The sequence below is a fragment of the Paraburkholderia caledonica NBRC 102488 genome (assembly GCF_000685095.1).
GTDB lineage: Bacteria > Pseudomonadota > Gammaproteobacteria > Burkholderiales > Burkholderiaceae > Paraburkholderia > Paraburkholderia caledonica.
On sequence record NZ_BAYE01000002.1, the window covers coordinates 170133 to 400818 of the forward strand.

Genomic DNA, 230686 nt, shown 5'->3' on the forward strand with positions numbered 1-230686 from the left:
CTCCTGAAGTTGTGGCGCCGGCGTTATTTCGCGTCGATGGCCTGCAGATCGCCGGGCTTGATCTGCCCGTCGGAGCGCCCTTTCAGATAGGCGTAAAGGTTCTCCCAGTTCTTTTGCATCATCTGGCTGGAACTGAAGTCAGGCATGCCCTTGTCGACCCGCCCACCGAACACCGTGCGGTGAAACTCGTTCTTGTCGAGCGTCTTGAAGGCGTCGACAAGCGAGGGTCCCACCATGCCCTGCTGTTGCGCGCCGTGGCAGCGTTCGCATGCAAGTGCGCGCCAGGTCTTCCATCCTTGCAACGTATTGGCGTCCACCTTGCTGCCGTCGACCACCTTGTACGCCACCTGGGCCATCGCGGGATTGGTCTGGGCGTACGTGACAGGCAGCATGACGAAAACGACGGGCAGTGCCGCCCGCAACAAGATTGCTCGGCGTTTCATAGACAGATGTCTCCTGATGTTAGAGCCGCGCCCCGATGCGTTTCATCGACGCATTGCTGCATCTCTGCAAGCGCGCGGACCTGGTAACTCGTATGTGACTCGTAGGTGACTCGTATGCAACTCGTGGTTCGAACCCGCATTGAACCGACCTGACCGAACCGGCGCCGCCGGCTGCCCCCGGTGCTTCACCAGGAGCGAACCGGCCGCGCGATTCGAACGACCTGCGCTCAGCTGTTGCCGCCAGGAATGGCGAACACGAAGAGCGTCCCGCCGAGCGCCGTATACTTCGCGAGCTCGCGATAACCGCCCACCGCGCCCAGGCCTTCCGTCGATTTCTCGAGCCCTGCCGCCATCCCGATACCGGCCCAGCCGCCAATGCCCGAGTAGACGCCGACGTACTGCTTGCCCTGATACTGGTACGTGAACACGTTGCCGATGATCCCCGACGGGGTCTTGAAGCGCCACAACTCCTTGCCGTCCTTGATGCGAACCGCCTTGAGATAGCCTTCCAGCGTGCCGTAGAACGCAATGCCGCCGGCGGTCGCGAGCGCGCCCGACCACACCGAGAACTTCTCCGGCTTGGACCAGACGATCTTGCCCTTCGCCGCATCCCACGCGATGAAATTGCCCATCGCATTGTTCTCGTTCGGACCCGGATACATCGACAGCGTCGCGCCCACATACGGCTGACCTGACACGTAGTCGACATCGAACGGTTCGTAGTCCATGCAAACGTGATTCGTCGGCACGAGGAAGAGGTTCGAGTTCGGGTCGTACGCTGCGGGCTGCTGATCCTTCGAGCCGAGCGCCGCCGGACAGATGCCCTTCACGTTGTGATCCGAACCTGCTGCCTGCGTCGAATACGCCGCGTTACGAATCGGCTTGCCGCTCTTCAGGTCGACGCTGTCGGCCCAGTTCACGGCCGGGTCGAACTTCTGCGCAACGAGCAGTTGGCCGCTCTCGCGGTTCAACGTGTAGCCGAAGCCATTGCGGTCGAAGTGAACGATGGCGGGTACCTTCTTGCCGTCGATCGTCAGATCCGACAGGATCATTTCATTGACGCCGTCGTAGTCCCACTCGTCGTGAGGCGTCATCTGATAGACCCACTTCGCCATGCCGGTATTCAGATCGCGGGCCATGATCGACATCGACCACTTGTTGTCGCCCGGACGTTGCGTCGGGTTCCATGTGCCGGGATTGCCGGTGCCGTAGTAGACAAGGTTGAGCTTCGGATCCCACGCATACCAGCCCCACGTGGTGCCGCCGCCCAGCTTCCACTGATCGCCCTTCCAGGACTTCAGCGACGAGTCCGCGCCCACCGGCACCATCTTGCCGTCGGCGTAGGTCATCGTTTTGTCGGGGTCCATCAGCATGTCTTTATCCGGACCCGTGCTGTACGCGGTCCAGGCCGGTTTGCCGGTCTTGATGTCATACGCGATCAGACGTCCACGCACGCCGAACTCGCCGCCCGAGATGCCCGTCAACACTTTGTCGCCGAAAACGTGCGGCGCGTTGGTATTGGTTTCGCCGGCTTTCGAGTTGCCGTTTTGCGCGGTCCAGACCACGTCGCCCGTTTTAGCGTTCAACGCGACGAGCTTGGTATCGGCTTGCTGCAGGAAGATCTTGCCGTCGCCATAGGCGAGCCCGCGATTGACTGTGTCGCAGCACATCACGGAGACAACTGAATCGTCCTGCTTCGGCTGGTACTGCCAGAGGAATGTTTGATCCTTCAGGTTGATCGCAATCACCTTGTTAGGGAACGGCGAGTGGATATACATGGTGTCGCCGATCACGAGCGGCGCGCCTTCATGGCCGCGCAGCACGCCGGTCGACATGGTCCACGCGACCTGTAGTTTGCCGACGTTGTTCTCGTTGATCTGCTTGAGAGGGCTGTAGCGGTGATTCGCATAATCGCCTGCCTGCGCCGCCCAGTTCGACGGACTTTTCATGAGCCCATCGAGCTGCGAATCGGCCTGTGCAACGATAGAGCTCATGGCTGCCGACGCGAGGATCGCGAGCCCAAGAACCGTGGTGCGTAAGTTCATGTCTCCTCCAGAATGGTCTTGCTGTTCAACTCACGAATGACCCACGCTACCTCGTCGCACCGGGCGCGCCCTCCACGGATGCAGGGTAACGATCAGCGCCATTCCCAATCGTTGTCGGGTTTGCGGCGCATGACGGCCAACGCATATTCCATGCCGGTCACGCAGCGGCAGCGACCGCCTTCGCCGCCACAAGCCGGTCTGAAAACGCCGCACAGGCACACGGGATCGGGCTATGCGCCGTGCCTCGGGCACCGTTGGCGTCGCCGTGTGCAGGCTGTATCAGAGGCAATGGCGCGAGATAGCGTTCGGCGGTGTCACGCGGTCACACCACTTGGTCCGGGCATGTGGCACATACTGTGTCATTGCCCGATACGAAGCGTGTCCGTCGCGTCGCAGGCCGCGGAGGAACCGCTTCGCAAAAGCGCTGCATCGGGTTCGCGCGAGTACGGCGCGTCCGGTGGCGGGTCGTTTGCAGCGCAACATGAGTGTTATCGATCGAATCAACATCCGCGGAGAAGCGATCATGGCAAAAACCGAGAAGACCTATACCGACGAGGAGATCCAGCAACGGCTCGTCGGCCCGCTCCAGCACTGGTACGTGGAAGACGGCTGGCTGCGGCGCAAATACCGCACCGAGGGCTGGAAGGGAACGTTGATGGTGGTGAACGCAGTGGGCCATCTCGCCGAAGCCGCATGGCATCACCCTGATCTCACGGTCTCCTATGCATTCGTGATCGTGAAGCTGAAGACGCACTCCGCGAAAGGCATCACCGACAAGGACTTGGCGCTCGCGAACAAGATCGAGTCGTTCATCCAGTGGCAGCCGGCCACCGAAGGCGGCCCGCTGGAAGGCACGCCGAGCGACGACCAGCGCTTTCGCTACATCAAGTACGACGCGCCCAAAGCGGAGGGAACGGCCGAGGGCGGCTGAAGCGCGAGCGGCGACAGCGGGAGCGGCCGGCACGTCATCTGGTACGTCCGAAAGCGGACCTCCCCGCATGTGCCTGGTACGGCTTTCGCTTAACGTCCTGCGCCGGCCGCCGCGCGACGGCACACGCCGTCGCCATGGCGGCGTGTGCGGCTCGCCGTGCCGATCTACACCGGATCACGCCCGAACAAGGACACTTGCGATGCAGCTTCACGTTCGCCGCCTTCCGCCTGACGCCACCGTGACGGTCGATGCCCCCGCGCGGTTGCATCTGGGCTTTCTCGACCCGAATGCGTCGCTCGGACGCGCGTTCGGCAGCGTCGGACTCGTGATCGACGGCGGCGGCACTCGCGTCGAAGCACGGCTCGCTGAACGCGACCGCATCGACGGCGCGGTGTCGGATGCGGAACGCGAGCGCATCGCGGTTTGTCTCGAACGGCTGCACGCCGCCTACGACCCAACGCCCGTCGCCATCGACGTCACCCAGACACCGCGCGCCCACACGGGCCTCGGATCGGGGACGCAACTCGCGCTCGCGGTCGGCGTGGCGTTCGTCCGGCTGCTCGGCCACGTCGCGGCGAGCGCCGAACTGGCGGCCCTGCTTGGACGCGGCGCGCGCTCGGGCATCGGCGTGCTCGGTTTCGATTCGGGCGGCCTGCTGGTGGACGGCGGTCCGTCGGGCGATCTGCATCCCGGCGTGCCGCCGCTGCTCGCACGTCAACCGTTTCCCGACGACTGGCGTGTGCTGCTCGTCAGCGACAATTCACGCGAAGGTCTGCACGGCGCTGACGAACGGCGCGGCCTTGCCGCGCTCGCGCCGTTCCCGCAGAAACTCGCCGCGCATCTGTGCCACCTCGTGCTGATGAAGATTCTGCCGGGCGCCGCCGAGCGGAGCATCGTGCCGTTCGCGCATGGGTTGACCGAGATGCAGCAGACCATCGGCGAATATTTCGCGCCCGTGCAAGGCGGCGTGTTCGCGAGCCCCGGCGTCGAGCGTGCGCTGCGCGCCGTGGCCGCACAGCGCACCGCCGGAATTGGCCAGAGTTCGTGGGGGCCGACGGGCTTTGCGATCGTCGGCAGCGCGCGCGACGCCGAAGGCGCGCTCGCCGCAGCGCGCGAAGCCACGCGCGGCATGCCGCATATCGAATGCACGATTGTGACGGGGCGCAATCGCGGCGCGACGGTGCGCGTCGCCGAAGCGCGGCAGCACCGGCGCATCGACGCCGCATGATGTGCCTTTATTCCGCGCCGCGGGCTCCGGACCGGACAGCCGGCGAACTGGCGCGTCGAAATGAAGCGCGCGCGAACGCGCGACCTTTAAATGGCCCGCTCGCGAAAGCCCCGCGCATGCACATACGGCGCTGGCGGCCCATGCAACAGGCGCGGCACACGCGCCATCGATCCGACACGCACCCGCCGGGCCGATGCGCCCACGCGCGGCAACGCACTTGCCCTCGCGTTGCGCAGTTCATGACATCGTCACTGAAACGAGCCCCCTGCCATGTCCGACACTACTGAAAAACCCGCTGAAAGGCCCTACATCCTGCACATGTTCACGGCCACGCCGCAGATGAGTCCGTTCGACGTCAATATGGCCGCCGACGCCGGCTACCAGATCATCGTGCCGTATTGCAATGTCGACGCCGGAATGGTCGCCAACCTCACTCAGGACGCGATCTTTTCGCGCGGCCCGAAAGGCGTGGCGCGCACCGGCATCTTCATCGGCGGACGCGACGTGATGCTCGCCGCCGACATGCTCGACACCGCGCGCAAAGCCATGGTCCCGCCATTCGAGGTGTCCGTGTTCGCCGATCCGAGCGGCGCATATACGACCGCCGCCGCGCTGGTCGCGCTGGCCGAGCGTCATCTGGGCAAGGCCTACGGGATGGAACTGGGCGGCAAGCGCGTGCTGATTCTCGGCGGCACGGGCGCCGTCGGACGCGTGGCGGCGGCGATGGCGGCTTCGCTCGGCGCGGATGTGTCGATCGGGAGCCACACCGACCAGGCGCGCGCGGTGCGGGTCAGCGACGATCTGAATCAGCGCTTCGGCATCGTGACCAAAGGCGTGGGCACGGCGACCCCCGCCGAACTGCGCGCGGTGCTCGGCGAGGCCGAGATCGTGCTGGCCACGGCGATTGCCGGCGTGCAGGTGGTGACCCGCGAAGACCTCGAACACGCGCGCCGTCTGCTGATCGCCGCCGACGTCAACGCGGTGCCGCCCGAAGGCATTGCCGGCGTCAACGTGATGAACGACGGCAAGCCGATCGAAGGCGTGCCCACCACGGGCGGCGCAATCGGCATCGGCGCACTGGCGATCGGCAATGTCAAATATCAGGTCGAACACCGGCTGTTCACGCGGATGCGCACGGGGGGCAAACCCGTCTACCTGAGCTTCCCGCAAGCGTTCGACGAGGCGCGCGCCGTCGCGGCCGGTCTTGGCTGAGCGGCGAGCCGTGCAGGGGCACCAACCATGATCATGCGTTCATCTCCAGCGCGTGCGCCGTTCGTCGCGGTGGCGGGCCTGTCTGCGCGGATGCTCGCGCAGTCCGCCGCGCGTGCCGGCTTGCGGGTCGTCGCGCTCGACGTGTTCGGCGACCGCGATACGCGCGAGGCCTCCGAACTGTGGTTCGACATCGGCGGCGGTCCGTTGTCGATCGACGCCGCGCGGCTCACCGACGCGCTCGAACGCAGCGCGCGCCTGCCGGGAATGATCGGCTGGATCGACGGCAGCGGGCTCGAACCGTTCGTTGCGCAGTTGCGCAGTGCACCAGGCCTGCCGCGCTTCATTGGCAATTCCGTCGACGCCACCGCCGCCGTGCGTGATCCGCGGCGCTTCTTCGCGCTGCTCGACGAACTCGGCATTCCGCATCCGCCGGTCGCCTTCACGCGCCCCGTCGCGCCGCAGGGCTGGCTCGCGAAACGCGCGGACGGCTGCGGCGGAACGCATGTCGAGCCGCTCGCCGCGGTTGCCGACGCACGCGTTCCCGCGCAAGTCTATTTCCAGCGCCACAGCCGAGGCGTCGCGATGTCCGCGCTCTTTATCGCGGCGCGCGGCAGCGCGCGCGTGATCGGCTTCGCGCACCAGCTCACGTGCGCGATGGGCAACTTGCCGTTCGTGCATGCGGGCTCCATCGGCCCAATCGACCTGCCCCCCGCCGTCGAGGTGCGCGTTCGAGGGGCGATCGCCGCGTTGTGCGCGCGCGTCGGGCTTAGCGGCATCAATAGCTGCGACTTTCTGCTCGACGGCGATTCGTTCGAACTGCTCGAAATCAACACACGCCCTTCATCGACGATGACGCTTTACGAAACCGCCTCTCCCGATGCATGGGCACGCGGGCTCGTCGCCAGTCATATCGACGCCTGCCGTCACGGCCGTCTGCCCGCCGAACCCGCGCGTGCGACGTGGCGCGCCGGTCAACGGGTGCTGTTCGCGCCGCGTCCGTTCGCTGTCTCGCAAGCGTTCAGCGATGCATGCATGCGCGATTCGCATTGCCGCGACGTGCCGATGCCCGGCACATGGGTCGAAGCCGGTCAGCCCGTCTGCACGCTCATCGTGCGCGCCGCTTCGGTGGACGCGGTGCGGCATGCGCTCGACGCCCAGCACACGCTGGTGCTGCAACGAATCGAAACCTGCCATGAGCCCTGCTATGAGCCCGACTCTGCCTTCATCCACTGCCACTCCTGACGAACCCAGGCCGCCGCTCGCGGGTGCCGCCGCACTGAGCGTCAACGCGCTCAGCGAACGTCTGGTCGCTCGTCTCGTCGACGACGCCCCGCGTTTCGGCGCCGCGATTAGCCGCACTGCGAACGGCACGGTGCTCGTCGACGCGGGCGTGGCTGCGCCCGGCAGTGTGGCGGCGGGCGTGCTGATCGCTCGCATCTGCATGGGCGGCCTCGGCCACGTGACCGTGCGCGAGAGCCTGGATGCGAGGCCGCTGTGGCCGAGCACGATAGAAGTGCGCACCTCATGGCCGGTGCTCGCCTGCCTCGCCAGTCAATACGCGGGATGGAGCCTCGCGGCGACGAAGGAGCAGACCGGCGGCAAGAAGTTTTTTTCTCTCGGGTCGGGCCCGGCGCGCGCGCTTGCGGTGAAGGAGCCGCTCTTCGACGAACTCGGTTATCGCGATCGTCATGAGCGCGGCGTGCTCGTGCTCGAAGTGGACCGTCTGCCGCCGCAGTTCGTCATCGACAAAGTGGTGCACGACTGCGGCCTCGCGCCCGAGCGGTTGACACTCGTCACCACGCCGACACAGTCTGTCGCGGGGACGGTGCAGGTAGTGGCGCGGGTCGTCGAGGTTGCGTTGCACAAAACGCATGTGCTCGGCGTCGCACTGGACGAGGTGGTGGAAGCCGGCGGCTCCGCGCCGTTGCCGCCGCCGGCGCCGGACGGTGTTCAGGCGATGGGCCGCACCAACGACGCAATCCTGTACGGCGGCCGCGTGCATCTCACGGTGAAGCACGACGCGGTGGCACGGCGGCTCGCCGCGGAACTGCCCGCATCGACTTCACGCGATCACGGTCGGCCGTTCGCGGATATCTTCGCCTCGTTCAATTTCGACTTCTACCAGATCGACCCCGCGCTGTTCGCCCCGGCTGAAGTGTGGGTGAGCAGCCTCGAAAGCGGCGCGACCTATCACGGCGGCGCCGTCGACGCGGATCTGCTGCACGGTCAATGGAGCGGCAAACCATGAGTCTGCCTTTGCCCAGCGGCTCGACGGTCATGGACACCGGCACTGACACGCCTGGCGCGCAGGCCCCGCTGCGCATCGCGATCATGACCGACGAAACCGGCTGGCACACCGGGCGCCTGAAAAAAGCGTTTCGCGCGCGCGGTGCGGAGGCGCGCTGCATCGACCTCGCCGATTGCCGCATCGACACGACGTGGGAACCGCACGGGCTCGTGCTGCCGGGCTTCGGCCATGGGCTGCCCGACGCGGTTTTCGTGCGCGGCATCGCAGGCGGCACATTCGAGCAGGTGACGTTGCGGCTCGGCATCCTGCATGCGTTGCGCGAATCGGGTGTGCCGGTCTACAACGATGCGCGTGCGATCGAACGCAGCGTCGACAAATCGATGACGAGTTTTTTGCTGCATCGCCACGGCGTGCCCACGCCTGCCACGTGGGCTGGCGAATCGGCGGCATTCGCGCAGCGTGTGCTGATGCGCGAGGCCGCGGCCGGACGCCAGGTCGTGCTCAAACCGCTGTTCGGCTCGCAAGGCCATGGGCTTAAACGGCTCGGCTCGCGCAGCACGCCGCCGCGCGCGCTGGCGCCGCTGCCTTCGCTGAGGCCGTACAGCCAGGTGGCGTATCTGCAGCGTTTTATCGACGGCGGACGGTCTGGCTTCGACTGGCGCGTGCTCGTGATCGGCGGACACGCGGTGGCGGCGATGCGGCGCATCGGCGGCAAAGGCTGGATTCATAACTTCGCGCAGGGCGCCACGTGCGAGGCGGCCGACCTGGACGCCGCGCTCGCACGAACGGCGGTGCGCGCCACCGAGGCGCTCGGGCTCGACTATGCGGGCGTCGACCTGATTCCCGACCCTCAGGACGCCGCCCGGCCGCTCGTGCTGGAGGTCAACGGCGTGGCGGCGTGGCGCGGCCTGCAATCGGTCACGTCGATCGACATTGCAGCGGCGCTCGCCGACGATCTGCTGTCTCGCAAGCTGCCCGCGCAGCGCGGCGAGGCGGCGGCGGTGGTCGCGCTGCACGGACGCCATGGCTGAGCGGCTGTGGGGTTTTCTGGGCGCGATGGGCCTGAGCGGCTGCTCGAGCGGCTATACGAGCAACTCATGTGCGCGGCGAGTTAGAGCGGTTTCGGCGCGCCCGCCGATATGAACACGCCCCGATCCGTCACCGACTCAAAGCACGCTCGTGCGGCTTTTCTGACAGCCTGCCGGCTGGACGTCGAGACGCCGAAGCCAGGCAACGTCAGCGTGGATAGCGAAGGCCACGGCATGAGCGCGGCGCAGTTCATCGCGAGCGCCGACGCGGCCGCCGACGCGCTGTTCGCGCGCGGCATGCCCGTCGGCCAGCGCGTGCTCGATGCTGTCACGCGCACGCGCGCCACGGTCGGCTGCAATACGAACCTGGGCATCCTGCTGCTGGTGGCGCCTCTCGCCGCAGCGCTCGAAGAAACCGCGCGCCCGCTGTCGGCCCACGCGTGGCACGCGGCAACCGGGCGCGTGCTCGCGCGCCTCGATATCGACGACTCCCGCCTCGCATACCGCGCAATCGCGCTCGCCAATCCCGGCGGTCTCGGCGAGGCCCCCGAGCAATCGGTGCACGACGCGCCGACAGTCGCCTTGCGCGCCGCAATGGCACTCGCCGCCGCGCGCGACAGCATCGCGCGACAGTACGCCGAGGGCTTTCACGACATTTTCGAAACCGGCCTCGCCGCGTGGCGCGAAGTTCCGGCCGATGATCCGCGCATCGCCACGCTGAACGTGTTCCTCACGTTCCTGAGCACGTGGCCCGACTCGCACATTGTGCGTAAGCACGGACTTGGGGTGGCGCAGAGTGTCACGCGAACGGCACGCGAGCGGCACGCGCAATGGCGCCGCACGCTCATGCAAACGGGCACGGCCGCGGGCAGCCAGCCCCTCGATACATGGGATGCCGAAATGAAGGCGGCCGCCATCAATCCCGGTACCAGCGCGGACCTGACGGTGGCAACGCTGTTCGTCGCCCTTTGCCTCGAAGAGCCGGGCACCGCAAGCGGCGCGCCATGCGAGGCTGACGCGCCCCGCACTGGCACGGATTCTGTTAGTTAGTGCCACCGTGCATCAACCGCTGCCAGGCGATCGCGGACCAGGACCGCTCAGGCGGCGTGTCAGTCAGTCGGCAAGTCCCCATTCCACTCATCGGAGGAACAGCATGGCCAAGATCAACCGCGTCCTGATAGGCGAGTCGCTCGTCGGCGACGGCAACGAGGTCGCACACATCGACTTGCTGATGGGACCGCGAGGTTCCGCTGCGGAAACCGCATTCTGTCATGCGCTCACCAACAATAAGGACGGCTTCACATCGCTGCTCGCGGTCGTCGCGCCGAACCTGCTCACCAAGCCCAACACGATCCTGTTCAACAAGGTCACGATCAAGGGTGCGAAGCAGGCGGTGCAGATGTTCGGGCCGGCGCAGCATGCCGTCGCGCTCGCTGTCGCAGACAGCGTCGAGGACGGCACGATCCCGCAGGACGAGGCGGACGACCTGTTCCTGTGCGTCGGCGTCTTCATTCACTGGCAGGCGGAGGACGACAAGAAGATCCAGGAGTACAACTACAAGGCGACGCGCGAGGCGATCCAGCGTGCGGTCAAAGGCGAACCGAGCGCTGCGGAGGTCGTGTCGAAGAAGAGCAGTGTCGCGCATCCGTTCGCCCCGAACTGATGGCTCCCGGCCCGCGCGGACACAGCCGCAAAACGGGGCCGCGCGGGCCTCGAACGATGCCATCGTGCAATTGCTCTCACAGAGGCATGAGATGACCCTACGATGTCGCGCGCTGGCGGCCTTTGCCTGCATCGCGCTTGCCGCGCCGCTCGCCTGGGCGGACGGCGATCCGCAACAGACGCCGGCGCCGGCGGCAGGCTACAACTATCCGACGCAGGGACGCGTCGAATACGTGCTCTCGTGCATGGACGACAACGGACACGATTTCGCGAACGTCTATAAATGCTCGTGCGTGATCGACAAAATGGCGACCGCGCTCCCGTATGACGAGTTCGTCGATCAATCGACCTTCGCCAAGTATGCGACGCTCGGCGGCGAAGGCGGCTCGGAGTTCCGGGTCGACCACGCGAAAGCGCAAACGAAGAAATTCCGCACGTTGCAAGCGGACGCCTACCGCAGTTGCGGACTGGGCGGCGACAAAACCGCGGCGTCGAAATAGCGGATGTGGCCGGTTAACCCGGCGCGGGCGAGCGACACGTCTGCCGCCCCGCCGCCGGCAAACGCATCGTTGCGCCCGGACGATGCCGCATGGTCCGGGCCTCGCGGGTTCAGTCCGGAATCAGCCCCTCGCCAAGCGACGCATAACTCGCGGGTCCGTCCGCTTTTGGCATATCGCTGCGCTGCCGCTCGATCTGCACGCCGACGGCCGCTACATCGTCGAATTTTGCCGGTTTCGCGAGCGATACGCGGACCCAGTGGGCGCCGAAATCGATAATCAGCAGGCGCGCCACCGCTTCGGCAAGCGCTTCGAGCAGACGCACACCGTGCGACTCCAGCAACGCATGCAACGCGCTGCGCACCGCGGCATAGTTGATGGTGTCCTCGATGCGATCCGTCGTACAGGCGCGAATCGCGGGCACGCCGATCGCGAGGTTCATCCGCACTGACTGCGGCACATGCAACTCGCTGCTGTCGATACCTATAATCGTCTGACCGATAAAGTTCTCGATAAACACGATGTCCATGCGCTTAGGCGTGCCCGAAGTTAGTCCTTCCGAAGGCGCACCCCAGGGCATACCCGCGCGAGGCGCCTGCGCATCGGCGGCGCAGAAGCTGGCAAGGCGAACGGTATCGATACGGTCCATGGTGTACTCCGCCGCGTAGCGGCAACAAGTTAAGAGACGCAACCCGGGTAAACGCAAAGCAGCACACAATGACTCGCGCGCGAAGCGCTCTGTGCCGTCAAACGTCAATGCAGACCCCGGGCAGGGCATGCCGACATTAAAAGCAAAAAGCGGGCACACCTTGTACTATTGATGCGACTTCTTATTGAACGTGAACGACATCGAGCGTACAGTTTTAAGCCAACGCCTGACAGTAAACGGAAACAGCGGGCGTATTACTCAGTGCGCATACGGACAGAGCACGACAGAGAAGCCGCGGCGCCAGGGGATGACATTATCGATAAAGCGGCACTCGTGACACGCAGGCGAAGCCCACGCGAATGCAACACTACGCAAGGCAACGTCCGGCGCGCGTGAAGTTGCCGCAACGGAGACGAACCCCATGTCGTTGCTTGCTGACAGCTCCATGCACGTCCGTGAAATTCTCAACGTCGTCAATCATCAACTGGCGACACGTCCGACGAGCGAGCCAGTCGCTCAATCGTGGGCGCGTTGCGTCAACGAGTTCCAGCTCGACCCTTCCCGCTTCGTCACGCCGCCCATCCTGACGGACTACGAACTAAGCTCGCGCCGTGAGGCCATGGGCGACCTGATCGCGTGTTCGAAGCTGGAAATGACCACGCTTTATCAACAGCTGGCCGATCCCGAACTCGCCGTGGTGCTGGTCGACTCGGGCGGCGTGATCGTCCACCAGGTGTCGTCGGTACCTTTCGCCGAAGCAGTGGCATCCGACGGCTTCCGCGTCGGCGCGCTGTGGAGCGAGCGCGAAGCGGGCACCAACGGAATGGGCACGTGCCTCGCCGAACGCGACTGCATCGCCGTCTGCCAGCACGAGCATTTCTATCCGCGCTACACGTCGCTCACCTGCTCCGCTGCGCCGATCTTCGACGACCGCGGCGAGATTGCCGGCGTACTCGACGTCACGAGCCGCTCCAAACTGCTGCAGCAGCACTCGCTGGTGCTCGTCGGCATGTCGCGCCAGATGATCGAAAACCGTTTGCTCGACGCGCGCTATCGTCATGCGAACATGATCCACTTTCACAGCCGCCCGGAATTCGTCGGCACGCTGCATGGCGGAAAGCTTGCCGTGGCGGACGACAGTACCGTGCTGGCGGCAAACCGCAGCGCGCTTTTCCAGCTCGGCTTCCGCTCGCTTAGCGAACTGCGCGGACGGCGTATCGAGGAGGCGTTCAACGCGTCGCTCGAAGACATGATCGCGCGCAGCATTCGCGGCTCGTTTCATCCGGTCACCGTGTACAGCGCCAACGCGACGAACCGCTTTTTCCTCGTCGCGCAGACTGCACAAAATGCGGCGGCACGCGGCACGCGCATCGCCGTGACGGCGCCCGTGGCGCGCACGAGCGCACCCGAAAAGCGCCCACCGCCGGCCCGGCTCGATGAAATCGCGCATCTGGAGTTCGGCGATCCACGCATGGCCTCGCAGATCCAGCTAGGCGTGCGCGTGGTCCAACGCAAGATTCCGATCATCCTCAGAGGGCAAACGGGCACCGGCAAGGAAGTCTTCGCACAGGCGTTGCATAGCATCAGCCCGCATTCGTCGGGGCCGTTCGTGCCGGTGAATTGCGCCTCGTTGCCGGAGAACCTGATCGAAAGCGAACTGTTCGGCTATCGCGCGGGCGCGTTCACCGGTGCTCAGCGCGAAGGACGCCGCGGCAAGATCGTGCAGGCCAACGGCGGCACGCTGTTTCTGGACGAGATCGGCGACATGCCGCTCGCCTTGCAGGCGCGGCTACTGCGTGTGATCGAGGAGCACGAGGTCACGCCGCTCGGCGCGGAAACCACCGTCAAGGTCAATTTCCAGCTGATCAGCGCAAGCCACCGCAATCTGCTCGAACTCGTGCACGGCGGGCAGTTCCGCGAGGATCTGTATTACCGGCTGAAGGGCGTCGAACTGAATCTTCCGCCGCTCGCCGAGCGCGTCGACAAGCTGCCGCTGATTCATCATCTGCTCGAGGCGGAAACCGATAACGATCCACCGGAGCTAACGAAAGAAGCCGAGCAGGCGCTGCTGAGCTATGCATGGCCTGGCAACATCCGTCAGTTGCGACATGTGTTGCAGATGGCGATTGCGCTATGCGACGGGCAACCGATCCGCTGCGAAGATCTGCCCGTGGAAGTCACGCAGCGCGATCCGCTGGTGGCGACGCCCGCCGTGTCGCACCCGGTTGCGCAGCCGGCGCCGCATCCTGACGACGATCCCGATCTTTCCGCGCTGAACGCAATCCAGTTGAACGAACGTGGGACCGTTCTCGCGATGCTCGAAGAAAATCGATGGAACGTCAGTAACGTGGCGAAGGCGCTGGGCATCAGCCGCAATACGCTGTATCGCAAGATGCGCCGGTTGCAAATCCGTCTGTCGCATGACGGCTCGGGCCAAGACGGCGCCGATCTCGACGACCCAGCCGACGAACAGTCCTTCGACGGATCGCCGCCCGACGGATCGCCGCCCGACGGATCGCCGCACGCTCATAGCGCATGACCCAGGCGCCCGCTCGCAAACTCGCGGATTTCAAGCCGGACGCGCGCTTTGCGTGGTGCGTGACGGGCTCGGGCCATCTGCTTGAAGAGTCGATCGAACTCGCGCTGGCGTTGCCGCGCACGGACCTTTTCCTCTCCGCCGCAGCCGAAGAAGTGCTGCCGCTTTACGGGTGGAAGCTGCCCAGACTGCGCGAGCGCTTCAATGTGTTCCGCGACAAGAGCGCGAGCGGCGTGCCGGTCGGCATGCTGTATCACGGCATGTATCACACTGTCATCATCGCGCCGGCCACCAGCAACACGGTGGCTAAATGCGCGTTCGGCATCTCCGACACGCTGCCCACCAATATGTATGCGCAGGCCGGCAAGCAGTGCATTCCGGGCATCGTCTTTGCATGCGACACGGAACCGACGGTCGTCACACAAAGCCCGAACGAATGGGTCGAACTGAGACCGCGAACGATCGAACTCGACAATGTGGAGCGCCTGTCGCGCATCGAGTACACGACGGTCGTGCGCTCGCTGGATGAACTGAAGACGGCGCTCGATCAACGCCTCGCGACGCTCGACCTGGTATGACACTGCCACTCGGCGCTCACTGACATGGACCACATCGTCTTCCTGACCGGCCGGCTCGCCGAAAAGAGCCTGCTCCGCGTGCTCGAAAGCATGGCGCCGGCTCCGTTCAGTTGGGAAATCCGCGAAATCGGTCTGCAAGTCGCCGCGCTGATGACCGCCGACATGATCCGGCGCCGCGTGCCCGCGCCACTCGCGGCACAGCGCGTGATCGTGCCAGGTCGATGCCGAGGCGACCTCGCGGCGCTGACCGAACACTATGGCGTGCCGTTCGAACGCGGCCCGGAAGAAGTGAAAGACCTGCCGCAGTTCTTCGGCCGCGAGGCGAAGCCGGTGGACCTCTCGCGCTACGAGACCGAGATTTTCGCGGAGATCGTCGACGCGCCGCGCCTCGACCTGAACGACATCTCCGCGCGTGCTCGCGACTATGCCGCACAGGGCGCGAATGTGATCGACTTAGGCTGCTTGCCGGAAACACCATTCCCGCATCTCGAAGACGCGGTCCGCCGGCTGAAGGCCGAAGGCTATCGCGTGAGCGTCGATTCGATGCACACCGACGAGTTGCTGCGCGGCGGCCGAGCAGGCGCCGACTATCTGATGAGCCTGAACCTCGACACGCTGTGGATCGCGGACGAAGTGCCGTCCACGCCGATTCTCGTCGCGCGCGATTCACGCGATCCTGCCTCGCTCGACGCAGCCATCGAGCGGTTCACCGCGCGCGGCCGCGCTTTTCTTGCCGATCCGATTCTCGATCCAATCCCGTTCGGCCTCGCCACGTCGATCGCGCGTTACGTGAGGCTGCGCGAACGCTATCCAGACGTGGCCATCATGATGGGCATCGGCAACGTGACCGAGTTGACCGAAGCGGACACCACCGGCATCAACGCCGTGTTGCTCGGCATGGCGGCAGAGCTTCGTGTGAGCGCGGTGCTTACCACGTCCGTCAGCCTGCATGCGCGGCGGGCCGTGCGCGAAGCCGACATCGCGCGTCGCGTGATGCATGCCGCCCGCGAAGCACAGGTGCTGCCCAAGGGCATCGACGGCGATCTTGCGACCGTCCATGCGAAGCGTCCGTTTCCATACAGTCCTGCCGAGATCGACGAATTTGCCCGGCAGGTGCGCGACCCGAATTTTCGCGTGCAGGTGAGCGCCGAGGCCATTCACGTCTACAACCGCGACGGACATCTTCGTGGCGGCGATCCATTCGAGTTCTATCCGGAGCTTCATCTGGAAGCAGACGGCGGCCACGCGTTCTATATGGGCGTGCAGCTTGCACGCGCGGAGATCGCGTGGCGGCTCGGCAAGCGCTTCGATCAGGACCAGCCGCTCGACTGGGGCTGCGCCGTCGATCGGCCCGAGCAGGACCTGTCGGTCTGGTGCGCGCCCGGCGAGACGATGAAAAAACGCTGAGCACGCACGGTACGACCGTTCAGCGCGCTTCCGCTAACGCTTCGTTCGCTTCGCTCATCTGCGCGAGCGCGGCACGCATCGCGCCCATGGCCTGCGCATAGTCGTCGGCGCCGAAGACCGCCGAGCCGGCCACGAACACGTCGGAACCCGCCGCCGCGATCGGCGCGATGTTCGACGCCTTCACGCCACCATCCACTTCGATCAGCAACGCGCGTCCCGTGCGCTGCATGGTTGCGTCGACGCGCTCGCGCAGTATGCGTAGCTTCTCCAGCGTCTCGGGTATGAAGGCCTGGCCGCCGAAGCCGGGATTCACCGACATCACCAGTACTACGTCGAGCCGCTCGATCACATGATCGAGCACCGCGAGCGGCGTCGCAGGATTGAGCGCAAGTCCCACGCGCGCGCCGTGCGTCTTGATCAGTTCGATGGTCCGATGCACGTGCAGCGATGCTTCCGGATGAAAGCTGATCGTGTTCGCACCGGCTTCGGCAAAGCTGATGACGAGCGGATCCACCGGCATGGTCATCAGATGCACGTCGATCGGCACGCGCGTATGCGGCCGGATCGCCGCGCAAACGAGCGGCCCGACCGTGAGATTCGGCACGTAATGGTTGTCCATTACATCGAGATGAATCCAGTCGGCGCCGGCTGCGGTGACGTCGCGAATCTCTTCGGCGAGACGCGCAAAGTCGGCAGACAGCAGCGAAGGAGCAATCAGAAAATCACGCATGCCGGTCTCCTTGCTCAGTGATAACGGCGCGCCATCGCCTCAAGCGCCAATGGCTTGATGCGCGGCGCCTGCCCTGCGCAGCCGAACGCCTCGAAGCGCTCGACGCAGACGCCGCGGGCAGCCGCCGTTGCGGCCTTCAATGCGGCGCGCGGATCGAACTCGGCCCGCGCGTTCGCCAGCGACTTGCGCATTGCGCCGCTCATCGCGAGCCGGATGTCGGTGTCGATATTCACCTTGCGCACTCCGTGCGCAATGCCGCGCTGGATTTCTTCGACCGGAACGCCGTACGTAGTGGGAATTTCACCGCCGTATTCACGGATTATCGCGAGCCACTCCTGTGGCACCGACGACGAACCGTGCATCACGAGATGCGTGTTCGGAATCCGCTCGTGAATTTCGACGATCCGGCCGATGGCGAGAATATCGCCGGTCGGCTGGCGGCTGAATTTATAGGCGCCGTGCGACGTGCCGATCGCAATCGCCAATGCGTCGACGCCGGTGGATTCCACGAAAATCTGCGCCTCGCGCGGATCGGTGAGCAGATCGTCGCGCGTGAGCTGCCCTTGCGCGCCGACGCCGTCTTCCTCGCCGGCCATGCCGGTTTCCAGCGACCCGAGACAACCGAGTTCCCCTTCGACGGAAACACCCACCGCATGCGCTGCGTCCACCACGCGCCGGCTCACGTCGACGTTGTAGTCATAGGTTGCGGGTGTCTTCTGATCGGGCAGCAACGAGCCGTCCATCATCACGGATGTAAAGCCCGAACGGATTGCCTGCTGACACGCCGCCGGACTCGCGCCATGGTCCTGATGCAGCACGAGCGGAATGTCCGGATGCGCTTCGAGCGCGGCTAGCACGAGATGGCGCAGATAAGGCTCGCCCGCATATTTGCGCGCGCCCGCCGACGCCTGCAATATCACCGGGCTCGCGGTTTCTTCCGCGGCCTGCATGATCGCGTGAATCTGCTCCATGTTGTTGACGTTGAACGCGGGCACGCCGTAACCATGCTCGGCCGCGTGATCCAATAGTTGACGCAGTGCTATGAAGGCCATTGCAAACTCCTCGAAGACGAATCGGATTCTGTTCACTTAGCGTGCAGCACGACGCGACGGGCTTCGTCCACCACGGCCTGCGCGGTCACCTGGAAATGGTCGAACAGATCGGCGGCCGGGGCGGATTCGCCAAAGGTGTCGATACCTACCACGCCGCCTTCCAGACCCACGTACTGACGCCAGAACGCGCGCACGCCCGCCTCCACGGCGACGCGCGGCACGTCGGGCGGCAACACTGCATCGCGCCATGTGTCGGGCTGCCGGTCGAACACGCTCGTCGACGGCATCGACACGACGCGCGCAGCGATACCCACGGCAGCGAGCGGCGCGAGCGCATCGAGCGCGAGCGAAACTTCGGATCCCGTAGCGATCAGTATGACGCGAGATTCCAAGTGTTGATTCGTGGACTCCGACGCATCGTGCCAGTCCCGCAGCACATAACCACCCCGCTCGATTGCGTCGATCTGCTCGCTCTCCCGTGCAACAAACGGCAGATTCTGCCGGCTCAGCAGCAGGCACGACGGCCCCTCGCGCTCTACCGCGCTCGCCCACGCGCGCGCGGTCTCAACCGTATCGCACGGACGCCAGACGTCGAGTCCGGGAATCAGCCGCAAGCTCGCTGCGTGTTCGATCGATTGATGAGTCGGCCCGTCTTCTCCAAGGCCGATCGAGTCGTGCGTGAACACGAAGATCGAGCGCGTTTTCATCAGCGCGGCCATGCGCAGCGCGTTGCGCGAGTAGTCGGAAAACGTGAGGAACGTGCCACCAAATGCGATATGCCCGCGATGCAGCGCAATACCGTTGATCGCCGCGCTCATGCCGAACTCGCGCACCCCGTAGTGCAGATAGTTGCCGCCTTGCAAGCCGGCTTCGTCGGCGTGAATGTCCACGGCGGCAGGCCAGTTGGTGAGATTGGAGCCGGTCAGATCGGCCGAGCCGCCCAGCAACTCCGGCAATGCGCGGGCGAGCACGGCGATGCTCTGCTGCGACGCCTTGCGCGTCGCGATGGATTGAGCGGCGCTGTCAGCGTCGCGCAGCATCGCGCGGACCGTATCGCGCCAATGCGCGGGAAGCGCGCCTCGCGTTCTGCGCTCGAATTCGGCGGCCTCGTGCGGATAGTGCTCGCGATAGGCCTCGAAGCGGCGCTTCCAGTCCGCCTCCGCGGCCTCGCCGCGCCCGCTCGCATCCCATTGCGCGCGGATCTCTTGCGGAATCGCAAAGGGCGGATGCGGCCAGCCCAGTGCGCGCCGCGTTTTCTCTGCCTCTTCCGCGCCGAGCGGTGCGCCGTGCACGTCGTGCGTGCCCGCTTTTGACGGAGACCCTTTGCCTATTACCGTCCGACAACAGATCAGCGTGGGCTTGCCAGCCGCGCGCGCGTCTCGCAGCGCGAGGTCGACAGCGTCGACGTCGTGGCCGTCCACGTCGCGCACGACGTGCCAGCCGTATGCGGCAAAACGCGCGGGTGTGTCGTCGCTGAACCACTGCGCGACATGTCCGTCGATGGAGATACCGTTGTCGTCGTAGAGCACCGCGAGCTTGCCGAGCTTCAGCGTTCCGGCGAGCGACGCCGCTTCGTGCGAGATACCTTCCATCAGGCAGCCGTCGCCGGCAAACACATACGTGCGATGGTCGACAATCGTGTGACCGGGCCGGTTGAATTCGCGCGCGAGCAGCGCCTCGGCGAGCGCCATGCCGACCGCGTTGGCGAGGCCCTGTCCGAGCGGGCCGGTCGTCGTCTCGACACCCGGCGTTACGCCAACCTCGGGGTGCCCCGGCGTCCTGCTATGCAATTGACGGAAGCGCTTGAGTTCATCAATTGCAAGGTCGTAGCCCGTGAGATGCAACAACCCGTACAACAGCATCGAGCCATGTCCGTTCGACAGCACGAAGCGGTCGCGATCAGGCCATGCCGGATTGCGCGGATTGTGTTTCAGATGCCGGTCCCACAGCGCGACGGCGATCTCGGCCATGCCAAGGGGCATGCCGGGGTGGCCTGACTTCGCCGCTTCGACGGCGTCGATCGCGAGCATGCGCAGCGCGTTAGCCATCACGCGGGTTTCAGGATATGCAATGGATTCTGCGACTGCACTCATCGAATGTCTCCTTCAAAACCTGCACTGAATGTCTCGCTTGAAAGCCGGAGCCTGGAAGGCTCAGGCCCTTGCGACTCATGCCCGTGATCGCCGGTCGATCAATTGCAGAATCATCGGCGTGAAGATGAGTTGCATGGCGAGTCCCATCTTGCCGCCCGGAACGACGATCACGTTGGGGCGCGACATGAAGGAATCGTGCAGCATTGTCAGCAGGTACTGGAAGTCGATGCCTTTGGGCCGCGCGAAGCGGATCACCACAAAGCTCTCGTCGGGCTGAGGAATTTCGCGCGCGATAAACGGGTTCGACGTATCCACGGTCGGCACACGCTGAAAATTCACGTGCGTGCGCGAGAATTGCGGACATATGTAGTTCACGTAATCAGGCATACGCCGCAGGATCGTATCGACCACCGCCTCGTGCGAATAACCGCGCATGGTCTGATCGCGATGCAGTTTCTGAATCCATTCCAGGTTGATAATCGGCACGACGCCGATCAGAAGATCCGCATGCCGCGCGATGTCGATACGATCGGTCACTGCCGCGCCGTGCAAGCCCTCGTAGAACATCAGATTCGTGCCGGGCTGCACGTCCTCCCACGGTGTAAATGTCCCGGCATCCTGCTTGTAGAGTCGCACTTCAGTTTCGTCGTGCACGTAATGGCGAAACTTGCCGGTGCCGTTCTCGCCATAGCTCGCGAACAGCGCCTCCAGTTCTTCGAGCAAATTCGCTTCTGGTCCGAAATGGCTGAAGTTCGGCACGCCGTCGCGCTCGTGCTGCTTCATCGCTTCGCGCATCCCGTTGCGGTCGTAACGATGAAAGGCGTCGCCTTCCACGATCTGCGCGTTGATCTTCTCGCGCCTGAAGATATGGGTGAAGCTCTTCATCACGGTCGTGGTGCCGGCGCCGCTCGAACCGGTCACCGCGATGATCGGGTGTTTGACTGACATGCGTTTGTCTCCGGATTGTAGTGTTCTGTTCGGCCGGTTCTGGCGAGCTTGGGCGTCTCGCGCTCAGGCGGTGAAACCCGGCAGAAAAAGCGAGCGGCGGCCAAAGAGCGGCGACGTGAACGGCCGATCCTCGCCACGGTCGTATTCGCCGTGATAGCGGCCAATGCGCTCCACTTCGTTGCGCGAGCCGAGAATCACCGGTACGCGCCCATGCAGCGCATGCGGCACCACGTCAAGAATGCGCTCGCGGCCCGTGATGGAAAGGCCGCCGGCCTGTTCGACCAGAAAGCTCATCGGGTTGGCTTCATACAGAAGCCGCAGGCGCCCTTCCATGACCGGCGTTTTCGAGTCGCGCGGATACATGAACACGCCGCCGCGCATCAGGATTCGATGCACCTCCGCGACCATCGACGCAATCCAGCGCATGTTGAAGTCCTCTGTACGGCAGCCCGTGCGACCGTCCTTGCATTCCTGCACATAGCGTCGCACGGGCGGCTCCCAGAAGCGTTCGTTCGACGCGTTGATGGCGAACTCGGCGGTGTTCTCCGGAATGCGAATGTTCGAATGCGTAAGCACGAAATTGCCGATCTCGCGCTCGAGCGTGAAGCCATGCGTGCCGTTGCCCACCGAGAGCACGAGCATCGTCGAAGGGCCGTAAATCGCGTAGCCCGCCGCGACCTGCTCGCGGCCCGGCCTGAGAAACGCGGATTCGCCGACCGGTCGATCCGTGTCGGCGGAACGCTCATCCACATTGCGCAGCACCGAAAAAATCGAACCGACCACGCCGTTGATGTCGATATTCGACGAGCCGTCGAGCGGATCGAACGCGAGCAGATAGTCGCCGCGCGGGTAGCCTTGCGGAATGGTGTAGACGCTCTCCATTTCTTCGGAGGCCATCGCGGCAAGCAGCCCGTCCCACTCGCACTGCTGCACGAAGATTTCGTTGGTGGCGACATCGAGCTTCTTCTGCTCCTCGCCATGTGTGTTGATGCTTTGCGCCGACCCGTAATTGCCGCCGAGCGCCCCCTTGGTCAGCATCGCGGAGATCGACTTGATGGCCGCGGCTACGTCGATCAGCAGCGCGGATAGCCCCGCGTTTTGTGCCGTTCCCGCCGTGCAAGGCTGGCGGTCGAGCGTGTCGATGAGAAACTTCGAAAGGGTCGTGCGTCCATCTTGCATGGCGATCTCCTGAGGTTGTTCTGGTTCAGCCTGGCGGCGCCGTCACGGCACGCGACGCAGCGGCGCCCGACTCATCGACGCCTACCGCACGAAAGCACGCGGACGGCTCGGCGTTTTGCGCGAGCGGCTCGGCGAATACGCGGCTTGCGCGAATGTCTTCGGCGGTAATGAGTGTCAACGCGGCCGCGTCGATCGGCGCGCCGCCCTGCATCGCCGCGGCGAAAAGACGATTCGCCTGGCGCAGCCGCGAGCGGTCCAGCGCGTTGCGCACCGAGCGTGCATTGGCGAAATTCGGCTGGCGGGTGCGCCGCGCGAGGTAATCCGCGAAAGCGCGCCGTGATTCGGCGTCGAAGCGGTAATTCAACGTCGAGAGCATGCGCTCGGCAATGTCGAGCAGTTCCGCGTCGCCGTAATCGGGAAACGTGATGTGATGCGCAATGCGCGAGCGAAAACCCGGATTACTTTCGAAGAACACTTCCATGCGCGACGCGTAGCCGGCGAGGATCACCACCAGATCGTCGCGCTGGTTTTCCATTGTCTGCAGCAGAATTTCTATGGCTTCCTGCCCGTAGTCCCGTTCGTTTTCCGGGCGATACAGGTAATACGCTTCGTCGATGAACAGTACGCCGCCCATTGCGCGCTTGAGCACATCGCGCGTTTTCGGCGCGGTATGGCCAATGTACTGGCCGACCAGATCGTCGCGCGTGACGGAGACAAGATGATTGCGGCGAATGTAGCCAAGCCGATGCAGCACCTCGGCCATGCGTAATGCCACCGTCGTCTTGCCGGTGCCGGGATTGCCTGAGAAGCACATATGGAGCGTCGGCGCGCCGCTCGCGAGACCGAGCGATTCGCGCGCCCGCTCGACGAGCAGATGCGCGGCGATCTCGCGAATGCGCGTTTTGACCGGCGCGAGGCCGACGAGATCGCGGTCGAGTTCCGCGAGCACCTCGCCGATGCCGGAATCGCGATAAAGCGCGGCGAGGTCGATATGCGGCGGCAACCCGCGGCTCGCGTGCTTTCCCGTGCGGTCGTCCGGTATGCCGTGCCCGGCTGCGGACGACGGTGCGTCGGCGTCAATAGCGGCAGCTTCGGTCATGCTTTCTCCCTCCGGTCATCACGCTTTAGTCACGCTTTAGTCACGCTTTCGCGGGACCTCGTTACGCTCTCGTCGCCACTATCAGCGAGTCGAACCGTAGCGCTCGCCCGATGGCTTGTCGCTCGCGTAGCCCGACAACCCATATCGCTGCACACGCCCGGGTCCATCACTACGCGTAAGCCGGAAACCCGGCTCGTCATCGGGCCGGTTGACGATGAACGACAGTCGCATCGTCTCGAATCCGCGCACCGAGTCGAACGCGTTGACCTTGATGTAGTGCTGCGGCCGCGCGGCGCGGCACGCCTTCACTTCCTGCAGCACGCCGGCCGCATCGTGCAGGTCGAACATCGGCAGCCCCCACATTTCCCAGTACGTATTGCGCGGATGCGGGTCGTCGGTGAATTCGACGGAACAGGCCCAGCCCTGGCCGAGCGCGTAGTCGATCTGCAAACCAATCTCTTCGTCCGTGAGTTCCGGCAAGAAAGAAAACGTACCTTGTGTAATGCGCATGACGTACCTCGCGATGGATTGACTGCAACGTTCAAACGGCGCACACGGTCTCCCGCGCAGTGCGTCGGCACTGCTGCGAACCTGCGCCAGGAATCTTTCGATGCGCCGCTTATGCCGCGGTCGGCGTGGCGGCGAAATCCGGTGAATCGGTCGATGCGTAGTTGAAGCTCACGTCGCGCCAGGTATCGAGCGCCTGCTTCAGCGGTCCGCACCAGCGCGCAGCGGCTTCCAGGATGTCCGGCCCTTCGTGACGAATGTCGCGTCCCTCGTTACGCGCTTTCACCATTGCCTCGAGTGCGACGCGATTGGCCACGGCGCCCGCCTGAATGCCACCAGGGTGCCCGATGGTGCCGCCGCCGAACTGCAGGATCGCGTCGTCGCCGAACAGGTCGAGCAGTTGATGCATCTGTCCTGCGTGAATGCCGCCCGAGGCCACCGGCATTACTTTGCGCAGGCCCGCCCACGGCTGCTCGAAGAAAATGCCGCGCGACAGGTCGACGTCGTTGCGCGCCTCGCGGCACACGTTGTAAAAGCCCTGCACAGTCAGCGGATCGCCTTCGAGCTTGCCCACCGCCGTGCCCGCATGCGCATGGTCGACGCCCGCCATGCGCAGCCACTTCGCGATCACGCGAAACGAAATGCCGTGATTGCGCTGACGCGTGTACGTGCTGTGCCCCGCCCGATGCAGGTGCAGAATCATGTCGTTCCTGCGAGCCCAGCGCGACATCGACTGAATCGCGGTCCAACCGATCACGAGGTCGATCATCACAATGCATGAACCCAGTTCCTTTGCAAATTCGGCGCGCTCATACATGTCCTCCATCGTGCCCGCCGTCACATTCAGGTAGTGGCCCTTGACCTCGCCGGTCTCCGCTTGCGCGCGGTTCACCGCCTCCATGGAAAACAGGAAGCGGTCGCGCCAGTGCATGAATGCCTGCGAGTTGATGTTCTCGTCGTCCTTCAGAAAATCGAGGCCGCCGCGCAAACCTTCGTACACGACGCGGCCGTAGTTCTTGCCCGATAAACCGAGCTTGGGCTTGACGGTGGCGCCCAGCAACGGGCGGCCATACTTGTCGAGCCGCTCGCGTTCCACGACGATTCCGGTCGGCGGTCCCTGGAAGGTCTTCAGATAAGCAACAGGTATGCGCATGTCTTCGAGCCGCAGCGCTTTCAGCGGTTTGAAGCCGAATACATTGCCTATGATCGACGCCGTCAGGTTCGCGATCGAGCCTTCTTCGAACAGATCGAGTTCATACGCGATGTACGCAAAGTACTGCGGCTCGGCCGCGTTCGACGCCGGCACCGGATCGACGCGATACGCTTTTGCGCGGTACATGTCGCACGCAGTCAACCGGTCGGTCCACACCACGGTCCATGTTGCCGTCGACGATTCGCCGGCCACGGCCGCCGCAGCCTCTTCCGGATCGACGCCCGGTTGCGGCGTGATGCGAAAGAGTGCGATCACGTCCGTGTCTTTCGGCGTGTAATCCGGTTGCCAGTAGCCCATCTCGCGATACTTCATGACGCCGGCGGCATAGCGCTCGCGCGCATTGCCCGCATCGCGCGGCTTGTGCAGGGACTCGATCACCGGTTGACTGAAATCGTTCATGACGTATCCTCGATTGTGAACAGGCGCGCTGCCGGAAGAACGAAGCGCTTGACTGCACTGTAGGCAAGGACGTCATGGTTGAGAATTCACGATTTTATTTGGCAGACTTAATCGATCCATTATCAATCGCACATCGTGGAGCACGCTTTCAGCAAGTGCGAAGAAAGGAACCTGTCATGCACTCGTCTGCAAAGTTGCTTCGGTGAAATCGCGGCGTAAGCATGACGCCTGTTCCGGCTCCTGAACGGCAACCGAAAGTGTGAAGCCGCACGCGCGCCGTAAGTGACACGCGCGTCAGGGTCTTTCGTGCGCGGTGGAACACTTTGCTGCATTATCGGAACAGTGCGCCGCGCAAGAATCTCATGCGGCGCCCATGCCGCACGGGCCTGCCTGCCGCCGTTATTCGGCGAACGCTGTATTGCGGCGCCGCATAGGCTGCTCCAGTCTTCGTTGCCGGTCCGGCACGGAGCTTGCGTAGTCGATCAAGCCAATGCAGCCCGGCAGTGTGTCGGGCCGACGGCGCAACGCTGTATCAACTCGATGGAGGAAGCACCTTATGCAATGGACGACTCCGAGCTACACCGATATGCGTTTTGGTTTCGAAATCACGATGTATATCGCTACGCGTTAAAGCCCGCATGGGCCGCGTAATGCGGCCCCTCTGCGGATCGATTGTTAATCGTTAGCTGAACGGGCGGCCTAGAGCGCTGCCAGGACACGCGTTCCCATCCATGATTCACGAAACGATCGTCACTACGGCAGCGTGCGATGGCCGTCCTCATGTCGCGCCGATGGGAGCCCGTTACGAGGGCGAGTTCGTCATTCTCTCGCCGTTCCGTCCGTCCGTGACGCTCGACAATATCGTCGCCTCGCGCGCGGCGGTCCTCAATTTCACTACCGATGTCCGCGTTTTTGCCGGCTGCGTCACGCATTGCGCGACCGATTGGCCGACGCTAGCCGCAAGCCACGTGGCAAGCGTGCGGCTCGCCGAGTCGCTCGCGCATGCCGAACTGGAACTCGATGAATTGCGTGACGACAACGAGCGCCCGGTACTGCGGATGAAATGCGTGTACCGCGAAACGCATGCGCCGTTCGCCGGTTTCAACCGCGCGCAGGCCGCCGTGGTGGAAGGCGCAATTCTCGTGAGCCGGCTCTTCATGCTGCCGGCCGACAAGGTCGATCGCGAAATGGCCTATCTGCAGATCGCCATCGACAAAACAGCCGGCGACGCCGAACGCACCGCGTGGGGCTGGCTCACCGCCGCGATCGCGCGGCACCGCGAACGTCTTGCGTCGCCGGGTGGCCAGGCCGCCTGACCTGTATTAGTTGCGTATCAGTTGCGTACTACTCGCGTTTTTCCCGCTTTTTTCGGAGAACACCGATGACCGCATTGCTTGCGAGCGTCCGCTCGTACGACGAAGCATTGGATGCCGCCCGCGCAGGCGCCGACCTGATCGACCTGAAGGAACCGCATGCAGGCGCGCTGGGCGGACTCGATATCGGCGACATCTCGCGGATCGTGCGCGAGCTTCGCGCCCGTTATCCGGTCAAGCCGATTAGCGCGACGATCGGCGATTTGCCCGCGGATGCGCTGAATGAGATCACCGCGCGCGTGATCGAAGTGAGCGACACCGGCGTCGATTATGTGAAAGTAGGCGTGACGCCTGGACCGGCCGCCCGCCGTTGCCTCGAACAACTAGGGAACCTGCCGGCGGCTGTCGTGCCGGTGTTACTTTGCGATGGCGGCATGAACAGCGAGTTGGCCGCTCACGCGGCGTCGCTCGGCTTTGTCGGCGTAATGTTCGACACCTCCGCCAAAGACGGCAGCACGCTGTTCGATCATGTGGACACCGACACGCTCGGGCGATGGCTGCGGCTCACGCGCGAACGAGGCGGAATGTGCGGCATTGCCGGTTCGCTCGGCTGGGCGCAGTTGAAGCAGATTCGCGCGCTCGCCCCTGATGTGGCGGGTTTTCGAACCGCGTTGTGCGTCGACGGCAGGCGCTCCCGGCTCGATCCGCAGCGCGTCGCGCAATGGGCGGACGCATTGCATCGCGGCTCAGGCGATATTGGCGCGGCCGGTATGGCGGCGGATCGGGCAGCGGCCGGCGCGGTCCGCGTGTAGCACGCTGCATGGGCTATCGTCGGCTGGATCGGCAAGCTCAACCACCTCTGCGAGGCAGCTCAGTCAGATGACCGGCGTATTCAGCAACCGGTCGCGCATCAGTTCGACATTGTCCTTATTGAACAGCTCGACGACGTAGTTCGCCTCATTCACGTAATCGACAAAGCTTCGGTCTACCACGCCTGCGGCTGCAAGCGTCTCGAGCCGTTCGTTTCCCGAGATCGGGCATGACTTCACGACGATCAGCCGCTCGGCGTTAAGCATTGTCGAGAGCCACGCGGCGAGGCTGTCGGAGGTCGTGTCCCAATTGCTCATCGCGTCGGGCGTGTCGCGCATCAGCGCAGTCGGCACCCACACGGCGACGTGGCCGTCGCGCAGCGCGCGACGGATCTTCGCCTCGCTCGATGCGAGCACGAGTTCGGGCAAGACGCCTTGCATGAGGAGCGCGTATTGCGTCATGGCGAGCAAACACATGTTGTGCGCGGCGAGATCGTCGAAGCTCCACTCGCTTTGGTACTGCCGCACCTTGTCCGCGAAATCGCCGCCGCCCGGAACGATGACGACGCGCCCGCCCCCCACTTCGCATAGCTCGATGAGCCATTGGCGCAGCGCCGGCTCATGACTCAGGCTGCCCCCGATCTTGACCACCCACATGATCGTTGTCCTCGTGTGCGATTAACCTCGTTTGCTTGTCCGCTTGCCTGCTGGCCCGCCTGTTTGCTCTTTGCGCCCGCCTCCTCCGGATGTCTCGCGTGGTTCATGCGGCGCGTGTAGCCGCATCGACGCTTCGAACGCCGCCGCCGGCCTGCGCATAGTGCATCGCCGCGAGCAGCCCCACCGCCACGCTCGGCGCACACGTCGCTATCCAGTCCGCCTGATCGGCCGCGCCTCCCGCGAGCGAGCCGAAATCCATATAGCCGCGCGCCTCTTCACGCGCGAGCGCCGCCGCCAGAAAGCGTCCACAGCCAGCGCCCACGAGCGGTGCGGCGGCAAGCTCGGGATGCGCCGCCGTCACGCGTGTCAGGTTGGCACCGATCTCGCGCAGCTGCAGTTCGCGCCAACGCTGCGCGAACGCGCGCCATTCGGCGGGGCTCGCTTCATGGGCGTCGCGGCCGATCATCCGCGCGAGCCGCCTTCTGCTCGCGAGTTCGTCTTTTGGGCCGTTGTCGGCGCTCGGGTAAAGGTCGTATTGCGGCGCGAGTTCGCCGGTAAGGCGGTAGACGTCTGCCGTGGTTGCGAACCATTCGTTCATCACGTTGACCGCCGACCCGCCGAACTCGATGCGCTGCGCGATCGCGCACAACGGCGTGCGCACGACGCCCTGATAGACGAGTTCACCGGTCGCGAGCCGCCCGGCATCCGTCGATGCGCGCGCAACGACTCGCCCGTTCGCAAGCGGAATGATGTCGGTCGTCGTGCTGCCGATGTCGATCAGCAATGCATTCGGTACGCGCGTCGCTATCCAGCGAGCGGTCGCCAGCCAGTTAGCCGACGCGACGCTGCGCCAGCCGGCCGCGCAGGTCTGCGCCGTCAACCAGCCAGACTCGCCCGCATAGAAAGCGACGCGCGGCCCGAGCCGCTGCGCGAGCGCCGCTGCGATTGCCCGCACGCCTTGTGCGCGGTCCTCGAAAAGATCGACCATCTCGCCCGTCATCGTCACGGCGTGCCGCGCCGCATAGGTTTTCGCGACCGGCCAGCGTTCGAACACGAGGTCGATGGTGCGTTCGAGATGTTCGAGCCCTTGCCACAACGGGCAAGCCCACTGCGCGACCTCGAGCACGACGCCGCTCGCATCGTTCATCGACACCTTGACGTGCGCGCCGCCGACGTCCCAGCCGAACCCCGGCGCGGCGCTCACGGAGTTCATGCGCGGCGCGTTCATGGCCGAACTCCGCAAAGAGGCCGGGCATCGTGAGCGCGCGCCGCCGCGGCCGCAGGTCGGTCGGCTGTTGCCGATTCGCCCGGCCCGCGCGACTCACCTGATTGGCCGGTTTCACGGGTTTCACCGGTTTCGCCCAGCTGAACGCGCACGCCATGCGCCGCCAGCAACGCCGCCGCGAGATTGCCACCCAGTGCGGCCGAAAGGCCTGCATAAGCCACGGTCAGGCGCGGATTGACTTCGATGACGACCGGCCCACGGGACGGATGCCACACCACGTCGATGCCCGCAAAGCCGCGCAGCCCAGGCATCGCCATCGCGACGCGTTTCGCAAGCTCGCGCAGCGCCTCGCCCTGCTCGCCCGCCGTGTCGATCTGATTGACCACCACACCGTCGAATTCGACGATGCGCGCATGCTGCCCATGCGCCTTGCCTTCGCTCAAGCCAATCTGCTGCCGGTTGATGCTGACCAGTTCGACGCGCTCGCCATCGCAGATCAGGGAAAGACTGAGCGGCTCGCCGTCGACCCACTCCTGCAAAACCGGGTTGCGCCCCTGCGCCGCGCGTGCGTCGAATTCGGCGCAAGCTTGCGCGAAATCGTCGAACAGGAATGTGTCGAGTCCGCCCGCACCGTCGTCGGGTTTGACGACCCATTTGTTGCCCGTGTGGGTCACCGCCTGTTCGGGTTCGATGGCCGGCGTGGTCGCGATGCCGTGCGCCGCCAGACAGGCTGCCGTCGCGCTCTTGCTCGACGCGACGCGAATCGCCTCCTTCGCACAGCCGAGCCAGCGCGCCGCGCCGACCGCGTCGTACAGATGCAGCAGCAAGCCGTCGCATTCCGGCGCAATGATGCAAGCGAAGTCGTGCTCGCGGGCCACCCGCGCGACGAAGGCCGTCATCGATTCACCGGGCGCGGCCATACAATGAGCCAGCGCGGGATCGACGGTCTCGAAGCGCGAAGTCGCGAAGCTGACCTGAACGCCGTCGATTTCGCGCAGGTCCGCGACCAGCGCGTCGCGCATCACGCGGCCTTCTACGATCAGCGCGCTCAGGTCGGCGAGGCTGCCCGCCCCGGCAAGCGCGGGGTCGATGCCGCCGCCGGTGAGATACTCGAAGACAAAGATCTTGGTCAAAGGATGCGCCCCTATGCAGGTGATACCGGTTCTCGATCTGCTCGACGGCCACGTCGTTCGCGCGGTGCGCGGCGAACGGACTGCCTATCTGCCGATACGCTCGTCGCTGACGGCCACCAGCGAACCGCTTGCCGTGGCCCGCGCGCTGCTTGCTGCGAGCGGCGCGCGCACGCTCTATATCGCCGACCTTGGCGCCATCCTGCAACAGGGCGCTCACGTTCAAACGCTCACTGCTCTGCGTGCCGCGCTGCCGGGCATCGACATCTGGCTCGATGCTGGCTACACCGACTACGCGTCGATGCTCGCGCTCTTCGACCGTATCGACGCAGGCAGCCAGCCCGCGACCCACGATCTGGCGACGCTCGTGCCGGTGTTCGGCACCGAATCGCTGCAAGACCCGCAAGCCCTTCGCGCCGCCGAAACCGCCGGGCTCTCGCCGCTACTCTCACTCGACCATCGCGCCGGTCAACTGCTGACAGCCACAACACCTTCCGACATCTCGACACTCACGCCCGCGTCGTGGCCGCGCAGAGTCATCGCGATGACGCTCGATCAGGTTGGCAGCTACGACGGCCCGGATCTCGCCACCTTCGAGCGCGTTCGCGCCATTGCTCCAGCCAATACGGACGTGATCGGCGCAGGCGGGATTCGCCATCGTGACGACATCGAGGCGGCGGCTCGCACCGGCGCAAGCGCGTGGCTCGTGGCCTCTGCGCTGCACGACGGCCGCGTCGGCATGCCGCTCGCCACGTCTACGTAGGCGAGCAAAACAAGTTCCATGCCAATCGGCGAACGGGGTGTGGTGGTAAACAAACGGCAAGCTTTGTCGAGCTTTAATGAGCCGCGCGTGACACTCTGCTCCAGAACGACACACAACCTGTGCGCTGCGTCAGACTTGCGCGGCCTGTGGTGATCAGGTCGTGCGCCCTCGGCCCTTGGTCGCACTTCGCCCAGTCTCCGCGATCTACCTCGCAAGCGCTTGCATAGGCCGCCGGAGCGCTGCGTGCCGCCGCTCACGCTGTGCACTCCAACGCATCGGCATGGAGCTTGCTAACTTTCGCCCCATGCACCTCCCGCCCACTGACCCGTCGACGACCATGCCTTCAGGCGCGGCCCACGTGCCCGCCGCGTCGATCACACGCGACTGGACCTGCCCGTTCTGTCCGCTGCTATGCGACGACCTCGCGATCGAATCGCGTGGCGACGCAACGCTCGCCGTGCATAACACCGACTGCCCTCGCCTATTGCAAGCGCTCGCATGCTACGGCGCTGCAGATGAGCACTGCCGTGCGAGCGTTGACGGACATGACGTGGAACTGGACGCAGCGCTCACTCATGCGGCGCGGATTCTGTCGTCGGCCCGGCGTCCGCTGTTCGGCGGACTGACGACCGATGTGGCCGGCGCGCGTGCGTTATACACGCTTGCGGCAGGCTGCGGCGCGATCCTCGATCATCAGCATGGCGATGCGATGAGCGCGGCCACGCTCGCCCTGCAGGACCGCGGTTCGTTTTTCACGACGCTTTCCGAAGTGCGCTCCCGCGCCGATCTGCTGATATTTTTCGGCTGTCAGCCGTCGCGCCGCTATCCGCGCTTCTTCGCCCGCACGATTGAAGGAACCGACACGGCGCGCGAACTGGTGTTCGTCGGCTGCGAGCCCGATCCTGCGGCAAGCCGCCTCGCTAACACGCGAGTCGAGGCAATCCTGCCGGACGCCGATCCGTTCGATACGCTCGCGCTGTGGTCCACCATCAGCGACGCGCGTGCGCCAAACGCATTCACTGAAGACATTGCAGATGCGCAGGACTCGAGGCAGTCGCTCGATGTGTTGCAGGCGCTTCAGGCTCGCATCGCGGCGGCGCGCTACACCGTGTTCGTTTATGAGCCCGCTTCGTTGCCCGCCCCGCATGCGGCATTGCTGATCGAAGCGCTGAACCGGATCGTCAAGGCGTCGAATCTTAACTCGCGCGCAGGCGGCCTCGCGCTCGGCGGCGATGGCGGCGCGCTGAGCGTCAATCAGACCGTCACGTGGCTGTCGGGGCTGCCGCTTCGCACGCGGGTCTCGAAGCCGGCACGCAGCGCCGGCACCGCACCGCTCGATCACGACCCCTACCGCTATCGCACCGAAAGGCTGCTCGCCGATGGCGAAATCGACGCGCTGCTGTGGGTCGCCAGTTTTGCGCCGCCCGCATGGCCGGAAGCATTGCCTCAAAACATGCCGACCATTGTGCTCGGCCACCCCGCTCTCGCGCAAACCGCGGCGGCGCGTGGCGAGGGCACCGTGTTCATTCCGGTCGCCACACCTGGCGTCGATAGCGGCGGGCATCTGTTCCGGGTCGATAGTTCGGTGGTGATGCCGCTCGCCGCCGCGCGCAGCGCGCCACTTGCCACGGTCGCGACCGTGGCGGCGCAGCTTGCCGCGCGGATGCCCAGCGGCTTCCCGGCGCCTGTTTCTGTGCCACCCTTCGCGCAACCCGCCGCGCAGGTGCGGCCATGACGCTGATCCGGCTCAAGGGCGGCACGGTTTTCGATCCAGCCAACGGCGTCGACGGCGAGCGCCGCGACCTGGCCATTCGCGACGGCCGCATCGTCGATGTACCTGCCAACGTCCCGGCCGACAGCGAATACGACGCCACCGGCATGATCGTGATGGCGGGTGGTATCGACATGCATTCGCATATTGGCGGCGGCAAGACGAATCTGTCGCGCCTTCTGCTGCCCGAGGATCACCGCGACGACCCCGTGCGCGACGCAGCCTATGAGTCCGTGCAGGACGGGAACGGCCGCTATCTGAGGCTGCCTTCGTGCGGCGTCTGCGCGCCCGGCACGCTGGCAACCGGCTACCGCTACGCGGAAATGGGCTACACCGCAGCGTTCGAGCCGGCGATGATGCCGTCCAACGCGCGGCACACGCACCTGGAAATGGGCGACACGCCGATCATCGATCACGGCGCCTACGTGATGCTTGGCAACGACGAACTGTTCCTGCAGATGCTCGCCGCGCGCGACGACTTCGAGCGCCTGCGCGACTATGTCGGCTGGACGATTCATTCAAGCAAGGCGCTGGGCGTCAAGGTCGTGAACCCCGGCGGCATTTCCGCCTTCAAGTTCAACCAGCGCGCGTTGGATGTCGACGAACCGCACGTGCATTACGGCATCACGCCGCGCGACGTGCTGCACACGTTGACGCGCGCGCTGACCGAGTTGCGCGTGCCGCACCCGCTGCATGTGCATGCGAGCAATCTCGGCGTGCCCGGCAACATCGATTCGACCATCGCGACGATGGACGCCGCCGACGGTCTTCCCGTCCACCTCACCCATATTCAGTTTCACAGCTATGGCGTGGAAGGACCGCTGAAATTCTCGTCGGGCGCGCGCCAGATCGCGGAGGCCGTGAACGCGCGGCCGAACGTGTCGATCGACGTCGGCCAGATTATCTTTGGCCAGACCGTGACGGCCTCCGGCGACACGATGATGCAGTTCCGCAATGCGCCGCTCGCCCGGCCGCACAAGTGGGTGGTGGGCGACATCGAATGCGATGCCGGGTGCGGCGTGGTGCCGTTCCGCTATCGCGAGCAGAGCTACGTGAATGCATTGCAGTGGATCATCGGGCTGGAGATTTTTCTTCTCGTGGACGACCCGTGGCGCGTCGCCATGACCACCGATCACCCCAACGGCGGCCCCTTCACGAGCTATCCGCATCTGATCCGTCTTTTGATGGACAAGTCGTTTCGCGATGAACAACTGGCGAGGCTGCATGCCGAAGCACAAGTGGCGAGTGCTTTACCGCAACTGACACGCGAGTTTTCGCTGTACGAAATCGCAATCATCACGCGCGCGGGACCGGCGCGCCTGCTCGGCTTGCGCGACCGCGGCCATCTCGGCGTGGGCGCGGCGGCGGACATTGCCGTCTATCGCGACGATCCGGACCGTGAACGGATGTTCACGTCGCCCGCTTACGTGTTCAAGGACGGCGAGCTGGTGGCACGCGACGGCACGCTCGTCGCGACGCCGACGGGCGGCATCCACTTCGTGTCGCCGGAATTCGACCGGGGCATCGAGAAGCGGATTCGCGCCTACAGCGAAAAAAATCTCGCGAGCAACTTCGCGCATGCAGCGATCAGCGACGACGAAATCTGCAACTGCTGCCGCGGCGGCAAGCTGCTGCCGGTCGAATGCTTTGCGCACGGTTGACATGGCTGATCTGAACAGCGACCCGCACACGATGAGCGACACGCCGACCCTGCAAATCAACGGCACCACGATTGACGCCACTTTCGCGGAAGCGTTTCCGATGAAGGCGACGCGGCTCGTCATCACCGCGCACACGCCCGCGTGGGCGATGAACGCGGCGCGCTCGCTGACGGGTTTTGCGACCTCGGTGATCGGTTGCGGCTGCGAGGCCGGCATCGAACGCACGCTCGAGGGCGACGAAACACCAGATGGACGGCCGGGCGCCGCTGTACTGCTGTTCGCCGTGTCGTCGAAGGAACTGGCCAGGCAGATCGAACGGCGTGTCGGGCAATGCGTGCTCACTTGCCCGACCACCGCCGTGTATCGCGGCATCGATCCGGAAACGAGCCGAGCGCCGCTCTCCGATCTCGCACCGCTCGGCAAAAACCTGCGTTTTTTCGGCGACGGCTGGCAGATCTCGAAGATGCTCGGCGACACGCGCTACTGGCGAGTGCCGGTGATGGACGGCGAATTCGTCTGCGAGGAAACCGCGCCCACCGTGAAGGCGGTGGGCGGCGGCAATCTGATTCTTCTCGCACGCGATATCGACGCGGCGCTGGCTGCTGCCGAAGCGGCCGTCGCCGCGATGCGCATGTTGCCGAACGTGATCATGCCTTTTCCGGGCGGCGTCGTGCGTTCGGGTTCGAAGGTCGGCTCGAAGTACAAAGGCGCCACCGCGTCCACGAACGACGCGTTCTGTCCGACGCTCGCGGGCCTGTCGGCGCACAGCGAACTGAGCGCGGAAGTGCGCTGCGTGCTCGAAATCGTGATCGACGGGCTCACCGAAGCGGACGTCGGCGCGGCGATGACGGCGGGCATCGTCGCAGCCGCCGGACTGGGACGCGCGGCGGGCCTGCTGCGCGTGTCGGCGGGCAATTACGGCGGCAAGCTCGGTCCCTACCACTTCCATCTTCACCAACTGGCGGCCGGTCTCGGCGGGAGCGGCGCATGAGTGTCGTGACCACGTTGCGCGTCAAAACGGCGCCGGGCTTTCGCGTCGACGCCTCGGCGTTGCTGCCGGCATCGCTCGCGGCGCTCTCCATCGCGGACGTCGAGCGCATCGTGCTGCCCGCAGGCAACGACAGTTACGCCGTCGGCGATGTATTCGACGTCTCGCGCAGCGGCGAAGCGGCGGCGTCGGACGAAGCGGGCCAGGGCGGCGCCGACTGCGCCCTGATGATCGAAGACGCCGGACCGTGGCTCGACCGCATCGGCGCGCGAATGACGCAAGGCCACCTCATCGTGGGCGGTTCGGTAGGCGATCAATGCGGCTTGCAGATGGCCGGCGGCGTGTTGCGAATTGACGGCGACGCGCGCCATTTCACCGCCTGCGAAATGCGCGGCGGACGGCTCACGGTGGCGGGCAATTGCGGCGATTTCGCGGCGGGCGCGCTCGCCGGCGACATGGAAGGCATGACGGGCGGCACGCTGACGATTCACGGTAACGCCGGCGCGCGGCTCGCCGACCGCATGCGCCGCGGGCTCGTGCTGGTCGGCGGCAACGCGGGCGATTTCGCGGCGTCGCGGCTCGTCGCGGGCACCATCGGCATCGCCGGTCAACTGGGCGCACACTATGCGTATGGGATGAGGCGCGGAACCCTGCTGCTCGCCCAGCGTCCCACCAGTGTGCCGCCCACCTTCACCGACGGCGGCCGTGGTTTCGACGTATTCTGGTCTCTGCTCGTGCGCAGTCTCGCCAGCGAGATTGCACCTTTCTCACAGTGGCGCGCGGCCCGTCTGCCGCGCCGCTATGCAGGCGACGTCGCCGTCGACGGACGGGGCGAGATCCTCGTGGTGGGCTAACCAAAGGAGGCAGACATGACGACCGCGCATTCTTCTTCCGCGCCCTCACGCGCCGGCGCAGCACCGCGCTACGCCGGCTCGATGATCGCACTGCATTGGCTGATCGCCTTCGGCATCATCGGCCTGCTCGCGCTCGGGCTGTATATGGTCGGACTGCCGAAGGGCCTGCCCGTCAAGGCGACGCTTCTGAACCTTCACAAGTCCATCGGACTGACGGTTTTCCTGCTGGTGCTTCTACGCATCGTGGCGCGTGTGGCCTTTCATCGGCCGCCCCTGCCGCCGATGCGACCGTGGCAACGCGCCGCCGCGCGCACTACGCAGGGCCTTTTATACGTGGCAATGGTGGCAATGCCCGTGTCGGGCTATCTGGGCTCGTCGTTCAACCGCTATGGAACGCGCTTCTGGGGTATCCCGCTGCCCAAGTGGGGCTGGGACGACGCGGGGCTGCGCGAACTGTTCTTCGGCATTCATGAAGCGACCGCCTATGTGCTGATCGCGCTGATCGTGTTGCATGTGGCCGGCGCGCTCAAGCATCAATGGATCGACCGTGACAATCTGCTCGCGAGGATGTTGCCATGAGGCGCCCCCGCTCAGCTACGCAAATGCACACACGTATGCACCCGCAAGCCGTGCCGACTGTGCACGCGCTGCGCACGCGCGACGCTCACTGCGTGTCGTTCACGGTGGCCGGAGCCGCCGACGGCGTGCCCGTCGTCGTATTGCACGGTGGTCCCGGCAGCGGTAGCCAGCCCGACGCAACCCGGCTCTTCGACTTGACGCGCTTCAAAGTCGTGCAGATCGATCAGCGCGGCACCGGTCGCTCGACGCCTCGCGGCGGCGTGCGCCACAACCGCACGGATCTGCTGATCGAAGACATTGAGACGGTGCGTATACGGCTCGGCATAAAACGGTGGGGCGTGCTCGGCGGCTCGTGGGGCGCGGCACTTGCGCTCGCGTATGCGGGGCGGCATCCGCAATCGGTGACGGGCGTGGTGCTGCGCGGCCTCTTTCTCACATCGGCGCGCGAGGTTCGCGGCCTCTTCGTCACGTCGCGCAAACGCGCGCCGCATGCATGGGCGAAGCTGTGTGCCGCCGCACGTTGCACGCAGCCTGCAGAATTGCTCGCGCGCTGCGCCGCACGCTTGCGACGCGGCGGCGCGAGTGACGCGCAGCAGCGGACGCTCGCGCTCGCGTGGCGCGGCTATGAAAACGCGGTGCTTGCCAGTGCAAGCACGCGACGCAAGCTCGTGCCAGCCAGAAGCTCACATAAGGAGAGCCGCAAGCTGGTCGATAAATATCGCATTCAGGCTCATTACCTGACGCATCGTTGCTGGCTTGGAGAGACACAACTGCTGTCGCTCGCGCGCCGCGCCGCCGCGGCTGGCGTGCCGATCGCCGCCGTGCACGGCTCACGCGATCCGGTGTGTCCGCCGGACAATCTGCGCCGGCTCGCGCGGGCCGTGCCTGCCGCACATGTCGAGCGCGTGCGTGCGGGTCACCTGGCAAGCGATCCCGCGTTGCGCGAACGCGTGGCTGATGCGCTCGCGGCCATGTTTCTTCCATCTACTCACGAGGGGCGCACGCTGCGCCGCGCGGCATGAAAATCAAGGTCTTGGGCTCGTCGGCGGGCGGCGGCTTTCCCCAGTGGAACTGCAACTGCCGCAATTGCGACGGCGTGCGGCGCGGCACGCTGAAAGCGACGCGCCGCACTCAATCGTCGATTGCGATCAGCGCGAACGGCGAGGACTGGCTGCTCGTCAATGCGTCGCCCGATCTGCTCGCGCAAATTGCCGCAAACCCCGAACTGCAACCGGCTCGACGCGCGCGCGACAGCGGCATTGCGGCGGTGCTCGTCATCGACGCGCAGATCGATCACGTCACCGGCCTGTTGATGCTGCGCGAACGCGACACGCCGTTGCCGCTCTATGCGACCGATGCGGTCTGGCAAGACCTGACGAGCGGCTTTCCGATCGCGCCGATGCTCTCGCACTACTGCGGCGTCGAACATTGCCGCATCGCTCTGGACGGCGCGCCGCTCGCCGTCGACGCGTTACCCGGCGTGCAGATCCACGCGTTGCCGCTCTCCAGCAAGGCGCCACCCTACTCGCCGCATCGCAACGCGCCGGAGCGCGGCGACAACATCGGGCTCGTCATCACGAACCGGCAGACAGGCAAGCGCGTGTTTTACGCACCGGGCCTCGGCGCGATTGAAACACACGTGCTCGATGCGATGCGCGACGCGGATCTGCTGCTCGTCGACGGCACACTGTGGACCGCCGATGAAATGATCCGCCTCGGCCTCTCGAAGAAAACCGCGGCGGACATGGGTCATCTGCAGCAATCCGGTCCTGGTGGCATGATCGAAGTACTGGACTCGCTTGGCGAGCAGCAGGTCCGCAAGGTACTGATCCACATCAACAACACGAATCCGATTCTCGTCGAGGACGGCGCGGAGCGCCGTATCCTCATGGAGCACGGCATTGAAGTTGCGTACGACGGCATGACGTTCGAACTATGAAGCGTGCGCAGGAAGCACTGACTGCGCACGAACCGGAGATCGCATGAACGCGAAAGACACCTTGAGTGCAGCACCGCGCAACGCCGCGCAGAGCGGCGAACAGCCCGGCGGCGGAAAGCCCGGCGACGAAGCCTGGACGCGCGAGGAATTCGAAGCGCAGTTACGCGCGAAGGGCACGGCGTATCACATTCACCATCCGTTCAATGTGAAGATGAATAGCGGCGGCTGCTCGCGCGAACAGATTCGCGGCTGGGTAGCGAACCGTTTCTATTACCAGATCAATATTCCGCTGAAAGACGCAGCGGTGCTGTCCAATTGTCCGGATCGCGAGACGCGCCGCCGCTGGGTGCTGCGCATTCTCGATCACGACGGCTATGGCGACGAGGAAGGCGGCATAGAAACATGGGCGCGTCTTGGCGACGCGGTCGGCCTGTCGCGCGACGAACTGTGGTCGCTCAAGCATGTCACGCCGGGCGTGCGCTTTGCCGTCGACGCATACGTGAATTTTGCACGCCGCGCTCCATGGCAGGAATCGGTGTGTTCGTCGCTGACGGAAATGTTCGCGCCGCAAGTGCATCGTGACCGGCTCGCAAGCTGGCCCGAACACTACCCGTGGATCGAAGCCTCCGGCCTTGCGTATTTCCGCTCACGCATCACGCTCGCGCAGCGCGACGTGGAGCATGGTCTCCAGGTCACGCTCGATCATTTCACGCGGCGCGAACAGCAGGAACGTGCGCTCGAGATTTTGCAATTCAAGCTCGACATTCTGTGGACCATGCTGGACTCGATCGAAAAGGCTTTTCCACAATGAACGACATGTCCAACGCGGAACGTCCCGCCCTCAACAAGCTGTTTCGCCTGCAATGGGAACCGGCGCAAGACGCTCACGTGCTGCTCTATCCGGAAGGGATGGTGAAGCTCAACCAGAGCGCGGCAGAAATCCTCAAACGGTGCGACGGCACGCGCGACATGAACGCGCTGATTGCCGATCTCGAGCAGGCGTTCAACGCCACCGGACTCGGTCCCGAAGTGCGCGCATTCGTCGCTGACGCGCATTCACGTGGATGGCTGGAGTAGCGCGATGACCGATCTTTCGCAACCCGTTGCCGACGCACGGTCTCAAGCCGTGCCGGACGGCGTCGCGCCGCCGCTGTGGCTGCTCGCGGAGTTGACCTACCGCTGCCCGCTGCATTGCGCGTTCTGCTACAACCCGGTCGACTACACCGATCACAGTCGCGAACTCAGCACCGAGCAATGGCTCGGCGTGCTGCGCGACGCGCGCGCGCTCGGCGCCGCGCAACTCGGGTTTTCGGGCGGCGAACCGCTGGTGCGGGACGATCTCGAAGTGCTGGTCGAAGAAGCACGGCGGCTCGGGTTCTACACGAATCTGATCACGTCCGGCATCGGTTTGACCGACAAGCGCCTCGGCGATCTGAAGGCAGCCGGTCTCGATCACATTCAGCTGTCGTTTCAGGATTCGACGCAGGAACTCAACGACTTTCTGAGCAGCACGCGCACGTTCGATCTGAAACAGCGGGTTGCCGCGTCGATCAAACGGCACGGCTTTCCGATGGTGCTGAACTGCGTACTGCATCGCTACAACCTGCCGCACGTCGACAAGATCATCGACATGGCGCTCGCGATGGGCGCCGAATATCTGGAACTCGCGAACACGCAGTACTACGGCTGGGCGCATCACAATCAGGCTCAACTGATGCCGACACGCGAGCAACTCGACGAAGCAGAAGCCGTGGTGGAACGTTATCGACGCACGCATGGCGACCGGTGCAAGATTTTCTTCGTCGTGCCTGACTACTTCGAACGACGCCCCAAGCGCTGCATGAACGGCTGGGGCGCGGTCTTCCTTGGCGTAGCGCCCGACGGCGCAGCGCTGCCGTGCCACGCCGCGCGCGGTCTGCCCGGACTCGTGTTGCCGAACGTCAAAGAGACGCCGCTGCGTGAGATCTGGTACCACAGCGACGCGTTCAACCGCTTTCGCGGTCTGCAGTGGATGAAGGAACCGTGCCGCAGTTGCGAGGAGAAGGAGCGCGATCTCGGCGGCTGTCGTTGCCAGGCGTATCTGCTCACCGGCGACGCAGCCAATGCCGACCCGGTTTGCGACAAGTCGCCGTCGCATGAAAAAGTGGTGAACGTCACGCGCCTGGCGTCAACGGCAAGCGCGCCGCGTGAGCAACCGATCCTGTTTCGGACCGACGCAAACTCGCGCAAGCTTCTGGCTGCGCAAGCGGCGGGCAAGCCGCATGACGGCGGCCATCACGAGTAAGTTGCAAGGGACAGTGCTGCAGGGAACCGGAGTAACGCGCTGAAGTGCGAACTCTGATCGACCGCATTGCATGGAGGCTGAACATGGCAGGGGCGGACATTTCAGTGTTGCTCGTCGACGATCACGCCGTGGTGCGCGAAGGCTACCGGCGTCTGCTCGAAGTGAGTGCCGACGTGCACGTGTGCGGCGAGGCGGCCGACGCCACCCTCGCCTATCAGCGCTTTTGTGCGTTGCGGCCCGATGTCGTCGTGATGGACGTGTCGCTGCCGGGAGCAAGCGGCATCGAGGCGATGCGGCGCATGCTCGCGCGCGAGCCCGATGCCCGGGTGCTGATTTTCAGCGTGCATGAAGAAGCGATTTTCGTGCGCCGCGCGCTCGACGCCGGCGCGCTCGGCTATGTGACCAAGGCCAGCGCTCCCGATGTACTCGTGGAAGCGGTTCGCACGATCGCGAGGCGCGTGAGCTATCTGAGCCCTGACATCTCGCAGGCGCTCGCACTGCGCAACGCCTTCAGCGAAGGCCCGCCTGGGCGGCAGTTATCCGCGCGTGAATTCGAGGTGCTGCGTCTGCTCGTACAGGGTTACACGCTGCCGAGCATCGCCGAAAAACTCGGTCTTAGCCAGAAGACGGTGGCCAATCATCAGTCGGTGATCCGGCAGAAGTTCGGTGCCGACAACGGCGTTCAACTCGCGCAAATGGCAAGCCGCCTCGGTCTTCAGTTCACCGGTTCGGCAAGCCCCGCCTGAGCGGGCACGCGCGCGCAAAACAGGAAGCCGCCTTCGGGCTTGCTCGCCACATGAAATTCGCCGCCGAGCGCCTCGACGCGCTCGCGCATGCCGATCAGGCCGAGGCCGTCGCGCGGTGCATTCAGATCGACGCCGGGTCCGTCGTCGGCCATGGTCACGACGATTTCGTCGATCGGTTCGTTCGCCTTCGCAGTGTCTTTTGCCATGTGCGCTTCGCGCGGTGCGCGCACCATGAACACCTCCACGCGCGAGTTGCGCGCAAACTTCGAGACGTTCGTCAGCCCTTCCTGCACGAGCCGGTAAAGCGTAATCGTCAACGCGTCACTGAGCCCCGAGTAATCGCCTTCTATTGTCAGCGAGAACGACGCATCAGGCAGCCGCTCGCGCCAGCCGTCGATGCAATGTTCAAGCGCACTCGGCAAGCCGAATTCATCCAGACCGATAGGCCGCAGCCGCCGGATCATGCCGCCGATCTGCCGGTACACATGGCTCGCGCTCTGCATCAGACCGAGCGATATACGATGAACCTCAGGTTCACGCGCCGCTGATAGATCGCGGATGCGCGCCGCGTCGAGTGAAATTGCGTTCAGGTATTGGCCGAGTTCATCGTGCAGTTCCCGCGCGAGATGGCGGCGCTCGATCTCCTGCGCCTGCAACGCCTGATTGCCGAGACGCCGGTTGTCGGCCAGCAGACGTTCGGCCTGTTCTTCCAGCGCGCGGCGATAGGCAAGCTCGCGGCGCGTCTCGCGATAGCGCCGCCACGCGAACCAGGCGAGGCCCAAAGAGAGCACGCACAGCGTGCCCGGCAATTCGTCGAGCTGGAAGCGCTCCAGACCTCGCGTCCAGCGATAGGCGTGCTCGCTGGCATCGAACACCGAGCTCAGCACCGCAGCCAGCGTAGTCAGCGCGAGCACACATGCGAGATCGCGCGGAACCGTCGAATGGGATGGCTCGCGGCGGGCTGACGAAGTTTTGGAGGAATCGCTCGACATCACGTTTGCATTCTACTCAGGCCGGTCGGACACGAACTCTGGTTGCAACGAGTTAGGGAACGCTTCCTCGCGATTTCGGGAAAAGCTCCCGAGCTCCCGCGCGATGGCGCATGCGAAGCTTTGCACACCTTGAAAGAAAGCGCTACGCATGCCGCAACGCGGCTGCGCCACAAAGAAAGCGTCGCCCCGGCAGGAGACAGAATAATGAATATCGCATCACGCGTGCGCCGTTCCGATACCGTGCTCAATCTACGGCGACGCGCCGGCCTGACGCTGGGATTCGGCAGCGCGCTCGCGAGCATTTCGGTGGGCGCGTGGGCTGATGGGCAACCGGCGGCCGGTATATCGGCATCGGCAACGGCATCGGCGGAAGTTGTGGAGACGGGTGCGGACGGCGAGGCAACCACGCTCGCGCCGGTCGTGGTGGTCGGCACCACGCCGCTACTCGGCATCGGCACACCGCTCGCTCAGGTGCCGGCCAATGTGCAAACGGTCCATGCGCAAGACATCGCGCAACAGCACCGCAGCACGCTCACCGATTACTTCGCGAAGAATCTGCCGAGCGTCGATATCGCCGATGCGCAAGGCAATCCGTATCAGATGAACGTCAACTATCGCGGCTTCACCGCGTCGCCATTGCTCGGCACACCGCAAGGCATTTCGGTGTTCGTCGACGGCGTGCGCGTGAACGAGCCGTTCGGCGACGTGGTCAACTGGGACGTGCTGCCGCAGCAGGCCATCGACACGATTCAGCTCATCCCGGGTTCCAATCCGACCTACGGCCTGAACACGCTCGGCGGCGCCCTTGCTATCACCACGAAGAACGGCAAGACGAGCCCCGGCGGGGAGGCCGAAGTGGCGCTCGGCTCGTGGGGCCGCAAGACCGCGCAGATCGAGCAAGGCGGCACGATCGGACACAACCTCGACTACTACGTGACCGGCAACGTGGCCAACGACAACGGCTGGGCCGAACAGAATGCAAGCCGCGTGCGCCAGATCTTCGGCAAGCTGCGTTATACCGATGCGGACACGACGCTGTCGCTGTCGGCGGGTGGCGCGGACAACGATCTGCACGGCACGCAGACCATTCCGCGTTCGTTTCTTGGCAACCCGAAGCAGCCGTACACCTATCCCGACCAGAACCTGAACACGGCGGGCTACCTGACGCTCTCCGGCGAACACTACTTCAGCGACAACGTGGAACTGAGCGGCAATGCGTACTACCGGCATTTCCGCAACAGCAACCTGAGCAGCAACACCAATCCGAACTTCGGCTCCATCGGGGACGACGGCGACGTCGACACCACGCAGGCGACCAACGAAAAATCAGTGGTCTCGACCGAGAGCTACGGGGCGAGCCTGCAGCTCACGTTGCTCGGCAAACTCGGCAGCATGGAAAATCAGTTCGTGGCCGGCGTGTCGGCGGACATTGCAAATTCGCGCTACACGGAATCGTCGCAAGACGCGGTGTTCACCGACTCGCGCGCGACGCTCGGCATCGGCGATTTCACGCAGCAGACCGCGGCGAAAACGCATAACGGCAACTACGGCATCTACATGCAAGACACGTTGTCGCTGACGAAGCAATGGTCGCTGACGCTTGCGGGCCGCTACAACTGGGCCGATGCCACCATCGGCGACTCGAGCGGCCTTCAGCCGCAGTTGAACGGACACCATACGTTTTCCCGCTTCAATCCGGCAGTCGGCATCAACTGGAATCCGACTTCGACGTTCACGGCCTATGCCACCTACAACGAAGGCATGCGCTCGCCCACCGCGATCGAACTCGCCTGCGCGGACCCCGCCGCGCCCTGCTCGCTGCCGAATGACTTCGTGTCCGACCCGGCGCTGCAACCAGTGATTTCGAAGACCTTCGAGTTCGGCGCGCGCGGACGGGTCGGTCAGGCGACGACATGGAGCGCGGCCGTCTATAGAACGACGCTCGATAACGACATAGAGTTCATCAGCAGCAACGGCGCCGCGAGCAATCGTGGCTTCTTTCAGAACGTCGGTCGCACGCGCCGGCAAGGCTTCGAGCTTTCCGGGCGCAGCCAGCTGGGTCCACTCGCCGTGACGGCGAGCTACAGCTATATCGACGCCACCTACCGGTCGGCCTGGACGGAGAGCAGCCCGAGCAATTCGAGCGCGGACGCGAACGGCAACATTGATGTGAAGCCGGGCGACCATCTTCCCGGAATTCCGGCGAACACGGTCAAGCTGCAGCTCGACTATGCGGCCACCGCAAAGTGGAAGGTTGGCGCGAACCTCACGTGGCGCGGCGGCATCTATGCACAGGGCGACGAAAACAACCAGGACGTCAACGGCAAGATCGCCGGCTATCTGCTGATCGATCTGGATACGTCGTATCAGGTGACCAAACAGTTGCAGGTCTTCGCGAACATCACGAACCTGCTCGACAAGCGCTATGCAAGCTTCGGCACGCTAGGAGAGAACTTCTTCAACGGCCCCAGCCATACGTTCGACGGCGCGAACCCGAGCAACGAGCAGTTCGTCGGGCCAGGCGCGCCGCGCGGGTTCTGGGTCGGCCTGCGCTATGCGTGGAAATGACACGATGCGACACGATGCATACGCGAGGCGGTGACACATGACGGACCTGTCAACGCCTCGCAAATGAACGGCGGTCAGCGCGATTCGATCGAGCCGTCGCTATGCGGATAAGTAACGATGCCCCATGCGAGCGGCAACTGGCCGATTTGCGTAATCGGCTGATAGCTGCGCGCATCGAGCACATAGACCGCATCCGAGCGCCCGCAGGCCACCAGCAGCTTCGCGCCGTCCGGCGTAAAGCTGAAGTGCCAGCAGCGTTGTCCCACCGGAACGTCGGCGAGATGCTCGTAGCTGTGGCCGTCGAACACCTGGACCGTCTTGTCGCGCGCCGCGGCGACGAAGAGTCTCTTGCCCTCCGGACCGTATGCCACCCCGTATGGACCCAGCTTGGTATCCACGGTCCGGACGACCTTGAACGTGTGCGCGTCGATGACGACCAGCTTGCTCAACGACTCGAGCGTGACCACGTATTCCTTGCCGTCCGGCGACAGGCGGATGCCGCGCGGACGCCCGCCCGCCGCGAGCTTCACGGTTCTGAGCGGTGCTCCGGTGCGCGCGTGATAGACGGAAACCGTGTCGTCGCCTTCGTTCGTGACGAGCATGCTCTTGCCGTCGCGCGAAAACTCTATGCCCTCGGTTTCGTGACCGCTCGTCACCGAACGCACCACGCGCCAGGTTTTCATATCGACGATCGCGATCTCGGCGGGCGGCTTGTTGGCATCGTCATCGTCGTCGGCATGCGGTTTGTTGCCTGACTCGTTGGCCGGCTTGCCGGGCTGCGCGTTCGCGGCGGGCGGCCCGCCGTCTTCGCCCGGCTCGTATGTCACATACGCATAGCCGTTGTGCACACGCACAAACTCCGGATTCTTGCCGATTTTCACGCGCTGCACGACTTCCCCGGAAGCCGTATCGATGACGGCGAGGTCGCCGGTATTCTTGTTGGCCACCAGGAGGCGCGATCCATCCGCATTCAGGCTCAGCCCGCGCGGGCCGCCTTCGCCGACAGGAAACGTCCTCGTTAGCGTCATCTTGTCGAGGTCGATCACGCCGACACCGGCCTTCTCGCTCGTCACATAAGCCGTTGGCGCCGCGGCTAGCGCCGGGGCGGCCGCGAATGCGGCAAAGACAGCCGCGGCAGCCGCAGCTAAAACGATGGGACGTCCCCCTGTTGTTATACGAACGCGTGTCTCCAGCATATTTTGTTACTCCGTTGTGAAAGCGCTGTACCGCGCAGGCCCGGCATTCAAGCAAAGTAGTTCATTAAAGGAACGTTTGACAACGCAGAGGGGCAGGAAATTTTCCCGAATTGACTCAGCAGCTGCAGTATCCGTTCTAAAACGCCGCTCCGCAGCGGAGAATGAATGCGCAGACTCGACGATGCGGCGCACGTCGCCTGCTTGTAGTCCGCTAGTCGCCTGCGTTTCGCTTTTCATGCGAAGCGACTTGAAGGAAACGGTATGCAGCACTATGGTGTCGCGAACGTCTGGCAGAGCGGCGATCTCGTCACACGCGCGATCCTCGGCACGCTTTTCATCATGTCCATCGTGTCGTGGACGGTCATCGTCGTCAAGCTGTGGCACGTCGTGCGCATCAAGCGTGTGACCGGCCGCACCGACGCATTGTTCTGGCAAGCGGACAGCTTCGAACACGGGCTCAAAGACCTGGGCGGCCTCGATAGTTATGTTGGCGACGCATCGGCGGCAGTCCTGCGCGACAATCCGCTTCTGGCGCTTGCTGTGGCCGCCGCGGAAGCCGCGGCTCATCACCGGCAAAACAGGCCGCATCTGCAAGACCGCATCGGCGTGTCGGACTGGATCGCGCGCCGCCTGCAGGGCACCATCGACGACATCATCGCCCATATGCAAAGCGGTCTCGCCGTGCTGGCGTCGATCGGCAGCACCGCGCCATTCGTCGGCCTCTTCGGCACCGTGTGGGGCATTTACCATGCGCTGATCGTGATCGGCGAAACGGGACAGGCGTCGATCGATCATGTTGCCGGACCTGTCGGCGAGTCGCTCATCATGACTGCATTCGGGCTCTTTGTCGCAATACCCGCGGTGCTCGGGTACAACGGCCTGACGCGCGCGAACAAGTCGATCGTCACCCGGCTCAAGCGCTTTGCGCATGGACTGCACGCGTACTTCGTCACCGGCCTGCAACTGCCGCGCGCGTGACGCGATAGCGCACGAGCCTGTACTCACGCGGCGCGCGCGCAGCGTTGAAAGCCGTTAAAGGATCGGTTATCACGGTCCAAAGAAACTCTGAGTTCAAATTGCCGTGCCGCTCCGCTATCGTGACTGCATCCCAGCGACATGCATGACGCCGCTCTGCAAACATGAAGAGGACTGGCTCATGCAAGCCTTGATCTTCGATGTCGACGGCACGCTTGCCGATACCGAAAGCGCGCACCTGCACGCGTTCAATGCGGCATTCGCAGAAGCCGGTCTCGACTGGCACTGGGACGAAGCGCTCTACTCGCGTCTTCTCGAGGTAGCGGGCGGCAAGGAGCGTCTGCTGCATTACTGGCGCATTGCCGACCCGCAGGAAGCCGAGGGCTCGGGCGTGAGCCGCGTCATCGACACGGTGCACGCGATCAAGACCCGTCATTACGCGGCCCACGTGCGCAACGGCGGGTTGCCGTTGCGGCCCGGCATCGCGCGGCTGATCGACGAAGCCGCCGAGGCCTCCATTCCCGTGGCAATTGCGACGACCACCACGCCGGCGAATCTCGATGCGCTGTTACAAGGCCCCCTCGGCCCCGACTGGCGCAGCCGTTTCGCCGCGATCTGCGACGCGAGCACCACGCACAAAAAGAAGCCTGCGCCCGATGTCTACCTCGACGCGCTTCGGCAACTCGGTCTGCCAGGCGCGGCCTGCATGGCGTTCGAAGATTCCGCCAACGGTCTGCGGGCGGCGCGCGCGGCACTCATACCGACCGTCGTCACACCGACCGCATACACGTCGCAGGATTCTTTCGACGGCGCGTTAGCCGTGCTGCCTCATCTCGGCGATCCTCTTACGCCGATCCCATCTGGAACGACAGGCGAGCGGCCCGCATGGGTGGACCTCGACACGTTGCACCGCTGGCACCGCAATGCGTTGAACGAGGCCGCTGCCGTATGAGCAAGCAACCTGTTTTATCGCCGCAAGCGCGAACACGTGCCGTGCTGATCGACCTCGACGGCACGATGGTTCACACCGCGCCGGATATCGTCGAAGCGGCGAGCCGCATGCTCGCCGACTTCGGTCGGGCGCCGTTGCCGTTCGACACGGTCAGCAGCTTTATCGGCAAAGGTGTTCCGAACCTCGTTCGACGCACCCTCGAAGCGGCGGCGCTGGACAGGCAACTAAAAATGAGCGACGGGCTGGCGACTTTTCATCGGCACTATGAACAGACCAATGGCAAGCATGGCCATGTGTTTGCGCACGTCGCCGCGGGTCTCGGCGAGCTTCGACAGCTCGGCTACCGGCTTGCATGCGTCACCAACAAACCCGAGGCGCTTGCAGCGCCGTTGCTACTGATGACAGGCCTCGCGGATCATCTCGATCTGCTGGTCGCAGGCGATTCGATCGAGCGCATGAAGCCCGATCCCGAACCGCTGTGGCACGCTTGCCGATTGCTGGGCGTAGATGTGGATTGCAGCGTGCTGGTCGGCGATTCGCCGGTGGACGTGAGCGCCGCGCGAGCGGCCGGTATGCCGGTGTTCATCGTCAGCTACGGGTATGGCGGGCCGGATGGCCCTGAGGCGTTGCAATGCGATGCGCTGATCGATTCGTTCGCGCAACTGCCTGCTCTGCTTCTTCCGCACTAGAACCTACGACGGATACCGACAATCGCCCTCGCTTGCGAATCTGTACAGTGCTAGTCCCGCTTCGCGTGCCTGACTGGAATCCATCATCTTTGTCCTGAGCGTCAGCGGCGCACGTGTCCGCACCGCTGGCCGATTTCACCGCGAATGCTGGCTCTCCCACATACCGGCGGCTTACAGGTTGTCATGCTGACAACTCAGGCGCACGCGCGAAAGGAGGTCGCCATGTCGGTTTATGTAGATGAAGGATTCCGGCCCTGTGTCACGGAGCGCGCGACGGTCGCGTTCAGGGTGTGCCGCGACGACCGGGCGCAGATTTTCGAAGTGAGCGCGGATGCGTTGATCGCCTTTTGCGGCGCGGCAAGCGCGCGAAAAAAGGACTTACTGCTCGCCTTCGAAGCCGCGCAAAACGAGATTCTCACGGTGGCCGCCCAAAAGTGGACCTTTACGCCGAGTGAGCCCGTTCGGCTCGGTGTCGACGAATTCCGTATGATCATGCATTAGTCAGCAAAATAGGTAAGCAAGACTCGCGTCATGACCTGGATCGCCGCCCTGCCGATGTACAACGTCACGCCCTCGCTCGAGACCGAGTGGCGCGGTTGGCTTTCCGACGTCTTGCGCATGGTCAAGCCCGCGTGCCGCATCGTCGAACCCGACGAAGAATTGCACGGCTTCTGGCGCCGGCCCAATCTCTTGATGTCGCAAACCTGCGGCTATCCGTTGATGCACGGCTTGCACGAACAGGTGCAGTTGATCGCTACGCCGCGCTTCGACGCGCCTGGTTGCGAAGGTGCGCATTACTCGAGCGTGCTGGTCACGCGCCCGGATGCGCCGTTCGATACGCTCGCGTCGCTCAGGGGCGCACGCGCCGCCTACAACCAGGACGATTCGAATAGCGGCATGAATGCGCTCCGCCACGCGGTCGCGCCGCACTCCCATGAGGGTGCGTTCTTCCGCGCTGCGGTGCGCACCGGTTCGCATGTCGGCTCGCTATGGGCCGTCGCGGAGAACCGGGCGGACGTCGCCGCGATAGATTGTGTGACGTTCGCTTTTGTTTGCGATGAAATGCCGGAACTCGCACGGCGTGTCAGGCGCATAGGCATGACAGCGGCCTCGCCGGGTCTGCCTTTAATCGCATCGGACACGGTGCCCGCCGCAACGGTGGAAGCGTTGCGCGAGGCGCTTAACGAAGCGCTCGCACTGCGGCCCGATCGCGCACGACGTTTGCGTTTGCAGGGCTTTTCCACGTTGCCGCTCGACGACTATAAACGCATTGCGCAACTGGAAAACGAGGCGCGCGCGGCCGGGTATACGCGTCTCGGCTGAGGTTTCGTTGCGGCTTTTACGCAGCCGGAAATGATCGCGCCTATTCCACGTCCAGCACCAGAAGCTGCGCACCATCGGCCACCTGATCGCCAACCGCATACAGCACTTCAGACACCGTGCCTGCTGCCGGGGCGCCGATCGTGTGCTCCATTTTCATCGCTTCCATCACGATTAGCGGCGTGCCTTTCTCCACGACCGCGCCCGGCTCGACCAGGACCGCGATCACCTTGCCGGGCATCGGCGCGGTCAAGCGGCCTTCGCCATGTTCGGCGTCGGCGGCATGTGCGAGCAGGTTCTGCCACTCGAAGGCCAGCGCATGACCGAGACAGAACACATGGAACGTATCGCCGTCGATAAACACACGGCCCGTGGCGCGCGCATCGCCTATCGTCGCGCGGTATTCGTGCAAGCCCGCGCCGCTGGACCATGAGAAAGCTTCGCGCACGCCGTCGTGTTCGAGCGTTTGTGTCGCGCCGTCGCGTGCAAAAGCGACTGTGAACGGGCTGCCGGTTTCCCCGCTGTTTTCGATAGCGAGCCAGCCCAGCGTTTGCGTGAAGCCGCTGTTCAGGCGCCAGTGCGATAGCGCGTCCCACGGCGACGCGCCGTGCGCGGTGCCGCCCTCGCGCGTGAGCAGCGCGGCGCACGCGAGCGCGAGCGCTTCCTTGAATGGCTTCTTTACCGGCGCGAACAACGCCTCGTGATGCCGCTCGATCAGGCCCGTATCGAGGTCCCCCGTCGCGAACGGCTCGCTCTCGACAATGCGTTGCAGAAACTCGACATTGGTGTGCGGACCGACCACCTCGCACGCGTGCAGCGCACGGCTCATTCGCGCGAGCGCGTCCTCCCGCGTCGCGCCGTGTACGATCAGCTTCGCGATCATCGGATCGTAGAACGGCGTGATCGTGTCGCCCTCGCGCACGCCGCTGTCGATGCGCACGGGCGCCTTGCGGCTTTCGCCCGCGCCCGCATCGATCGCGAATTCCACGCCTTCAGGCATGCGCAAATGCTTGAGCGTGCCGGTCGAAGGCAGAAACCCGCGAGCCGGATGTTCTGCGTAAATGCGCGCCTCGATTGCGTGGCCGTCAATCTTCAACTGGTCCTGCGTGAGCGGCAGCGGTTGGCCGGCGGCTACGCGCAGTTGCCATTCCACCAGGTCCTGACCGGTGATCATTTCCGTCACCGGGTGCTCGACCTGCAAGCGGGTGTTCATCTCCATGAAATAGAAATCGCCCGTGGCCGTCATGATGAATTCAACGGTACCGGCACCCACGTAGTTCACGGCGCGCGCGGCGGCCACTGCGGCCTCGCCCATTTCGCGCTTGATTTGCGCGGACAATCCCGGCGCGGGCGCTTCTTCCAGTACCTTCTGATGACGCCGCTGCACCGAGCAGTCGCGGTCAAACAGATAAACCGCGCCGCCGTGACGATCCGCGAAGACCTGCACTTCGACGTGACGCGGCCGCGTCAGATACTTTTCAATCAGCACTCGATCGTTGCCGAAACTGCTCGCCGCCTCGCGCTTGCACGAAGCGAGCGCCGCGACGAAGTCCTCGCTGCGCTCGACAACACGCATGCCCTTGCCGCCACCGCCCGCACTGGCCTTGAGCAGCACCGGATAGCCGATCGCGTCCGCCTCGCGATGCAATAGTTCGGGGTTCTGATCATCGCCGTGATAACCGGGAACGAGCGGCACCGCCGCCGCGTGCATTAGCGCCTTTGCCGCGGCTTTCGAGCCCATCGCGGCGATCGCTTCGACCGGCGGTCCAATGAACACAATGCCGGCGGCTTCGCATGCATGCGCGAAGTCTTCGTTCTCCGACAGGAAGCCATAGCCGGGGTGCACGGCCTGTGCGCCGGTTGCGCGCGCCGCCTCAATAATGCGCGCTACGCGCAAATAACTTTCCGCCGCGGTCGCGCCGCCGATATGCACGGCTTCGTCGCAGGCGCTGACGTGCTTTGCATAGGCGTCCGCGTCTGAATAAACGGCCACACTCGCAATGCCGAGCCGCTTGCAGGTCGCCGCGACGCGGCACGCGATTTCGCCCCGGTTTGCAATCAGGATCTTGTTGAACATGAGTTGTCTCGATCTCGGGATATTCTTCTGGTGAAGGCCTGCGGGCGCCTCGGAATGTCAGTGAGCCGCGCTTCAATCACGCCAGGCAGGCGTGCGCTTTTCAAGGAACGACGCGACGCCTTCGCGGCCTTCCGCGCCGGCTCGCGTGCGCGCGATGCGCGCGGCCGTATCTTCGATCAGCGCATCGTTCAACTCGCGGCCCGCCATGTCCTGCACGAGCTGCTTGCAATTGCGCACCGCTTGCGGACCGTTCGCGCACAGCGTTTGCGCGATCTGCTGCACGGTGGCATCCAGTTGGCCGGCGCTGACCGCTTCGCCGACGAACCCAAGGCGCAGCGCCGTCGCGCAGTCGAACTGCTCGGCGGTGATGAAATAGCGGCGCGACGCCTGCTCGCCCAGCGCGCGAACCACGTAGGGCGCGATCGTCGCCGGAATGAGACCTAGACGCGCCTCCGACAGGCAGAAGCGAGCGCTTTCCACCGCCACCACGACGTCGCACGCCGAGATCAGTCCCATGCCGCCCGCATAGGCGTCGCCATTTACCCGAGCGATTACCGGCTTGCTGCAGCGATAGATGGACGACAGCATGTTCGCGAGCAGCATCGCGTCGGCGCGGTTCTCCTCGTCGGAGTAGGCGGCCATCTTCTTCATCCAGTTCAGATCGGCGCCCGCGCAAAAAGCCTTGCCGTTCGCGGCCAGCACGACCGCGCGCACGTCGTCGCGCGTGTCCAATGCCGTGAACGCCGATGTCAGTTCGGCGATCATTGTTTCGTTGAACGCGTTGCGCACGTCCGGACGATTCAGCGTAACGGTTGCAACGTGCCCGGCGAATTCGACATTCAGTGTTTCATAGTGCATCGTGGCGGCTCCCATGCGTCGTGCTGCGTCACATCCGGAACACGCCGAAGCGCGTATCTTCAATCGGCGCATTCATCGCAGCCGACAGACCGAGACCGAGCACGTCGCGTGTTTGCGCCGGGTCGATAACGCCGTCGTCCCACAAACGCGCGCTCGCATAGTACGGATGGCCCTGATGCTCGTATTGCTCGCGAATCGGCTGCTTGAAGGCTTCTTCCTCGTCGGCGCTCCATGAGCCGCCTCTGCTTTCGATACCGTCGCGCCTGACCGTGGCCAGGACCGACGCCGCCTGTTCGCCGCCCATTACCGAAATGCGCGCGTTCGGCCACATCCACAGAAAGCGCGGCGAAAACGCGCGGCCGCACATGCCGTAATTGCCCGCGCCGAAAGAGCCGCCGATGATCACCGTGAACTTCGGCACTTTCGCCGTGGCCACCGCCGTTACCATCTTTGCGCCGTTACGTGCGATGCCTTCGTTCTCGTACTTGCGGCCCACCATGAAACCTGTGATGTTCTGCAGAAATACGAGCGGGATCTTGCGCTGGCAGCACAGTTCGATAAAGTGCGTGCCCTTCAGCGCGGACTCGGAAAACAGAATGCCGTTGTTTGCAATGATGCCGACCGGATGGCCCCAGATATGCGCGAAGCCGCACACAAGCGTCGTGCCGTAACGTGCCTTGAATTCGTCGAATGCAGAGTCGTCGACAATGCGCGCGATCACCTCGCGAATATCGAACGGCTTTCTCGTATCCACCGGAATCACGCCGTACATGCTCTTCACGTCGTAGCGCGGCGGCTTCGGCTCCTGCAGCATGAGCGCCACATGCTTCGTGCGGTTAAGATTGCCGACGATGCTGCGCGCAATCGCCAACGCATGCGCGTCGTTTTGCGCAAGGTGATCGACCACGCCGGACAGACGCGTATGCACGTCGCCGCCGCCGAGGTCTTCTGCGCTGACCACTTCGCCGGTTGCGGCTTTCACGAGCGGTGGACCGCCGAGAAAGATGGTCCCCTGATTCTTCACGATGATCGATTCATCGCTCATTGCCGGGACATAGGCTCCGCCTGCGGTGCAGGAGCCCATTACCACAGCAATCTGCGGAATGCCCGCTGCAGACAGATTCGCCTGGTTGTAGAAGATGCGGCCAAAGTGGTCGCGATCGGGAAATACGTCGTCCTGATTCGGCAGGTTTGCGCCGCCCGAGTCGACGAGATACACGCACGGCAAGTGGTTTTCCGCAGCGATTTCCTGCGCACGCACGTGCTTCTTGACCGTGACCGGATAGTACGTGCCGCCTTTGACCGTCGCATCGTTGCAAACGATCACGCACTCGTGGCCCGCAATCCGCCCGATACCGGTGATCACGCCGGCGCCCGGCGCGTCGTCGTTATACATGCCGTAGGCTGCGAGTTGCGAGAACTCGAGAAACGGGGTGCCCGGGTCGAGCAGCTTTTCGATGCGCTCGCGCGGCAGCAATTTGCCGCGCCCTGTGTGCTTTTCGCGTGCTGCCTGCCCGCCGCCCAGCGCGAGCTGTTCGATCTTCGCACGAAGATCGGCGACCAGCGCCTCGAGCGCCGCCGCGTTTGCGCGGAAGTCGTCGGAGCGCGGGTTCAGCCTGGATTCGATGATCGGCATTGCGTGGCTTCTCCTGTGTCGATCGGAGAATCGGAGTCGGCGCTTTAGCGCTTACTCCGATCTCATGCCGCTTGTTTGGAAGTTGGCGCGTGAGCGCTTACGCGGTCTCGGCAAACAGCTCGCGGCCAATCAGCATGCGGCGGATTTCGCTCGTGCCCGCGCCGATTTCATATAGCTTCGCGTCGCGCCACAAACGCCCGACCGGATACTCGTTGATATAGCCGTTGCCACCGAGAATCTGGATCGCTTCACCCGCCATCCATGTCGCTTTTTCGGCCGTGTACAGGATCACGCCCGCGCAATCCTTGCGGACCTGGCGCACGTGCGCGGTGCCGAGCGTGTCCAGTTGCCGGCCAACCGCGTAAAGATACGCGCGGCACGCCTGCAGCGTGGTGTAGAGATCGGCAACCTTGCCCTGAATCAGCTGGAATTCGCCGATCGATTGACCGAACTGCTTGCGGTCGTGAATGTACGGCACGACCGCATCCATCACCGCGACCATGATGCCCGTGGGGCCGCCCGCGAGCACCGCACGCTCGTAGTCGAGGCCGCTCATCAGTACTTTCACGCCGCCGTTCAATTGTCCGAGAATGTTTTCCTCAGGCACTTCCACGTCCTGAAACACGAGCTCGCCCGTATGCGAGCCGCGCATGCCGAGCTTGTCGAGCTTTTGCGCAACCGAGAAACCCTTCATGCCTTTTTCAACGATAAACGCGGTAATGCCACGCGAATTCGCTTCGACATCGGTCTTCGCGTAGACGACCAGCGTATCGCAGTCCGGGCCGTTGGTAATCCACATTTTCGTGCCGTTGAGCACATAGCGGTCGCCCTTCTTGTCGGCGCGCAGCTTCATGCTGACCACGTCCGAACCCGCATTGGGCTCGCTCATTGCAAGCGCGCCGACATGTTCGCCCGACACGAGTTTCGGCAAGTACTTCCGCTTTTGCGCCTCGGTGCCGTTGCGATGAATCTGGTTCACGCACAGATTCGAATGCGCGCCGTATGAGAGACCGACCGAAGCGGACGCGCGCGAGATCTCCTCCATCGCGACCATGTGCGCGGTGTAGCCCATGTTGGCACCGCCATATTCCTCCGAGACCGTCATGCCGAGCACGCCGAGATCGCCGAATTTGCGCCACAGGTCCATCGGGAACTGGTCCGTGCGATCGATTTCAGCCGCGCGCGGCGCGATTTCTTTCGCAGCGAATCCCGCGATGCTGTCACGCAGCATTTCGATTTCTTCGCCGAGCGGGAATTGCAAACCGGGCAGGTTGCTCATTGCGGTGTCTCCAGAGTTCATTGGCGGCCGGACAACGATGCCGGCGAATTCGAGCGCGGCCAGGCGGACGGCGGCCGCCTGCTGGGCCGCGTCTCTCGCCATACCTGAGGCGCGCGACGTTCAAGACACATTTCACGCTAGATTTACGTAAGCGTCAATAGGTATTTTTGAGTCTGACTCAGAAAACGATCGTATCGGTTCATGGCCGCTGACGCTGTGATAGCATGGGCTCAATGCGGCGTTTTCAGCCGAACCCTTCCAGCAAATTGACTTCGACTCATATGACGGTTGCTCTCAAGGCCGAATTGCCCGCGTCGCGCCGCCAGCCCGCCGGGCGCAAGTCGCAGCAGCGGATCAAAGAGATTCTTCAGGCGGGCCGCGACGTGTTCTCCGAGAAGGGCTACGAGCGCGCCACGACCGCCGAGATCGCCCAACGCCTCGGCGTTTCCGAGGCGACCGTCTTCAGCTACTTTCGCGGCAAGCGCGAATTGTGCGCGCGCGTTATCGGCGACTGGTACGACGAGATCATCGACGCAATCGAATCCGGACTGCCGCGCGACGGCACGGTGCGCCAGCAGTTCGCGTTTATCGTGCGGACGCATTTGCGGCTGATGCTCGTGAACGGCACCGACCTCTGCGCGCTGGTGTTGTCGGAAGGGCGCGCGCGTCATCATGAGTTGAGCGAGGCGCTGACCGAGTTGCAGCGCCGCTATACCGCACCGCTAATGCGCGTCCTCGCTCAAGGCCAGGAAAGCGGCCAGATTCGCGCGGACATGCCTTTGCGCTTGTTGCGCTCCATGGTGTTCGGGCCAATGGAACATGTGTTGTGGGACGCGACGCTCGCGAACCGGCACACCGACATCGAAGCAACCGCGGATCAGTTGATCGACGTACTGTGGGCCGCGTTGACACCGCCCGACCTCGCAGTGAATGCGTTGCAACAGTTCAGGGCGGACGTGGCGGAAGCAAACCGTCGTTTCGATGAAGCCACACGTGAGGCCGCTGCGCGCAACGCCGATCCGGCAAGCGGCGAATAGCGTCTGGCGTTTCCCTACTAATCGTAGTTCTCGCGAGTTCTGTCTGGTGGCGAAAAAGACGCTAATCTACCGGTCTCACGGTAGGTGAAGCGCAGCCAAAAGGAGAACACCAGGTGGCAGATCTCAAGCCCGCGAAAGCCGCAAAATCTTCAACGAGCGCAAAGACCGCGAAAGCTGCGAAGGCCGGCAAGGTCAGGATCGGCATAGGAGGCTGGACCTATGCGCCGTGGCGCGGCACGTTCTACCCTGAAGATCTCACGCAAAGCCGCGAACTCGAGTACGCGAGCCGGCATCTCAGTTCAATTGAGATCAACGGCACCTTTTACGGTTTGCAAAAGCCGGCGAGCTATGAAAAGTGGTATCAGGAAACGCCAGACGACTTCGTCTTTTCGCTGAAGGCGCCGCGCTACTCGACCAACCGCAAAGTACTCGCGGAGGCTGGCGAGACCATCGAACGTTTCTTCGCAAGCGGCGTGCTGCTTCTCAAACAGAAGCTCGGGCCCATCAACTGGCAATTCGCGCCGACCAAGAAGTTCGACAGCGAAGATTTCGAGGCTTTCCTTAAACTGCTGCCGGCGAGCATCGAAGGCATAAAGCTTAGGCATGCAATCGAAGTGCGCAACGACAGCTTCAAGACGCCCGAATTCATCGCCCTTGCGCGTAAATACAAGGTCGCAGTGGTGCTGGCCGGCGACAGCGACTACCCGCAAATTGCGGATATCACCGCGCCGTTCGTCTACGCCCGCATCATGGGTACGACCGATAAACAGGCGAAGGGTTACGCGACGAAAACACTCGACGCATGGGTCGAACGCGCTCGCCAACTGGCCGCGGGCACGACGCCCGCCGATCTGGAAACATGCGCCGAGCCGCCCGCAAAAGCGGTCCCGCGCGATGTTTATCTCTACGTGATCAGTGGCTTCAAGGAACGCAATCCGGCCGCTGCAATGGCGTTGATCGAGCGGCTTTGAGCGGCGCCGTTTCGGCGGCGGCATGCGAGTGTCATAATCCCGGCAGCAAACCACACGCAACGACACTACATTCAAGGCCGCGAGGCCGCCTCACATCGAAAGTCCGGGAGAATACCTTGAGCGCCATCGACAATCCTCTGCACGACCGGGAAGTCGGCTCGGCCGACGCCACGCAGGACACTACGCGCATCGACGACGTTCGCATCGGCGCGGTCCGCCCGCTGATTTCCCCTGCGCTATTGCAGGACGAATTGCCTGTGCCCGCCACCGTGCAATCGCTCGTGGAAAAGACACGCGCGGAAATCGCCGACGTCCTGCACGAACGCGACGACCGGCTGGTGATGATTGTCGGGCCCTGCTCGATCCACGACCATGACCAGGCGATCGAATACGCACACAAGCTGAAGGCCGCGGCCGATGCGTACAAAGACGACCTGCTGATCGTCATGCGCGTGTACTTCGAAAAGCCGCGCACCACGGTGGGCTGGAAGGGCTATATCAACGATCCGCGTCTGGACGGCAGTTTCCGTATCAACGAAGGCCTGCGTCGCGCGCGGCAATTGCTGCTCGACATCAACGGCCTGGGCTTGCCTACTGCCACCGAATTCCTCGATCTGCTCAGTCCGCAATACATTGCCGATCTGATCGCGTGGGGCGCAATCGGTGCACGTACAACGGAAAGCCAGAGTCATCGTCAACTCGCTTCGGGGCTCAGTTGTCCGATCGGTTTCAAGAACGGCACAGACGGCGGCGTACAGATCGCCGCTGACGCGATCGTGGCCGCGCGCGCCAGCCACGCGTTCATGGGCATGACCAAGATGGGCATGGCGGCCATCTTCGAAACGCGCGGCAACGACGACGCCCACGTGATTCTGCGCGGCGGCAAGAAAGGACCGAACTACGACAGCGCGTCGGTCGCCGCGAGTTGTGCGGCGCTCAAGTCAGCGGGTCTGCGCGAACAGGTGATGATCGACTGCTCGCACGCGAATTCGGGCAAATCGCATTTGCGTCAACTGGACGTGGTGCAGGACGTAGCGCAACAACTTTCCGCGCAGGAGCGCCGCATTATCGGCGTCATGCTTGAAAGTCATCTGGAAGAAGGCCGTCAGGATCTGAAGGCGGGAGAGCCGTTGCGTTACGGCGTGTCGATTACAGATGCTTGCGTAAGCTGGGCGCAAACCGAACCGGTGCTCGAGACACTTGCCGACGCGACACGCAAGCGCCGCGCGAGCTGATCGCGGGCACGCCTGATAACTGCATGTGGCAAGCAGTCACACGCGCCGCGCCATCCGCCTATGGACTCGTCCTACCGGGGCTGGGCAGCGCGTGATTCCTCACACCCGAGGCATCGCTCACGCCGCGCCATGACAGCGCATTGCGGATGCTCCGGCGTGAAGCGCGTTGCATTACGACGCGTTGACGGCTTCCTTGAACGCCTTGCCTGCGGTGAACTTCACCGTCTTGGCAGCAGCGATCTGGATCTCGGCGCCCGTCGACGGATTGCGGCCCACGCGTGCTGCGCGCGCGCCGGTCGAGAAAGAACCGAAACCGACCAGTTGCACCGTATCGCCACCAACAACGGCTTTGGTCACCGCTTCAACGATAGCGTCGATGGTTTGGCCGGTGGCCGCTTTGCTTTCGCCCGTTGCTGCGGCGACTGCATCAATCAGTTCCTGTTTGTTCATAGCACTTCCCGTATGGTAATCATGGAACCGGCGCTACATCTGTCGCGCCGGGACCGACACACTAACGCATAGGCGCGCTTTCGCGCAAACCCTGCGTGTAAGCCTTGTATCACCCGCCCACAGCCGATTTGACGAATTTGTGCGGCAAAGTGCCCTAAGAACCGCGTGCTTACGTGTATTGCCCGCCTGGCCGGCATCGGTCGCGTATCACAATCCGTTGCAATTTCAGTGCTTTAGCGCAAAGCAAAAGGGTCGTGGTCAAATTATTGCTCTGGCGGAGTACTCGACCGGCTATCGTGGTTCGGGCTGCGCCGCGCGAGGTTTGAGTGTGCAATTGGGAGAAAGAAAAAGATGAATTTTCGCCTTATAGCAACATGTGCACTCGTCGGCGCGCTCTCATGCACGACCGCCTCAGCCGACGAAAACGCCTGCGCGACGTTGGCGGGAACGACGAATTCGGCCGCGCTTCAGGCGTTCCGGGTCCGCGACGGCGAACCCGTCGACCTGATTAGCGGCGCAAAAACAGTGCACGGTAAGCTGCTCGTATTCGGCGAAAACGGCGTGTTTCGCGCTTATTGGCAAGCGGAGAACAGCGCCGAAAAATATGTGCTGGCGAATGCCGGCGACAATGCAGTGCGCCTCATATCCACGCCACCACAAGGCAGTCCGGCCGCGCAGGGCGAACCGGGCACCACACTTGGACCATTGCGAGTACTGTCCTGTCCCAAGCTTTGAAGCCCGCCCCAAGGTCAAAGTTACCCACCAGGCGCCCGAAGCGCACTGGCGCCGGGGGTCCGGGAGGTCTTAATTACCGGACCCCGGCTAAAGCTGGACCTCGCATCTGACGCATCGAGCGCACTCAAGGTCTGATCAGCATGTGCCGATATACCAAGCTGCGTATGCGGCGCAAACGTTAAGGGACAGGAATGGTTGGAATAGCCACTTTGAGGCAGGCATTTTCCGGGGCGGACACAGACACCGATCTCGTGCGTTCGCAGCTTCAGGCGGTCGGCCGCCAGATTCCGCTTCTTTACTTCATCCTGTTCGTCAATACGCTGGCGGTCACGGTCACGCACGTGCACAGTGCGCCGGCATGGCTTTCGATCTACGCACCGGGCGCGCTGTGCACGCTATGCGTCGTGCGATGCATACGGTGGTGGCGCGCCCGGCATCGGGTGTTGACGCCCGATAAGGCCGTGCCCGAGGTACGCAAGCTCGTCTGGCTCTCGAGCACATTCGGCATTGCCTTTACCACCTGGTCGCTGATGCTGCTGCCGTACGGCACCGCGTACGAGCAGGCGCAGGTTGCGTTCTACATGGCGACTACCGTGGTCGGCTGCGTGTTCTGCCTGATGCACTTGCGCGTGGCCGCCCTGCTGCTTCTGTCCATAGTGATCCTAAGTTTTTCGACGTTTCTCGTCTTCACGGGGTCCCCGGTGTTCATCGCGATGGCGATCGACATGACGCTCGTCGGACTTGCACTCGCTTTCATCATCGAACTGTATTACCGGACATTCTCCGGCGTCGTCTATGCGCAGCGCGAATTGCAGGCGAGCCAGGAGAAAACTCAAAGGCTCAGCGACGAGAACTTTCGCCTTGCGAGCATCGACAGCCTGACCGACCTGCCCAACCGCCGCAGCTTCTTCGCTTCGCTGCGGGCGTTGTCCGAGCAGGCGCTTGCCACCGGCGGCGGCTTCAATGTCGGCCTCATCGATCTGGACGGCTTCAAGCAGGTCAACGACATTTACGGCCACGCAAGCGGCGACCTCGTACTGCAGGAAGTCGGCTTGCGGCTGCTCGCGCTGGCCGAGCCCGGCATTTTCTTCGCACGGCTCGGCGGCGACGAATTCGGCGTGCTTGCCCAACACACGCAGTCGAACGAAACGCTATTCGAACTGGGCCAGCGCATTTGCGACTCGCTGAGTCAACCGTATCGTGTGGCAGGCAATATTGCGGAACTGTCGGGCACGATCGGCTGGGCCGCGTTCCCGGATGCGGGCAAAACCGTTACCCAGGTATTCGAGCGCGCGGACGCGGCGCTTTACGTCGGCAAGGAAAGCCGGCGCGGCACGGCGGTGATCTTCTCGACCGAGCACGAAACACGCATCCGGCGTTCGAGCCTCGTCACGCAGGAGCTGCGTCACGCCGAACTGGAGTCGGAACTCTTTCTGGAGTTTCAACCGATTTCCGATGTCGTCACGAGGCGAACCATCGGTCTCGAAGCACTGGGGCGGTGGCACAACCCAAGGCTCGGCGCCGTCAAGCCGGAAGAGTTCATCCGGATCGCGGAACGGACCGAAATCATTCTGCGCATCACCGAGGTGCTGCTACAAAAGGCGCTCGCCGAGGTGCCGCACTGGCCGAGCGAGCTTTATCTGTCATTCAATCTCTCAGCAATCGACATTTCGACGTCCGCGCGCGCGCGCCGCCTGATCGACATTGTCGCGGCAAGCGGCGTACCGCCACATCGTGTGTCGTTTGAGATTACCGAAACTGCGCTCACTCGCGATTTCGAGCAAGCGCGCTCGGCGCTCACGATGATCAAGCAGGCCGGTTGCCGCGTTTCTCTCGACGACTTCGGCACCGGCTATTCGAGCCTGAGTTACGTGCACCGTCTGCCCTTCGATTCGATCAAGATCGACCGCAGTTTCATGACCGACGTGGATTCGAACAGCGCATCGAAGAAGATCGTCAAATCGGTGCTCGACCTGTGCAAGAACCTCGGACTCGAATGCGTGGTTGAAGGACTCGAAACATCGTCACAGGCAGAAGTAGTCAAGGCACTGGGCGCTCGCGCAGTGCAAGGCTACCTTTTCAGCCGGCCCATGCGTTCGGGGGCGGTCTCAGGCTACTTGCAGGCAGCACAGGAGCAACGCCGCATGGAAGACGGGGCCGCGTAATCGCAACGGCCGCAAAAGGACGCCGCGCGACGCGGCGCGGCGCAGCGCAGCGCAACCAGAGCTAACGCAGCGCGGTGTTGTACTCGAGTTTCGGATACCAGTCGCTGCCCCGACCGCCGGGCGTCATGTCGAGCACGGTCCACAGAGGCATCACGTCGGGTGCGCCGCGCGGGTCCTGCCCGGGGTCGGCCGTCCACGGACCCATCTCCTCTGCCCAGAAGTGCCGTACCGTACCGCCGGACCGCGTGAAGACGTTGAACGCGGGAACGTCGTCGCCATCCGGATCTTCGCCCGCATAGTCGCGATTGAAAGTATTGCCCGCCGACGAATACAACTGCAGATGACGCCAGCCGCGCTCTTTCGCGAAGGCGGCGAGCTTCTCTATCGGCGAGCGGCCGATCACCGCGAACGCGACACGCTGCAGCATGTCGGGCATTTCGCCGTCGTAGGCGCTCAGCAGCGACGTGCACATCGGGCAAGGCCGCTCGCGCCCGGGACCGAACATCCAGTTATATGTGACGAGCGTACCGTGCCTGCCGAACATGTCGGAAAGCGTAACGGGGCCGCTCTCCCCTTCAAAACGATAGTCTTCCGGTACGATGCCGCCCGGCGGCAGCGCGCGACGCTGCGCGGCAACCCGTTCGATATGGCGGCGCAGTTCTATTTCTTCGGCGAGCAGATCATTGCGCGCGCGGCGATATTCCGCGCTTTCGCCGGGAAAGCGGCGCGGCGAGTCCGCAAGTTCGCGGGCCGGCTTGAGGGTTGGTGCTGCTTCGTTCAATTCGGTCATGTGCAATCTCCCTGTCGAGGAAAAGGACCGATGGGTAGCGTACGTTCCGCGCCCCCATCCATATACACGACGATCGAGGCCACGGCGAATCGACAGCCGGCGAGAACATTTCCACACCGCATTTTCCGCACCGCATTTGCGCGGGCCTTTGCGCACCGCAACGCAAACCGCACGCGTTATGACCGGCGCGACGCGGTATGCTGTCGCAAAACAGCAGCCACGTGGCCCAGCCCCCGCTGCGCCGCCAGGGGAGATGCGAAACATGCCGCTTCGTCTACCGCCTTTGCCAGCGCTTCGTTTCTTCGAAGCGGCCGGCAGGCATCAAAGTTTCAAGCTCGCCGCCGCCGAACTGAATGTGACGCCGAGTGCGGTCAGTCACGGAATCGTCGGTCTGGAGCAAATGCTAGGCGTTGAACTCTTCCTACGCCAGCCTCGCGGCATTTCGCTCACAGCCAGCGGCGCGGACTATCTGTCATACGTGTCAGAAGCGTTTTCGCTGATTGCTATCGGCACGCAGCGTCTGCCGAACTATCGCGCGAACCGCCCCATCGCGCTGAGTTGCGCCCCGACCTTTGCGTCCCGCTGGCTGCTGCCGCGCCTGCAGAATTTCAGGGCGCGCTGGCCACATGTGAATGTGACTGTCGATACATCGCACCGCCAGGTCGGCTTTCCGGTGGACGGATTCGATTTCGCGGTCCGCATGAGCCGCGCGCCTGTCGCGGGCACGGCGTGGACCCGGCTCTTTGGAGAGCAACTTGTTCCTGTATGCAGCCCCGCCTATCTGGAGTCGCTGCGCGACGCGCACGGCACGCCGCTGTTGGGCAAGGCCACGTTGATTCACGTGAACGCCGCGAGCGAAGACTGGCAGACGTGGCTCGAAACCACCGGCGTCGAAGGCGTCGATGCCAGCGACGGCTTGCATGTCGATACGATCCAGCTCGCCTTCGAAGCTGCAAGCATGGGGCTCGGCGTTGCGCTCGGTCGCAGGCCGTTGGTGGATCGCGACCTCGTAAGCGGCGCGCTCGTCGAAGCGGCTTCCAGTACGATCGCTTCGTCCACCGCCTACTGGCTCGTCAGCGCGGAGGACGCGCAACGTCGGCCGGAACTACTCGACTTCAGGCAATGGATGCTCGCGGAGGCCGGGCAGTCTTCGTGCGACTCGAGCGTTGGCGCGCACGCACCGCAATAGAGGCTATTGATACTCGCCGGATCTCGCTGATCGGCGCGCCGCGGTCAATCGCACAGGTGAACGGCGCTCACCTGTCGTCAAAAACTTTTCTTTTGCTGCTTGCGACGCTCGCTGCGACCATTGTGTCGAAGGAGATCAGAACCATGTCGACCGCCAACAGCAAACGCATTGCGCCCGCGTTCAATCACACGACCCTCGTCATTCTCGCCGCCGCGCTCATTCTCAGCGCGGCAATGGGAATCCGGCAAACGTTCGGGCTATTCATAGGGCCGTTTTCTTTCGATCGAGGTTTGCCCGTCACGCTGATCGCGTTCGCAATTGCGCTGCACAATCTGGTGTGGGGCTTCGCGCAACCGTTCGCGGGCGCGGCAGCGGACCGCTATGGTTCCGCGCCGGTGGTCGCATTCGGCGCGACGACTTTCGCGGCGGGCCTCGGCCTTGCGGCCGTCGCGCCGAGCGGGCCGCTGTTGATCGTTGGCATGGGCTTGCTGGTGGGCATTGGCGTTAGCTGCACCACGTTCGGCGTCGTGTTGCCGGCGGTCGGCCGGGTGGCATCGGCGGAAAAACGCAGCATGGCGATGGGCCTTGTCAGCGCAGGAGGGTCCGCCGGGCAGGTACTGATGGTCCCGCTCGTTCAAGGGATCAGGCTCAACGCGGGCATTGCGACGTCGCTATTCGTGCTGGCTTTCCTGATGTTGATGGTAGCTCCGCTCGGCATCGTACTGGACCGCCGCGCACGAACCGGAGCACCGCTTTCCGAGCCGCCGCTGCCACCGCTACGCAACGTGCTTGCTCAAGCCGCGCAACATCGCGGATACCGGCTGCTCACACTCGGGTTCTTTACCTGTGGATTTCAGCTTGCGTTCATCGCCACGCATTTGCCCGGGTATCTGTCGCTATGCCACATGCCCATTGGACTCGGCGCGACCGCTCTTGCATTGATCGGCTTGTTCAACATGATCGGCAGCTGGGCTTGCGGCTGGTTAGGCGGCCGGTTCCGGCAGCATTATGTGCTTGGCTGGCTCTACCTGATTCGCAGCGTGACGATCGGCGCATTCTTTCTGCTGCCGAAGAGTGCGCTGACCGTAGTCGTATTTGCGGCCGTCATGGGCCTCACCTGGCTCGGCACTGTTCCGCTGACGAGCGGCCTCGTTGCGAAAGTATTCGGTACACGCCATCTCGGGAGCCTGTTCGGCCTTTGCTTTCTGAGCCATCAGATCGGATCGTTTCTCGGCGCGTGGCTGGGCGGCGTGGTCTTCGACCTGACAGGCTCGTACTCGCTGCTGTGGCAAGCGACCGTAGCGAGCGGTCTTGTCGCCGCACTGCTGCACTTCCCGATTGACGACACCGCGCTGCACACGCCCGCACTGCGTTCCGAACCGGCGAGCGCATGAGCACTGCATAAGCAGTTAGCGGTTTATTTCTGCGGTGAATCTGAAGCCGCTTTCGGCACGCGCCCCATCAGATAGAACTCGTCGTTGGGGCGCATTGAAATCACATTAGCCATGCGGTTCGACAAGCCAAAAAACGCGGTAATCGCGGCAATGTCCCAGATGTCTTCGCCGGCGAACCCATGTTCTCGCAACGTCTGGAAGTCGTCATCGTCGACGCTACCCGATTCGCGGCACACCTTCAACGCAAAGTCGAGCATGGCTTTCTGCCGCGCGGTAATGTCCGCCTTGCGGTGGTTCACGGCAACCTGATCCGCGAGCAGCGGCGCCTTTTCGTAAATGCGCAGAATCGCGCCGTGTGCAACCACACAATAGAGGCAATCGTTCACCGCGCTGGTGGCGACCACGATCATCTCGCGTTCGCCTTTGGTGAGCCCGCCCTCTTTCAGCATCAATGCATCGTGATACGCAAAGAACGCACGAAACTCATCGGGCCGATGCGCAAGCGTCAGAAATACATTGGGCACGAACCCGGCTTTTTGCTGTACTTCGAGAATGCGTGCGCTGATGTCGTCGGGCCATTCGCTCGGATCGGGCACCGGGTAGCGGCTGATTGGCTGAAGATTTGCCATGCTATGTCTCCGTTATAGTGCTTTATGTCATGACGATTGTAGCGCTCGCGCACATTAGCATGGGCGCAGCGCGAACCCGTTTCGCATAACCGCGTCCATGCTCTTCCAGAAGTAGCTGCAATCCGGTATTTTCCATCGATTCATATTCGATGAGCGCGCGGATTCATGGACCGTCTTGAAGCAATGTCGATTCTGGTGGCCGCGGCTGAGACCGGCAGTTTCTCCGCGGCGAGCCGCAAGCTGCGTATGCCGCTGCCCACCGTCAGCCGCAAAGTCGCTGAGCTGGAGGCGCATCTGAACGCGCGTCTCCTTGTACGCTCCACGCGCAAGCTCACGCTGACCGAAGCGGGCGTTGCCTACCTCGCCGCATGCAAGCAGATTCTCGAGCAGGTCAGCGAAGCGGAAAGCGCCGCAGCTGGCGAGTACAGCACGCCGCGCGGCGAACTCGTCGTGACGGCGCCCATCGTATTCGGGCGGCTGCATATGCTGCCCATCGTCAGTGATTTTCTCGCGACGTTTGCGGAGATAACAGTGCGGCTCGTGCTCGCCGACCGCAACCTGCATCTGCTGGACGACCATATCGACGTTGCGCTGCGCATCGGCAAACTTCCCGACAGCAGCATGGTCGCGACGCAGGTCGGCACGGTGATCCGCGTGGCTTGCGCGAGTCCGCACTACCTCGCGCAGGCGGGCGAGCCTGAAACACCCGCCGATCTGATGCGCTTTTCGTGCGTGAATTTCGATTCGCTGCCTTCGGGCGATGTCTGGAACTTCGCCACGAGCAGCGGCCCGCACGAAGCCGTTCCGATTCACGCGCGGCTAACGGTGAATACGGCGGAGGCGGCCATCGACGCCGCCATTGCCGGTGTCGGTGTGACCAACGTGCTGTCGTATCAGGCGGCGCGAGCCGTCGACGAAGGCAAGCTGAAACTGGTGCTGCGCAGCTTCGAACCCGAGCCCATACCCGTGAGCATCATGCATGCGGGACAAGGAAAATTGCCGCTGAAAACGCGCAGTTTCATTGATTTCGCGGTGCCGCGTCTGCGCGCGGCGTTGGCGCGAGACAAGGACATGCTGAGCGCGAAAGCCATGCCGCGCAGCAGGCAGAAACGCGCATCGCGAACCTGATTAGCGCTCCGCTTCAGGTTCGAAAGCGGCGTATCTATCGCCTAGACTTCACTTCACAACGCGAACCACGACGAACCTTCCCGCTGTTGCAAAGGAGCCGCCATGTCAAACGTTTTGCACGACGCACAGCAAACCGTCGTCAGGGTTCGCCCGGACGAGGCGATCACGACAAGCCAGCGCCTGCCGTATTTTGTCGGCATTTCGCGAGGCACGGCTGGGGCAGCGGGTTTGTCGATGTACATGGTCGTCGTGCCGCCCGGCGGCCATGCGGAACCGCATTGTCACGCCGACTATGAAACGGCGATTTACATGCTCGAAGGACGAGTCGAGACACGCTATGGTCCCGGTTTGCGCGAGTCGGTCATTACCGAAGCCGGCGATTTTCTTTTTATTCCTCCGGGCATGCCGCATCAGCCGTTCAATCTGGACGACACACTCGCAGCAAGAGCGATAGTCGCGCGCAATCAGCCGGACGAGCACGAACGCGTCTTGCCTTATGATCCTGCCGGAGATGCATAGCGCGCGCCCGTTTTGCCGGACGCATCACGGCGTGGGCATCGGAGCGATGCGATGCATGCGCGACCGGCCACACGCCGGCCCCATTGCAAAGGGTCGCGCGGAAATGCCGCGATATCGCAAAGCGAATGCTTGCGGTGCGGGCTTACTGGCTCGCGGCCGATGCACCGCCCATGGGTGCCGCCGTGCCGCTGCTCATGGCGGCCGGCCCGCCTGTGCCCGCGGTCCCGGCCGTATCGTTCGAGCCCGAGCGCTTGCACCCCACGGTGCCGCCTGCCAGCGCCGCGATCAACACGGCGGTCATTACCTTCCTGAGCACTGGTTCCATCATCATCTCCTCACGGGTCGGGCGCCTCGCACGTTTTATCGTCGGTAAGAAAGCGCAACCACTTCGACAAAACGTGCGGGCGTCGGTCACTGCAAGCGCGAACGCAAAAGAACCTGACCACGATCCGCATGCGTACGCAACACAGTGATAAAACGCGACCGTTTGCTGCCCCGGTACAACTTGCAATCACATGTAAAAAACGGGCAGCGTTCAAGTGGCATGCGCGTCGCCGCAACCATCGGTTTCACTGCACGATCGCCTGCGCATGCTCGCACAGGCCGTCACATTGCTTAGGACTTCGCAGTTCAGGAAAGAGAGAGACGGCCACGCATACTAGTCATACATGCATGACTTGCGCCCGTTCTGAGAAGTTGAAGACGTCGTTTCAGGACGCCCGAAACGCATTCCTCAACCGGATCGGCATTCACGCATAGCGCGCGAGGAACATATCGGCCGTTGAATCCGCAATTGCCTGCTGTTCGGCACCGTCAAGCGGCGGCTGCCCCATTGTCACCTGCGGCCAGAAAGCGAATGCTTTCACGAGACCCTGCAGCTGATGCGCGGCAAACACGGGATCTGAAATCTGCAGACGTTTGTCGGCGGCTGCCGCGCGGATCCACACAGTCAGGTCTTCCTCGCGCTCGCCGAGGCGCGCCACCATATCGCGCGCGCGTTCCGGGGAATGAATGCCGGCGGCAATAGCCACGCGCGCCAGCGCCACGAACGCCTCGTCGTTCATCAGCCTGAGCTTGCGCATCAACAGTTCGATCAACTGCTCGCGCAATGGCACGGCCGCCCGATACGCGAACGCCTCACCCGAATGGCTCGCGTCCCACAACTGCCGCAATATCTCCGCGAAGAGCGCTTCCTTGCTGGGGAAATGGTTGTAGACGGTCCGCTTCGAGACGTTTGCGCGCGCGGCGATGCGGTCCATGCTGGTCGCGTCGAAGCCGGCCGCGAGAAATTCTTCGATAGCCGCGGAAACCACGGCGACGCGCTTGCGGTCGGTCAGGCGTTGATGAGTGAGGCTCGGGTCCATCCGGAAATTTTACACCGAGCGGTTTACTTTTCGAGATTATAAATTACACTACCCAGTCTACTTTCCAAGCCAGGACATCACACATGACAGCGCTCATCGATTCGATCGTCCGTGTACTCGGTTTCACCGCTGCAAAGCGCGGGCGCGAGCTTTCCGGGTTGTCGCCGCAGCACGACGGTGAGCGTTTTCGCAACGTCAAGGCGCGTCCCGTCGATGGATTCGGCAAAACCTGGCGCATTGCGTGGAATATGCTGCTCAACAAGCCGCAAGGAACCGTTCCGGCCGGCACACTGCCTGTCGACTCGTTGACGCGGGAGCAACTGGATACAGCGCCCGACCGCAGCCTGTACCGGCTCGGTCATTCAACGGTGCTGCTGAAGCTGCGTGGCCGATTCTGGCTGACGGATCCGGTATTCGCGGAACGTGCATCGCCGTTCCAGCGTCTCGGCCCGAAGCGTTTTCATGCGCCGCCCATCGCACTTGCCGATTTGCCGCCGCTTGCCGGCGTGATTCTTTCGCACGATCACTACGATCACCTGGATCGGGAAACGGTGCGCGCGCTGGCCGCTACGACGAAGGTGTTTGTCACGCCGCTCGGCGTGGGCGACCGGCTGATCGACTGGGGCATTGACGCGAGCAAGGTGCGCCAGCTCGACTGGTGGCAAAGCGTTGAAATTGACGGCATCGCATTCACGGCGACGCCGGCCCAGCATTTCTCGGGACGCAGCCTGTTCGACGGCAACAGCACGCTGTGGGCGTCGTGGGTCATCGTCCACGAAGATCTGCGCGTGTTTTTCAGCGGCGACACCGGCTACTTCGACGGCTTCAGAACCATCGGCGAGCGCCTGGGCCCATTCAACGTGACGCTTGTCGAAACGGGCGCGTACGACGCGCAATGGCCTTACGTCCACATGCAGCCCGAAGACACCGTTCAGGCGCATATCGACTTGCGCGGCCAGTTGCTTGTGCCGATTCATAACGGCACGTTCGATCTGGCGATGCACAGATGGTACGAGCCATTCGAACGAGTGCTCGGGCTCGCCGCCGCGCGTGGCATCGCACTTTCGACGCCGCGCATGGGCCAGCGGCTAGATCTCGCCGCGCCGCATCGGGGCGAGCGCTGGTGGCGCAATGTCGTTGAGCCGGTTAAGGCGCCGCAGCCATCGCAGGGCTTTCTCGCGCGTTCATTCGCACGCCTGTTCTCGTGCAACCGCACGGGCCGGGCGAACTCCTGAGGCGGCGTGCGGAGGTCCATTCAACGGACTTCCGCAGCCCCTTCAGAAGGTATGCTGGATGCCCACGCCATACGTGCTGCCGGAAGGATTGGCCGTGAGCTTGTCGTACGAATACACCGTGTACACGTAGGTGCGTTTAGAAAGAATATATTCGTAGGCGAGACTTCCCGTATTACGCACATCGCTGCGGTCTCTCGGCGCGCTGTGTTCGGTGCGCGCCCACTCGGCGAGAATCACGTTGGAGGGCGTAAGCGGAACGGAAACACCCAGTTCATAAGTATGCGAGCCAGTTTCAACGTTGTTGTTGCTGGTCATTTGCGCGGCGCCGTAGACCTTCATGAACTTCGCGTCGTACGCGGCGCCGGCGAGGTAAAGATACTGTCCCGTTGACGGCGCGACCGCCGCCGTCCGCACGCGTTGCGCAGAGAACACCGCCGTCAGCGGTCCATTCGCATACGTCAAATGCAGGCCGACGTTGTCCCGCCCTTGGTGCCCCGTCGTGCTGCTCACGCTATAAATCGCCGTGCCCGTCAATCCGCCGTAATTCGGCGACACGTACTCAATTGCGTTTTGCCAGACGGTGTCGCCGATCACGGTATTGTTGTAGCTCGCCGTATACGACTGCACGATCAATGGCGAGAAGACCACGGACGAGCCGAACGGATTGACCAATTGCTGGTTGATGTACGTCGGGTTGGTTTGCTCGCCGAACTTGAACGTACCGTATGCGCCGGTGAGTCCAACGTAGGCGTTGCGCGAAAAGAGCCCGTCGGTCGTATTGCGTCCCATCTGCCCGGTGTTCGGCCGGAAAAAACTTTCGAGGCTGAAGATCACCGCGTTACCGCCGCCTATATCTTCGCGGCCGCGGATGCCCCAGAACGATGTGGTCATTCCGCCGCCGCCCATTTGCACCGTGCTTGCGCGTGCCGTACTGACTTTCGCGCTGTCGATATACATGCCGATCAAGCCGTACATCTGAACCGACGAAGTCGATAACGACGCAGCGCCCGCTGCGGCTTGCGAAGAATCGGCGTTCGCTGTGCCGCTCACTAACGCGAGCACGGCCGATGCAATGCATGTTGCGTTAACGCGTGCCCCGTGGCGCATGCCGTTTGTTTTTCTGCACATGGATTGTGTCTCCAGACCAGTTTGTATTTTTTGAGCGCAAGCTGCCCCTGTTGCGTGCGCGTAGGCGCACGCAGCCAGAACGATCTCTATTGTTTTGTAGCGGCTAGGTGGTCAAAGCAGGCGGTCAATCTGCCCGTCGGCGCGACATGCCTGCATTCAGCTTCGAACGGTCGAGTTCGTGCTCCCACGCGGACACGACGAGCGTGGCAACGCCGTTACCGATCGTGTTCGCAATCGCGAGACCTGTACCCATGAAACGGTGAATGCCGAGAATCAGCACCATGCCGGACACCGGGATAAGCGGGAAAACCAGCAGCGTGGAAGTGAGCATCACGAACGCGGCACCGGCGACACCGCTTGCCCCTTTCGACGTCAGCATGGCCACGCCCACGAGCGTCAACTGTTGCGTCAGGCTGAGTTCGATGTTGAACGCCTGGGCAATGAAAAGCACCGCCATCGTTAGGTAGATGTTCGTGCCGTCGAGGTTGAACGAATAACCCGCCGGGATAACGAGTCCGACGACCGACTTCGAGCAGCCAAGGCGCTCGAGTTTTTCGAGCATTTGCGGGAGCGCGGCCTCAGAAGAACTCGTGCCGAGCACGATCAGAATCTCTTCGCGGATATAGCTCATGAAACGAAAAATGCTGAAACCGAGCAGCCGCGAAATTGCACCGAGCACCACGATCACAAATACGGCGAGCGTCGCATAGAACGCGCCGATCAGCTTCAGCAGCGGCACAACCGCGCCGATTCCGTAGGTGCCGATCGTGAACGCAATGGAGCCGAACGCGCCGATTGCCGCCACCTTCATGATGATGTGAACGATGCCGAAAAACGTATGGGCAAAGTAGTCGATCATTGCAATCAGCGGACGCCCGCGCTCTCCGGTCGCTGCAAGCGCCGCGCCGAACAGCACTGAGATCAGCAGAATCTGCAGCACGTTGCCCGACGCGAAGGCGCCTGTAACGGTGTCGGGAATGATGTGCATCAGAAACTCGACTGTATTCTGCTGATGTGCAGCAGTCGTGTAACCGGTCAGAGCTTTCGTGTCGATAGTGGCCGGATCCAGATTAAAGCCACTGCCCGGGTGAAAGATGTGCCCTGCCACAAGCCCTATCACGAGCGAGAGCGTCGACACGATCTCGAAGTACAGCAGCGCCTTGCCGCCGACTCGCCCCACCTTCTTCATGTCGCCCATTCCGGCAATGCCGGTCACCACAGTACAGAAGATGATCGGGCCAATGACCATCTTGATGAGCTTGATGAATGCATCGCCGAGCGGCTTCATCTTCACGGCGAGCGACGGCGCGAAATGCCCAAGGAGCACGCCGATAACGATCGCGGCGAACACGTGGAAATAGAGCGTTCTGTAAAACGGCTTCTTCGCGCCCGGCGCGGACGAGGTCATGACTGCACTCTCGCTCATGAAGCCGCTCCGGATCGGCAAACCGGGGAATAAGTTCTAGTCATCTTCGTCTCCATCGAATTGATGAGCGGAAAGTCGATAAGTGTCGCTCTCCGCATGGCTGCCGTCTCACGCGGCAGTTCAGAACATGATTGCAGCTGCAACTACACGTCGAAGCCGTAAAGCCGCGCGGGATTCGTCACCAGCAGTTTTTCACGCAATGCCTCGTCCGGGCAGAAGCGTAATAGCAGGTCGACCAGTTCGCCGTCGTTCGGCATGTCCCTGCTGATGTTCGGATGAGGCCAGTCCGTGCCCCACAGCACACGGTCGGGCGCGGCTTCGATCAACGTCTGGGCGAACGGAATCGCATCGTCGAAAGGCCGGCGGCCTGCAGACACACGTTCCGAACCGCAGACCTTGACCCATGCGAGCGGATTGCGCATCAGTTCGAGCAGTTGCCGGAACGGCTGTTGATCGAGGCCTGCTTCAGCGCGCACGCGGCCCATGTGGTCGATCACGAACGGCACCTTGATACGCTCGATCCGCTCGGCGTACTGCAGGATATCCTGCGCATCCAGATGCAGCACGACATGCCAGCCCAGCCGCTCGATCCGCTGCAGTACCCGGTCGAACACGTCGAGATCCGGCGCGCCGCCAAGGTGCGCAACGAAGTTGAAGCGCACGCCCCGCACGCCTCGTGCGTCGAGGTCGGCGAGTTGTGCGTCGGTCACATCGCCGTCGACTATCGCGACACCGCGATAACGGCCGTTGCCACGCGCTATCGCATCGAGCATCGCGGTGTTGTCGGTGCCGTGACAGCTCGCCTGCACGATCACGCCGCGACTCAGGCCGAGAAAATCATGCAACGCGACCAATTGATCGAAAGGCGCGTCGGGCGGCGTGTAGCTGCGATCGGGCGCATACGGGAAAACTTCGGCGGGACCGAACACATGGCAATGCGCGTCGCAGGCGTTGGCGGGCAATTGCTGTGCGGGCCGGACAGGATGGGGATCGGGCGGCAAACAGGATTTCATGGAAGCGTCGTCTCTATCTGGGTGGCCGCGCGGCGCGGCTCTCTATGTAAGCTGGCAGGTAACTTGGCAAATGAGCTGGCAGGTAAGCTGCCAGGTAAGCTGAAGTAAGCCGATTGTCGCGGGGAGTGTCGCTCGATACAATCGCTATACCAAACTAGCTGATATGTGAATTTCACATACCTCCCGCCATGGACCTCAAGCAGTTGGAAGCGTTTGTGCATGTGGCCGAACTCGGCAGCTTTACGCGCGCCGCGATTACGCTCGACACCAACCAGCCTGCGCTGAGCAGGCTCGTGCGGCAACTCGAAGTGGAATTGCGCCATACGCTGCTCGAGCGAAATGGCCGCGGCGTCGCGCTCACGCCCGCCGGTCAGCGAATGCTCGCTCATTCGAAAGGGATCCTCTCGCAGGTCCAACGCGCGTCACAAGATCTGGACGAATTGCGTGGTACCGCCGGCGGGCATTTTTGCATTGGGATTACGCCGAGCTTCGCGAAAGTCGCGACCAACGAACTGGTGCGCAGCTTTCGTATGTCGTTTCCCGGCGCGACGATTTCCGTTGCAGAAGGTCTGTCGACCTATCTGATCGAATGGCTGATGATGGGTCGTGTCGATGTCGCAGTTCTCTACGACACGTTCGATACACCGCTGATCGACAAACGCACCGTATTCACCGAAGAGCTCTTTCTGATCGGTGCTGACAACAGCGAAGCGCAAGCCGAATCCGCCCGCGAGCCGGTGGACGCAATCGCGTTGCGCGATATTCCGCGTTATCCGCTGGTGATTCCCGGGCGCATGCACGCGATCCGGCGCATGCTCGAATCAGTCGCTGCGGAGCAAGGGGTAAGGCTCAACATTGAGCTGGAGGTGGATGCAGTGTCGTCGATTCTCGATCTGGTCAGCGAAGGCATCGGCTATGCAGTGCTGCCGCTCAACGCAACCGTGAGCGACGCGCTCAAACGGCGCTTTAGCGTCACACGCATTACCGAGCCGACTTTATTCAGCCGCCTTGCTATTGCGACGAGCAGCAAACATACGTTGTCGCAACTCGCTGTTCAGGCAATTGCAATGCTCGAAGAGCGGGCATTGCCCCTCTACAGTGCGGTGCGCAGCAGGTAAGAAAAGAGAGACGTCCTCGCCATAGCGCTTGCAGTACTTTAGATCGCTAATCCGTAATCACCACGGCAACGGCTTTTGCGTGGGTCAATTCGAATGTGCTGAGCCGGCCCGCGCGAACGTCGAGTACCAGGCGCTCGAGAAGTTCCACTTCGCCTTGGCGTTGCACGTCGTCGCTGGTTGCGGCCGCAATCTTGTCGAGGCACATGCGCCGGCGCGCCAGCAGGAAATTCACGGCACTAGTACGCCGCATAAAGAACTGCTCCATCTTCGTGTGGTCAACGCATTGCATGTTCTGGAAAGCGACCATAGCACGCGCATACGGAGTAAGAGAGCGGCGCAAAGAACTCGAAAGGAACACCGCTCGGCCGATCTTTTCGGCTCTCGCCCCTCCCGGTCAGCGTTCGAAAATTTAAGCGCCGCTTTAACGGCAATTGCCTTCTGTTCGTGGCCGCAAACGCCAACATCGCGCCATTCCGGCCGCGGTGACGGAATTCCCCGGAGCGCATCTGGGTGGCGCGCGACGCTTGCCGCTTTGCTATTGTCGGCCGCCAATACGATACTAATAGCCTGTTCGTATTCCGCCTTCGAGGAACTGCTAATGACTGCCCTGCTCACTCGCGAACTCGCTTCGAAATTCGCCAACCTTGCGCTCGCCCACCTCACGCGCGAATATCCGAACAAACTCACGCATTCGCTCGCCGGTCCGGAGGACGTCCAAAGCCCCCGTGCATTGCATCCGATCTTTTATGGCAGCTATGACTGGCATTCGTGTGTGCACGGCTACTGGCTGGTTCTTCATCTAATAGAGCGCTTTCCGGACCTGCCGGAAGCAGCACGTATCGTCGCGGTGGTCGACGAGCACTTCACCGCGGCAAACGTGGCCGGCGAGCGCGCTTATCTGGACTTGCCGCACAACCTGGGCTTCGAGCGTCCCTATGGCTGGGCATGGCTGCTCGCGCTCAGCGCGCAGTTGCATTCGTTGAAGCTGTCCGATGCTGCGAGGTGGTCGAAAACGTTCGCGCCGCTTACCGAGGTTTTTGTCGAACGCTTCCAGACGTTCCTGCCCAAGGCCACCTATCCGTTACGCGTCGGCACGCACTTCAACATGGCGTTCGCGCTTGCACTCACGCTGGATTTCGCGCGGCAAACGTCACATAGCCAGCTCGAAGCGCTGATCGTCAGTACCGCGGAGCGCTGGTTTTTACACGACGTGGGGTGCCAGGCATGGGAGCCTGCGGGCGACGAGTTTCTATCCCCTTCGCTGATGGAAGCGGAGTTGATGCGGCGCGTTTTGCCGCCCGCTCAGTTCGTCGACTGGTTCGGCCGCTTTCTGCCCGAGCTGGGCGCGAAAAAACCCGCGACGCTGTTTGAACCGGTTACCGTCACTGATCGCACCGACGGCAAGATTGCTCACCTCGACGGCCTCAATCTGAGCCGCGCATGGTGTCAACGCTCGCTGGCCCGCGCGCTACCGGCGGGAGATATACGGCGAGCAGTGCTGTTCGATTCGGCAGAGCGGCATTTGCAAAGCGCACTGCCTCACGTGGCGGGAGACTACATGGGCGAGCATTGGCTGGGCACCTTCGCTACGCTCGCACTGGAAGCGTGAGTTGGGTGCAGGCCGGTTGTGTCCGGCCTGCAAATCAGATCTGTGGTGGGGCGACGAACCGGATCACGAATCGGGCTACGAAATCGGGCCGCAAATCGCGCGCCTCATGCCGGGCTTCTCGGAAAAGCCCACGAATCCGCCGCCACCTGCATCATTGCGTCGACAGCTTCTTCGGCTTCGCCGGCGCCTGGACCTTGTTGTACTGGAACTCCGGCGTTGCCTTCAAGGCTGCCTTCGTCGCGCCGGCCAGATAGAAATTTCCCGAGCGGATGTCGAGTGCTGCAATAGGCACCGCTACGTCATGCGACGCAACGCCGAGGAAGCCGCCCGCAGCGACGATCGCAGCTGAAAGCGAGCCGTCCGGTGCAACCACCAGATCGCGGATCGAGCCGATCTTCTCGTTCTGGTCGTTGTACACAGCCTTGCCAAGAATGCTCTTCTTCACGCTCCAGCCGTTCAGCAGCGCATTGGACTGCTCGACCGTGACACTCAGGGGTTGCGTGCCGGCGACTTGCGCCTGCGCGCCAAAGCTCGTTGCAGCTACCGCGACAGCCACCAGAAGTTTGCCCAAAGTCATTCTGTTCACTCCGTTTTTTAGAAGATTTGACCGGCGCATGACCGCGCCGAATGAAACGCTGCAAAAGCATGATACCGGCTGCGACGCGCGACTGCATGCTCGGTGCCACAAGGGCGGAGCGCGCCGCATAGACAGGGCGTTAAAATCGCATCGGGGGATAACACGCTGTTTCCGAGGTGGTGAGTTTGACTGAGCTTGAACAGGGTTTCATCTTGACGCGGCACTGGCGGGATACACCCGCCGGCACCGAAGTCGATTTCTGGCTGGCAACGGACGGCGGGCCTCGTCACATCCGTCTGCGCCATCAGACATCGGTTGCATTCATTCCTGCTGAACAGCGCGAGCGCGCCGAAACCATTCTGCGTCGCGAAGCGCCGCTCGATCTGCGTTCACTGGAACTGTGCGACTTTCATCATCGGCCCGTGATGGGACTGTATTGTCCGCAATATCGTCAGTTGACCGGCTTTGAAAAGCGCCTGAAGCAAGGCGGCGTCGACGTCTACGAAGCCGACATTTTTCCGCCCGAACGCTACATGATGGAGCGTTTCATCAACGCGCCCGTCATGTTCAGCGGTGACCATGCGCGCGACGGCGCGCTCGTGAATGGCGAGTTGAAACCGGCAGCGGACTATCGTCCTTCATTGAAACTCGTGTCGCTCGACATTGAAACGAGCGTTCACGCCGAACTCTATTCGATCGCACTCGAAGGTTGCGGGCAGCGTCAGGTGTATATGCTCGGGCCGCCGAACGGCGACGCGAGTGGGCTCGACTTCGACCTCGAATACTGCGAAACGCGCGCACAGTTGCTCGAAAAGTTGAATACGTGGATGGTGCGGCATGATCCCGATGCGATCATCGGGTGGAATCTCGTGCAGTTCGATTTGCGTGTACTCCAGCAGCATGCCGAACAATACCGCGTGCCGCTTCGGCTTGGACGTGGCGGCGCGGCGATGGAATGGCGCGAACACGGCCTCAAGCAGAATCATTATTTCGCAGGAGCCGCGGGGCGACTGATCATCGACGGCATCGAGGCGTTACGCTCCGCGACGTGGAGCTTCCCGTCGTTTAGTCTCGAACACGTTTCGCGCGCCGTGCTGGGCGAAGGCAAAGCTATCGACAATCCTTATCAGCGCATGGATGAGATCCAGCGCCGCTTCGACGAGGACAAGCCGGCACTCGCCCGGTACAACCTTAAGGATTGCGAGCTCGTCACGCGCATTTTCGCCAAAACCGAACTGCTGCCGTTTCTGCTGGAACGCGCCACCGTAACCGGCCTGCCTGCCGATCGCAGCGGCGGTTCGGTCGCGGCGTTCACGCATTTGTATATGCCGCGAATGCATCGGCAAGGCTACGTCGCACCTAATCTCGGCGACGTGGCGGGCGCCGCGAGTCCCGGCGGGTTCGTCATGGACTCGCGCCCCGGCCTTTACGATTCGGTGCTGGTGCTCGATTACAAGAGCCTGTACCCGTCCATCATTCGCACGTTTCTGATCGACCCGGTCGGACTGGTAGAAGGCATGCTGAATCCCGCCGACGATCAATCGGTGCCGGGCTTTCTCGGCGCCCGCTTCTCTCGCACGCGCCATTGCCTGCCGTCGATTGTGAGCCAGGTGTGGCAAGGCCGCGAAATAGCGAAGCGCGAGCAGAACAAGCCGCTCTCGCAAGCACTGAAGATCATCATGAATGCGTTTTACGGCGTGCTCGGCTCGACCGGTTGCCGCTTTTTCGACCCGCGGCTTGCGTCGTCGATCACGATGCGCGGCCACGAAATCATGCACCGCACGCGCGAGCTGATTCAGGCAGAAGGTTATGAAGTCATCTACGGCGATACCGATTCGACCTTTGTCTGGCTCAAGCACGCGCACGGCGAAGAAGAAGCGAGCCGCATTGGACGAACGCTTGTCGACCATATCAACGCATGGTGGCGGCAAGATCTGCAACGGCGTTTCGGGCTGGAGAGCGCACTCGAACTGCAGTTCGAGCGGCACTACCGGCGGTTCTTCATGCCGACCATTCGGGGCGCCGAAGAAGGCAGCAAGAAGCGCTATGCGGGGCTCACTGTTTTGCCGGACGGCAGCGAAGAGATCGTCTACAAAGGGCTCGAAACGGTGCGCACGGACTGGACGCCGCTCGCGCAACAGTTTCAGCAGGAGCTTTATCGGCGCATCTTCACACAGCAGCCTTATCAGGACTACGTGCGCGACTATGTGCGCGATACGCTCGCAGGCAAGCTCGACGATCAGCTCGTCTATCGCAAGCGCTTGCGCAGGCCGCTTGGCGACTATGAGCGCAACGTGCCGCCTCACGTGCGGGCAGCGCGTGTCGCCGACGAATTCAACCGCCGGCAAGGACGTCCGCTGCAATATCAGAACGGCGGCTGGATCAGCTACGTCATGACGATCGCCGGACCCGAGCCGCTCGAAACGCTACGCTCGGCCATCGACTACGAGCACTATTTGACGCGTCAATTGCAACCCGTTGCAGACGCAATCTTGCCGCTGCTGCGCGACGACTTTACGCGGCTGACGTCCGGGCAGAAGCAGTTGTTCTGACGCGGTGCCAGCAGCGTAAACTCGGGCAAGCCATATCATCCAGGTTTACTGAGGCGCCGGAAAGCCGAGTGCGTCCGCTTTGGTTCGCAACTCGGCAAAACGGCCACCCGGCGCACTGATCGCGGTATTCGGCACGGTCTGGCTCTTGTCCAGTTGCTCGATGCCGCTCGCGCCCGAAGTCGCCGTCGACAGATTCGAGCAGGCGGAGCCGAAAGTGCCTTGCGTCACCGCGATCGCCGGCGCGTCGGTGCGCGCGGCGTCGGTAAAGTCGAGCGCATACGCCAGGTTGAAGGTTGTCGAATCGCTCGCGCGCACGCCGAGCGGATCCAGACCGAAGCGCCACGCGAGCAACTGGTGAATGGAGCTCGGGTCGAACGGATAGCGCGATACGTAGTTGGCGCGCACACGCGGTCCGAGCAGCATGCAGGGCACGCGAAAACCAAGCCGGCCGTCGTTGCCGAGTGCGGCCTCCGCGGCGGACACCGGCTTCACGGGCGGCGCGACATGTTCCATGAAGCCGCCCCACTCGTCATACACGATGATCATCAGCGTCCTGCTCCAGTTGGGGCCGGTGCGTAGCGCATCGTAGATCTGGCCGAGCAGGACCTGGCCGTTGCGCACGTCGGCGTGAGGATGGTCGTCGTTCGACGTGCCCTGCGCCTCGCCGCCAAAGCTCGGTTCGACCATGCAGAACGACGGCAAGGTGCCCGCGGCTGCGTCGGAGAGAAAGTTGGCAAAGAGCTTCGAGCGGCCCACGTAACGCGTGCCGTAGAGCGCGGTGAACGGCACGTCGTGGAAGTAGTAGGTGGACGAGACGTTTTTCGCGTCGAGGCGATCCCAGATCGTTGGCAGCGACGACGTGTCGAGCGTGTCCGACAAGCGGTCTGTTTCGCCGCTGTGCAGATAGAGACGGTTCGGATAAGTGTCGGCGAGAATTCCGCTCATGTAGTAGTCGCAGACGGTGTACTGCGGTACCGCGCCGCGATAGAACTCGAGGTCTGCCGCCTGGAAATAACCAATCGGCAACAGGTCGCCGCGCGTAAGGCTCGTGTTCGGCGTGAGCAGAAAGCCGTTCATTGCGCCATTGGCAAGATGAACGCGTCCGGCGTCGTATGAGTGATTGGGGTCGGCGAACGAACAGGCCTGGAAGCCATAGGCGGCATTCGAGGGGAGCGAGAACGGCGTGTGAGTTTCGCCAAATGCATCTTTGAAGTTTCGACCGCTCTGTGCAGTTTCCGCATTGGGCACCCAGCCCAGCAGATGGTCGAATGAGCGATTCTCCATCGTGACGAGCACCACGTGGTCGATGCCCGACGTAGCTGGATCGGGTAGCGCGGGACGCGGCAGATTCGCGCGGCCCGGAGGAATCGTGCCAACGGCCGGCGTTCCTCCGGAGCCGCCGCTGCTACCGCCTCCACCGCCTCCTCCACACGCCGATAGTGCGATTGAGCCTGCCAGCGCGGCAAGAACCTTGCGGCGGCCTGCATCGGGCGGATTGGTTGGCCTGGTCGTCATGAGAGTCTCCCTTGTTAGCTGCTTGCTGTTTTCGCGGAAGAATTCGCGTGGCGGATTCTTACCGCCAGGCGATTTCGTGCAACGAAGGAGCAATTAATGTTCCGCGAAAAAGGGAAGCCGGGCTGATAGCGAGATTTACAACGCAGCCCGGCTTCTTACACGGCAACAGGTTTGGATCAGCAATGGAAAACGGTGAGTGAGATGCCCACGCAGCGCCGGGCCTGAGCGATGCAGCACGGCCGGAAAAAGCGGCCGGCCATAAGCCTTCGCAACGCCCCTAGTTCAGCGCTTATGCGTCGGCAACCGGACTACTGATGAAGCGCAGCGCAAGCCGGTTCATCACGATTGCAACGGCCGCGATGAGCGCGGGCACCGCCAGCACCGAGAACACTATCTGGAAGCTGAACCCGAGCGACAGCAGCGCACCGCCCACGAGCGAGCCCAGAATCCCGCCGATGCGCCCGAACCCGAGCATCCAGCTCACGCCTGTCGCCCGTGCCCGCGTCGGATAGCAGCTCGGCGCAAGTGCATTCAAGCCGGTCTGCGCGCCGCTCATGAAGAACCCCGCACACGTAACGGGAACCGGCAGCAGGCTCGACTTGAGCGTGCCCATGCCGAGCGCGACGATGAATACGCCGCCCAGCAGGTAGGCCGCACCGATCACGCCGTTGCGGTCCAGACGGTCCATCGCGAAGCCCACCGCCACCGCTCCGACAGTGCCGCCCAACTGGAACATGCCGGTGATCGCGGCCGCGCGTTCGACGGGCAAACCGGCGTCCTTGATCAGCGTCGGCAGCCAGCCGGTCAGCAAATAAATGATCAGCAGTCCCATGAAATAGGTAAGCCACAGCATCAGTGTGCTGAATGCGTAGCCGTCGGCGAACAGCATCCGCACAGGCGCCTTGGCCGCAACCACTGGTTCAGGCGCCGTGAAGCGCACGTCGCTGCTGAATTCGTGGCCGCATACGCGCCCGAGCGTCGCTGCGATACGGTGGGCGGGCAGTTTGCGCACCAGCATCAGACGCGCGGACTCAGGCAGCAGCCACAGCAGCAGCGACACGCTCACGATCGGCAGAATTCCGCCGAACCTGAACACCGCGCGCCAGCCGTAGTGCGGAATCAGCGAAGCCGCGACGAAGCCGCCCGCGCCGGAGCCGAAATTAAAGCCCGTGAACATGATCGTGAGCAGCAGCGAACGATTGCGCGACGGCACATACTCGGAGAGCAGCGTCGTCGAATTCGGCATGGCGGCGCCAAGGCCAAGGCCCGTGAGAAAACGCAGCGCGACGAGTTGCACAGGCGTCTCGGCAAATGCGCAAATGAGGCTGAAAAAGCCGAAGCAGAACACCGAAGCAATGAGCACCTGCTTGCGTCCAATGCGATCGGCAACAGGGCCCGCAGCCAAAGCGCCGACCGCGAGGCCGACCATGGCGGCGCTCATCACCGGACCGAACGCGGTGCGGCTCACATTCCAGTCATGCATGATGACGGGCGCAACGAAGCCCATCACGGCCGTGTCCAGGCCGTCCATCATGACGATCAGAAAACACAGAACGAGCACGAGCCATTGGTAGGGCGACACCTTTCGTGCGTCGATAAACGCCTTGATGTCGACTGAGTCTGCAGATTTCATGCATGTCTCCGAAGAAAATAGTTTCCCGTCCCGGCTTTCCGTGGAAGCCGGGTTTTGTTCCTGCATCGAAATGAAGGAGCCGCCAGCGCGCGGCTCAGGTGCTGCGCGCTAAACGGCGTCGGGCACGTTGCGCGTCTTCAGAAACGCTTCGAGGGTTTCGCCTCGCATGCTTGCGTACATGCCCAGGTTGGTGATCTTCACCACGCGCGCGAATTTCTCGAGCACGAAGAAGCACACGCCGTAGCGAATCAGGCCGATCCAGTCGGCGTTGTCGACCAGCGCGCGCTCCTGCGGCGTGAGACCTGCCTTGTCATACGCCGCCTGACGATTTTCGAGCCACAGTGCGCGCGCCGCCGCTTCGCGCATCTGCCAGAAGAAGCGGTTCAGGCGCATCGCCTTGATGCTCTGGCGGATATCGAACGGATACGTGCCCGTCAGTTCTTCGACGCCGATCAGCTGCGGATTCATTGCGCCACCTCGTCTTCGTAAATCGTCACGGCCATTGCGGTGCTTGTTGCAAGGTAGTAGTTGCGATGCAGCTCGTGGATCTTCGGAGCGAGCGCACCCCGCATGGCGAGCCACATGATCGTTTCGACGCTTTCCGCGCCGCCGAGGCGCACGTAATCCACATGCTTCATCGCGGCAAGGCGTTGCGGTTCATGAACGATCAGGTCGAGGAACTCCATGTCCCACTCGGTGTTGTTAAAGCCGCTGCGCTCGCCGTGCACCTGGTGCGAAAGACCGCCCGTACCGACCACTACCACGTCGAGGTCTTCTTCATACGATTCGATCGCGCGGCGCAATGCCTGGCCAAGGCGATAGCAGCGGTTCGCGGTCGGTAGCGGATACTGCAGCACGTTGACCTGCACGGGCACCAGCGCAAGCGGCCAGCCGCCGGCATGAGGCAGCAGCAGCGAGAGAGGCGAATTGCAGCCGTGATCGAGCGGACGGTCCTGAAAGATGGTGAGGTCGAACTCGTCGTTGACCAGTTGCTCCGCAATGTGGATCGCAAGATCGGAATGGCCCGCGATATCCGGAAGAGGACGCTTGCCCGCACCCTCGTCCGCGAATTCATGATTGCCCGACACGCCCAGAGCGAAGGTCGGGTAACAGTCGAAGAAGAAGCTGTTCGCGTGGTCGTTGTAGAACATCACCATAGCGTCCGGCTTACGCTCGGCGAGCCAGTTCGCAACCGGTTCGTAGCCCTTGAAGAGCGGCGCCCATGCGGGGTCGTTCTGCTTACCCTTGTCGTACGCCATGCCGATAGTCGGCACATGCGAGGTGCCGATGCCACCAATGATCCTTGCCATTTCGTTTCTCTTCCGTTGCTTCGTGCTGCGCAATTGCTGCGGGCCAATCGGATAGATTGCAGGAAGGCTGGACACCTTCTCGCAACCGTCTTGGGATACCAAGATAAGAGTTGCGCGGCTTTTTAGGAAGTACGGGTAAACGAACGTCAGCAGATGAATCATTGCCTGTTCGCAGGACATTGCGGGTTACCTGCGCATTCCATCGGCCTTGAAAGCCCCCTCCGCTTGGGCCTGTTTGTATCCCAATTCCCCGTGCGCTGCAATTTCAAGCGAGTTTCTGTGAAAGGTATCAATAAACAAAATAGATGCCTCCGAAACGAACTCGCAAGTCGTTTCTCTACCGTGGTGCCGCGCATTTTGCGTGGCTATACTGGACGACGTCCAATGAGCAGATGACGATGAACGAAACGACACAGCAGGCAATTGTTCAGGCCTTACGCGAGAAGATCCTGGCAGGAGAACTGTCCCCGGGCCAACGCCTCGTCGAAGCGCAACTCGCGCAATCGCTCGGCGTATCACGCACGCCGCTGCGCTATGCGCTCAGTGTGCTGTCTTCGGAAGGACTGCTCGATCGCTCCGGCGCGCGCGGCTATGTGGTCCGCCGCTTCAGCGTTCGCGACGTGCTGAACGCAATCGACGTGCGCGGCGTACTCGAAGGTCTCGCCGCGCGTGCGGTCGCCGAGAGCGGCGTGGGCATCGCACTCGCCGCCGCGCTCGACGACTGCCTGCGCGAAGGCGACGACATCTTTCGTAACGGCAACCTTCAACCCGGCGACGACGTGCGCTATGCGGCAATGAATGGGCGCTTTCACTCGCTCATCATCGAGGCAGCGCAGAACACGGCGGTTAGCGCCGCGTTGAGTCTGAACGACAAGATTCCGTTCGTCTCGCCCTCCACCATCGCATTCGACGAAGCCGCACGCGAGCGTCAATTCATGATGCTGATGTACGCGCACCGCCAGCACCACGCAATCGCGGACGCGTTGAGGAAAGGCGAAGGCGCGCGCGTCGAAGCGTTGATGAAAGAGCACACGCACATATCGAAGGAAAGCCTGAATCTGTCGCTGCCGGCATTGCATCTGATCGCGGGCGCCGCATGACGCGCGACGCATCGCTCGTTGCCGTCAGAAACGACGCGCCCGGCAAAGCGCCTGCGAAGGCTACGGCGCCCGCAAGCAGCAAGGACCTGCTCAATCTCGCGCAACTGCGCGCCTTCCGCCTTGTCGCGGACATGGGCAGTGCAACGCGTGCGGCCGCCGCGCTGTTTCGCGCTCAATCGGCGGTGACGCGCTCGGTTCAGGAACTCGAGTCGGCAGTTGGAGAACCGCTATTCGATCGCGGTCCTTCGGGCATGCTGCCCACCCCCGTTGGCCGGGCGGTGCTGCTTCGCTGTGAACGGATATTCGTAGAACTCGAAGAACTCGCACAATGGTGCGCTGCGCGGCAGGCACGCCGCCGACCTGCTGCTGAAGGCGCACTGCCGGCCTATCTGCTAAACACTCGGCGGCTGCAGATTTTCGTCGCGCTTGCACGACACCGTCATATGCCGAGCGCGGCCAAAACGTTCGGTATCAGTCAGCCCGCCGTGAGCACCGCGGTTCGTGTGCTCGAAAGCGGCTCGGGACTGAGCCTCTTTCACCGGAGCCCGCGCGGCATTCTGCTCACCGCCGAAGGCGAAACGTTTCTGCTGCATGTGCGGCGCGCGCTGAACGAATTGCGCCACGTACCCGACGATATCGCCGCCCTGCGCGGCAATATTCGGGGCGCGGTAACGGTCGGCGCATTGCCGCTCGGGCGCACGCTGATCCTTCCCAAAGCGATCGCGAAAATGAGCGCCGACAATCCGGGCGTGCGGGTGGTCACCGACGAAAGCGCGTATGAAGCGCTGGTCGCGGGATTGAGAGCGGGCGACATCGACTTCATTCTCGGCGCGCTGCGCGAGAACGACTCGACGAGCGGCCTGAAGAACGAGCGCTTGATGTCGGAAGACATGGTGCTTCTCGTGCGGCGCGATCATCCGCTCACGCGCGCTCATGAGCCGAGCATCGCGGATCTTCGTGACGTGCAGTGGATTTTGCCGCGCAGTCACGCGCCCGCGCGAGCGCTGTTCGAAGCCCAGTTCAAGCGGATGAAAATCAAACCGCCACTGCCCACGGTCGAAACCGCAGACCTAGCCGTGATTCGCGGCCTGCTGCTTGGCACCGACATGGTGGCGGCGCTGTCCGCGCAGCAGTTGCACTACGAGGTGCAAGCGGGGCAACTCGCAGTGCTCAAGGTGCCGCTGCACAACACGCGGCGCGATATCGGGCTCACCATGCGCGCGGCAGGTACGCCCTCGCCGGCGGCTCGGGCGCTGATCGACGCAATCCGTCTGTCGGTGGTCGAGCTCACGCGCACAGTCAGTGCCGCGGCAAGTTAGCGGCAGCTTGCGGTGACTGCCCGGTGAATGCCCGCTGACGACCTGCAGCGAGGACCGCGTTGATATCCGTTGCTAGACCCGCGGCTCCCATACCGACGAAGGAATGCCGACCACACCGTCGAACAGCCAGCGCGCGGTGCGCAGCAACGCCGCGCTCAGCACTTCAGGCCGTTCGGGCTCGCCGCCGAGCGTGAGTTCGACAGTGAACTCGCCGGTCGGATGCTCGACGGAAACCCGTTTGCGTGCGCCTTCGAGTTCCACTTTCGCAATGCCGTCGCACACCGTACCGGGCAGCACCGCCGCCGTCGCCACGCTGACTGCGCCAAGCACGCCAATCGATGCATGGCAGCGGTGCGGAATAAAACTACGGGTGGAGATCGTGCCGCCGTTGCGCGGCTCCGCGACGAGGCACATCTTCGGCACCGTTCGGGCGCTGACGTCGCCAAGGTTCATCATCGGACCCACGGCGAGCCGGATTTTTTCGATGCGCGCCTTGAGTTCTTCGTCTGCGTCGAGTTCTTCGCGCGTTTCATAACCGGTGCGTTGCAGGTCGCGCGCTCGCATCAGCACGAGCGGCATGCCGTTGTCGATGCACGTCAGTTCGACGCCTTCCACGGTGTCCTTGAGTCGTCCCGTCGGCAGCAGCGCGCCGCACGTCGAGCCGGCCGTATCCCGGAACTCGAGCGGAATCGGCGCGGCGCCGCCCGGCACGCCGTCGATGCGCGCGTCGCCTTCATACGTCACGCGACAGCCCGGCGTGCGGACCGTTGCGACCGCGATCTGCCCGGTGTTGACCATGTGAATCGCCACGCGCGTGCTGCCGTCTTCAGCGTTGACGAGTCCGCGTTCAATCGCATACGGCCCGACGCCCGCGAGAATGTTGCCGCAGTTCTGGCCGAAATCGACGCGCGCCTCGTTGACGACGACTTGCGCGAACAGATAGTCGACGTCGGCGTCCTCGCGCGACGATGGAGAGATGATCGCGACCTTGCTGGTCAGCGGGTCCGCACCGCCGATGCCGTCGATCTGCCGCGGATCGGGCGAGCCCATCACCGCGAGCAGCACACGGTCGCGTTCGGCGGGATCGGCGGGCAAGTCGGACGCCATGAAAAACGCGCCTTTGGACGTGCCGCCGCGAATCATCATGCAGGGAATGCGGGTCTGGGTGCGGCTGGGCATTGCGAGTCTCCATCGCTAAAGGGCGGCTCACATTGTAGTTTTCGATGGCACTGGCACAGCACCTAAAGCGGCCCGCAATTCCATCCAATCTGTTTATCGGCTGTGCCTGATGGCGATTTGCAACCTGCTCGCAAGCCGCCAGGAATGGCAGAAATCAGAGCCTGCGGCCATGCGTTGGCGCGACGTCCGCGTGAAATCGCTTTCTCCATACGAAATGCGAGCGTTTGCCCATCGCCGGGGATTGGCTTCAAAACCGCCTTCTATTCGACCAATTGAAGCTCAGCCGCCCAGCGCACACTGACATTGTGCCAATTGCGTCAGGAGCTTCAGATGTCTTCCCGTCATCGCCAGAATCGCCCGTTCGACGAAAACCTGCCCGAGCCGGGAACGGCCGAATGGACCAACCCTGCGCCCGACGCCGATGCGCAAACCATGCACGGCCTGCACATTGCTTCGCAAAATGTGTTGCGCCTCGCGACGCAGACGTACAATGCTGCGGCGCGCGGCGACGAAGCAGCGGCACAGGCAGCGCGCGCGTCGCTGGAACAGCAACTGGGTCTGACCACGCGTCTGATCGACGAGCTTGTTTCCGGCGAAGCCGACCAGCCCACGATGCACTGACCGGCCCTCCATAAAACAAGGCCGACAGCAATAACCGCGGTTTCCAATCTTCGAGACAAGAAATGAGCGCTTTGACGGTAATTCTCTGCATCTGGGCAATGGTTGCGTTCTGCGCGGTGCTGTTCATCCGCGGAGCCACGGCGCGCGTCGAGCGCCCCAAGAAGTCGACGCAAAGCCGTCCGGCGCGCTTCTCAATCGCCGAATAAGGGCTCGGCGGGGCTCGCTGGATTGCGGTGAACGATCGTTGCACGGCGCCGCTTGAGTGCCGTCACTCCCGCGCCGGCCAGGGCAAGCCCTGCGCCGACCAGTCGAGTTCGACGCCGATCACCGAACGCTCGTCCGCGAACTGTGCAGCGAGCGTCACCGCGATGCACGGCCTGCCGCTCGCTAGCGAAAGATATGGATTGCTGGCGATCGCGACACCCGGCAACAGCACTGCATTGCGATAGTACGGCCGATGGTCCCAGCGCGCGTCGCGTGGATTCGCCACCGGATGCAGCGAAGCGCCTTCCATGCTCCACGCCGGCCCCGGCACTTCGGGACCGAGCTGACGTCCGGAAGCGTCGAGGATAAAGCAGCTCACGCAACGCTCGAGCGTCGCCAGAGAAGAAAACGCGCGATCCATGGCTACGCCGGCATGCAACGCGTCCGCGGCCTCGCGCAACGCCACGCGGTACGGCTCGACCACGGATTCGAACAACGCATGCTGATGCGCGCGGCCTTGCGCGATCACGTCGAAGGCATCGTCAATTCGTAGATGCACGGAGCCAGGCGAAGCAATCTGCGCTGCCGGCCGCCCAAGCAGATAGCCCTGCGCGAAGTCCACGTTCGATTCGACGGCGAGAATCAACTCCTCGGTCGTTTCCACACCTTCCACCACCACCAGCATGCCGGCCTGATGCAACAGCGACACGAGCTTCGGCAAGATCGGCTGTTCGGTGCCGTGGCCCGTCGCACGTATCAGTTCGCCGTCGAGCTTGACGATATCCGGACGGATGCGCAGCAGCCGGTCGAGGTTCGACTGACCGGCTCCGAAATCGTCGACGGCAATCAGGAAACCGTGTTCGCGGTACAGCGCCGCCGCACGCGACATCTCGCCGACACTGCCGCCGTGCGACTCGAGAATTTCCAGAATCACCTGTTGCGGCGCGAGCCCCACCCTTCGCACGATGGCGGCGAGGTCATCCGCATAGCCGTCGGCGACGAACGTGGCCGGCAGAATGTTGAGGAACAGCCAGCCGTCCGCGGGCAACGACGCACGTGCGTTGGCAAGGTGCACGGCATGGCTCGCACGGTCGAGCACGCCTTCGTCGTTGGACGGCTTGGGCGCGAACAATGCCGCAGGCGGCAGCAGCGTGCCGTCGTCCAGTTCGCCCCGCAGCAGCGCCTCGAAGCCCACCTGCTTCTGATGCGACAAGCTAAAAAGCGGCTGAAAATGAGAGGTAAGGTAATAGTCTTCCCATCGATGCCGCGAGCTCGACGCGCCCGACGCGCCACAGGCGTCTTCGATCAGCGATTGCAGCGGTGCCTGCGGCAGCGGACGCTCCGAGCACACGCGATTCCTGCCCGAATGCTTGGCGCGCAGCAACGCTTCATCGGCGCGGTCGAGCAGCACCATGATGCTTTCGCCGCTGCGGTGTTCGGCCACGCCGAAGCTGGCAGTCAGATTGCCGTCCGGGCGCTCAATTTCGGCAATTGCGCCGCGCAGCCGCTCGGCGAGGCGCAGCGCGCCGGCTAGTCCGTCGCATAGCAATATGGCAAATTCTTCGCCGCCGATCCGGCTCACGCTGTCCGTGCCCCCGGTTCCGTCAAGCAGCACCTGCGCGACCTCGCGCAACGCAAGATCGCCCACTCCATGACCGAACCGGTCGTTCAACGACTTGAAGTTGTCGATGTCCAGAAAGATCGCGCTAACCTCCCCGCCCTGCGCCACGTCGGCGAGCCGCCGCTCCGCTTGGGCGACGAACGCGCGGCGGTTTTGCAGACCGGTCAATGGATCGGTGGCCGCCAGTTGAGCCAACTGGTCCTCTAGCAGAAAGTGATTGCGCCGGAACCGGTAGAAGCCGAAATGAAACACCACCGAGGTCGGCAAGCCGATCGCCGCGATCCACATCCACATGACGATGTCGACGTCGGCCGTGCGCGGCGCGCCAGGCAGCAGCGGGATCGCTGCCGCATAGAAGAGCGCGCTGCCGACGAAGAAATGCGTCGGCGTGAGCCACAGCGGCGCAGCGCAAACCGGTATCACGACCATCGCCGGCAGCGTCCACAGCAGCGGCTGTTGCAAGCCCACAACATTCAGCGCGAGTCCGCCAACCAGCGCGAGCGAAAACGCGACGCCGATTGCCCCGAAGGTCCACGTCGACTTCGCGCGCGGGATGGCCAGCACCAGCAAAGCCAGCACGAGTGCGCAGCCAAGGCGGTACACAAGCGGCGCGGCCGGTCCGCCGACAAACGCGCGCGCCGCGACGAGAGAGAGGAACGCAACGACAGTAAACGCCATTGTTACGGTCGACAGCGGACGCTGATGTTCGAGCGAGCGCCGGTGAAAGCGCTCGCGCAGATCGGCATCGAATGAGTGCTGCGGCGAAGTGAGGAGCATAAGGATGGGCTACAGGGCAGGTCCGGTCACTCTATCCATGTATATCGGCAAACCTCTGACGAATGTTGAGCCTTTCCAAAAATATCCGGCAATAAATACACGGGCGCTCGCTCCTATCGAGTGCGACCAGGCGACTGGGCCGAGCCTGCGCGTTGAATCCTCGATGCGTTGGGCCTCGGCGATCATACCCCACGATCCGGAAATTAATTCCGACGCGAAATAATCCGGATTCGGAAATTGCATGTCGATAGAAAAAGGAAGGCGCAAGAACCTCAATGCAGTGAACAAAGTGGCCGTTAATACACTTGGAAGTTGTGAGCGCAACAGTCTTTAGCGAGCCACAGACTCATGGCAGAACTCGCAATGCTTCGTGGTCCTTCCGTATGCAGCATAGGGTTCGCACGTATCGGCCAGGTGACCGAAAGTGGCTAAAAGTTAATGTCTTAAGTAGACTGCTTCAAAGTGTGCGGAAGCGCCTGGTTAAAGCGGTAAAACTAACCTACGCCGCCATGCGCGAGTCATGCGAGCACTGTCCCTGCACCCGGTCGTCGCAGTCCTTTTTAGCCAGTTGGCATCGACGGCCATTTTCCAGAAAACATGGTTCCAATCCTCGATTACCTGCTCGAACGCCAGATGTCGCCGCAATGGCGGGGCATGCTTTGCGCCTTGGCCTCGGAGTTCGAGGCGCAGATCGGCCGCGATGAATTGCGTCAACTAATGCACCGCGTGGGAAGTCGTTTTGCTGCGGCCCATCCGCTGCCTGCCTGCGACTCGACCACAGACCTCGAGCGGACCCTGAACGAGCGTTGGCAGGAAATCGATTGGGGATATGTCGAACTCGCCGACGACTCCGAGTCGCTACGCATCGTTCACTATTGCGCGCCGCTGCCGGCATTCGGCAACGACGCGCTCGCGTGGACCCCGGCATTCCTGGAAGGCGCGTATCAGACCTGGTTGAGCGCGCTTGGCGCGCAGGGCTTGTCGGTCGCACAAACCAGCGAGTATTCGCAAGACACGGCGCTCGAGTTCCGTCTCGGGCGTCATGTAGCGTGAAAGCCATAACAGGCCAGGGCCGAGCTGCGCGCAGGACCGGTGCGCGATCAGCGACGGGCAGTCAGGTTGGGCACTGGGTTTGCGCCGCGACCGGAAGTAAGGACCGGGCAACGTAAAGCACTAAATGAATGGCGGCAACATGAGTTCCTCAAGCGACATCGAAAAATTATTCGATCACTTCGGCGGCGACGCCAACGCGTACCAGGAGATCGGACGCGAGAACGAGGCGCATTCGGCGCGCACGCGCTGGCCGTTGCTGGTGACGCTCGATCTCAAGCAGCCGCTGATTCCCCCAATTGGGCAGCGCGCGCAAGCAAGACCTCAACCGGTGGCCGATGAAGCCACCGCGCTTGCCATCGAGCGTCAGGACCCGGCCGCGCCGAAAGACGCGGCCTCGGTGACGCGCGCAAAGGCACCGCTTTTCACGCGCTCGCATCGGCGCGACATTCCGCCGGTTGCCGTGGCCGCGGCAACGCCGGCCGCGCCGCGCGGCGCATCGCGTTTCGGTGTACCCGAAACGCATGGCGAGGTCGCGCAGGCATCGGCTTCGAAGGCGGCGGATGCTGCTTCGATGCCGGTTTCGTCGTCGCTCGCATCGTCGGCTTCGTCTCCGGTCTCACCGGCAACGAGACAGGTCGAGCCGGCGGCTGCCGTCGTCCCTCCAGTCAGGATCGCATCTCTCGCGCCGCTCGCGCCCGTTTCCGCCTCGGCCCGCACGCAGCCCTTCATGTCTACGCCAACGTCCATGGCAGCTTCGCAACCCACGTCGATCCTCGGCAAACTGTTCAGCTCGCAAGCGGAGACCGCGCCGCTCCACACGGCCGCGGCCGCCACGCAAGCGGTCCCGCTGCAATCGCTCTTCGACCGCCTGCGCGGCACGCCGCGCGCAGCCGCGGCGTCCGCAGGCAGCGCCGAACCCGCCGAGTCCAACTCGTGGCTCGTCAACCGCCCTCGTCGCTCATGAAAGTCATTGCGGTAGTGTCCGCCAAGGGCGGCGTCGGCAAGACGACCCTCGCCGCGAACCTCGCTTCAGTGCTCGCCGCGAGCGGCCGGCGTGTGATCGCGCTCGACCTCGATCCGCAGAACGCGCTGCGTCTGCACTTCGGCGTGCCGCTCGACAGCATCGACGGTATCTCGCGTGCCACGCTGACCGGCGACGCATGGCAGTCGGTCATGTTCGACGGCGTCGACGGCGTCACGGTGCTGCCATACGGCGCGGTACTGGAAGACGACCGCCGCCGCTTCGAGGCGCATGTCGACCAGGACCCGCTTTGGCTCGCGCATGCGCTGCGCAGCTTGAGGCTCGAAGCATCCGACGTCGTGGTGGTGGACACACCGCCGGGTTCGTCCGCGTATGTGCGCGCCGCGTTGTGCGCGGCCACCTTCGCGCTGAACGTGGTGCTGGCCGACGCCGCTTCTTACGCGGCGATCCCGCAAATGGAGCGGCTGATCGACACCTACGCGGCGCCACGCGCCGAGTTCGGCGGCGTGGGATACGTGGTCAATCAGATCGACCAGTCGCGCCAGCTGACCAAAGACGTACTCAAGGTTCTGCGCCAGCTGCTCGGCGAGAAACTCTTTCCCGGCGTGATCCATCTCGACGAAGGAGTGAGCGAAGCACTCGCCTGCGACACCACGCTCATCCACTACGATCCGCTTAGCCAGGCCGCCGCCGACTTCCGCGCGTGCGGCACGTGGCTGATGTCGGCGGTCGACGCGATCGCTGTCTCGCCAAGGAATGTCGCATGAGCACGACTCATCCCGAAGGCATTGAAGCGAGCGAGCCGTCGCGGTTCGAACGCTTTGTCGACGCACGCTTCTGGAATAGCCGCATCGTCACCGGTCTCGTCACGCTGTTCGCACTCGTGATGCTGTACTTCGTTTTCACGGTGCCGCTTGCTTTCTACGAACAACTCACGTTCGCCACCTGCTGCTTCGTCACCGCGCTGCTGTTTCGCCGCCTGCAAGGCCGTTACGCGACGATGGTGATGATCATGCTCTCGGTGGTCACGTCGGGCCGCTATATGTACTGGCGGCTGACGTCGACAACTTATTGGGAGCATCCGCTCGACGCCGCGTGGGGTCTGCTGCTCGTGTCGGCGGAAGTCTATTCGACGCTCGTGCTGCTGCTCGGCTACTTTCAGACCGCATGGCCGCTCAAGCGCAAGCCAATGCCGCTGCCCGCCTCGCGCAGCGATTGGCCTACCGTCGACGTCTTCATTCCCACTTATAACGAGCCGCTTTCGGTGGTCAAGCCGACCATCTACGCGGCGCTCGCGCTGGACTACCCGGCCGAAAAGCTGTCCATCCACGTGCTGGACGACGGCCGCCGTCCCGAGTTCAAGGCGTTCTGCGAGGAAGTCGGCGTCAACTGGACGATCCGCACGCACAACCGCCACGCGAAGGCCGGCAACATCAACGAAGCGTTGAAGATCACCAAGGGCGAATACCTCGCCATTTTCGATTGCGATCACATTCCGACGCGCTCGTTCCTGCAGATCGGCCTTGGCTGGTTCCTGCGCGACAAGCTGTTGTCGATGCTGCAAACGCCGCACCACTTTTTCTCCGCCGACCCGTTCGAGCGCAACCTCGGCACGTTCCGCAAAGTGCCGAACGAAGGCGAACTGTTCTATGGTCTCGTACAGGACGGCAACGATCTGTGGAACGCCACGTTCTTCTGCGGTTCATGCGCACTGCTGCGCCGGACGATGGTCGAGGAGATCGGCGGCATCGCGGTGGAGACCGTGACTGAAGACGCTCACACCGCGCTGAAACTGCACCGTCTCGGCTACACCACAGCGTATCTGGCGATTCCGCAAGCCGCGGGGCTCGCGACCGAAAGCCTGTCGGGCCACATCGGCCAGCGGATTCGCTGGGCGCGCGGCATGACGCAGATCTTCCGGATCGATAATCCGCTCACCGGCAAGGGCCTGAAGTTCGGCCAGCGGCTTTGCTATCTGAACGCGATGATGCACTTCTTCTACGGCATCCCGCGTCTCGTGTTTCTCACCGCGCCGCTGTCGTATCTGTTCTTCGGCGCGCATGTGATCGAAGCCGCCGCGAGCACCATCGCCATCTACGCGTTGCCGCACATGATGCACGCGAGCATTACCAATTCGCGCATGCAGCGCTCGTTCCGCCATTCGTTCTGGGCCGAGGTATATGAATCGGTGCTGGCGTCGTATATCACCGCGCCCACCTTGCTCGCGCTCATCAACCCGAAGCTCGGCAAGTTCAACGTGACGGCCAAGGGCGGCCAGATCGAGAAGAACTATTTCGACTGGGCGATCTCGCGGCCGTATCTGTTCCTGCTGTTGCTGAACCTGATCGGTTTCTGCGTGGGTGTCGTGCATATCTATCTGAACTGGCATACCCCTAGCATCGTGCAGACCACCGTGCTGAACCTCGGCTGGACCACGTACAACATGCTGATTCTCGGCGCAAGCGTGGCTGCCGCGAGCGAGCGCCGGCAGATTCGCGCGGTGCATCGCGTGGCGATGGAAATGCCGGTCATGCTCAAGTTCTCCACGGGCCGCACGCTCGCCTGCAAGACCATTGACTACTCGGAAGGCGGCGTAGGTGTCGCTCTGCCCGCGGCCATTCAGGTGCCGATGCACGAGCGCGTCACCGTATCGCTCTTTCGCGGCGACGAGGAATACGCGTTCCCCGCCACGGTCGGCTTCACGGCGCCGGGCCGGGTCGGCCTGCGCTTTTCCGCTATGACGCGCGAGCAGGAATACGAGTTCGTCAAGACCACGTTTGCACGCGCCGACGCCTGGACCGGCTGGGCCGAGGGGCGCCAGCAGGACACGCCGCTGCGCGGGCTCTCGCACGTGCTGACGGTGGGCGTGCGCGGCATCGCAGGCCTCTTCGAGCATCTCTACAACGACCTGCGAAGCTCGATGAAAAGCCGTCCAGTGGACGTCAAGAAGCTAAAAACCAAAGACTGATCTATGCGCAACTGGATGGCGAAGGGAAGCATCGAACGCTCGAATCAGCAGCGTTACGAGTCGCACAGTGACACAAACTTGCAGCGCCGCGACGCGCAGCGCCCTCGCTCTTCACGGCTGACGCGCGGCGTCGTGTGCTGGCTCGCGTTGCAGACCGCATTGGCCGCGCCGCTCGCGTCGGTGGCCGAAGCGGCCGCTGCGGCGTCGGGCACCGCCGGAAAGGCATACACGGCCAACGCAGCCGACACAGCCGCACCGCCCACGCAAGCCGCGCTTCGAGCGCAGGCAACGCCGCCCGCAGCGGCGGCTGGGAACACGGCAACACATGCAACCGGCACGGGCAACGGCCCCGCGCCGAGCCCCGCCGTACCCTACGACCCGGCGATGATCGCGCAAGCGCCGTTGGCGACGCCCACGCCGGCGCTCGCCGCGTCGGCGGTAAAAGCGCTGGGCGTCAAGACGCCGACCACCGCCGAACCGGGCACGCTGGTGCCGGGCGGCCGTCGCCAGACGCTCACGTTCGCCGACCTGGGCGCGCTCGATCCGCTGCAGTTGCGCGGCACCGACGGCCAGAACGGCGTCGCGTTCTCGGTGCGCGGCGACGAGGTGGTAACGGGCGCGATCCTGCATCTGATCTACAGCTACTCGCCCGCCCTGCTGCCGAACATCTCGCAACTCAAGGTGCTGGTAAACGGCGAGGTCGCGGCAACGCTGCCCGTGCCGCGCGACCAGGCCGGCATGCTGGTCGCGCGCGACGTGTCGCTCGATCCGCGCTTCGTCACCGAATTCAATCACCTGAACGTGCAGTTGATCGGGCATTACACGGCGAGTTGCGAGGACCCGGCGAACTCGTCGCTGTGGGCCACCGTCAGCAATGCAAGCTCGCTGGATCTGACGTACGCGTCGCTTGCCAGCAAGCCGGATCTCGCGGCCCTGCCGCAACCGTTCTTCGACCGACGCGACGTGCGGCGCCTCGAACTGCCGTTCGTGTTTCCGCAGAAGCCGACAGCCGGCACGCTGGAGGCAGGCGGCATCGTGGCCTCGTGGTTCGGCGCGCTCGCGGGCTATCGCGGTGCGCTGTTCCCGGCGCAGCAGGACAACGTGCCGCTGTCGGGCAACGCCGTCCTGTTCGCCACCGACGACCAGCGCCCCGCCGGCGTCACGATTCCAGCCATCTCCGGCCCGACCATCGCCGTGGTCGACCGCGAAGCGCCGGCGCGCGGCAAGCTGCTGCTGGTGCTGGGACGCACCGACGCCGAATTGAAGATCGCCGCGCGCGCGCTCGGTATCGGACAGAACACGCTGACCGGACAAAGCGTGACGATTACGCGCCTCACCGAACTTGCGAAGCGCGCGCCCTACGACGCGCCCAACTGGCTGCCCACGCATCGCCCGGTGCGCTTCGGCGAGCTTGCCGACGCGCGCGACCTGACCGTGTCGGGCTACGACGCCGACGCGGTCCACGTGAATCTGCGCGTACCGCCCGACCTGTTCATGTGGCATACCAAGGGCGCGCCGATCGACCTGCGCTACCGCTACACGGTGCGTCCGCAGCGCGACCGCTCGTCGTTGAACGTGAGCGTGAACAACGGCTTCGTGCAGGCGCTGCCCATTCCGGCCGAGTCCAGTTCGGTATTCGACCTGAGCCATTATTTCGCGCGCGTGCTGCCCGACAAGACGGCCGAGGCGCGCCGCACGCTGCATATTCCGCCGCTGCTGCTGACCCCGCGCGCGCAACTGCGCCTGCACTTTTACTACGACATTCCGAATACCGGCGAATGTCATGGGCGACTGCTTGAGAACGTGATCGGCGCGGTCGATCCGAATTCGACGATCGACCTGTCGTCGTTTCCCCACTACATGGCGCTGCCCGATCTCGCGGCGTTCGCGAACAGCGGCTTTCCGTTCACGCGCATGGCGGATCTGTCGGAAACGGCGGTGATCCTGCCGAACGACGCCGACTCGAGCGACTACAGCCTCTACCTGCTGACCATGGGACGCATGGGCGCATCGACCGGCTATCCGGTCGCGGGCGTGACAGTGGGCACCGCCGACGACGTCGACAAATACGTCGACAAGGACCTGCTGATTTTCGGCGCGCCCGGCAAGCAACCGCTGCTGCAACGCTGGGCCAAGTCGATGCCGTTTTCGAGCGACGGCGACTCGCGCACCTTCCAGCTGTCCGACATCGTCTTCAAACTCGAGGACTGGTGGCATGGCGAGCGCGGCGTCGAGCGCCTGCCCGCGCGCGCCGACCTCACGCTCGTCAGCTCGAACGGCGACGCGCTCCTGACCGGCTTCGAATCGCCGCTGAAAAAGACCCGCAGCGCGGTGGCTCTCGTGAGCGCGGCCGGGCAGTCGGACGCCGATCTGTCGGCCGCCCTGCTCGACGCCGACGTGCTGCCGGAGATTCAAGGCGCAATGGCCGTGATCCACGGCCGCACGGTCACGATCACGTCGAACGGCGACGCGTACTATGTCGGCCATTTGTCGCCGCAGGAGTATCTGCGCTGGGCACTCTCGTCGCATCCGTTGTTGCTGATGCTGGGCGGCGTGCTCGCGGCGCTGATCATCGCGGCGCTGTTCTACCGGATGCTGCGCTCGGTTGCGGCGCGCCGTTTGAAGGACTAACAGGACTGACATGCGGGTTCGAATCAACAGAAAACAAGGTGTGAAATTGGCGCTCTCGCTGGCGCTGGGCGTCGCGGCATCGGCGGCGTGCGCGAACGTCCTGAAGGTCGCGCAGAATGCAGCCGCGCCCGGCGCGTGCGGCGACTGGGCTGGCTATCGCACTTTCGTCGAGCGCTTCGTGCAGGCCGACGGTCGCGTGATCGATTACTCCACGCCTACCCAGCAGACCACCTCCGAAGGCCAGTCGTACGGCCTCTTCTTCGCACTCGTTGCGAACGACCGCGCCACGTTCGACCGGCTTCTGAACTGGACGCGCACCAACCTCGCGGGCAATCAATTCGATCCGCAAAACCTGCGCTTGCCGTCTTGGCAATGGGGCAGGAAAGCGGACGGCTCTTACGGCGTGCTCGATCCGAATTCCGCGTCGGACTCCGACTTGTGGATCGCCTACGATCTGCTGCAGGCCGGGCGCCTGTGGCATGACGCGAGCTACACGCAGCTCGGCCAGGCGCTCGCGGCGCGCATCGCGCGTGACGAGATGACGAACCTGGCGGGCATCGGTCCGATGCTGCTGCCGGGGCCCGAAGGCTTCAAAAGTGGCGGCGTGACGCGCCTCAATCCGAGCTACCTGCCGCTGCCCGTGCTGCGCGCGCTTGCCCATGAGGTGCCGAACGGCCCGTGGGCGAAGCTCGCCGACAGCGCCTACAAGCTCGTCAAGACAACAGCGCCGCAAGGCTTCGCACCCGACTGGGCGGCGTGGCAAAACGGCCAGTTCGTGGTCGACCCGAAAAGCGGCGACACCGGCAGCTACGACGCGATCCGCGTCTATCTGTGGGCAGGCATGGCCTCGCCTGCCGATCCGCTTGCGAAGCCGTGGCTCGCCGCGCTCGGCGGCATGCGTGCGAAGGTCCAGCAAAACGGCTTCCCACCGGAGAAGGTGTCGTCGACCAACGGCTCGGCGAGCGGCGAAGGCCCGCTTAGCTACTGGGCCGCGCTTGCGCCGTACTTCAAGGCGCTCGGCGACGCGCACGGCCTCGGCCTCGCGCGCACGCATCTGGCCGCGCTCGACGCCAGCGTGCCTGGCCGCGAGCCTGTTTACTACGACAGGGTGCTGGGCCTGTTCGGCACGGGCTTTATCGACGGGCGCTATCGCTTCGACGAAAACGGACGTCTCGTGCCCAGCTGGAGAAGCGCATGCGATTGAGCGCCCTCGCGTTGTCAATGCGCTTCGCGCTGAGCCTGCCGCTCGCCTGCTGCCTCGCGGCGGCCGCACCCGACGCGTTGGCTCAGGCGCCGGCACCAGGGTCGAAAGATCCAATGGGCGTGCTGATCGATCAGGGCAAGTACTGGCAATCGCATCAACGCGGCGACCTCGCGGAGCAGGCGTGGCTGAAGGTGTTGCGCATCGACCCGAAACAGCCCGACGCGTTGTTCGGAATGGGCATGGTGCTCGCCGACCGCAAGGACGGCGCGGGCGCACAGCAGTATCTGTCACGTCTGAAGGCGGTGGCGCCGAACTACCCGAGCCTCGATGAACTGGGCCGGCGGCTCGGTGAATCGAGCCTGCGCGACCAGACCGTGAACGACGCGCGGCGGCTCGCGCAAAGCGGCCAGAGCGCGAGCGCCGTGCAGGAGTATCAGCGCGCGTTGAGCGGCAAGCCCGCCACGCCGGCGTTGCAGCTCGAGTACTACCAGGCGCTGTCGGCTACGCCGCAAGGCTGGGATCAGGCGCGTCGCGGCCTCGAACAACTCGCGCGTGATAACCCGGACGATCCACGTTACGCACTCGCCTACGCTCAGCATCTGACCTATCGCGACGTCACGCGCCGCGACGGTATCGCGCGGCTGCAAAAGCTTGCCGGCGACAGCACGGTGGGCGCGGCGGCGAAGAAGAGCTGGCGGCAGGCACTGCTCTGGCTCGACGCGCGGCCTTCGGACGCTGCGCTGTACCAGGCGTATTTGCAAAGCGCGAACGACGACGCCGCGGTCAAGGCGCGCTTCGATTCGATGGTGCAGCAGGACAAGGCGGCACGTGAGCGCGCGCAGGAAAACGCGTCCGTCGACGCACGCGGGCGCACCGTCGCCGAGGGCTTCGCCGCACTCGATCGCAACGACGCGGCCACGGCGCGCGCGAAATTTTCGTCGGTACTGGCTACTAGTCCGAACGACACCGACGCGCTTGGCGGCATGGGCATTGCCGCGCTCAAGCAGGAGCACTTCGCCGAAGCGCGCAACTATCTGGAGCGCGCTTCGCGCAACGGCAACCCGGCTCGCTGGAAGACCGCGCTGGATAGCGCGACGTACTGGACCTACACGAGCGACGCAATCGGCGCTCGCAGCAACGGCGAATTCGCGAAGGCAAAGTCGCTGTTCGAACGCGCCATCGCGATGAATCCGTCAGATGTCACCGCGCAAGTGCTGCTCGGTGAAATGCTGCTTGCGAACCGCGACGCGGCTGGCGCCGAACAGGCATACAGGATGGCGCTGCGCCGCCAGGCAGACAACCCCGACGCAATTCGCGGACTCGTCGGCGCATTGGCCGCCCAAGGTCGCGGCGACGAAGCGTTGCAGTTCGCCAATCGACTGAACGCGGAACAGCAGTCGAAGGCAGGCGGCATCAACCGTCTGCGCGGAGAAGCGCAGGCAGCTCAGGCGCGCGCGGCCGAAGCGCACGGCGATCTGGGCAGCGCACGCAGTCTCTTCGAAGACGCGCTGCTCAACACGCCCGACGACCCGTGGCTGCGTCTGGACCTTGCACGTATCTACGTGCGCCAAGGCGCGGTCGCGAACGCGCGCAGCATGATGGACGGCCTGCTTGCCGCGCATCCTGACATGACCGATGCGCTGTATGCGAGCGCGCTGCTGTCGGCGGAAACGCAGGACTGGTCAGCCGGTCTCGCGCAACTCGAACGCATTCCCGCCGCACAGCGCACCGACGCGATGGCGGCGTTGCAGCATCGGCTATGGGTGCATCAGCAAGCCGAACTCGCCACGCGCATGGCGCGCAGCGGTCAGACCCAACAGGCGCTCGCAACCTTGCATGCGGCCGAGCCGGTGGCGGGGAACAGTCCTGAACTGATCGGCGTAATCGCGGCGGCATACCAGCAGGCCGGCGATCCGAACCGCGCGCTGAGCTTGGTGCGCGGCGCGATGAACGCGGCACCCGGCAACACCGACCTGCTGCTGCAATACGCGGGCATTCTGTCGGCCACGCAGCAGCAAGCAGAGCTCGGCATGGTGATGCGCCGTCTGTCGTCGATGCAGTTGACGCCGCAGCAGCGCACCGACTTCGGCAATCTGAATCTCGGCATCGTCATCAAACAATGCGACGCCGTGCGCCAGCGTGGCGACCTCGCCAGCGCCTACGACGTGATCGCACCGTGGCTCGCGGCGATGCCCGACAATCCCGATCTGCAGGCTGCTTTGGGCCGCCTGTATGCGTCGGCGGGCGACGACCGCAACGCGCTCGAAAGCTATCGCGTTGCATTGCGGCGCAAGCCCGACGACCTCAATCTGCTGCAGGCGGCGATTTCCGCCGCGTCTGGTGCGAAGCAGTTCAGCTACGCCGAATCGCTGGCGTCGCAGGCCTTGAATGCGGCACCCAACGACCCGGGCGTGCTTGCCACCGTCGGCCGCATGTATCGCTCGGAAGGCAAGCTGTCGCTCGCGTCGACCTATCTGCAACGCTCGCTGGTCGCCGCCAATACACCGTTGATGGCGAATGCGCCGCGCAATGCCGCGGCGAGCAACGTGCCGCGCGGCTGGGAAGCGGCGATGCGCCGTATCGGCGCGACGCCGCTGCCGGGCACCAATCCTTTCGAGGGAAAAACCTCGACGCTCGCGCCGACCGACGCAGATAACGCAGCGCCCGGCTTCAATGCTTCTTCGAATGCCGCGCGAGCTTCCCTTCCGTATTCGCAGTCTTCCTTGCCGACACAGACCGTGCCGAACTATCCGCCGCCCATGCAGCCCGCGCCGTACGTCGCACCTTACGCGGCACCCGCGCAGCCCTACACGCCGAACAGCGGGCCCGCCGCGCTGCCGTATAACGCGCCTCGCCATGGGGCCGACGCTGGCGGCTACGGCGAGGACAGCTACGGCTCGAGCCAGTCCGGCGCGCCCTTGCAGCCTTACCCAGGGCAGAACGACCAGGCCGCCCAGCCGCAGATGCCGACGCAAGCTCCGATGCAGCCGATGCAGCAGCAATACGGCACACCCGATGGCTATGCGCCGACGCCCTGGCCCATGTCGCCCGCCGCACGCGAGGCGCAGGCCAACGCCGGGGCGATGCAGCCGCAGCCGTATGGCTCGACGACCGCAGCCTCAACGAACGGCAAACGCACCGCGAGCAAAAAGCAAAGCGCGTCGAAGAACAGCCGCAACGCAGCCGGTTACGCACAGCAACAGCAACCGTATTACGGACCACAAGCCTATCCGCAACAGCAGCAACCGCAAGGCTACGCGCAACAGCCTTACCAGTCGTATCCGCAGCAGCAGGCTTATGGCCAGCAGCCGTATCAACCCTATCAACCCTATCCGCCGCAGCAGCAGTCCTATGGCAATCAGGGCAATCAGGGCTATTACGGGCAGCAACAGCCTTACATTCCGCAGCCGCCGAGTGGTTACGCGCAAGCGTATTACCCGCAACAGCCGGGCATGAACAGCGGCAGCGGTGGCGCGAACTACGCGCAACCGAACGTCGCCAATACGCAGACGCTCGGCGTAGCCGAAGAACTGGCGCAGGTCAATCGCGAGCAGGCGAGCACGGTCTCGGGCGGCATCGTGTTCCGCAATCGCAGCGGCGAGGACGGCCTGTCCACGCTCACCGACATCGAAGCGCCGATCCAAGGCCGCATCAAGGCAGGCAACGGCCATGTCGTGGTGACGGCAACTCCCGTCACGCTGGATGCCGGCACCGCGGCAGGCAACGTCTCGACGCTCGCGCGTTTCGGTGCGGGGCTATCGAACAGCACGTCGGCGGCGGCGGCCGTCGCCGGCACCAACAATTACGGAAGCCAGACGGCGAGCGGCGTGGGACTTTCAGTTGGCTACGAAAGCCGCAAGCTGAGCGGCGATATCGGCGTGACGCCGATCGGCTTTCGCGAGACGAACATAGTGGGCGGCGGGCAGTACAACGGTGGCATCACCGACAAGGTCTCCTATTCGCTCGCCGTCGCCCGGCGCGCGGTAACCGACAGTCTCTTGTCCTACGCCGGCACGCGCGACGCTGCGTCCGGCCTCGAATGGGGCGGCGTAACATCGACCGGCGGCCTCGCGAGCCTTGCGTGGGACGACGGTACAAGCGGTCTGTACGTGAACGCGGCGTTCCAGTACTACGATGGACACAACGTCGTGACGAACACCGCCTGGAAAGGCGGCGGCGGCATCTACACGCGCCTCTTCAAGGACGCCGACCAGACGTTCACCATCGGTGTGAACACGACGCTGATGGGCTACGACAAGAACCTGTCGTACTTCACGTATGGCCAGGGCGGCTACTTCAGCCCGCAACAGTACGTGATCCTGAATCTGCCGATCGAATGGACTGGCCGCAATGGTGCGTTCACGTATGACCTGAAAGGATCAATCGGCGTGCAGCACTACCGGCAGGACGCATCGAACTATTTCCCGCTCGGCAGCTCGGGCTCGTTGCAAGCGGCGGCTGCGGGTCAGGCGGCGCTAATCGGCAGCAGTGTCGACAGCGGCGCCCAGTACCCGGCGCAAAGCAAAACTGGCGTGTCGTATTCGCTGAGCGCCGTGGGCGAATACCAACTCGCGCCGCAACTGGCGTTCGGCGCAACGGCTTCGCTCGGCAATGCTTATCAATATCGCGAGTGGCTTGCCGCAGTCTACGTTCGCTACAGCTTTACGAGGCAGACAGGCCTCCAGCCGTTCCCGCCCACGCCGCTCAGTTCGCCGTATTTGTCGCTGTCCAACTAGCGTACGTTCGATCGGGCTCGCGCGTCTGATTCCGGCGGCGGCCCGATTTGCTGGACCGCCGTCATGGCCGTTTCAGGCGGCGTCGGAGCCGGTTGCGTATTTGCGGCAATGCTCGAGGTATCCGGCGGCGTGACTGCTCACCAGTTGCACGATGCTTTTCCAGAGCCAGCCCGGTGCGTCGAGTGTCTTCGAGCGGTTCTTGCGCAACTCGGCGAGCCATGCCTTGCGTTCGGCGAAATGCATCTGCCGCGCGTGCGCCTTGCCCACTACCAGCGCAAGAAAACGCGCCGCCTTCGTCGCTTCGTCGCGAGTCAGTTGCTCGATCGTCAGTTTCATGTCCTGCGGCAGCAACTCGCGTATCACCACCGCGCGATCCGCAAGGCGCGCCGATCTCATCCGGTCGCCGAGCGAAGGCGACAGATGCCGCGCGCCCTCCACCACTCGCTCCGCGTTATCGCGTGGCATTCTCACGCCAGCATAGCGAGGCGCCGCAGCGGGTGCTGCCTCCTTGATGTCGATCAGGCACAGATCGTCGCCGTCCACTGCGGCGCCGTCGATGTCGAGCAGCACCGCGTAGCGCAACCGTCCGAGCGAGCTGCAGCCCTTGACCCAGTAGGCGGCGTCGAGCACTTCGACGTCCGCCTCGTCGCCCGCGCCCCGCAATGCAGTGGCGAGTGCGGCAACCGATGTTTTGCTGAAGAGCTCGTCGATCTCGCGCCGCTCGTTTTTGGCAAGCGGCCAGAAACGGGAACCGAGCGGAATAGTCGGCTCGCTATCCTCGATACGCTCTTCAGCGAGATGACGCCACGAACGCCGCACCGCCTCCTTCATCACGACGCGCACCGCCTCCGGTTTCTCCGCGTGAATGTCGGCCTCGCCCGCGCTTTCGTCGAAGGCGCGTTCATAGCCGTCGGCCAGCGCCTCCATCATCTGCACGATTGTCACGCCTGGCAGGTCGGAGCCGCGCGCTGCCGTCGCGAGCGACAGCCCAAGCCGGATGAGGTCGTGCGCTGGATTGCCGATCACCGTCTGATCGAGATCGCGAATCTGGATCTCGACGCGGCCATTGGCATCGGCGACGGGCCCGAGATTGCCGGTATGGCAATCGCCGCAGATCCATACAGCGGGACCTTCGGGTAGCGCGTGCCCTTCGATTCCGTCGAGCCACTCATAGAATCTGTTCGTGCTGCCTCGCACATACGCATGCGCGGAGCGCGCCATTCTCGCGTTGCGGCGCGCGATCAGAAGCGGCTGGCGCGCTTCGGCTTCGGGGAGCTTCTTCGCCCGCTTGCTGAGCGGTTTGGACAGCTTGTTTGTTGCGACGGGCTTCTTCGCCATTGTACGGTCCGCTCTTATCGATATTCGAAGCCGGCGCGGCACTTGTCCTCGCCAGCGCTTGGCGCGCGCGTTGTCGCGTGCGCAAGCAGCGACCTTCAGCAGGAATCGCGCCTATCGTGTGAAGCATTCTGTAAGGACACATGCGGCTGCAACGGTTATTCACGCAAAGTAAAAAAACACCGCCGGAGAATACGACCTGAAGTTCTCTCCGACGTGTGTGCATCGGCGCTTCTTTCCGCTTCCAGATGCGCTTGGGCACATTGCGCAGGTAAAACTTGCGAGGGCATATGGGCGACTGAAGACGAAAGCGCGCCGGCGACATGCGAAGCCTTTACGCGTGCTATGTGAACCGGCAGACTGGAGGCCCACTCATCATGTGACCCCTGTGGAGCGCAGCATGCCATTTCCGGCACAAGATCACGGCTGTCCTGGTTGGAGCGGCGAGATGGCGCGGCGCATCAGCGAATTCGACTGGTCCGCAACCGAGGTCGGCGCGATCCCGAACTGGCCTCGCAGCCTGACCGCGACCGTGCAGTTGCTGCTTGCCTCGCCTGTGCCGCTCGTGCTGCTGTGGGGTAGAGCCGGCCACATGATTTACAACGACGCCTACGCGGTTTTCGCGGGCGGACGGCATCCGTATCTGTTGGGCTGTCCCGTCGAGACAGGCTGGCCCGAGGTTGCCGACTTCAATCGTCACGTCATGAATACGTGCCTTGCCGGCGGCACGCTGTCGTATCGCGACAAGGAACTCGTGCTGCTGCGCGAAGGCAAACCCGAAGACGTGTGGATGGATCTGTACTACAGCCCCGTTGCAGACGACAGCGGCGCGCCTGCGGGCGTACTCGCCATCGTTGTCGAGACGACGGGGCGTGTGTTGACCGAGCGCTGGCGGCAACGCGCCGAAGCCGAACTGCACGAGACGAACGAACGCCTGCAACTCGCGCTGAATACGGGTGCCGTGCTCGGCACGTGCGTCGTCGATATGCGCACCCAAAAGATCACCGGCGACGAGCGCTTCGCGCGCACTTTTTCGTTGTCGGTGGACGAAGCCGCTCGGGGCGTCGATCATCGCGCGGCAACAAAAATGATCCATCCGGACGATCAATCGCTGCTCGAACATCTGACCACCAAGGCGCTGTCCGGCGGGAAACCGTTTCGCGCCGAGTACCGGATTCGCCGCCCCAATGGCGACTACGCGTGGGTGCAAGCGAACGGCCAGTGCGAATTCGACGATAACGGCGTGCCCACCCGGTTTCCCGCCGTGCTGATCGACATTCACGAACGTAAGATCGCCGAACAGTCGCTGCGCCAGTTGACCGAGACGCTTGAACAGCGCGTTGCGGATGCAGTCGCCGCGCGCGCCTTCGCAGAGGAACAGTTGCGCCAGGCGCAGAAGATGGAAGCGATCGGCAGCCTGACGGGCGGCGTCGCGCACGACTTCAACAACGTGTTGCAAGTGATCAACGGCAATCTGCAAATGATGGCCGCCGACGCCGGGGATAATCCCGCAACGCTGCGCCGTTTGTCGGCGGCGACCGATGCCGTGAAGCGCGGCGCAAAACTGGCCGCGCATCTGCTGGCGTTCGCGCGCCGCCAGCCGCTTTCGCCGACGGTGCTCAATCCGCGCCGGCTGCTCGCGGGCATGAGCGAGATGCTGCATCGCGCGCTCGGCGAGACCATCACGATCAAAACCGTATTGAGCGACGATCTGTGGAACGTGCAGGCCGATCGGAACCAGCTCGAAAACGCGCTGCTCAATCTCGCGATCAACGGACGCGACGCGATGAAGGCCGACGGCACGCTCACTGTCCGTGCCGCGAACCGTGTGCTGGAGGCCGCGTTTTGCAACGACCACGCGGAGCTGTCGCCGGGGGAATATGTCGTGTTCTCCATCACCGATACCGGCGCGGGCATGCGGCCAGAGGTGCTTGAACACGCGTTCGAACCGTTCTTCACGACCAAGCCGAACGGTCATGGAACGGGCCTTGGCCTCAGTATGGTGTTCGGCTTTGTCCGGCAAAGCGGCGGCCATACGCTGATTGAAAGCGAGGTGGGACAGGGCACGACCGTGTCGCTGTACTTCCCGCGCTGCTGCGAGCCCGAAACTCCCGAAACCGTCGATCAGACCGCTGCCCCGGTAGGCGGCGGTGAAACGATCCTCGTTGTCGAAGACGACGCGGACGTGCGTCTGACCGCCGTCGAAATGCTCGCGCAACTCGGCTACAAGGTGCTGACTGCATCCAGTGGCGATGCGGCGCTCGAATTCATCCACAGCGACATGCCGATCGACCTGTTGTTCACCGACGTGGTGATGCCGGGCAAGATCAAAAGCGTCGAACTGGCGCGGCGTGCCGCGGCGCGCTCGCCCGCGGTGCCGACTTTGTTCACGTCCGGCTATACGCGCGACGAGATCGTCCATCACGGCAAGCTCGATGCCGGCATTACGTTGCTGTCGAAACCGTATCGACGCGACGATCTCGCACGCAAGGTGCGAAGTGTGCTGCGCGCCTCGGCAGGGCCGGTTGCCGGTGCAACGCATGTCGGCAAGATGACCGACCGGGAGATCGCTGCGTGCGTGCCGCCCGTGGCCTACGATCCGTCGAGCGTCGATACGCCGGGCGTCGATACGCCGGGCATCGACACGCCGGGCGTTGAGATGCCGGGCGTCTCAACGCCGACCGCCGGCACGCCGGACGGTGCCGCGCGCGGGCATGAAGCTCGTCGAGACGTCGCGCCCGAAGCTGAGCCGGCGCGCTCGCCGGCTCACGTGCTGCTCGTCGAGGACGACGCCGATTCGCGCGAGGCGCTGAGCAGCCTGCTCGGCGCGCTGGGCCTCGACTGCACGTCGGTGGCGAGCGCGGAAGAAGCGCTGCCCCTCGTGCCGGCGCAACGCTACGACATCCTGTGCACCGACATCACGCTACCTGGCATGTCGGGCGACAATCTCGCGCGCGCGGTCCTGCGCGCACAGCCGGACGTGCAAGTGCTGCTGGTGTCCGGCTACGGCGTGCATGCGCCGATCGGCGACAGCATTCCTGGCGCGCGGATGCTCGGCAAGCCGCTCGACCTGGCCCAATTGCGGCGCGAGCTTGCGCAGTGGCTCGATCCAATCGAAGCCGCCTGGTGACGCCGAGCGCCTCCAGGCGCGGCGTGCGCTTTTCGCACCGCAAGCCGGAATGCGGCATATATTGGTTTATATCGACGAAGCCGCACGCGGCGCGAAGCGCGCAGCGCATACGCGCCCTGGTATGATGCCGGGCGCGCGCCTGCTTTCCTGTCGAATGGGCGCTTCACCTTCCGCCGCTTTTTGTCACGAGAGCTATCATGCCTTCCCAACACGACCCAGCCCCCGCTGCGAGCCCAAGCCCGACCAAGGCCAGGCGCAAAGAGCTGTCCATCACGGCGCGCAATCTTCTGATGGTAGCCGTCGGCGTGCTCGTCTTCGCGATGGTCTCGGGCGTGGTGCTGTATCAGCCGATCGCCTACGGCGATGCAATCCCCAACTTCGGCATCATTCTGATGCTGACAGTGCCGGTAATCGCGGGCGTCGCGTTCCGGGTGGGACTGGATGCGTGGCTCGATCGCGAGTAACGGACGAGCGGGCAGCGGGTCGCCAGCGCCGCTACCCCACCCCGCCCGGCACCACCACCCATACCTCCAGGCCGCCGCCCTCGCGCGCGTGAAACTCCACCCTGCCGCCGTGCAGCCGCGCGATCCGCTCGACAATCGCAAGCCCAAGCCCCGTGCCGCCGCTATGCGCTCGCGCGTTCCTGCCGCGTTGGAAGGGCGCCTTCAACTGCTCGAGTTCTTCCGCCGATAACCCCTTGCCGCGGTCGCCCACTGCAACGTACGCCGAGTCGTCGGTCGCCCAGCTACGCACCGCCAGTCCGCTCCCGCCGTACACGATCGCGTTCTGCATCAGATTCATCAGGAGCCGCATCATGCTCACCGGACGATACGGAATCAGCGGCAAGCGCGCGAGCGACAGTTCGAACTCATGCCCGAGTCCCGCGAAGTCGCCTGCAAGCCGCTCGATCAACGCGTTCAGATCGCCGGGTTCGGCTGGTTCCCGCTCGCCGCTGCCTGCGTAGTCCATGAACTGCTGCAAGATGGTTTCGATCTGGTCAAGGTAGGACTCCGCCGCCACCACGAAACTGCTGTCGCTGCTCTCCGGCATCGCCATGGCCATCGAAAGGCGTAGCTTGGTGAGCGGCGTGCGGATGTCGTGCGAGATACCGGCTAACATCAGCGCGCGGGTCGCTTCCGCTTGTTGCAACGCGTGCGTCATCTGATTGAAAGCGTTGCTCACGGCGGCAATTTCCAAAGGACCGCTGGTCGGCAACGGCGGCGGCGTGTCGCCGTCGCTCAGGCGCTGCGCCGCGCGCGTCAACTCCTGGAGCGGCCGGTTCAGGTGAAGCTGGATCGCGTAGCCTGTCAACGCCGCCAGCGCGGCGAGGCCGAGCGACAGCAGAATGGCCGCGTCGAGCCCATTGCCCTGGGCGTCTTCGGGAATCGGCAGTGCGATCCAATACGGTGCTGCGGATGTATTGGCCTCGGACGCAGCAGCGCCCGAGGCGGCGGCTGCCGGCGCAGAGGCTTCGGAAGCAGCGGCTGCCGAAGCAGCGGCTGCCGAAGCTGCGGCTGCCGGTGCAGCGCCGCCCGATCCATCGGCGGGCGCATGCATGCGAATCCAGAGGCGTTGGCCGTCTTCGGTCTGCCAGCGCGCCTCCATGTCTGGCGGAAGATGTTCGCGCAGACTCGCGAGAAACACCTTGCGCTGATAGTCGCGATATCCGCGCAAGACACTCGACCGCGGCTCCGCCAGCGCACTGCCGGGAAGCCGTGCACGCGCGTCCAGACGCGCAGCCAGCGCATCGCGCGCGGCGCGCGGCGTGCTTTGCAGCAGGTTGTCGAGCGTCGTCACATAGGTTGCGAACACTGCGGCCGCGCGCTCCACGCGGGGCCGCTGCACATAATGCAGCAGCACGCCGAGCGAGCACACCTGGCTCAATACGACGAGCGCGATCAGCAATGCAATATTGCGCGCGAGCAGTGTCCGCGGCAGCGCTCGTTGCAATAGTGGACGGCTCATGAATCGACGTCCGCGATCAGCATGTAGCCGACGCCCCACACTGTCTTGATGAAGCGCGGCTTGGACGGATCGTTCTCGACGATCTGCCGCAGGCGCAGCACCTGCACGTCGATGCTGCGGTCGAGCGCATCGTGATCGCGCCCGCGCGCGCGCGCGAGCAGATTGTCGCGGCTTACCGGCCGGTTCGGCGACGACGCGAGCGCAACCAGCAGCAGCATCTGCGCCGAGTGGATTTCCAGCGGCGCGTCGCCGCGCCTGAGTTGCTGCTTGCCGACATCGAGCACGAATTCGCCGAAGCGCACACATTGCGACGTGATCGTCACTTCGCCCGAAGCCATTTTCTGACGACGCAGCAGCGCATTGATTCGCGCCACCAGTTCGCGCGGAAGAAAAGGCTTGGCAAGATAATCGTCGGCGCCGGTTTCGAGACCCAGCACCCGGTCAAGCGGATCGCCCTTCGCGGTCAGCATCAGAATCGGCAACGTCTGGCCCTGCTCGCGCAAACGCGCACAAATCGCGAGCCCGTCTTCTTCGCCGATCATCAGATCGAGTACCAGCAGATCGAACGGCTCGCGCTCGAGATAGCGGTCGAGCCGCTTGCCGTCTTCCGCGACCCTGACGTCGAAGCCCTGCCCGCGCAAGAAACGCTGCAGCATGTTGCGCAGTTCGACTTCGTCGTCGAGCACGATGATTTTAGCGGGGCGATCCATGCGAAAGCTCCTCGTTTCAGGCATCGTTTCGTGTTTTGCGCGCGGCCTGGCGTTCGGCAATGCGTTGCAATAGCACGTAGAACGACGGAATGAACAGCACGGCAATGCACGTTGAAGCGAGCATACCGGAGAACACCGCGATACCGAGCGAGCGGCGCGCGCTCGCACTGGCGCCGGTGGCTATCACGAGCGGCACGACGCCGAGAATGAACGCGAACGACGTCATCATGATGGGCCGAAAACGCAGGCGCGCCGCTTCGACGGCGGCTTCTGCAATGCCGACGCCTTGCATACGCAAATGCCGGGCGAACTCGACGATCAGAATCGCGTTCTTCGCCGACAAGGCGATCAGCAGAACGAGGCCGATCTGCGTGTACAGATTATTCGCGGCGCCGAGCAATGCGAGCGTGCCGGCCGTGCCCAGCAGCGCGAGCGGCACCGCGAGCACGACCGCGACCGGCAACAGCCAGCTTTCATATTGCGCGGCGAGCACGCAAAACACGAGCAGCACACCGACTGCGAAGACCCAGTAAGCGGAGTTGCCAACCAGCTTTTCCTGGTACGACATCGCGGTCCATTCATAGCCGATGCCGGCCGGCAGGATGCGCGCGGCTTCCTGCTCGAAGGCCTGGATCGCGTCCCCGGTGCTGTAGCCGCTAGCCGGGTTGCCGTTGATGGCCGCCGCCGGTGCAAGGTTATAAAGCGTCGCGACCGCCGGACCGACGCTCGTATGCGCGTCGATGAAAGTGCCCAACTCGACCATATGTCCGCTATTGCTGCGAATCTGCAAGCGGCGAATGTCGTCGGTCTCGCGGCGGAACGCGCCGTCCGCCTGCACGAATACGGGGAACGTGTGATTGAAGGCAGTGAACTGATTGACGTAGGCCGAGCCCACGTAATCTTGCAGCAGATCGAATACATTGCCGACCGGCACTTGCAGCGATTCCGCCTTCGTGCGGTCGAGCGTCAGTTCGACGCTCGGCACAGAGGCGCGAAACGGACTGAACACGCGCTGCAGTTCCGGACGCTTCGACACGCTCGCGATCAGCGCATCCGTCGCGCTTTGCAGCCGTCGATAGTTCTGCGAGCCGTCGGTGAGCATCACCTGCATCTGCACGCCGCCGCTGTTGCCGAGCCCCTGGATCGGCGGCGGCACGATTACGACCGAGCGCACGTCGGGCAGCTTCGCCAGTTCCCTGTTCATACGCAGATACAGCGAGCGCAGGTCTTCGCCCTTGCCGCGCTTGCTCCAGTCGTCGAGCGTAACGTAGATCAGCGCGGAATTCGGCAACGACGCGTTGTTATCGAGCGGCGAAATACCGCCAATCGACACCACGTGATTCACGCCGGGAATCGCGCCGATCCGCTTCTCGATCTGTGTGCTCGCCTCGCGCGTTCGTCCGAGCGATGCGGCATCGGCGAGTTGCGCGGCGATCAGCATGTATCCCTGATCTTCGAGCGGAATGAAACTGGTCGGCACGCGCGTCAGCAGGAACGCCGATGCCGCGCCCAGCGCAAGCGCAATAACGAGCGCAAGCTTGCAGCGTGCGACGAACCATGAAACCACCTTGACGTAGCCGTTCTCCACGCGCGCATAGGCCCTGTCGAACACGCGATACACCACGTTCGGTTTGCCCGGCCGCTGGTGCCGCAGCCAGCGCACGCTCTGCACCGGCTTGAGCGTCACCGCATTGATCGCGCTGATGATCGTGGTCGCAACCACCACGAGCGCAAACTGCCGGTACATCTGGCCGGTAACGCCGCCAAGAAACGCCGAAGGCAGGAACACCGACACCAGCACGAGCGTAATGCCAATGATCGGACCCAGCAGTTCATGCATGGCGTCGATGGCGGCCTGCTTCGGCGTCTTGCCCTGCTCGATATGCTGCGTGATGCCTTCGACAACGACGATTGCATCGTCCACCACAATGCCTATCGCAAGAACGATCGCGAACAGCGTCAGCAGGTTGATGGAAAAACCCATCATGTAGATGGCGCCAAACGTGCCGACAATCGTGACCGGAATCGTCGTGGCGGGCACGAGCATCGCACGCCAGTTCTGCAGAAACAGCAGGATCACCGCGAGCACGAGCAACGCCGCCTCGAAGAGAGTTTTATAAACGTCGATCACGGATTGCCGCACGAAGGTCGTCGTATCGAAGGGCAATTGATAGGCGACGCCCTGCGGCATGTCTTTCGCGAGACGCGCCATGGTCTCCTTCACCGCATTGCCGACCTCGAGCGCGTTTGCTTCGGGTAACTGATAGATCGCGATACCGGCCGCGGGCTTGCCGTCGAGATTGAAGAACTGGCCGTAGCTCGACGAGCCGAGCTCGGTGCGCCCGACATCGCGAATGCGCACGAAATGGCCGCCGTCGTTCGAATCCGCCTTCACGATGATGTCGTCGAATTCATGCGGATCGGAAAGCACGCCACGCATCGTCAAGGTGAGCTGGAACGCCCGGCCCCCCGCGTTGGGCTCCGAGCCGAGCTGGCCCGCGCTTACGTCCTTGCTCTGGCTCTGTATGGCCTGCATTACGTCGGCCGCGCTCAGATTGCGCTCGCTGAGCTTTTGCGGATCGAGCCAGACGCGCATGCTGTACTGCCCGGTGCCGAACACAGTGACGTCGCCGACGCCCGGCAAACGTGCAAGCGTATCGCGCAGATAAATGACCGCGTAGTTGCTGAGAAAAAGCGAATCGTATTTCGGGTTGGGCGATTGCAGCGTGTACAACTGCAAAATTGCGGTGGAGCGTTTCCTCACTGTCACGCCCTGTTGCTGAACTGCTTGCGGCAGTTGCGCGGTGGCCGCCGACACGCGGTTCTGCACGAGCACCTGCGCCTTGTCGACGTCGGTGCCCACGGCGAACGTGACGGTGAGCGTGTAAGTGCCGTCGTTCGTACTCGTCGACTGCATGTACAGCGCATTCTCCACGCCGTTGACCTGTGCTTCTATGGGCAACGCGACGCGGTCGATCACCGTCGTCGCGCTCGCGCCCGGAAAGTGCGCGACCACCTGCACGGTAGGCGGCGTGATCGGCGGATATTGCGCGATGGGCAGATTGATGAGCGCGACCGCGCCGAGCAGCATCGCGATCAACGCAATCACATTGGCGAATACGGGGCGCTCGACGAAAAAGCGGATCATGAACGGCCCTGCGCTACAGCATCGACTGTCTGCACCTTGATGCCTGGCGCGACGGCGAGACCCCCGCCCGTCACGACCCTGTCTGCCGGACCGAGGCCGCTCTTGATCGCGCGCAGCGAACCGTACAGGCTGCCTGTCGTGACGCCGCGCTTCTCGATCACGCCGCTGGCGTTCGCGACCAGCACCGATGCGCCGGCCTGCTCACGCAGCAAAGCGGTATCCGGCACGAGCAGCACCTTTTGCGGCTCACTTACCGGAATATGCACCTCGACCGACATGCCCGGGATCAGATGCGTGTCGCGATTGGCGATGTCAGCGCGCAACTTGATCGCGCCGCTCGCCGGATCGACTCGCGTATCGACGAATTCGAGCGCGGCGTCCTCACCTTGCTCCGGCTTGGCGCCGATCAGATTGACTCGCACGGTGCGCGGCGCTCGCGTAAAGAGGCCGATGCGATTCGCGTCGCGCTCGTTCAACGTGAAGTTCACATACACCGGCTGGATGCGATCCAGCGTGGGGAGCCTCGTCGAATCCGATCCGCCCACCACATTGCCGACGTCGAACGCGCGCGCGCCGATGCGGCCCGCGAACGGCGCGCGTATTTCCGTGTAGCCCAGGTTGATGCGCGACATGTCGCGCTTCGCAAGCGCCTGGTCGCGAGTGGTCTGCGCCTTTTGCAGCGACGACTCCGAAGTCGCGTTGTCCGACGTGAGCTCCTTCTGGCGCGTCAGTTCCTGATCGGCGTTATCGAGCGAGGCCTGGTCGTAGACGAGTTGCGCGCGATACGTGTCCGGTTCGATGCGAAACAGCAGTTGCCCCTGCTTCACATTTGCGCCGTCTGCAAAGCCGATTTCTTTCAGTACGCCCTGAACGCGCGCGACCAGCGTGACGGTTGCCGACGGTGCGACGCTGCCGGTCAGATCGAGTTGCTCGCGCACTTCGCGTGACTCAGGGTGCATGACGCTGACTTGCGGCAACTGCGCGGCCTGTGCAACTGGCGCATTGCCGTCGTGGCAACCGCTGAATGCCGCGCTCAACGCCACGCTCAATGTCGTCAGCAGGGCAATGCGGGGCAAGGCGCTCAACGTGCGGTACAACGCGGCGTGAAACGCTGGACGTCGCGGCTCTGCCGGCACAGCGGCATTCGCAGCGCGCTCGCCCACTCCTCTTCGTTTGGCCATGTCGCTATTCCCCGCTTCGTTATTTACCGCCCGGCGGCGAGTTCGCGCTCGCGCGCGCCAGTGCGGAATCGGCAGGCGGGTTCAACAGACGCCCCCAATCCGTGCGCCGCGCCATCTCTTCGGCGATCCGTTCGCTCACCACCTGCTGACCTTGCGCGACTTCCCATCCTCCGCCAAGCGCGCGATACAGCGACACCGCCGCAAGCGCCGCAAGCCCCTGGTTCTGCGCGAGCGAATCGCCGTCGCGCAACGCCGAGCGCGAAGCGTCCAGCACCGAGTCGTAAGTCACGGAGCCGGAGCGATACTGGATGTTGGCAAGCCGCAATGCGCGCTGCGATGCGTCAGAAGCGCGCGACGACGCCGCCAGCGCATCGAGCGATGTGCGAAGCGCGGCAATCGCGTCTTCCACTTCTTTTTGCGCCTGCAGCACGGTGTTCTGATAGTCGAGCACCGCTTCCTGGAACGCCGCGTCCTGAATTCGCACCGCGTTCTGCAGTTGCGCCCGGTCGAGAATGGGCAGCGAAATGCCCGCCGAAAAAAGGCCGATCGTCTTGCCGCCCCATTGCGTTAGTCCAATGCCATGCTGTTCGCCGGATGACAAGCCGAACAGTCCCGTCAGCGATAACGACGGGTACAGCTTCGCCTTTGCCGCGCCGATCAGCGCCGACTGCGCCGCCGCGTTGAGCGCGGCTTGCCGCACGTCGGGACGGCGCCGCAAGAGATCGGCGGGAATGCCCACGTCGATCTGCGTCGGCGGCACGGGGACCGCACTGCTGCCTTTCAGGTGCGCGTCGACGGCGTCCGGCGGATCGGCGAGCAGCACCGCAAGCGTGTCGCGATCCTGCACGCGCGCCTTGATGAGCGGCGGAATCTGCGCCTCGGTTTCGGCTACCAGCGTGGCGGCCTGCTCGACGTCGAGCTGGCTCGACGCGCCGCGTTTGTAGCGCGCCTGCGTGAGCCTGAGGCTATCCTGAACGGACTTGAGGTTCTGCCGCGCTACGGCGATGCGTTGCTCCAACGCGCGCAGATCGATATATGCGTTGGCGACATCGGCGAACATCGACACCAGCGCGTTGTCGTACGCCGCTTCGGACACGCGCAATTGCGCGCGATCCGATTCGATCTGCCGGCGGTATTTCCCCCAGAAATCGATCTCCCAACCGGCGTTCACGTGCAGATGCTCGGCCCATAAATGAGCCGGCGGTATCGGCCCGACCCCGCTCGTGTTGATATGGCTCGCGCCAACCGACGCGCTGCCCGATTGCGGCAGAAGATTTTCCCCGCTGATCGCAAGCTGCGCCCGCGCCTTGAAGATATGCAGCCCCGCGACCTGCAGCGACAGGTTGCGCTCATAAGCGCGTTGTTCGAGCGCGCTCAGCACCGGGTCGTTGAACGCTTTCCACCACGCGGCCTCGCCAGCGGGCGTGCTCTGCGCGGCAGGCGGCAAGCTCTCCAGCCACTGGTTTTCCAGCGTGACGTCAGGCTCCCTGAAGTCCGGGCCAACGCTGATGCAACCGCTCAGCGCCGCGCCCATCGACACGACGATCGATGCGCTTACAAGACGCAAACGGCTTGACGTGGCTGGTTTCATCGCGTGAATCGGGCGTCAATGGTTGAGGGAGGGGTTCATGACGATTGCGACAAGCGCGCGGCGCCGGCGTCGTGTGGTCTCGCGGCAAGGCGCGCTGCTCAGTGCCCCGCTCAGTGCCCCACTTAATGCGCTGCACCGCGTTCGCGCATATACGCCTCGATCTCCGGCAACGTGACGTAGCCGAGCTTCTGCGTGTCGATCTCGTCGAAGTGGCTAGCGACCATCGGCATGCTGGCCGCGGCCTGCTCTTTCGTAAGCTTGCCGTCGTGCGTGGTATTGGCGTTCGCAAAACGCGTTTGCAACTGCGCAACCATGCGCTCCATGCGCTGCGGATTGCCGCCTTGCGGCGCGGCCTGAGCGAACGTGACGGTTGACGCGCAGCACAGCAGGACGGCGGCGAGCAATTTTTTCATGACTGACTCCTTCGATAGCCACCGAGCGTCGCCTGCTTGTGCCGCGATCCGTTCAATGACAGGCCGAATTCTTGTGGAACCCACGCCGCAAAGCAATTGCAGAGTTATGTCGATTAATGTCATGAAACGCCGGCCGCCTTGGGAAGCGCCTGGCGCATGGCGGAGTGCCGCCCTGTTGCCGCCGCTTATTGCCGTTTATTGCCGTCTGTTGTCACGTATCGACGGCCACAGCTGTCCATTGCCTCGCGCGGCGACAGGCGCGGCGTGACATCGAATGAAATGAACGAGTGCTACCGTCTGGCGACGATTTGAGTAATTCTGATCTCGCGCCGCTCCGTGATGGAACAGGCCGATAGCGGCAGTGGCGCGTGCTTGAGCATACGACATGCGGACTGCGAGAACGCCTGGTGAATTCCCGTTGTCCTGAGGAATTGGGGAACACTACTTGCTCACCCACACAGGTAGTGCCGGAGCAGATTTACCGTTCATCTCTTTTTCCCGGACCACGTCAATGAACTACCCGAACCTGGACAGCGAGATCGCCCATCTCGAACTCGTGTTGGGGCGGATTTCGGTCAATGACCGCATTCCTCTTTCGTATTGGGAAAACCGCTTGCGCCTCTTGTCGCGTGCGGCGCTGGTGCCGGTGCAACGAGCCCGGCTGGCGCGTCTCGAAGCCGTGCTCGGCGCATTGCGGCATCCCGAAGAAGCCGTCTGCGAAGCGCCTGGCGTGCGCTCGAAGGACGGCCGTTTATGACCGAGGCGACCAGGGAACCGCAACACAAGCAACACGAAGCACCCGATGCAGCGGGCGGCAACGACGCGCCACGCGCGCAGGACGCCGGCGCGGACTCGCCGCATCTGAACGAGGGCGAGCAGGATCAGGCGGCGCATCACACCGCCCCGCACGCGCTCGTGCTGCATGAGATCGTCCGCGAAGAGGGCGAAGCCGCGCTTGAGCGGACCATCGGCGCGTTGATCTGGTCATCGCTCGCCGCCGGTCTGTCCATGGGATTTTCGTTCCTCACACAAGCCGTGCTCGAAGCGGGCTTGCCGGACACGCCATGGCGCCATCTGGTGTCGAGCTTCGGTTATTCGATCGGTTTCGTGCTGGTCATCATGGGGCGGCAGCAGCTTTTTACCGAGAGCACGCTGACCGTGGTGCTGCCCGTATTGACGCGGCGCGATCCGCGCACATTGCTTAAAGCAATGCGTCTATGGGCCGTAGTGCTCGTCTTCAACCTCATCAGCACATGGATTTTCGCGGCAATGCTACGCATTCCCGATGTCTTCTCGCCCGCAGTGGGGGATGCACTCGGCGAGGTATCGCGTGCGGCGGTCGGCTCCGAACACATGCTGCCGACCATGGTGAAGGCGGTCTTCGCGGGCTGGCTGATCGCACTGATGGTGTGGCTGTTGCCGAGCGCGCGGTCCGGGCGTCTGTTGACCGTGCTGCTGATTACCTACGTGGTCGCCGTCAGCCATCTTTCGCACATCATCGCCGGATCGACGGAGGTTGCTTATGCGTTCCTGACCGGCGACGCGAGCCTGCACGACTATTTCTTGCGTTTCCTCGTGCCGACGCTCGTGGGCAATACCGTGGGCGGGATGTCGCTGGTCGCGCTGCTCAATCACGCGGCCATTGCGCCGGAAATAAACGGCCATCGCTGAGCGCGTACAGTTGCCCGGGCCGCTTCGCGTCGTAAACGCGGCGGCACTCGCGGCGGCACTCGCGGCGAGCCGTGCGTCAGCCGGTCAGAATCCGCGCGCCGAGCGCGAGCACGAGCGCTGGCAGCATGACCACGACGCCGACCTTCAGAAACTTCACGAAGCTCACGTCCTCGCCTTCGCGGCGGATTGCGTTGAGCCAGAGAATCGTCGCAAGCGAACCGGTAATCGACATGTTGGGGCCGAGGTCGACGCCGATCAGCAAAGCGTCGATCACGCGCTCCGGACTATGCGCCTGCATCACCGTGGAACTGGCGATCAGGCCGGCCGGCAGATTGTTCATCAGATTGCTGCCGATCGCGATGGCGCTGCCGGCCCAGCCGGCCGTTGTCATTTCGTTGTGCGCGGCCGCCGAACGCGTTAGCGCTGCCAGCATGCGGATCACGCCGGTGTAGTCGAGCATTTCGACGAGAACGAACAGCGCGGCCACGAGCGGCAGCACGCTCCACGATATCTCGCGGATCATCGGCAGCGGCGATTTGCGCTCCTGGATCAGCACCACGAGCGCGGTCGCCGCGCCGAGTATCGCGGTGGGCAGCCCCAACTGAATGTCGAACGCCGATACCGCCAGCAGCACGACGGCGGTGACGGCGATGCCGGCGAGCGCCACGCGTCCGCTCGACGAAAGCTGAAGCGGCTCGAGGTTCGCCTCGCAGCTGCCGGCGAGCGCCTTGCGTTGCGTCCAGCGCAGCAGCGCATACGTGGCGACGATCGACAGCAGCGACGGCAACGCGAAGCGCATCAGCCACGGCACAAGCGCGGGCGTGTGATTGCCGTACAGCACGATATTGGCCGGATTGGAGATCGGCAGCACGAAGCTGGCTGCGTTCGCGATGAACGCGCACACGAACAACAACGGCAGTGGGTCCGTCTTCGCCTTCTTCGCGGCGGCGAACACGGCCGGCGTGAGGACGACCGCGGTGGCGTCGTTCGAAAGAAAAGCGGTAATCACCACGCCGACCAGATAGACCAGCAGGAAAAGCTTGCGCGGCGAACCTTGCGCATGGTTGACGGCAAGCACCGCGACCCAGTCGAACAGCCCTTCCCGGCGCCCGACCTCGGAAAGCAGCATCATGCCGGAGAGAAACAGATAGACGTCAGTGCCCTTGCCGACGGCTTCTACCGCGAGATGCAACGGCAACAGTCCGAGCGAGATCAGCAGCAGCGCGCCGGCCACCGCCCACACCGCTTCCGGCCATTTGAAGGGACGGGCGATCACGCCGGCAGTCGCAAAGGCGGCAATACCCCATGAAAGGAAAATCGAAGTCACAACGAAAGCCCTGAATGGATGGTTGTACGTGGGCAAGGCCCGGTGCGCAGGATACCCCAACTCGGCCCCGGCTCCGCTTGCTTCGCCCGCCGTTGCAAGTCGCGAGCCAGCACGCATTTACGTCACCAGTACAACAATGTGTTCTCGCTCCCCCGCCTATTCAGTCTCCATTGACCTGCCTACTATTCGCACTCACTTCCACGACGCATGACCGACGCGTATGAACGACATATCCCGCCGCACTGATACAGGCCGTTACCACGGCGCCGCAATCGCTCTGCACTGGCTGATCGCCGTGCTGATCGTCGGCGGCTTTTATCTGGGCTGGATCATGACGGACATTCCCGGCTTCACGCCGACGAAACTCAAGTATTTCTCATGGCACAAATGGATCGGCGTCACCGTATTGATGCTCGCCGTAGCGCGCGTTTTGTGGCGAGCGACGCATCGCGCACCGGCTCTGGATAGCGCAACGCCCGCGTGGCAAAAGGCGGCGGCGCACGTCGTACACGGCCTGCTGTATCTGCTGATGCTGGCGATTCCGGTGTCGGGCTACCTCTACAGTTCGGCGGCGGGAATTCAGGTCGTGTATCTCGGCATCGTGCCGCTGCCGACCTTCATTGGCCCGGATCAGGCGCTCAAGGCGACGCTGCGCACGGTTCATGTGCTGCTCAATTACACGCTGCTCGCGCTAGTCGCCATGCATGTGCTGGCGGCGCTGAAGCATCAGTTTATCGACCGCGACGGCCTGCTCGCGCGGATGATTCCGTTCCTCAGGTAACACTCATTGGCGCCCATTCGCTACAGCCTGTTGGCAATCAAATTCCCCGCTGTGTGCAATGGATGCGCACGGGTTCGATAGGATGCGTATCACCATGAAAAACACACTCCATCACTCCATTCTCGCCGGCGTCGCCGCCCTTTCTCTGTTCGGTGCGGGCCTCGCGCACGCCGACGTCGACACGAGCAAAAGCACCGTCATTGCCACGACGAAGCAGATGAACGTGCCCGTCGACGGCAAGTTCAGGAAGTTTTCGGCGCAACTGTCGTTCGATCCGGCGAAGCCGACCGCAGGAAGCGCGAACGTGTCGATCGACACCGGCAGCTACGATCTCGGCGCGGACGACTACAACAAGCAGGCGCAAGGCAAGGAATGGTTCGACAGCGCCACGTATCCGGCCGCGACGTTTGTTTCCAGCGCTATCGCGCCGGCGGGCGGCAATCAGTACAAGATCACCGGCAAGCTGACCATCAAGGGCAAATCGCAGACCGTGGTGGTGCCCGTCACTATTGCAAGCCAGGGCCCGACGCAGACGTTCGACGGCTCGCTGCCGATCAAACGCTCGCAATACGACGTCGGCACTGGCGAATGGAAGGACACGTCGGTCGTAGCCGACGAAGTCGTCATCAAATTTCACCTCGTCGCTTCGAAGAAGTGATTAGAAAAACCGAAGTAAAAACCGCCAGCCTCATAGCACTTTTCGAAACCTGGAGAACATCTTGAAGAAACAATTACTGCTCGCCGCCGGCGCGCTCGCCACCGCATTGTCGTTCAACGCAATGGCCGCCGACACTTACCAGCTCGATCCGACCCACACGTACCCGAGCTTCGAAACCGATCACTTCGGCGGCGTGTCGATCTGGCGCGGCAAGTTCAAGAAGAGCAGCGGCACCGTTGTGCTCGACCGCGCGGCAAAGACCGGCACGGTCGACGTGACGATCGACATGAGCTCGGTGGATATCGGCAATGACAAGCTCGATTCCGAACTGGTCGGCGACAAGTTCTTCGACGTCGCGACGTACCCGAGAGCGACCTACAAGGGCACGCAAATCCGCTTCGACGGCGACAAGCCTGTTGAAGTGATCGGCACGCTGACCATGCATGGCGTGACCAAACCGGTCAACCTGAAGATCGAATCGTTCAAGTGCTTCGTGAACCCGATGCTCAAGCGCGAAGTGTGCGGCACCGAGTCCACCGCAACCTTCAATCGCGATGACTTCGGCGTCGACTTTGGCAAGACCTACGGCTTCAAGATGCAGACCACGCTGCACATTCAGGCCGAAGGCATCAAGCAGTAAAGTCACGGCGGGCGCTGCCAGGCGCCTGCCCGCACGCTCTCGGAGCGCGTGCATTCAGCCGCGCTTTCGCTTAAGCGCCCACGAGCGAGCGGAAGGCGTCGACGGTCTCAGTGTAAGTTCCCGTTTTTCCGTTCGACGTGACCGTGATGGTCACGCTCGACTCGTCTTTCGGCGCGATGGTCTCCACTGTGTCGTTCGTCGACAACTGGATCACGCCGCCAGTGACCTTGCCGCTGTTCTCACCTGGAAGCATTGCAGTCGCCAGCGCCCCAACTGCCTGTGCCCTTGTGTTTGAGCGCAATGGTGAGCGTGCTTCCTCTGTTCGCCGTAATCATCTGTCCGTAACTGACGGTCGGGATGAACTGGATATCCGGTGCGACCGCGACAGGGGGATTGCGTGACCCATCGATCGTCAGGTCAAGTTGCACGGTGACGGTGTCGATATCGACATCTCCGTCCCGCTTGCGCGCCGCCTCCTGCTTCCTGAAGTTGCACAATCCGTCGAGGACCTGTTCAAGGGCAGTCGGGATATCGACTGACTTGCCAGGAGGAATCGGCGGCGTATTGCAGCCCGCGAGCAGCAAGGGAAAAACGAAAACAGGCAGACAGCGGTGGGCACGCATCAGCATCTCCTTTTCCGATCGGTATGACGAACGGCATATTGCGTCGCCACGTATTAGATACGGTCCTTCCCGGTAATCAGGCGCCGCCAGCATGACCGGGCAACGAAGCTCCCGCCCCTGAACGGATGTGACCGCCGCACGCCGCAGGCGAACTAGAAACTCACCGCAAATCCGAACGACACGCCATGCACGTTGTGTCCGAACACATATCGGACTAAGGCGCGCGTCCTGGTGATGATGACCGGATACCGGCTGCTGTCGAGTTCGAGGCCAACGCCCAACGAGGTGAGGTCGTTGAACCCCAGCACCCCCGCGCTTTCGCCGAAATAATGTGAGTAAGCCGCTTCGAGCACATAGCGGACTGGCCGGTCCAACGCATGCCATCCGGTAGGCGCGCGCCAGCGAGTCCACAGGCTGACTTGCTGCGCCATGGATGAACCCTGCACTGCCTGGGAAGAACCGCCGAAGCTGCGCAGATAAATGTCCGTGGCCCGCAACTCAGCGTCGATTTCGTAGTTGTCACGGTAGCGCTCATAGTCGAGCATCAGCGAGCCGCCATAGCCATACGCGTCCAGCGAACCGTTCTCGAGAAACTGGAGGTTGGCATCGGTGGCGCGATTGAAGATCGTTTGCCCCACCTTCAAATCGCTGGACACGCGCCCTAGCGTTCCGTTAAGGATCGGACGAAACACCAGTTCATTCGTGATCCGGAAATCCCATCCAATGCCGACTGTCCCACTGAACGTGTTCCATTTCGTCGGCACCGGACGCTGTACCGAGCCGTCGGACGCGACGAAAACCGGATCGTAGCGACTGTAGGCGAGCGTGCCCTCCAGATACAAAGGAAACGACCGGCTCAACGCGAACCCGCCGCCAAACTGTGTCTGGCCGAAGCTGGGATTGCCGGTAGTGCCGCTATTGACCGACAGGTTACTGGTCGTGACGTCCGGAACGGTCGTATAACTCATGACGGCGAGCACGGCGTCCGCGTGCTGTTTCACGTTGCCCCCAACCACAGCGGGTCCCGACGAGCGGCCCGGAAGGTCCTGCGCGAACGAAAGGCAAGGCAGAACGCTAAAGGCTATGGCTGCACATGCCAACGACGCCCGGCGTCGCCAATGGAGCCGCAGTACATATATCGCCCGATCGACTGAAAGTCTGTCCGCGCCCAGTACGAACCAGCACACAGCGTACAGAACGCACATTGCACACTCCTGTATGTTGGGCCATTGCTTCCTGGTTCCGAAACACACGCCTCGTGCGGCGTGTGACGTTTTCCTTATTTCTTCGAGCACCCAAAGGCGGCGGGCGCATGTCGAATTCAGAATAGACAAAATACGCCGACGTGGCGGGAATATCGCCGCCGTGCAGCGCCCACTGGTTCAAACGCTCCATCACGGCATTGTCGTGCCCGGCGGGCTAGCCGAAGCGGGAAAGGGCATCTGTGCAGGCCGTCGATCGACGGGATCCGCCAGCGATGCCGCAGGCGGTCCGATGAACACTGGCAGTAGAACGACATCGCGCTCGGCAGCCGGCATTCTCGCGAGAGCATGCAGCGTCACTCTTGTCATCCAGCAGACATCGGCCGGGGTTGCAGTGGAAGGATTTGCTGTATATGCCATATACCGATCGACATTGGCTGGATCGCCGCCTAGTTCGATGACCACTGCACGAGACATTGCCTCGGAGGCTGCCGCGTATTCTTCCCGCGTCGGCACGCGTACCGGCGCCGCGGAACCGCTGCTCACCATGATCTTGTACATAAGATCGAGGTAAAGCTCCGCTTGGGCGTCGGACATCTGCGCGATCGTGACGCGGTTCATTATCGTTACCATGTCGACGAGCCCAAAACAATTGACCGGGACCAGCTCGTCGAGCACACCGGTGAGCAGCACGAGGTAGCGCGATCGGTCGGCCGGCGTGAGGCGAGCAAGGCCGCTCGACATGGTGGCTTCACGTTGTTCCGGATCGAGCAGCACATGAACGAGCGCCGGTGCGCCGCCTGGCACGCGCGCAGCGATAACGGGGTCGCGCATTACCTTGTCGAACCACTCGAAGATGATGCGGGCTTTGGTCGAACCCTGGCTGATCCCGTACTGCCGCAGGATTTCATCGATATCGACGGCGCCGCGTTGGCGCAAAGCCGACCCGGCTGCACCAGCGTCCGGCGACTCATCGTGGAAGTCCAGATGAACCGCCGCATTCGCGCTCAACGAGATGAGGAGCGTGAACCATACAGTCAGCCGCAGCATCTCTCTCTCCGCAATAGCGACAGGCGCAGGGCTCGCGATACGTTTCCACATACATCCGGTCTTTTCTGCATGGGCACGTTGAGCGGCATGAAGACCGACGCTGCGAAGCTCGCCGCCCAGTGACTCGATATACGGCCTCTTCTTCTCGTGCTTGCTTCTCGTGCTTGCTTCTCGTGCTTGCTTCTCGTGCACCCTCTCCTTGTGCTCAGGTGCCGATCCGGGCGCGAGTGTGACGGGCGATCATCAGTTCCTCATTGGTCGGGACGACCCACACGCCGACCCGGCTCGCGGGCGTACTGATGCATGAACCGTTCGCCTGGTTCGCGCCGTGATCGATATCGATACCGCACCACTGCGCGTGTTCGCCGATACGCTGCCGAACCTGCGTCGCATGCTCTCCGATGCCTGCCGTGAACACCAATGCATCGATGCCCTTGAGGGCCGCGATCAGCGACCCGAGCTCGCGGCAGATCCGATATACATAAAGTTCGACGGCGAAGCGGGCACGAGGATCGTCGCTCGCGAGGAGCACGCGCATGTCGCCGGAAATGCCGGAAACGCCGAGCAAACCCGACTGGGAGTACAGCAGGTTTTCCACTTCACGCGTGGTCATGTTCAGTTCGTCAAGCAGATACAGGATTACGCCAGGGTCCAGGTTACCCGAGCGCGTGCCCATCATCAGGCCGTCGAGCGCCGTGAAACCCATCGTGGTCGCGACACTGCGGCATGCCGAGAGCGCACACAGGCTCGCCCCATTGCCGAGATGCGCGACCACCGTGCGGCCGGCCGCGGCTGCCGGCGAGATCTCCGGCAGCTTGCTGGCGATGTACTCATACGACAGTCCGTGAAAGCCATAGCGGCGTACTCCGCGTTCGGTAACTGCAGCGAGCAGCGCGAAGGCCTTCGCCTGTTCGGGCTGCGTCGCGTGAAAGGCCGTGTCGAAACAGGCGATTTGCGGCAGCGCCGGATTGCGTTCCGCGATGATCGCGATCGGCTTCAGGTTATGTGGCTGGTGCAGCGGCGCAAGCGGCGTCAGCGTGTGCAGTTCCGCGAGCACGCTGGCGTCGATCAGCACCGGTGCGATGAAACGCGCGCCGCCGTGCACGACGCGATGCCCGACCGCCGTGAGGCGATTGCCTTCGCGATGCCCGCGCAAAAAATCGGCGATATACGCAATCGCCCCGGCGTGGTCCAGGCTCGCGCCGTCGCCCCACGCGTGAGCGCCGGCCTGCGCGCCGGCCGCATCGAAGGCGGCGAAGTGCGGTGAACTGAACAGCCCGTCGATCTGCCCTCGCAGCACACAGGCGAGCTCGGCGGTTTGCGCATCGAAGGCGCTGAACTTGATGCTCGACGATCCAGCGTTGAGTACCAGGATGACGTCGGCCATGATCTACACCACCAGCCGATCTTCGCGGCCCTTGCTCGCCACCAGCGACGCGACCGCGCACGACGCGAGCCGCGTGATGATCGAATCGGCGCGGCTCGTCAGGATGATCGGCACGCGCGCGCCGAGAACGATGCCCGCCGCGTCCGCGCCGGCCAGAAACGAAAGGCTTTTTGCCAGCATGTTGCCGGCTTCGAGATTGGGCACCAACAGAACATTGGCGCGCCCCGCCACCGGCGAATCGATCTTCTTCATGCGCGCCGCTTCGAGGTCGATCGCGTTGTCGAGAGCGAGCGGCCCGTCGACGAGCGCACCTGTAATCTGATGACGATCGACCATCTTGCAGAGCGCCGCTGCTTCGATCGTCGACGGGACTTTCGGGTTCACGATCTCCATTGCCGAAAGAATCGCAACCCGCACTTCGTCTACGCGAAGCGCATGGCCGAGATCAATTGCGTTTTGCAGTATGTCGGCTTTCTCCGCGAGTGTCGGTGCTATGTTGATTGCAGCATCGGTGATGATCAGCGCATCTGCGTGCCCCGGCACGTCCATCACGAAGCAGTGGCTCACACGCCGTTCGGTGCGCAAGCCACCCTCGCGGCGGACGACGGCGGCCATCAGCTCGTCGGTGTGAAGGCTGCCCTTCATGATCGCCTCGGCCTTGCCTTCGCGCACCAGTTCGACCGCTTTCGCCGCCGCCGCGTGACTGTGCGGCACGTCGATCAACGGATAGTCGGCAATCTGCAGCCCGCATTCTTCGGCGACGGCGCCGATGCGCTCGCGCGGTCCTACGAGAAGCGGCGCAATTAGCCCCATCTGCGCCGCCTCCACGGCGCCTTCGAGCGATGCGCGATCGCATGGATGCGCCACGGCAGTCGTTAGCGGCGGCTGGCTTTGGCAAAACGCGATAAGCCGTTGATACTTCTCGTGCGTACGCTCCACGATTCCTCCCATGCATTGCGACAGTCGTTGTGCCGCGCGCGGCGACGCCGGCAACGCTGGTCATAGCCTGTGCATAACGACTATCGCCGCCGCGCGGAGCCACGGCAATAGGACTTTGGACCGATCTCCCGCAGTTTGACTTCGCGAGCCGCGAGTCGATTGACGCCTAGAACCGTCCGCGCCGGGTGTTGTCGTACATAGGATCCGGTGCCTTCTGCGTTTGCCGCAAAATGCCTGCGTCGTCGAAATAGAAGTGGAAGATCATGTGATTGATATTGTTCTCCAGATAGCGATATGACCACACATCGCGCTGCATTCTCTGGAAGCGCGCGGTTTCGAATTGTCTGTCGTTCTTTTTCCGTGCAGCGTCAGCACCGCAGCGACCACGCGGTTTGAAGCACGACGTTTTTCCCACAACCGTCACAGCAAAGCTGCAGGGCCCTGAGTCGACGCAACGCCCGCTTACCGCACTAGCAGGCTCCTCGTTGACACGAAATCCGGCAGCGGTCGGACCGCCGTCGGGATTCGAAAGAATTCGGCGGACGAGGCATGATCCGCCGCAACGGTTAGCGCCGTTCGCGGCGATTAGTGCTAGCGGCGATGCGCGCGACAACCGGAACGAGGCGAGGATTGAACATGGGGATTGAACTGGCGCGACCGCTCGCCCGCGCGACGATTGCATCGATGGTGACTCGTGCGACCGCGCGTTGCGCCCGTCTCGCGAACTGCTTCAGATGCCGGTTACTGACCGGATGCCTCGCCCATACCAACGCTGCGAACCAACCGATAACCGTCCATCCCAGCAGAATGTTCACCATAGTCACCGCGAACGCGTCCTCACGTTCCCTGGCGTCGGCAATCATTGCGGGTACCAGGTACAGCATCAGCGCGCCCACAAACAATGCACCTTCGACAATTTTCAACATTTCGACACCTCGTGGCAGCTTCGCTTAGCAGACGGCTTTCAGATTAATGGCCTGAGTACACACGACCGACAGAGTCGACGGCTTGACGGCCGCCGGATTCCGAAGAGGACGCAGCTACGCCGCCATACGAATCATTGACGGAACCGGCCGCACTGTTGCGTTCTGCTGCAACGGTCTGGGCACTTGGGCCCCGTTGCGAAGCAGGCGCCCCCACTGAAGGGCGGTAGGAAGGCGCGGGCCCGTAGCCGCTGGCAAAGACGGGAGCGGCAAACGAAGTAGTGACGGCGACGAGCACAGCTGCAAGAAGTTTGCTTTTCATGATGACTCTCCGATGCGATTCTGAGGCAGCGCGAATCGGTGAGACACGCGCCGTTGACAAGAGTCAGTGTAGACGGCGCCTATCCTTTTTCTATGCCCATAGCGTGAAATCACAATTGCTGCAGACCGAACAATGCCTCGCTGCAAGGCCATGGCGGATTCGCGGGCTTGCTGCGGTTGAATGGTTCGCATCGGTTAAGTCGAGAGACCTCCAATATCGGGGTCCCCGAAACATAGAAATGAAACAGGACTGAGCCATTGCGGCCAGCCACGTCGACCATGGTTTTGCGCGAGCACCTGGTGTTTCACCGTTTGCTCGCGCGCCGTCAGTGTATTGTCAGCTTCCGCCGAAGAACACGTTGCATTGCGGGTTCACTCTGCACGGCCGGGCATGTTTCGCGCCGCTTTGTACCATCGTATCGGAGGTGCCACCGTACGCTTCCATCCCCGCACCGGGGTTGGAAACCTGAACCTGACCGCTGTCTTGCGGAGCGGTCTGAGGCGCCTGGGGCGTGCCTTGCGAATGCGCCAGCCCAGCGATCAAAAGCAGCCCGGCAACCGATCCAACCATCCGTGTTAATTTCATATTGCCTCCTGATCTGCGTTGGATTATCCATTCATGCCGTTTCGTTATTCGCACGACGAGCTCGAAAACCAACACGCGATTTTCAGATCCGGAAGCGCGCCTGCGGCCTGCGGGTAGAGTCACCCGAGACCGTGATCCAGGAAAGTTGGGCAGATACGAAGTGCAGTGCGCCCGGCCGAGACGGGGACGCAAGTTGGCGTGCGCATTGGCAGTGTCGATTGATTTTGTGGACCCCTCGACACGAATAGTCACCCTGCAACTACGTTATAGCGCGTGGGATGACGATTCGTTAGTGATTATTCGACCTCTCGACTGACTGGCGTCACCGGTGTGTTGGTTTTTGGCCCGCAACAACACCTCGCCGTGTGTTTGATCGATTCCAACAACGGGCCGCTACTGCGGAACCGCTCTGTTCGTTCGTTGCTTTACCGGCGGGCTTCTCAGGCGCGTCAGCGGTTTTGGAGCGTTGTCGGCACGCTAGTTGCAAACGGTAGCTGCGCCACCAGGAGACAGTCATGATGCGGCTCTTTGCAAACCCAGTGCACTCGAAACCGACGTACACCAACGCAATCGTCGTCATTGGCGCTATCGCATTCGTCGCGGTATGCGCGACCGGAATTGCTGCGTTCGCCGGGTTATTGCCCCAATCCGAAAGCGTCGCCGCCACAGTGACTGCGACACCGTTGGTGGACCTGCAGACTCAAATCAAACAAACAATCACGAGTCCATGATTCGGGAACCGCGAGAAGCGCGGATCGCACTTGCATGGCGTCGCGAATAGTCGCCGCCGCTCGGCCACGTTCCTCGCCTTTGCGTTTCGTTGTCCTACCATATCAACTGCGACAGGTTTGCACGCATCTGGCTGCGCCTCGTCTTCGAGTCTTGCTTCGTGTCCCGTCGCGTTTTGCGCATCTCCTCCGCGTTGCCGCGCCGCACATCGGGCAAATTGGCCGCGCACAAATCTCTGGACAGGAGCGGCCATGAAACGGATCGTCGTGATCGGCGGCGGCTTTGCGGGGCTGTGGAGCGCCATCGGTGCGGCCCGCAAGCTCGATGAGCAAGGCGCGAGCAATCAGGTCGAAGTCGTCATGATCAACCCGCACGCACACCACAGCATCCGGGTGCGCAACTACGAAGCGGATCTCGCGGCGACGCTCGTACCGCTGAGCGATGTGCTAGGTCCCGTCGGCGTGCAATGGATTCAGGGCGCAGTTACGGACATCGACGTCGCCAGCAAACAGGTCACTGTGAGCGTCCGCGGACGCACTACGCCGCTGACTTTCGACAAGCTCGTGCTGGCCTCGGGAAGCCGCCTTATCGACGCGCCGATTCGTGGGCTCGCGGACCATGCATTCAACGTCGATACATACGAAGGCGCCGAGCGTCTCGAACGACGGCTCCTGAAAATGGTGCTTTCACACGCTCCTGGAAGTCTGACCTTCGTTGTTATCGGCTCAGGCCTCACGGGCGTGGAAGTCGCCTCCGAGTTGCCGCATCGTGTGCGCGACCTCCTGGCCGCGAGCGGTGAGCGCCTGCGTGCGTGCGAGGTTCGCGTGATGCTCGTCGAGCGTGCGCCACGGATCGCGATGGCGATGGGCGGTGCGCAACCGGTCATCGAGCAGGCATTGACGCAGCTCGGCGTCGAGATGATGACCAATGTCGAGATCGAGCAGATCGACGACACGGGGATGACGCTCGCAGGCGGCAAGCGCGTCGACGCGTCGACGATTATCTGGTGTGGCGGCATGCATGCGAGTCCGTTGACACGCTGCATTCCTGTCGAGCGCGATGCGCTCGGGCGGGTGCCGGTCGACGGAACGCTGCGCGTAAAAGGTGTCACCGACGTCTTCGCAGCCGGCGACGTGGCGCGTGCGCTCTTCGAAGACGGCAAGCATGAATCCGTCATGTCCTGCCAGCACAGCAGACCGATGGGGCGTTTCGCGGGGCACAACGTCGTCTGCGATTTGCTGGGTCTGCCGATGCTGCCGCTCGACATCGACTGGTACACGACGATTCTCGACCTTGGCCCTTGGGGCGCGGTCTACACGGAAGGCTGGGAGCGCAGGCTCGCCGCGCAGGGTCAGCAGGCGAAGAACGTCAAACGCGTCATCAACACTGAGCGGATCTATCCGCCCCGCACCGGCAACCGCGCGGATCTTTTCGCAGCGGCGGCTCCGATTGTGCAGGCGCCGCCGCCGATCAGCGGATAACAGGGCGACAGCGCTTTGCGCGCTGGTGAATCGGCATTCGGCAAACGGACTGCCGGCTTAGGCCACGCGCGCTCCGAAAGCGCCCCGGCACCGCTTGGTCATTAGCGTCCAGGTTGCTCTCCCAAGTACGTTCGAGCCCTTATGTGGTATTGCTCACAAATTGTTGCACTTTGTTTCAATCGGCCGAAGTCCCTGTCTGGCAAGGGTTTTCGCCCAACGGAACAGCTCGCGCGCGGCCAGGCCCGCCGCGGCAGGGTGAAGATTTCAAACGCCATACCGTTAAAGAACTTAACAAGTGAGGGACACACATCATGAAGATTGAACCCAGCAACTACCCGCTCGCGGCGCCGCGCAACACTACGCAGCGCGCAACGAACAACAGCGACACGAATGGCGCGATCGAATCCGTGAACCCCGCCGGCACTTCCGGTACGCAGAATGCGGAGGTGAGTCTCACGTCAATGTCCGCGCTACGCTCGTTCAGTGATCCGGATATCGACACCGCCAAGGTCGAGTCGATCAAAGCCGAACTGCGTCAGGGCACCTACAAGATCGATTCGGGCAAGATCGCCGACGGCGCGCTAAACGCCGCGCGCGAGTTGCTGCAAACGACAACCCGGTAACCGGCGACTGAACCTGGCGACACTGTCGGACAGGTAATTCACGTCGCCGCGCAGCTCGCGACGCCCGCGCATACAAGAATGGCGCCCGCCCCTGCCGCTGCGACTGCTACTGTTTCCTCCTGATGGCTCGCGTCAAGCCTTGCTCGTCATAGGGCTTGGCCAGAATCACCGCCCCGGCAAGCCATTCGTTGCTCAACACGCTCGGATCTGGATTGCCCGATGCAATCACGACATGCAGCTTCGGGTACTTCTTGCGCGCCTGAACTGCAAGCTCGCCGCCCGACATACCGGGCAAGCCCACGTCCACGACCAGCACGTCTACAGGATGGGCGTCCAGAATCGGCAGCGCCTGTTCCGCACTGGCCGCGGTGAGCACGCGATGCCCCAGACTTTCGAGCATGTCTCCGGTGGACATCAGGATCAATTCCTCGTCTTCGACAAGCAGCACCCGCAGCGCGGGGGACGCAACTTCGATGACAGGCCATTCACGGGTGGGCCGCGCACGGACCGCCGTGGCCGGACGCTGGCTGTTCAGCTGCCGTTGATTTGCCAACACGTGACGGAGCCTTCGTGCCAAAGCCTCCCGGGTGTACGGCTTACTCAGCAACTCGATGCCTTCATCGAGGCGGCCGCCATGCACGATCGCGTTCTCCGTATAGCCCGACGTAAAAAGCACTGCAATGTCCGGCAACCGCTCCCTCGCCTTTCGAGAGAGTTCGGGACTGCGTAGCGGGCCAGGCATCACCACATCGGTGAAGAGCAGATCGATCGGCACGCCGCTTTCTATGATGGCCCATCCGCTTTGCGCATCCCTCGCTTTCAGCACCCTGTATCCGAGGTCCGTGAGCATATCGACGACCGTATTGCGCACGTCTTCGTCATCCTCCACGACCAGGATAGTTTCGGTCCCCCCAACCGCCGGTGCAGTTTCAGCCTCTGGCGTGCGATCCTCTTGCTGGCGGGACCTTGGCAAGTAGATACGGATGGTGGTGCCTTCGCCCACCTCACTGTAGATTTTTATGTGGCCTTCCGACTGCTTGACGACGCCCCACACCATGCTCAGGCCAAGGCCGGTTCCCTGCCCTTCCGGCTTTGTGGTGAAGAATGGTTCGAACGCGTGCTCGATGACTTCTCCCGACATTCCGGAGCCCGTGTCGGTGACGGCAAGCATCACGTACTGGCCTGGCCGGACGTCGGGGTGGGCAGCGGCATAGACGGCATCGAGCGACGCATTTCCAGCCTCGATCGTCAACTTGCCACGGCCCTTCATTGCGTCGCGCGCGTTGATGGCGAGGTTGAGCAACGCGTTCTCCACCTGGCTCGGATCGACCATGGTGTTCCAAAGACCGCCGGAGATGACGGTTTCGATCTCTATTTCCTCGCCCAGAGCGCGACGCAGCATATCGTCCATGTCGCGGATGAACCGGCCAAGGTTGACCACCTTGGGCCGCATTGGCTGGCGCCGCCCGAAAGCGAGCAATTGCGAGGCAAGCTTCGAGCCGCGCGTGACCCCGGCCAGCGCGTTACGTAAGCGCCTCTCCCCGGCTTCATGACCGTCGATATCTCTCGCCAGCAACTGGAGGTTGCCCGCTATCACCTGCAGCAGGTTGTTGAAATCATGAGCCACGCCACCGGTCAGTTTGCCGATGGCTTCCATCTTCTGTGCGTGGCGCAGCGCCTCTTCGACGCGCTCTCGCTCCTCGGCCGCGGTACGTAGCTGTTCGTTCGCGGCCTGCAATTCCAATGTCCTTTCGACGACCTTCGCTTCCAGCGTCTCGTTCAAGCGTAGCTGCCGTTCCTCGCTTTCACGCAATGCCTGCTCGGTCAGGGTTCGTTGCGCGATCTCAGTCTGAGCCGCCTGATACAACCGTGCATTGTCGATGGCGATGGCCGCCTGGGCCGCGACTCCGAGCAACAGGCGCTCGGCGCGCTCGGTAAATACATCCGGTTCGGGATGACCGAAGAAGAGCCCGCCCAAGACTTCGCCGGAGCGCGACACGACCGGAGCCGCCAGGTAGCTGCACACGGGCAAATGCCCTTCAGGCATGCCGAAATACGGCGCGCTTTTGCCGTAGCGCGGGTCCTGTTTGATGTCGGCGGAGCGCACTATAGCTTCGCCGTTGAACGTAGGCGCGAACACCTTCGTGTTGCGCGGCATCGCAAATTTTGAGAACGCCTCGCGTGGCACGCCCGAGATCGAATAGAGCGTATAGCGCTCGCCACGCTCGTCGAGCACATTGCAGAAAAACGCTCCAAACGCGGCGCCCGTGAGCTCTTTGGCGGCATCGGTGACGACTTGCACCGCCTGGTCCAGATCCAGCTCGGCCGCGATCGTCGCGCCGATTTTATTGAGGACCTCGAGCAGGTTGGCCTCGTCGCGCAGAGCGTGGCTCATCTGCTTGCGAAGTGTCGCCATCGCCAGCGCTGAGTCGACGCGGGCGACGAGTTCGCGGGCGGAAAATGGTTTGACGAGGTAGTCGTCGGCACCGGCGGCGAGGCCATCGAGGCTCGCCTCCTCCCCCGCACGTGCCGACAACGCGATGATGGGCAGGTCCTTCAGCGTTGCGTCGCCGCGGATGGATCGTATCAAGCCAAAGCCATCGAGCCTCGGCATCATGATGTCGGTGAGCAGAAGGTCGGGACGGCGACGGCGAATCGTCTCCAATGCAGCCTGTCCATCCGCGACGACTTCCACCTGATGAGAACCGCCTAGCAGACGTTGCACGTAGGCCCGCATGTCGGCGTTGTCGTCGGCCAGAAGAATGTGGGCGCCATCGCTAGCCGGCCGCGCCGCAGTCGTAACGGACTCGCTAGCTCTTGCTCTACCGGAGGTCTCGTGAAGCGCCTCCGTGTCGGGCAACCAGCGCTCAGCCTCGCCGACGTAGGCCTCGGCACGTAAGGCGCTCGAGCGCACCGGTCCTTCATGTTCGATCAGCGGAGTCGCCAGGTGCTTCGCGCCAAAAGGAATCGCAACGGTGAATACCGTACCTTTGCCGATCTCGCTTTCTACGCGAACGGTGCCGCCATGCAGCCTGACGAGTTCCTCGACGAGCGCGAGACCAATGCCGCTGCCCTCGAATGAGCGACCGCGTGCTCCCTCGATACGGTGAAACCGCTCGAAGACCCGCGGCAGTTCCGCTGCGGGAATACCGGTCCCGCTATCGCGAACAACCAGTTCAGCCGTGTCGCGCTGCCTCAATTCGACCGATACCCCGCCTTCGAACGTGAACTTGAACGCGTTGGAGAGCAGGTTCAGAACGATTTTTTCCCACATGTCACGGTCGACATAGACCGGCTCCGTGAGCGTCTCGCAATTGACGGTCAGGGTCAGCCCCGCAAGCTCCATGGCCGAACGGAAATTGCTGGCGAGGTCCGTGGTCAGCTGCGCAAGATCCGTGGCTTGAAAGCTGGCCTGCAAGCGACCTGCCTCGATACGCGAAAAATCCAGCAGGGAATTGACGAGTTTCAGAAGCCGCAGGCCGTTGCGATGGGCGAGCTGGATTTGCCGAAGCCCTTCTTCGCCAAGTTGCTCCGGATCGGCGAGCAACTCTTCTATCGGCCCTAGCATCAGGGTCAGAGGCGTACGGAACTCATGACTGACATTGGAAAAAAACGTCGTCTTTGCGCGATCGAGCTCTGCCAACGCTTCGGCACGTCGTCGTTCTTCCTCGTAGGCGCGGGCGCTCCCCAGGCTGGTCGCAATGTGTGAGGCGGCTCGCTCAAGGAAAGCCTGGTAGTCTTCGTCGGCGGCGCCGCGTGGGCTTATCCCCGCGACAAGAATGGCGGCGACCGCTCCTGGGTGCGCCGTCGCCTGAATCGGAAGGATGAGCGCCTGAGTACACGGCTCGGGCCACGGGCCGCCCGGGAGCGGCTTCGTGAAACGTTCGCCAAGATCTTCCACGAGGCGTTTCTGCCCTGTGCGCAGCACGCTGGCAAGAGGCCACGGCGTGTCGGCGTCGCCAAGGTCGATTACCGTCGGCGCAGCCGCACTGTCCCGGCCGATCCCGGTGAGTCCAATCAGGTGCGCCTGCTGTCCGTTGTCGTCGATCTGATAAAGCAGACTGAATGGCACATCGACGCTTTTCGTGGCGAGCAGCGTCGCCGCGACTGCAAACACTTCTTGCTCGTCCCGCCTTGCCGCGAGGGCCTCGGCAAGTTGGCGCAGCGCACGTTCACGCCGCTCTGCCAGAACTGCGGAAGTCGTTTCGAGGACGGCATTGAAAATGCCCTCTACCTGGCCACCTTCGCCCCGGATCGGGCTGAACGTGAAATTGAAATAGCACTCTTCGGTGTATCCGTGGCGGTGCATGGGAAGCAATTGGTCATGCTGCCAAACCCCTGCTCCGGTCTCCTGCACTTGATGAAATAGCGGACCGATCGTGTCCCAGATCTCGGGCCACACTTCCCTGCCCGGCCGACCCAGGGCATCAGGGTGCTTCTTGCCGGGAATCGAACTCCACGCATCGTTGTAGAGCAGCGCCAGTTCGGGTCCCCAGTAGATGGCGATGGGGAAGTTGGCTTCCAGACAAATGCTCAACGCGGACCGCAAACTTTGTGGCCACGTTTCCGGTTCGCCTAGAGGCGTGGCGCTCCAGTCATGCGCGCGCAACAGCGCGCCCATTTCGCCGCCGCCATAAAGGAAATCATGATCCACAGACACTGCTGTACGGTATGCGTCGGATGATGTCTGGTCGCTCACGGCCGCCTCAACGGGACAAAAAGGCAGACATTATCCTTCAAATAATGCGGTTCGTTGTGTGGTCACGTTGGACGAGTGTCGTTGGCTCTGTGCTGACTATTTGGCCCTTTCCGGCCCTTGCATCGGGATGGACAGACAGTCTGAAAACCGCGCGTGAGTGCAAATTTTTCCGCTTACAGAATCGCGGCATTTCAAACGTCGGTCATTGATCCCGTTGTTCGGATAGCCAGCATCGTGCACGCGCAAATTTGCGCATACGCTTGAGATCGATGCAGTTGAACCGGCCTGCCCGGCTGGGAATTCCGATGCAAGCATGACGCTCCATGGTTCGACGCATGCTCGCCGTAGCCCAACCTCGAGCGCGGCTAGCGCGACAGACCGTTAGTTGCGTAATCCCAGCTGATCGCCTGACGCAAAAATGCACAGACGATGCGGGGAGAATAGGACCGCCAACCGCCTTCGGCCGCTGACGCTTAGGAAGTTTTATACCGGGCGTGCGCGCTAGCCACGCGACTTGCGCAGCGCCCCGCCTTTATGAACCGCGCGCTTGCCGCTCTTCTCGCTCTCCACTTCATACGACGGACTGGACGGCGATGCCGCAACAACGTGTCCATCGACTTTCGCGCGCTCAGTAATGACGCGTTTGACGTGCCCGTGGGTTTCGCCCTGCGGTGTGTTCCAGCTAACGCGATCCTTCGGTTTGAGATCGTTGCTCATTGCGACCCTCCGACCATCAAGTTGATGGGACTTGCGTGCGCAATCGACATGCCGCGCACGCTGCACATTCAACGCGCAGCACCAGACGGCCACCCGGCGTATCGCAGCAGCCCATTAGCAACCAGTAGCAGTCACCAGCAATCAGGTTGGCATCGCTCCATCGTTCGGACGATGGGCAGCCTCGCCTGCGATGGCGGCTCCTGTGCGGTCGTTGCGCACGTCGCCTTGCTGCCACGTCGACGCCTGGTCCTCCGGCAAGCAATCTCCCTTGCTGAGCGAGAGCAGCACGGGCACCGACTTGTACGACGGCGTCCCGCTACGCGCGTCGCAGTCATGTAATGCGATGAGCCCGTTTGCCTCGGGATAGTAGGCCGCCATCGATCCGCGGGGAATGTCGTAAGCGACCGCGGTCAGGCCGCATAGACGACGCGATCCGCCGAGGCTCACGGTATCTTCGATCGCTTCGACATCGACGAGATCGCCATGCTGCAGGCCGCGCGAGTCGAGATCCTGCTCGTTGACGAAAATCACATCGCGGCGACCCGATATGCCGCGATAGCGGTCGTTGTAGCCGTAAATGGTCGTGTTGTACTGATCGTGGCTGCGTATCGTGGCGAGCAGTAGCGCGTCACTGCGATTCACGCGCGGATCTTCCATGACGCCGCTATGGGCGATGAAACGCGCGCGGCCGTCGGGCGTGTCCCAGCGGCGCGCAGACGCGGCGTTGTAAAGCCGGAAGCCGCCCGGTTCGCGTATGCGCTCGTTGTAATGCTCGAATTGCGGAAAGACCGCTTCGATCAGGTCGCGAATGCGGCTGTAGTCGGCGACCCAGCCATCCCAGTCGAGCGTCGGATCGTCGAGCGATGCTTTGGCGATGCCCGCGACGATCGCCGGTTCCGAACGCAGATGCTCCGACGCCGGCGGCAGCGATCCTTGCGACGCATGCACCATCGACATGGAGTCTTCGACGGTGACAGACTGAGGCCCGCTTGCCTGAACATCCAGTTCGGTGCGTCCGAGACACGGTAGCAACAACGTCTCTTTTGCGGCCAGCAGATGCGAGCGGTTCAGCTTCGTGGCGATATGCACGGCCAGGTCGAGCTTGCGGATCGCGTCGAAGCAGACGTCGGGGTCCGACATCGCGACGGGCAGATTGCCACCCAGACAGATCAGCGCTTTCGCGCGCTCGTCGCGCATGGACTGCATCGCGGCGATCGCGCCGTGCCCGTGCTCGCGCGGAGGCTCGAAGCCGAACACGCGCTTGAGCGAATCGAGGAACGCAGGCGGCGGCACTTCGGTGATGCCCACCGTGCGATCGCCTTGCACGTTGGAGTGGCCACGCAGCGGACAGATGCCTGCGCCATCGCGTCCGATGTTTCCTCGCATGAGCAACAGATTCGCAATCTGCTGGACGTTCGCGGTCCCGCTGCGATGCTGTGTAATGCCCATGCCATAACATACGATCACGGCGCGAGACTCCGCATAAATGCGCGCAAGCTTTTCGATCTCGTCGCGCGCAACGCCCGACGTCGACACGATCTGGTCCCACGGCGTCGCTTCCAGATCGCGCACCAGCTCGTCGAACCCCGTCGTGTGTTCGTCGATGAACGCGCGATCCACTACGCCCTCGCCTCCGTTCCCGCGGCTCTCACGGTCCATGTCGAGCAGCGTTTTCATCATCCCTTTCAGGACCGCGACGTCGCCGCCGATCTTTAGTTGCACGTAGTCGGTGGCAATGGGCGTAGAGCGCCCAGTGGCCATTTCCATAGCGTCTTGTGGCGAAGTGAAACGCTCCAGTCCGCGTTCGCGCAACGGATTGAGGGCCACGATCTTCGCCCCGCGCCGCGCGGCAGCGCGCAGCGTCGCGAGCATGCGCGGATGGTTGGTGCCGGGATTGTGTCCGATGCAGAATATCGCGTCGCAATAGTCGAAGTCAGCGAGAGTGACCGTGCCCTTGCCGACGCCGATTGATTCGGGAAGACCCACGCTCGTGGGCTCGTGGCACATGTTCGAACAATCGGGGAAGTTGTTCGTGCCGAACCGGCGCGCAAGCAGCTGGAACAGAAACGCCGCCTCGTTCGAGGCCCTGCCGGACGTGTAAAACTCCGCCATGTTCGGATCGGGTAAGGCGCGCAGCGCTGCGCCGATCCGTGCGAACGCCTCGTCCCAGTCGATCGGCACGTATCGGTCTGTGGCGGCGTCGTAGCGCATCGGATGAGTCAGCCGCCCCTCGTCCTCTAGCGCGAAGTCGCTCCAATGCCACAGTTCGCTGAGCGAATGCCGTGCGAAAAAATCGGGTGTCGTACGTTTGCTCGTTGCTTCCCAGGAGACAGCCTTCGCGCCGTTTTCACAGAATTCGAACGACGACGTGCTGCGCGGGTCGGGCCATGCACACCCCGGGCAATCGAAACCGGCCGGTTGATTCACCTTCAACAGCATCGTCGCCTCGCGCGCCACACCCATCTGCTGGCGCACGGCGCGAGCCACTGCCTGCAACGCGCCCCAGCCGCCAGCCGGGCCGCCATAGGGTCCGACTCCTGGTACATCCCGCTTGCTCATTTTCTGGGCCTCCGGTAAGCATCTGGGGAAGTGCGCAAGCGATGTGCCCACTGGAGTAACTGCATTGTGGAGTTTCACGCGGGTGGGATGTGGAGTGGATATCTCTAACGGCAGGCGGCGGCGCAAACCTGAGAACGCGCGGGATTGGTTCGACTGTGCGTTTTCCGAAATCAACGACCTTGCCAGATGAATTTGGTCAGGACTCTAGGGCTTCGCGAAGCGGACTCAATCAGGCTTGAATGATTTGGGACGGGAATTTGGTGGTTCGGCTGGATATGGGCGCGGGATTGCGTCGGGCCGATTGCCGACGGCGGAGTGCGGTCAGACTGAACTGCAAGTGTCGAGTCACGTTTGCCAGAAGCGCTCGCCAGCGTTATCGGTCTCGTTGAAAATTGGCGCATCGTCGGGGTGATTCAGGGCGTCGATTAAATGTTGCTTTCGCTCGTGCGCACGGGTTTCAATTTATCCAATCCGCAGTTCGCAGAGGCGATTCGCAATTGCGCAGCTATGGATGCGATATAGCCGCTGCCGTGCAGATCCCTGCCCCGATAGACTTCGTCGCACAACACATGCGCCGCACGAGCACACGGTCTGTCAGGCCTCAATAGCGCCCAGGCTCAGATTGATACGTTCTGCCAACATTTCGCTCCTCAGCTGCACCCTTGACCGATAGCTGCCGCGAGACCCTCCAGCGATTACTGCGAGGCACTGTCCAGCACCAGTGGCGGCATGTCGTCGGGCGGCGACTGCACCGAACCGGAAGAGAGCGCAGCGTGCAGCGTAGCGGGATCGAACCGCCAGGACTCCGGCAGACCCAGCGCTGCCCCGATCGACTCCGAACAGTGCCAACGACCTCGATAACGGCCGCGGCGCCGCAGGAAGGCAAAGACAGGCGCGAAGTCGTACGGTTCGCCGAAATGATCGTTGAACCACTCCACTGCAGCCCGCTCCCTCACCGGGTCGGCCGCGATTCCGACGACATCCCATCGCGCTGGATCTAGCTTCGTAGTAATGAAGCGCACGCTCCCATCCTCGAACGACGACGATGCACACAGATGCGCGTCGATGATTGGAGCGACGACAAGTTCGCAATGCGAATAGGGACTGTTTGTCCACCACCGGATCAGGCGGTTTAATTTCCCGGCGAGGCCGGGACGCGTTCCCTTGTAAAAAGCAACCTTCATCGATTAGCTCCAGGTAGTAGCTCTCACGCGGCCGGTCGTCGTCGCGGATTGAGCTGAGACACGAACTGCTAATTCCCTCGCTCCGTGAATGTGACATTCGCCGCTGCGCGGTCGATTTCCGTCTCCGATGCTCTGCACTGTATGAAGCCCGTAGACCAAACCAGGGGCGCTGCCGTCGTCCCGCCTGCGCGGCGCGGATCTAACGATTGGTTGTCTGACGTAGCTGCCTTTGAGTAGACGGTTAGCAATATCGGTGTCCTAATCGCAGGAAGCAAAGTAGCAAATAGATTCGAGATTAACGTCTGCGCTTCCCGTTTGCGATTCGCGTTTTGCGATTAGAAAGAAGTACTTATCCTCTGCCGAAACTCCGCCGTTCAACTTTTTGCGCCTTTATCGACCGATTTTAGGCCGCAATCGCACACTCCGAAACCTTTGAACTTAAATAGTTTCAACCAGGGTGCCACACGCGGCACCGTTGGCCGCGCCAGCTTTAGCGGCGACATCAATCAGGTTGGCCCATAGCGCTGGTCGATGCAGCGCATCTCGCAGGTTCAAGGACTCTGATTCTTAGAGAAGCCGGAGGCAGTCGATGAACGCAGGACTGAGCGGATCTATGGCTAAAAAGGACCTCTTTTTCTCGATCGTCATCGCCAACTACAACTATGGGCATTTTCTTCGACAGGCTATTGAAAGCGCCTTGACGCAAGACTGGGATCGACTGGAAGTCATCGTTGTGGACGACGGATCGACCGACAACTCGGCCGACGCCATTCATTCGTTTGGTGAAAAAATCACGGCGATCTTCAAAAAGAACGGGGGGCAGCGGGACGCCAACAACGTAGGCTTCGCGAGAAGTACAGGCGACGTCGTCATATTCCTCGATGCTGACGACGTGCTAATGCCTGGTGCGTTGCGCGCCATTGCTTCAGTATGGCGAACCGGCCTCAGCAAGGTACAGGTGCTGATGGAGCGCGTCGACGCACAGGGCCGTCGCATACACAATGCGCTTCCAAAGGTTCGAAATGTGATCCCGAAGATCCCGCCCGGACTATCGTCCGAAGCGATCCGTCACTGGGCTTATGAAACGTCCGAATACCCTACGCCGCCCGGATCGGGAAATGCCTACGCACGCAGTTTTCTGGAAAGAATCTTTCCACTGGATGCGAGTTACGATTCGTTCACGGATTCAACCTGCATCGCCATGGCCCCCTACCTTGGCGACGTAGAAACGATCGCTGCACCGTTGGTGCTCTATCGCATGCACGGCGCCAATGACAGCGCCATGAGCGCGAGCACGAGCAACTTTGGACGAGAGATCGCGCGTGCGCTCAAGCGTCACAGCGCAGCCTGCAAGGCGTGCGCAATGACCGGCCGGCCGGCACCGCCGCTCAGCACCCTTTTTTGTGCACCTCACTTGTTGCAATTGCGCGTTGCCTCTTTACGGCTCACACCGCGACAGCATCCGCTGCCCGGTGACAGCAGAGTCAGGGCTCTGCGCGACGCCCTTTCCATTCCTTTTCGCGCGAGTTTCGAGCGCCCAGCCTTCCGCTGTCTTATCGCCGGTTGGAGCATTGCCACCTTGCTCGCACCGAAAAACATTGCCAGCACGCTAATCCGCCGACGGTTCATATGAAAGCGGTCCCAGGCCGTCAGATCCCTTCTTACCTTCGCGCGTGACAAATCATGAAGGACATGACAGTCATCATCTGCAATCACAACTACGAACAGTTCCTCGCAGAGGCAATCGATTCGGCGCTTGCACAGGACTACATGAGCACTTACGTCATAGTGATCGACGACGGATCAACAGACGGCTCGCGCGCAATCATCGAAGGCTATGGCGCTCGCGTTAGCTCCGTCTTCAAGAACAACGGCGGCCAGGTGTCTGCCTACAATTTAGGGCTGCATCTCGCCAGAACGGATTACGTGCTGTTCCTCGATGCTGACGACGTCCTTTATCAGGACGCCGTGTCGGAGGTGATGCAGCGCTTCGAGAGCGGAGATCTTGCAAAAGTGCAGTTTCAGCTAGACGTGATCGATCACACGAGTAAGCAGATGGGCGCTTATGTACCTCATTCTCGAATCGATGGTGATTGTCGAAAGCTTCTGCTCGATGGGTGGCTCTATCCGTCACCGCCGGCGTCTGGAAACGCCTACAGCGTCAGTGCTCTTAGAAAGATCTTTCCTGTACCCGAAACGGTCAAGGACCGATATGGCGCAGATTTCTATGCAATTTATGGGTCGGCTCTAGTTGGACCAGTATCGAGTATCCCGGTGTCACTCGGCGGATATCGCGTATATGCAAGCGCAGGGAGAGACGCATTGTTTGCTAACTCTGATCAGCAGGAAAAGGCCCCCAAGGCATTCCCGTCCCGCTGGGTTACCCTTCGGGAACTGGCCTGGTGTCGCATGGGAATGCAATTGCCGGCCGACTTCCACGATTTCGCATACGAACGAGCTCATTTCTATTCAAGCGTCTACCATGCTCCGTTGACGACCCGTTGGCGTTGGATGCTAAGAGATTCCCACCGGTATCTGCATGCCATTGTGGCGAACCCTTTCTGGAGCCTGAAGAAGAAATTGGGGACGCTCGCGCTATCCAGCTTGTGTCTTTTTCCATACTCCCCTGTCGCAGACTACGCGGTTCGCTACATCTGCAATCCACTGGCCCGGTGCAGCGCCGCCCGTTAGGAAGACGAACGGTGTTCACTCGTTATCACGGTTCGCGCATAACGAGGGCTTGAACTCAAGCCCTCCTCTGACGTTTAGTAAGCTTGTCTAACTTGGAACGGCGCTGAAATGCCTCATGACCAGTCACAGTCAACCGTCGGCGTCTCCAGCAACCAATACATGGCGGGCGAAGACCCTTCCTTTGCGCGATCCGCGGAGGATTGCGCGCATACAGAGAAGCCCGTCACACGGATAACGGATGCAGCGGCCCCGTCTGTCACTGTCGTCATGGCGAACTTTAACGGCGAGCGCTGGATCGGCGAAGCCATTCAGTCGGTCCAGAGACAAAGCCTTGAAGACTGGGAACTTATCGTCGCGGATGATGCGTCAACTGACGCTAGCGTGGATATCGTCCGCGCCTTTGCCGATAACGATTCCCGAATCAGGCTTCTGACCGCGTCGTTCAACGCGGGGCCGTCCACTGTGCGCAATCGTGCGCTGGAATGCGCGCGAGGACACTGGATCACGTTTTTGGACAGTGATGACGTCCTCGCGGAAGGACGCCTGGAGTCGCTGCTGCAGCGCGCGGAGAGTTCTGGTGCAGGCATCGTAGCGGACGATTTAGTTATCGTGGACGAGGAGGGCTCGCTCACTGGACATTCCCTACTGGGCCTTGAGAGCTTCAAAAGTTTCGATGCCGTTTCTTTGATCCGAGCGCCACGCCTCGCGTATCTTAAGCCTATGATCAATGCTGAACTCCTGGCCGGACTTCGGTATGAAGAGCGACTTCGTTCCGGAGAAGACTTCGATATCCTGTTGCGCTTATTGGCCAAGCACGATGCAAGGATAATTGTCTATCCGGCTATGGGTTACCGTTACCGGCGTCGTGGTGGTTCGCTTTCCTCTGACAAGTCGGCAGACCGACAGACGCTACAAGGCATGCTTGACGCAAATGCGCGGTTCCGCGCATCGCACGCACTTTCTGCAAGTTTGGCCGCCGCGTGTGCGCGCCGGCATCGGTCTCTCAAGGCATCTCTTCACTGGGTCGATGTGACCGAAGCGATTCATGAAAAGCGTTTCGCGACAGCCGTTAGACACGTAATCGATCACCCGGGAGTTCTCAGTTGCGTTATACAGTTCTTCAACAAGCGGCTTTCCCTACTCATATCTCGGAGCAAGCGCCGCGCTAGAACATTTGGCCTATGAACTGAGCGACGCGACAACGGCAGCCCTGCACCGCGTCCGTTTCTTGATTCATTCGCATCTCTTACACATCAGGTGAGGGATATGTTGCGTAAGCTCTCCTTTGACGCCATCTCCAACGTTACAGGTTCCAGAAGACCACATTGAGCGGCCGACAGGAAGGCGGTGTTGGCGAAAACCATTTCCTTTCTGAAGGGTGGAAGACACTGATGAATGCTACGAACCTTGTGCTCGAACGGGTCATCAATCAACGATTCGTGTCAGCGGGCATCCATCGGCTCTTCTCGGCCAAGCCTCCCTTGGAGGAGGCCGATGCGCGGCGAATATGGACCGGGAATGGGCTGGTTTCTTTTGACGCGTTCGACACCTTGATAACGAGGCCTTTGCAGAGGCCATCCGACATGTTCCTGCTAACGGGGTATCGACTGCAACGCGAATTCGGCTCGCTTATCAAGCCCGGCGAATGGCTGAGAATCCGGCAAGCAGCGGAGTTCAGGGCACGCAAGGCAGGAGTTGAGCGTGAAGTGACTCTCGACGATATCTACGCGGCCATTGCAGCGTCGTCGGGCTTGCCGCACGATGTACTGGAAGCGGCGCAGACCATTGAAGTCGATCTCGAGAAGCGCTTGATGCGACCCATCGCCGGTATGGTTGAGACTCTCAATCGCTTCTCGTCACTCGGAAGAACGGCGATTATTTCAGATATCTACTTTTCTCATCGTGACCTTGAAACGATGTTGAGAAGTTGCGGCGTGTACATCGGCGAGGGTGAACTTTTCGTTTCATGCGAGAGGGGCCGCGCAAAAAGGACAGGGTCGCTCTTTCCGCTTGCAAAGGGCAGTAGCAAGAGCCATCTACACGTTGGCGACAGCGTTTTTTCCGATGTCTTCCAGGCGTGGCGTGCAGGCGCTCACGTAGCACCGTTCTTCCTCGGGGCGCCTAGTCGCCTGGAGCGCGAACTCGGCAAGGGCGCGATTGAGCCGCACCTGCTCGGATCTGCGCTGTCGGGGAGCGCGCGCACCGCCCGGCTGCGTTTTACGGCTATCACTAGCCACGACCGGTCGATTGCCGAAATATCGGCGGGCTTCATGGGGCCGTTGCTCCTCGCGTTCGTAGTGTGGATACTGAAACAGGCCCGAAGCAGGAAAGTCGATAAGCTGTTTTTTCTGGCGCGTGACGGCCAGATCCTTATGTCGATTGCAAAGAAGATCGTGGCTCTATATGACATTCCGATCGAGCTGCGCTATCTGCACGTGTCTCGGCAATCGCTCCACTTACCCGCACTCGTCAACGTGTCCGACGGAGATCTGAGTCATTTCGGCTTCACGCCGGGAAGTTCTCTTTCTGACATATTGGAAAAGTTCGACGTGGATATCGAGCATCCGGCCATCGCCGGCTTGCAGCGACGTCTTCACATTAGCTCCCCTGATGCCCCGCTGAGCGCCTCTGATCTACAGCAATTGATGCAGCATATCCAGACGGACGATGAGGTGGTGAATCTCATCAATGCGACCGCTTCTTCTGCTCGACAACTGCTTCTTGACTATCTGGATCAAAAAGGATTTCTCGCCGACGGGAACGTCGGTGTCGTCGATATTGGATGGCGGGGAAATCTACAGCGGTCGCTGGCACAGGTCGCGTCCACCGGCGAAGCCAACTTTAGTCGGCGTCTGTCGGGTTTCTATTTTGGGCTTCATCGTCGCCCGGAAAACTGCGGTAGTCTCGACGACTATCTGAGCGAACCCTTCGCGGCGCCTCTACGGCCCTTCGTCCGAGGGCCGATATTTGAGGCCCTCTGTGCAGCGGACCACGGCACAACGACCGGTTATAAACGAGGAGGCGATGGCATCGTTTACCCAGAACTCCTTACTCAGGACAATCCGCAGGCCATGGCGTGGGGCCTGAGACTTCAACACAATGTGATCAATGCGTATGTCGATGACGTACTGGCTGTTCTCAGCGAGGCCGGTATCGACATACTTGATTCTTTGCAAGGGATCACGCAGGGAGCGGCCATCGTAACCAGACTCGTAATAGGCTCGCCCACCCGTAGCGAGGCGAGCGCACTAGGCTCCTTTCCTCATGCGAGCGATCAGCTGCACAGAGTGTTCGAGGAGGTCGCGCCGCCCCTGCCACTCAGCGCCCGCAAGTGGATGTCAAGGCTGGGTGCCAAAGATGGAAAACCCCTGATTTCGGAATGGCCCGAGGCCAGCGTAGTCCGGGCGGTGCCCGCTCTCGGAGCCGGGTTAATGCTGGGAAGTCTTGGCGTGGCGAGATGGTTGCGCACCCGGGCGATGGCCCGATAGTGCCGCCCCACGCTGCATCCAAGTATGCGGTAATAAAGCTGAGACACAGCCACGCTATCATGGGCGTCCACCGTGCAGAGAGAGAGAGCATCTGAAGGCGGCTGCGCGCGTTCAGACAGCCTTCGCGTGGTTTCAGCGCTGCACTTCCAGGCCCACCAGCATCCAGCTCACAAAGCCGGACCGACGGAGTCCATGCAGCGTAGCAGTACTTCCGCGATTCCAAGATGTCGACAGCGCGGATTGAGACAAGCAGACGTGCGGCCCGTTGTTAGGTTCCTGCTCCAGGCAGTAACCCGTCAGATCCGCCGTCGCGCTCTGTTGCGCTGAAAAGGCATCCTCCAGCCGGAGAAGCAGAATGGATAGACGAAAGAGCATCCGTACCGTTGGGTTCGTGTACGGCGGCTATGTGTTGAGATATCTGTACCTCATCATCGTCGTACCTTTTTACAGCAGGACGCTTGGCGTTGACGGATACAGCCGCGTGCTGGCGTCCATGTCGCTGATGAGCGTGATCTGGATGCTGGTCGCCTATGGCTTCGAGCCCGTCGGCATGCGGGACATATCAAAAGCACAATCGACCGAAGAATGTAATGAGATTCTGTCTTTGCACTTAAGCGCGCGTCTAGTGCATGCAATTGTGGGTGGGTGCGCGGGGCTCGTCGCCACAATGTGCTCTCCTGTACTGTCCCAGACACCTCTGATCGGTGTGATGGCCACGCTGTTGGGAATTGTGTCCGGGGCCAACCTCGGTTGGCTTTTTCAGGGCCGTCACCAGTTTCGAACGCCCATCATCATCGAAGTCTTCGGTTTCGCGTTGAGCCTGGTGCTGGTGCTGACAATCGTAAGAGGTCCTCGCGACGCAGTATGGGTCGTCGCGAGTCTACTCATCTCAGGTGTAGCGTCATCGGTTATTTCTTATGGGCTCGCAATCTCACAACTGGGATGGCCACGCCTCCGATGGACAGGCACCATTTCCCTGATGCGGAAATCAACGATGCTGTTCATCTACTCTTCCGCTTCGAGGGTTCTGACAGCTTCATCGACTTATCTTTTGACGCTACTATCTACGCCCGCCCAAGTGGGCTATTTTGGCGCGGCAGAACGTTTTGCAGCATTGAGCCTTGGATTGATGGGGCCGGCGGCCCAAGTGTTCATTCCTACCATCACGCGCCAACTCGCCCACGGCGACAAGGAAGGCGCGAACCAGACGACTCGGCGCGGCGCTATGCTGCTTATCGGATACGGATTGCTAGTATGTTGCGCCGCGCTTACCCTGTCCCCTCTTGTATTGCCTCTTATCCTCGGTGATTCTTTCGCGCAGAGCGCTCACATACTTCAAATCTTTGCTTTGATGTTCCCGTTTGCTGCATTCAACGAGTTCATCGCTGGTTACGTGTTTTTGCCCCGGAAAAAGGATCGCCTGCTTGCCACCGTCGGAATCGCATCCGCGTTCGTGAATATACTCCTCGCGCTTGTGCTCGCTCCCCACTACGGCGCCGTCGGACTCGCTTTCGCCCGGGTGATTGGCGAGACAACGCTCTCTGCCATGTTAATGGTAATCATGATTCGACTTCGACTCGTTCTTTTGATACCCGGTTGCGAGCGAGCGCTAATGTTTATCAGGAACGCGTGTGGGATACGTGATCCGGCGGCTGCCCCGAAGGACAAGTAATCAGGTTGCCGCCATCCCGCCGTTCAAGCGGCGCCTCCATTACCGGTATCGGTGATAGAACCTCCTACAATGGGGAATGATTTCAGTCTGAGGAGGCCGCATCGCCATGCAGCCCGGTGCCAATTTGAACCTGATCGACGTCGTTGGCTTGGTGGTCGGCGGCCTTGCTCTGTTTCTGCTCGGACTGGAACTCATGACGGGAGGACTGAAGGCCATCGCCGGTTCTCGTTTGCAGGCGCTGCTCGGCACGCTGACGGCGAACCGGTTTCGCGGCGTGCTCGCCGGCGCGGGCATCACTGCGCTGATCATGAGCGCCAATATCGGCTCGACGCTGACTGCGCAGATCATCGCCTTCAATATCTCGGCGATTACGCCATTCCTGCTCGCGGGCGGTTTTCTGCTGTACGGTTTCTCCAGGCGCCAACTGGTGCGCGAACTCGGCGGCGTTCTGCTTGGCCCTCGCCTGCTGTTTCTCGCAGTCATTTTCCGTCTGGCGAATGACATGATCGAGCATTTCAATGAGGTGGCCCGGCTGTCCCATGCCAACGTCAGAGCAGTCGATCATTGAACGATGTGCAGATGCCTAGTTGCAAAGTAATTAATAAGCGCTCCCGCACATATTCACCCATAGCAAACAGCCATGGTTTCTGATTCCAGATGGCATTCAAACGTTCAGGTATGCACAGGATGAAATATCAAACCTTATGGGAATCTTAAGCACAGTACCGACTACCTGGGAAAACGATAAGGATAGCTGCTCACGGAAATGCATAAGCTATAGAAACGTCTACTATCTCTTCCGGCGCGCGGTTGAGGTAGGTCTACTCCGACGACGACGATGGGAGGTGTACGATGCCGAAGCACATATTGGCGAATGCATTGTTGGCATCTGCGGCTATCGCGATTGCAGGTTGCGGCGGGGACCAACTCAGCATTAGCGGGCCGCATTATGTATCGGACATCGCGGTCCCGAACATCAAGGCCGGCGTAAACTTCTCATTCGACATCGGCGCTGTTTCAGGTAGCCGATACTACTTCACCGACAGGAATAACGCATCTCTGGATCAGATCGACATACCGTCGAAGACCTTTGTTAAGGCCATTCAGGGAAGCGGGCCGCTAGCGTTCACAGGGCTTGGCCCCGGGCCGAATTCGCAGGCGGGTCCGGACGGCGCGACACCTGTCGGCAACTTCATCTACGTGGGCGACGTGAACTCTGTGAAGGTGGTCGATCCCGCTGTGGGCGCCGTGACGAGCAAAATCACGGTTAGCACGACGGGCGTACGCGCAGATGAAGGTTGTCTGGATCCCACGCATGGCATCTTTATGATCTCCAGCCCGGAAGAGACGCCCCCGTTCGCCACATTCATCAACACGTCGACGCAGACCGTCGTCGCCAAGGTAACGTTCACGGACCTCTCCGGCAAGCCCACCGCGGGCCTCGAAGCGTGCCGGTACGACGCTGCCAGCGACAACTTCTATGTGAACGTTGACGGAAGCACGGCGAATCCTCATGGCGAACTGGTGAAATTGCCGGGAGCGTCCATTCGAGCAATACCGACCGGTGGCAGTCAAAACTACACGTCGCTAACGGGCGTCGCGATGTACTCCGAAGGCAATTGTGATCCCACAGGGCTGGCACTGGGGCCCGGCAGCGATATTGCGGTCGGATGTCGTGAAGGTACGACTGGCGCGCCATTGCTTTTGCAGATCTTCAACCGTTCGAACGGTGCACTGGTGGCGTCTCTGAACGCAGGCGGCGGCGATCAGCTTGAATATGATGCGCCCACCAATCGCTACTACAACGCGGCGAGCCGGTGGACGTCTTCTGGCAATGCGTCGACGAACGGCACCTGCTCGGCCGCGTCGCCATGTACGCCCGTGTTGACGATCGTCGACGCCGGCAATCGCAGTGTCGTCGCCCGTCTTAACACGGGCAATAACGCGCATTCGGTTGCGGTCGACTCAGCCACCGGGCTCATTTTCGTTCCGTACTCTTCCGCGACATCGCCGGCGGGATGTCCGGGTTGCGCGGCAAACGGGTTCGTCAATGGCGGGGTGTCGGTATTCGCCGCCAGGTGAGGCGTGGCAATGCTGTGGGCTTCACTTGCGCGGCATCTTCAGGCGCACCAATCGTAGATCGGAAGGCGGCGGGCCAACCTGGAGACAGGTCTCGCCGCGCGAACATGCCTTCAGCACTCGGTTGATGCGTCAGTCCAACGAACTCCCCTTCCCAACAAATCCGTCGGTCGAATTCCAAAGACCGTGACAAAGAACACTGTACGGATGTACAGTCCCGGTAAAATACCCTAAACGCACGTGCCCTTGCCGCCCGCACTTTCCGAAGGTGCGGGCGAGCGCCCCTTTGACCGGGCGGCACCACGAACGCCACTATTGAGCAAACACGGCATGCCAGATGAACGGCGCATAGCCCACATCGACATGGACGCATTCTTTGCGTCTTGCGAACTGTCGCAGTATCCAGAACTACGAGGCGAGGCCATGGTGGTTGCCGGTCGTCGCACGGACGCGCCGCGAACCAACCCTGACGGCACACGCGAATTTTCGCGCTTACGCGACTATGTCGGCAGAGGCGTCTTGACTACCGCCACCTACGAAGCGCGCGCGTTCGGAGTTCACTCCGGCATGCCCACCATGAAGGCCGCCCGGTTAGCGCCAGATGCGATTATCCTTCCGGTGAACTTCGACCTCTACCGAATGTATTCGCGACTGTTCAAAGATGCAGTGCGGTCGGTCACTTCGAGCATAGAAGACGTCGGTATCGACGAAGTGTACGCAGACGTCTCGCTCACGAGCGGCAGTTCAGAGGAAGTAGCGCGCAAGCTGAAATCGGCGGTGTTGGAAGCAACGAATCTCACCTGCTCCGTGGGAATCGCACCCAACAAGCTGCTTGCAAAGCTGTGCTCCGATATGCAAAAGCCCGACGGCATCACGATCCTGAAGTTCGAAGACGTGCAGTCCAGGATCTGGCCAATGGCCGCGAATAAGATCAACGGTATTGGCCCCAAGGCCAGCGCGAAACTTGCGTCATTGGGAATAACGACCATCGGCGGAATCGCTGCGTGCGACGAGCCGTGGCTCATAGAGCACTTTGGCCGAAGCTACGGTGCATGGCTTCGCAGAGTGTCCCACGGTCTTGATGAGAGACCTGTGGTGACATACAGCGAACCGGTCTCGATGAGTCGCGAGACCACATTCGAACGGGACCTGCATGCCGTACGGCATCGGCAGGAACTGGGCGCCGCATTCACCCGTCTGTGCGAACAGGTGGCAGCCGATCTGCAGAGAAAAGGCTATCTGGCGAGGAAGATCGGCATCAAGCTTCGCTTTAACGACTTCAAAACAGTCACGCGCGACATTACGCTTCCCGAACCCATTGCCAACGCAGAAGCGTTGCGGCGCGCGGCAACTGACTGCCTGAAGAGAGTGGAGCTCGTTAAATCCATCAGGCTGCTCGGAGTCAAGGCCGGCAACCTGCAACCCGCCGGACAAATTCCGCGTGACGAGTCGGTTCAGTTCACGCTTGATTTCTAGTTCATGCGTTCGCTTCCATGCAGCGTGACACGGAGCGGCGAAGCGGTGGCTACCCGTTCAGGCAGACTTTCCTTTTACTAGTGACGAATATGATGCTGGTGCCGGTGGAGTGTTTGCGCTCGCCGCACCATTTCCCACGCCATTCCCCGGCAGTTTCGCCGCATTCGAACGTACTGACAGCGTGACGCTCTCCGCAAGCGAAGCAGCGATCGAAAATGCAAACGTATTGACGCCGTTCGCGCTTTGCACCGACACGCTGCCGCGATGCATCTCCGCAATCGCCTTAACGATTGCGAGACCGAGTCCGTGGTTCTCGCGGCTATTGGTGCGCGACGCTTCAGCACGATAAAAACGGTCGAACAGATGTTCGAGCACGGCGGGCTCGATCGGCTCGCCGGGATTCGCAACTTCAATGCGCACCTGTTGCCCGTCCCGCACAATGCGCACGTTGATCTGCGCACCAGGCTGGCAATGCTGGATCGCGTTCATCAACAGATTCGTGCAGGCGCGACCGAACAGCGAGCGGTTCACATGCGCCGAGGCGTCGCCATGCAACCGCGCATGCACGCGAGCTTCTTCGAGTGGAATCTCCAGAAACTCCAGCGTGTGTGCAACTTCAGCCGCCAGCGATACTTCAACGAGGCCCGTTGCGCGCTCGCCCTGGTCGGCTCGCGCGAGGAACAGCATGTCGTTGATGATCGCGCGCATTCGTTCGAATTCTTCGAGATTCGACTGTAGCGTATGACGCAAATCGTCCACGGAGCGGTTGCGTGTCAACGCCACTTCCGTTTGCCCGATCAGGATCGTGACCGGCGTACGCAATTCGTGCGCGACGTCCGCATTGAAGGATTCGAGGCGGCAGTACGCACCGTCGAGACGTTCAAGCGCGCCGTTGAAAGAATTAGCGAGGTCATTCAATTCATGCGGCAACGACGTGGTGTTCAACCGTTGCGAGCGATTGTTCGGACTGACGGCGGACGCGTCGCGGGTGAGACGCGTCAACGGTGCGAGGCCGATGCGCGTCACCGAATAACTGAGCAGCAGCACCGCGAGGCTGCCAAGCGCCGACAGCGCCGCAAGCGCGAAGCCGAACACGCGCATCGTGCGAATGTTCGGCGAATAGCTCGATGCAACCTGCAACTGCATGGGGGGCCGCGTCGAATAGCCGGGAATGGACACCGTGGTGGTGAGCATGTCTTCACCGCCGCCCACCGGCCTCACGCGGGCGTAGCCGCCGGGCCAGGTCTTCACGGTCGAACCCTCGATGGGCTTGCCATAGTTGTAGGACGGCTCGATGCTCGTTACCGCATATACGGTGCTGCGGTCATGAGGCGTCATGTCGGTAAGCTTCTCGCGCGACATGCGCCATTTTTCAGGTGTCAGCCCGTGATTGCAGATGAGCCGCGCGATCTGGGCACGGTCGTCGAGCGACTCGCGCAAGTGGTTCTCGAGCTGCGAGCGCAACACCGCAAAAAGCCCCGCGCCGACGAGCGTAAATACGAACAGCGCGACGAGCGCGAACATCAGTGCGAGGCGCCGTGCTATTGAACGGTTCATGGCTGTTCCGCCTCTTCGCGCACTTCAAGCACATAGCCCATGCCGCGCACGGTATGCAGCAGTTTGGAAGAAAACGGGCCGTCGAGCTTCGCGCGCAATCGCTTGATCGCCGTTTCCACGACGTTAGTATGACTATCGAAGTTGACATCCCAGACGAGTTCGGTGATCGCGGTCTTCGACAGAATATCGCCTTGCCTGCGGGCCAAAACGCTTAGCAGCTGGAATTCTTTCGCGGTGAGATCGAGACGCACGCCCTCTCGCGTCGCGCGCCTTCCGATCAGATCGACGAACAGATCGCCAACTGAAATGAGCGTGGATTCCTGCGAGCGCGTGCGGCGCGCCAAAGCGTGCAGACGCTCGACCAGTTCGAGGAATGAGAATGGCTTGGTCAGATAGTCGTCGGCGCCTTCGCGCAGACCGCGCACGCGGTCGTTCACATGATCGCGTGCCGTCAGCATGATGACCGGCGTCGACTTGCGCATGCGCAGCGCCTTCAGCACGCTGAAGCCGTCGCGCTTGGGCAGCATGACGTCGAGCACGATCACGTCGTAATCGAACTCGGTGGCCAGATGCATGCCCTCTTCACCATCGAGCGCGACGTCCACGACCCAGCCCTGCTCTGTCAAACCGGAGCGCAGGTAGTCCACCACCTTGTGCTCGTCTTCAACAATCAGCAATTTCATGCGCGTCCCCTAGTGTCTGCATTATACGAAACGCCTCGTATTGCTTCCCGTGCACCGTGCCGGCCTCACTGGGCAGCGGCACGTGTCTGGACGGGCCCGGCGCCCTCCGGCTGCATGTCCTGTTGCCCAACCCTTGATTCGCCGCTCGCCGGTCCCGTGCTCGCGTCCCAGCCACCACCCAGCGCCTTGACGAGCGAGACCGAAAGCGTCATCTGCTGGCCGCGAATCTGCGCGTCCTGACGCTTGCTGTTGAGCAACGACTGCTGTGCGGTAATGACATCCAGATACGCAACAAGGCCGCCCGAATAACGGTCGTTGGCCAGCGCGAGCAGACGTTGCGAATCCGCGACCGCTTGCTCCGATTGCTTCGCCGCGCCGTCGAGCACGGCGAGACCCGTAATGCCGTCCTGCACCTGCTGGAATGCGTTGAGCACCGTTTGCCGATAGTCGGCCTCGGTCGCTTTATAACCTTCGCTCGCGAACTGCACGTTGGCCGCGCGCCGCCCGCCGTCGAACAGGACCTGGCTGGCCGCCGCACCGAGCGTCCACATCAGCGTGGGCGCGCTCAGCAAGCTCGCGAACTGCGTGCTTTCCCAGCCGATGCCGGGCGTCAGCGTGAGGCTCGGAAAAAACGCCGCCTTGGCAACGCCGATCTGCGCATTGGCCGCTGCCATTGCGCGCTCGGCCGAGGCGATGTCGGGCCGCCGTTGCAGCACGTCGCTCGGCACGCCGAGCGCAATCGCCGGCACCTGGAAGTTCAGGACCTTCGGCTCGATTGCGAATTGAGGCGCGGGCACGCCGACGAGCGCCGCGAGCGCGTGCTCGAATTGCGCGCGCTGGTTCAGCAGCAACTGCGCTTGCACACGCGTCGTGTCGAGCAGCGACTTCTGTTGCAAGACATCGAGCCCCGACACGGCGCCGAGCTCATGTTCGGAGTTCACATAATCGAGTGCTTTCTGCTGCAGCGTGACCGATTGGTTCAGCACGTCGATTTCGGTGTCGAGCTCACGCAATGAGAAGTAGTCGCTCGCCACCTCGGTAGTGAGCACGAGTCGCGCGTTGGCGAGATCGTCTGCGGATTGCTCGGCGGACGCCGCCGCGCCTTCCACCTGGCGGCGTATGCGGCCAAAGAGATCGGTGTCGTAGCTGATCGTGGGACCGATCTGCAGATTGTTCTGCACCGTCGATGTGGTCGGCACGCCGTAGTTCGTGCGCGGTCTGTCGCGAGAAATGCGGAAGCGTGACGCCGATGCGGCGAGGTCCACTTCGGGAACCTGCTGCGCACGCGTGTTCGCAAGCGTCGCCTTCGCCTGAGCATAGTGCGCGCTCGCGGCCACCAGCGTCTGATTCTGTGCGAGCGCCTGGGTTTCCAGCGTGGCGAGCGTGGAGTCGCGATAGACGTTCCACCAGTCAGGGTCCATCGGCGCATGCGACGGAGCCGCGACACGCCAGTACGAATCGGTCTTCCATTCGGGCGGCACCTCTGCCTGCGGCCGCTTGTAATCCGGACCCACCGTGCACGCCGCGAGCATGGCCGCACTGGCAGCCGCACCGACCGCCGCGGCAACCCTGGCGACGCCCCTGCCGCCGCGCGTGGGTTTCACGACGCCCCCTTCGTGTTCTTCTGCGGTTGCGCGATCTCGACATGATCGCCGTCCGCAATCGAATCACTCGGGTTGATGATCACTCTGTCGTTTCCATCGATCCCGCTTTCTATCTCGAGCGTCTGCCCGAGATCCTGCGCGATCACGATCTTGCGCAACTGCACAATGCCTTTCACGTCGACGACCGCAACCCGCGGACCCTCGGCGCGAAACAGCAATGCGTTGCCAGGCACCATCCATTGCGCGCGGGCAGCCGACGGCAGCGCCACTTGCACATAAGCACCCGGACGCAGCTTGCTATCGGGATTCGGCAATGTCACTTCGACTTGCAGCGAGCGAGTCGGCACGTCGATCGCGCCCGAGATATGCGTGACGGTGCCATGAAACTGCTGGCCGGGAAGTTCGGCCTGCGTGACCACCACGTTCTGGCCGACCGACACGTTCTGCGCATACGCCTGCGGCAATTGCACATAAACCCGCAGCGGGTCCGACTGCGCTAGCGCGAACAGCGCCCGGCTCGTACCGCTACCCGCATCGATCAGATCGCCTACGTCGACGTTGCGTTGCGTGACCACGCCCGCAAACGGCGCGACGATCCGCTTGAACGATTCGAGCTGGCGCAAGCGCTGGACGTTGGCGTCGGCGGCGGCCAGGTTCGCCACGTCCTGCGTATACGTGCTCTGCCGTTCGTCGAGCTCCTGTTGCGAGACCGCATCACGCTGACGCAATTGCTGCCAGCGTTCGAGCGAGCTCTTCGCAAGCGCGAGACTCGAACTGGTTTGCTGGCGCTGCGCGAGTGCCTGCGCCAGCTCCTGATCGATTTCCGGCGTATCGAGTTCGGCGAGTAACTGCCCCTGCTTGACGCGCGTGCCGATGTCGGCGTACCAGCGCAGCAAATAGCCGGTGGAGCGCGCGAATATCGGCGATTCGACACTGCCGCGCAGCGTGCCCGGCAACGTAGTGCTGCCACCGCCTTCGGCCCGCGTTGGGCTCGCCACGGTCACATATTGCGTGGCGTTCTGCTTCGTCGTTTGCTCGACGGTGCGGTTTTGCATGAGGTTTGCAATCACGGTGCGCAAGGCTCCCAATGCGAGCAATGCCAGCATGATCCAGAGGGCGATCTTCGCGCGCTTCCATTCGCGATTGCGCGGCGGCAGTGCATGGCCGCTTTCGGTCTCTCGCGACGGAATCGCCAGCGATGCATGAGTTTTTTCGGTCATCTCAGTTAGCCATCTCGGTTAGCTAGCTCCGTTAGCCTGGGTAGCCGTTTGCTTCACGTTTCGGCAATTTTTCTGTTTTTGCCTGTTCGACTTCAGGCCGGTTCGCCCGCGCCGCCGTTGTCACTCTCTTCGTGATCCTTCGGATGGCGACGCGCGAGGCGCGTATGAATGCCAGCGAACACCAGCGGCACGAAAAACAGCGTGGACACCGTCGCAAACAGCAATCCGCCGATCACCGCGCGGCCGAGCGGCGCGTTCTGCTCGGCGCCTTCGCCGAGACCGAGCGCCATCGGAATCATGCCGATGATCATTGCGAACGCGGTCATCAGCACCGGGCGGATGCGGCTCGCTCCTGCTTCGAGCGCCGCGGTGAGCGGCGGCGCGCCGGCGGAAAGCCGCTGACGCGCGAACGCAACCATCAGAATACTGTTGGCCGTGGCGACGCCCATCGTCATGATCGCGCCCGTGAGCGCCGGCACACTCAGATGCGTGCCGGTCAGGAACAGCATCCACACAATGCCGGCGAGAGCCGCAGGCAAAGCGCTCACGATAATGAGAGGATCGACCCACGACTGGAAATTCACGACGATCAGCAGGTACACGAGCACGATCGCCATCGCCACGCCTAGGCCGAGCCCGAAATAGGAACTGCGCATCGTCTGTACCTGGCCGCGCACGGTGATCTGGCTCCCGCGGGGAAGCGACGCGCGCGCCTGTTCGACGAGCTTGTCGACCTGATCCGCGACGCTTCCCAGGTCGCGTTTATCGACGCTCACGTAAAGGTCGATGACCGGCCTGATGTTGTAGTGCGTGACTACCGCGAACTGGTTTTGCGGCTGCACGCGCACAAGGTTGCCGAGCAGTTGCGTCGGCCCCGTTGCCGAGGCCGACACCGGCGTGCGCAACAGGTCGTCGATCGACGAAATGCTGTACTGCGGCGTTTGCACTGCAACGTTGTACTCGACCCCATTGCGGTCGTTGTACCAGAAGCCCGGCGACGTCTGCGAACTTCCCGATAGCGAAATCAGCACGTTCTGCGCGACATTGCTGGCCGTGAGGTTGAGTTGCTGCAAACGGGTGCGATCCATTTGCAGGTTGATGGCGGGCTCGTCGAGTTTCTGCTGGATGTGCGTGTCGACGGTGCCTGGAATCATGCGCACCTGTTTGAGCAGCTTGCGCGCGACGTCGAAGTTGCCCTGTTGATCCGCGCCGGCGATCTGTACATCCACGGCTGCCGGAAGCCCGAAGTTGAGAATTTGAGTAACGATGTCCGCCGGCTGAAAGAAAAACTCCACGCCCGGAAAACGTTGTGGCAGCAAGGCCCGCAGCTTGTCCACATAGAGTTGTGTCGGCTCGTGACCTTCTTTCAACGCGATCTGTATTTCGCCGTCGAGCGTGCCGATCGTCCCCGCATTGCTGTACGAAAGGTTGATACCGCTGTACGGCAAACCAAGGTTGTCGAGGATCGTGCCGAGTTCTTTCTCGGGCACGACTTCGCGGATCACCTTTTCGACTTCATCGGCAAGACGTGCGGTTTCCTCGATCCGTGTGCCCGTCGGCGCGCGCATATGCAAGCGGATATTGCCTGCGTCGACACTCGGGAAGAAGTCTTCGCCCAGCACGAATGCCAGCCCCATCGACACCACGCAAAAGCCGAGAAAAACGCTGCCGAAGCGGGCACGGCGCACGAGCAGACTGCTGAGAATGACGATGTAGGCGGCCCGCATGCGCTCGAAGCCGTTATCAAAGCGCCGATAAAGACGTGCGAACAAACTCGGCTTCGCATCGGCTTTCGGCTTGTGCGCGTGGCCCATCAGCAGCATGGCCAGCGTGGGCACGAGTGTGCGCGACAGAACGTACGACGCAAGCATCGCGAAGACCACCGCTTCGGCGAGCGGCACGAACAGGTAGCGCGCCACGCCGGTCAGAAAGAACATGGGCACGAAGACGATGCAGATACACAGCGTCGAGACGAGTGCCGGAATGGCGATTTCACCTGCGCCTTCCAGAATCGCATCATGCAGGTTGGTGCCCATATGCAGATGCCGTTCGATGTTCTCGATCGTTACGGTCGCATCGTCGACGAGGATACCCACCGCGAGCGCGAGGCCGCCGAGCGTCATGATGTTGATGGTCTGCCCGAGCGCATGCAAAGCGATTAGCGAGGACAGGATCGACAACGGAATCGAAATTGCGATGATGCAGGTGCTGCGCCAGTTGCCGAGAAAAAGCAGAATCATCGCGGCGGTCAGCGCCGCGGCTACCACCGCCTCGCGGACCACGCCCTGCACTGCCGCTTTCACGAACACGGACTGGTCGAACAGCGCGGTAATCTTCAGATCCGGCGGAAGCGCCGCACGTGCGGCGGGCAGCAAGCCGTGCAGCGTGTTGACGATCGAGAGCGTCGACGCGCTGCCGTTTTTCAGCACCGACATCAACACGCCGCGATGGCCGTTCTCGCGAACAATATTGGTTTGCGGCGAAAAACCGTCGCGCACGTGAGCGACTTCGCGCAGATAGGTCGTCGCCCCGTTGACCGTGCGCACCGGAATATCGTTGAGCCCTTCGAGCGTGGACGGCGAGCCGTTCATGTTGATCGTGTATTCCTTCGGTCCGATCTTCGCCGTGCCGGTGGGCAGAATCAGGTTTTGCGCGTTGAACGCGCTGACCACGTCCAGCGGGGTGAGACCTTTGGAGAGCAACGCGCGTGTGTTGAGGTCGACGGAGATCAGCCGCGATTTGCCGCCATACGGATAAGGCACGGCCGCGCCGGGGATCGTCACCAGCTGCGGCCGCAGGAAGTTCAGCGCGGTATCGTTGAGCTGTTGCTCGGAGAGCTTGGTGCTCGACAGGCCCAGCTGAATCACCGGAATGCTGGAGGCCGAATAACTGATCACCAGCGGCGGCGTGGCGCCCGGCGGCATCTGCTTGAGCTGCGCCTGTTCAACGGCCACCGTCTGCGCAATCGCGGTCTGTATGTTCGCGGTCGGCTGCAGAAACACCTTCAGGATCGTGATGCCCGCGAGCGATTGCGACTCGATATGCTCGATGTCGTTGACGGTGGTGGTCAGACTGCGTTCGTTGACCGAGGCGATCCGGTGGGCCATGTCCTCGGCGGACAAGCCGTTGTATGTCCAGATGATGCTGACCACCGGAATGTTGATTTCCGGGAGCACATCGACCGGCGTGGTGAACAGCACGAAAGGCGTCGCCAGCACGATCAGAATGGCCATCACGATGAACGTGTACGGCCGCTTAAGCGCAACGTTGACAATCCACATGAAACGCGCCTGAGTAAAGTGCAGGTGACTGCCGTGAGCAGGTAAGGATGGAGAACTGGCGCTTATGCTAGATCGCTAGCACCAACACCTGCATGACGCGAAAATGGCGAGAATGTCAGGAAGCTAATCGTAAGGAAAAGCCAAGGACGGACGGTCGTCAGTTACGGCCGGCCGCCGTCATATTTCAGTCAGCCTACGCTTTTTTCATACCTTCACTTCGCGAACAGAGACGACATGTCGGCGAACGCCTTGAATTCGAGCGCATTGCCCGACGGATCGAGAAAGAACATGGTCGCCTGTTCGCCGACTTCGCCCTTGAAACGCACATGCGGCTCGATGATGAAGTCGATGCCCGCTTTCTGCAGCTTGTCCGCGGCGGCCTGCCATTGCTCCATTGAAAGCACGGCGCCGAAGTGGCGCACCGGCACGGCGTCGCCGTCCACCTTGCTGGTCTGGCGGTGGCCCACTTCTTCCGGCGCGAGATGCGCGACTATCTGGTGCCCATAAAAGTTGAAATCGACCCATTGCTCGGAACTGCGCCCTTCGGGGCAGCCGAGCAATTCGCCATAAAACTCGCGCGCAGCGGCGAGACTATGAACAGGAAACGCCAGGTGAAACGGCGGCAAGACGGTGTCGGCAACGCTCATGATGTGAGGCTCGCTGGTTGAGTAGGTGATGCGGTTGATGATTTCGACGGCAACCTGCCTGAGCAACGTGCCTGAGTCGCCATTAGCTTAACCACAATTAAAATTGGTGAAAAACGATATATATTTGATCTGACCAACACGAGAACCGATCAATCGAAGCATGCTTTCCGAACTCAAAACCTTCATTGCCGTGAGCCAGTACGGCACTTTTTCCGGCGCGGGGGCTCGCATCGGGCTCACGCAGTCGGCCGTCAGCGCGCAGATGCAGCGGCTCGAAGAAGAGCTTGGCTTTGCGCTGTTCGATCGCACGGGCCGCTCCGCCACGCTTAACGACGCAGGACGCGAAACGCTCGCGCTCGCCGAAGAAATGATGACGCTCTACGCGCGCCTGTCCGAACGGGGCACGGTCGCGGCGGAGAGCGGCATGCTGCGGATAGGCGCCATTGCGTCGGCGCAAGTGTCATTTCTCGCGACTGCACTGTCGCGCTTTCGGGTGGACCGTCCCGGCTGGCGAATTCGCGTCGTGCCCGGCGTATCGCTCAATCTGCTCGGGCAGGTCGACTCGGGCGAACTCGATCTGGCCGTCATCATCAAGCCGCCATTTGCGCTGCCCTCGGAACTGGAATGGCGCACGCTCGTCACTGAACCGTTCGTGCTGCTCGTGCCGAAAGCGCTCGCGCGCGGCAAGCGATCGTGGCGCGAACTGTTGAAAAGCGAGCCGTTTATCCGCTACGACCGCACCTCGTTCGGCGGGCGCCTGGTCGACCGCTTTCTGCGGCGCTCGCGGCTGAATGTACAAGACGTGCTGGAACTCGACGAATTGCAGGCGATCGTGCAACTGGTCGCGCGCGGCATCGGCGTCGCGTTGATCCCTGACACTGCGGGCCTCGGCAACTGGCCCGCCGGAGTGGCCGCCCTATCGCTCGAAGAGGCTACGTTTCACCGGGAAATAGGCCTCGTGCAGCGTCCGCGGCATAGCCGGCAGGCGGTGGCAGGCGCGCTCGCCGAGTGCATCGGCACGGCGGCGAACCAATAAAACGCGGCGTAGACGAAGCATTGCCCACGAGTGTTCCGATCGACGCGCGTTCAACTGTATCTGTGCGCTGAATGCTTCGGCGCGCAGAATCGTCGTTCCCACTGTCCGCCCCGAGTTGCAGCCCATGACGCCCACTGCCTTTCTCACCGCCGATGTCCTGATCGCCTATAGCGCCTACTTCGTCGGCACGGCAAGCCCCGGCCCGAGCAATCTGGCGATCATGTCTCTCGCTATGAGCGCGGGGCGGCGCTCGGCGCTCACCTTCGCGTTGGGTGTGGTGTCGGGATCGTTCTTCTGGGCGCTGCTGGCTTCGCTCGGTTTATCGGCGGTACTCGCCACATGCTCGGAATGCCTCGCGGCGATCAAGGTCGCCGGTGGAATTTATCTGCTGTGGCTAGGCTTTAAATCGGCGCGCACGGCCTTCGCTCCCGGTGCAATGCCCGCGAGCGAGGCTCGCCGCAACGAGCCGCTCACGCGGCTTTATCTGCGTGGCCTGCTGCTGCATCTAACCAATCCGAAGGCCGTTCTCGTGTGGATGTCTATCGTGTCGCTCGCCATGTCGCCAGCGGGCGGTACGTCGCATATCGCGCCAATCGTGCTCGGCTGCATGTGCATTGGCGCGTCCGTGTTCAGCAGTTATGCGCTGCTGTTTTCAACGGCGTCCGCGCGGCGCGTCTACATTGCGATCCGGCGCTGGCTGGACGGCTCTCTCGCGATCATGTTCGGCATTGCCGGCCTGAAGATGCTGACGTCGAAAAGCTAACGCGTTCATTTCGCAACGGGCTGGTCCACGCCTGCCGCGCGCAGCGCTTCGTGCAACGTGCCGAAAATACAGCTTTCGTCGATAATCGGCGTGATGCCGTGCCGGTCCATATCCGAGCGTAAATAGGGGTTCACACGAGCGAAAATCACCTTGATGCCGCTTCGTTTCAGCACCCCGCATAGTTCGCCCACGGAGCGCGACGCCGAATAATCGAGGTCGGTAATCGCGCTCGCATCCACCACGAACCAGCGCACCGTGCTCGGCGCGTGGTCGATCAGGCGCCGGGCGTCGTCGACGAAAAAGTGGTCATTCGCATAGAACAGGTCGGCGCCGAAGCGATACACGATCAAACCCGGCGCAGTCTGTGAGCCGGGAATCGCGGGCACCGGCACCCAGACGCCGTCGTCGCCGGGCGCGAGAATCATCGTATGCGGACGGTAGCTGTGGCGCACATGGCGCAGTAACGACAACGCAACCGCTACCAGAATGCCGTGTTCGACGCCGATCAGTACCACGGCTGCGGCTGTGAACACCGCGAGCGCGAACTCACCCGGACTCTCGCGGCGAATCGCGAGCAGGGTCGTCAGGTCGATCAATCCGACGGCGATTGTGAATACGATGCTTGCGAGAATGCAGCGCGGCAGATACTGCAAGAACCGGCTGAAAAGCAGCAGAACGACTACCACGACGGCCGCGAATACGATCTGCGCGAACTGGCTGCGCGTGCCGGCTTGATCGGCCATCGCAGTCTGCGTCGGACTGCCGTTCACCACGAATGCCCCGGAAAACGCAGCGGCTGCGTTGGCCGCGGCGATGCCGAGCAGGTCGGCATTCGTGTCGGTCGCTTCGTGGTGACGCTCGGCAAATACGCGGCTCGCCGCGGCGCTTTGCGCGACGATCATCACGAAACACGAGGCGGCAACCGGCACGAGATCGAGCATCTGCTCCCATGTCACCGACGGCATGCGCAGCGGCGGCAAGCTTCCGGCAACCGGGCCGAGTACTGCGATGCCACGTGCGGCAAAGCCGTACATATCGCTCGCGGCGATTCCCGCCACGACCGCAATCAACGGTACCGGCAACCGCGGCCAGACACGTTTGAAGAATAGAACTGCCACGACGACCAGCACGGAAATCGCAAGTGTCGGAACATCGAGTCGCGCCCAGTCACGCGCGACGAGAACAAGCTGATCCACACTGCGCGCCGCGTGTCCTGTCAGGCCGAGCATGTCGCCCAGCATCGCAATGCCCACCTGAACGCCGACTCCGGCAAGAAAGCCTACGAGCACAGTGCGCGACAGGAAGTCGGCTAGAAAGCCCAGTCTGAAAATGCGCGCGACGAACAACAAGGCAGCGGTGAGCAATGCGACCATCGCGGCGAGCGACGCGTATTCCGCGCTCGAAACCGGCGCCATGGTCGACAGGCGACTCGCGAAGATGGTGGCGGTGGCTGAATCCGCTGCGACGACGAGATGCCGCGACGCACCGAAGAAGGCAAACGCAATAAGCGGCAGAAAGACGGTGTAAAGGCCGGTAACAGCCGGCATGCCGGCAATGCGCGCGTAGCCGAGCACCTGTGGGATGTCCATCGACGCGAGTTGCACGCCCGCCAGCGCATCGCGTAACGCCGCCGTGCGGCTCAATGGAAGCACGCCCTTGAGCACGCTTGCGCGTGTCGCCAGATTTCCCAGAAAGTCTTGCATACGCGATGCCGCCCCAAACTCAGGTTATCGCGCATCGTGCCGCGATTCGGTACCTGAAGGCAAGGCCCGCGGACCAGACCGGCCACAGCTGAAGGCCGGCAACGGCACTTACCTGCCCGTGTCGGCGAAAATCGCGGCGTTGAATCAACGTTTGAAGTGACCTGTGCGCGGATCGACATGCCGCGCGAAACCGAACAGCGCCGCAATGCAGATCGGACAGGCGATAAAGAAAACCGCCAACATCTCAGACCCCGTAACCAGTTTTCGTTGCCCCCAAGTCTACGCGATAAGGTCGCGGAGACAATGCGCGAAAACCGCACAGCACTGTTGCGGACTATTACACCATTGGCAAGCAGCAGCGCATTTTAGCCCGTGAAATAGCGGGTAAAACTGCAAAGCGTTTCGTCGGAACAGATGCCGGTGGTACAAGTGGGATCGCGCAAACGTTGTCGCGGCTACCGCGTCGCCAGGAGCGCCAGCATTCCAGTTCGGTGCGCGAGGAACGTGTTTTTGACGCGGGCATCCGTGAATCGTGCTGGGTCGTGTGGCAGCAGCGACTCGCGTCAATAAAGAGCCGCGCGAGCGCAGCGTTTATAATCCGGCATGACTCGAATCCCGCACCACTTCTCCCCGCCTGCCGCCGCGCACGGCTGCCGCGCCTGCCGCCACATTCGGGCGGTCGCATGAAAACGCCGAAACGTTTGCTCCCGCTAGTCGAGGAAGGTCTGATCGACGAAGTCATATCCCAATTGATGAGCGGCAAGGAAGCCACCGTGTACGTGGTGCGCAGCGGCGACTCCACGCGCTGCGCGAAGGTCTATAAGGATGTCAAACAGCGCAGCTTTCGTCAGGCTGCGTCGTATCGCGAAGGTCGCAAGGTCAAGAACAGCCGTCAGCAACGCGCGATGGAAAAAGGCAGCCGTTACGGCCGCGAAGTGCAGGAACAGGCCTGGCAGAACGCCGAAGTCAGTGCGCTTTTCCAGTTGGCCAACGCCGGCGTGCGCGTGCCGCAACCCTTCATTTGCAGCGACGGCGTGTTGCTGATGGAACTCGTGACCGACGCGGAAGGCAATGTAGCGCCGCGTCTGAACGATGTCGATATGAGCGAGGCGCGCGCGCTCGAACTGCATGCACTGCTCGTCAATCAGGTCGTGCGTATGCTGTGTGCCGGCATGATTCACGGCGATCTGTCCGAATACAACATTCTGCTTGCCGCCGACGGCCCCGTGATCATCGACCTGCCGCAAGCGGTAGACGCCGCCGGCAACCTGGAAGCGCCCGCGATGCTGGAACGCGACGTGAACAACCTCGCCACGTATTTCGGCCAGTTCGCGCCGGCGTTGCTTAAAACGAATTACGGCAAGGAAATCTGGTCGCTTTACGAAGCCGGCGCCTTGCACGTGGATGCGCAGTTGACGGGTCACGTCGAAGCCGATACGACGCCGGTCGATCTGGAAGCGGTGCTGCAGGAGCTCGAAGACACGCGGCTCGAAGAAGAGGCGCGCCAGCGCCATGAAGAAGCGCTGCGCAGCGGCGCCTAACGCTCAGCACGGGCCGCCGGCGGCCTTCCGGAAGAGACGATCAGGCGCCGCCGAAACACGACGCGCTGATCGAAGCGGGCTTGGCGCCCGGCGCCGGCCCCACCGACTCGCGCGTTGTGACGCTCACCGGAAACTCGCGGAATATCTCCCACGTCGTTCGATAACACTGGTTGAGAAGCCAGCGCACCGCGTTTTGCGTCAGTTCGGCCGTTGGAATGTGCACCGACGTGAGGCCGGGCGCCGTATAAGCGGCGGAGTAGTCGTCGTCGTAACCGATCACCGACAATTCGTCCGGCACCGAAATGCCGGCTTCGTGGAAACGCGCGAGCGCGCTGACCGCCATTGTGTCGTTCGCGCAGAAGAGACCCGTGTAGCGCCGCTTCGAATCGAGCAGTTTCTGCGCGGCAGCGTAGCCGCCTTCCGGCGAGAAGTCTGATTCGATCAAGGTCACGTCGCTGCGCGAAATGCCGGCGCGTTCGAGCTCCGCGAAGAAGCCTTCGAGCCGCGTCAGGTTGTCAGAAGCCGTAAAAGGCCCGGAAATCACGGCGATGTCGCGGTGCCCGTGCTCAAGGAGCGTGCGCGCCGCCAGTTCGCCGCCGTACCGATGATCCGCGCAAAACGACGCCTCCGGGACCTGGTCGAACGCTCGATTGAGGAACACCATTTTCGGATGCATCCGATGCAGCATGATCAGGTCTTCATCGTGCAGATCATGGCTGATCACCACGACGCCGTCGCAGTCGCGGCCAATCAGAAAACGCACAGCCTCGATAGCCTGCTCGCGCGGCGACACTTCTCCGCAGCCGGTTGCGACCACCACATGCCGGCGCACGGCGCGCAGTTCAGTATCGGTCTGTTTGAGGATGGTGCCGTAATAGGAGCCGAAAAACGTCGGCACGAAAATACCGATCATGCCGAGCGACTGCGTGGCCATCGCGCGGCCGATGGAAGACGGACGGAAGTTCAGCTGCTCGATTGCAGCCAGCACGCGCGATGCGGCGTCGGCTGAGACCGGGCCCTTACCGGATATAACGCGCGACGCGGTCGACATGCCGACACCAGCCAGCGCCGCGACATCTTTCAGTGTTGCCACACGGTTCTCCGTCACACCTTGCCGTTTTCAACGACCCTCACACCGGCGCGCTACAACCGCGCGCCGCTCGCCGCGTCGAAAAGCGAGACATGTGTGCTGTCGAGCGAGAACGCCAGCGTATCGCCGGGCATTACCGGCGTCTTGCTTTGATCGATCGACGCGATCTGCACTCCATGATAGTCGAGCCAGACGACGCGGTGGTTGCCCATCGGCTCCACGAGCGAAATTTTCGCGCGCTCGGCAGCTGCTTCGCCGCTCTGCGTTGGACCAATGCGCACGTCTTCTGCGCGAACACCTAGCACGCATGGGCGGGGTGGCGATTGCGATTGTGATTGCGGCGGTGATTCGCCGGATCGATCGACGAACGCGTAGTTCGACACGTCAAGCCTCCACTGCTCCGTGCAGAAATGCAGCGCGCCGTCACGCTCCTCCAGCGTGCCGTTGACGAGGTTCATCGCGGGCGTGCCGAGAAACGTCGCGACAAAGAGATTGGCAGGCCGCGCATAGACCTCAGCAGGTGTGCCGAACTGCTGGATCGCGCCGCCTCGCATCACGGCCATGCGCGTGGCGAGGGTCATCGCTTCGACCTGGTCGTGCGTCACGTAGATCATCGTTGCGCCGAGACGCTGGTGCAATTGCTTCAACTCACGGCGCAGTTCGGTCCGCAGTTTGGCGTCGAGATTCGACAGCGGCTCGTCGAATAGAAACACGTCTGCTTCGCGCACGATCGCGCGGCCGATCGCCACGCGTTGCCGTTGACCGCCCGACAGTTGCGCCGGCTTGCGTTTGAGCAGCGGCCCGAGTTGGAGCATCTCGGCGGCGCGCGCCACACGCCGCGCGATTTCTGCCTTCGGCGTACCGTTGATGCGCAACGCAAACGACAGATTGCGCTCCACGCTCATCGTCGGATACAGCGCGTATGACTGGAATACGAGTGCAATGCGCCGATCTTTCGGATCGGCCCACGTCATGTCTTCGCCGGCGATTTCAATGTTGCCGTCGGTCACGTCGATCAACCCGGCAATACTGTGCAGCAACGTGGACTTGCCGCAGCCCGAGGGTCCGAGAAGCACGACGAATTCGCCGGGTTGCACGTCGAGATCGAGATTTTCGATCACCGTGTTGCCACCGAGCCGGATGGTCAGATTGCGCACCGCAACGTTCGCCGCATGCGCGGCGTCGGCGGTGTCTGCGACGCCAGGCATGTTGTCTGTTCGTGCCGTGTCCGCGGATTCTGTCATGTCAGCCGCGCCTGTCAGTGGACTTGCGAGCGTGTTCGCCTGTTTAACCACGTAGGTCATCGCTTTATCCTTTGACCGCACCGGACGCAATGCCGCGGACAAACCAGCGGCCCGAAATGAAGTACACAGCAAGCGGCACCAGCGAGGTCAGGATCGTCGCCGCCATGTTGACGTTATAAAGCCGCTCGCCGGTCGTCGTATTGATGATGTTGTTCAGTTGCACGGTCATCGGCAGATTCTTCGTGCCCGCGAACACGAGGCCGAGAATGAAGTCGTTCCAGATGCCCGTCACCTGCATGATGACCGCCACCACAATGATCGGTGTGGACATAGGCAGCATCAGCTGGACAAAGATACGCCAGAAACCGCCGCCGTCGATGCGCGCCGCCTTGAAAAGCTCTTGCGGAATCGACGCGTAGTAGTTTCGGAACAGCAGCGTCATCACAGGCATGCCGAAGATCGTATGAATCACGACGATACCCGGCAGCGAACTGAACAGATGCACGCTCGCGAGCACTCGCACGAGCGGATAGACCATCACCTGCACAGGGATGAATGCGCCCATCAACAACACGCCGAACAAGATGCCCGCACCACGCGGACGCCAGAACGACAGCGCGTAACCGTTCACCGCGCCAATTGCAATCGAGAACAGTGTGCTCGGCACGACGATACGCACGGAGTTCCAGAAGCCGACCTGAATGCCATTGCAATCGAGCCCCGTGCACGCGGACTCCCACGCGGCGCTCCACGCGTGCAACGTGAAATGCGCTGGAAGAGCGAGCAGATTGCCGAGACGGATCTCGCTCATCGGTTTGAAGGACGTGACCAGCATCACGTAGAGCGGCAGCAGAAAAAATAGTGCCGCGCTGAGCAGAAACAGATAAACGCCGACGCGCGCCGGTGTGAATGCCGCACGGCGGCGCCCCTTTGGCGCGGTATGCGGCGCGGCGCGTTTCAGCGGAGAACCGAGGGTGTTCATCACACCTCCTTGCGCAACGCCGCGCGGCTGCGGGCATAGAAGAACGGCGTGAGAATCGCGAGCACGGTTGCAAGCAGAACGATCGAAGCCGCCGACGCGAGGCCAATGTTCGCGCGGCCAAACAGATAGTCCATGATGAACTTCGCCGGCACCTCGCTCGCGGTGCCGGGGCCGCCTTGAGTCATCGCGACCACCGCGTCGTAGAGCTTGACGACCATCACGAAGAGCAGCACGAACGCGGTGGAGATCGACGGTCCGAGCATGGGCACGACGATGCTCGCATAGACCCGCCAGCGCGGAATGCCGTCGATACGCGCGGCCTTCCACAGTTCGTCGTCTATTCCTCGCAAGCCCGCCAGCAGCAACGCCATCACGAGACCCGACGCCTGCCATACGGTGGCAATGACAATCGTGTAGATCGCCCAGTCCTGGTCGACGATCCAGTCGAAGCGCGCATGAACGAAACCGAGCTTATGCAGCACGGCCTGCGCGCCTAGCTCCGGATTCAGAATCCACTGCCAGACAAGGCCCGTAGCCACGAACGACATCGCGTACGGATACAGAAACACAGTGCGCAACGCGCCTTCAGCGACGACACGCTGATCGATAAAGATGGCGAGCAGCAAACCGATTACCATGCAAGCGACAATGAAACATGCACCGTAAATCACGATGTTTTGCAGCGACAACAACCACCGGGCATTGTTGAAGAGCCTCACGTATTGCGTCAACCCCGCGAAGTCGCCCGATGGAAACGTGCGTGAATTGCTAAGCGAAACGCGCGCGGTCCAGACCATCGTGCCGAGATAGGCGAACACGACGGTCAGGATCATCGGCAGCAATGCGAGCCATGCCGCAATCGAAAAGCGCTTCTTCAGCGGCTTTTTCAAGGGCTTTTTGCGCGATCCGGACCCGGACCTGGATCCGGACCGCGACGCATGCAGCTTGAGCGCGTGCATATTGCGCCTAGCTCTTCAACGCGCCGGCAAACGCCTTCTGCGCGTCGTCGACCGACTGGTTCTTGTTCCAGAAGTTGGTGACGACGTCGATCAGTGCGCCTTGAGTATCGGGTGAAAGCAGCATTTCCGGATTCGGCAGCTGACGCGACTTGTCCTTCATGATTGCAATGCCCTCCTTCGCGCAAATGTCGAGTCTGCCCGCATCCACATCGGGGCGAATCGGAATCGAGCCTTTCTTCGCGCTGAATGCGACTTGCGCGGGCGGCGAGGTCATCACCGTGGCAAGAAGGTTCTGTGCTTTTACAGTGCTGGCGTTATCGCTCTTTGGAAACACGAATACGTCGCCCGCGACGAGGTATGGCGAATGCGGGCCGAAGCCTGGGAAGCAGCCAAATTCCTTGCCCGCGCTCTGCTTCGCCGCCGAGAATTCGCCCTTCGCCCAGTCGCCCATGATCTGCACACCGGCCTTGCCGGAAATGACGAGTGCAGTGGCATCGTTCCAGTTGCGGCCGGGCGAACCGGCATCGACGAAATCGTGCAAGCGCTTGAATGCAATCAACACCTTTTTGAACGCGTCGGATTTCACCGCATTCGCGTCGTGGTCGCGATACACCTTCAGGTACAGATCGGGGCCGCCGACGTCGGCGAGCACGGCATCGAAAGTGATTTTTTCCTGCCACGGCTGACCGCCGAATGCGAGCGGAATCACGCCTGCGGCTTTCAGCTTGCCGAGATCGGCGATGAACTCGTCGTAGCTTTGCGGCTCGGCGGTAATGCCGGCTTTCTGAAACGCGGGCTTCGAGTAGAAAAACCAGGCCGGCATGTGAATGTCGACGGGCGCGGCATAGTAGTGCCCTTTCACCTTGATACTGTCGAGTATCGACTGCGGGAACACGCCACTCCAGTTCTCTTTCGCGGCGACATCGTCCACATTGTTGAGCAGCCCCTGATCGATCAGGTCATGAAACTGTTTCGACGTATTGAACTGCGCTGCGGTGGGCGGATCGCCGCCGACGATACGGTTGATCGCGGTGGAGCGCGCCTGATCCGCCCCTGCAACTGCGTTGTCGATCCACTGTCCGCCGGCCTTGTTATAGGCATCGGCAAACTGGCGGATCGCGGCGGACTCGCCGCCCGACGTCCACCAGTGAATCACGTTGGCTTTCAAAGGCTCTGCATACGCGAGCACTCCATGCATCGCCAATGCCGCAACCATGGCTCGCAAGACCGTTTTTCTGCTGTTCATCCCGTCTCCTCCAAAGGCTCGCGCCCGTGTTTCAGGTCGACATGCAAATCAGCTTGTGTTTCTTCTTCGTTGCTCTACCGTTGCTCTTTCCTTTGCTTTCTCGTTCACTCTTACGCGCGCTGGCTTCTCTCTTTGCGCTCCTTGAGAAATTGCGACACCAGTTCGGCGCTGCGCTTCATCGTGCGCTTCTGCGTGGCGTAATCGACATGCACGATACCGAAACGGCGCTCATAGCCGAATGCCCACTCGAAGTTGTCCATCAGCGACCATAGGAAATAGCCGCGTATATCGACGCCGGCCTTGATCGCTTCGTCCACCGCCGCGAGATGGCGCTTCAAAAACGAAATGCGTTGCGTGTCGTTCACGCATCCGTCGATCACTGCATCGTCGGAGGCCATGCCGTTCTCGGTGATGTACACCGGCGGCAGGTTCGCATACTCGCGGCTAAAGCCGATCAGCAGATCGCGCAAGCCGTCCGGATACACTTCCCATCCCATCTGCGTGCGCTCGACGCCTTCGAGCGGCACTTCCGTGAAGCCGTGTGCGCCGTCGCTCGCGACATTGGTGCGGAAGTAATAGTTGATGCCGAGAAAATCGAGCGGTGCGGAAATGGTCCGCATGTCGCCGTCGAGTATCAACGGCTCGGTGCCCGGCCACAATTCGAAAAGCGCCTCAGGATAAGTACCTTTCAGCAACGGATCGAGAATCCACGCATTGTGCTGGATCTCGAACAGTTGCGCGGCGCGCCGATCCTCGGCACTGTCGCTGTTGGGCGTGCCGCGCCCGATATTCGCGACGATGCCCTTTTGCGACGCGGGATCGTTCTCGCGCAGCACAGGCAGCGCGAGTCCATGCGCGAGCAGCAGGTGATGCATTGCCTGCGTGGCGAAGCGTCCGTTAGCGAGACCGGGCGCATGATGGCCGTTGCCATAGCCGAGATATGCGGAACACCACGGCTCGTTGAGCGTCGCCCATGCATCGACGGTGCCGGCCAGCTCGCGGCTCATCAGATCCGCGTAATCCGCGAAACGGTATGCGGTTTCGCGATTGAGCCAGCCGCCGCGATCTTCCAGATGCTGCGGCAAATCCCAGTGATACAGCGTCACGAAGGTCGTGATGCCCTTCTCTTTCAGACGCGTCAGCAGGCGCTTATAGAAGTCGAGCCCTTTGCGATTGGGCGCGCCGTTGGCGTCCATCACACGCGGCCACGCAATTGACAAGCGGTAGCCTTCGAGTCCGAGGCCAACGAGCATGTCAACGTCGGATTCCGAGCGATGATAGTGATCGCATGCCACGGCGCCGCTGTCGCCGGCGAGCACTTTGCCGGGCGTCGCGCAGAACGTGTCCCAGATCGACGGCAGTCGGCCGTCTTCGTCGACCGCGCCTTCGATCTGATACGAAGCGGTGGCTGCACCCAACAGAAAGTTCTTGCGCCACAGTGCCGAGTCCGCGGCAGGCGTAAACGGATCGGCGGACGAATGAGAGGAAAGTGCGTCGTGTGCCACGGATTCTCCATGCAAGCGAATGCTCGGCTGAGTTGAGTGAACCGGGTGCGGCGAGATACGAGGAGCGACTGCGTCGACATCCACGAAGGCGGAAGTGGAAGCGCTTCCACACGCTCGCGAACAATATCAGTGGCCTCTTTGACGCAGCAATCAGGGTTTGTCTGGAGCGGTGCTGGCACGCCGATTCAACGCATGCCGGATGCATTGCTCAGATTCGCGCGTTAGCGAAATGTGACGCGATGGTGGAGCCTTGCAATGTGCTTATCGACTGCCAGGACCTGCCTTTCGCATTACGTTGCTTGCAAGCCGGGAGAGTGTGGCTTCTGACCGCAGAGGGCACTCGCTATGTATGGCAGGCTCTTGCGGGTGGCGCCCGCTTCTAATGTGACGGCTCAATTCAACGGGCAGTGAGCGCCACCCCCGCCACCTCCGCGCGCTTCGCGACAAAATTCCAACGCAGCGCTGTGGACGTCTCCACGGGCGCCGGCAAAAGCCCAGCTCGGTAGAACGTATCGGCGATCTTTTGTTGTTCACCGAAGTTTTGAGTTTCCACTGCCCGCACCGCGTAACTGCGGCGTCCGTTCGCGCGCTCGATCGTCGCGGCGTCCAATCCCCAGATGGGCGCGAGCAGTTTCGCTGCATCGTCGGGATGGCTCCGCACCCAGGCTCCCGCCGACGACAACTGCGCGAACACGGTGCTGATCACCTCCGGGTGGGCCGCGGCAAAGCTACTCGACGCGAGGTAGTACCGCTGATACGAGGCAAGGCCGGCGCCGTTGGCGAGGATGCGTACGTCCGGCGCCTGATCGACAGACGCGACATACGGGTCCCATGTGACCCATGCGTCCACGCTGCCGCGCTCGAATGCGGCGCGTCCGTCGGCGGGCGTCAGATAGCTGATGCGCACGTCGGCGGGTGCGAGGCCCGCCTTGGCGAGCGCGGCGAGAAGCAGGTAATGACTGCCGGCGGCCTTGGTCACCGCGACGCGCAGGCCTTTCAGATCGGCGAGCGTGCGCACGGGGCCGTTGCGCTTCACGATGATCGCCTGCGCGCCTGGCGACGGCGCTTCCTGTGCGACATATACGAAGCGCGCGTGAGCCGCCTGCGCGAACACCGGAACCGTGTCGGCAACGTCGGCGCTGAAGTCGACCGCGTCGGCGTTGAGCGCCTCGGTCAACGGCAGGCCGCTCGCAAACTCGTTCCAGCTAATGCTCACGCCCAACGGCGCCAGTGCCTTCTCGAGCGAGCCGCGCGCTTTCAGTATGGTAATGAGCGTCGAAGACTTCTGATAGCCGATCCGCAACTTCAGCGGAGCCGGAACATTAACTGTGGTTTGCGCCTGGGCTGCGCTGACAGCGAGCAACGTGCTCAGCGTCGCGCGGGCGAGTAATCGAAAGATAGAAAGTGTCACGGCTCGAAATTCCGGTGAGGTCGATACGATCAAACTGCGATCGTAGCAACGACGGATCGCACGGATAAGCGAGCGTTTTAACTATGCTTAGCAGGGGAACGCATAACGCCTGGTGTCGTCTCGACTTCTGCGAGGTGGCTGTCCGAACCTCGGCACCCGATGCGTCATCGCAGCGCGATATTGCACAGCAAGCTCTGACACGCCCACGGTAGCACCGCGCATCCGGCGCGGAGGTCTGACCGTATATCCGTCATAGCTCCGCGTTGCCGGCCGGCAACGTCGATACAGTCCTTAAGCCGGAAGACAAGGCGTCGCTCGTCGACGCGCACCGGGTTGCACCTCGCCGCGTGGCAACCAGGCGTTCTGTAGCGGCACAAAAGGCTCAGACGCTGGCACCGCCCGCGCCGGGTTTTCAATGGAGAGAAATCATGAAAAAGTTGAGGCAAAGCCTGGTCTGGGCCAGCATCACTTTCGCCACGGTCTGCGCGTGCAACGCGACTTATGCTCAGGCGGGCGGCAATGGCAATGGCGGCAACGGCAGTGGTGGATCTCATGGAGCAGCGACTGCAGGCATGACTTATCACAGCGAGCCCGTCTCGAGTCCATGGAACCGCGTTCCCGGTGACATGGCAAATCAGCCGAAAATGTCCGATAAGGACAAGCAGAGCATGTCGCCTGACGGCAATGGAGAGTCGGTCAAGACCGGACAGTGAAGTAGGCGTGGAACGTCGTCGCTTGTCACGCATCGGCGGCCTTCCCGCAGGGCTCCTCGAACGCCAAGCGTCTGGGCTGACGCATCAGAGACCGTCAGCGGGCCAGACGCGGCGTCCAGCAGGCTCGCGACAGCCAGGCTTATCGTCGCCTTCAACTGCCCTACTCCAGTGTTCATGGACGCACGTTCTAGCGCCTTCCTGAGGCGCTCGGCGAGCGACGATCCGCCTCTGTCCCACACCAGAACTCTTCGATATGCGAACCGTCGTCACGCGTCAGCGCAATGTGCTCAGGCGAGCGGTCCGACGGATGCGAGCCTATCGAAGATATCTTGATGCCTTCATCTCTCATCAAAGGCATTAAAAGCTGTGCCGCGAGCGGCGTTCGAACCACATTCCCCGATGGAATATGCCACGTGCATATGTACCGCCCCTATTTAATCCTCGTCTGATAGTCGTTGTCCGCCACTACGTCCAACATCATTGCGGGCATGAGCCGACGATCGCGGCTGCGCGTGTCCTAGACCGGCTCTGTCCAGTCAGACAACCACCTCGACGCGGCAGGACACGCCGCTCTCGACTGTCGGTCACTTGATAAAACAGGAATCGCGGATGAAGGATGCAACAACCGGTAGAGAAATGGGCCGCCTTGGGGACTCGACGGACCACGGCGGCGAAGTCATCGAGGCAGCGTCAAACCTCACACATCTCGGCGTGGGCGTCGCACTCGACGGACATCTTGTGAAGTGCCCTGACTGCGGCGGCGCCTGGCCAATTATCGCTACCGGCAGAACCACGCATGCAGGTCGCCGCGTCGCGCTCATTGGCGACAGGACTGGATGCGGAGCCACGCTCATCCGGGCGTGGCGAACTTATGATCTGGCATGTCAACACGCGAAGTATCACGTTCAGCGGACGCGCCCTTCCTCAAATAGTCGGCATTGCCAGCGCCCGCGAAGAGGTGCGCGAGCCGATGCCCGCCGTGCGTAGTGTGCGCGGGCGTGAAGCGGTGGGAGAACTGTTTGAGTATGTGGTCGTCGCGGAAAGCCAAGCTGCTCTTCTGTTAAACCCGACTGATGCGACGCAGATCGATCTGACGCAGATTGTCGGCACTGACGGCACTGTTGCAATCGAAATTTCAGGCATTGGCACTTTTATAGCGGGCCAGCCAGGCGACATCGGGCGTTCGAACATCGGTGCCGATGTCCGTTACATCAACGGTGAAATCGTCTCGGCGCGCATCCAGTGTGTGGAAGATCGCGCGGCCGTTTATGAGTTCGTACTGCGCCCTTTCATGTGGCGGGCTACGCAGAATTCCGACTCTCGAATTTTTAGCGGCACTGTCGTGGATATTCTGCAAAAGGTGTTCGGGCGATATCTGGGCTCGGTCGACTGGCGGATTGGCGGCTCGTGGAACGGCATGCGTCGGTACCCGACGCGCGATATGGTGCGGCAGGCGTGGGAATCGGACTGGAATTTCGCACTCCGACTCATGGAAGAGTGGGGTCTGGTGTTCTGGTTCGAACACGCGAAGGACCGGCATACTCTCGTCGTTTCCGACACGTCAGGCGGGTTCCACCGGCACGGCATTGCCTATGAGGAACTGCGTTTTCACACGGGTGGCCGGATAGACGAGGAACACATCAGCAACCTGGCCGTAACGTATACCGTGACGGCGGGGAAGGCGTGCGTCAATGACCATGACTACATGCAGCCACGTCTGCGCAGGTCCAATGCGCCGAACCGGCAGACATACGAAGCGGCTGGCGGCACAGCCGAACCGAACATCGAAATTTACGCGCCGGCCGAGTTCGCGCAGCCAGATACGTTCCCATCGTCCTACCCCCGCGACGCGAGGGAGGAAGGCCAGTATCTGGCGCGCGTGAAGGTGGAAGCAGCCCGCTGCACGGGATTGCGTGCGAAGGGCACGGGTCGTCTGCGGGGGCTGCAACCGGGTCGCACATTCAGGCTTGTCAACTATCCGCAGGACAGCGCAAACCGCGAGTATCTGGTACTCGCCTGCGAACTGGATATAAGCGAAGTCGGCACGTCAACGAGCGCATGGCGCACTTATGCGGTAAAGGCAGAGTTCGAACTCCATCCCGTTGGCGAGCATTACCGCCTGCCGCAACTGACGCCGAAACCGCGCGTCGAGGGTTACGAGTATGCGGTGATCGTCGCGCCCCAAGACCGGGAAATGTGGATCGACAGCCGGAACCGCCTGCTAATACAGTTTGACTGGGACCGCGAGGCCCGGTTCGACGGCGCAACGTCGATCTGGGTCCGGGTCGTCACGCAATGGCAAGGGGGCGAACTCGGCGTTGTGACGCCGGGACGCGCCGGGCAGATGGTCGTGGTTTCACACGTTCACGGCGACCCGGACCGGCCCGTTGTGGCGGGCTTCGTCGCTGACCTTTTCAATACGCCACCGTGGGAACTGCCCGCGAATGCGGCTTTAAGCGGCATACGAAGCAAGAGCCTTGACCACGGCGCGCAGTCGAACCACCTGGCGCTGGACGATACAGCGGGGAAACTTCAGGCTCAACTTGCGAGCGACCACGCCAAGTCGAGTCTTAGCCTGGGGCATATCACACGGATCGACGGTAACAAGGGACGACAGGACGCGCGCGGCGAAGGCTTCGAATTGCGTAGTGATCGCTGGGGCGTTCTGCGCGCTTCGATGGGATTGCTATTCACTTCATGGGGGCGCTCGGGGGCCGCGGGCAAGGTCAAGGACATGGACGAGACACATGCACGGCTGACCGAGGCGCGCAGCATCCACGAAGAACTTGCGCTGTCTGCACAGCAGCACGGCGCTCAGCACCCCACAGGGGCGCAACAGGACGTTGCGAAGGCGCTCAGCGATGCAAACGCCGCGCTACGTGGCAGAGCATCGGACGGTGCTCATGACTTCCCCGAGTTCGTGCAGCCTGACATTGCAGTGTCCAGCGCGGCGAATCTGCATGCGGCGGCGCAGGACAATACGCATATCGTCAGCGGGACACATACGGCATTGACGGCGGGCGGTAACGTTGCGATTGCTGCGCTTAAATCGCTGTTTGCTTCCGTGCGCGAAGCGATTGCATTTTATGCCAGCAAGTCGATAACAATGATCGCCGCGACCGGGCGCATACACCTCGAAGCGCGTACCGATGGACTCCAGGCAATGGCGCGGGAGGACGTGACGGTGACCAGCCAGAACGGATGGCTGCGGCTGGCCGCCCTGAAGGGTATTGAAATCAACGCGGGCGGAACCCTGCTGCGGCTGACGCCGCAAGGCGTCACAGTTCACACGAACGGGCATTACCTCGTTCATGCAGCGAGCCACGCCACAGACGATCCGCAGGCTGCGCCGGTCACGTTGCCAGTGACGCAGGAGAACCCGGGGCGGCTGGTTGCGCATCATGTTCTGGTTGAGGACGGCGGCGGGTTCATCCTCGGCGGCCAGCCATACCGGATCACGCTGGATGACGGTCAGGTGATCGAGGGCGTGACGAACGGGCGCGGCGAGATGCAGGTGGCGACGAGCAACGCTGTCTCGTTCGGCCTTGTGGAACTCATGTCGCAAAGCGAACCGGATAAGGTCATATCGGCGAGCACGACAACGGTGTGGCGCGATGACAGTCTGCCCATACCTGAAACGGTGGAGATGCCGGAAAAGCGCACGACGAAGGTGGGCGGCAAGTCAGCAGAAACGCCGGGAGACGGGCTGACGGGGGATGGCAAGCCGCCTGTGTTCGTTGGGTGTGATCCGATGAACTGGGGTTTGCGGACCTGTCACCTGCTCAGGAATGCGAAGGCCGCAGATACGCCGCCGGCGTTCCAGTATCGGAGTGATATCGAGTATCCGGTTGCAAAGAGCTACACGGCCGCTGTAAAGGAAAGTCTTTGCAGAATCGAGTGGGCGAGTCTCGCGGGAAAGACGGATAAGGAGCTGACGGCAGTCGTCGTGCCGGCGGTCCAGACCCAGATCTGGAATGCACTCCAAGCGGGTCCGTTCGGCATGCCAGATGGTATTGCAACGGACGGCGGTGCCATGCCCGCTATCGTAATTGTTTCCGCCGCGAACGCGCCCGAATACCACTTTCCCCTTGCTGCGCATCGGACTTTCACAGCGAAATATTGGACGCTCTGTCTGTCGAGATGGGACATTGATGAAATTATCCGGACTGTTAATGGCGGTCCGACAACGAATGCCGCGCTGATTGATTTCGCCGACACCATCTACCACGAAGCGCGGCACTGCCAGCAACTATTCTGGCAGATTGCGCTACTCGGCGCGTTTCCTGACGATTACAGGGAATTCTCCGGTATGGAGCAGTGCTTCAGGAAAATCGCAGGACGAGAAACGTTTGAACTGGCCTTCCGCACACCGTTTCCGCACGATAGTCTAGCCCGCGCAGGTATTCACGCGATGCTGATGTTCTATTACTACGGGGTTCATACCCAGATGAAAGGGGTAGCGGACTGGAAATTCATTGAGGTTGATCTGGACAAGGTCGAAGCTGAAGTCTGCAAGGTGAGAAATGTCACACCGGAGCAGGCTCGAACGATGGCAGTCACGTATGCGAGTTATCTACATGAACAGGATGCATTCTTGTGTGGTGAAGTGGTCCAGTATTGCTGGACTGGCCGTTCTCAGTTGCGTAACCCAGGCACATGCACAAGCGTCTACGCTCACGTTATCCAGTCAATCGGAGCAAAGTGACATGAGTGGTGACATTACCCCGTCCCAGGACCAGGCACTCCTGCAACTGCTCGGAAAGGTCATGGAGATCATGCGGGATGACAGGCCGTTCAGTCCGGAGGACCCCGCCTTCGGCAAACTCAAATCGTCCTATTTCATAAGACCAGGAGAGGCTGGAGTACATTACTCGTTTGCGAATAACGCTTTTCCTGATGCAAAAGTAGATTTGTCGATGTGGACCGACCCACTCGACTATTCTGACGACAGGACGCGCGTGCAAGCGGTCCCCGCCTACTTTGAGTTATGGTTCCACAACGCTCTCGCCGGAATCAGTCGCCGCCTGCTCGAACAACGCCTTGATCTTGCAAGCTACTGGGTAGACGAGAAGGGCGTGAGGGAAGAAGGAAACGACATGGGGGTCGGTCCTCCGCCCGATAACCTGCTGCACTCTTACTGGTACCGGGCTAATGATGGCGAGAACGGACGTTTTCCCGTGGACGTGGAGTTTTTCTTCCTCGATCCCGCGCCCAATGATCCCTCCGGGAAGTTGCGGCTCGATCGAATCACGATTCGTCGCGACTACCCCTATCTCACGCCCGCGATGCGCAAGAAAAAGCGCGAGGAACAGAACCAGAAAAAGCGGCAGACCTACGGCTACATGGACCTGTGCACGGGCGCGACGTGCCCGGAATCCGGCATATGGGAAGGCTGGACAAAGGACGGTCCGACCGACGTGATGAAGGTCGAGCGGGGGCAGAAGTTCGATGCTGTACGCTCCGTGTCGCTGGAACAAGGGGGCTCATGTCCGATGGTTCGCGGCCAGTGGTTCTGGCTATGCAATGTCAATGAGGAATCCGGCACCGTCTGGAAGGGCATTGCGCTGAAGGGATAAGCGAAGGCGCCAGGTCTTCCACGTATGCGAGTTATCTACATGAACAGGATGCATTCTTGTGTGGTGAAGTGGTCCAGTATTGCTGGACTGGCCGTTCTCAGTTGCGTAACCCAGGCACATGCACAAGCGTCTACGCCCACGTCATCCAGTCAATTGGAGCGCACTGAAATGAGTGACGACATCGCGCCGTCGCAGGAACAGGCGCTACTCCGACTGCTTGATAAGGTCATGGAAGTGATGCGGGATGACAGGCCATTTAATCCCGACGACCCTGCTTTCGGGACACTTGCATCCTCCGAATTCCATATGCCTGAAGGGGGAGGCAAACAATACGTATTCACTAATCGAGCCTTTCCTGAGGTGAGGATGAATCTCTCAACCCCCCCTGATCCGCTCGACTATTCAGACGACAGGTTGAAAGTGCGAGTCGTGCCGGTTTCCTTTGAGCTATGGTTCCATAACGCTCTTACCGGCATCAGTCGCCGCCTGCTTGAACAACGCCTTGATCTGGCAAGCTACTGGGTAGACAAGAAGGGCGTGAGGGAAAAAGGAAACGACATGGGGGTTGGTCCTCCGCCCGATAACCTGCTGCACTCTTACTGGTACCGCGCTAATGATGGCGAGAACGGACGCTTTCCCGTGGACGTAGAGTTTTTCTTCCTCGATCCCGCGCCCAATGATCCCTCCGGGAAGGTGCGGCTTGATCGAATCACGATTCATCGCGTCTACCCCTATCTCACTCCCGCGATGCGCAAGAATAAGCGCGAGGAACAGAACCAGAAAAAGCCGCAGACCTACGGCTACATGGAGCTGTGCACGGGCGCGACGTGCCCGGAATCCGGCACAGTCTGGAAAAGCATTGCGCTAAAAGGATGAAGCTCCTTCACCCCTCTTACGCAGCAGATAATGCGCGACGCCCCATTCCTGTCCGTGCGCATAGCCGAACAGTTCGGCGACAGCCATATAGAACATGCGCCAGCGCTGGAACGCCAGGCGCGCATTGCCGCTTGCCGCGAGAAGCGGCAACACGCGCTCGCGCGCGGAGTCGAGAGAAGTGAGCCACTGATTGGCGGTCCGTTCGTAATGCGTGCCGTCGATCCACCACTGACGCGTCACGCAGAGATCGTCCTGAAAACGCAGCAACAGGTTTGCCGAAGGCATCGTGCCGCCGGTGAAGAAATGGCGCGACATCCAGTCGCTGCCGTCGCGGACATCAAAAGAATATGCGAGCAGCCGGTGCGCGAAGATGTGAACGAAAAGCTGGCCATCGTCGCGCAGCCAGCGCGCGATCTTCGCGAGCAGCAAGCCATAGTGCTTCATGTGCTCGAACATCTCGACGGAAACGACGCGGTCAAAGCCCACGTCGCCCGGCGCGAACTCGAAGGTCGTGACGTCGCCCGTCACCACGCGCAAATTGGAAAGTCCGCGCTCGGTCGCGCGGTGCTCGATAAACGCGCGCTGCCCATGCGAATTCGAAAGCCCGACGATCCGTGCACGCGGATACCGCTGTGCGAGCCACAGCGATAACGCGCCCCAGCCGCACCCAAGGTCGAGAATGGACTGCCCGTCCTCGATACCTGCCCGCTGAGCGTACAGCGCCAGCATGCAATCCTCGGCCTCGGATAGCGTTTCATCGCCCCTTGGATAATAGCCGCAGGAGTACTTGAGACGCGGGCCCAGATGCGCCTCGAAGAACTCGCCGGGGATTTCGTAGTGCTGCGCGTTGGCCGCCTGCGTTTCAATCGCGATCGGCTTTGCGCGCAGATCGTCGATGAGCAGTTCGAGTGCCTCGCCACGGCGCTGTCCGTCATTTGCATGTTCATCGGCGAGCCGCCTGGCCATCAGCGCCCGCATGCCGGCGCGAATCGCAAAGTCCGGCAGCCAGCCGCGCTCGCACCAGCGAATTGTCCAGTTCGGGTCATAGGCGCTCGCGGCCGTTATACCGGATGCCGGTTCGACGCGTTGAGACGGGGGCGTGACGGTGACGGTCATGATCTCAGTTCCTCTTCGAGTGTCGGTCGTCCGAATCCAGACCGGTTCCGCGTTCGCGGGCGCCCACGCGCGGCGGCCACGGGACCAACGCGCTCGTCGTCGTCATGTATTCGCGGTAGCCGGTGCGGGTTTGGACGAGTCGCGCTTCGAGCATCGGCACACCCGATACCTTCATGAGCAGCCAGGCCATCGCGCAGGGCGGCACGAGCGTCGCCCAACCCCACGGCAGGCTGATCGACCACGCCGCATAGGCGCACCAATGCAGGCATTCGAAGAAGTAGTTCGGATGTCGCGAGTAGCGCCACCAGCCGACAGTGCAGACGCGGCCTCGATTGCCCGGATCGGCGACGAAGCGGCGCAGTTGACGGTCGGCGGCAGCCTCGCCTGCGAGCGCCGTCAAGCCGATTACTAGTGCTGCGACGATAAAGCCGAACGAGGGTATCGCCTCGCTGTACGAAGGCACCAGGAATGCAATGGACAGCACCATCGAGATCACCGCTTGCAGCAGGAAGAACGCCAGCATGTTGCGCGCGGCGGCGGCGCCCCAGCGCTCGCGTAGCGCGGCGTAACGGGCGTCTTCGGCGTGTCCGCTGTTACGGCGCCAGAGATGCACCGCGAGCCGAAGGCCCCACGCGCCTCCGCTGACCGCAACCACGACGCGGTTCAGCGACGCGCCGGGCCCGGCCGCCGCGACGAAACCCGCGACACCGCCAAGCGTGCCTGCCCAGACCGGATCGATCATCCCCGCATTGCGCGTACGCAACTGAACGACCCAGACACCGACAAACGTTATGACGAGGCCCGCGAATGCGAGCGCAAGGGTGGCGGCAACTGGCATGCAGAATTCCGAAGCGACGAATAACGGAATCTACGGATGCCACGGTCGAACGGATGCAACGCGCCGCTCTCTTCGTATCAGACGCCCGAGCGGACCTGACCCGTGGCAACGACCGGCCCGGTAGGCTGCCCCGTCTGTGACCCGCCCAGCGGTTCGAGCGAGACGGCCAGCACCGCGCGTGCGCTCAGTTGCGCAACGACGGCGTCGGCAAGCGTGATGCGCGCCGGTGCATCAGCCGGAAACACACCGAGCGCGATGGGTTTGTCGCCCGGCGGAATGAGCCACAGTTCGGTTGCGCGGTCTGCGGCGAACGTCGGTTTGACGGCCGGCACGACGACCATCTCGCGACGCAGCAGATCGACCGTCGCTGTCCAGTGGGCGACGCCATCCGGGCGCGCGATGGTCGCGACCATATAGCCCTGCACCGGATTGACGGCGACATTCGCGGGACGCGGCGCCTCGCGCAGCGAGACCAGGTTCACGGCGACGAGCGCAAGTGTCGCGAGGCTCGCTCCAATGCCGACGAAGCGCCACAGATCCAAATTGTTCCACCAGCCCTGCCCGCGCGCGGCGTCCGGGTCTGACGAACGCGCCGGCAGGAAGCCGAGATCGCGCTGGATGCGAGTCCACACGCGCGCAGGCACGGCCACGGGCCGCAGGTCTTCGGCAAACGGCGCAAACCGGTTCTGCCATCGCACAAGAGTCGACGCAAGCACGGGGTCGGCGGCCACGTCATCTTCGAGCGCGCGGCGTTCGTCGGCGTCGAGGACACCCAACGCATATTCTGCGCAGCGCAGTTCGGATTCGTTTTCTGCGGGCGTATTCATCGCTCGAGGCAGGTCTTGAGCTGCATCAGGCTGCGCCTGATCCAGCTTTTTAATGTGCCGAGCGGCACGCTCAGATGAGCAGCCAGCTCGCTATAAGTAATGCCGCTGAAGAACGCCTCGCGGACCGCGCCGCGCTGCTGCGGTCCAAGCTGCTCCATGCAGCGCTCGAGTCGCACGCGCTCTTCGCTCGCCTCGGCAAGCGCAACCGGCGTGAGCCCTTCGTCGACGAGTTCTTCGGCGGACTCGTTATCGAGCGGTGCCTCGCGGTGCTGGCGCAAGCGGTCGATCGTGCGGTTGCGCGCCAGCGTCACCAGCCAGGTCATCGCGCCGCCGCGCGCGGGATCGAACACATCGGCGCGTCGCCAGGCGGCAGTGAAAACGTCCTGTAAGAGATCTTCGGCTTCGGCGCGGTCGTGTGTCATGCGCAAGATGACGGCAAACACCCGGCTCGACGCAAGACGGTACAACTCGGCGAAAGCGGCTTGATTGCCGTGCGCCGTGGCCTGCAGCAATCCGTTCAGGTGCGCCCGCCGCTGCGCGTCATTGCCGCGTCCGTCCGGGTCTGCCTGCGTAGGCGAGATCGGTTCGTCGTTGTCTGCGCTATTCGACTTATCATTCATGCGCGGGTAGTGGCGTGCATCGCCCTCACGAATTAACCTCGCGCAATATAGCATCGACAGCCGCGGTCGCGGTGGACTGGCGGTTGGGCTGGCAGTCGGCCTGGCAGTCGGCCTGACATTTGGACTGCCAGTTAACGAAGGCCGCGTATCAAGCATGAAGGGACCTCCTGCTCCCGTGTCGTGAATCCCTATCTACGGCTGAGCGGATCGGATGGACGCCTTGCATGACGCAAATCTCGGCTTACCGCGTGCTTTTGTTCAATTCGACTCACATGCTGCATCCGGTTTCGCTCGTCGTTCGTAACTCTGCCCGAGGACGCGCAATCCCCTTCAACTTCCAATAGCCACGCGCGTCCCATGATCGGGAGATGCGCACATGAGTCAGGCCAGGAGGACCGCCCCATTGACGCGAGGCTCACGCGTGGCGGTCATAGGTGCGGGTATTGCCGGCCTTGCGAGCGCCTATCTGCTCGCGCGCAACCATCGGGTGACGCTGTTCGAATCCGCAGGCTACCTTGGCGGTCACACCAATACCGTCGATGTCAGGCTCGATGGGCGCAGTCATCCCGTCGATACCGGCTTTCTCGTCTTCAACGATCGCACCTATCCGAACCTGATCGCGCTGTTCGCGGAACTGGGCGTGAAGTCGCATGCCAGCGATATGAGCTTTTCCGTTTCGCTCGACAAGGGCCGCCTCGAATGGGCGGGCACCAATCTCAATACGCTATTCGCTCAGCGGCGCAACATGTTCTCGCCGACCTTTATCGGCATGCTGCGCGATGTATTTCGCTTCAACGGCAGCGCGGAGCGCAACCTGGAAATCGCCACGGCAACACGCGTGTCGATGGGCGAACTGCTGACAATGGGCGGCTACGGCCATGCGTTCCAGCGTCACTATTTACTGCCGATGGCCGCGGCGATCTGGTCGAGCGCAACGGCCGACATACTCGCTTTTCCCGCCAGCACTTTCCTGCGCTTCTGTCTGAACCACGCGCTGCTTCAGGTGAATCGCAGACCGCAGTGGAAGTCCGTGATCGGCGGAGGCCGAAGTTACGTGCAGCGGATTGCCGCAACGCTCGATGACGTGCGGCTCAGAACCCCGGTGCGAGGCATCCGGCGCGGCGACCAGGGCGTCGACATATTCACCGACGATGGCACGCAGCACTTCGACGCAGCGGTGCTTGCAACACACGCGCCGACTACGCTGCACATGCTGGAAGACGCCGATGCCGACGAGCGACGCGTGCTCGGCGCAATCGCTTACCGGCCCAACGTGGCGGCGTTGCACACGGACACGAGTCTGCTGCCGCGGCGTCAGCGCGTCTGGTCGGCATGGAATTACCTTGGCAGCCGCTGCCACGACGGTACGCAGCCAGTGTGTGTGAGTTACCTCGTCAACCAGCTCCAGCGCTTGCCTTTCACGACGCCGCTCATCGTGACGCTGAACCCACTAACCCCGCCTGCGCCGGGTACCGAGTTACGGCGTTTTGTCTACGATCACCCGCTCCTCAATCTCGGCGCGATCGACGCGCAGCAACGTCTGCCGATGCTGCAGGGCAAGCGACGCACGTGGTTCGCCGGTGCATGGACCGGTTATGGATTTCACGAGGACGGTCTGAAATCCGCGCTGCGTGTGGCCGCCGATTTCGACTCGTCTCCTGCATGGGCAAAGCTGTGAAGCCCGGCACCGCGCATGGCAGCGCGAGCGCCGCCGCTATTCAGGAGCCATCCGCCTGGCTGCTCAATTGCAAGATCATGCATGAGCGTCTGCGGCCGAAGCGTCATCGCTTCGTTTATCCGGCGTTCTATGTGCGCGTCGACCTCGATCGGCTCGACTCGCTCGGCAATGCGTGGTTCGGTGTCGATCGTCACCGGCCGCTCAGCTTGCGCCGCCGTGACCACGGTCCGTGCGACGGCAGAGACCTGGCGATATGGATGCGGGCGCAACTACGTGCCGCCGGCCTCCACGAAGCGGACGGCCGCATCTGGCTGCAAGCATTCCCGCGCTTGTTCGGCTACGCGTTCAACCCGATCGCATTCTGGTTTTGCCACGACCGCGATGGCGGCCTGCGAGCGTTGCTTGCCGAGGTGCGCAACACGTTTGGCGAGCGCCACTGTTATTTGCTGCATGCGCCTGATCGCGAGGTAATCACGCGCACCACCGTTCTGCGTTGCAAGAAGGTGCTGCACGTATCGCCGTTTTGCCGTGTCGAGGGCGGCTACGTGTTTCGTGTCGGCGAGACGCGCGGCAACACATCGATCTCCATCGATTACCACGACGCGCAGGGACTCCTGATTCGCACGGCACTGCATGGAGCGCTCGTTCCGCTAACAGGCACAAGCGCGCTAACGGCGCTTGCGCGTCAGCCGTTCCTGTGCCTCGGCGTGGTGTTCCGCATTCATTGGCAGGCGCTGCGTCTGGCGATAAAGAAGGTGCCGTTCCATGGAAAACGCCCTGTGCCTGATCCCGTCGCGGACAAGTCATCGACGCAGTCGTGAACTGCGAAACCGTCTTGCACTGCACAGTCCATTTCGTCCAAATGAGGAGTTTCATCCATGGCGCTTTCGAGAACCGTTTGCGGTGACGAGGCCCCGCCGCCGTCGGCGCGCTTATTCCTGTCTTTGCTCGAACGGATTCAGGCCGGACATCTGGTCGTCGTTACACCCGATGGCCAGCAGCGCACCTTCGGCGATCCCCATGGCACGCCGCGCGCGCGGCTCGAATTGCGCGATTGGCGGGCATGCGGCGCGATCCTGCGCAAAGGCGACATCGGCTTCGCGGACGCCTGGCGCGCGCTCTGGGTGGATACGCCCGACCTCGTCACGCTGCTGCGCATAGCAATCCGCAACCAGAATGCTTTGCAGCGCACCGTGTATGGCAACTGGCTTGCCCAACTATGGTATGGACTCCGCCACCGGCTCAGGCGCAACACCCGCGCGGGTAGCCGGCGCAATATTCACGCGCATTACGACCTCGGCAATGCGTTCTACGCGCGCTGGCTAGACCCGACATTCACCTACTCCAGTGCTCTATTCGACGGCCATTTCGAGCGGACGCTCGAAGCGGCGCAGCAGGCCAAATATCAGCGCATTGTCGATACGCTCGAATTGCGCGCCGGCATGCACGTGCTGGAAGTCGGCTGCGGCTGGGGAGGTTTTGCGATGTTTGCAGCACGCCAGGGAATTCATGTTCATGGCGTGACAATCTCGTCGGCGCAACTGCAGTTCGCAAAACAGCGTGTGAGCGAGGCGGGTTTGAGCGAGCGCGTGCACCTCGAACTGCGCGACTACCGCACGCTGAGCGGCCAGTACGATGGCATTGTGTCGATCGAAATGTTCGAGGCAGTCGGCGAAAAATTCTGGCCCATGTACTTTCGCACTTTGCATGACTGTTTGCGGCCGGCGGCTCGCGCGCTGGTGCAAACCATCACGATCGGCGACGAGCACTTTGCCGCGTATCGCTCAAGCAGCGATTTCATTCGCGAGTTCGTTTTTCCGGGCGGAATGTTGCCGAGCCCGCAGCGTTTCATCGACGCGGCGCAGCGCTACCATTTCTCAGCGCGCGCATCGTTGTCATTCGGTCGCGACTACGCGGAGACTTTGCGCCGCTGGCGTCTTGCGTTCGAAGCGGAGGTCGACACGATCCGCACCCTGGGCTTCGACGAAGTTTTCATGCGCACATGGCGGCTGTATCTGGCTTACTGCGAAGCGGGTTTCGACGAGGGCCGCACCGACGTCATGCAGTTCTTGCTCACCAAGGCGGTCTGACCGGCTGTGCTGCACATGGCATCACCGCGGCAAACGCTCGGCGGCGGCAGGTGGAAACCGCGCTCGCCGCTGCGCTCACCATGTCTTAAGCTTGACAACCACTGCGCACGAACAAACACGCCCGGTTTTCTTGCGGGCGCGACCGCTCACAGAAACGCCCTGCGGGTATGCTTACTGCTTCCTCGCGAGCATGGACCGTAATGCGTCACGGCTTGTCGCGCGACACAATGGAGAAAGCACATGCGCCTCGATGATGAAGTAGAAAGCCAGAACGTCGAAGACCGGCGAGGCGGAGGAATGCGGATGGGCGGCGGCATCGGCATTGGGACGATTGTGATCGCACTGGCCGCGTCGTACTTCTTCGGCATTAATCCAATGACCATTATCAACGGTGCGCAAGTGCTGCAAGGCAACGCGCCGCAGCGCAGTGCGACAAACGCACCGCCCGCCGAAGATGCCGGCAGTCACTTCGTGCGCCGCGTGCTCGGCAACACCGAACGTACCTGGCAGCATATCTTTCGCACGCAGTTGAATCAGGATTATCCGGCGCCGAAGCTCGCGCTCTTCAGCGACGCCACGCCCACGGCATGCGGCACGGGACAGTCCGCGATGGGGCCGTTCTACTGTCCGCCAGACCGCACGGTTTATATCGACTTGTCGTTTTACCGCGAGCTGCGCGAGCGCTTCGGCGCGGGCGGCGACTTCGCGCAGGCGTATGTCATCGCGCATGAGGTCGGGCATCACATACAGAACGTGGTGGGTATCTCCGACAAGTACGAAGCGGCGCGTGCGCGCATGTCGCAGACGCGCGCCAATGCGCTGTCCGTGCGGCTCGAATTGCAGGCGGATTGTTTTGCCGGCGTGTGGGCAGCGGTCGCGCAGCAGTTGAATGCGAAGCTGATGGAACCGGGCGACTTCGAGCAGGGGCTGACCGCAGCAGGCGCGATCGGCGACGACCGGTTGCAGCGGCAATCGCAGGGACGCGTCGTGCCCGAGGCATTCACGCACGGCACCAGCGAGCAGCGGCAGCGGTGGCTGCGGCGCGGCCTCACGACGGCCGATATCCGCCAGTGCGATACGTTCTCGGCGCAGTCGTTGTGATGTCGACGTGGCGTCGGGCGTAGCGCGGTGAACGGCTATGAGCGGCTACATGAGCGGCAACATGAGCGACTACCGTGTCATGCCAGCAACGCGCGCGCTTTGTCGCCGCGAGGCATGAGCACAGCGAGCACTGCGGCGACAATAAACAGCGCGGGGACATCGCCCGCCAGATGGCCGAGATGGCGCGCCCCGTCCATCTCGACGCCAAAAGACTGCACGGCCATGATTGCGCCGTGTACGACGCTCGACCATACCGTGAACCAGATCAGGCTCAGATGTTTGAGCGGATCGCGCGACGCCCTCAGCAAGAACACGCCGAGCGTCGCGTAGATGCCGACCATCATCAGCGGATAGTCGGAATGACCGCTATGCCAGGCCCAACCGGACGGCCACAGGATCATTAACGGCCAGAACGCGAACACGGCGATCAGACCTACGACGATCAGGACGATACGCAAGGCGGCGAGTCGTTGAGCTTCGTTCATGGCGGGTCTCCGGAGTGCGGCGCGTGCATCGTCCACGATACTCCGCGCGCGTGGTGAGCGCAGTGCCCGGGCCTCGCAGATGGACGCGTTTGCACCGAGCTTTGTACCGCGTCCGGCGAGCGTCGCGCATTATCGAAATCCCTACAAACAAAAAACTAACATTACAGGACACTTTCACCTATAAAAGCAGGAGTGCGGCGAACAGCCTTGTCTTGCCGCATGCCCTCTGCCCGCCGGCATTGCCGGCGGGCTTTTTTTGACTCATGCGCATGAGTCGCCACAATTCCTTCATTCCCCTTTCATATCAGGAAATTCGCGTGACGAGACTAGTGTTTCTTTCGCTTGACTTACTTGATATATCACATACTGTATGGTTCGACCAACGCTTTCACGACGTCTAAAGGTCGGTCGCGGTGCCATCTACCGCCATCAAAAGACAAGGCATGCCAAAGGAGACAGTGATGAAAACGGATCATCAGGAAGGAGCGTCGTCGTGGATAGCGTCACCGTGGGTGCAACTCGTATTCGGTGTGATCTGCATGGCGATGATCGCCAACATGCAGTACGGCTGGACCTTGTTCGTCAATCCGATCAACGAAAAATATCAATGGGGTCGCGCGGCGATCCAGGTCGCGTTCACGATCTTCGTTGTAACCGAAACATGGCTGGTGCCCGTTGAAGGTTATCTGGTCGACAAGTACGGGCCGCGTCCCGTTGTAGTCGGGGGCGGCCTGCTATGCGGAATTGCGTGGGTGCTGAACTCGATGGCGTCGTCGCTGCCCTTGCTCTACATCGCGGCGGCAATAGGCGGCGTCGGCGCGGGCGCGGTCTACGGCACTTGTGTGGGCAACGCGCTCAAGTGGTTCCCCAATCGTCGCGGCCTTGCAGCGGGGATCACGGCAGCCGGTTTCGGTGCGGGGTCCGCAGCCACCGTCATTCCGATCTCAAACATGATCAAGAGCAGCGGCTACGAAGCGACCTTCCTGTCGTTCGGCCTCGGCCAGGGCATCATCGTCGTCCTGCTCGGACTTGCCTTGCTCGCGCCGCCGGCCAGCCTGCTCGCCACCGCAAAAAACACGATCAAGCGCGTGGTCTACAACGCCACCCCGCGTGAAGTGGTCAGCTCGCCGGTGTTCTGGGTCATGTACCTGATGTTCGTGATGATGGCTGCGGGCGGCCTGATGGCCACCGCGCAACTCGGACCGATCGCAAAGGACTTCGGCCTGCACGACTCTCCAGTTTCGTTGCTCGGGCTGACGTTGCCGGCGCTGACGTTCGCATTGACGATCGATCGCGTGCTGAACGGTTTGACGCGGCCGTTCTTCGGCTGGATCTCGGATCGCATCGGCCGGGAAAATACGATGTTCATTGCATTCGCGATCGAAGCGGTCGGCATTCTGGCGCTGTCGAAATACGGCCAGAGCCCGGTGGCGTTCGTCGTGCTGACCGGTATCGTGTTCTTTGCGTGGGGCGAGATCTACAGCCTGTTCCCCGCCACGTGCGGCGATACGTATGGACCAAAATTCGCGGCTACGAATGCGGGCCTGCTCTATACGGCAAAAGGCACGGCTGCGCTGCTCGTGCCGTTCACCAGCGTCATTACGGCGGCAACCGGCAGCTGGCATGCCGTCTTCATGCTTGCGTCCGGCATGGCGGCAGCCTCCGCGCTGCTCGCGCTGCTGGTGCTGAAGCCAATGCGCCGCGCGCATGCGGCTCGTCACGCGAGTCCGGCGAGCGAGAACGCCTATAGCGGCGCATTGATAAGTGAATCGGCGCGCGTCTCGGCCGACGGTGGTTGATCGGTGTTTAATCGAATGGGCCGCATCGCCGCATAGCGGCGACTGCGTGCCCGCGAATGCGGGAGTGCGATTTCCCGATCCGCTCGACCGACATGGCTGAACAGGAGCGGGAATAAAAGATTGGCTGCAGGTGTTCACCGGACGAGGCGCGCTGTAGCCTGAGGTCTGACGAAGAGGCGAAGCGCAACTTGTAGTCGCCTCTTTCGTCAATCCACATTACCGTGAGCCACACATGAACGTATCCGAACGCCTCGCTCAGTTGGGACTCCAGTTGCCGCCGCCGATCAACCCGCTCGGCTCGTATAGAACGGTATCCGTTTCAGGCAATCAGCTTTACGTCTCCGGTCTCGGTCCGTTCGAAGATGGCAAGCCGCTGGTCGGCATTGTCGGCGGCGATATGTCTGTCGAAAGGGCACAGCAGGCCGCACGTCTGACAATGCTGATGATCCTCGCCTGCGTCGATCAGGCGTGCGGGCTCGACAACATAGACAGATGCAGCCGGCTGACTGTCTACGTGCGTGCTGAACAATCGTTCACGCAGCATCCGCAAGTGGCCAATGGCGCGAGCGACCTTCTGCTGACGTTGTTCGGTCAGAGCAAGCTTCCGGCGCGAAGCGCCCTTGGCGTGCACACGTTGCCAATGGGCATCCCCGTCGAGATCGACAGCATCTTCGAGTTGAAGGGCTGAACATGAGCCGGCACGCCCAAGAAACTACTCGCCATATCCCACGCCGTTGCGGCGCCTTAACTGCACCACATCGCGAAGCGGAGGCGCCCCGAACAGCCGGCTATATTCGCGGCTGAACTGCGAAGGGCTGTCATACCCGACCCTGACAGCCACCGACCCGACATCGCCCTTCTGTCCAAGCAGCAGCTTTCGGGCTTCGTGAAGCCGCAATTGCTTCTGATACTGCAGCGGACTCAGCGTCGTGACGTTCTTGAAGTGATGATGGAACGACGACACGCTCATGTTCACCTCTTGCGCCAGCATCTCGACCCGCAAGATTTCGGTGTAGTGATTCTGGATCCATTCGATCGCGCGCGCGATCCGGTAGGTCTGACTCCCATTCACGGCAATGTGCCTCAACCGCTTGCCCTGCTCGCTGGTCATCAATCGGTAGAGCAGTTCCTTTTCGATGAGCGGCGCGAGAACCGGAATGTCACCCGGAGTATCGAGCAATCGCACGAGTCGCAGCGCCGCGTCGAAAACCGGTGCGGACAGCGAGCCCACCGCGATGCCTTCGCCCGCCGACACGGCCCCCGGTTCCGGCAGACACAACTGGGTCGCCAGTTCCGCGATGGACTGCAGATCGAGCGTGAGCTTCACGCACAAATAAGGTGCTTCGGACGACGCTCGCGTGACCTGCGATGTCATCGGCAGATCGACGGACGTCACGAGGCAATGCAGATGATCGTAGTCGTAAGCCTGCCCCGCGACCACGACCCGCTTGGCCCCTTGCGCCGCGAACACGAACGCGGAGTTCGTCACGCCGCAGCCAAGATCGGCGGGCGCCGAGTATCGGTAGAAAGCGAGCGAGGGAATCGCCGTCTGATGCGCGCCGTCGACTGGGGCGAACCGGCTGACGAGTGCGGCCAGTTCGCGGCGTGCCGCTTCGCGCGACGCCGAGGGATCCATCCCGGAAGAAGCCAGATTCATGTGCATTGAACTCCGTTGACGGAAGCGAGCATACTCAACCGCTGCCGGACTGCCACCTCCGGCTCGTTGGATTTGCAGAATTGTTCAATATTTTTGCAGGATTGTGTAAGCAGAACGCCCAGCCGTCGTTCACACTGCCGCGTACACCCGGCGCCAAGTTCGGGCTTTCCCCACGGAGAGGTTCCATGTCCACATCGTTTGTCCTGAACGGCAAGAACGTCACGCTCGACGCCGATCCCACCACGCCGCTCCTCTGGGCAATTCGCGAGAACGCCGGCCTGCACGGCACCAAGTTCGGCTGCGGCATGGCGCAATGCGGCGCCTGCACGGTTCATCTCGAAGGCGAGGCCACGCGTTCGTGCGTGCTGCCGCTCGCCGCCGTCGCGGGCAAGCGCATCACGACCATCGAAGGTATCGAAAGCCGGCCCGCGAAGGCGATCCAGGCCGCATGGGTCAAGTTGCAGGTGCCGCAGTGCGGATACTGCCAGTCCGGACAGATCATGTCGGCCACAGCCTTGCTCGAACACAACGCCACGCCCACCGACGCGGACATCGACGCTGCGATGAACGGCAATCTGTGCCGCTGCGCAACTTACACCCGCATACGCGCGGCCATCCACGAAGCCGCCGCCACCCTGAAGGCCTGACCATGACGACCGGATCTGATCTCACCGACGCAGTGCGCCCGTCGCGCCGGACCTTCCTCAAAGCAGCCGGCGCCGTCGCCGCCGTCGGCGCGAACATCGGCCTCACCATCGGCTTCGAGTGGGCGGGCATGGGCCGCCGCGCGCTCGCCGCCACGATGCCCGAGGCGACGTTTGCACCCAACGCCTTTCTGCGGGTCGCGCCCGACAACAGCGTGACCGTCATCGCGAAGCACGTCGAGATGGGCCAGGGCGCGTACACCGGTATCGCGACGATCGTCGCCGAAGAACTGGACGCGAACTGGCAGGACGTACGTGTCGAAAGCGCGCCCGCCGACGCAAAGCGCTACGCGAATCTGGCCTTCGGCACGATGCAGGGCACGGGCGGCAGCTCGGCAATGGCGAACTCGTGGATGCAATTGCGCGAAGCGGGAGCGAAAGCGCGTGCAATGCTGGTCTCGGCCGCCGCCGCGCAATGGCAGGTGCCCACAACGGAACTCGTGACGCGCGACGGCAGCGTGCATCACGCGGCCACGAACCGCAGCGCAACCTACGGCTCGCTCGCGTCGGCCGCGGCACGGCTGCCGGTGCCGCAGAAGGTCGCGCTCAAATCGCCGAAAGATTTCCGTTTGATCGGCCATCGGTTGCCGCGCGTCGACGTGCCGCCGAAAACCGACGGCACCGCGCAGTTCACGCTCGACGTCACGTTTCCCGGCATGCTGGTCGCGCTGCTGCAGCGTCCGCCGCTCTTCGGCGCGACGGTCAAGTCGTTCGACGCGTCGGCGGCGAAAGCAGTGCCCGGCGTCGTGTCGGTCGTGCAGGTGCCGGGCGGCGTCGCGGTGGTCGCAAAGGGCTTCTGGGCGGCGAAACAGGGCCGCGATGCGCTGAAGGTCGAATGGGACGATTCGAAGGCGGAAAAGCGCAGCTCGGACACCATCATGGCCGAATACAGGCGGCTCGCCGAGCAGCCGGGCGCATCCGCCCGCAAGGACGGCAACGCGGAGCAGGCGCTTTCAGGCGCGCCGAAGAAAATTTCCGCATCGTACTCGTTCCCATATCTCGCTCACGCGCCGATGGAGCCGCTCGACGCCGTCGTCAAGCTCACGGCCAATAGCTGTGAGATCTGGGCCGGCGATCAGTTCCAGACCGTCGACCAGGCCAATGCCGCGCGCACGGCCGGGCTCGATCCGCAGCAGGTGAAAATTCACACGCTGTATGCGGGCGGCAGCTTCGGTCGGCGTGCGAATACGCGCTCGGACTATATCGTCGAGGCCGTGTCGATCGCTCGGGCGCTGGGCGCGAACGGCACGCCGGTCAAGCTGCAATGGACCCGCGAAGACGACATCCACGGCGGCCTGTATCGGCCCATGTATTTCCACAAACTGGACGCAGGGCTGACAGCGGACGGCAAGCTCGTCGGCTGGCGGCACCGGATTGTCGGCCAGTCGATCCTCGGCGACACGCCGTTCGCGAGCGTCATGGTGAAAAACGGGATCGACGCGACCTCGGTCGAGGGCGCCGCCAACCTGGCCTACGCGATTCCCAACATCTCGGTCGAACTGACGACCACCCAGACCGGTGTGCCGGTGCTGTGGTGGCGCGTGGTCGGCAGCTCGCATACGGCATTTGCGGTCGAGGCGTTCATCGACGAAGCTGCGCACGCCGCAGGCAAGGACCCGTTCGCTTTCCGCCGCGATCTGCTCGCGCACGAACCGCGCATGCGTGCCGTGCTCGAACTCGCCGCGCAGAAAGCCGGCTGGGACCCTGCCAAACCGTTGCCTAAGGGCCGCGGGCGCGGCATCGCCGTCGCCGAAGCGTTCAAGACGTTTGTCGCGCAAGTGGCCGAGGTTTCCGTCGATCAGGACGGCAACGTGAAAGTGGAGCGCGTTGTCTGTGCGGTGGACTGCGGCACGCCGATCAATCCGGACGTGATCGCGGCGCAGATGGAAGGCGGGATCGGTTTTGGCCTCGGCGCGGCGTTGCACAGCGCGATCACGTTGAAAGACGGCAAGGTCGAGCAGAACAATTTCGACTCTTATCAGGTGCTGCGAATCGCCGAAATGCCGAAAGTCGAGGTGCATATCGTGCAGTCTGGCGAAGCACCGACGGGCGTCGGCGAGCCCGGTGTCGCGCCAGTCGGGCCGGCGGTTGCCAACGCGATTTTTGCAGCCACCGGCAAACGGCTTTACGACTTGCCGTTCCCGGCCGCTGCGGGAAAAACCGTCTGACAGGCACTCGCGAGGCGACTGGCTTTTCGGCCGGAAGCCTCGCGGCCAGAGCACGACACCGTGACTAACATATTGAAAATAATTAAATAAACGTCCCGATGTGTCGATAACAGGTTCAGCCGCTTTTCCGTTGCGGTTGGACTTCACATGCAGAGCTCATACAACCCTTGGCTAGTGGCAATGTCGTTTGTCGTGGCGACGCTCGCGTCGTACACGGCACTCGACCTCACGGGCCGCATCTTCGTGCTGGCGTCGCCGCGGTTGCGGCACGTCTGGCGCATGGGCGGCGCGGCGGCGCTCGGCGTCGGCATCTGGTCGATGCACTTCGTGGCCATGCTGGCATTTTCGCTGCCGATTCCGCTCGGGTACGATTTCGCGGACACGGCCTATTCACTCGCACTGGCTATGGGCGCGTCGTATCTCGCGCTGTGCCTCACCACTCAGGCTCGGATTACCGCCACGCGTCTGCTGGCAGGCGGCGCCTTCATGGGCGCAGGCATCGCAGGCATGCACTACAGCGGTATGGCCGCTTTGCGAATGTCGCCCGGCATCGCCTATCGACCGGCGTGGTTCGCTGCTTCGCTCGCGATTGCCGTGGGCGCTTCAACGGCCGCACTGTGGATGGCGCGCGCGCTCAGTAACGACGACGCACGACACGTGCTGCGCAAGCGCTTCGGCGCAGCCCTCGTCATGGGCGTCGCGATCAGCGGCATGCATTACGCCGGCATGGCCGCCGCCGAGTTCGCGGCAGACGCGATCTGCGGCGCGGCGGCTGGCGTGAATGCCGCATGGCTCGCCACTTCGGTGATCCTGTTCACGTTCGCGATACTGATCGTCACGTTGTTGCTGTCGCGTTTCGATGCGCGCACGAGCTTTCTCGTCGGTGCGGTGTCGAAACTCAACGGGCAGATTCTGCGTCTCGCCACGCTCGACACGCTGACCGGACTGCCGAACCGCGCCACGCTGACCGATCGCATCGAGCGAGCGATTCATGCCTCGCGCCGGCAACGCTCGCTCTTCGCGATCCTCTTCATGGATCTGGACGGTTTCAAGACGATCAACGACTCGCTCGGCCACTCGGCCGGCGACCAGGTACTGTCCGCGTTCGCGCAACGCTTGCTGGTTTGCGTGCGCGCCGGCGACACCGTCGCGCGCCTCGGCGGCGACGAATTCGTGGTGCTGTCGGAAAACCTGGCTTCGCGCAACGACGCGGCCGCGCTCGCCGAAGGAGTGCTCGAGCGCATGCGGCGCGACACATGGGCCGACTCACAACCGCTTCAGGTGATGCCAAGCATCGGCATTGCGTTGTTTCCCGAGGACGGCGACACGGTCGACACGCTGCTCAAGCATGCGGACGCCGCAATGTACGAAGCGAAGCGCGCCGGCCGCAGCACCTACCGCTTCTTCGAACGGAGCATGAACGAAGCCGCGACCCGCACGCTGCAGATCCAGAACGCGTTGCGCGAGGCGTTGGCCGAACGTCATTTCACGCTGCACTTCCAGCCCAAATTCGACGGCAAGAGCGAGTCGCTTGCCGGTGCCGAAGCGCTGATCCGTTTGCACCATCCGCAACTGGGCACGCTTGCACCGCTCGAATTCATTCCAATCGCAGAACGCTCCGGGCAGATCGTGCAGATCGGCTACTGGGTATTGCGCGAGGCGTGCCGGCAGATTCGCCGCTGGTCCGCGCAAGGCCTGCCGCCGGTCAAGGTGGCGATCAACCTGTCACCGCGCCAGCTATTGCAGGCGGATCTCGTGCCGACCATGCTCGATATCGTGAAGGCAGAGGGCGTCAGATGCGAACAGATCATGTTCGAGATCACCGAAACGGTGGCAATGCATGACGCGCCGCGAACCATCGAGATGCTTCGAGAATTCCAGGCAAGCGGCTTTGAAATAGCAATCGACGATTTCGGCACCGGCTATTCCAGCCTCGCGTATCTGCAACGGTTTCGCGTAAAGCAACTGAAGATCGACCGCTTCTTCACCAACGGTCTCGATGCTCACGGCGCCGAAGGCAGCGCGATCGTCTCGGCGATCATCGCACTCGCGCATTCGCTGGAAATGGATGTGGTGGCCGAAGGCGTCGAAACCGAGTCGCAACTGCACATGCTCAAGGCGATGCGGTGCGACGAGATGCAGGGCTTCCTGCTCGGCAAGCCGCTGACGGCGGACGACTTCGGCGATTTCCTGCGGGGAACGGCGGCGACGGCAGAGGTCTGCTAATCGGCGCAACCGGGGCAACCAGCGCAGCGCCGGTTGCTGCTGTAGATGAGATCAGAGTCAGTCGCGCGCGACGTCGGCTATCGAGGTAAGCGGGGCCGTCGCCTGAGCGACGTCGTGCCGCGTGAGCTTGCCATCCACCGTCGCGCCGCAATCCATGCGCAATTGCTGATAGTAGATGTTGCCGGTCACATGCGCATTGACCTGCAACTCGACGAAATGATCGGCAATCACGTCGCCGACTATCTTGCCGTTGATCATCACGTCGTAACCGTGCACGTTTCCTTCAATCGATCCCCGGTCGCTCAGCACGAGCAGCGTCTGGCCGCCGGGCTCGCCTCTGACGTTACCCTTTACGTGACCGTCGAGGCGCAGTCCGTCGGTGAACTGAAGATCACCCGCGATGCGCACGTCGTGCGCGATCAGTGTGGCGAGCTTCGTTTGCTGAATGCCCGCGGCTTTTTTCTTGCTGAACATAAGTACTCCGGAAATGTAGAGGTGTGTCGCGTGGATCATGTCGATGCCGCGTCGGCGTCTAGTGGCGTCTAGCGGCGCCTAGCGGCGAGACGTGGCGGTCTGTGCGAGTGGCTGCTTGATTGTCTGCATGGGCGGCGCGCTTCTCTTCTGGCCACGCAGGAACTGCAATTCTTCGTTGAGCCGCGCGACGTCGGCAGCGGCGTTATCGGCCGTTTTCTGCACTGCCGCGCGCGCCGCCGACTCCTGCGCTAAAGCAAGGCGCGCGCGGGCCAGCTCGATCTGCCCTGTGCGCTGATCGTCAGAAGCCGGAAGGCATTGCGTGAGCGGCCTACCGCTGCCGCGCGTCACGCCGATGACCACGCCAGCTCCGCCGGCGAGCGCACTGAGCGCGCAAACAAGCGCCCATACGGCGATGCGATAACGCACAGAGCGCACCGGCGCAAGCGTGTAAGCGCGACGCGTCAGAGCGTCGGCATGGCGGGACAGAATGGGATCAGCCATGAGATGCAGGGGCGAAAAGCGCGAGATAGGCCGCGGGATCGACGGGCGCGCCGTTGACCAGCACTTCGAAATGCAGATGCGGACCCGTCGAGCGCCCGGTCGATCCGACGTCGGCAATATATTGGCGCGGCAGCACCAGATCGCCGACATGCACGACGATGCGCGACGCGTGGCCGTATCGCGTCATGAGTCCGTTGCCATGATCTATTTCGACCGCGTTGCCATAGCCGGATTTTTCGCCCGCGAGCACCACGCGGCCGCCTGCCGCGGCCAGTATCGGCACGCCGGTTCTGGCGACGAGGTCGAGACCCGGATGAAAACTCAGCCGATGCGTAAAGGGATCGACGCGGTTGCCGAACGGCGAACCGAAACGCGCACCGTCGGCGGGCATGCGGCCGGGAAACGCAGCATAAGCCATGGCGTGCGCGGCGGTCTGCTGTTCGAGCGCACGCAGCGTGGCGTCCATGCAATCGATCTGCTCGCCGGTGTCTTTTGCATCCGCGCGCGCACCCAGGTGCCGCATGACGCTGCTACACCGGCGCGGCGGCAGAGACGGACCGCCCTCGCCTTCGCTATCGGTTGCGTCGCCATCGCCGCCCGAAGCGGGTGATGCAGTAACCGGCGCGCCCTGCGCAACCGGCGCTGAGCGCGGTGTATTCAGACGCGCTTCGAAGTCTCGCAACGCGCCGACTTGCGCGCTGAGGCGCGCAATGCGCGGCTCGATTTGCGCCATTGATGCATTGAGCTTACCGAGCTGGTCGATCGCATAATCGCGCTCGATACGGTTCGCGGTTTGCATACCAGACGCATCGTGCGCGGACCAGCGCACACCGATCGCGATACCCGCAACCAGCGCAAGAACCGCGGCCGCACTGGCGGCGCCGAGCGCGCGCGCCAACGCAAAACGGCGGGTGACGAGGCCGACGGAACCGCTAGCGAGCCGAGTGCGTGCGCGTAACACGGACGACATCAGCGCGTCCCCCGCCGTGAAATAAGCACAATGCGCGCATGACGCCGCGCATTGCGCGCTAGCGTCGTACGTGAAGCGGACATGAAACGGACGAACTCAACTGACTGCATTCGGCATCGACCGGGCAGGTGCCGGCGGCGGTAATCAATAGAGGGCGCCGATTATCGCCTTGCCGCCGCAAGAAGCATCTCAAATACGCGGTCCGCGGCGGCCCGCTTCGCTCAGGCCGTTTCCAATGCGGCGAGGCGCTCCACCAGTTTTTCGCTCGCGCGCGTCATCGGCAGGCGAAGTTCGTCGCGTATCAGGCCCTGCGAAGCGAGCATCGCTTTGACCGGCGCGGGATTCGGTTCCGCGAACAGCGCGTGGATCAGCGGCGCGAGCGCGTGGAAAATGCGCCGCGCTTCCTCCAGCGCGCCGGCCGCAAGCGCGCGATACAGCGCGACGAACCGCTCGGGCTGCACATGCGCTGATGCTGCAATCGCTCCGCTGCCGCCAAGGCACATTGTGTTGAACATCTGCATGTCTTCGCCTGCAAGCACTTGCAAACGACCGTCGCGGATCAGCGCGAGTGTGGTGTCGAGCGAGCCCGCGCAATCTTTTACCGCCTGAATGCGCGGATGCGCGGCGAGCGTCATCAGCGTGTCGAGTTCGAGCCGCACACCGGTTCGATATGGAATGTCGTAGAGCACGACTGGCTTTTCGCTCGCATCGGCAAGCGCCGTGAAGTGGCCGACGATGCCTGCCTGCGACGGCCTGATGTAATAAGGCGCGGCCATCAGCACGCCGGCGATCGGCAGCGAATTCAACTGCGTGATGCGCTCGCGCATGCTTTGCGTGTTATTGCCGGACACGCCGACGATCACGGGCAATGCCGGCTTGGCATCGGTGCTTGCGTCGGCACGCACGCCGCCCGCTTGCGCCGCGTCGAGGATCGTTGCGAGCACGGCGTCCTGCTCGGCGGCGCTGAGCGCAGCCGGCTCTCCGGTCGTGCCTAACGCAACAATCCCGGCTATGCCCGCATCGGCATAGCGGCGCACGAGCGCGCGCAGCGCGGCGTGATCGACCGCGGCGTCGGCGAAAGGCGTGATGAGCGGAACCCAGATACCCGAAAAAATGGACATGTCTTTCCTCTTACGTCGATGAGCGACCGTATCGATTCCGGCAGCGTGCGAAGGAGAAAGACAGGAAGGACCGCTGAAGCGCTTGACCCGCCGTTCCGTCGCATCTGACGGAACAGCGTGCTCCGGTCAGATGAGCGGCTGTTTTTTGGCTTTAACGCTGAACTCACGGCTCAACTGCTCGCCGTTCTGCGAGGCAACGAGCGAACGGCGCGCGCGTGCATTCGCTACGCTTGCGAAAGCGGACCGGGTCGCGGTCGACGAGCAGAGTCGGAGTGTTTGGCGAAGGCGCATGAAGCGCAGTGTAACCGCGCCCGCCGCGGATTGGCAAAGCGCGTCTCAAAACGGCTTGACTTCTACGATAAGCGAACTAATATACGCACTGCGTATATCCGGCGCAGCCATTTTCCGACAGGTGCCTTCATGAGCGTCCCGCAACAAGCCTTTCTCCGCGACGCCATGCGCCGCCTGAACATGACCCGCGAGACCTTTGCGGGCCGCATCGGCGTCTCCCGCCGGGCGCTCGATACGTGGTTGTTGCCCGACGATTCGCAGGAATCGCGGGCCATGCCGGAGATTGTCGAGCGCTTCGTGTCGGAAATCGTCGTGCATGGCGAGCCGGGCGAAAGATATACGCAAAGCGTAGACTCGCAGTCGCTCGCGAGCCAGATGCTGTGGGAAGGCAAGCCACAGCTGCTGTCGGTCGACCAGTTCTCGCGCGACTCGGTGGAGGCTTTGTTTCGCGTCGCGGACATCATGCAGCCCATCGCACGGCGCCGCAAAATTTCGCGGGTGCTCGAAGGCGCGGTACTCGGCAATCTATTCTTCGAGGCAAGTACGCGGACTCGCGTGAGTTTCGGCGCGGCATTCTGCCGGCTCGGCGGTTCAGTGTGCGACACCACCGGCTTCACGTTTTCTTCCATGGCCAAGGGCGAGTCGATCTACGACACGAGCCGCGTGATGAGCGGCTACGTCGACGCACTCGTGATCCGTCATCCCGAGCAAGGTTCGGTGGCCGAATTTGCGCGCGCGACCAATGTGCCTGTGATTAATGGCGGCGACGGCCCCGGCGAACATCCGAGCCAGGCGTTGCTCGACCTTTACACCATTCAGCGCGAGTTCTCGCGGCTCGGCAAAATCGTCGACGGGGCGCATATCGCGCTCGTCGGCGACCTCAAATACGGGCGCACCGTGCATTCGCTGGTCAAACTGCTGGCTCTATATCGCGGCATCAAGTTCACGCTGATTTCGCCGCCCATGCTGGAAATGCCGGGCTATATCATCGAGCAGATTTCGCGTAACGGACATGTAATCGAGCAGACTCACGACCTGCCGACCGGACTGCGTGGCGCCGACGTGGTGTACGCCACGCGCATTCAGAAAGAGCGCTTCACTGACGAATCGTTCGAAGGCTACACACCCGACTTCCAGATCAACCAGGCCTTGGTAGACAGCGTGTGCGGCAGCGATACGCTCATCATGCACCCGCTTCCGCGCGACAGCCGGCCGGGCGCGAACGATCTGAGCGTCGATCTCAATCACGACTCGCGGCTTGCCATTTTTCGGCAAACCGATAACGGCATTCCAGTGCGGATGGCGATCTTCGCGGTGCTGCTCGGCGTCGAAAAACTCGTGCAGCATTCCATGCGCGACGCTGCCTGGCGTCCGCCCGCATACCTCGGCCCCGATGACGCAGTGTTTCACGGCATCGACTGAAGCAGCCAGCCGATTAGTTCGGGAACCGAAGCAAAATCGAATTAGAGCAAACACACGGCATGAAGCATGCGCGTCAGGCTACCGCGCTGCCGCCGTTGCGCCTGAAGGTAGTTGCAAAGAACTGCACCTGATACTGCACCGCGTTGGCCCAGTACTTCCACGTGTGGCCGCCCGGCCGCTCCGCATAATGATGCGGCACGCCCAGTTCGATGAGCCGCGCATGCAGCATCCGGTTCGACTGCACGAGTGAATCGTTCATTCCGCAGTCGATCATCAGCGCAATATGCGCGCTCGCAAAGCTGCGAGCATGCTCGACGATAGGCTCGTCGTTCCAGAAGTCCGCATGCCTCGCAGGATCGCCGAACACCTGGTCGATGCCCGGTTCGTCCTCGCAACCGCGCGGATCGACCGCGCCGCTCATGCTTCCCGCCGCCCCGAATTCATCTGGCCGATCCAGCGCAATGTGAAGCGCGCCGAACCCGCCCATGCTCAAGCCGGTGATCGCGCGCCCTTCTTTCGTTGCAATGGTGCGGAAATGCATGTCGATGTACGCAACGACCTCAGTGCCGACGTAAGTCGTGTAACGGCTGCGCGAGTCGACCGGACTGTCGATGTACCAGCTTTCGCGGCCGCCATCGGGCATCACGAGTATCACGTGGTAACGGTCGGCGAGTTTGCCGATGGGCGAATTGGCGGTCCAGTCGGTGTAGTCGCCGCCCGAGCCGTGCAGCAGATAGACGACCGGAAAGCGGTCAGCCGCGTTGCCGCGCGCATAGCGGTCAGGCAGCACGACTGTCGCTGCCAGCGACTTGTGCATGGCCGCGCTCGGAATCGTTACGACACGGGACTGGAAGGCCCATGCAGGAGCGGCGACAAGCATCATCACGATCAGCCAGCAAAGACGCGCCTTACTCATGTTGTCGCTCTCCCTTTCTACGTGTCCGGGAACCCAGCGGGCATACCAACGGCGCAAGCCATACGGGGCGGCAATTTCCAGCGACGACTCTAGCAACGGCGACTTACAGCCAAATTTCAGTAAACCCTAAGATTGGTCTCACGCGATGCGCGGCGCATGCTTTCGAACATGCGCGTGCAATGCAACTATTTGACGTGGACACCGAAGCCCACGCGTCCGGGTGCAATGTCGTCCTTCAACGTAAGCTCGCGAATCCGATAATCGCCGCCGTTCTGCGCACGAAAGGGTATCGGCGCCGTGTTCGAGAGATTGTCGAGGCGCTCGGCGAGCGCGTTACGCACTTCGGTGTATTTTCTGTTCGTCGATGCACCACGAACGGCGGCAGCACATCGAAGCCGGGGTAATACAGTATGCCGTGCTGCCGATGGTGCGAGCGTCGATGACCCGGCAACAGCGAAGTTCGGCGTTTGCCTTCGAGTACGGGATGAACAGCAAGCAGTTGCGTTGCGTCGTGCCGTGCACGCGGACATTGGCCACTGTATCGAGCCATTCATGCGGTTGCCGGTTCAGGTCGCCGAGGTTCTGGAAACGGCGTGCACGAAAGAAGTCCTGACGGACATAGCGGTAGGGACGCGCAATCTTGCCCCTGGTCCTGGCGCGATACGCCTTGCACGCACGTGGCGTAAAACTGTTTAGTGCTGGGCGAACGCAACCATCTTGGCGTTGTATCCCACGTGCCGTTCGTGGTCGAGGTCGTTTAGGTCGGTCCTGGTTCCCCACTGCTCGCTAAACTTGCAATCTTTTCAGGAGTATCCGATCCCGACTGCCCGTCCAAAGCAAGCCTGATTCGCTGTCCTTCGTAAGGGAGTGCCCCATATTTCTGCACTGCGTGCAGAACATGTCGCCGTCCCAACTGAAAAGCCAGGCGAATTTGTGCGTCCGTGACGTCAGCTGCCCCGAGAGAATCGCACACCGCTTCATAAGAGATCGCAAAGGCGCGATAACCCCACCCAAAGCCGTACGCGGAAAACCACACCGCGGAATCGTTGGATAGTACGGGTAACGTCATCAGGATCAATGGCTCATTCACCGCAATCACCCTTGCGAAGGAATCATGTCGTCGACCGGCAACCTGTCGGGATGATGACGCGGTCGGCGTCCGGCGATCCCACCCGATGCGAGGAAATCAACTCCAGAGACCAGGGCTCACTCCCGCATCAACGACGCCAACAGGGATTTCATTGCCGGTGCATCACTTCGGACAGACTAGTCTTCAATGCAGCGGCGGGATTGACATACGTCAATTCTATGTCGACCGGCATCCGATTCGCCTTGCGATTCGGCAGCACGCGGCTTGGTCATGTTGAACATCGAATCGAGATCGGTGCGCAGTACTTTGTCCCAATCCTCCTTGGTCCTCTTCGCAAAGCCCGAATCGCGGGTGATACCTGCGTTGTTCACGAGAATGTCGACCGTGCCAAATTCGGCGAGCACGCGCTTTGGGCAATGCGCGCATGAATCAAAGCTGGACACGTCGGCATCGAATGCGACGAAATGGCGCCCGGCATCGCGCTCGCGCGAGAGCCACGTGGCAACGTGATCGTTGCGCTCGGAGTGCGACATGGCGAGAACCACGCCTGCATCATGGAGACGCCGGCTGATTGCGGCGCCGAGGCCGCCCATGCCGCCAGTAACGAAAGCCACGCGCCTAGTCGACATGACGGTCTCCTGCGGGACGTTCGGCGAGCTTAAACAGCAGATTGACAGCATGCTGGGCTCGTTGCGCCGCATCGTCACGAATCTGCGACCGGTGCTGGATGACCTCGGACTCGGCGCCTTCATGCAGCGCTTTCATGTGACTGCCACGCTGCGTACCGATATCGACGACACAGGCGTTTCACCGTTCGCGTCCGCCTCGCTTTATCGCATCGTGCAGGAAGCGCTACCGAATGTGGCGCGACACGCGAGCCAAGCGAAGTGGTGAAGAGAATGTCCAGCGACGCTGACGCCTGCAGGATCGACGTCGAAGACAATGGCTGCAGTACCATGATAGAAAGCACTGCAAGACCGGACTCGTTCGGCCTGCTCGGCCTGCGCGAGCAGGTGCGCCAATTGCGCGGCACCACGACGATCGATAGCGCGCAGCATCAGCTTCAGGACCGCCGTGCAGATACCGCCCTCAGGGCGATCCGTCCGGATGCGGTATTTCCCGGTTGACCAGCGCGACTGCGGCGGCGCTCGCCCGAGTCTCGCGCACATCTTTTCTTAGCGCGGCAATCTCATCTCGCAGCGCCTTGATGTCGCGATGCATCTCGCGCCGCAAAATCCGCTCTTCCTGTTCGACGAAAATCGCGGCGATGCTGGCAAAAACCAGCGACAACAGCCCATAGCCCAGTAACACGACGAAGGCGGCGAAAATACGCGATGCCGGCGTGGTCGGCGCTGTGTCGCCATAACCGACTGTCGCGCTGCTTTCAAACGCGAGCCAGACGCCTTCGGCGTAGGTATGCACGCCCGGTTCGAGCCAGTAGAAACCCGCCCCTGCGGACGCGAGCAGCACTGCGGCTGCGGTGAGCAGCAGCCCCAGGCGGCCTGGCGCGAAAAAAGGTCGCAACGAAACCACAATGCGCACCGCCACGAGCGCCACGAACAGGATTCGCAATACCCACTCGAGAGATGACCACGGCAAAAGACCTCGCACAACACTGGCCGCTGCGCCAAGCGCAATCAGTACGTCGTAAGCATTGCGGGTGAGGAACCGTTGTGGCTTGTGGCTAAGGGCGGCCATACGGGCAAGTATCGCCACGAACCCCGCACACATGCACGCATACAGCGCACGTCCCGCCAGACGAAGCCCGGACGCGTCGGCCAGTTCCAGATAGAACGCCGGAATGGCGAGCAGACTGACAAGGAGCAGCGTCCACTGCATCCAGCGCCACGCCTGGATGGCGCGCGCACCGTCGTGCGAGTCCACGCCGGCCAGACCCGCCGCGCGCAAGCTCTCCTTCACGTCGTCTCCTTACTCACGATGCCGCGCCGATGAACGACCGGAAATCAGTTTCGACTGCGCGAATCTGTTCGGCGCACGTTTGGTACAGCCAGCCGGGATTGCCGTCGGCACGATACATTCCGCGGCACATGCCTTTGATCCGAATCGTCGAAACGCCGCTGGCGTCGATCGTCCGTGTCGCCCATACATAGATGGTGCCGAATGTATGCGGCACCGCTGTCTCGATGCTCGTTTCGTCTGCATGCCGGATTGGCGCCGCCGAGCGTTGCGCCACGTATAGTTTGGTGCGGCGCCACAAGCGCTCGCACTCGGCTGGCCCTGAGCAGTCGACCCGCGCCAGGTTGCGTGCGTTTCCGAGCGCGATTTCGGTGCTCCGGGTTGCCGCGATGCGCGCCTGCGTGCTGCATCCAGCCATCATGATGATCTGCAGCGCGAGTGCTGCCAGCCGCCAGTTCTTCATCTCCACTCCGCCCATGTCGATTGACGGTACGACGTACCCTCAACATTAAAGTATGGGCAGGACGCCGCAGTGCATTTGACGTGGATCATCGTCTGTCATGAGAAACACACGTCCCATTTGTGAGACTCCCGCTGCTTGCGCAGTCCTCACTGAGTTGCATCCACCGGTTGAATTGACCGACTGGAAACGGTCACTTCAAATTGAACTGCTTGACTCAGGTCAACGGCCAACTGTTCGGTCCGCGTCATTCTCAAAATTGGATCGCGGTTTGTGCAGGGCGCCTTTCGGCTGTGGATCAAGCGCTCTTGCGCCGGCCCCAGCGAATCACAGCTGCGTTCGCCGGCGTCGCCAACGGTCGTCGCCTCGCACAATGTCCTTAATGGAATTGACACCAGGATGCAGACACGTCCCGTTGAGTCCGCCCCAGACCTGGCAGCTGGCGATGCCGAATCTGCATCGCCTGTCGGGCGCGTCGACACGCGGCGTGGTCTGTCGCAAGCGCAGGTAGAAGAACAGCGCGCCCGTTTCGGCCGTAACTTCGTAGACTCGAAAGCCCGCCGCACGTGGTGTCAAACGCTTAAGGAAGTACTGAGCGAGCCCATGTTTCTTCTGCTGCTCGGCGCGACCGGCATCTACTTTCTGCTTGGTGATGTGTCGGAGGCCCTGGCGCTTCTCGCGTTTGTCGGCGCAATTGTCCTGCTGACCGTTTTTCAAAGCCATCGTACCGCTCGGGTACTCGACTCTCTTCGCGAACTGTCCGCGCCCCGTGCGCAGGTACTCCGGGACGGTCAGCGGCAACTCGTTTCCGCAGCGGAACTGGTGCCGGGCGACGTCGTTTTCGTCGATGAAGGCTCTCGCGTCCCGGCCGACGGCATGGTAACCGAAGCTCACGAGCTGAGCGTGGACGAGTCGCTCATGACGGGCGAATCCGTGTCAGTGACCAAGTCCGTTGCACGGCCCGATGCCTCTGCCGAAGAAGATCCTTACGGACAACTTTTCTTTGGATCAATGGTCGTGCAGGGTCAAGGGCAGATGATAGTGACTGCGACTGGGGCGAATACGACGCTCGGTCGCGTTGGCAAGTCGTTGAGCGGCATAGCGGAAGCCCGATCACCGTTGCAAGTCGAGACGAGAACATTCGTCAATCGCGTCGCGGTGACCGCCGTCGCACTGTGCCTGTTGCTGGTCATGGCTTACCGTTGGCGCTCGGGCGAATGGCTTCCAGGGGTCCTCGCCGGGATTACTCTGGCGATGGGCATTCTTCCAGAAGAAATTCCCGTGATATTGACGGTGTTCATGGCGCTGGGAGCCCGCCGCATCGCGAACGAAGGCGTGCTGACGCGCCGCATGAGCGCGATCGAAACGCTGGGCCAGACGTCCGTGCTGTGCGTCGACAAGACCGGCACACTAACGCAAAACCGTATGTCCGTGCGCGTGCTATTTGCGCAAGGAAAGCGGCAGGTCATCGATCCGGGCACCCAGCGCATTGATGAGGCGTATCACGAGCTCATCGAATACCTCGTGCTCGCAAGCGAAATCGAGCCGGTCGATCCGATGGAGCGCGCGTTTCACGAGACAGGCCGGGTTGGGCTCGCCGGGACCGGACGCATCCACCCGGAGTGGGCGCTCGTGCACGAGTACGGGCTGACGCCGGAGTTGCCGGCTATGTCGCACGCATGGCACTCGCCAGAGTTCGACCATTACGCCGTGGCCTGCAAGGGGGCGCCAGAGGCGGTCTGCGCCTTATGCCGCCTGAGCGAGCGCGAAACGCGAACTGTGCTCGACCAGGCCGCGCAGATGGCGTCGGGAGGCCTGCGTGTCCTTGGGGTGGCCAAGGCATGGCACCCACCGCCCGACTGGCCGCATAAGCAGGATGAATTCGAGTTTTCCTTCGTAGGGCTCGTCGGTCTGCTGGACCCTGTCCGCCCGGAAGTTGCGGGCGCTATCGAGCAATGCCAGGCGGCCGGCATCCGCGTGGTGATGATCACCGGCGACTATCCGTCCACGGCGCGGGCAATCGCGACCGAAGTCGGCATCGACGGCGCACGCATCGTAACCGGCCATGACATAGCAGGGATGGACGACGCACAGCTTCGCGAAGCAATCAACAGCGTTAGCGTATTCGCCCGCGTCAAACCAGAGCAGAAACTACAACTCGTCAACGCGTTCCGCAATGGCGACCAGGTGGTCGCGATGACGGGCTACGGTGTGAACGACGCGCCCGCGCTTAAGGCGGCGCATATTGGCATTGCGATGGGGCTGCGCGGCGCCGAAGTTGCGCGCGAAGTCGCATCGCTTGTCCTGCTGCGCGACGACTTCGCGCCGATCGTGTCGGCAATCCGATTGGGAAGACGTATCTACGCCAATCTCGTGCAGGCTATCAGCTATACAGTCGCCGTTCACATTCCGATGATCGCCGCGGCCATGATTCCGGTTTTCGCCGGCTGGCCCCCGCTGCTTGCGCCCGTTCATATCATCTTTCTGGAATTGATCATCAACCCCGTCTGCTCGGTCGTGTTCGAGAACGAGCCCGAGCGCGAAAATCTGATGCGCTTGCCGCCGCGCCTCATCGGCGCAAGACTGCTGTCGAACTGGACACTCGCCAAAGGGGCGACTGCAGGCGCAGTGGGCGCCATGATGCTGCTGGGGTTGTATGGCGGGCTACTGACCCACGGCTACCCGCTGCCGCTTGCTCGCACTGTTGCATTCGTTTCGCTGGTAGCGGGGAATGTAGCGTTGATCTTTGTGATCCGTGCGTTGCCGCAGGCGGGACGACGCTCCCACACGCCTCCTCAGAATCGCTACCTCTGGATTGTCATGGGCGCGACGGGGGCAGCACTTCTGCTTCTGATGAGTGTGCGTGCCCTGGCGGAGCTCTTCGGACTGGTTGCATTGCTCAGCCCTTGACGGTGAAAAAAACCCGGAGATAGTCCTGTGACCACGATGGCGATACTCTTGGTAGCCATTCTGCTGCTCAACTCGTACCCCGACCCTGAACTCGATCTCGCCGGAGGTCATCTGGGCGCCTATTTCGTCGTCAGCCAACTGGCTTTCCTGTGTCTCGTTTTCGCCTTCGCGGGTCGACTGGAGCTATGCAGTCACCGAACACAAGCTACGTTTCAAGCGCGACACACCGGGTGAAAACGCCCGGACCTGACTGACGCAACAGAACTGAAGTCTCCGCTCGCGGCAATCAAGGTTCAGGCGCAGGTCGCGCTCACCACGGGGGCCCCGCAAAACAGCGCCTCGCGATGCAGCGGGTCGCCGGCGCCGTCGACCGGAGCACACACATGGCGAACCAGCTCCTGTGCCTGGCGAGACTTGATGAACACGCCCCGCGCCGACCGTGGACGTGCAACTCGACACCGTGGCACGAGAAACGCATCATTGCGCACGAAGCAAATGCATGCAGACGCCCGTCAGAGCGGAAGCGGATTGGGGCTGTCGATCGTCGCGCGAACATAGTTCTCGCGGAGCGTCCCGTTAGCGAGGCGGCGGCTCGTTCTCCGCGCTCTCTTAAAGCAGGCATCCCGCACGGCGGCAACGCCTCCATCAACCGTCCCTGTCGCCCACTTTGCGTGGCGCGAGACATGCAGGCTGGCGCTTGACGCACATCAACCTTCCCAGGCGCGGCGCACTCACAATGAATCCATCGACGCCGAGAGGCGCACGTCACGCTCAAATGGAGAGTGGTCATGGATCCAGCTCAGACGCAACGCAGCGCGAGATCTGAAGTCAAACGAATACTCGTCGCCGTGGACACGTCGCCGCAGTCCGTCCGCGCGGCCGAATACGTGCGTCGCATGGCGCTGCCCGACGCGAGGATTCGAATTGTCAGTGTCGCTGAGAACCCCCGCACCCTCTTGCCGCTTGGATCCATGGCGGACGCCGAGCTCCAGGTCGCGCGTGACGAACTCACACGCGACGCGGAAAATGCCGTAGCGCGGGCAAGAAGTATATTTGCGGACGCCGGCATTGACGTGGAATCGGAAGTCATCCAGCCTTCAAGGCAAGGCGGTTACACGGCCAACGCGCTGATAGATGCCGGAGCCCAATGGAAGGCGGATCTGCTCGTCGTCGGTGCGCGTCAGCATCACGGCATGCTGCGCTGGGTCGAAGGAACCGTATCGGAATACGTCACTACAGAGGCGCCCTGTTCGATTCTCGTCGTGCCGGCCGGCTACGAAGCGGATATCGGGCCGTCTCCGCAGCGGATTCTGTTCGCGCTTGACGGCAGTGCTGCATCGCTGAGCGCATTGCACTTCGGGCTGCGGCTCGCAAGACCGGAATCCCGCCTTCGCGCAATCTACGTGGTCGACCGCGCAGTGCGGCTCACCGACTTCGTGCCGATACACGTTCTGCAGCAGGCGTTCATCGAAGAGGGGCACGCGGCGCTCGCCGCAGCCGCGAGCACCTTCGCAGAACTGTCCAACCACGCAGAGACTGTTCTCGTCAAAACGGAGCCCGTCAACGATGACGTGCCGCACACTATCGTGCGTGACGCCGAACGCTGGCATGCGGATCTGCTGGTCGTCGGGACACATGGACGGCGCGGTGTGGCGCGCTGGTTGCTCGGCAGTGTCGCGGCTCGCACCGCACGCCTCGCTCGCACGCCGTTGCTGCTTGCGCGCCCAACGTAGCGCAAAGTAGCATGGCGGTGCCAACATGGCTGCGCGGCAGGCAAATTGCTGGCATGGTCGCCGGTCCCTCTTCGCCCGATGGCCGGCGTGCCGGAAATGCGTGCGAGATGTGCAACGGAGCGGTCGTCGCGCCTCGGCCCGATCTGCCGAGTGGCGCGCCGCTAATGAAAGTGCTGGCCCTACGCGCCAGAACGCTCGAGTTTTCCGATGAACCGCTGACTCCGGCGACCTGTGGTGCACTGCTCCGGGCGGCCGATCGCGTCAATCGTTTCGCGACAAGCGTCGGACCGCGCCATCCGCTCATGCATTGAATGAAATCGACGTATATGCGGTACTGCCCAACCCGCTGGCACGAGGAAGATGGTCGGTGCAACCAGTGCAGGACCCAGGCAGAATCCTGAGAGCCCCCAGCCCGCGCCGAACACCGCCGACCGCGTGACGAGCCCACGTCATTCGCGCGATTCAGACCACGGCCTCTTTCGAAATGCGCTACCTCGTCGGCATCTTGAGATTCGCCGGTAACCGGATCACGTACAAGCGGCCGGGCAAATCTCCAGCGGTCTCGTCTTCCGAGTAAGTGAAGTAGACGAGCGCGTGTCGCTCAGCGTCGACCACTCGGAATACGTGAAGCGATCCGAAAATCGGACTTTGTTGCGCCGTAAACACTGTTGCCTGGGCGGGAACTGTGGCCGCAACTTCCAGATTGCCAGTCTGATGACACGACGCCGTAAGATCCGCGGTGCGTGCCATCCGCCCACCTCCGAAGGCACCATCCGAATGCGATTCCGTGACATAGCACGTCACGCCTTTCACGAGAGGATCGTCGTAGGCGGAAATGGCGACGTGGTCTCCATAACGCTGACTGTGAGTCTCGATCGATGCCAGATCGCCCGCTAACGCGGCAGGCGACGAAAACATCAACAGCGCCGCTCCAATGCCCAGTTTCCCCCGACTCCGTTGTTTCATCGCCCGCCTCCTTATTCTCCATCGCCGCATCTCTGCTCGCGCGGCAGCGCGATAGTTAGCTGACTTCAGGCTATGCCACTGGAAAGTGAGCCGCTTGATGCAGGTCAACGCTCATAGGCCGACTTCGCGTCATTCTGAAAATGGCGATTTCGTCGGCAAAAGTCCTTTGGCGGCGACCACACCATAAGCAACCGTCAGCAAAAAAGCAGTCCGTCGAATTTCCAGCAGGGTCAATGGGACCTGAGCGAATTTCGCCTGCCAAAGCAAGGCCGGCAGAGAAAGTACATCCGGCACATTTTGCGCATCACATGCGGCGGCGATCGCTTCCTGCGTCTGTGCCACTCCTGGCGAGAGTGCCAGCATGGTCCATCGCTCAACGGCATCGCGGCACCGGCTGGCGATGCCGTACAGCGTGTCGAAGCTCCCGCTTTCCACCTGAGCCATTGCCCGGGGATAACCCCAGTCATGACGCTCCTGGCACTGTGTTCGGACCGCCCCTTGCTTGCCCACCGCCTACTAGATGCCCGGTATCATTTGATACGGCTCGGTGTGATCCTCCACATGTTTGACGCCGGGTATGTTTTGCGCCGCAACGCGAACGGCATCCACTGCCTCCGCCGACTGGAAGACGCCCCATAGATGCACGACGCCGTCCGTCACCACAATATTGCGGCCAGCAAAGCCCCATTTTCGCCCTGCCAGTTCGCCCAGCAGGACGGCGCGGATTTCGGCATCCGAGAGTGTCGCGTCCGACACCGGTTCATCTGGCACGCTCGCGAGCGCCTGCACGAGATTGGCACGACTAACAATTCCGACCACCCGTCCGGCTTTCGTCACGGGCACACGTTTGATGTGCCGTGCCTCGAGAATGCCCGCAATCTCGCCAAGCGGTGTGTCGGGCTGCACGGTCACTACCTCGGTGGTCATCACGTCGCTCACCTTGACCGCATGGGTCTTGACGTAGTCGCGCGCCTCGTGACTCGCGGACCAAACATCGAGCCACGATGTGCGCTTGCGCTCGTCGGTTCCGATTTCGCAGCGGCGAAGCAGATCGCCCTCGGTGATCATGCCGGCGATGCTGCCGTCCGTATCCAGCACCGGCGCGCCGCTGATGCCGTTATGGACAAAAACTTTGGCAACCTGACGGATGGTCATGTCGGGCGTGACCGAAATCACGTTGGTGGTCATGACATCAGATGCGCGCATGGTAAGCCTCCTCAAGGTCAAGTCGTTCAATTCGGGGCTAGACGGCGCACATCTAAATACGTGACGCAGACAAGCCCCTGTGCAATATCAGATTAGGCCTGCAGGCCCCCTTTCCGCTTGACGTGGATCATCCCGGCGAGGCTTGCGTGCGACAGCGTTTCTTCACGGTTGAATGACCGAGGTCAATTTCGTTGGATGCATGAAGCCGATACTGGACGCTACGTAACCATCATGAGGAGAAAGTTCATGGCCCAACTTATGAAAGCCGCTGTCGTTCACGAATTCGGTGCCCCCCTGCGCATCGAGGAAGTTCCCGTCCCGAAGCCCGAGCGCGGAAAGATTCTCGTCAATGTGAAGGCATCGGGCGTCTGTCATACGGACCTGCACGCCGCCGACGGCGACTGGCCGGTCAAGCCCGCACTGCCGTTCATTCCCGGCCATGAAGGCGTTGGGTACGTCGCGGCCGTCGGCGACGGCGTCACCCATTTCAAGGAAGGCGATCGCGTCGGCGTGCCATGGCTCTACACGGCGTGCGGTCACTGCGAGCATTGCCTCGGCGGATGGGAAACGTTGTGCCACGAGCAGCAGAACACCGGCTACTCCGTCAACGGTGCTTACGCCGAATATGTGCTGGCCGATCCGGACTATGTCGGGCATTTGCCCGCGTCCGTCCCGTTCGAAGAAATCGCGCCCATTCTGTGTGCCGGCGTGACCGTGTACAAAGGCATTCGAGTGACGGATACGCGGCCCGGCCAATGGATCACGATCTCCGGAATCGGCGGACTCGGCCACGTTGCGGTTCAGTACGCGATCGCGATGGGTCTGCGCGTTGCGGCCGTCGACATTGCGGACGATAAACTGGCTCTTGCACGCGAGCTTGGCGCGGAGCTGACATTCAACGCTCTCGAGTGCGACCCCGCAGCCGCAATCCAGAAGGAAATAGGCGGCACGCACGGTGTGCTCGTGACCGCCGTCTCGCGCAGCGCTTTCGCACAGGCGCTGGGCATGGTCCGCCGTGGCGGCACCGTGGCGCTGAACGGATTGCCGCCAGGCGATTTTCCACTGCCGATCTTTTCAACGGTGCTCAACGGCATTACTGTGCGCGGCTCGATTGTCGGCACTCGGAAGGACTTGCAGGAATCGCTCGACTTCGCCGCACAAGGTCGCGTGCGCGCGCGGATTCACCTCGACCGGCTGGAAAACATCAATCACGTTCTCGCGGAACTGAAGAACGGTAAGGTAGATGGCCGCATCGTGCTGAAGCTCGACTGAGCGGAGCGGCGCTAGTGGCGGGCGGCGCGAAGCTCCGTCCGCCCTCACTCTGCACTAGCCAGCACGCACGGAAAGCGTATTCGACATCTTGAGCCGGACCCAGTCCATCCCCTCGCTCAGGCCCGCCAGTATCGCTTCGCGCTCGGTCGGAAAGATGCTGCTGTGTGTGAACTCGTGTTTGAATGCGCCTTGCGGCGTGTGATGACTGATCTGGATCGAGCAGTCGAACCCGCCCGCCGTACGGTGTGTAGTGGCAACAACCGACCAGTCGCCGTCGCCCACGTTGCCCGAAATCGTCATGAAACGCTCCCCGTTACTCGGAGTTCCGTCAATTGAACGGACCGGGACCCGTCAGCGGCACCGGTCCTCTGGTCATGCGGGCAGAGGCGCATCTATGCCACCGTCAAATTGTCGACGACCGCATGCACACCCGGCGCCGCCCACGCAGCGCCGCGCACGGCTACCGAGTCGACCTTGCCCGTCAGCGTGACCGCCGCGCGCTGTATGAATGACTCTAGACCCGGCTTCGGTCGCCCGATTGACGTGCGTCAAGCGAGCCGCATGGCAGGTTCACGTTTCATGGAGGACTGGCTCTGCGAAGTACCCATCTACCTTCAACCGGTAGAACTACCAGGGTCCGCCGACGAGCTCGCCGCGATCTCGTGCGCGGGCGTCGCCCGCTGCACGACGGCTGATCCAGATCAACCCGCGCACGGCCCGGCCTGACACAGTGATGACATGAATTCGTGCAGGAGACCACGACATGAGCGCACTGCCGCAGAGGGCCGCCTGGTCCGTCGACGAACATGAGCTGGACAGCACCGCGAGCATCCACGAAAAGTTGCGATTCGCGCTGCGCTATGCGGTGCTGGCGCCCTCCAACCACAACACGCAGCCCTGGCATTTCATCGTCGACGGCGACAGCGTGACGCTCTGCGCGGACCGGCGGCGGGCATTGCCGGTGGTCGATCCGTTCGATCGCGAGCTGATCATCAGTTGCGGCGCGGCGCTCTTTAACCTGCGCGTGGCGCTCAGCCACTTCGCGCTCGCTTACGCTATCACGCTGTTTCCCTCGCGCCTCGATCCAGACGTGCTGGCGCATGTGCAAATCGTTCCCGATGGCCATTGCGATGTCGCACTGGCACCGCTGTTTCCGGCAATCCGCCAACGCGTCACGACACGCGAGATCTTCCGGGACGAGCCGCTACCCTCAGGGCTCCTTCAACAATTCGTCGACGCCGCCGAGGCCGAGGGCGCCGATGCCGCCTGCGCTTTGGGCGCACCGCTGCGCGAGAAACTTGCCGAGCTCGTCAACGATGCTGACCGCATCCAGTTCGGCGACCCGCGCTTTCGCCGGGAACTGGCGAGCTGGATTCACCCCCGACGCCGCGATGACGGCATGCCTGCCCTGTCGCACGGCATGGCCGCGCTGCTCGATCTTGCCGCGCCGCTGCTTGCCTCGGTTGTTCGCACGTTCGATCTGGGCGGCGGACTGGCCGCCGCACACCATGCGCTCGCCGCGGGGTCACCGCTTCTCATCTGCCTTGGGACGTCGACGGACGACGGGCCTGCGTGGCTCTCGGCCGGCCAGGCACTCGAGCGGCTGTTGCTGGTCGCCGCGAACGCCGGCATCACTGCGTCCTATCTTAATCAGCCAACCGAGATAAGTACGCTGCGCGAGCGTCTGCGCACCACGCTAAAGATGGACGCCGTACCGCAAGTCCTGCTGCGCGTCGGACGTGGTCAGCCGGCGGTTCATTCACCGCGCCGACCGCTCGCCGAGAGCGTGTCCTGAAGGACCAACGCCCGTCCGATGAGGCCGCTATGAAGCATTTTTTTAGACTTGGCACGACTACACCCAACGCGACGCAGGCGCGCCCCGTGCATGGCGAGCCTACACCGCGCATCGTCTTGCCCCCGCCTCTGTCAAGCGGCGGCATGCCCATCTTGGACGCCTTCTCCAAACGGCGCACGACGCGACGCTTTGCGCCAACCGGGCTTGACGACGCAACGCTCGGACAGCTGCTGTGGGCCGCCAACGGCGTGAACCGGAAAGATCCCGAAGGAAACGACAGACGCACAGCGCCTTCTGTTCTCGCACTTCACGAAATCCAGATTTATGTCGCGCTCGCACGCGGCATGTATCTCTACGATCCGCTACAGCATGGCCTCGATCTCGTGATCGCAGCCGATCTGCGTGCGTTGACCGGCTATCAGGATTTTGTCGGTGAGGCGCCCGTCGAACTGGTGTATGTCGCCGACCTCGCGCGCATGCAGGACATCGCCTCGTCTCAACGCGAGCCGTTTGCCTATGCAAGCGCTGGCGCCATTGTGCAAAACGTCTATCTATTTTGTGCCGCGGCTGGATTGGCGGTAGCGGCGAGAAGCTGGTTGAACCGCAGCACCTTGGGTGCCGAAATGCGCCTGTCACGCGATAGCGTCCCGGTCCTCGCACAGACCGTCGGCCATTTCGATGCAGCCGATTTGCGAGAGCCGCAATGACGCGTCTGTTCGTGGTCCGGCGCGACGGTGATCGCCGCGTCGATAGCGCAATCGACTAGCGGCCCAAGGGGGACCGCGCTAGCGGGTCAAAGCGCTGGCGGCGGCATGCATCGAATGAGTAGATAGACCGAAGGCGTGAGCGCTCAAAGCGGCGCCTGACGCTCGGCGTCTGCGGGCTCGCGAACCAGTAGAACAGGGCATGTCGTATAGCGAACGAAGCGCTCGGCAACGCTGCCAAGCACCATGCGCCGAAGCCCGCGCCGTCCGTGAGTGCCCATCACGACGAGGTCCGCGCCGCGCCGCTGCACGCAGCGCAGCAACGCGCTGGCAATATCTTCCGCGATGCCTTGTGTCTCCACGATCTCGGTGTCGCCCACGACGTTCAGTTCACGCATCTGGTGCAGTGCGTCGTGCAGCAGCGCAACTCCGACCTGCCGTGCGGCGTCAGTCAGAAGATGCGGATCGCAAGCTCCTGCGTAGGTGAAAGCCGCCGACTGATCCAGCACGTAGACGGCCGTCAATTTGCCGCGAGAGAGCTTCGTCAATTGAATCGCCTCGCTTAGCGCGTGCTTCGCTGCCTGGCTGCCGTCGAGCGCCACCACAACATTTGCGTACATAGCTGCCTCCTGAAAAACGTTGGTCCTGGCCCCGTAACCACATCACGAATCAGGCGCGAGCGACACGGCGCCCCAGAAACCGCTCAGCCGCATCGAAGGCTGCACGCACCGCTTCATCCGGATCGTGGCTTTGCCGATGCTCAAGGGGAACGAGTTCTCCCGTGCGCAGCACGAGGTCAAGACGCGCATCGAACAGGCGTTGGTCTGAAACGCTATGGGGCACGTCAAGGCGCACGCCCGGTACGCCGTACCCTGCACGCTCGCGGATGGCTTCCAGCGCCAGATGGCACCCCGAGATGCATCTGCCGAACCGCTCGAGGCGCACCAGTTGCGCGGCCGCCTCAGACTCGATCTGCGCAGACCCCGCAAAGCCGAGATAGACGATCTGCATATCGATTCCCATACCGCCTCCGCGCGAACTGTACTTTCTCTCGACCGCTGCGGCCGCGAAAGCCACGCGGATCGGTGAGTCGACGAGACCATCATGGGCGCGTATCCATGCCTGACGGTTGACCTGCGTCAACGAGGTATTGGGGCCCGCGCCACCGTACGCCCCGTTGATCCAGCGCAACGCGCATTTCCACTCCGCGGGTATGGTTTATACGTTCACGGCCATTTCCTTGCGGGACCATCATGAAAAAATCCGACTATGCGGGCGTGAGCGCACTCACGCGTCAGGCTCGCGACGAAGCGATTGACTCCGGCCATTTCTATCTTGTCGGCGGCGGTATTGCGTCGCTCGCGGCCGCGGCGTTTCTGATCCGCGACGCCGATGTGCCAGGCTGCCGCATCACGATTCTCGAAGCACTCGGCAACGCAGGCGGCAGCCTCGACGGCGCGGGCACACCGCGGGACGGTTACGTCGTACGCGGCGGCCGCATGTTGGAAAGCAAGTACCTGTGCACGTATGATCTGTTCGACTCGATCCCCACCCTCGACGGCCGCAGCAGCGTGACGAAGGAAATCTTCGACTGGAACAGGACGATACGCACGTCGTCGAAAGCGCGGCTCGTGCGCGACGGCAAGCGCGAGGACGCGCCCGCTCATGGCCTCGCCGAATCGCATCTGCTCACGCTAGGCCGCCTCTCGTTCGAACCGGAAGCGCTGCTTGGCGATAGCCGCATCTCGGATCACTTCGACGCTGATTTCTTCGACACCAACTTCTGGATCATGTGGTGCACGACGTTTGCCTTTCAGCCTTGGCACAGCGCTGCCGAGTTCCGCCGCTATCTGCTGAGGTTTGCGCACATGACGCCGGGCTTCAATCAGTTGCACGGCATCATGCGGACGGTCTACAACCAGTACGACTCGATGGTGCGGCCGCTGCGCAAATGGCTCGACGAACACGGCGTCGTGTTCCGCAACCACACACGCGTGGTCGATCTCCGATATGACGAAAGCGGCGACTTGAACCGGGTTGCGGCGATCGTCTGCGAGCACGACGATCGCCGCGGTGAAATTCCGCTTGGCGAACATGACAAGGTAATCGTTACGCTCGGCTCGATGACCGCGGGCTCGAGCCTGGGCGGCACGGACCGCCCGGCCGCATGTGATAGCAACGACAGCAGCGGTGCATGGGCGCTCTGGAAAACCATTGCCGCCGGGCGCAGCGAGTTCGGCCACCCTTCTGTTTTCGCCGATCACGTCGACGAATCCAGGTGGCTCTCCTTCACCGCGACGCTGCACGATCCTACGCTGTTCCGCCTCATTCGCGATTTGACCGGCAACGTGCCGGGCGAAGGCGGTCTGATCACGTTCCCGCAATCGAACTGGCTCGCGTCAGTCGTGCTGCCGCATCAACCGCACTTCATCGGTCAGCCGAAAGACGTCCAGGTACTGTGGGGTTACGGGCTTTTTGTCGACCGGCCAGGCAATTTCGTCTCGAAACCGATGGTCGAATGCACAGGCCGCGAAATCATGACGGAGTTGCTCGGCCATCTGAAAATCGAGGCGCAGGCCCAGCGCATTCTCGGCGACGCCATCTGCATCCCCTGCGTGATGCCGTTCATTACCAGCCAGTTCCTGCGCCGCAAGCGCGGCGACCGGCCGCAAGTCGTACCCGAAGGTTGGACGAACCTCGCGTTCGTCGGACAGTTTTGCGAGTTGCCGAACGACGTCGTGTTCACCGTCGAATATTCGGTTCGCTCCGCTCAGACCGCTGTTTATACACTGCTTGGGTTAAACCGGGCCGCTCCGGCTGTGTATAAAGGTCAACGCGATCTGCGCGTGGTGTACGGCGCTGCTTCCGCGTTGCGCAATCACTAACGGAACGATGTTTGTGTACCGAGTGGAAGCCGATGACCCTCGACGAAGCACGCGCCTGCTCAAGGGGAAACGAGATCGAACTCGGCGTAGCACCGCCGAAGCGCCAGGCACGATGCTCGCGCGGCTGAAGGCACATCCGCTTGCGTTTCCGCTCATGGCTGCTGTTCAGTCAATGTGCGCGAATCTCGGCCGCGTAACCGGCAGGGGCCTCGCCGCCCAGGCCGCAAGCGCATTGCGCCCTCTTGCCGGCGACTTCGCTTATCTGCTCTTCTCGCCCGGCATACTCGGCGTGGGATTCATCGGCGTCCCGGTGCTCGCAGGTTCGCGGCGGCGGTGATGGGCGCGGCAGCGCTGGCGATGCTGCTGCCGCGCTAGACGAGCCGGCGAATCAGCAAGCCCATTCCAGCGCAGTGTAATGCGCGAGGTGACGTTCCAATATGCCGACGAACAGTTCAAACGACGCCGTCGCCGCGCCGCGCTGCACCTCGGCAGCTCGCACCTTGCATTGCGCGACCGGCGCCATGCCTGCGAGCGAGCGCATTTCTTCGAAGGCGGCTTCTGCGCCGAGGCCGCCGAAGGTGCAGAAAAACCCGACGTGGCGAAACCTGGAGCGGTTCTGGAGCAGGTAGGCGCGAACCGGCGCCGACACCGCGCCCGCCCAGATCGGCGTGCCCACGAGCACGAGGTCGTACTGTGAAGGATCGAGCCCCGCCGGGACGATCCCGGCCGGTCGCTTGCGCCACGAGTCGATAACACAGCGCAGATATCCCAACGCTCCGCGACGCTCGCTGAGGTCGCAGATTTCCTCGACGTCGGCGGACAGGACGCCCGCAAGCGTGGTAGCAAGCGTGCGCGTCGTACCGGTACGTGAGAAAAAGACGATGAGAACGCGTGGCTTGGACATGACTCGCTCCTTTGATGGAAAGCTCACTGGCGCGCACTCGTGCGCCATGCATGTCCCGAGCATAGAGGGGGACGCACGGCTGCACATGACCCAGGTCAAACCACCCCGTGACCCGCGGCGCGTGTATCGCCATTGATCTGCATCAACGGGACAGGCGCCATCGTTCCTAGACTCAAGCTCACCTGCCCCTGCGTTACCTTCACTCTCCCGGAGCCTCAGCCATGAGCTACAAGACCATCGTTGTTCACCTCGACACGAGCACGAATGCCCATCCGCGGCTCGAGACCGCACTGTTTCTCGCGAAACAGTTCGGCGCGCATCTGACCGGCGTATTCGCGCTGTTCTCGGCCGACCCGCGGTCGTTGTACGTGATGGCCGGCACCGCCGAGTACTACCGCGAGCATGCAGAGCGACGCGCGGAACGGCGCGAGGCGCTCCAGCGGTTGTTCCATGCTGAACTGCGGCGTGCCGAAGTAGCAGGCGAATGGATCGCCGTGGACGAGTCCGCGAGCTTCGCCGTGCCGCGACTTGGCCGGTGCGCCGATCTCATCGTCGCCGGCCAGGACGATCCAGGCGATGCCGAATCGTATGTCGGCGACTTCTTTCCGGAGAACCTGATTCTTTCGAGCGGCCGCCCGGTGCTGCTCGCGCCGTATGCGCGCAATGAACGGACGACGGGCAGCCGGATCCTGGTGGCATGGGACGGCAGCCGCGAAGCCACGCGCGCCGTGCATGATGCCCTGCCGTTCATGCGCGCGGCGCAAAGCACCACGATTCTCACTGTCAACGGCATGCAGGAAGACGGGAGCGCACGCATTCCCGGCGCGGATATCGCCACCGTTATCGCGCGGCACGGCGTGCGTGCCGACGTGGTCGACATCGAAACAGGGGCCGATGGCTCGGTCGGCGAAGTGCTCCTCACGCAGGTTGCCGACACAGGAGCCGACCTGCTGGTGATGGGCGGATACGGTCATGCACGCTGGCGCGAACTGGTGTTGGGCGGTGCGACGCGCACGATCCTCAAGTCGATGACCGTGCCCGTACTGATGTCGCACTAAGCGCTGTGCCTCGTTTTTTGGGAGTGTCTGTCATGTACAAGAAAATCCTGGTTGCCGTCGACGGCAGCGAAACCTCGTCGCGCGCGCTAGCCGCTGCCGTTGATCTGGCGCGCGCGTCGGGCGCGAGGCTGCAGCCGCTTTTCGTCGTGGACGTGCCGCTGCTGAGCTACGACGTACCCGGCTACGATCCCTCGTATGTGCGCAATGCGCTCGTAGAGGAAGGCAAGCACGCGCTCGACGACGCCGCTGCGCTGATGGCCGCGTCGGGCGTCAAAGGGCCGCCACGCCTCGTCGAAACGGAGCTCGCCGGTGACGATATCGCGCATCGCATTCAGCTCGCCGCAGATGAGTTCGGCGCAGACGTTGTCGTGATGGGCACTCACGGCCGGCGCGGGATACAGCGGCTGATGCTCGGGAGCGTCGCCGAGCGCTTTCTGCGCATTGCCACCTCGCCGGTGCTGCTGATTTCCGCTCGCTGCGCGCCGTCCGCCAGCGCCGCGATGAGCACAGGCGGCGCGATCAAGGAGGCGTCATGAACTGCAAAACCCTGCTCGTCCACCTGGACGACAGCGCGCACAGCGCGGCGAGACTGGCCTACGCAATGGAGGTCGCCGCACACCACGACGCTCATCTGATCGGTCTATACGCAGTTAGCGAAGAGCCGGTGGACCCTCTGTTCGTGCACGGCGAGAACGTCTGGTCGCGCAGGCGCGAGGCGCAACGCAGCGCCAACGAGACAACCGCACATACGCACTTCGTTGCCCAGACCGAGCGCGCGGGGGTAAACGCCGAATGGCGCGCGCCGGGCGGTGTGCCCACGCAGGCGGCAATCACGCACGCGCGTCATGCCGATCTGCTTGTCCTCGGCGAGGACAATCCAAAGGATCGCAGCGCATTTGTCGCGCGCCATTTTCTCGAGGATGTGATCATTGGCTCGGGGCGGCCTGCAATCGTCCTGCCGTATGCAGGAGCCGTGCACCCGCGTATGGACAACGTCATGATCGCGTGGGACGGCGGCCGTGAAAGCGCGCGCGCTGCGATGGACGCGTTGCCACTGATTAGTCGCGCCGCCTTCGTGACGGTCATGACGATGGAGCGGCATCCGCACCATGGCGAGCCCGCTGGCATCGATGTGGCCGCCTGGCTCAAGCGGCACGGCATCGAGGCAGGTTTCGCTACCCTATCCGGTGTGTCCGGCGCCGAAGCCGGTACGACGCTGCTCAATGCGCTGGCCGATCGCCACATTGACCTTCTGGTGATGGGCGCCTATGGTCACGCGCGTGCTCACGAACGTGTCCTCGGCGGCGTCACACGCACCATGCTTCAGTCGATGACCACGCCCGTACTGATGTCGCACTGATCTCCAGACATCCGCCTGTGCAGCTTGCGCGCACTAGCACGAATCCGGCGTTTCGCGGACAATGAGAGCAACTATCAGCTTTGCGCGCGAATAGACCGCGGTCCCCCACCGCGCGGACTGCGGACCGCCCCCAACCGAAGCGCCTGCCTCCGGCGCAGCATTGCGGCGGCGTCTTGCAGCGCAAAGATTCCCGTTCGCAATCATGTCAAGAGGCGCACATGCCCGTCAGCGGTAAGACGCCCACGCCGCACACTGCGGTGCCGCACGAGCGGTCGAACTGGTCTGCGGCGCGGCCCGCACTCGCGGCAGCCGCCGCCTTCGTCGCGTCACTGGCAGTGATGCTGGCCGCGCGGCGCTGGCTCGATCCGGTGCTGTTCATCTGCGTCGCCGCGGCGCTGCTCGTCGCCACGAGTGCATTCATGCTTCTGCGCGCGCGCCGGGAAGCCTCTTCCGCGCGCAGCGAGGCAAGCATTGCAATCAATCAGTCCGGTGTGAACGAAGCGCGCATGATGGCAATCATCCGGTCGTCGATGGAAGCGATCATCACCATCGACGAACACCAGCGCATCGTGCTCTTCAATCCAATGGCCGAGCAGGTTTTCGGCTGCACGGCAATGGATGCGATCGGCGCATCGCTCGAACGCTTCATTCCGCAGCGGTTTCGCGCAGCGCACGCCCGGCATGTCGAACAGTTCGGCGTGACGGGCGTGTCCGACCGGCAAATGGGCCGGCAGCGCGTGCTCTCCGGCTTGCGCGCAAACGGCGAAGAATTCCCGATCGAGGCCTCCATCTCGCAGACTCGCGACGGCGGCGCGAGGCTCTACACCGTGATGCTGCGTGACGTCACCGAACGGGTCAGAGCCGAGCACGCCCAGCAGCGGGCGCGCGAGGAACTGCGCGAACTGTCCGCCAACCTGCAGAACATCCGCGAAGACGAAAAAACGCGCATCGCACGCGAACTGCACGACGACCTCGGTCAGCAATTGACTGCGCTGAAAATGGACATTTCATCGGTCGAAGAAGCGCTTGGCGGGTCCGCCAGCGAGCTGGTGCGCGACCATTTGCAGGGCATGCGCCGTCTGATCGATGCGACCGTGGCGTCGGTTCGCCGCATTGCCGCCGATCTGCGGCCGGTGATGCTCGACGACCTCGGACTGATCCCCGCAGTCGAATGGCTCGCGAACGACTTCACGAACCGCTATGGCATCGACGTCGAGCGCGATATCGAAACTGGCGACGCCCGCTTCAGCCCCGCGGGCGCGACTGCGCTGTTCCGGATCGTGCAGGAGGCGCTGACGAACGTTGCGCGCCATGCCGACGCCACGCTCGTCACACTCAGCCTGCGCGCCGGCGACGAGGGATTCGTGCTGCGTATCGCCGACAACGGCCGGGGCGCGCATCGTAACGGCGAACTGGCGGGCAAGTCGTTTGGTCTGCTCGGCATTCGCGAACGCGCCCACATGCTCGGGGGTGCCGTCGACATTCAAACCGCACAAGGCAACGGCTTTGCGTTAAGCGTCACCATTCCAGCGGAGGCAGTGCAGATGCAGGAGTTGCAATCATGACCCGGGTCTTGCTCGCCGACGATCATGCGCTCGTGCGCGACGGTCTGCGTCATATCCTCAAGGGGGCCAGCGGCTTCGAAGTGGTGGGCGAAGCGAGCGACAGTGCGAGCACGATCACGCTCATTCGCGCGAGCGCCGCAGACGTGCTGGTGCTCGATCTGTCGATGCCGGGCCGCAACGGCGTCGAGCTGATAAAACAGATCAAAGAGGAAAAACCGGCGCTGCGTATCCTCGTGCTGACCATGCACGCCGAACAGCAATACGCGGTGCGCGCGTTCAAGGCGGGCGCGTCCGGCTATCTGACGAAAGAAAGTGCAAGCGCCGAGCTTGTGGCTGCGGTGACAAAGGTGGCCGCGGGCGGCGTCTATGTGAGTCTTGCGATGGCCGAGCGGTTCGCGCAGAGCCTGAACGAGCCCACCGATCTGTTGCCACATCAGCGCCTGTCAGATCGTGAGTTCGACGTCCTCAAGCGCATTGCTGCCGGTCAGACCATCACGGAAATCGCGGCGGAGCTGTGCGTGAGCGCCAAGACCGTCAGCACCTACAAGACGCGCATCCTCGAAAAAATGCAGATGCCGCACGAAGCCGCGCTGGTGCGCTATGCGATGCGCCACAAACTGGTCAGCGACGAAGAGGACGATATTTAAACGCCTCCGCCGCCCCGCTGGCGGCCTACGACACCTGCTGTAGGAATCGCCCTACAGCCCTTCTTGCTCGCCTACTCCAAGTTCGCTCCTCGCCGATGTTATTTTGAGATGGCGCGGCCGATACTTCGAGGCATGAACTCAGGCCTCAACCACCCCGCCCTGCGTGTCTTTCTCGTCGACGATGCATTCCCGGTACGGCGCCGCATGGCCGCGCTGTTCGGCTCACTCGAGGGCGTAGAGATTGTCGGTGAGGCCGAGGAGCCCGGTGCCGCATTCGCGGGCATCGAGGCCCGCGCAGCTCACCTTGTGGTGACGGAGTTGCATCTGAACGGCGGTAGCGGCATGGAGTTGCTGACCCTGCTCGCGCAACGCATGCCTCACGTGATCACGATGGTGCTGACGAACCGATCCGGCGCCTGGTTCCGGCGCGCGTGCCTGACGTGCGGCGCGCAGTACTTTTTCGACAAGACTCGCGAATTCGAACTTGCGCGAAGCACGGTCCAGAGGATCGCCAGCGAACACCGTGCACGCA

194 protein-coding genes and 10 pseudogenes (1 of these 204 running past the window's edge) are annotated in these 230686 nt (G+C 62.6%); 109 read left to right on the forward strand and 95 right to left on the reverse strand.

The window, feature by feature from the left end; translation table 11 throughout:
- Positions 1–23: 23 nt before the first annotated feature.
- Positions 24–443, reverse strand: coding sequence for a c-type cytochrome (locus BCA01S_RS04625; protein WP_020066320.1), 420 nt, complete (start codon positions 441–443; stop codon positions 24–26).
- A 227-nt stretch (positions 444–670) separates the two neighbouring features.
- The gene (locus BCA01S_RS04630; protein ID WP_425176186.1) at positions 671–2437 is read right to left on the reverse strand and encodes a methanol/ethanol family PQQ-dependent dehydrogenase; all 1767 of its coding nucleotides are present in this window, start codon (positions 2435–2437) and stop codon (positions 671–673) included.
- A 574-nt stretch (positions 2438–3011) separates the two neighbouring features.
- Between BCA01S_RS04630 and BCA01S_RS04635 the strand changes: the two genes are divergently transcribed.
- The 9 genes from BCA01S_RS04635 to BCA01S_RS04675 all read left to right on the forward strand — a co-directional run bounded on the left by BCA01S_RS04635 (position 3012) and on the right by BCA01S_RS04675 (position 11297).
- Positions 3012–3419, forward strand: coding sequence for a 4a-hydroxytetrahydrobiopterin dehydratase (locus BCA01S_RS04635; protein ID WP_027775912.1), 408 nt, complete (start codon positions 3012–3014; stop codon positions 3417–3419).
- A 199-nt stretch (positions 3420–3618) separates the two neighbouring features.
- The gene (locus BCA01S_RS04640) at positions 3619–4647 is read left to right on the forward strand and encodes a beta-ribofuranosylaminobenzene 5'-phosphate synthase family protein (protein WP_027775913.1); all 1029 of its coding nucleotides are present in this window, start codon (positions 3619–3621) and stop codon (positions 4645–4647) included.
- 270 nt (positions 4648–4917) lie between these two features.
- Positions 4918–5859: an NAD(P)-dependent methylenetetrahydromethanopterin dehydrogenase gene (locus tag BCA01S_RS04645; RefSeq protein ID WP_027775914.1), complete on the forward strand. Its 942-nt coding sequence runs from the start codon at positions 4918–4920 to the stop codon at positions 5857–5859.
- Between the two features lie 27 nt (positions 5860–5886).
- On the forward strand, positions 5887–7101 hold the full coding sequence (locus BCA01S_RS04650) for an ATP-grasp domain-containing protein (RefSeq protein ID WP_027775915.1): 1215 nt from the start codon (positions 5887–5889) through the stop codon (positions 7099–7101).
- On the forward strand, positions 7064–8107 hold the full coding sequence (gene mch, locus BCA01S_RS04655) for a methenyltetrahydromethanopterin cyclohydrolase (protein ID WP_174447012.1): 1044 nt from the start codon (positions 7064–7066) through the stop codon (positions 8105–8107). The genes BCA01S_RS04650 and mch overlap by 38 nt, the downstream gene beginning before the upstream one ends.
- On the forward strand, positions 8104–9138 hold the full coding sequence (locus BCA01S_RS04660; RefSeq protein ID WP_027775917.1) for an ATP-grasp domain-containing protein: 1035 nt from the start codon (positions 8104–8106) through the stop codon (positions 9136–9138). The genes mch and BCA01S_RS04660 overlap by 4 nt, the downstream gene beginning before the upstream one ends.
- Before the next feature lie 108 nt (positions 9139–9246).
- Complete coding sequence (locus BCA01S_RS04665; RefSeq protein WP_027775918.1) at positions 9247–10185, forward strand: triphosphoribosyl-dephospho-CoA synthase; 939 nt, start codon at positions 9247–9249, stop codon at positions 10183–10185.
- A gap of 103 nt (positions 10186–10288) precedes the next feature.
- The gene (fae, locus tag BCA01S_RS04670; RefSeq protein WP_027775919.1) at positions 10289–10798 is read left to right on the forward strand and encodes a formaldehyde-activating enzyme; all 510 of its coding nucleotides are present in this window, start codon (positions 10289–10291) and stop codon (positions 10796–10798) included.
- A 91-nt stretch (positions 10799–10889) separates the two neighbouring features.
- On the forward strand, positions 10890–11297 hold the full coding sequence (locus tag BCA01S_RS04675) for a hypothetical protein (RefSeq protein WP_027775920.1): 408 nt from the start codon (positions 10890–10892) through the stop codon (positions 11295–11297).
- Between the two features lie 109 nt (positions 11298–11406).
- Here BCA01S_RS04675 and BCA01S_RS04680 read toward each other — a convergent pair whose 3' ends face one another.
- Positions 11407–11943 carry a dihydroneopterin aldolase gene (locus BCA01S_RS04680; RefSeq protein WP_027775921.1) on the reverse strand — a complete coding sequence of 179 codons (537 nt, stop codon included), beginning with the start codon at positions 11941–11943 and terminating at the stop codon, positions 11407–11409.
- A gap of 421 nt (positions 11944–12364) precedes the next feature.
- Here BCA01S_RS04680 and BCA01S_RS04685 point away from each other — a divergent pair, with 421 nt between their 5' ends.
- From BCA01S_RS04685 to BCA01S_RS04695, 3 genes are read left to right on the forward strand one after another with little or no spacing between them, the layout of a single operon-like run.
- Complete coding sequence (locus BCA01S_RS04685; protein ID WP_027775922.1) at positions 12365–14482, forward strand: sigma-54-dependent Fis family transcriptional regulator; 2118 nt, start codon at positions 12365–12367, stop codon at positions 14480–14482.
- Entirely contained in the window at positions 14479–15057 is a 579-nt protein-coding gene (locus BCA01S_RS04690; RefSeq protein WP_020066334.1) for a flavoprotein, read from the forward strand. Before BCA01S_RS04685 ends, BCA01S_RS04690 begins: the two co-directional genes overlap by 4 nt.
- Positions 15058–15081: 24 nt before the next feature.
- On the forward strand, positions 15082–16464 hold the full coding sequence (locus BCA01S_RS04695; protein WP_027775923.1) for a DUF6513 domain-containing protein: 1383 nt from the start codon (positions 15082–15084) through the stop codon (positions 16462–16464).
- Positions 16465–16483: 19 nt separating this feature from the next.
- On the opposite strand, the gene rpe is transcribed toward BCA01S_RS04695, so the two are convergent.
- The 8 genes from rpe to BCA01S_RS04735 all read right to left on the reverse strand — a co-directional run bounded on the left by rpe (position 16484) and on the right by BCA01S_RS04735 (position 25684).
- Complete coding sequence (rpe, locus tag BCA01S_RS04700; RefSeq protein ID WP_027775924.1) at positions 16484–17194, reverse strand: ribulose-phosphate 3-epimerase; 711 nt, start codon at positions 17192–17194, stop codon at positions 16484–16486.
- Between the two features lie 14 nt (positions 17195–17208).
- Positions 17209–18246 (reverse strand): class II fructose-bisphosphate aldolase, encoded by a 1038-nt coding sequence (gene fba / locus BCA01S_RS04705; RefSeq protein ID WP_027775925.1) that lies wholly within the window; start codon positions 18244–18246, stop codon positions 17209–17211.
- 32 nt (positions 18247–18278) lie between these two features.
- Complete coding sequence (gene tkt, locus BCA01S_RS04710) at positions 18279–20339, reverse strand: transketolase (RefSeq protein ID WP_027775926.1); 2061 nt, start codon at positions 20337–20339, stop codon at positions 18279–18281.
- Positions 20340–20414: 75 nt separating this feature from the next.
- Complete coding sequence (locus BCA01S_RS04715; protein ID WP_020066339.1) at positions 20415–21287, reverse strand: phosphoribulokinase; 873 nt, start codon at positions 21285–21287, stop codon at positions 20415–20417.
- A 63-nt stretch (positions 21288–21350) separates the two neighbouring features.
- Positions 21351–22466 carry a class 1 fructose-bisphosphatase gene (locus tag BCA01S_RS04720; RefSeq protein WP_027775927.1) on the reverse strand — a complete coding sequence of 372 codons (1116 nt, stop codon included), beginning with the start codon at positions 22464–22466 and terminating at the stop codon, positions 21351–21353.
- A 25-nt stretch (positions 22467–22491) separates the two neighbouring features.
- Positions 22492–23565, reverse strand: coding sequence for a CbbX protein (cbbX, locus tag BCA01S_RS04725; protein ID WP_027775928.1), 1074 nt, complete (start codon positions 23563–23565; stop codon positions 22492–22494).
- Positions 23566–23646: 81 nt separating this feature from the next.
- Positions 23647–24075, reverse strand: coding sequence for a ribulose bisphosphate carboxylase small subunit (locus tag BCA01S_RS04730; RefSeq protein ID WP_027775929.1), 429 nt, complete (start codon positions 24073–24075; stop codon positions 23647–23649).
- A gap of 109 nt (positions 24076–24184) precedes the next feature.
- A complete protein-coding gene (locus BCA01S_RS04735) occupies positions 24185–25684 on the reverse strand; it encodes a form I ribulose bisphosphate carboxylase large subunit (protein ID WP_027775930.1) in 1500 nt (499 codons plus the stop codon).
- A 556-nt stretch (positions 25685–26240) separates the two neighbouring features.
- Between BCA01S_RS04735 and pqqA the strand changes: the two genes are divergently transcribed.
- The 3 genes from pqqA to BCA01S_RS04745 all read left to right on the forward strand — a co-directional run bounded on the left by pqqA (position 26241) and on the right by BCA01S_RS04745 (position 27809).
- A complete protein-coding gene (gene pqqA, locus BCA01S_RS36875; RefSeq protein WP_013342881.1) occupies positions 26241–26315 on the forward strand; it encodes a pyrroloquinoline quinone precursor peptide PqqA in 75 nt (24 codons plus the stop codon).
- Between the two features lie 100 nt (positions 26316–26415).
- Complete coding sequence (locus BCA01S_RS04740; protein ID WP_027775931.1) at positions 26416–27000, forward strand: DUF447 domain-containing protein; 585 nt, start codon at positions 26416–26418, stop codon at positions 26998–27000.
- Positions 27001–27065: 65 nt separating this feature from the next.
- Positions 27066–27809, forward strand: a complete 744-nt coding sequence (locus BCA01S_RS04745; RefSeq protein WP_027775932.1) for a (5-formylfuran-3-yl)methyl phosphate synthase — start codon at positions 27066–27068, stop codon at positions 27807–27809.
- A gap of 63 nt (positions 27810–27872) precedes the next feature.
- Here the strand turns inward: BCA01S_RS04745 and BCA01S_RS04750 are convergent, their stop codons facing one another.
- The 3 genes from BCA01S_RS04750 to BCA01S_RS04760 form a co-directional block, all read right to left on the reverse strand.
- The gene (locus tag BCA01S_RS04750) at positions 27873–28463 is read right to left on the reverse strand and encodes an amino acid kinase family protein (RefSeq protein WP_027775933.1); all 591 of its coding nucleotides are present in this window, start codon (positions 28461–28463) and stop codon (positions 27873–27875) included.
- A gap of 103 nt (positions 28464–28566) precedes the next feature.
- Positions 28567–29691: a hydantoinase/oxoprolinase family protein gene (locus tag BCA01S_RS04755; protein ID WP_027775934.1), complete on the reverse strand. Its 1125-nt coding sequence runs from the start codon at positions 29689–29691 to the stop codon at positions 28567–28569.
- Positions 29688–30821, reverse strand: coding sequence for an ATP-grasp domain-containing protein (locus tag BCA01S_RS04760; protein WP_027775935.1), 1134 nt, complete (start codon positions 30819–30821; stop codon positions 29688–29690). Before BCA01S_RS04760 ends, BCA01S_RS04755 begins: the two co-directional genes overlap by 4 nt.
- A 13-nt stretch (positions 30822–30834) precedes the next feature.
- Between BCA01S_RS04760 and BCA01S_RS04765 the strand changes: the two genes are divergently transcribed.
- The 12 genes from BCA01S_RS04765 to BCA01S_RS04820 all read left to right on the forward strand — a co-directional run bounded on the left by BCA01S_RS04765 (position 30835) and on the right by BCA01S_RS04820 (position 42403).
- On the forward strand, positions 30835–31581 hold the full coding sequence (locus tag BCA01S_RS04765; RefSeq protein WP_027775936.1) for a HisA/HisF-related TIM barrel protein: 747 nt from the start codon (positions 30835–30837) through the stop codon (positions 31579–31581).
- A 304-nt stretch (positions 31582–31885) separates the two neighbouring features.
- Positions 31886–33316: a molybdopterin-binding domain-containing protein gene (locus BCA01S_RS04770; protein WP_042317970.1), complete on the forward strand. Its 1431-nt coding sequence runs from the start codon at positions 31886–31888 to the stop codon at positions 33314–33316.
- Positions 33313–35013, forward strand: a complete 1701-nt coding sequence (locus tag BCA01S_RS04775) for a formylmethanofuran dehydrogenase subunit A (protein WP_027775938.1) — start codon at positions 33313–33315, stop codon at positions 35011–35013. Before BCA01S_RS04770 ends, BCA01S_RS04775 begins: the two co-directional genes overlap by 4 nt.
- A gap of 31 nt (positions 35014–35044) precedes the next feature.
- On the forward strand, positions 35045–36004 hold the full coding sequence (gene fhcD / locus BCA01S_RS04780) for a formylmethanofuran--tetrahydromethanopterin N-formyltransferase (RefSeq protein ID WP_027775939.1): 960 nt from the start codon (positions 35045–35047) through the stop codon (positions 36002–36004).
- Positions 36001–36855 carry a formylmethanofuran dehydrogenase subunit C gene (locus BCA01S_RS04785; RefSeq protein ID WP_027775940.1) on the forward strand — a complete coding sequence of 285 codons (855 nt, stop codon included), beginning with the start codon at positions 36001–36003 and terminating at the stop codon, positions 36853–36855. Before fhcD ends, BCA01S_RS04785 begins: the two co-directional genes overlap by 4 nt.
- A 15-nt stretch (positions 36856–36870) precedes the next feature.
- Positions 36871–37434, forward strand: a complete 564-nt coding sequence (locus BCA01S_RS04790; protein WP_027775941.1) for a cytochrome b — start codon at positions 36871–36873, stop codon at positions 37432–37434.
- A gap of 35 nt (positions 37435–37469) precedes the next feature.
- Positions 37470–38456 carry an alpha/beta fold hydrolase gene (locus BCA01S_RS04795; protein WP_027775942.1) on the forward strand — a complete coding sequence of 329 codons (987 nt, stop codon included), beginning with the start codon at positions 37470–37472 and terminating at the stop codon, positions 38454–38456.
- Complete coding sequence (pqqB, locus tag BCA01S_RS04800) at positions 38453–39373, forward strand: pyrroloquinoline quinone biosynthesis protein PqqB (protein WP_027775943.1); 921 nt, start codon at positions 38453–38455, stop codon at positions 39371–39373. Before BCA01S_RS04795 ends, pqqB begins: the two co-directional genes overlap by 4 nt.
- A 43-nt stretch (positions 39374–39416) precedes the next feature.
- Positions 39417–40184 (forward strand): pyrroloquinoline-quinone synthase PqqC, encoded by a 768-nt coding sequence (pqqC, locus tag BCA01S_RS04805; protein ID WP_027775944.1) that lies wholly within the window; start codon positions 39417–39419, stop codon positions 40182–40184.
- Positions 40181–40450, forward strand: coding sequence for a pyrroloquinoline quinone biosynthesis peptide chaperone PqqD (pqqD, locus tag BCA01S_RS04810; RefSeq protein ID WP_027775945.1), 270 nt, complete (start codon positions 40181–40183; stop codon positions 40448–40450). The genes pqqC and pqqD overlap by 4 nt, the downstream gene beginning before the upstream one ends.
- A 4-nt stretch (positions 40451–40454) precedes the next feature.
- Complete coding sequence (gene pqqE / locus BCA01S_RS34460; protein WP_042317973.1) at positions 40455–41657, forward strand: pyrroloquinoline quinone biosynthesis protein PqqE; 1203 nt, start codon at positions 40455–40457, stop codon at positions 41655–41657.
- Positions 41658–41740: 83 nt separating this feature from the next.
- Positions 41741–42403, forward strand: coding sequence for a response regulator (locus BCA01S_RS04820; RefSeq protein ID WP_027775946.1), 663 nt, complete (start codon positions 41741–41743; stop codon positions 42401–42403).
- On the opposite strand, the gene BCA01S_RS04825 is transcribed toward BCA01S_RS04820, so the two are convergent.
- Positions 42373–43395: a histidine kinase gene (locus tag BCA01S_RS04825; protein ID WP_027775947.1), complete on the reverse strand. Its 1023-nt coding sequence runs from the start codon at positions 43393–43395 to the stop codon at positions 42373–42375. The genes BCA01S_RS04820 and BCA01S_RS04825 overlap by 31 nt on opposite strands.
- Before the next feature lie 204 nt (positions 43396–43599).
- Between BCA01S_RS04825 and BCA01S_RS04830 the strand changes: the two genes are divergently transcribed.
- Positions 43600–45963 (forward strand): TonB-dependent receptor, encoded by a 2364-nt coding sequence (locus BCA01S_RS04830; protein WP_027775948.1) that lies wholly within the window; start codon positions 43600–43602, stop codon positions 45961–45963.
- 74 nt (positions 45964–46037) lie between these two features.
- Here BCA01S_RS04830 and BCA01S_RS04835 read toward each other — a convergent pair whose 3' ends face one another.
- The gene (locus BCA01S_RS04835; RefSeq protein ID WP_027775949.1) at positions 46038–47159 is read right to left on the reverse strand and encodes a YVTN family beta-propeller repeat protein; all 1122 of its coding nucleotides are present in this window, start codon (positions 47157–47159) and stop codon (positions 46038–46040) included.
- 261 nt (positions 47160–47420) lie between these two features.
- Here BCA01S_RS04835 and BCA01S_RS04840 point away from each other — a divergent pair, with 261 nt between their 5' ends.
- From BCA01S_RS04840 to BCA01S_RS04860, 5 genes are all read left to right on the forward strand, one after another.
- Positions 47421–48137 (forward strand): MotA/TolQ/ExbB proton channel family protein, encoded by a 717-nt coding sequence (locus BCA01S_RS04840; RefSeq protein ID WP_027775950.1) that lies wholly within the window; start codon positions 47421–47423, stop codon positions 48135–48137.
- A gap of 178 nt (positions 48138–48315) precedes the next feature.
- The gene (locus BCA01S_RS04845; RefSeq protein WP_027775951.1) at positions 48316–49086 is read left to right on the forward strand and encodes an HAD family hydrolase; all 771 of its coding nucleotides are present in this window, start codon (positions 48316–48318) and stop codon (positions 49084–49086) included.
- Positions 49083–49775 carry a phosphoglycolate phosphatase gene (gene gph / locus BCA01S_RS04850; RefSeq protein WP_027775952.1) on the forward strand — a complete coding sequence of 231 codons (693 nt, stop codon included), beginning with the start codon at positions 49083–49085 and terminating at the stop codon, positions 49773–49775. The genes BCA01S_RS04845 and gph overlap by 4 nt, the downstream gene beginning before the upstream one ends.
- A gap of 222 nt (positions 49776–49997) precedes the next feature.
- Positions 49998–50276, forward strand: a complete 279-nt coding sequence (locus BCA01S_RS04855) for a DUF1488 family protein (RefSeq protein ID WP_027775953.1) — start codon at positions 49998–50000, stop codon at positions 50274–50276.
- 30 nt (positions 50277–50306) lie between these two features.
- Entirely contained in the window at positions 50307–51098 is a 792-nt protein-coding gene (locus tag BCA01S_RS04860; protein WP_027775954.1) for a phosphate/phosphite/phosphonate ABC transporter substrate-binding protein, read from the forward strand.
- A 40-nt stretch (positions 51099–51138) separates the two neighbouring features.
- Here BCA01S_RS04860 and BCA01S_RS04865 read toward each other — a convergent pair whose 3' ends face one another.
- The 4 genes from BCA01S_RS04865 to BCA01S_RS04880 all read right to left on the reverse strand — a co-directional run bounded on the left by BCA01S_RS04865 (position 51139) and on the right by BCA01S_RS04880 (position 56945).
- Positions 51139–53172, reverse strand: coding sequence for an acetyl/propionyl/methylcrotonyl-CoA carboxylase subunit alpha (locus BCA01S_RS04865; protein ID WP_027775955.1), 2034 nt, complete (start codon positions 53170–53172; stop codon positions 51139–51141).
- Positions 53173–53244: 72 nt separating this feature from the next.
- A complete protein-coding gene (locus tag BCA01S_RS04870; protein ID WP_027775956.1) occupies positions 53245–54030 on the reverse strand; it encodes an enoyl-CoA hydratase/isomerase family protein in 786 nt (261 codons plus the stop codon).
- Positions 54031–54058: 28 nt separating this feature from the next.
- Positions 54059–55666 (reverse strand): carboxyl transferase domain-containing protein, encoded by a 1608-nt coding sequence (locus BCA01S_RS04875; RefSeq protein WP_027775957.1) that lies wholly within the window; start codon positions 55664–55666, stop codon positions 54059–54061.
- 97 nt (positions 55667–55763) lie between these two features.
- Complete coding sequence (locus BCA01S_RS04880; protein ID WP_027775958.1) at positions 55764–56945, reverse strand: isovaleryl-CoA dehydrogenase; 1182 nt, start codon at positions 56943–56945, stop codon at positions 55764–55766.
- Positions 56946–57226: 281 nt separating this feature from the next.
- On the opposite strand from BCA01S_RS04880, the gene BCA01S_RS04885 reads away from it, so the two are divergent.
- From BCA01S_RS04885 to BCA01S_RS04895, 3 genes are all read left to right on the forward strand, one after another.
- Positions 57227–57982 (forward strand): TetR/AcrR family transcriptional regulator, encoded by a 756-nt coding sequence (locus BCA01S_RS04885; RefSeq protein WP_027775959.1) that lies wholly within the window; start codon positions 57227–57229, stop codon positions 57980–57982.
- A gap of 113 nt (positions 57983–58095) precedes the next feature.
- Positions 58096–58953, forward strand: coding sequence for a DUF72 domain-containing protein (locus tag BCA01S_RS04890; RefSeq protein ID WP_027775960.1), 858 nt, complete (start codon positions 58096–58098; stop codon positions 58951–58953).
- A gap of 116 nt (positions 58954–59069) precedes the next feature.
- Positions 59070–60188 carry a 3-deoxy-7-phosphoheptulonate synthase gene (locus BCA01S_RS04895; protein WP_027775961.1) on the forward strand — a complete coding sequence of 373 codons (1119 nt, stop codon included), beginning with the start codon at positions 59070–59072 and terminating at the stop codon, positions 60186–60188.
- 171 nt (positions 60189–60359) lie between these two features.
- On the opposite strand, the gene BCA01S_RS04900 is transcribed toward BCA01S_RS04895, so the two are convergent.
- Complete coding sequence (locus tag BCA01S_RS04900) at positions 60360–60638, reverse strand: HU family DNA-binding protein (protein ID WP_006049832.1); 279 nt, start codon at positions 60636–60638, stop codon at positions 60360–60362.
- Positions 60639–60989: 351 nt separating this feature from the next.
- Here BCA01S_RS04900 and BCA01S_RS04905 point away from each other — a divergent pair, with 351 nt between their 5' ends.
- Both BCA01S_RS04905 and BCA01S_RS04910 read left to right on the forward strand, forming a co-directional pair.
- Positions 60990–61373 carry a hypothetical protein gene (locus BCA01S_RS04905; RefSeq protein ID WP_027775962.1) on the forward strand — a complete coding sequence of 128 codons (384 nt, stop codon included), beginning with the start codon at positions 60990–60992 and terminating at the stop codon, positions 61371–61373.
- Positions 61374–61564: 191 nt separating this feature from the next.
- Complete coding sequence (locus BCA01S_RS04910) at positions 61565–63538, forward strand: putative bifunctional diguanylate cyclase/phosphodiesterase (protein WP_027775963.1); 1974 nt, start codon at positions 61565–61567, stop codon at positions 63536–63538.
- 61 nt (positions 63539–63599) lie between these two features.
- Here BCA01S_RS04910 and BCA01S_RS04915 read toward each other — a convergent pair whose 3' ends face one another.
- On the reverse strand, positions 63600–64328 hold the full coding sequence (locus BCA01S_RS04915) for a DUF899 family protein (protein ID WP_027775964.1): 729 nt from the start codon (positions 64326–64328) through the stop codon (positions 63600–63602).
- A 262-nt stretch (positions 64329–64590) separates the two neighbouring features.
- On the opposite strand from BCA01S_RS04915, the gene BCA01S_RS04920 reads away from it, so the two are divergent.
- Positions 64591–65517, forward strand: a complete 927-nt coding sequence (locus BCA01S_RS04920) for a LysR substrate-binding domain-containing protein (protein WP_027775965.1) — start codon at positions 64591–64593, stop codon at positions 65515–65517.
- A 143-nt stretch (positions 65518–65660) separates the two neighbouring features.
- A complete protein-coding gene (locus BCA01S_RS04925) occupies positions 65661–66911 on the forward strand; it encodes an MFS transporter (protein WP_027775966.1) in 1251 nt (416 codons plus the stop codon).
- A 23-nt stretch (positions 66912–66934) separates the two neighbouring features.
- Here BCA01S_RS04925 and BCA01S_RS04930 read toward each other — a convergent pair whose 3' ends face one another.
- Complete coding sequence (locus tag BCA01S_RS04930; RefSeq protein ID WP_027775967.1) at positions 66935–67540, reverse strand: peroxidase-related enzyme; 606 nt, start codon at positions 67538–67540, stop codon at positions 66935–66937.
- Between the two features lie 165 nt (positions 67541–67705).
- Here BCA01S_RS04930 and BCA01S_RS04935 point away from each other — a divergent pair, with 165 nt between their 5' ends.
- Positions 67706–68668, forward strand: a complete 963-nt coding sequence (locus tag BCA01S_RS04935; protein WP_027775968.1) for a LysR family transcriptional regulator — start codon at positions 67706–67708, stop codon at positions 68666–68668.
- A gap of 102 nt (positions 68669–68770) precedes the next feature.
- Positions 68771–69187, forward strand: coding sequence for a cupin domain-containing protein (locus tag BCA01S_RS04940; protein ID WP_027775969.1), 417 nt, complete (start codon positions 68771–68773; stop codon positions 69185–69187).
- Between the two features lie 142 nt (positions 69188–69329).
- On the opposite strand, the gene BCA01S_RS36880 is transcribed toward BCA01S_RS04940, so the two are convergent.
- Together BCA01S_RS36880 and BCA01S_RS04950 are read right to left on the reverse strand one after the other, a co-directional pair.
- The gene (locus tag BCA01S_RS36880) at positions 69330–69512 is read right to left on the reverse strand and encodes a hypothetical protein (protein WP_033379476.1); all 183 of its coding nucleotides are present in this window, start codon (positions 69510–69512) and stop codon (positions 69330–69332) included.
- Between the two features lie 424 nt (positions 69513–69936).
- Positions 69937–70551 (reverse strand): TetR/AcrR family transcriptional regulator, encoded by a 615-nt coding sequence (locus BCA01S_RS04950; protein WP_027775971.1) that lies wholly within the window; start codon positions 70549–70551, stop codon positions 69937–69939.
- 83 nt (positions 70552–70634) lie between these two features.
- Between BCA01S_RS04950 and BCA01S_RS34465 the strand changes: the two genes are divergently transcribed.
- Positions 70635–71786 (forward strand): MBL fold metallo-hydrolase, encoded by a 1152-nt coding sequence (locus BCA01S_RS34465; protein ID WP_042317976.1) that lies wholly within the window; start codon positions 70635–70637, stop codon positions 71784–71786.
- Positions 71787–71828: 42 nt separating this feature from the next.
- Here the strand turns inward: BCA01S_RS34465 and BCA01S_RS04975 are convergent, their stop codons facing one another.
- The 3 genes from BCA01S_RS04975 to BCA01S_RS04985 all read right to left on the reverse strand — a co-directional run bounded on the left by BCA01S_RS04975 (position 71829) and on the right by BCA01S_RS04985 (position 75353).
- Positions 71829–72914: a porin gene (locus tag BCA01S_RS04975; protein WP_027775974.1), complete on the reverse strand. Its 1086-nt coding sequence runs from the start codon at positions 72912–72914 to the stop codon at positions 71829–71831.
- 124 nt (positions 72915–73038) lie between these two features.
- A complete protein-coding gene (locus BCA01S_RS04980) occupies positions 73039–74340 on the reverse strand; it encodes a dicarboxylate/amino acid:cation symporter (protein ID WP_042317979.1) in 1302 nt (433 codons plus the stop codon).
- A gap of 143 nt (positions 74341–74483) precedes the next feature.
- On the reverse strand, positions 74484–75353 hold the full coding sequence (locus BCA01S_RS04985) for an amidohydrolase family protein (protein WP_027775976.1): 870 nt from the start codon (positions 75351–75353) through the stop codon (positions 74484–74486).
- Between the two features lie 188 nt (positions 75354–75541).
- On the opposite strand from BCA01S_RS04985, the gene BCA01S_RS04990 reads away from it, so the two are divergent.
- Complete coding sequence (locus BCA01S_RS04990; protein ID WP_027775977.1) at positions 75542–76471, forward strand: LysR substrate-binding domain-containing protein; 930 nt, start codon at positions 75542–75544, stop codon at positions 76469–76471.
- 46 nt (positions 76472–76517) lie between these two features.
- Here BCA01S_RS04990 and BCA01S_RS04995 read toward each other — a convergent pair whose 3' ends face one another.
- Positions 76518–76721 (reverse strand): hypothetical protein, encoded by a 204-nt coding sequence (locus BCA01S_RS04995; protein ID WP_027775978.1) that lies wholly within the window; start codon positions 76719–76721, stop codon positions 76518–76520.
- A 348-nt stretch (positions 76722–77069) separates the two neighbouring features.
- On the opposite strand from BCA01S_RS04995, the gene BCA01S_RS05000 reads away from it, so the two are divergent.
- Complete coding sequence (locus BCA01S_RS05000; RefSeq protein WP_027775979.1) at positions 77070–78080, forward strand: DUF2891 domain-containing protein; 1011 nt, start codon at positions 77070–77072, stop codon at positions 78078–78080.
- Positions 78081–78231: 151 nt separating this feature from the next.
- Here the strand turns inward: BCA01S_RS05000 and BCA01S_RS05005 are convergent, their stop codons facing one another.
- The gene (locus BCA01S_RS05005) at positions 78232–78657 is read right to left on the reverse strand and encodes a PRC-barrel domain-containing protein (RefSeq protein ID WP_020066394.1); all 426 of its coding nucleotides are present in this window, start codon (positions 78655–78657) and stop codon (positions 78232–78234) included.
- A gap of 185 nt (positions 78658–78842) precedes the next feature.
- Here BCA01S_RS05005 and BCA01S_RS05010 point away from each other — a divergent pair, with 185 nt between their 5' ends.
- Positions 78843–81209: a DNA polymerase II gene (locus BCA01S_RS05010; RefSeq protein ID WP_027775980.1), complete on the forward strand. Its 2367-nt coding sequence runs from the start codon at positions 78843–78845 to the stop codon at positions 81207–81209.
- Positions 81210–81254: 45 nt separating this feature from the next.
- Here the strand turns inward: BCA01S_RS05010 and BCA01S_RS05015 are convergent, their stop codons facing one another.
- The 4 genes from BCA01S_RS05015 to BCA01S_RS05030 all read right to left on the reverse strand — a co-directional run bounded on the left by BCA01S_RS05015 (position 81255) and on the right by BCA01S_RS05030 (position 85667).
- Positions 81255–82724, reverse strand: a complete 1470-nt coding sequence (locus tag BCA01S_RS05015) for an alkaline phosphatase family protein (RefSeq protein ID WP_027775981.1) — start codon at positions 82722–82724, stop codon at positions 81255–81257.
- Positions 82725–83013: 289 nt separating this feature from the next.
- Positions 83014–84357 (reverse strand): MFS transporter, encoded by a 1344-nt coding sequence (locus BCA01S_RS05020; protein WP_027775982.1) that lies wholly within the window; start codon positions 84355–84357, stop codon positions 83014–83016.
- A gap of 108 nt (positions 84358–84465) precedes the next feature.
- On the reverse strand, positions 84466–84825 hold the full coding sequence (locus tag BCA01S_RS05025) for a protocatechuate 3,4-dioxygenase (RefSeq protein WP_027775983.1): 360 nt from the start codon (positions 84823–84825) through the stop codon (positions 84466–84468).
- The gene (locus BCA01S_RS05030; protein WP_027775984.1) at positions 84822–85667 is read right to left on the reverse strand and encodes a gallate dioxygenase; all 846 of its coding nucleotides are present in this window, start codon (positions 85665–85667) and stop codon (positions 84822–84824) included. Before BCA01S_RS05030 ends, BCA01S_RS05025 begins: the two co-directional genes overlap by 4 nt.
- Positions 85668–86065: 398 nt before the next feature.
- On the opposite strand from BCA01S_RS05030, the gene BCA01S_RS05035 reads away from it, so the two are divergent.
- Both BCA01S_RS05035 and BCA01S_RS05040 read left to right on the forward strand, forming a co-directional pair.
- Entirely contained in the window at positions 86066–86767 is a 702-nt protein-coding gene (locus BCA01S_RS05035) for a GntR family transcriptional regulator (protein WP_027775985.1), read from the forward strand.
- The gene (locus BCA01S_RS05040) at positions 86764–88086 is read left to right on the forward strand and encodes a LysR family transcriptional regulator (RefSeq protein WP_027775986.1); all 1323 of its coding nucleotides are present in this window, start codon (positions 86764–86766) and stop codon (positions 88084–88086) included. Before BCA01S_RS05035 ends, BCA01S_RS05040 begins: the two co-directional genes overlap by 4 nt.
- 72 nt (positions 88087–88158) lie before the next feature.
- Here BCA01S_RS05040 and BCA01S_RS05045 read toward each other — a convergent pair whose 3' ends face one another.
- Positions 88159–89265: a 4-oxalomesaconate tautomerase gene (locus BCA01S_RS05045; RefSeq protein WP_027775987.1), complete on the reverse strand. Its 1107-nt coding sequence runs from the start codon at positions 89263–89265 to the stop codon at positions 88159–88161.
- Positions 89266–89595: 330 nt separating this feature from the next.
- On the opposite strand from BCA01S_RS05045, the gene BCA01S_RS05050 reads away from it, so the two are divergent.
- Both BCA01S_RS05050 and BCA01S_RS38420 read left to right on the forward strand, forming a co-directional pair.
- The gene (locus BCA01S_RS05050; RefSeq protein WP_027775988.1) at positions 89596–89886 is read left to right on the forward strand and encodes a hypothetical protein; all 291 of its coding nucleotides are present in this window, start codon (positions 89596–89598) and stop codon (positions 89884–89886) included.
- Between the two features lie 62 nt (positions 89887–89948).
- Positions 89949–90092, forward strand: a complete 144-nt coding sequence (locus BCA01S_RS38420; protein ID WP_167455775.1) for a hypothetical protein — start codon at positions 89949–89951, stop codon at positions 90090–90092.
- A 62-nt stretch (positions 90093–90154) separates the two neighbouring features.
- On the opposite strand, the gene BCA01S_RS05060 is transcribed toward BCA01S_RS38420, so the two are convergent.
- Positions 90155–92488 (reverse strand): bifunctional diguanylate cyclase/phosphodiesterase, encoded by a 2334-nt coding sequence (locus BCA01S_RS05060; RefSeq protein ID WP_027775989.1) that lies wholly within the window; start codon positions 92486–92488, stop codon positions 90155–90157.
- A 597-nt stretch (positions 92489–93085) separates the two neighbouring features.
- Here BCA01S_RS05060 and bcsD point away from each other — a divergent pair.
- The 7 genes from bcsD to BCA01S_RS05095 all read left to right on the forward strand — a co-directional run bounded on the left by bcsD (position 93086) and on the right by BCA01S_RS05095 (position 106062).
- Complete coding sequence (gene bcsD / locus BCA01S_RS05065; RefSeq protein WP_027775990.1) at positions 93086–93541, forward strand: cellulose biosynthesis protein BcsD; 456 nt, start codon at positions 93086–93088, stop codon at positions 93539–93541.
- 139 nt (positions 93542–93680) lie between these two features.
- Positions 93681–94505 carry a cellulose biosynthesis protein BcsP gene (bcsP, locus tag BCA01S_RS05070; protein WP_042318086.1) on the forward strand — a complete coding sequence of 275 codons (825 nt, stop codon included), beginning with the start codon at positions 93681–93683 and terminating at the stop codon, positions 94503–94505.
- Positions 94502–95290 (forward strand): cellulose biosynthesis protein BcsQ, encoded by a 789-nt coding sequence (bcsQ, locus tag BCA01S_RS05075; RefSeq protein WP_027775992.1) that lies wholly within the window; start codon positions 94502–94504, stop codon positions 95288–95290. The genes bcsP and bcsQ overlap by 4 nt, the downstream gene beginning before the upstream one ends.
- The gene (gene bcsA, locus BCA01S_RS05080; RefSeq protein ID WP_027775993.1) at positions 95287–97491 is read left to right on the forward strand and encodes a UDP-forming cellulose synthase catalytic subunit; all 2205 of its coding nucleotides are present in this window, start codon (positions 95287–95289) and stop codon (positions 97489–97491) included. Before bcsQ ends, bcsA begins: the two co-directional genes overlap by 4 nt.
- Positions 97492–97494: 3 nt before the next feature.
- On the forward strand, positions 97495–100122 hold the full coding sequence (gene bcsB / locus BCA01S_RS05085; protein ID WP_027775994.1) for a cellulose biosynthesis cyclic di-GMP-binding regulatory protein BcsB: 2628 nt from the start codon (positions 97495–97497) through the stop codon (positions 100120–100122).
- A 10-nt stretch (positions 100123–100132) separates the two neighbouring features.
- Positions 100133–101326, forward strand: coding sequence for a cellulose synthase complex periplasmic endoglucanase BcsZ (bcsZ, locus tag BCA01S_RS05090; protein WP_027775995.1), 1194 nt, complete (start codon positions 100133–100135; stop codon positions 101324–101326).
- A complete protein-coding gene (locus BCA01S_RS05095; protein ID WP_027775996.1) occupies positions 101317–106062 on the forward strand; it encodes a cellulose synthase subunit BcsC-related outer membrane protein in 4746 nt (1581 codons plus the stop codon). The genes bcsZ and BCA01S_RS05095 overlap by 10 nt, the downstream gene beginning before the upstream one ends.
- A gap of 72 nt (positions 106063–106134) precedes the next feature.
- Here BCA01S_RS05095 and BCA01S_RS05100 read toward each other — a convergent pair whose 3' ends face one another.
- Complete coding sequence (locus BCA01S_RS05100) at positions 106135–107400, reverse strand: DUF2252 domain-containing protein (protein ID WP_027775997.1); 1266 nt, start codon at positions 107398–107400, stop codon at positions 106135–106137.
- A 397-nt stretch (positions 107401–107797) separates the two neighbouring features.
- On the opposite strand from BCA01S_RS05100, the gene BCA01S_RS05105 reads away from it, so the two are divergent.
- Together BCA01S_RS05105 and BCA01S_RS05110 are read left to right on the forward strand one after the other, a co-directional pair.
- Positions 107798–110527 carry a response regulator gene (locus tag BCA01S_RS05105; RefSeq protein WP_027775998.1) on the forward strand — a complete coding sequence of 910 codons (2730 nt, stop codon included), beginning with the start codon at positions 107798–107800 and terminating at the stop codon, positions 110525–110527.
- A gap of 197 nt (positions 110528–110724) precedes the next feature.
- Positions 110725–110991 carry a hypothetical protein gene (locus BCA01S_RS05110; RefSeq protein WP_027775999.1) on the forward strand — a complete coding sequence of 89 codons (267 nt, stop codon included), beginning with the start codon at positions 110725–110727 and terminating at the stop codon, positions 110989–110991.
- A 31-nt stretch (positions 110992–111022) separates the two neighbouring features.
- Here BCA01S_RS05110 and BCA01S_RS05115 read toward each other — a convergent pair whose 3' ends face one another.
- The 6 genes from BCA01S_RS05115 to BCA01S_RS05140 all read right to left on the reverse strand — a co-directional run bounded on the left by BCA01S_RS05115 (position 111023) and on the right by BCA01S_RS05140 (position 119535).
- The gene (locus BCA01S_RS05115) at positions 111023–112492 is read right to left on the reverse strand and encodes an ATP-binding protein (RefSeq protein WP_027776000.1); all 1470 of its coding nucleotides are present in this window, start codon (positions 112490–112492) and stop codon (positions 111023–111025) included.
- The gene (locus BCA01S_RS05120; protein WP_027776001.1) at positions 112489–113202 is read right to left on the reverse strand and encodes a response regulator; all 714 of its coding nucleotides are present in this window, start codon (positions 113200–113202) and stop codon (positions 112489–112491) included. The genes BCA01S_RS05115 and BCA01S_RS05120 overlap by 4 nt, the downstream gene beginning before the upstream one ends.
- Positions 113203–113218: 16 nt before the next feature.
- A complete protein-coding gene (locus BCA01S_RS05125; RefSeq protein ID WP_027776002.1) occupies positions 113219–116350 on the reverse strand; it encodes an efflux RND transporter permease subunit in 3132 nt (1043 codons plus the stop codon).
- Complete coding sequence (locus BCA01S_RS05130; RefSeq protein ID WP_084166758.1) at positions 116347–117531, reverse strand: efflux RND transporter periplasmic adaptor subunit; 1185 nt, start codon at positions 117529–117531, stop codon at positions 116347–116349. Before BCA01S_RS05130 ends, BCA01S_RS05125 begins: the two co-directional genes overlap by 4 nt.
- A 19-nt stretch (positions 117532–117550) precedes the next feature.
- A complete protein-coding gene (locus tag BCA01S_RS05135; protein ID WP_027776004.1) occupies positions 117551–119122 on the reverse strand; it encodes an efflux transporter outer membrane subunit in 1572 nt (523 codons plus the stop codon).
- A 122-nt stretch (positions 119123–119244) separates the two neighbouring features.
- On the reverse strand, positions 119245–119535 hold the full coding sequence (locus tag BCA01S_RS05140) for an EF-hand domain-containing protein (RefSeq protein ID WP_027776005.1): 291 nt from the start codon (positions 119533–119535) through the stop codon (positions 119245–119247).
- Positions 119536–120046: 511 nt separating this feature from the next.
- On the opposite strand from BCA01S_RS05140, the gene BCA01S_RS05145 reads away from it, so the two are divergent.
- A complete protein-coding gene (locus BCA01S_RS05145; RefSeq protein WP_027776006.1) occupies positions 120047–120292 on the forward strand; it encodes a hypothetical protein in 246 nt (81 codons plus the stop codon).
- Positions 120289–121206, forward strand: a complete 918-nt coding sequence (locus BCA01S_RS05150; protein ID WP_027776007.1) for a formate/nitrite transporter family protein — start codon at positions 120289–120291, stop codon at positions 121204–121206. Before BCA01S_RS05145 ends, BCA01S_RS05150 begins: the two co-directional genes overlap by 4 nt.
- 76 nt (positions 121207–121282) lie before the next feature.
- Here BCA01S_RS05150 and BCA01S_RS05155 read toward each other — a convergent pair whose 3' ends face one another.
- Positions 121283–122533 carry an arsenic transporter gene (locus tag BCA01S_RS05155; protein WP_027776008.1) on the reverse strand — a complete coding sequence of 417 codons (1251 nt, stop codon included), beginning with the start codon at positions 122531–122533 and terminating at the stop codon, positions 121283–121285.
- A gap of 220 nt (positions 122534–122753) precedes the next feature.
- Between BCA01S_RS05155 and BCA01S_RS05160 the strand changes: the two genes are divergently transcribed.
- From BCA01S_RS05160 to BCA01S_RS05170, 3 genes are all read left to right on the forward strand, one after another.
- The gene (locus tag BCA01S_RS05160) at positions 122754–123314 is read left to right on the forward strand and encodes a cytochrome b (protein WP_027776009.1); all 561 of its coding nucleotides are present in this window, start codon (positions 122754–122756) and stop codon (positions 123312–123314) included.
- A gap of 94 nt (positions 123315–123408) precedes the next feature.
- Positions 123409–123972, forward strand: a complete 564-nt coding sequence (locus BCA01S_RS05165; RefSeq protein WP_110404022.1) for a YceI family protein — start codon at positions 123409–123411, stop codon at positions 123970–123972.
- Between the two features lie 61 nt (positions 123973–124033).
- Positions 124034–124612 carry a YceI family protein gene (locus tag BCA01S_RS05170; RefSeq protein WP_027776011.1) on the forward strand — a complete coding sequence of 193 codons (579 nt, stop codon included), beginning with the start codon at positions 124034–124036 and terminating at the stop codon, positions 124610–124612.
- 70 nt (positions 124613–124682) lie between these two features.
- Here BCA01S_RS05170 and BCA01S_RS05175 read toward each other — a convergent pair whose 3' ends face one another.
- The 8 genes from BCA01S_RS05175 to BCA01S_RS38915 form a co-directional block, all read right to left on the reverse strand.
- Complete coding sequence (locus BCA01S_RS05175) at positions 124683–124865, reverse strand: hypothetical protein (RefSeq protein ID WP_027776012.1); 183 nt, start codon at positions 124863–124865, stop codon at positions 124683–124685.
- Positions 124852–125241: a hypothetical protein gene (locus BCA01S_RS05180; protein ID WP_027776013.1), complete on the reverse strand. Its 390-nt coding sequence runs from the start codon at positions 125239–125241 to the stop codon at positions 124852–124854. The genes BCA01S_RS05175 and BCA01S_RS05180 overlap by 14 nt, the downstream gene beginning before the upstream one ends.
- 146 nt (positions 125242–125387) lie before the next feature.
- Positions 125388–126305, reverse strand: coding sequence for a hypothetical protein (locus BCA01S_RS05185; protein WP_244145971.1), 918 nt, complete (start codon positions 126303–126305; stop codon positions 125388–125390).
- 324 nt (positions 126306–126629) lie between these two features.
- Positions 126630–127487 carry a hypothetical protein gene (locus tag BCA01S_RS05190; RefSeq protein WP_027776015.1) on the reverse strand — a complete coding sequence of 286 codons (858 nt, stop codon included), beginning with the start codon at positions 127485–127487 and terminating at the stop codon, positions 126630–126632.
- Positions 127488–127692: 205 nt separating this feature from the next.
- Positions 127693–128874: an acetate/propionate family kinase gene (locus BCA01S_RS05195; protein ID WP_027776016.1), complete on the reverse strand. Its 1182-nt coding sequence runs from the start codon at positions 128872–128874 to the stop codon at positions 127693–127695.
- A gap of 3 nt (positions 128875–128877) precedes the next feature.
- Complete coding sequence (locus BCA01S_RS05200) at positions 128878–129813, reverse strand: phosphate acetyltransferase (RefSeq protein ID WP_027776017.1); 936 nt, start codon at positions 129811–129813, stop codon at positions 128878–128880.
- 566 nt (positions 129814–130379) lie between these two features.
- Positions 130380–130739 carry a superinfection immunity protein gene (locus BCA01S_RS05210; protein WP_027776018.1) on the reverse strand — a complete coding sequence of 120 codons (360 nt, stop codon included), beginning with the start codon at positions 130737–130739 and terminating at the stop codon, positions 130380–130382.
- A gap of 43 nt (positions 130740–130782) precedes the next feature.
- Entirely contained in the window at positions 130783–131058 is a 276-nt protein-coding gene (locus tag BCA01S_RS38915; RefSeq protein WP_084166760.1) for a hypothetical protein, read from the reverse strand.
- 1565 nt (positions 131059–132623) lie between these two features.
- Between BCA01S_RS38915 and BCA01S_RS05225 the strand changes: the two genes are divergently transcribed.
- Positions 132624–133853, forward strand: a complete 1230-nt coding sequence (locus BCA01S_RS05225) for an NAD(P)/FAD-dependent oxidoreductase (RefSeq protein WP_027776021.1) — start codon at positions 132624–132626, stop codon at positions 133851–133853.
- Between the two features lie 311 nt (positions 133854–134164).
- The gene (gene flgM / locus BCA01S_RS05230) at positions 134165–134476 is read left to right on the forward strand and encodes a flagellar biosynthesis anti-sigma factor FlgM (RefSeq protein ID WP_027776022.1); all 312 of its coding nucleotides are present in this window, start codon (positions 134165–134167) and stop codon (positions 134474–134476) included.
- Positions 134477–134582: 106 nt separating this feature from the next.
- Here the strand turns inward: flgM and BCA01S_RS05235 are convergent, their stop codons facing one another.
- The 4 genes from BCA01S_RS05235 to BCA01S_RS05250 form a co-directional block, all read right to left on the reverse strand.
- Complete coding sequence (locus BCA01S_RS05235) at positions 134583–139175, reverse strand: response regulator (protein WP_027776023.1); 4593 nt, start codon at positions 139173–139175, stop codon at positions 134583–134585.
- A gap of 501 nt (positions 139176–139676) precedes the next feature.
- Positions 139677–139892 carry a hypervirulence associated TUDOR domain-containing protein gene (locus BCA01S_RS05240; protein WP_027776024.1) on the reverse strand — a complete coding sequence of 72 codons (216 nt, stop codon included), beginning with the start codon at positions 139890–139892 and terminating at the stop codon, positions 139677–139679.
- 141 nt (positions 139893–140033) lie between these two features.
- Positions 140034–142451 carry an FdhF/YdeP family oxidoreductase gene (locus BCA01S_RS34480; RefSeq protein ID WP_042317988.1) on the reverse strand — a complete coding sequence of 806 codons (2418 nt, stop codon included), beginning with the start codon at positions 142449–142451 and terminating at the stop codon, positions 140034–140036.
- A 695-nt stretch (positions 142452–143146) separates the two neighbouring features.
- Positions 143147–143635 carry a hypothetical protein gene (locus BCA01S_RS05250; protein ID WP_027776025.1) on the reverse strand — a complete coding sequence of 163 codons (489 nt, stop codon included), beginning with the start codon at positions 143633–143635 and terminating at the stop codon, positions 143147–143149.
- A 589-nt stretch (positions 143636–144224) separates the two neighbouring features.
- Between BCA01S_RS05250 and BCA01S_RS05255 the strand changes: the two genes are divergently transcribed.
- From BCA01S_RS05255 to dinB, 8 genes are all read left to right on the forward strand, one after another.
- A complete protein-coding gene (locus BCA01S_RS05255) occupies positions 144225–145268 on the forward strand; it encodes a glycosyltransferase (RefSeq protein WP_027776026.1) in 1044 nt (347 codons plus the stop codon).
- A gap of 50 nt (positions 145269–145318) precedes the next feature.
- Positions 145319–146326: a glycosyltransferase family 2 protein gene (locus BCA01S_RS05260; RefSeq protein ID WP_027776027.1), complete on the forward strand. Its 1008-nt coding sequence runs from the start codon at positions 145319–145321 to the stop codon at positions 146324–146326.
- A gap of 108 nt (positions 146327–146434) precedes the next feature.
- Positions 146435–147511 carry a glycosyltransferase family 2 protein gene (locus BCA01S_RS05265; RefSeq protein ID WP_027776028.1) on the forward strand — a complete coding sequence of 359 codons (1077 nt, stop codon included), beginning with the start codon at positions 146435–146437 and terminating at the stop codon, positions 147509–147511.
- 206 nt (positions 147512–147717) lie between these two features.
- Positions 147718–149814, forward strand: a complete 2097-nt coding sequence (locus tag BCA01S_RS05270) for an HAD family hydrolase (RefSeq protein ID WP_027776029.1) — start codon at positions 147718–147720, stop codon at positions 149812–149814.
- A gap of 355 nt (positions 149815–150169) precedes the next feature.
- Entirely contained in the window at positions 150170–151486 is a 1317-nt protein-coding gene (locus tag BCA01S_RS05275) for an oligosaccharide flippase family protein (protein WP_027776030.1), read from the forward strand.
- 106 nt (positions 151487–151592) lie between these two features.
- Positions 151593–152054, forward strand: coding sequence for a hypothetical protein (locus tag BCA01S_RS05280; protein WP_027776031.1), 462 nt, complete (start codon positions 151593–151595; stop codon positions 152052–152054).
- A 284-nt stretch (positions 152055–152338) separates the two neighbouring features.
- Complete coding sequence (locus BCA01S_RS05285; RefSeq protein WP_027776032.1) at positions 152339–153568, forward strand: YncE family protein; 1230 nt, start codon at positions 152339–152341, stop codon at positions 153566–153568.
- A gap of 327 nt (positions 153569–153895) precedes the next feature.
- Positions 153896–155041, forward strand: a complete 1146-nt coding sequence (dinB, locus tag BCA01S_RS05290; protein WP_027776033.1) for a DNA polymerase IV — start codon at positions 153896–153898, stop codon at positions 155039–155041.
- 57 nt (positions 155042–155098) lie between these two features.
- Here the strand turns inward: dinB and BCA01S_RS05295 are convergent, their stop codons facing one another.
- The 6 genes from BCA01S_RS05295 to BCA01S_RS05320 form a co-directional block, all read right to left on the reverse strand.
- Positions 155099–156598 (reverse strand): heavy metal sensor histidine kinase, encoded by a 1500-nt coding sequence (locus BCA01S_RS05295; RefSeq protein ID WP_027776034.1) that lies wholly within the window; start codon positions 156596–156598, stop codon positions 155099–155101.
- Complete coding sequence (locus BCA01S_RS05300) at positions 156595–157281, reverse strand: heavy metal response regulator transcription factor (protein WP_020066467.1); 687 nt, start codon at positions 157279–157281, stop codon at positions 156595–156597. The genes BCA01S_RS05295 and BCA01S_RS05300 overlap by 4 nt, the downstream gene beginning before the upstream one ends.
- Positions 157282–157346: 65 nt before the next feature.
- Positions 157347–158813 carry an efflux transporter outer membrane subunit gene (locus BCA01S_RS05305; protein ID WP_244145972.1) on the reverse strand — a complete coding sequence of 489 codons (1467 nt, stop codon included), beginning with the start codon at positions 158811–158813 and terminating at the stop codon, positions 157347–157349.
- Positions 158814–158881: 68 nt separating this feature from the next.
- Complete coding sequence (locus BCA01S_RS05310; protein WP_027776036.1) at positions 158882–160105, reverse strand: efflux RND transporter periplasmic adaptor subunit; 1224 nt, start codon at positions 160103–160105, stop codon at positions 158882–158884.
- 92 nt (positions 160106–160197) lie between these two features.
- Positions 160198–163386 (reverse strand): efflux RND transporter permease subunit, encoded by a 3189-nt coding sequence (locus BCA01S_RS05315; protein ID WP_027776037.1) that lies wholly within the window; start codon positions 163384–163386, stop codon positions 160198–160200.
- Between the two features lie 212 nt (positions 163387–163598).
- The gene (locus tag BCA01S_RS05320) at positions 163599–164033 is read right to left on the reverse strand and encodes a VOC family protein (RefSeq protein WP_027776038.1); all 435 of its coding nucleotides are present in this window, start codon (positions 164031–164033) and stop codon (positions 163599–163601) included.
- Between the two features lie 160 nt (positions 164034–164193).
- Between BCA01S_RS05320 and BCA01S_RS05325 the strand changes: the two genes are divergently transcribed.
- Both BCA01S_RS05325 and BCA01S_RS05330 read left to right on the forward strand, forming a co-directional pair.
- Positions 164194–165069, forward strand: coding sequence for a LysR family transcriptional regulator (locus BCA01S_RS05325; RefSeq protein ID WP_027776039.1), 876 nt, complete (start codon positions 164194–164196; stop codon positions 165067–165069).
- A 124-nt stretch (positions 165070–165193) separates the two neighbouring features.
- Positions 165194–165832, forward strand: a complete 639-nt coding sequence (locus BCA01S_RS05330) for a LysE family translocator (protein WP_027776040.1) — start codon at positions 165194–165196, stop codon at positions 165830–165832.
- 5 nt (positions 165833–165837) lie between these two features.
- On the opposite strand, the gene BCA01S_RS05335 is transcribed toward BCA01S_RS05330, so the two are convergent.
- Complete coding sequence (locus BCA01S_RS05335; protein WP_027776041.1) at positions 165838–167535, reverse strand: SulP family inorganic anion transporter; 1698 nt, start codon at positions 167533–167535, stop codon at positions 165838–165840.
- A 683-nt stretch (positions 167536–168218) separates the two neighbouring features.
- Here BCA01S_RS05335 and BCA01S_RS05345 point away from each other — a divergent pair.
- Positions 168219–169076: a PA4780 family RIO1-like protein kinase gene (locus BCA01S_RS05345; protein WP_027776042.1), complete on the forward strand. Its 858-nt coding sequence runs from the start codon at positions 168219–168221 to the stop codon at positions 169074–169076.
- Between the two features lie 40 nt (positions 169077–169116).
- On the opposite strand, the gene BCA01S_RS05350 is transcribed toward BCA01S_RS05345, so the two are convergent.
- From BCA01S_RS05350 to BCA01S_RS05380, 7 genes are all read right to left on the reverse strand, one after another.
- Positions 169117–170169 (reverse strand): LacI family DNA-binding transcriptional regulator, encoded by a 1053-nt coding sequence (locus BCA01S_RS05350; RefSeq protein ID WP_027776043.1) that lies wholly within the window; start codon positions 170167–170169, stop codon positions 169117–169119.
- A 50-nt stretch (positions 170170–170219) separates the two neighbouring features.
- The gene (locus tag BCA01S_RS05355; protein ID WP_027776044.1) at positions 170220–171470 is read right to left on the reverse strand and encodes an ABC transporter ATP-binding protein; all 1251 of its coding nucleotides are present in this window, start codon (positions 171468–171470) and stop codon (positions 170220–170222) included.
- Positions 171471–171474: 4 nt separating this feature from the next.
- Positions 171475–172392: a carbohydrate ABC transporter permease gene (locus BCA01S_RS05360; RefSeq protein WP_027776045.1), complete on the reverse strand. Its 918-nt coding sequence runs from the start codon at positions 172390–172392 to the stop codon at positions 171475–171477.
- Positions 172392–173351 (reverse strand): carbohydrate ABC transporter permease, encoded by a 960-nt coding sequence (locus tag BCA01S_RS05365; RefSeq protein ID WP_027776046.1) that lies wholly within the window; start codon positions 173349–173351, stop codon positions 172392–172394. Before BCA01S_RS05365 ends, BCA01S_RS05360 begins: the two co-directional genes overlap by 1 nt.
- Positions 173352–173358: 7 nt before the next feature.
- Positions 173359–174597, reverse strand: a complete 1239-nt coding sequence (locus BCA01S_RS05370; RefSeq protein WP_027776047.1) for an ABC transporter substrate-binding protein — start codon at positions 174595–174597, stop codon at positions 173359–173361.
- 110 nt (positions 174598–174707) lie between these two features.
- Complete coding sequence (locus BCA01S_RS05375) at positions 174708–176102, reverse strand: GH1 family beta-glucosidase (protein WP_027776048.1); 1395 nt, start codon at positions 176100–176102, stop codon at positions 174708–174710.
- Positions 176103–176499: 397 nt separating this feature from the next.
- The gene (locus tag BCA01S_RS05380; RefSeq protein ID WP_084166764.1) at positions 176500–177513 is read right to left on the reverse strand and encodes an aliphatic sulfonate ABC transporter substrate-binding protein; all 1014 of its coding nucleotides are present in this window, start codon (positions 177511–177513) and stop codon (positions 176500–176502) included.
- Between the two features lie 428 nt (positions 177514–177941).
- On the opposite strand from BCA01S_RS05380, the gene BCA01S_RS05385 reads away from it, so the two are divergent.
- The 5 genes and pseudogenes from BCA01S_RS05385 (at position 177942) to BCA01S_RS36435 (ending at position 184678) form a co-directional block, all read left to right on the forward strand.
- A complete protein-coding gene (locus tag BCA01S_RS05385; RefSeq protein WP_027776050.1) occupies positions 177942–178226 on the forward strand; it encodes a hypothetical protein in 285 nt (94 codons plus the stop codon).
- 609 nt (positions 178227–178835) lie between these two features.
- A pseudogene (locus tag BCA01S_RS36890) lies at positions 178836–179087 on the forward strand (PAAR domain-containing protein); the annotation flags it as partial.
- A gap of 10 nt (positions 179088–179097) precedes the next feature.
- Entirely contained in the window at positions 179098–182931 is a 3834-nt protein-coding gene (locus tag BCA01S_RS05390) for a type VI secretion system Vgr family protein (protein WP_027776051.1), read from the forward strand.
- A gap of 1 nt (position 182932) precedes the next feature.
- Entirely contained in the window at positions 182933–183802 is an 870-nt protein-coding gene (locus tag BCA01S_RS05395; protein ID WP_027776052.1) for a hypothetical protein, read from the forward strand.
- 168 nt (positions 183803–183970) lie between these two features.
- A complete protein-coding gene (locus tag BCA01S_RS36435; RefSeq protein WP_052369407.1) occupies positions 183971–184678 on the forward strand; it encodes a hypothetical protein in 708 nt (235 codons plus the stop codon).
- On the opposite strand, the gene BCA01S_RS05405 is transcribed toward BCA01S_RS36435, so the two are convergent.
- The 4 genes from BCA01S_RS05405 to BCA01S_RS05420 all read right to left on the reverse strand — a co-directional run bounded on the left by BCA01S_RS05405 (position 184667) and on the right by BCA01S_RS05420 (position 188079).
- Positions 184667–185794 (reverse strand): SAM-dependent methyltransferase, encoded by a 1128-nt coding sequence (locus BCA01S_RS05405; protein WP_027776053.1) that lies wholly within the window; start codon positions 185792–185794, stop codon positions 184667–184669. The two genes, BCA01S_RS36435 and BCA01S_RS05405, sit on opposite strands and share 12 nt — an antisense overlap.
- A 4-nt stretch (positions 185795–185798) precedes the next feature.
- Positions 185799–186632: a DUF1295 domain-containing protein gene (locus BCA01S_RS05410; protein WP_027776054.1), complete on the reverse strand. Its 834-nt coding sequence runs from the start codon at positions 186630–186632 to the stop codon at positions 185799–185801.
- Between the two features lie 77 nt (positions 186633–186709).
- Entirely contained in the window at positions 186710–187459 is a 750-nt protein-coding gene (locus BCA01S_RS05415) for an anti-sigma factor (protein WP_027776055.1), read from the reverse strand.
- Positions 187456–188079, reverse strand: a complete 624-nt coding sequence (locus BCA01S_RS05420; RefSeq protein ID WP_027776056.1) for a sigma-70 family RNA polymerase sigma factor — start codon at positions 188077–188079, stop codon at positions 187456–187458. The genes BCA01S_RS05415 and BCA01S_RS05420 overlap by 4 nt, the downstream gene beginning before the upstream one ends.
- A gap of 376 nt (positions 188080–188455) precedes the next feature.
- Between BCA01S_RS05420 and BCA01S_RS05425 the strand changes: the two genes are divergently transcribed.
- From BCA01S_RS05425 to ypfJ, 4 genes are all read left to right on the forward strand, one after another.
- Entirely contained in the window at positions 188456–189757 is a 1302-nt protein-coding gene (locus tag BCA01S_RS05425; RefSeq protein ID WP_042317992.1) for an NAD(P)/FAD-dependent oxidoreductase, read from the forward strand.
- A complete protein-coding gene (locus BCA01S_RS05430; protein WP_027776058.1) occupies positions 189742–190578 on the forward strand; it encodes a DUF1365 domain-containing protein in 837 nt (278 codons plus the stop codon). Before BCA01S_RS05425 ends, BCA01S_RS05430 begins: the two co-directional genes overlap by 16 nt.
- A 57-nt stretch (positions 190579–190635) precedes the next feature.
- Positions 190636–191847 carry an SAM-dependent methyltransferase gene (locus BCA01S_RS05435; protein WP_027776059.1) on the forward strand — a complete coding sequence of 404 codons (1212 nt, stop codon included), beginning with the start codon at positions 190636–190638 and terminating at the stop codon, positions 191845–191847.
- A gap of 240 nt (positions 191848–192087) precedes the next feature.
- The gene (ypfJ, locus tag BCA01S_RS05440; RefSeq protein WP_027776060.1) at positions 192088–192948 is read left to right on the forward strand and encodes a KPN_02809 family neutral zinc metallopeptidase; all 861 of its coding nucleotides are present in this window, start codon (positions 192088–192090) and stop codon (positions 192946–192948) included.
- Positions 192949–193025: 77 nt separating this feature from the next.
- On the opposite strand, the gene BCA01S_RS05445 is transcribed toward ypfJ, so the two are convergent.
- Complete coding sequence (locus tag BCA01S_RS05445) at positions 193026–193433, reverse strand: DUF6632 domain-containing protein (protein WP_027776061.1); 408 nt, start codon at positions 193431–193433, stop codon at positions 193026–193028.
- Between the two features lie 461 nt (positions 193434–193894).
- On the opposite strand from BCA01S_RS05445, the gene oxlT reads away from it, so the two are divergent.
- Both oxlT and BCA01S_RS05460 read left to right on the forward strand, forming a co-directional pair.
- On the forward strand, positions 193895–195232 hold the full coding sequence (gene oxlT / locus BCA01S_RS05455; protein WP_027776062.1) for an oxalate/formate MFS antiporter: 1338 nt from the start codon (positions 193895–193897) through the stop codon (positions 195230–195232).
- 232 nt (positions 195233–195464) lie between these two features.
- Entirely contained in the window at positions 195465–195920 is a 456-nt protein-coding gene (locus BCA01S_RS05460; protein WP_027776063.1) for a RidA family protein, read from the forward strand.
- Positions 195921–195944: 24 nt separating this feature from the next.
- On the opposite strand, the gene BCA01S_RS05465 is transcribed toward BCA01S_RS05460, so the two are convergent.
- Positions 195945–196889: an AraC family transcriptional regulator gene (locus tag BCA01S_RS05465; RefSeq protein ID WP_027776064.1), complete on the reverse strand. Its 945-nt coding sequence runs from the start codon at positions 196887–196889 to the stop codon at positions 195945–195947.
- Positions 196890–197074: 185 nt separating this feature from the next.
- Between BCA01S_RS05465 and BCA01S_RS05470 the strand changes: the two genes are divergently transcribed.
- The 3 genes and pseudogenes from BCA01S_RS05470 to BCA01S_RS05480 all read left to right on the forward strand — a co-directional run.
- Positions 197075–197536, forward strand: coding sequence for a (2Fe-2S)-binding protein (locus BCA01S_RS05470; protein WP_027776065.1), 462 nt, complete (start codon positions 197075–197077; stop codon positions 197534–197536).
- 2 nt (positions 197537–197538) lie between these two features.
- Positions 197539–199761, forward strand: a complete 2223-nt coding sequence (locus BCA01S_RS05475; protein WP_027776066.1) for a xanthine dehydrogenase family protein molybdopterin-binding subunit — start codon at positions 197539–197541, stop codon at positions 199759–199761.
- Positions 199762–199905: 144 nt separating this feature from the next.
- A pseudogene (locus BCA01S_RS05480) lies at positions 199906–201987 on the forward strand (putative bifunctional diguanylate cyclase/phosphodiesterase); the annotation flags it as partial.
- A 57-nt stretch (positions 201988–202044) separates the two neighbouring features.
- Here the strand turns inward: BCA01S_RS05480 and BCA01S_RS05485 are convergent.
- The 4 genes from BCA01S_RS05485 to dapA all read right to left on the reverse strand — a co-directional run bounded on the left by BCA01S_RS05485 (position 202045) and on the right by dapA (position 205053).
- Positions 202045–202461: a bactofilin family protein gene (locus BCA01S_RS05485; RefSeq protein WP_027776068.1), complete on the reverse strand. Its 417-nt coding sequence runs from the start codon at positions 202459–202461 to the stop codon at positions 202045–202047.
- 78 nt (positions 202462–202539) lie between these two features.
- Positions 202540–202962, reverse strand: a complete 423-nt coding sequence (locus BCA01S_RS05490; RefSeq protein WP_027776069.1) for a hypothetical protein — start codon at positions 202960–202962, stop codon at positions 202540–202542.
- Positions 202955–203932: a M23 family metallopeptidase gene (locus BCA01S_RS05495; RefSeq protein ID WP_027776070.1), complete on the reverse strand. Its 978-nt coding sequence runs from the start codon at positions 203930–203932 to the stop codon at positions 202955–202957. The genes BCA01S_RS05490 and BCA01S_RS05495 overlap by 8 nt, the downstream gene beginning before the upstream one ends.
- Before the next feature lie 221 nt (positions 203933–204153).
- Positions 204154–205053: a 4-hydroxy-tetrahydrodipicolinate synthase gene (gene dapA / locus BCA01S_RS05500; RefSeq protein ID WP_027776071.1), complete on the reverse strand. Its 900-nt coding sequence runs from the start codon at positions 205051–205053 to the stop codon at positions 204154–204156.
- Positions 205054–205473: 420 nt separating this feature from the next.
- On the opposite strand from dapA, the gene BCA01S_RS05510 reads away from it, so the two are divergent.
- The gene (locus BCA01S_RS05510; RefSeq protein WP_027776072.1) at positions 205474–206766 is read left to right on the forward strand and encodes an aspartate carbamoyltransferase; all 1293 of its coding nucleotides are present in this window, start codon (positions 205474–205476) and stop codon (positions 206764–206766) included.
- 73 nt (positions 206767–206839) lie between these two features.
- Here the strand turns inward: BCA01S_RS05510 and BCA01S_RS05515 are convergent, their stop codons facing one another.
- From BCA01S_RS05515 to BCA01S_RS34495, 4 genes and pseudogenes are all read right to left on the reverse strand, one after another.
- Positions 206840–207682 carry an alpha/beta hydrolase gene (locus BCA01S_RS05515; RefSeq protein ID WP_027776073.1) on the reverse strand — a complete coding sequence of 281 codons (843 nt, stop codon included), beginning with the start codon at positions 207680–207682 and terminating at the stop codon, positions 206840–206842.
- 185 nt (positions 207683–207867) lie between these two features.
- Positions 207868–208103 (reverse strand): annotated as a pseudogene (locus tag BCA01S_RS37830) (NAD(P)H-dependent oxidoreductase); the annotation flags it as partial.
- A pseudogene (locus tag BCA01S_RS36895) lies at positions 208101–208425 on the reverse strand (IS21 family transposase); the annotation flags it as partial. The pseudogenes BCA01S_RS36895 and BCA01S_RS37830, both read right to left, overlap by 3 nt.
- A 607-nt stretch (positions 208426–209032) precedes the next feature.
- Positions 209033–209401 (reverse strand): annotated as a pseudogene (locus tag BCA01S_RS34495) (SDR family NAD(P)-dependent oxidoreductase); the annotation flags it as partial.
- Here BCA01S_RS34495 and BCA01S_RS36440 point away from each other — a divergent pair.
- Together BCA01S_RS36440 and BCA01S_RS36445 are read left to right on the forward strand one after the other, a co-directional pair.
- Positions 209400–209666 carry a sensor histidine kinase gene (locus BCA01S_RS36440; RefSeq protein WP_027776074.1) on the forward strand — a complete coding sequence of 89 codons (267 nt, stop codon included), beginning with the start codon at positions 209400–209402 and terminating at the stop codon, positions 209664–209666. The pseudogene BCA01S_RS34495 and the gene BCA01S_RS36440 sit on opposite strands and share 2 nt — an antisense overlap.
- Before the next feature lie 5 nt (positions 209667–209671).
- Positions 209672–209899, forward strand: a complete 228-nt coding sequence (locus tag BCA01S_RS36445) for an ATP-binding protein (protein ID WP_027776075.1) — start codon at positions 209672–209674, stop codon at positions 209897–209899.
- On the opposite strand, the gene BCA01S_RS05540 is transcribed toward BCA01S_RS36445, so the two are convergent.
- Complete coding sequence (locus tag BCA01S_RS05540; protein ID WP_027776076.1) at positions 209862–210692, reverse strand: potassium channel family protein; 831 nt, start codon at positions 210690–210692, stop codon at positions 209862–209864. The two genes, BCA01S_RS36445 and BCA01S_RS05540, sit on opposite strands and share 38 nt — an antisense overlap.
- 13 nt (positions 210693–210705) lie before the next feature.
- The gene (locus BCA01S_RS05545) at positions 210706–211152 is read right to left on the reverse strand and encodes a hypothetical protein (protein ID WP_027776077.1); all 447 of its coding nucleotides are present in this window, start codon (positions 211150–211152) and stop codon (positions 210706–210708) included.
- Between the two features lie 396 nt (positions 211153–211548).
- On the opposite strand from BCA01S_RS05545, the gene BCA01S_RS05550 reads away from it, so the two are divergent.
- The 4 genes and pseudogenes from BCA01S_RS05550 to BCA01S_RS38930 form a co-directional block, all read left to right on the forward strand.
- Positions 211549–214059, forward strand: coding sequence for a cation-translocating P-type ATPase (locus tag BCA01S_RS05550; RefSeq protein WP_027776078.1), 2511 nt, complete (start codon positions 211549–211551; stop codon positions 214057–214059).
- Positions 214060–214314: 255 nt separating this feature from the next.
- Positions 214315–214485, forward strand: a pseudogene (locus tag BCA01S_RS38925) (histidine kinase dimerization/phospho-acceptor domain-containing protein); the annotation flags it as partial.
- A 362-nt stretch (positions 214486–214847) separates the two neighbouring features.
- Positions 214848–215792 (forward strand): universal stress protein, encoded by a 945-nt coding sequence (locus BCA01S_RS05560; RefSeq protein WP_027776080.1) that lies wholly within the window; start codon positions 214848–214850, stop codon positions 215790–215792.
- A 107-nt stretch (positions 215793–215899) separates the two neighbouring features.
- Positions 215900–216147: pseudogene (locus tag BCA01S_RS38930) on the forward strand (SagB/ThcOx family dehydrogenase); the annotation flags it as partial.
- Positions 216148–216172: 25 nt separating this feature from the next.
- Here the strand turns inward: BCA01S_RS38930 and BCA01S_RS39490 are convergent.
- From BCA01S_RS39490 to BCA01S_RS05580, 4 genes and pseudogenes are all read right to left on the reverse strand, one after another.
- Positions 216173–216229 (reverse strand): annotated as a pseudogene (locus BCA01S_RS39490) (hypothetical protein); the annotation flags it as partial.
- Between the two features lie 52 nt (positions 216230–216281).
- Entirely contained in the window at positions 216282–216758 is a 477-nt protein-coding gene (locus BCA01S_RS05570) for a CreA family protein (RefSeq protein WP_027776082.1), read from the reverse strand.
- A 129-nt stretch (positions 216759–216887) separates the two neighbouring features.
- Positions 216888–217202: a hypothetical protein gene (locus BCA01S_RS05575; protein WP_027776083.1), complete on the reverse strand. Its 315-nt coding sequence runs from the start codon at positions 217200–217202 to the stop codon at positions 216888–216890.
- 72 nt (positions 217203–217274) lie between these two features.
- A complete protein-coding gene (locus BCA01S_RS05580; protein WP_027776084.1) occupies positions 217275–217964 on the reverse strand; it encodes a CBS domain-containing protein in 690 nt (229 codons plus the stop codon).
- 246 nt (positions 217965–218210) lie between these two features.
- Here BCA01S_RS05580 and adhP point away from each other — a divergent pair, with 246 nt between their 5' ends.
- A complete protein-coding gene (adhP, locus tag BCA01S_RS05585) occupies positions 218211–219236 on the forward strand; it encodes an alcohol dehydrogenase AdhP (protein WP_027776085.1) in 1026 nt (341 codons plus the stop codon).
- A gap of 54 nt (positions 219237–219290) precedes the next feature.
- Here adhP and BCA01S_RS05590 read toward each other — a convergent pair whose 3' ends face one another.
- Together BCA01S_RS05590 and BCA01S_RS38935 are read right to left on the reverse strand one after the other, a co-directional pair.
- Positions 219291–219536, reverse strand: a complete 246-nt coding sequence (locus BCA01S_RS05590) for a hypothetical protein (RefSeq protein WP_027776086.1) — start codon at positions 219534–219536, stop codon at positions 219291–219293.
- A gap of 92 nt (positions 219537–219628) precedes the next feature.
- Positions 219629–219730 (reverse strand): annotated as a pseudogene (locus BCA01S_RS38935) (BON domain-containing protein); the annotation flags it as partial.
- A 269-nt stretch (positions 219731–219999) separates the two neighbouring features.
- Between BCA01S_RS38935 and BCA01S_RS05595 the strand changes: the two are divergent.
- Positions 220000–221031, forward strand: a complete 1032-nt coding sequence (locus BCA01S_RS05595; RefSeq protein ID WP_027776087.1) for an Acg family FMN-binding oxidoreductase — start codon at positions 220000–220002, stop codon at positions 221029–221031.
- Positions 221032–221060: 29 nt separating this feature from the next.
- The gene (locus BCA01S_RS05600; RefSeq protein WP_027776088.1) at positions 221061–221738 is read left to right on the forward strand and encodes a nitroreductase family protein; all 678 of its coding nucleotides are present in this window, start codon (positions 221061–221063) and stop codon (positions 221736–221738) included.
- Between the two features lie 143 nt (positions 221739–221881).
- Here BCA01S_RS05600 and BCA01S_RS05605 read toward each other — a convergent pair whose 3' ends face one another.
- Together BCA01S_RS05605 and BCA01S_RS05610 are read right to left on the reverse strand one after the other, a co-directional pair.
- Complete coding sequence (locus tag BCA01S_RS05605; protein WP_027776089.1) at positions 221882–222355, reverse strand: universal stress protein; 474 nt, start codon at positions 222353–222355, stop codon at positions 221882–221884.
- Between the two features lie 49 nt (positions 222356–222404).
- The gene (locus BCA01S_RS05610) at positions 222405–222926 is read right to left on the reverse strand and encodes a hypothetical protein (protein ID WP_425176133.1); all 522 of its coding nucleotides are present in this window, start codon (positions 222924–222926) and stop codon (positions 222405–222407) included.
- 62 nt (positions 222927–222988) lie between these two features.
- Between BCA01S_RS05610 and BCA01S_RS05615 the strand changes: the two genes are divergently transcribed.
- Entirely contained in the window at positions 222989–224620 is a 1632-nt protein-coding gene (locus tag BCA01S_RS05615; protein WP_027776091.1) for an oleate hydratase, read from the forward strand.
- A 193-nt stretch (positions 224621–224813) separates the two neighbouring features.
- Positions 224814–224945 (forward strand): annotated as a pseudogene (locus BCA01S_RS39450) (divalent metal cation transporter); the annotation flags it as partial.
- Between the two features lie 63 nt (positions 224946–225008).
- On the opposite strand, the gene BCA01S_RS05625 reads toward BCA01S_RS39450, so the two are convergent.
- Positions 225009–225524 carry a flavodoxin family protein gene (locus BCA01S_RS05625; RefSeq protein ID WP_027776093.1) on the reverse strand — a complete coding sequence of 172 codons (516 nt, stop codon included), beginning with the start codon at positions 225522–225524 and terminating at the stop codon, positions 225009–225011.
- Positions 225525–225745: 221 nt separating this feature from the next.
- On the opposite strand from BCA01S_RS05625, the gene BCA01S_RS05630 reads away from it, so the two are divergent.
- The 6 genes from BCA01S_RS05630 to BCA01S_RS05655 form a co-directional block, all read left to right on the forward strand.
- Positions 225746–226582 (forward strand): universal stress protein, encoded by an 837-nt coding sequence (locus tag BCA01S_RS05630; RefSeq protein ID WP_027776094.1) that lies wholly within the window; start codon positions 225746–225748, stop codon positions 226580–226582.
- A 32-nt stretch (positions 226583–226614) separates the two neighbouring features.
- Complete coding sequence (locus BCA01S_RS05635) at positions 226615–227118, forward strand: universal stress protein (protein WP_027776095.1); 504 nt, start codon at positions 226615–226617, stop codon at positions 227116–227118.
- Positions 227115–227942, forward strand: a complete 828-nt coding sequence (locus BCA01S_RS05640; RefSeq protein ID WP_027776096.1) for a universal stress protein — start codon at positions 227115–227117, stop codon at positions 227940–227942. The genes BCA01S_RS05635 and BCA01S_RS05640 overlap by 4 nt, the downstream gene beginning before the upstream one ends.
- 218 nt (positions 227943–228160) lie before the next feature.
- Positions 228161–229507, forward strand: coding sequence for a PAS domain-containing sensor histidine kinase (locus BCA01S_RS05645; RefSeq protein WP_027776097.1), 1347 nt, complete (start codon positions 228161–228163; stop codon positions 229505–229507).
- Entirely contained in the window at positions 229504–230154 is a 651-nt protein-coding gene (locus BCA01S_RS05650) for a response regulator (protein ID WP_027776098.1), read from the forward strand. The genes BCA01S_RS05645 and BCA01S_RS05650 overlap by 4 nt, the downstream gene beginning before the upstream one ends.
- 132 nt (positions 230155–230286) lie before the next feature.
- Positions 230287–230686 carry the 5' portion of a response regulator gene (locus tag BCA01S_RS05655; protein ID WP_027776099.1) on the forward strand. Its footprint extends 32 nt past the window's final position, so the window shows 400 of its 432 coding nt (coding positions 1–400); the start codon lies at positions 230287–230289; its stop codon lies off the right edge, out of view.

What these genes read in the sequence shown, in the direction of transcription:
- BCA01S_RS04830 (WP_027775948.1), top strand. Translation starts at nt 43,600, where the DNA reads ATGAATATCGCATCACGCGTGCGCCGTTCCGATACCGTGCTCAATCTA.
- BCA01S_RS05475 (WP_027776066.1), top strand. Translation starts at nt 197,539, where the DNA reads ATGACGACCGGATCTGATCTCACCGACGCAGTGCGCCCGTCGCGCCGG.
- BCA01S_RS04995 (WP_027775978.1), bottom strand. Translation starts at nt 76,721, where the DNA reads ATGCGGCGTACTAGTGCCGTGAATTTCCTGCTGGCGCGCCGGCGCATG.
- BCA01S_RS04870 (WP_027775956.1), bottom strand. Translation starts at nt 54,030, where the DNA reads ATGCACTATGAAACACTGAATGTCGAATTCGCCGGGCACGTTGCAACC.
- bcsQ (WP_027775992.1), top strand. Translation starts at nt 94,502, where the DNA reads ATGAAAGTCATTGCGGTAGTGTCCGCCAAGGGCGGCGTCGGCAAGACG.
- BCA01S_RS04975 (WP_027775974.1), bottom strand. Translation starts at nt 72,914, where the DNA reads ATGTGCAGAAAAACAAACGGCATGCGCCACGGGGCACGCGTTAACGCA.
- BCA01S_RS05365 (WP_027776046.1), bottom strand. Translation starts at nt 173,351, where the DNA reads ATGCACGCGCTCAAGCTGCATGCGTCGCGGTCCGGATCCAGGTCCGGG.
- BCA01S_RS36435 (WP_052369407.1), top strand. Translation starts at nt 183,971, where the DNA reads ATGAGTGACGACATCGCGCCGTCGCAGGAACAGGCGCTACTCCGACTG.
- BCA01S_RS05150 (WP_027776007.1), top strand. Translation starts at nt 120,289, where the DNA reads ATGACCGAGGCGACCAGGGAACCGCAACACAAGCAACACGAAGCACCC.
- BCA01S_RS05165 (WP_110404022.1), top strand. Translation starts at nt 123,409, where the DNA reads ATGAAAAACACACTCCATCACTCCATTCTCGCCGGCGTCGCCGCCCTT.
- BCA01S_RS04640 (WP_027775913.1), top strand. Translation starts at nt 3,619, where the DNA reads ATGCAGCTTCACGTTCGCCGCCTTCCGCCTGACGCCACCGTGACGGTC.
- BCA01S_RS05175 (WP_027776012.1), bottom strand. Translation starts at nt 124,865, where the DNA reads ATGCTTCCAGGTGAGAACAGCGGCAAGGTCACTGGCGGCGTGATCCAG.
- dinB (WP_027776033.1), top strand. Translation starts at nt 153,896, where the DNA reads ATGCCAGATGAACGGCGCATAGCCCACATCGACATGGACGCATTCTTT.
- BCA01S_RS04745 (WP_027775932.1), top strand. Translation starts at nt 27,066, where the DNA reads ATGACCGCATTGCTTGCGAGCGTCCGCTCGTACGACGAAGCATTGGAT.
- BCA01S_RS04985 (WP_027775976.1), bottom strand. Translation starts at nt 75,353, where the DNA reads ATGAAATCCTGTTTGCCGCCCGATCCCCATCCTGTCCGGCCCGCACAG.
- BCA01S_RS05625 (WP_027776093.1), bottom strand. Translation starts at nt 225,524, where the DNA reads ATGTCCAAGCCACGCGTTCTCATCGTCTTTTTCTCACGTACCGGTACG.
- BCA01S_RS04720 (WP_027775927.1), bottom strand. Translation starts at nt 22,466, where the DNA reads ATGCAAGATGGACGCACGACCCTTTCGAAGTTTCTCATCGACACGCTC.
- BCA01S_RS04820 (WP_027775946.1), top strand. Translation starts at nt 41,741, where the DNA reads ATGGCAGGGGCGGACATTTCAGTGTTGCTCGTCGACGATCACGCCGTG.
- BCA01S_RS05575 (WP_027776083.1), bottom strand. Translation starts at nt 217,202, where the DNA reads ATGGCTCAGGTGGAAAGCGGGAGCTTCGACACGCTGTACGGCATCGCC.
- mch (WP_174447012.1), top strand. Translation starts at nt 7,064, where the DNA reads ATGAGCCCGACTCTGCCTTCATCCACTGCCACTCCTGACGAACCCAGG.
- BCA01S_RS05470 (WP_027776065.1), top strand. Translation starts at nt 197,075, where the DNA reads ATGTCCACATCGTTTGTCCTGAACGGCAAGAACGTCACGCTCGACGCC.
- BCA01S_RS04695 (WP_027775923.1), top strand. Translation starts at nt 15,082, where the DNA reads ATGGACCACATCGTCTTCCTGACCGGCCGGCTCGCCGAAAAGAGCCTG.
- fhcD (WP_027775939.1), top strand. Translation starts at nt 35,045, where the DNA reads ATGAGCGACACGCCGACCCTGCAAATCAACGGCACCACGATTGACGCC.
- BCA01S_RS05315 (WP_027776037.1), bottom strand. Translation starts at nt 163,386, where the DNA reads ATGTGGATTGTCAACGTTGCGCTTAAGCGGCCGTACACGTTCATCGTG.
- BCA01S_RS05545 (WP_027776077.1), bottom strand. Translation starts at nt 211,152, where the DNA reads ATGAAGAACTGGCGGCTGGCAGCACTCGCGCTGCAGATCATCATGATG.
- BCA01S_RS04650 (WP_027775915.1), top strand. Translation starts at nt 5,887, where the DNA reads ATGATCATGCGTTCATCTCCAGCGCGTGCGCCGTTCGTCGCGGTGGCG.
- BCA01S_RS05335 (WP_027776041.1), bottom strand. Translation starts at nt 167,535, where the DNA reads ATGCAAGACTTTCTGGGAAATCTGGCGACACGCGCAAGCGTGCTCAAG.
- BCA01S_RS04730 (WP_027775929.1), bottom strand. Translation starts at nt 24,075, where the DNA reads ATGCGCATTACACAAGGTACGTTTTCTTTCTTGCCGGAACTCACGGAC.
- BCA01S_RS05580 (WP_027776084.1), bottom strand. Translation starts at nt 217,964, where the DNA reads ATGCGCGCATCTGATGTCATGACCACCAACGTGATTTCGGTCACGCCC.
- BCA01S_RS05405 (WP_027776053.1), bottom strand. Translation starts at nt 185,794, where the DNA reads ATGACCGTCACCGTCACGCCCCCGTCTCAACGCGTCGAACCGGCATCC.
- bcsZ (WP_027775995.1), top strand. Translation starts at nt 100,133, where the DNA reads ATGCGGGTTCGAATCAACAGAAAACAAGGTGTGAAATTGGCGCTCTCG.
- BCA01S_RS04910 (WP_027775963.1), top strand. Translation starts at nt 61,565, where the DNA reads ATGGTTGGAATAGCCACTTTGAGGCAGGCATTTTCCGGGGCGGACACA.
- BCA01S_RS05135 (WP_027776004.1), bottom strand. Translation starts at nt 119,122, where the DNA reads ATGAAACCAGCCACGTCAAGCCGTTTGCGTCTTGTAAGCGCATCGATC.
- BCA01S_RS04915 (WP_027775964.1), bottom strand. Translation starts at nt 64,328, where the DNA reads ATGACCGAATTGAACGAAGCAGCACCAACCCTCAAGCCGGCCCGCGAA.
- BCA01S_RS04905 (WP_027775962.1), top strand. Translation starts at nt 60,990, where the DNA reads ATGAATTTTCGCCTTATAGCAACATGTGCACTCGTCGGCGCGCTCTCA.
- BCA01S_RS05445 (WP_027776061.1), bottom strand. Translation starts at nt 193,433, where the DNA reads ATGAACGAAGCTCAACGACTCGCCGCCTTGCGTATCGTCCTGATCGTC.
- BCA01S_RS05430 (WP_027776058.1), top strand. Translation starts at nt 189,742, where the DNA reads ATGGGCAAAGCTGTGAAGCCCGGCACCGCGCATGGCAGCGCGAGCGCC.
- BCA01S_RS05605 (WP_027776089.1), bottom strand. Translation starts at nt 222,355, where the DNA reads ATGTACGCAAATGTTGTGGTGGCGCTCGACGGCAGCCAGGCAGCGAAG.
- BCA01S_RS05255 (WP_027776026.1), top strand. Translation starts at nt 144,225, where the DNA reads ATGAACGCAGGACTGAGCGGATCTATGGCTAAAAAGGACCTCTTTTTC.
- BCA01S_RS05190 (WP_027776015.1), bottom strand. Translation starts at nt 127,487, where the DNA reads ATGCTGCGGCTGACTGTATGGTTCACGCTCCTCATCTCGTTGAGCGCG.
- BCA01S_RS05395 (WP_027776052.1), top strand. Translation starts at nt 182,933, where the DNA reads ATGAGTGGTGACATTACCCCGTCCCAGGACCAGGCACTCCTGCAACTG.
- BCA01S_RS05485 (WP_027776068.1), bottom strand. Translation starts at nt 202,461, where the DNA reads ATGTTCAGCAAGAAAAAAGCCGCGGGCATTCAGCAAACGAAGCTCGCC.
- BCA01S_RS04845 (WP_027775951.1), top strand. Translation starts at nt 48,316, where the DNA reads ATGCAAGCCTTGATCTTCGATGTCGACGGCACGCTTGCCGATACCGAA.
- BCA01S_RS05355 (WP_027776044.1), bottom strand. Translation starts at nt 171,470, where the DNA reads ATGACCTACGTGGTTAAACAGGCGAACACGCTCGCAAGTCCACTGACA.
- BCA01S_RS05025 (WP_027775983.1), bottom strand. Translation starts at nt 84,825, where the DNA reads ATGAATCCGCAGCTGATCGGCGTCGAAGAACTGACGGGCACGTATCCG.
- BCA01S_RS05060 (WP_027775989.1), bottom strand. Translation starts at nt 92,488, where the DNA reads ATGCTCCTCACTTCGCCGCAGCACTCATTCGATGCCGATCTGCGCGAG.
- BCA01S_RS05040 (WP_027775986.1), top strand. Translation starts at nt 86,764, where the DNA reads ATGACGCGCGACGCATCGCTCGTTGCCGTCAGAAACGACGCGCCCGGC.
- pqqE (WP_042317973.1), top strand. Translation starts at nt 40,455, where the DNA reads ATGACCGATCTTTCGCAACCCGTTGCCGACGCACGGTCTCAAGCCGTG.
- cbbX (WP_027775928.1), bottom strand. Translation starts at nt 23,565, where the DNA reads ATGACCGAAGCTGCCGCTATTGACGCCGACGCACCGTCGTCCGCAGCC.
- BCA01S_RS05560 (WP_027776080.1), top strand. Translation starts at nt 214,848, where the DNA reads ATGGATCCAGCTCAGACGCAACGCAGCGCGAGATCTGAAGTCAAACGA.
- BCA01S_RS05265 (WP_027776028.1), top strand. Translation starts at nt 146,435, where the DNA reads ATGCCTCATGACCAGTCACAGTCAACCGTCGGCGTCTCCAGCAACCAA.
- BCA01S_RS05640 (WP_027776096.1), top strand. Translation starts at nt 227,115, where the DNA reads ATGAACTGCAAAACCCTGCTCGTCCACCTGGACGACAGCGCGCACAGC.
- pqqB (WP_027775943.1), top strand. Translation starts at nt 38,453, where the DNA reads ATGAAAATCAAGGTCTTGGGCTCGTCGGCGGGCGGCGGCTTTCCCCAG.
- BCA01S_RS36440 (WP_027776074.1), top strand. Translation starts at nt 209,400, where the DNA reads ATGACGGTCTCCTGCGGGACGTTCGGCGAGCTTAAACAGCAGATTGAC.
- BCA01S_RS05015 (WP_027775981.1), bottom strand. Translation starts at nt 82,724, where the DNA reads ATGACGACCAGGCCAACCAATCCGCCCGATGCAGGCCGCCGCAAGGTT.
- BCA01S_RS05550 (WP_027776078.1), top strand. Translation starts at nt 211,549, where the DNA reads ATGCAGACACGTCCCGTTGAGTCCGCCCCAGACCTGGCAGCTGGCGAT.
- oxlT (WP_027776062.1), top strand. Translation starts at nt 193,895, where the DNA reads ATGAAAACGGATCATCAGGAAGGAGCGTCGTCGTGGATAGCGTCACCG.
- BCA01S_RS05595 (WP_027776087.1), top strand. Translation starts at nt 220,000, where the DNA reads ATGAGCGCACTGCCGCAGAGGGCCGCCTGGTCCGTCGACGAACATGAG.
- BCA01S_RS05120 (WP_027776001.1), bottom strand. Translation starts at nt 113,202, where the DNA reads ATGGATCGCCCCGCTAAAATCATCGTGCTCGACGACGAAGTCGAACTG.
- BCA01S_RS04635 (WP_027775912.1), top strand. Translation starts at nt 3,012, where the DNA reads ATGGCAAAAACCGAGAAGACCTATACCGACGAGGAGATCCAGCAACGG.
- BCA01S_RS05435 (WP_027776059.1), top strand. Translation starts at nt 190,636, where the DNA reads ATGGCGCTTTCGAGAACCGTTTGCGGTGACGAGGCCCCGCCGCCGTCG.
- BCA01S_RS05130 (WP_084166758.1), bottom strand. Translation starts at nt 117,531, where the DNA reads ATGGCCAAACGAAGAGGAGTGGGCGAGCGCGCTGCGAATGCCGCTGTG.
- BCA01S_RS04680 (WP_027775921.1), bottom strand. Translation starts at nt 11,943, where the DNA reads ATGGACCGTATCGATACCGTTCGCCTTGCCAGCTTCTGCGCCGCCGAT.
- BCA01S_RS34465 (WP_042317976.1), top strand. Translation starts at nt 70,635, where the DNA reads ATGACAGCGCTCATCGATTCGATCGTCCGTGTACTCGGTTTCACCGCT.
- BCA01S_RS05270 (WP_027776029.1), top strand. Translation starts at nt 147,718, where the DNA reads ATGAATGCTACGAACCTTGTGCTCGAACGGGTCATCAATCAACGATTC.
- BCA01S_RS04645 (WP_027775914.1), top strand. Translation starts at nt 4,918, where the DNA reads ATGTCCGACACTACTGAAAAACCCGCTGAAAGGCCCTACATCCTGCAC.
- BCA01S_RS05645 (WP_027776097.1), top strand. Translation starts at nt 228,161, where the DNA reads ATGCCCGTCAGCGGTAAGACGCCCACGCCGCACACTGCGGTGCCGCAC.
- BCA01S_RS05045 (WP_027775987.1), bottom strand. Translation starts at nt 89,265, where the DNA reads ATGCCCAGCCGCACCCAGACCCGCATTCCCTGCATGATGATTCGCGGC.
- BCA01S_RS04900 (WP_006049832.1), bottom strand. Translation starts at nt 60,638, where the DNA reads ATGAACAAACAGGAACTGATTGATGCAGTCGCCGCAGCAACGGGCGAA.
- BCA01S_RS05600 (WP_027776088.1), top strand. Translation starts at nt 221,061, where the DNA reads ATGAAGCATTTTTTTAGACTTGGCACGACTACACCCAACGCGACGCAG.
- BCA01S_RS05295 (WP_027776034.1), bottom strand. Translation starts at nt 156,598, where the DNA reads ATGAACCGTTCAATAGCACGGCGCCTCGCACTGATGTTCGCGCTCGTC.
- BCA01S_RS05570 (WP_027776082.1), bottom strand. Translation starts at nt 216,758, where the DNA reads ATGAAACAACGGAGTCGGGGGAAACTGGGCATTGGAGCGGCGCTGTTG.
- BCA01S_RS04925 (WP_027775966.1), top strand. Translation starts at nt 65,661, where the DNA reads ATGTCGACCGCCAACAGCAAACGCATTGCGCCCGCGTTCAATCACACG.
- pqqD (WP_027775945.1), top strand. Translation starts at nt 40,181, where the DNA reads ATGAACGACATGTCCAACGCGGAACGTCCCGCCCTCAACAAGCTGTTT.
- bcsD (WP_027775990.1), top strand. Translation starts at nt 93,086, where the DNA reads ATGGTTCCAATCCTCGATTACCTGCTCGAACGCCAGATGTCGCCGCAA.
- BCA01S_RS04685 (WP_027775922.1), top strand. Translation starts at nt 12,365, where the DNA reads ATGTCGTTGCTTGCTGACAGCTCCATGCACGTCCGTGAAATTCTCAAC.
- BCA01S_RS05280 (WP_027776031.1), top strand. Translation starts at nt 151,593, where the DNA reads ATGCAGCCCGGTGCCAATTTGAACCTGATCGACGTCGTTGGCTTGGTG.
- BCA01S_RS05320 (WP_027776038.1), bottom strand. Translation starts at nt 164,033, where the DNA reads ATGAGCGTTGCCGACACCGTCTTGCCGCCGTTTCACCTGGCGTTTCCT.
- BCA01S_RS04855 (WP_027775953.1), top strand. Translation starts at nt 49,998, where the DNA reads ATGTCGGTTTATGTAGATGAAGGATTCCGGCCCTGTGTCACGGAGCGC.
- ypfJ (WP_027776060.1), top strand. Translation starts at nt 192,088, where the DNA reads ATGCGCCTCGATGATGAAGTAGAAAGCCAGAACGTCGAAGACCGGCGA.
- BCA01S_RS05095 (WP_027775996.1), top strand. Translation starts at nt 101,317, where the DNA reads ATGCGATTGAGCGCCCTCGCGTTGTCAATGCGCTTCGCGCTGAGCCTG.
- BCA01S_RS05310 (WP_027776036.1), bottom strand. Translation starts at nt 160,105, where the DNA reads ATGACCGAAAAAACTCATGCATCGCTGGCGATTCCGTCGCGAGAGACC.
- BCA01S_RS36445 (WP_027776075.1), top strand. Translation starts at nt 209,672, where the DNA reads ATGTCCAGCGACGCTGACGCCTGCAGGATCGACGTCGAAGACAATGGC.
- dapA (WP_027776071.1), bottom strand. Translation starts at nt 205,053, where the DNA reads ATGTCCATTTTTTCGGGTATCTGGGTTCCGCTCATCACGCCTTTCGCC.
- BCA01S_RS04880 (WP_027775958.1), bottom strand. Translation starts at nt 56,945, where the DNA reads ATGAGCAACCTGCCCGGTTTGCAATTCCCGCTCGGCGAAGAAATCGAA.
- BCA01S_RS04765 (WP_027775936.1), top strand. Translation starts at nt 30,835, where the DNA reads ATGCAGGTGATACCGGTTCTCGATCTGCTCGACGGCCACGTCGTTCGC.
- BCA01S_RS05385 (WP_027776050.1), top strand. Translation starts at nt 177,942, where the DNA reads ATGAAAAAGTTGAGGCAAAGCCTGGTCTGGGCCAGCATCACTTTCGCC.
- BCA01S_RS05140 (WP_027776005.1), bottom strand. Translation starts at nt 119,535, where the DNA reads ATGAAAAAATTGCTCGCCGCCGTCCTGCTGTGCTGCGCGTCAACCGTC.
- BCA01S_RS04770 (WP_042317970.1), top strand. Translation starts at nt 31,886, where the DNA reads ATGCACCTCCCGCCCACTGACCCGTCGACGACCATGCCTTCAGGCGCG.
- BCA01S_RS05590 (WP_027776086.1), bottom strand. Translation starts at nt 219,536, where the DNA reads ATGACGATTTCGGGCAACGTGGGCGACGGCGACTGGTCGGTTGTTGCC.
- BCA01S_RS04785 (WP_027775940.1), top strand. Translation starts at nt 36,001, where the DNA reads ATGAGTGTCGTGACCACGTTGCGCGTCAAAACGGCGCCGGGCTTTCGC.
- fba (WP_027775925.1), bottom strand. Translation starts at nt 18,246, where the DNA reads ATGGCCTTCATAGCACTGCGTCAACTATTGGATCACGCGGCCGAGCAT.
- BCA01S_RS05240 (WP_027776024.1), bottom strand. Translation starts at nt 139,892, where the DNA reads ATGAGCAACGATCTCAAACCGAAGGATCGCGTTAGCTGGAACACACCG.
- BCA01S_RS05100 (WP_027775997.1), bottom strand. Translation starts at nt 107,400, where the DNA reads ATGGCGAAGAAGCCCGTCGCAACAAACAAGCTGTCCAAACCGCTCAGC.
- BCA01S_RS05345 (WP_027776042.1), top strand. Translation starts at nt 168,219, where the DNA reads ATGAAAACGCCGAAACGTTTGCTCCCGCTAGTCGAGGAAGGTCTGATC.
- BCA01S_RS04735 (WP_027775930.1), bottom strand. Translation starts at nt 25,684, where the DNA reads ATGAACGATTTCAGTCAACCGGTGATCGAGTCCCTGCACAAGCCGCGC.
- gph (WP_027775952.1), top strand. Translation starts at nt 49,083, where the DNA reads ATGAGCAAGCAACCTGTTTTATCGCCGCAAGCGCGAACACGTGCCGTG.
- BCA01S_RS04930 (WP_027775967.1), bottom strand. Translation starts at nt 67,540, where the DNA reads ATGGCAAATCTTCAGCCAATCAGCCGCTACCCGGTGCCCGATCCGAGC.
- BCA01S_RS04840 (WP_027775950.1), top strand. Translation starts at nt 47,421, where the DNA reads ATGCAGCACTATGGTGTCGCGAACGTCTGGCAGAGCGGCGATCTCGTC.
- BCA01S_RS05410 (WP_027776054.1), bottom strand. Translation starts at nt 186,632, where the DNA reads ATGCCAGTTGCCGCCACCCTTGCGCTCGCATTCGCGGGCCTCGTCATA.
- BCA01S_RS04885 (WP_027775959.1), top strand. Translation starts at nt 57,227, where the DNA reads ATGACGGTTGCTCTCAAGGCCGAATTGCCCGCGTCGCGCCGCCAGCCC.
- BCA01S_RS05330 (WP_027776040.1), top strand. Translation starts at nt 165,194, where the DNA reads ATGACGCCCACTGCCTTTCTCACCGCCGATGTCCTGATCGCCTATAGC.
- BCA01S_RS04875 (WP_027775957.1), bottom strand. Translation starts at nt 55,666, where the DNA reads ATGCCGATCATCGAATCCAGGCTGAACCCGCGCTCCGACGACTTCCGC.
- BCA01S_RS05035 (WP_027775985.1), top strand. Translation starts at nt 86,066, where the DNA reads ATGAACGAAACGACACAGCAGGCAATTGTTCAGGCCTTACGCGAGAAG.
- BCA01S_RS05195 (WP_027776016.1), bottom strand. Translation starts at nt 128,874, where the DNA reads ATGGCCGACGTCATCCTGGTACTCAACGCTGGATCGTCGAGCATCAAG.
- bcsB (WP_027775994.1), top strand. Translation starts at nt 97,495, where the DNA reads ATGCGCAACTGGATGGCGAAGGGAAGCATCGAACGCTCGAATCAGCAG.
- BCA01S_RS04795 (WP_027775942.1), top strand. Translation starts at nt 37,470, where the DNA reads ATGCACCCGCAAGCCGTGCCGACTGTGCACGCGCTGCGCACGCGCGAC.
- BCA01S_RS05000 (WP_027775979.1), top strand. Translation starts at nt 77,070, where the DNA reads ATGACTGCCCTGCTCACTCGCGAACTCGCTTCGAAATTCGCCAACCTT.
- BCA01S_RS04920 (WP_027775965.1), top strand. Translation starts at nt 64,591, where the DNA reads ATGCCGCTTCGTCTACCGCCTTTGCCAGCGCTTCGTTTCTTCGAAGCG.
- BCA01S_RS05635 (WP_027776095.1), top strand. Translation starts at nt 226,615, where the DNA reads ATGTACAAGAAAATCCTGGTTGCCGTCGACGGCAGCGAAACCTCGTCG.
- BCA01S_RS05260 (WP_027776027.1), top strand. Translation starts at nt 145,319, where the DNA reads ATGAAGGACATGACAGTCATCATCTGCAATCACAACTACGAACAGTTC.
- BCA01S_RS05110 (WP_027775999.1), top strand. Translation starts at nt 110,725, where the DNA reads ATGCCTTCCCAACACGACCCAGCCCCCGCTGCGAGCCCAAGCCCGACC.
- BCA01S_RS05145 (WP_027776006.1), top strand. Translation starts at nt 120,047, where the DNA reads ATGAACTACCCGAACCTGGACAGCGAGATCGCCCATCTCGAACTCGTG.
- BCA01S_RS05510 (WP_027776072.1), top strand. Translation starts at nt 205,474, where the DNA reads ATGAGCGTCCCGCAACAAGCCTTTCTCCGCGACGCCATGCGCCGCCTG.
- BCA01S_RS05300 (WP_020066467.1), bottom strand. Translation starts at nt 157,281, where the DNA reads ATGAAATTGCTGATTGTTGAAGACGAGCACAAGGTGGTGGACTACCTG.
- BCA01S_RS04980 (WP_042317979.1), bottom strand. Translation starts at nt 74,340, where the DNA reads ATGAGCGAGAGTGCAGTCATGACCTCGTCCGCGCCGGGCGCGAAGAAG.
- BCA01S_RS05020 (WP_027775982.1), bottom strand. Translation starts at nt 84,357, where the DNA reads ATGAAATCTGCAGACTCAGTCGACATCAAGGCGTTTATCGACGCACGA.
- BCA01S_RS04660 (WP_027775917.1), top strand. Translation starts at nt 8,104, where the DNA reads ATGAGTCTGCCTTTGCCCAGCGGCTCGACGGTCATGGACACCGGCACT.
- BCA01S_RS04715 (WP_020066339.1), bottom strand. Translation starts at nt 21,287, where the DNA reads ATGTCAGTCAAACACCCGATCATCGCGGTGACCGGTTCGAGCGGCGCC.
- BCA01S_RS05030 (WP_027775984.1), bottom strand. Translation starts at nt 85,667, where the DNA reads ATGGCAAGGATCATTGGTGGCATCGGCACCTCGCATGTGCCGACTATC.
- BCA01S_RS05250 (WP_027776025.1), bottom strand. Translation starts at nt 143,635, where the DNA reads ATGAAGGTTGCTTTTTACAAGGGAACGCGTCCCGGCCTCGCCGGGAAA.
- BCA01S_RS05465 (WP_027776064.1), bottom strand. Translation starts at nt 196,889, where the DNA reads ATGAATCTGGCTTCTTCCGGGATGGATCCCTCGGCGTCGCGCGAAGCG.
- BCA01S_RS05615 (WP_027776091.1), top strand. Translation starts at nt 222,989, where the DNA reads ATGAAAAAATCCGACTATGCGGGCGTGAGCGCACTCACGCGTCAGGCT.
- BCA01S_RS04675 (WP_027775920.1), top strand. Translation starts at nt 10,890, where the DNA reads ATGACCCTACGATGTCGCGCGCTGGCGGCCTTTGCCTGCATCGCGCTT.
- BCA01S_RS05005 (WP_020066394.1), bottom strand. Translation starts at nt 78,657, where the DNA reads ATGACTTTGGGCAAACTTCTGGTGGCTGTCGCGGTAGCTGCAACGAGC.
- flgM (WP_027776022.1), top strand. Translation starts at nt 134,165, where the DNA reads ATGAAGATTGAACCCAGCAACTACCCGCTCGCGGCGCCGCGCAACACT.
- pqqC (WP_027775944.1), top strand. Translation starts at nt 39,417, where the DNA reads ATGAACGCGAAAGACACCTTGAGTGCAGCACCGCGCAACGCCGCGCAG.
- BCA01S_RS05105 (WP_027775998.1), top strand. Translation starts at nt 107,798, where the DNA reads ATGCCATTTCCGGCACAAGATCACGGCTGTCCTGGTTGGAGCGGCGAG.
- BCA01S_RS05115 (WP_027776000.1), bottom strand. Translation starts at nt 112,492, where the DNA reads ATGAGCCGTCCACTATTGCAACGAGCGCTGCCGCGGACACTGCTCGCG.
- BCA01S_RS36880 (WP_033379476.1), bottom strand. Translation starts at nt 69,512, where the DNA reads ATGGAACCAGTGCTCAGGAAGGTAATGACCGCCGTGTTGATCGCGGCG.
- BCA01S_RS05650 (WP_027776098.1), top strand. Translation starts at nt 229,504, where the DNA reads ATGACCCGGGTCTTGCTCGCCGACGATCATGCGCTCGTGCGCGACGGT.
- BCA01S_RS34480 (WP_042317988.1), bottom strand. Translation starts at nt 142,451, where the DNA reads ATGAGCAAGCGGGATGTACCAGGAGTCGGACCCTATGGCGGCCCGGCT.
- BCA01S_RS38420 (WP_167455775.1), top strand. Translation starts at nt 89,949, where the DNA reads ATGAGCGCTTTGACGGTAATTCTCTGCATCTGGGCAATGGTTGCGTTC.
- BCA01S_RS04940 (WP_027775969.1), top strand. Translation starts at nt 68,771, where the DNA reads ATGTCAAACGTTTTGCACGACGCACAGCAAACCGTCGTCAGGGTTCGC.
- BCA01S_RS04690 (WP_020066334.1), top strand. Translation starts at nt 14,479, where the DNA reads ATGACCCAGGCGCCCGCTCGCAAACTCGCGGATTTCAAGCCGGACGCG.
- BCA01S_RS04860 (WP_027775954.1), top strand. Translation starts at nt 50,307, where the DNA reads ATGACCTGGATCGCCGCCCTGCCGATGTACAACGTCACGCCCTCGCTC.
- BCA01S_RS04950 (WP_027775971.1), bottom strand. Translation starts at nt 70,551, where the DNA reads ATGGACCCGAGCCTCACTCATCAACGCCTGACCGACCGCAAGCGCGTC.
- BCA01S_RS05305 (WP_244145972.1), bottom strand. Translation starts at nt 158,813, where the DNA reads ATGCTCGCGGCGTGCACGGTGGGTCCGGATTACAAGCGGCCGCAGGCA.
- BCA01S_RS05285 (WP_027776032.1), top strand. Translation starts at nt 152,339, where the DNA reads ATGCCGAAGCACATATTGGCGAATGCATTGTTGGCATCTGCGGCTATC.
- BCA01S_RS04775 (WP_027775938.1), top strand. Translation starts at nt 33,313, where the DNA reads ATGACGCTGATCCGGCTCAAGGGCGGCACGGTTTTCGATCCAGCCAAC.
- rpe (WP_027775924.1), bottom strand. Translation starts at nt 17,194, where the DNA reads ATGCGTGATTTTCTGATTGCTCCTTCGCTGCTGTCTGCCGACTTTGCG.
- BCA01S_RS05050 (WP_027775988.1), top strand. Translation starts at nt 89,596, where the DNA reads ATGTCTTCCCGTCATCGCCAGAATCGCCCGTTCGACGAAAACCTGCCC.
- BCA01S_RS38915 (WP_084166760.1), bottom strand. Translation starts at nt 131,058, where the DNA reads ATGAAAAGCAAACTTCTTGCAGCTGTGCTCGTCGCCGTCACTACTTCG.
- BCA01S_RS04935 (WP_027775968.1), top strand. Translation starts at nt 67,706, where the DNA reads ATGGACCGTCTTGAAGCAATGTCGATTCTGGTGGCCGCGGCTGAGACC.
- BCA01S_RS05490 (WP_027776069.1), bottom strand. Translation starts at nt 202,962, where the DNA reads ATGGCTGATCCCATTCTGTCCCGCCATGCCGACGCTCTGACGCGTCGC.
- BCA01S_RS05160 (WP_027776009.1), top strand. Translation starts at nt 122,754, where the DNA reads ATGAACGACATATCCCGCCGCACTGATACAGGCCGTTACCACGGCGCC.
- bcsA (WP_027775993.1), top strand. Translation starts at nt 95,287, where the DNA reads ATGAGCACGACTCATCCCGAAGGCATTGAAGCGAGCGAGCCGTCGCGG.
- BCA01S_RS05360 (WP_027776045.1), bottom strand. Translation starts at nt 172,392, where the DNA reads ATGAACACCCTCGGTTCTCCGCTGAAACGCGCCGCGCCGCATACCGCG.
- BCA01S_RS04740 (WP_027775931.1), top strand. Translation starts at nt 26,416, where the DNA reads ATGATTCACGAAACGATCGTCACTACGGCAGCGTGCGATGGCCGTCCT.
- BCA01S_RS05210 (WP_027776018.1), bottom strand. Translation starts at nt 130,739, where the DNA reads ATGTTGAAAATTGTCGAAGGTGCATTGTTTGTGGGCGCGCTGATGCTG.
- BCA01S_RS04755 (WP_027775934.1), bottom strand. Translation starts at nt 29,691, where the DNA reads ATGAACGCGCCGCGCATGAACTCCGTGAGCGCCGCGCCGGGGTTCGGC.
- adhP (WP_027776085.1), top strand. Translation starts at nt 218,211, where the DNA reads ATGGCCCAACTTATGAAAGCCGCTGTCGTTCACGAATTCGGTGCCCCC.
- BCA01S_RS04990 (WP_027775977.1), top strand. Translation starts at nt 75,542, where the DNA reads ATGGACCTCAAGCAGTTGGAAGCGTTTGTGCATGTGGCCGAACTCGGC.
- BCA01S_RS04750 (WP_027775933.1), bottom strand. Translation starts at nt 28,463, where the DNA reads ATGTGGGTGGTCAAGATCGGGGGCAGCCTGAGTCATGAGCCGGCGCTG.
- BCA01S_RS04790 (WP_027775941.1), top strand. Translation starts at nt 36,871, where the DNA reads ATGACGACCGCGCATTCTTCTTCCGCGCCCTCACGCGCCGGCGCAGCA.
- BCA01S_RS05125 (WP_027776002.1), bottom strand. Translation starts at nt 116,350, where the DNA reads ATGATCCGCTTTTTCGTCGAGCGCCCCGTATTCGCCAATGTGATTGCG.
- BCA01S_RS05415 (WP_027776055.1), bottom strand. Translation starts at nt 187,459, where the DNA reads ATGAATACGCCCGCAGAAAACGAATCCGAACTGCGCTGCGCAGAATAT.
- BCA01S_RS05515 (WP_027776073.1), bottom strand. Translation starts at nt 207,682, where the DNA reads ATGAGTAAGGCGCGTCTTTGCTGGCTGATCGTGATGATGCTTGTCGCC.
- BCA01S_RS04865 (WP_027775955.1), bottom strand. Translation starts at nt 53,172, where the DNA reads ATGTTCAACAAGATCCTGATTGCAAACCGGGGCGAAATCGCGTGCCGC.
- tkt (WP_027775926.1), bottom strand. Translation starts at nt 20,339, where the DNA reads ATGAGTGCAGTCGCAGAATCCATTGCATATCCTGAAACCCGCGTGATG.
- BCA01S_RS04630 (WP_425176186.1), bottom strand. Translation starts at nt 2,437, where the DNA reads ATGAGCTCTATCGTTGCACAGGCCGATTCGCAGCTCGATGGGCTCATG.
- BCA01S_RS04835 (WP_027775949.1), bottom strand. Translation starts at nt 47,159, where the DNA reads ATGCTGGAGACACGCGTTCGTATAACAACAGGGGGACGTCCCATCGTT.
- BCA01S_RS05460 (WP_027776063.1), top strand. Translation starts at nt 195,465, where the DNA reads ATGAACGTATCCGAACGCCTCGCTCAGTTGGGACTCCAGTTGCCGCCG.
- fae (WP_027775919.1), top strand. Translation starts at nt 10,289, where the DNA reads ATGGCCAAGATCAACCGCGTCCTGATAGGCGAGTCGCTCGTCGGCGAC.
- BCA01S_RS05325 (WP_027776039.1), top strand. Translation starts at nt 164,194, where the DNA reads ATGCTTTCCGAACTCAAAACCTTCATTGCCGTGAGCCAGTACGGCACT.
- BCA01S_RS05225 (WP_027776021.1), top strand. Translation starts at nt 132,624, where the DNA reads ATGAAACGGATCGTCGTGATCGGCGGCGGCTTTGCGGGGCTGTGGAGC.
- BCA01S_RS05370 (WP_027776047.1), bottom strand. Translation starts at nt 174,597, where the DNA reads ATGAACAGCAGAAAAACGGTCTTGCGAGCCATGGTTGCGGCATTGGCG.
- BCA01S_RS05275 (WP_027776030.1), top strand. Translation starts at nt 150,170, where the DNA reads ATGGATAGACGAAAGAGCATCCGTACCGTTGGGTTCGTGTACGGCGGC.
- BCA01S_RS05420 (WP_027776056.1), bottom strand. Translation starts at nt 188,079, where the DNA reads ATGAATGATAAGTCGAATAGCGCAGACAACGACGAACCGATCTCGCCT.
- BCA01S_RS04825 (WP_027775947.1), bottom strand. Translation starts at nt 43,395, where the DNA reads ATGTCGAGCGATTCCTCCAAAACTTCGTCAGCCCGCCGCGAGCCATCC.
- BCA01S_RS04625 (WP_020066320.1), bottom strand. Translation starts at nt 443, where the DNA reads ATGAAACGCCGAGCAATCTTGTTGCGGGCGGCACTGCCCGTCGTTTTC.
- BCA01S_RS05425 (WP_042317992.1), top strand. Translation starts at nt 188,456, where the DNA reads ATGAGTCAGGCCAGGAGGACCGCCCCATTGACGCGAGGCTCACGCGTG.
- bcsP (WP_042318086.1), top strand. Translation starts at nt 93,681, where the DNA reads ATGAGTTCCTCAAGCGACATCGAAAAATTATTCGATCACTTCGGCGGC.
- BCA01S_RS04665 (WP_027775918.1), top strand. Translation starts at nt 9,247, where the DNA reads ATGAACACGCCCCGATCCGTCACCGACTCAAAGCACGCTCGTGCGGCT.
- BCA01S_RS05630 (WP_027776094.1), top strand. Translation starts at nt 225,746, where the DNA reads ATGAGCTACAAGACCATCGTTGTTCACCTCGACACGAGCACGAATGCC.
- BCA01S_RS05390 (WP_027776051.1), top strand. Translation starts at nt 179,098, where the DNA reads ATGATCTGGCATGTCAACACGCGAAGTATCACGTTCAGCGGACGCGCC.
- BCA01S_RS05180 (WP_027776013.1), bottom strand. Translation starts at nt 125,241, where the DNA reads ATGCTGATGCGTGCCCACCGCTGTCTGCCTGTTTTCGTTTTTCCCTTG.
- BCA01S_RS05495 (WP_027776070.1), bottom strand. Translation starts at nt 203,932, where the DNA reads ATGTCGTCCGTGTTACGCGCACGCACTCGGCTCGCTAGCGGTTCCGTC.